This is a genomic window from Streptomyces sp. NPDC021020 (assembly GCF_044333285.1).
Taxonomy (GTDB): Bacteria; Actinomycetota; Actinomycetes; order Streptomycetales; family Streptomycetaceae; genus Actinacidiphila.
In genome coordinates this window covers 608,738-839,423 of record NZ_JBIRQQ010000003.1, presented here as the reverse complement: position 1 = coordinate 839,423, position 230,686 = coordinate 608,738, and the positions used below count along the sequence as shown (strand labels likewise).

177 protein-coding genes, 1 tRNA gene, 3 pseudogenes and 1 riboswitch (1 of these 182 only partly in view) are annotated in these 230,686 nt (G+C 73.4%); of the genes and pseudogenes, 91 read left to right on the top strand and 90 right to left on the bottom strand.

Annotated features, from left to right (window positions below; genetic code table 11):
- Positions 1–9 precede the first annotated feature (9 nt).
- Positions 10–1,263: an MFS transporter gene (locus ACH4SL_RS12015; RefSeq protein ID WP_398444029.1), complete on the top strand. Its 1,254-nt coding sequence runs from the start codon at positions 10–12 to the stop codon at positions 1,261–1,263.
- A 154-nt stretch (positions 1,264–1,417) separates the two neighbouring features.
- Here ACH4SL_RS12015 and ACH4SL_RS12010 read toward each other — a convergent pair whose 3' ends face one another.
- From ACH4SL_RS12010 to ACH4SL_RS11995, 4 genes are all read right to left on the bottom strand, one after another.
- The gene (locus ACH4SL_RS12010) at positions 1,418–1,915 is read right to left on the bottom strand and encodes a hypothetical protein (protein ID WP_398444027.1); all 498 of its coding nucleotides are present in this window, start codon (positions 1,913–1,915) and stop codon (positions 1,418–1,420) included.
- Between the two features lie 110 nt (positions 1,916–2,025).
- Positions 2,026–3,462: a helix-turn-helix domain-containing protein gene (locus tag ACH4SL_RS12005; RefSeq protein ID WP_398444025.1), complete on the bottom strand. Its 1,437-nt coding sequence runs from the start codon at positions 3,460–3,462 to the stop codon at positions 2,026–2,028.
- A 491-nt stretch (positions 3,463–3,953) separates the two neighbouring features.
- Complete coding sequence (locus ACH4SL_RS12000) at positions 3,954–4,898, bottom strand: hypothetical protein (protein ID WP_398444023.1); 945 nt, start codon at positions 4,896–4,898, stop codon at positions 3,954–3,956.
- Between the two features lie 75 nt (positions 4,899–4,973).
- Positions 4,974–7,220 carry a serine/threonine-protein kinase gene (locus ACH4SL_RS11995; RefSeq protein ID WP_398444021.1) on the bottom strand — a complete coding sequence of 749 codons (2,247 nt, stop codon included), beginning with the start codon at positions 7,218–7,220 and terminating at the stop codon, positions 4,974–4,976.
- A 443-nt stretch (positions 7,221–7,663) separates the two neighbouring features.
- On the opposite strand from ACH4SL_RS11995, the gene ACH4SL_RS11990 reads away from it, so the two are divergent.
- Positions 7,664–8,455: a LysM peptidoglycan-binding domain-containing protein gene (locus ACH4SL_RS11990; RefSeq protein ID WP_398444018.1), complete on the top strand. Its 792-nt coding sequence runs from the start codon at positions 7,664–7,666 to the stop codon at positions 8,453–8,455.
- Positions 8,456–8,568: 113 nt separating this feature from the next.
- Here the strand turns inward: ACH4SL_RS11990 and ACH4SL_RS11985 are convergent, their stop codons facing one another.
- Positions 8,569–10,317, bottom strand: a complete 1,749-nt coding sequence (locus tag ACH4SL_RS11985) for a glycosyl hydrolase (RefSeq protein ID WP_398444016.1) — start codon at positions 10,315–10,317, stop codon at positions 8,569–8,571.
- 236 nt (positions 10,318–10,553) lie between these two features.
- Here ACH4SL_RS11985 and ACH4SL_RS11980 point away from each other — a divergent pair, with 236 nt between their 5' ends.
- Positions 10,554–12,488, top strand: a complete 1,935-nt coding sequence (locus ACH4SL_RS11980) for a cellulose binding domain-containing protein (protein ID WP_398444014.1) — start codon at positions 10,554–10,556, stop codon at positions 12,486–12,488.
- Positions 12,489–12,646: 158 nt separating this feature from the next.
- On the opposite strand, the gene ACH4SL_RS11975 is transcribed toward ACH4SL_RS11980, so the two are convergent.
- Positions 12,647–13,867, bottom strand: coding sequence for a cellulose binding domain-containing protein (locus tag ACH4SL_RS11975; RefSeq protein ID WP_398444011.1), 1,221 nt, complete (start codon positions 13,865–13,867; stop codon positions 12,647–12,649).
- A gap of 337 nt (positions 13,868–14,204) precedes the next feature.
- Between ACH4SL_RS11975 and ACH4SL_RS11970 the strand changes: the two genes are divergently transcribed.
- Positions 14,205–15,599: a SpoIIE family protein phosphatase gene (locus ACH4SL_RS11970; RefSeq protein WP_398444009.1), complete on the top strand. Its 1,395-nt coding sequence runs from the start codon at positions 14,205–14,207 to the stop codon at positions 15,597–15,599.
- A gap of 12 nt (positions 15,600–15,611) precedes the next feature.
- Here ACH4SL_RS11970 and ACH4SL_RS11965 read toward each other — a convergent pair whose 3' ends face one another.
- Positions 15,612–16,559: a zinc-binding alcohol dehydrogenase family protein gene (locus ACH4SL_RS11965; RefSeq protein WP_398444007.1), complete on the bottom strand. Its 948-nt coding sequence runs from the start codon at positions 16,557–16,559 to the stop codon at positions 15,612–15,614.
- 94 nt (positions 16,560–16,653) lie between these two features.
- Here ACH4SL_RS11965 and ACH4SL_RS11960 point away from each other — a divergent pair, with 94 nt between their 5' ends.
- Positions 16,654–17,136 (top strand): MarR family winged helix-turn-helix transcriptional regulator, encoded by a 483-nt coding sequence (locus ACH4SL_RS11960; RefSeq protein WP_398444005.1) that lies wholly within the window; start codon positions 16,654–16,656, stop codon positions 17,134–17,136.
- A 282-nt stretch (positions 17,137–17,418) separates the two neighbouring features.
- Here the strand turns inward: ACH4SL_RS11960 and ACH4SL_RS11955 are convergent, their stop codons facing one another.
- Positions 17,419–18,027: a TetR/AcrR family transcriptional regulator gene (locus ACH4SL_RS11955; protein ID WP_398444002.1), complete on the bottom strand. Its 609-nt coding sequence runs from the start codon at positions 18,025–18,027 to the stop codon at positions 17,419–17,421.
- 94 nt (positions 18,028–18,121) lie between these two features.
- Here ACH4SL_RS11955 and ACH4SL_RS11950 point away from each other — a divergent pair, with 94 nt between their 5' ends.
- Positions 18,122–18,817: an SDR family NAD(P)-dependent oxidoreductase gene (locus tag ACH4SL_RS11950; RefSeq protein ID WP_398444000.1), complete on the top strand. Its 696-nt coding sequence runs from the start codon at positions 18,122–18,124 to the stop codon at positions 18,815–18,817.
- A gap of 5 nt (positions 18,818–18,822) precedes the next feature.
- Here the strand turns inward: ACH4SL_RS11950 and ACH4SL_RS11945 are convergent, their stop codons facing one another.
- Positions 18,823–19,602 carry an ATP-binding protein gene (locus ACH4SL_RS11945; protein WP_398443997.1) on the bottom strand — a complete coding sequence of 260 codons (780 nt, stop codon included), beginning with the start codon at positions 19,600–19,602 and terminating at the stop codon, positions 18,823–18,825.
- Between the two features lie 130 nt (positions 19,603–19,732).
- Here ACH4SL_RS11945 and ACH4SL_RS11940 point away from each other — a divergent pair, with 130 nt between their 5' ends.
- Both ACH4SL_RS11940 and ACH4SL_RS11935 read left to right on the top strand, forming a co-directional pair.
- Positions 19,733–20,566: a helix-turn-helix domain-containing protein gene (locus ACH4SL_RS11940; protein ID WP_398443995.1), complete on the top strand. Its 834-nt coding sequence runs from the start codon at positions 19,733–19,735 to the stop codon at positions 20,564–20,566.
- The gene (locus tag ACH4SL_RS11935; RefSeq protein ID WP_398443993.1) at positions 20,563–20,766 is read left to right on the top strand and encodes a DUF397 domain-containing protein; all 204 of its coding nucleotides are present in this window, start codon (positions 20,563–20,565) and stop codon (positions 20,764–20,766) included. Before ACH4SL_RS11940 ends, ACH4SL_RS11935 begins: the two co-directional genes overlap by 4 nt.
- 55 nt (positions 20,767–20,821) lie before the next feature.
- Here ACH4SL_RS11935 and ACH4SL_RS11930 read toward each other — a convergent pair whose 3' ends face one another.
- Positions 20,822–21,379, bottom strand: coding sequence for a peptidoglycan-binding protein (locus ACH4SL_RS11930; protein ID WP_398443991.1), 558 nt, complete (start codon positions 21,377–21,379; stop codon positions 20,822–20,824).
- 207 nt (positions 21,380–21,586) lie between these two features.
- On the opposite strand from ACH4SL_RS11930, the gene ACH4SL_RS11925 reads away from it, so the two are divergent.
- Positions 21,587–22,042 carry a GNAT family N-acetyltransferase gene (locus tag ACH4SL_RS11925; RefSeq protein WP_398443989.1) on the top strand — a complete coding sequence of 152 codons (456 nt, stop codon included), beginning with the start codon at positions 21,587–21,589 and terminating at the stop codon, positions 22,040–22,042.
- 52 nt (positions 22,043–22,094) lie between these two features.
- Here ACH4SL_RS11925 and ACH4SL_RS11920 read toward each other — a convergent pair whose 3' ends face one another.
- Entirely contained in the window at positions 22,095–24,278 is a 2,184-nt protein-coding gene (locus tag ACH4SL_RS11920) for a tetratricopeptide repeat protein (RefSeq protein WP_398443987.1), read from the bottom strand.
- Between the two features lie 114 nt (positions 24,279–24,392).
- Positions 24,393–25,037 (bottom strand): dihydrofolate reductase family protein, encoded by a 645-nt coding sequence (locus tag ACH4SL_RS11915; protein WP_398443984.1) that lies wholly within the window; start codon positions 25,035–25,037, stop codon positions 24,393–24,395.
- Between the two features lie 278 nt (positions 25,038–25,315).
- On the opposite strand from ACH4SL_RS11915, the gene ACH4SL_RS11910 reads away from it, so the two are divergent.
- The 5 genes from ACH4SL_RS11910 to ACH4SL_RS11890 all read left to right on the top strand — a co-directional run bounded on the left by ACH4SL_RS11910 (position 25,316) and on the right by ACH4SL_RS11890 (position 30,112).
- Positions 25,316–25,939: an RNA polymerase sigma factor gene (locus ACH4SL_RS11910; RefSeq protein WP_398443981.1), complete on the top strand. Its 624-nt coding sequence runs from the start codon at positions 25,316–25,318 to the stop codon at positions 25,937–25,939.
- Positions 25,932–26,981 carry a CU044_5270 family protein gene (locus ACH4SL_RS11905; protein WP_398443979.1) on the top strand — a complete coding sequence of 350 codons (1,050 nt, stop codon included), beginning with the start codon at positions 25,932–25,934 and terminating at the stop codon, positions 26,979–26,981. The genes ACH4SL_RS11910 and ACH4SL_RS11905 overlap by 8 nt, the downstream gene beginning before the upstream one ends.
- 130 nt (positions 26,982–27,111) lie before the next feature.
- Positions 27,112–28,041 carry an ABC transporter ATP-binding protein gene (locus ACH4SL_RS11900; RefSeq protein WP_398443977.1) on the top strand — a complete coding sequence of 310 codons (930 nt, stop codon included), beginning with the start codon at positions 27,112–27,114 and terminating at the stop codon, positions 28,039–28,041.
- Positions 28,041–28,772: an ABC transporter permease gene (locus tag ACH4SL_RS11895; RefSeq protein ID WP_398444113.1), complete on the top strand. Its 732-nt coding sequence runs from the start codon at positions 28,041–28,043 to the stop codon at positions 28,770–28,772. The genes ACH4SL_RS11900 and ACH4SL_RS11895 overlap by 1 nt, the downstream gene beginning before the upstream one ends.
- Before the next feature lie 80 nt (positions 28,773–28,852).
- A complete protein-coding gene (locus tag ACH4SL_RS11890) occupies positions 28,853–30,112 on the top strand; it encodes a sensor histidine kinase (RefSeq protein WP_398443975.1) in 1,260 nt (419 codons plus the stop codon).
- A 118-nt stretch (positions 30,113–30,230) separates the two neighbouring features.
- On the opposite strand, the gene ACH4SL_RS11885 is transcribed toward ACH4SL_RS11890, so the two are convergent.
- The 3 genes from ACH4SL_RS11885 to ACH4SL_RS11875 form a co-directional block, all read right to left on the bottom strand.
- Positions 30,231–30,689, bottom strand: a complete 459-nt coding sequence (locus tag ACH4SL_RS11885) for an ASCH domain-containing protein (RefSeq protein WP_398443973.1) — start codon at positions 30,687–30,689, stop codon at positions 30,231–30,233.
- A 19-nt stretch (positions 30,690–30,708) separates the two neighbouring features.
- Positions 30,709–32,169 carry an ATP-binding protein gene (locus tag ACH4SL_RS11880; protein WP_398443970.1) on the bottom strand — a complete coding sequence of 487 codons (1,461 nt, stop codon included), beginning with the start codon at positions 32,167–32,169 and terminating at the stop codon, positions 30,709–30,711.
- Between the two features lie 108 nt (positions 32,170–32,277).
- Positions 32,278–33,360: a DUF5937 family protein gene (locus tag ACH4SL_RS11875; protein WP_398443968.1), complete on the bottom strand. Its 1,083-nt coding sequence runs from the start codon at positions 33,358–33,360 to the stop codon at positions 32,278–32,280.
- A gap of 101 nt (positions 33,361–33,461) precedes the next feature.
- On the opposite strand from ACH4SL_RS11875, the gene ACH4SL_RS11870 reads away from it, so the two are divergent.
- Together ACH4SL_RS11870 and ACH4SL_RS11865 are read left to right on the top strand one after the other, a co-directional pair.
- Entirely contained in the window at positions 33,462–34,709 is a 1,248-nt protein-coding gene (locus tag ACH4SL_RS11870; protein WP_398443966.1) for an MFS transporter, read from the top strand.
- Complete coding sequence (locus ACH4SL_RS11865) at positions 34,706–35,332, top strand: response regulator (RefSeq protein ID WP_398443964.1); 627 nt, start codon at positions 34,706–34,708, stop codon at positions 35,330–35,332. Before ACH4SL_RS11870 ends, ACH4SL_RS11865 begins: the two co-directional genes overlap by 4 nt.
- 36 nt (positions 35,333–35,368) lie before the next feature.
- Here the strand turns inward: ACH4SL_RS11865 and ACH4SL_RS11860 are convergent, their stop codons facing one another.
- Entirely contained in the window at positions 35,369–36,820 is a 1,452-nt protein-coding gene (locus ACH4SL_RS11860) for an MFS transporter (RefSeq protein ID WP_398443962.1), read from the bottom strand.
- 270 nt (positions 36,821–37,090) lie between these two features.
- On the opposite strand from ACH4SL_RS11860, the gene ACH4SL_RS11855 reads away from it, so the two are divergent.
- From ACH4SL_RS11855 to ACH4SL_RS11840, 4 genes are all read left to right on the top strand, one after another.
- Complete coding sequence (locus ACH4SL_RS11855; protein ID WP_398444111.1) at positions 37,091–37,690, top strand: class I SAM-dependent methyltransferase; 600 nt, start codon at positions 37,091–37,093, stop codon at positions 37,688–37,690.
- 104 nt (positions 37,691–37,794) lie between these two features.
- The gene (locus ACH4SL_RS11850; protein ID WP_398443960.1) at positions 37,795–38,712 is read left to right on the top strand and encodes an N-acetylmuramoyl-L-alanine amidase; all 918 of its coding nucleotides are present in this window, start codon (positions 37,795–37,797) and stop codon (positions 38,710–38,712) included.
- A 192-nt stretch (positions 38,713–38,904) separates the two neighbouring features.
- Positions 38,905–39,738, top strand: coding sequence for a hypothetical protein (locus ACH4SL_RS11845; protein ID WP_398443958.1), 834 nt, complete (start codon positions 38,905–38,907; stop codon positions 39,736–39,738).
- Positions 39,739–39,855: 117 nt separating this feature from the next.
- Complete coding sequence (locus tag ACH4SL_RS11840; RefSeq protein ID WP_398443956.1) at positions 39,856–40,140, top strand: hypothetical protein; 285 nt, start codon at positions 39,856–39,858, stop codon at positions 40,138–40,140.
- Between the two features lie 15 nt (positions 40,141–40,155).
- Here the strand turns inward: ACH4SL_RS11840 and ACH4SL_RS11835 are convergent, their stop codons facing one another.
- Genes ACH4SL_RS11835 through ACH4SL_RS11825 form a run of 3 tightly spaced genes read right to left on the bottom strand, consistent with a single transcriptional unit; the run spans position 40,156 to position 43,516 of the window.
- The gene (locus ACH4SL_RS11835) at positions 40,156–41,256 is read right to left on the bottom strand and encodes a prenyltransferase/squalene oxidase repeat-containing protein (protein ID WP_398443954.1); all 1,101 of its coding nucleotides are present in this window, start codon (positions 41,254–41,256) and stop codon (positions 40,156–40,158) included.
- Positions 41,253–42,023, bottom strand: coding sequence for a class I SAM-dependent methyltransferase (locus tag ACH4SL_RS11830; protein ID WP_398443952.1), 771 nt, complete (start codon positions 42,021–42,023; stop codon positions 41,253–41,255). The genes ACH4SL_RS11835 and ACH4SL_RS11830 overlap by 4 nt, the downstream gene beginning before the upstream one ends.
- Positions 42,017–43,516 (bottom strand): glycosyltransferase family 4 protein, encoded by a 1,500-nt coding sequence (locus ACH4SL_RS11825; protein ID WP_398443950.1) that lies wholly within the window; start codon positions 43,514–43,516, stop codon positions 42,017–42,019. The genes ACH4SL_RS11830 and ACH4SL_RS11825 overlap by 7 nt, the downstream gene beginning before the upstream one ends.
- A gap of 165 nt (positions 43,517–43,681) precedes the next feature.
- Here ACH4SL_RS11825 and ACH4SL_RS11820 point away from each other — a divergent pair, with 165 nt between their 5' ends.
- Positions 43,682–44,338, top strand: coding sequence for a TetR family transcriptional regulator (locus tag ACH4SL_RS11820; RefSeq protein WP_398443948.1), 657 nt, complete (start codon positions 43,682–43,684; stop codon positions 44,336–44,338).
- A 271-nt stretch (positions 44,339–44,609) separates the two neighbouring features.
- Entirely contained in the window at positions 44,610–45,218 is a 609-nt protein-coding gene (locus ACH4SL_RS11815) for a LuxR C-terminal-related transcriptional regulator (protein ID WP_398444108.1), read from the top strand.
- Here the strand turns inward: ACH4SL_RS11815 and ACH4SL_RS11810 are convergent.
- The 5 genes from ACH4SL_RS11810 to ACH4SL_RS11790 all read right to left on the bottom strand — a co-directional run bounded on the left by ACH4SL_RS11810 (position 45,187) and on the right by ACH4SL_RS11790 (position 53,263).
- Positions 45,187–46,962, bottom strand: a complete 1,776-nt coding sequence (locus ACH4SL_RS11810; protein WP_398443946.1) for an ATP-binding cassette domain-containing protein — start codon at positions 46,960–46,962, stop codon at positions 45,187–45,189. The two genes, ACH4SL_RS11815 and ACH4SL_RS11810, sit on opposite strands and share 32 nt — an antisense overlap.
- Positions 46,963–47,215: 253 nt before the next feature.
- Positions 47,216–48,892, bottom strand: coding sequence for an ABC transporter transmembrane domain-containing protein (locus ACH4SL_RS11805; RefSeq protein WP_398443944.1), 1,677 nt, complete (start codon positions 48,890–48,892; stop codon positions 47,216–47,218).
- A 430-nt stretch (positions 48,893–49,322) separates the two neighbouring features.
- Positions 49,323–49,436, bottom strand: a complete 114-nt coding sequence (locus ACH4SL_RS11800; protein ID WP_398443942.1) for a SapB/AmfS family lanthipeptide — start codon at positions 49,434–49,436, stop codon at positions 49,323–49,325.
- Between the two features lie 70 nt (positions 49,437–49,506).
- Entirely contained in the window at positions 49,507–52,227 is a 2,721-nt protein-coding gene (gene lanKC, locus ACH4SL_RS11795; RefSeq protein WP_398443940.1) for a class III lanthionine synthetase LanKC, read from the bottom strand.
- Positions 52,228–52,402: 175 nt separating this feature from the next.
- A complete protein-coding gene (locus ACH4SL_RS11790) occupies positions 52,403–53,263 on the bottom strand; it encodes an SDR family NAD(P)-dependent oxidoreductase (protein ID WP_398443937.1) in 861 nt (286 codons plus the stop codon).
- Positions 53,264–53,708: 445 nt separating this feature from the next.
- On the opposite strand from ACH4SL_RS11790, the gene ACH4SL_RS11785 reads away from it, so the two are divergent.
- The 7 genes from ACH4SL_RS11785 (at position 53,709) to ACH4SL_RS11755 (ending at position 61,190) form a co-directional block, all read left to right on the top strand.
- The gene (locus ACH4SL_RS11785) at positions 53,709–54,563 is read left to right on the top strand and encodes a helix-turn-helix domain-containing protein (RefSeq protein ID WP_398443935.1); all 855 of its coding nucleotides are present in this window, start codon (positions 53,709–53,711) and stop codon (positions 54,561–54,563) included.
- Between the two features lie 16 nt (positions 54,564–54,579).
- Entirely contained in the window at positions 54,580–54,774 is a 195-nt protein-coding gene (locus ACH4SL_RS11780) for a DUF397 domain-containing protein (protein WP_398443933.1), read from the top strand.
- A 97-nt stretch (positions 54,775–54,871) separates the two neighbouring features.
- Positions 54,872–56,143 (top strand): prenyltransferase/squalene oxidase repeat-containing protein, encoded by a 1,272-nt coding sequence (locus ACH4SL_RS11775; protein WP_398443931.1) that lies wholly within the window; start codon positions 54,872–54,874, stop codon positions 56,141–56,143.
- A 302-nt stretch (positions 56,144–56,445) separates the two neighbouring features.
- Entirely contained in the window at positions 56,446–57,078 is a 633-nt protein-coding gene (locus tag ACH4SL_RS11770; RefSeq protein ID WP_398444106.1) for an SCO2322 family protein, read from the top strand.
- 248 nt (positions 57,079–57,326) lie between these two features.
- On the top strand, positions 57,327–58,430 hold the full coding sequence (locus ACH4SL_RS11765; protein ID WP_398443929.1) for a CbiQ family ECF transporter T component: 1,104 nt from the start codon (positions 57,327–57,329) through the stop codon (positions 58,428–58,430).
- Positions 58,427–60,187 carry an ABC transporter ATP-binding protein gene (locus ACH4SL_RS11760; protein WP_398443926.1) on the top strand — a complete coding sequence of 587 codons (1,761 nt, stop codon included), beginning with the start codon at positions 58,427–58,429 and terminating at the stop codon, positions 60,185–60,187. The genes ACH4SL_RS11765 and ACH4SL_RS11760 overlap by 4 nt, the downstream gene beginning before the upstream one ends.
- A gap of 160 nt (positions 60,188–60,347) precedes the next feature.
- The gene (locus tag ACH4SL_RS11755) at positions 60,348–61,190 is read left to right on the top strand and encodes an ECF transporter S component (protein WP_398443924.1); all 843 of its coding nucleotides are present in this window, start codon (positions 60,348–60,350) and stop codon (positions 61,188–61,190) included.
- A 366-nt stretch (positions 61,191–61,556) separates the two neighbouring features.
- Here ACH4SL_RS11755 and ACH4SL_RS11750 read toward each other — a convergent pair whose 3' ends face one another.
- The 3 genes from ACH4SL_RS11750 to ACH4SL_RS11740 form a co-directional block, all read right to left on the bottom strand.
- Positions 61,557–62,054, bottom strand: coding sequence for a hypothetical protein (locus tag ACH4SL_RS11750; protein WP_398443922.1), 498 nt, complete (start codon positions 62,052–62,054; stop codon positions 61,557–61,559).
- Positions 62,051–62,731 (bottom strand): hypothetical protein, encoded by a 681-nt coding sequence (locus ACH4SL_RS11745; RefSeq protein ID WP_398443920.1) that lies wholly within the window; start codon positions 62,729–62,731, stop codon positions 62,051–62,053. Before ACH4SL_RS11745 ends, ACH4SL_RS11750 begins: the two co-directional genes overlap by 4 nt.
- Before the next feature lie 102 nt (positions 62,732–62,833).
- On the bottom strand, positions 62,834–64,885 hold the full coding sequence (locus ACH4SL_RS11740) for an MFS transporter (protein WP_398443918.1): 2,052 nt from the start codon (positions 64,883–64,885) through the stop codon (positions 62,834–62,836).
- Positions 64,886–65,118: 233 nt separating this feature from the next.
- On the opposite strand from ACH4SL_RS11740, the gene ACH4SL_RS11735 reads away from it, so the two are divergent.
- The 3 genes from ACH4SL_RS11735 to ACH4SL_RS11725 all read left to right on the top strand — a co-directional run bounded on the left by ACH4SL_RS11735 (position 65,119) and on the right by ACH4SL_RS11725 (position 67,910).
- Entirely contained in the window at positions 65,119–66,198 is a 1,080-nt protein-coding gene (locus ACH4SL_RS11735) for a peptidoglycan-binding protein (protein WP_398443916.1), read from the top strand.
- Positions 66,199–66,587: 389 nt separating this feature from the next.
- The gene (locus ACH4SL_RS11730) at positions 66,588–67,145 is read left to right on the top strand and encodes a hypothetical protein (RefSeq protein ID WP_398443914.1); all 558 of its coding nucleotides are present in this window, start codon (positions 66,588–66,590) and stop codon (positions 67,143–67,145) included.
- A gap of 111 nt (positions 67,146–67,256) precedes the next feature.
- Entirely contained in the window at positions 67,257–67,910 is a 654-nt protein-coding gene (locus ACH4SL_RS11725; RefSeq protein ID WP_398443911.1) for an HAD-IA family hydrolase, read from the top strand.
- Between the two features lie 2 nt (positions 67,911–67,912).
- On the opposite strand, the gene ACH4SL_RS11720 is transcribed toward ACH4SL_RS11725, so the two are convergent.
- Complete coding sequence (locus tag ACH4SL_RS11720; RefSeq protein ID WP_031517770.1) at positions 67,913–68,494, bottom strand: TMEM165/GDT1 family protein; 582 nt, start codon at positions 68,492–68,494, stop codon at positions 67,913–67,915.
- 607 nt (positions 68,495–69,101) lie between these two features.
- Here ACH4SL_RS11720 and ACH4SL_RS11715 point away from each other — a divergent pair.
- Both ACH4SL_RS11715 and ACH4SL_RS11710 read left to right on the top strand, forming a co-directional pair.
- The gene (locus tag ACH4SL_RS11715; protein ID WP_398443909.1) at positions 69,102–69,788 is read left to right on the top strand and encodes a DedA family protein; all 687 of its coding nucleotides are present in this window, start codon (positions 69,102–69,104) and stop codon (positions 69,786–69,788) included.
- A gap of 218 nt (positions 69,789–70,006) precedes the next feature.
- Positions 70,007–71,425 (top strand): family 2B encapsulin nanocompartment shell protein, encoded by a 1,419-nt coding sequence (locus tag ACH4SL_RS11710; protein ID WP_398443906.1) that lies wholly within the window; start codon positions 70,007–70,009, stop codon positions 71,423–71,425.
- 96 nt (positions 71,426–71,521) lie between these two features.
- Here ACH4SL_RS11710 and ACH4SL_RS11705 read toward each other — a convergent pair whose 3' ends face one another.
- The 4 genes from ACH4SL_RS11705 to ACH4SL_RS11690 form a co-directional block, all read right to left on the bottom strand.
- Positions 71,522–72,274 carry a DUF4239 domain-containing protein gene (locus ACH4SL_RS11705; protein WP_398443904.1) on the bottom strand — a complete coding sequence of 251 codons (753 nt, stop codon included), beginning with the start codon at positions 72,272–72,274 and terminating at the stop codon, positions 71,522–71,524.
- 19 nt (positions 72,275–72,293) lie between these two features.
- Positions 72,294–72,566, bottom strand: coding sequence for a hypothetical protein (locus ACH4SL_RS11700; RefSeq protein WP_398443902.1), 273 nt, complete (start codon positions 72,564–72,566; stop codon positions 72,294–72,296).
- A gap of 797 nt (positions 72,567–73,363) precedes the next feature.
- Positions 73,364–74,668 (bottom strand): RNA polymerase sigma factor, encoded by a 1,305-nt coding sequence (locus ACH4SL_RS11695; RefSeq protein ID WP_398443900.1) that lies wholly within the window; start codon positions 74,666–74,668, stop codon positions 73,364–73,366.
- Entirely contained in the window at positions 74,668–75,087 is a 420-nt protein-coding gene (locus ACH4SL_RS11690) for a YciI family protein (RefSeq protein WP_398443898.1), read from the bottom strand. Before ACH4SL_RS11690 ends, ACH4SL_RS11695 begins: the two co-directional genes overlap by 1 nt.
- 203 nt (positions 75,088–75,290) lie before the next feature.
- On the opposite strand from ACH4SL_RS11690, the pseudogene ACH4SL_RS11685 reads away from it, so the two are divergent.
- Positions 75,291–75,413 (top strand): annotated as a pseudogene (locus ACH4SL_RS11685) (IS3 family transposase); the annotation flags it as partial.
- 43 nt (positions 75,414–75,456) lie between these two features.
- Here the strand turns inward: ACH4SL_RS11685 and ACH4SL_RS11680 are convergent.
- The 4 genes from ACH4SL_RS11680 to ACH4SL_RS11665 form a co-directional block, all read right to left on the bottom strand.
- Entirely contained in the window at positions 75,457–76,218 is a 762-nt protein-coding gene (locus ACH4SL_RS11680) for a hypothetical protein (RefSeq protein WP_398443896.1), read from the bottom strand.
- A gap of 38 nt (positions 76,219–76,256) precedes the next feature.
- On the bottom strand, positions 76,257–83,234 hold the full coding sequence (locus ACH4SL_RS11675; protein ID WP_398443894.1) for a polymorphic toxin-type HINT domain-containing protein: 6,978 nt from the start codon (positions 83,232–83,234) through the stop codon (positions 76,257–76,259).
- A 154-nt stretch (positions 83,235–83,388) separates the two neighbouring features.
- A complete protein-coding gene (locus ACH4SL_RS11670) occupies positions 83,389–87,729 on the bottom strand; it encodes a LamG-like jellyroll fold domain-containing protein (RefSeq protein ID WP_398443892.1) in 4,341 nt (1,446 codons plus the stop codon).
- A gap of 134 nt (positions 87,730–87,863) precedes the next feature.
- Positions 87,864–88,070 (bottom strand): DUF2180 family protein, encoded by a 207-nt coding sequence (locus ACH4SL_RS11665; protein ID WP_398443890.1) that lies wholly within the window; start codon positions 88,068–88,070, stop codon positions 87,864–87,866.
- A 175-nt stretch (positions 88,071–88,245) separates the two neighbouring features.
- Positions 88,246–88,328: riboswitch (Fluoride riboswitch) on the bottom strand.
- Positions 88,329–88,682: 354 nt separating this feature from the next.
- Here ACH4SL_RS11665 and ACH4SL_RS11660 point away from each other — a divergent pair.
- Positions 88,683–89,882, top strand: a complete 1,200-nt coding sequence (locus tag ACH4SL_RS11660) for an MFS transporter (protein WP_398443888.1) — start codon at positions 88,683–88,685, stop codon at positions 89,880–89,882.
- Positions 89,883–89,912: 30 nt separating this feature from the next.
- Here ACH4SL_RS11660 and ACH4SL_RS11655 read toward each other — a convergent pair whose 3' ends face one another.
- Both ACH4SL_RS11655 and ACH4SL_RS11650 read right to left on the bottom strand, forming a co-directional pair.
- Complete coding sequence (locus ACH4SL_RS11655; protein WP_398443886.1) at positions 89,913–90,458, bottom strand: hypothetical protein; 546 nt, start codon at positions 90,456–90,458, stop codon at positions 89,913–89,915.
- Entirely contained in the window at positions 90,455–90,739 is a 285-nt protein-coding gene (locus tag ACH4SL_RS11650) for a DUF211 domain-containing protein (RefSeq protein WP_398443884.1), read from the bottom strand. The genes ACH4SL_RS11655 and ACH4SL_RS11650 overlap by 4 nt, the downstream gene beginning before the upstream one ends.
- A gap of 202 nt (positions 90,740–90,941) precedes the next feature.
- Between ACH4SL_RS11650 and ACH4SL_RS11645 the strand changes: the two genes are divergently transcribed.
- The gene (locus ACH4SL_RS11645) at positions 90,942–91,742 is read left to right on the top strand and encodes a phosphotransferase (protein ID WP_398443882.1); all 801 of its coding nucleotides are present in this window, start codon (positions 90,942–90,944) and stop codon (positions 91,740–91,742) included.
- Positions 91,739–92,962: a DNA glycosylase AlkZ-like family protein gene (locus tag ACH4SL_RS11640; protein WP_398443880.1), complete on the top strand. Its 1,224-nt coding sequence runs from the start codon at positions 91,739–91,741 to the stop codon at positions 92,960–92,962. Before ACH4SL_RS11645 ends, ACH4SL_RS11640 begins: the two co-directional genes overlap by 4 nt.
- A gap of 21 nt (positions 92,963–92,983) precedes the next feature.
- On the opposite strand, the gene ACH4SL_RS11635 is transcribed toward ACH4SL_RS11640, so the two are convergent.
- Positions 92,984–94,669, bottom strand: coding sequence for a condensation domain-containing protein (locus ACH4SL_RS11635; RefSeq protein ID WP_398443878.1), 1,686 nt, complete (start codon positions 94,667–94,669; stop codon positions 92,984–92,986).
- A gap of 205 nt (positions 94,670–94,874) precedes the next feature.
- Here ACH4SL_RS11635 and ACH4SL_RS11630 point away from each other — a divergent pair, with 205 nt between their 5' ends.
- From ACH4SL_RS11630 to ACH4SL_RS11575, 12 genes are all read left to right on the top strand, one after another.
- Entirely contained in the window at positions 94,875–96,305 is a 1,431-nt protein-coding gene (locus ACH4SL_RS11630; protein WP_398443876.1) for an MFS transporter, read from the top strand.
- The gene (locus ACH4SL_RS11625; protein ID WP_398443874.1) at positions 96,299–97,873 is read left to right on the top strand and encodes an amino acid adenylation domain-containing protein; all 1,575 of its coding nucleotides are present in this window, start codon (positions 96,299–96,301) and stop codon (positions 97,871–97,873) included. Before ACH4SL_RS11630 ends, ACH4SL_RS11625 begins: the two co-directional genes overlap by 7 nt.
- A gap of 18 nt (positions 97,874–97,891) precedes the next feature.
- Entirely contained in the window at positions 97,892–98,176 is a 285-nt protein-coding gene (locus ACH4SL_RS11620; protein WP_398443872.1) for an acyl carrier protein, read from the top strand.
- The gene (locus ACH4SL_RS11615; RefSeq protein ID WP_398443869.1) at positions 98,173–99,132 is read left to right on the top strand and encodes a chlorinating enzyme; all 960 of its coding nucleotides are present in this window, start codon (positions 98,173–98,175) and stop codon (positions 99,130–99,132) included. Before ACH4SL_RS11620 ends, ACH4SL_RS11615 begins: the two co-directional genes overlap by 4 nt.
- Positions 99,129–100,439 (top strand): alpha/beta fold hydrolase, encoded by a 1,311-nt coding sequence (locus tag ACH4SL_RS11610; RefSeq protein WP_398443867.1) that lies wholly within the window; start codon positions 99,129–99,131, stop codon positions 100,437–100,439. Before ACH4SL_RS11615 ends, ACH4SL_RS11610 begins: the two co-directional genes overlap by 4 nt.
- Entirely contained in the window at positions 100,436–103,507 is a 3,072-nt protein-coding gene (locus ACH4SL_RS11605; protein WP_398443865.1) for an amino acid adenylation domain-containing protein, read from the top strand. Before ACH4SL_RS11610 ends, ACH4SL_RS11605 begins: the two co-directional genes overlap by 4 nt.
- A complete protein-coding gene (locus ACH4SL_RS11600; RefSeq protein ID WP_398443863.1) occupies positions 103,504–104,763 on the top strand; it encodes a cytochrome P450 in 1,260 nt (419 codons plus the stop codon). The genes ACH4SL_RS11605 and ACH4SL_RS11600 overlap by 4 nt, the downstream gene beginning before the upstream one ends.
- A 53-nt stretch (positions 104,764–104,816) precedes the next feature.
- Positions 104,817–108,149 (top strand): condensation domain-containing protein, encoded by a 3,333-nt coding sequence (locus tag ACH4SL_RS11595; protein WP_398443860.1) that lies wholly within the window; start codon positions 104,817–104,819, stop codon positions 108,147–108,149.
- 67 nt (positions 108,150–108,216) lie between these two features.
- Positions 108,217–110,133 (top strand): AMP-binding protein, encoded by a 1,917-nt coding sequence (locus ACH4SL_RS11590; RefSeq protein ID WP_398443858.1) that lies wholly within the window; start codon positions 108,217–108,219, stop codon positions 110,131–110,133.
- On the top strand, positions 110,133–115,493 hold the full coding sequence (locus tag ACH4SL_RS11585; protein ID WP_398443856.1) for an amino acid adenylation domain-containing protein: 5,361 nt from the start codon (positions 110,133–110,135) through the stop codon (positions 115,491–115,493). The genes ACH4SL_RS11590 and ACH4SL_RS11585 overlap by 1 nt, the downstream gene beginning before the upstream one ends.
- Entirely contained in the window at positions 115,490–115,759 is a 270-nt protein-coding gene (locus ACH4SL_RS11580; RefSeq protein ID WP_398443854.1) for an acyl carrier protein, read from the top strand. Before ACH4SL_RS11585 ends, ACH4SL_RS11580 begins: the two co-directional genes overlap by 4 nt.
- Positions 115,756–116,910: an alpha/beta fold hydrolase gene (locus tag ACH4SL_RS11575; RefSeq protein WP_398443852.1), complete on the top strand. Its 1,155-nt coding sequence runs from the start codon at positions 115,756–115,758 to the stop codon at positions 116,908–116,910. Before ACH4SL_RS11580 ends, ACH4SL_RS11575 begins: the two co-directional genes overlap by 4 nt.
- Before the next feature lie 59 nt (positions 116,911–116,969).
- On the opposite strand, the gene ACH4SL_RS11570 is transcribed toward ACH4SL_RS11575, so the two are convergent.
- Genes ACH4SL_RS11570 through ACH4SL_RS11550 form a run of 5 tightly spaced genes read right to left on the bottom strand, consistent with a single transcriptional unit; the run spans position 116,970 to position 123,090 of the window.
- A complete protein-coding gene (locus ACH4SL_RS11570) occupies positions 116,970–117,755 on the bottom strand; it encodes a PhzF family phenazine biosynthesis protein (protein WP_398443850.1) in 786 nt (261 codons plus the stop codon).
- The gene (locus ACH4SL_RS11565) at positions 117,736–118,860 is read right to left on the bottom strand and encodes a hypothetical protein (protein ID WP_398443848.1); all 1,125 of its coding nucleotides are present in this window, start codon (positions 118,858–118,860) and stop codon (positions 117,736–117,738) included. Before ACH4SL_RS11565 ends, ACH4SL_RS11570 begins: the two co-directional genes overlap by 20 nt.
- Entirely contained in the window at positions 118,857–119,546 is a 690-nt protein-coding gene (locus ACH4SL_RS11560) for a TenA family transcriptional regulator (RefSeq protein WP_398443845.1), read from the bottom strand. The genes ACH4SL_RS11565 and ACH4SL_RS11560 overlap by 4 nt, the downstream gene beginning before the upstream one ends.
- Positions 119,547–119,558: 12 nt before the next feature.
- On the bottom strand, positions 119,559–120,455 hold the full coding sequence (locus tag ACH4SL_RS11555) for a chlorinating enzyme (protein ID WP_398443843.1): 897 nt from the start codon (positions 120,453–120,455) through the stop codon (positions 119,559–119,561).
- A complete protein-coding gene (locus ACH4SL_RS11550) occupies positions 120,445–123,090 on the bottom strand; it encodes an amino acid adenylation domain-containing protein (RefSeq protein WP_398443841.1) in 2,646 nt (881 codons plus the stop codon). Before ACH4SL_RS11550 ends, ACH4SL_RS11555 begins: the two co-directional genes overlap by 11 nt.
- A 761-nt stretch (positions 123,091–123,851) precedes the next feature.
- Between ACH4SL_RS11550 and ACH4SL_RS11545 the strand changes: the two genes are divergently transcribed.
- Together ACH4SL_RS11545 and ACH4SL_RS11540 are read left to right on the top strand one after the other, a co-directional pair.
- Positions 123,852–124,493, top strand: a complete 642-nt coding sequence (locus ACH4SL_RS11545) for a LuxR C-terminal-related transcriptional regulator (protein WP_398443839.1) — start codon at positions 123,852–123,854, stop codon at positions 124,491–124,493.
- 13 nt (positions 124,494–124,506) lie between these two features.
- The gene (locus tag ACH4SL_RS11540; RefSeq protein ID WP_398443837.1) at positions 124,507–125,664 is read left to right on the top strand and encodes an aminotransferase; all 1,158 of its coding nucleotides are present in this window, start codon (positions 124,507–124,509) and stop codon (positions 125,662–125,664) included.
- A 32-nt stretch (positions 125,665–125,696) separates the two neighbouring features.
- Here the strand turns inward: ACH4SL_RS11540 and vioC are convergent, their stop codons facing one another.
- Positions 125,697–126,725, bottom strand: coding sequence for an arginine beta-hydroxylase, Fe(II)/alpha-ketoglutarate-dependent (gene vioC, locus ACH4SL_RS11535; protein ID WP_398443835.1), 1,029 nt, complete (start codon positions 126,723–126,725; stop codon positions 125,697–125,699).
- 234 nt (positions 126,726–126,959) lie between these two features.
- Here vioC and ACH4SL_RS11530 point away from each other — a divergent pair, with 234 nt between their 5' ends.
- Positions 126,960–128,108, top strand: coding sequence for an aminotransferase class I/II-fold pyridoxal phosphate-dependent enzyme (locus ACH4SL_RS11530; RefSeq protein WP_398443832.1), 1,149 nt, complete (start codon positions 126,960–126,962; stop codon positions 128,106–128,108).
- Here the strand turns inward: ACH4SL_RS11530 and ACH4SL_RS11525 are convergent.
- The 5 genes from ACH4SL_RS11525 to vioD form a co-directional block, all read right to left on the bottom strand.
- Positions 127,999–128,913 carry a thioesterase II family protein gene (locus ACH4SL_RS11525; protein ID WP_398443830.1) on the bottom strand — a complete coding sequence of 305 codons (915 nt, stop codon included), beginning with the start codon at positions 128,911–128,913 and terminating at the stop codon, positions 127,999–128,001. The two genes, ACH4SL_RS11530 and ACH4SL_RS11525, sit on opposite strands and share 110 nt — an antisense overlap.
- A 52-nt stretch (positions 128,914–128,965) precedes the next feature.
- The gene (locus tag ACH4SL_RS11520) at positions 128,966–130,222 is read right to left on the bottom strand and encodes a cytochrome P450 (protein WP_398443828.1); all 1,257 of its coding nucleotides are present in this window, start codon (positions 130,220–130,222) and stop codon (positions 128,966–128,968) included.
- Positions 130,185–131,276, bottom strand: a complete 1,092-nt coding sequence (locus ACH4SL_RS11515) for a MupA/Atu3671 family FMN-dependent luciferase-like monooxygenase (protein WP_398443825.1) — start codon at positions 131,274–131,276, stop codon at positions 130,185–130,187. The genes ACH4SL_RS11520 and ACH4SL_RS11515 overlap by 38 nt, the downstream gene beginning before the upstream one ends.
- A gap of 8 nt (positions 131,277–131,284) precedes the next feature.
- On the bottom strand, positions 131,285–135,970 hold the full coding sequence (locus ACH4SL_RS11510) for an amino acid adenylation domain-containing protein (protein WP_398443823.1): 4,686 nt from the start codon (positions 135,968–135,970) through the stop codon (positions 131,285–131,287).
- 196 nt (positions 135,971–136,166) lie between these two features.
- Positions 136,167–137,294, bottom strand: coding sequence for a capreomycidine synthase (vioD, locus tag ACH4SL_RS11505; protein WP_398443821.1), 1,128 nt, complete (start codon positions 137,292–137,294; stop codon positions 136,167–136,169).
- Positions 137,295–137,416: 122 nt separating this feature from the next.
- Between vioD and ACH4SL_RS11500 the strand changes: the two genes are divergently transcribed.
- From ACH4SL_RS11500 to ACH4SL_RS11425, 16 genes are all read left to right on the top strand, one after another.
- Positions 137,417–137,629, top strand: a complete 213-nt coding sequence (locus tag ACH4SL_RS11500; RefSeq protein ID WP_398443819.1) for an MbtH family protein — start codon at positions 137,417–137,419, stop codon at positions 137,627–137,629.
- On the top strand, positions 137,626–141,330 hold the full coding sequence (locus tag ACH4SL_RS11495; RefSeq protein WP_398443817.1) for a condensation domain-containing protein: 3,705 nt from the start codon (positions 137,626–137,628) through the stop codon (positions 141,328–141,330). Before ACH4SL_RS11500 ends, ACH4SL_RS11495 begins: the two co-directional genes overlap by 4 nt.
- On the top strand, positions 141,327–147,152 hold the full coding sequence (locus ACH4SL_RS11490) for an amino acid adenylation domain-containing protein (protein WP_398443815.1): 5,826 nt from the start codon (positions 141,327–141,329) through the stop codon (positions 147,150–147,152). Before ACH4SL_RS11495 ends, ACH4SL_RS11490 begins: the two co-directional genes overlap by 4 nt.
- 19 nt (positions 147,153–147,171) lie before the next feature.
- A complete protein-coding gene (locus tag ACH4SL_RS11485) occupies positions 147,172–148,551 on the top strand; it encodes an MFS transporter (protein ID WP_398443811.1) in 1,380 nt (459 codons plus the stop codon).
- A complete protein-coding gene (locus tag ACH4SL_RS11480) occupies positions 148,548–151,067 on the top strand; it encodes an amino acid adenylation domain-containing protein (RefSeq protein ID WP_398443809.1) in 2,520 nt (839 codons plus the stop codon). The genes ACH4SL_RS11485 and ACH4SL_RS11480 overlap by 4 nt, the downstream gene beginning before the upstream one ends.
- Positions 151,064–152,335, top strand: coding sequence for a cytochrome P450 (locus tag ACH4SL_RS11475; RefSeq protein WP_398443807.1), 1,272 nt, complete (start codon positions 151,064–151,066; stop codon positions 152,333–152,335). The genes ACH4SL_RS11480 and ACH4SL_RS11475 overlap by 4 nt, the downstream gene beginning before the upstream one ends.
- A gap of 153 nt (positions 152,336–152,488) precedes the next feature.
- Positions 152,489–153,226 (top strand): thioesterase II family protein, encoded by a 738-nt coding sequence (locus ACH4SL_RS11470; RefSeq protein WP_398443804.1) that lies wholly within the window; start codon positions 152,489–152,491, stop codon positions 153,224–153,226.
- 9 nt (positions 153,227–153,235) lie between these two features.
- A complete protein-coding gene (locus ACH4SL_RS11465) occupies positions 153,236–154,216 on the top strand; it encodes a hypothetical protein (RefSeq protein WP_398443802.1) in 981 nt (326 codons plus the stop codon).
- Entirely contained in the window at positions 154,213–155,760 is a 1,548-nt protein-coding gene (locus ACH4SL_RS11460) for an amino acid adenylation domain-containing protein (RefSeq protein WP_398443799.1), read from the top strand. Before ACH4SL_RS11465 ends, ACH4SL_RS11460 begins: the two co-directional genes overlap by 4 nt.
- Complete coding sequence (locus tag ACH4SL_RS11455) at positions 155,757–156,026, top strand: acyl carrier protein (RefSeq protein WP_398443797.1); 270 nt, start codon at positions 155,757–155,759, stop codon at positions 156,024–156,026. Before ACH4SL_RS11460 ends, ACH4SL_RS11455 begins: the two co-directional genes overlap by 4 nt.
- Positions 156,023–157,537: a class I adenylate-forming enzyme family protein gene (locus tag ACH4SL_RS11450; protein WP_398443795.1), complete on the top strand. Its 1,515-nt coding sequence runs from the start codon at positions 156,023–156,025 to the stop codon at positions 157,535–157,537. The genes ACH4SL_RS11455 and ACH4SL_RS11450 overlap by 4 nt, the downstream gene beginning before the upstream one ends.
- Positions 157,534–158,916 (top strand): type III PLP-dependent enzyme, encoded by a 1,383-nt coding sequence (locus tag ACH4SL_RS11445; RefSeq protein WP_398443793.1) that lies wholly within the window; start codon positions 157,534–157,536, stop codon positions 158,914–158,916. The genes ACH4SL_RS11450 and ACH4SL_RS11445 overlap by 4 nt, the downstream gene beginning before the upstream one ends.
- Positions 158,900–159,157, top strand: a complete 258-nt coding sequence (locus ACH4SL_RS11440; protein ID WP_398443791.1) for an acyl carrier protein — start codon at positions 158,900–158,902, stop codon at positions 159,155–159,157. Before ACH4SL_RS11445 ends, ACH4SL_RS11440 begins: the two co-directional genes overlap by 17 nt.
- Positions 159,154–160,329 (top strand): acyl-CoA dehydrogenase family protein, encoded by a 1,176-nt coding sequence (locus tag ACH4SL_RS11435; RefSeq protein WP_398443789.1) that lies wholly within the window; start codon positions 159,154–159,156, stop codon positions 160,327–160,329. The genes ACH4SL_RS11440 and ACH4SL_RS11435 overlap by 4 nt, the downstream gene beginning before the upstream one ends.
- A gap of 22 nt (positions 160,330–160,351) precedes the next feature.
- Positions 160,352–161,380, top strand: coding sequence for an LLM class flavin-dependent oxidoreductase (locus ACH4SL_RS11430; RefSeq protein WP_398443787.1), 1,029 nt, complete (start codon positions 160,352–160,354; stop codon positions 161,378–161,380).
- A gap of 40 nt (positions 161,381–161,420) precedes the next feature.
- Positions 161,421–162,524, top strand: coding sequence for a hypothetical protein (locus ACH4SL_RS11425; RefSeq protein WP_398443785.1), 1,104 nt, complete (start codon positions 161,421–161,423; stop codon positions 162,522–162,524).
- A 38-nt stretch (positions 162,525–162,562) separates the two neighbouring features.
- Here the strand turns inward: ACH4SL_RS11425 and ACH4SL_RS11420 are convergent, their stop codons facing one another.
- The gene (locus tag ACH4SL_RS11420) at positions 162,563–162,799 is read right to left on the bottom strand and encodes a response regulator transcription factor (RefSeq protein ID WP_398443782.1); all 237 of its coding nucleotides are present in this window, start codon (positions 162,797–162,799) and stop codon (positions 162,563–162,565) included.
- A gap of 426 nt (positions 162,800–163,225) precedes the next feature.
- Between ACH4SL_RS11420 and ACH4SL_RS11415 the strand changes: the two genes are divergently transcribed.
- Positions 163,226–166,033 (top strand): AfsR/SARP family transcriptional regulator, encoded by a 2,808-nt coding sequence (locus ACH4SL_RS11415; RefSeq protein WP_398443780.1) that lies wholly within the window; start codon positions 163,226–163,228, stop codon positions 166,031–166,033.
- A gap of 52 nt (positions 166,034–166,085) precedes the next feature.
- On the opposite strand, the gene ACH4SL_RS11410 is transcribed toward ACH4SL_RS11415, so the two are convergent.
- A tRNA-Val gene (locus tag ACH4SL_RS11410) sits at positions 166,086–166,157 on the bottom strand.
- A 174-nt stretch (positions 166,158–166,331) separates the two neighbouring features.
- Between ACH4SL_RS11410 and ACH4SL_RS11405 the strand changes: the two genes are divergently transcribed.
- On the top strand, positions 166,332–167,573 hold the full coding sequence (locus ACH4SL_RS11405) for a hypothetical protein (RefSeq protein WP_398443777.1): 1,242 nt from the start codon (positions 166,332–166,334) through the stop codon (positions 167,571–167,573).
- A 33-nt stretch (positions 167,574–167,606) separates the two neighbouring features.
- Here the strand turns inward: ACH4SL_RS11405 and ACH4SL_RS11400 are convergent, their stop codons facing one another.
- Complete coding sequence (locus ACH4SL_RS11400) at positions 167,607–167,837, bottom strand: zinc ribbon domain-containing protein (protein ID WP_398443775.1); 231 nt, start codon at positions 167,835–167,837, stop codon at positions 167,607–167,609.
- Between the two features lie 97 nt (positions 167,838–167,934).
- Between ACH4SL_RS11400 and ACH4SL_RS11395 the strand changes: the two genes are divergently transcribed.
- Positions 167,935–168,471: a DUF4383 domain-containing protein gene (locus ACH4SL_RS11395; protein WP_398443773.1), complete on the top strand. Its 537-nt coding sequence runs from the start codon at positions 167,935–167,937 to the stop codon at positions 168,469–168,471.
- Between the two features lie 80 nt (positions 168,472–168,551).
- On the opposite strand, the gene ACH4SL_RS11390 is transcribed toward ACH4SL_RS11395, so the two are convergent.
- The gene (locus ACH4SL_RS11390; RefSeq protein WP_398443771.1) at positions 168,552–169,208 is read right to left on the bottom strand and encodes an O-methyltransferase; all 657 of its coding nucleotides are present in this window, start codon (positions 169,206–169,208) and stop codon (positions 168,552–168,554) included.
- Positions 169,209–169,244: 36 nt separating this feature from the next.
- Between ACH4SL_RS11390 and ACH4SL_RS11385 the strand changes: the two genes are divergently transcribed.
- Positions 169,245–169,874, top strand: coding sequence for a nucleoside/nucleotide kinase family protein (locus tag ACH4SL_RS11385; protein WP_398443769.1), 630 nt, complete (start codon positions 169,245–169,247; stop codon positions 169,872–169,874).
- A gap of 118 nt (positions 169,875–169,992) precedes the next feature.
- Here ACH4SL_RS11385 and ACH4SL_RS11380 read toward each other — a convergent pair whose 3' ends face one another.
- From ACH4SL_RS11380 to ACH4SL_RS11370, 3 genes are read right to left on the bottom strand one after another with little or no spacing between them, the layout of a single operon-like run.
- Complete coding sequence (locus tag ACH4SL_RS11380; protein ID WP_398443767.1) at positions 169,993–170,808, bottom strand: HAD family hydrolase; 816 nt, start codon at positions 170,806–170,808, stop codon at positions 169,993–169,995.
- Positions 170,805–173,342 carry a phosphoribosyltransferase gene (locus ACH4SL_RS11375; RefSeq protein WP_398443765.1) on the bottom strand — a complete coding sequence of 846 codons (2,538 nt, stop codon included), beginning with the start codon at positions 173,340–173,342 and terminating at the stop codon, positions 170,805–170,807. Before ACH4SL_RS11375 ends, ACH4SL_RS11380 begins: the two co-directional genes overlap by 4 nt.
- 21 nt (positions 173,343–173,363) lie before the next feature.
- Positions 173,364–174,539, bottom strand: a complete 1,176-nt coding sequence (locus ACH4SL_RS11370; RefSeq protein ID WP_398443763.1) for an HpcH/HpaI aldolase/citrate lyase family protein — start codon at positions 174,537–174,539, stop codon at positions 173,364–173,366.
- 250 nt (positions 174,540–174,789) lie between these two features.
- Between ACH4SL_RS11370 and ACH4SL_RS11365 the strand changes: the two genes are divergently transcribed.
- Positions 174,790–175,755: a TerD family protein gene (locus tag ACH4SL_RS11365; RefSeq protein ID WP_398443761.1), complete on the top strand. Its 966-nt coding sequence runs from the start codon at positions 174,790–174,792 to the stop codon at positions 175,753–175,755.
- Between the two features lie 28 nt (positions 175,756–175,783).
- On the opposite strand, the gene ACH4SL_RS11360 is transcribed toward ACH4SL_RS11365, so the two are convergent.
- From ACH4SL_RS11360 to ACH4SL_RS11335, 6 genes are all read right to left on the bottom strand, one after another.
- Positions 175,784–176,515: a Tellurium resistance gene (locus ACH4SL_RS11360; protein WP_398443759.1), complete on the bottom strand. Its 732-nt coding sequence runs from the start codon at positions 176,513–176,515 to the stop codon at positions 175,784–175,786.
- 90 nt (positions 176,516–176,605) lie between these two features.
- Positions 176,606–177,772, bottom strand: coding sequence for a DUF475 domain-containing protein (locus ACH4SL_RS11355; protein WP_398443757.1), 1,167 nt, complete (start codon positions 177,770–177,772; stop codon positions 176,606–176,608).
- Between the two features lie 59 nt (positions 177,773–177,831).
- Entirely contained in the window at positions 177,832–178,407 is a 576-nt protein-coding gene (locus ACH4SL_RS11350) for a TerD family protein (protein WP_398443755.1), read from the bottom strand.
- Positions 178,408–178,477: 70 nt separating this feature from the next.
- Entirely contained in the window at positions 178,478–179,053 is a 576-nt protein-coding gene (locus tag ACH4SL_RS11345; protein ID WP_398443753.1) for a TerD family protein, read from the bottom strand.
- A gap of 71 nt (positions 179,054–179,124) precedes the next feature.
- A complete protein-coding gene (locus ACH4SL_RS11340; protein ID WP_398443751.1) occupies positions 179,125–179,601 on the bottom strand; it encodes a peroxiredoxin in 477 nt (158 codons plus the stop codon).
- Between the two features lie 78 nt (positions 179,602–179,679).
- Complete coding sequence (locus tag ACH4SL_RS11335; RefSeq protein ID WP_398443749.1) at positions 179,680–180,120, bottom strand: DUF3052 domain-containing protein; 441 nt, start codon at positions 180,118–180,120, stop codon at positions 179,680–179,682.
- Between the two features lie 395 nt (positions 180,121–180,515).
- On the opposite strand from ACH4SL_RS11335, the gene aceE reads away from it, so the two are divergent.
- Together aceE and ACH4SL_RS11325 are read left to right on the top strand one after the other, a co-directional pair.
- Positions 180,516–183,263 carry a pyruvate dehydrogenase (acetyl-transferring), homodimeric type gene (aceE, locus tag ACH4SL_RS11330; protein WP_398443747.1) on the top strand — a complete coding sequence of 916 codons (2,748 nt, stop codon included), beginning with the start codon at positions 180,516–180,518 and terminating at the stop codon, positions 183,261–183,263.
- 165 nt (positions 183,264–183,428) lie between these two features.
- Positions 183,429–184,124 (top strand): annotated as a pseudogene (locus ACH4SL_RS11325) (DUF4429 domain-containing protein); the annotation flags it as partial.
- Between the two features lie 28 nt (positions 184,125–184,152).
- On the opposite strand, the gene ACH4SL_RS11320 reads toward ACH4SL_RS11325, so the two are convergent.
- Both ACH4SL_RS11320 and ACH4SL_RS11315 read right to left on the bottom strand, forming a co-directional pair.
- Positions 184,153–185,169 (bottom strand): aldo/keto reductase, encoded by a 1,017-nt coding sequence (locus ACH4SL_RS11320; RefSeq protein WP_398443744.1) that lies wholly within the window; start codon positions 185,167–185,169, stop codon positions 184,153–184,155.
- Complete coding sequence (locus ACH4SL_RS11315; RefSeq protein WP_398444104.1) at positions 185,169–185,636, bottom strand: MerR family transcriptional regulator; 468 nt, start codon at positions 185,634–185,636, stop codon at positions 185,169–185,171. Before ACH4SL_RS11315 ends, ACH4SL_RS11320 begins: the two co-directional genes overlap by 1 nt.
- Positions 185,637–185,697: 61 nt before the next feature.
- Between ACH4SL_RS11315 and ACH4SL_RS11310 the strand changes: the two genes are divergently transcribed.
- The gene (locus tag ACH4SL_RS11310; RefSeq protein ID WP_398443742.1) at positions 185,698–186,513 is read left to right on the top strand and encodes a serine hydrolase domain-containing protein; all 816 of its coding nucleotides are present in this window, start codon (positions 185,698–185,700) and stop codon (positions 186,511–186,513) included.
- A 211-nt stretch (positions 186,514–186,724) separates the two neighbouring features.
- On the opposite strand, the gene ACH4SL_RS11305 is transcribed toward ACH4SL_RS11310, so the two are convergent.
- A complete protein-coding gene (locus tag ACH4SL_RS11305; RefSeq protein ID WP_398443740.1) occupies positions 186,725–187,435 on the bottom strand; it encodes a pirin family protein in 711 nt (236 codons plus the stop codon).
- A gap of 97 nt (positions 187,436–187,532) precedes the next feature.
- On the opposite strand from ACH4SL_RS11305, the gene ACH4SL_RS11300 reads away from it, so the two are divergent.
- From ACH4SL_RS11300 to fabF, 5 genes are all read left to right on the top strand, one after another.
- Complete coding sequence (locus ACH4SL_RS11300) at positions 187,533–188,738, top strand: PucR family transcriptional regulator (protein ID WP_398443738.1); 1,206 nt, start codon at positions 187,533–187,535, stop codon at positions 188,736–188,738.
- A gap of 83 nt (positions 188,739–188,821) precedes the next feature.
- Positions 188,822–189,784 carry an ACP S-malonyltransferase gene (locus ACH4SL_RS11295; protein WP_398443736.1) on the top strand — a complete coding sequence of 321 codons (963 nt, stop codon included), beginning with the start codon at positions 188,822–188,824 and terminating at the stop codon, positions 189,782–189,784.
- Complete coding sequence (locus ACH4SL_RS11290; protein ID WP_398443734.1) at positions 189,781–190,821, top strand: ketoacyl-ACP synthase III; 1,041 nt, start codon at positions 189,781–189,783, stop codon at positions 190,819–190,821. Before ACH4SL_RS11295 ends, ACH4SL_RS11290 begins: the two co-directional genes overlap by 4 nt.
- 68 nt (positions 190,822–190,889) lie before the next feature.
- Positions 190,890–191,138: an acyl carrier protein gene (locus ACH4SL_RS11285; protein WP_398191887.1), complete on the top strand. Its 249-nt coding sequence runs from the start codon at positions 190,890–190,892 to the stop codon at positions 191,136–191,138.
- 105 nt (positions 191,139–191,243) lie between these two features.
- Positions 191,244–192,512 (top strand): beta-ketoacyl-ACP synthase II, encoded by a 1,269-nt coding sequence (gene fabF / locus ACH4SL_RS11280; protein ID WP_398443732.1) that lies wholly within the window; start codon positions 191,244–191,246, stop codon positions 192,510–192,512.
- 86 nt (positions 192,513–192,598) lie between these two features.
- Here fabF and ACH4SL_RS11275 read toward each other — a convergent pair whose 3' ends face one another.
- Both ACH4SL_RS11275 and ACH4SL_RS11270 read right to left on the bottom strand, forming a co-directional pair.
- The gene (locus ACH4SL_RS11275; RefSeq protein ID WP_398443730.1) at positions 192,599–193,474 is read right to left on the bottom strand and encodes an NAD(P)-dependent oxidoreductase; all 876 of its coding nucleotides are present in this window, start codon (positions 193,472–193,474) and stop codon (positions 192,599–192,601) included.
- 94 nt (positions 193,475–193,568) lie between these two features.
- Complete coding sequence (locus ACH4SL_RS11270; RefSeq protein WP_398191896.1) at positions 193,569–194,063, bottom strand: DUF3145 domain-containing protein; 495 nt, start codon at positions 194,061–194,063, stop codon at positions 193,569–193,571.
- Positions 194,064–194,325: 262 nt separating this feature from the next.
- Here ACH4SL_RS11270 and ACH4SL_RS11265 point away from each other — a divergent pair, with 262 nt between their 5' ends.
- Positions 194,326–195,225 (top strand): SGNH/GDSL hydrolase family protein, encoded by a 900-nt coding sequence (locus ACH4SL_RS11265; protein ID WP_398443728.1) that lies wholly within the window; start codon positions 194,326–194,328, stop codon positions 195,223–195,225.
- 5 nt (positions 195,226–195,230) lie between these two features.
- Here ACH4SL_RS11265 and ACH4SL_RS11260 read toward each other — a convergent pair whose 3' ends face one another.
- Positions 195,231–197,702: a glycoside hydrolase family 3 C-terminal domain-containing protein gene (locus ACH4SL_RS11260; RefSeq protein ID WP_398443726.1), complete on the bottom strand. Its 2,472-nt coding sequence runs from the start codon at positions 197,700–197,702 to the stop codon at positions 195,231–195,233.
- An 83-nt stretch (positions 197,703–197,785) separates the two neighbouring features.
- On the opposite strand from ACH4SL_RS11260, the gene ACH4SL_RS11255 reads away from it, so the two are divergent.
- The 3 genes from ACH4SL_RS11255 to ACH4SL_RS11245 all read left to right on the top strand — a co-directional run bounded on the left by ACH4SL_RS11255 (position 197,786) and on the right by ACH4SL_RS11245 (position 200,724).
- On the top strand, positions 197,786–198,376 hold the full coding sequence (locus tag ACH4SL_RS11255) for a TetR/AcrR family transcriptional regulator (protein WP_398443724.1): 591 nt from the start codon (positions 197,786–197,788) through the stop codon (positions 198,374–198,376).
- Positions 198,377–198,810: 434 nt separating this feature from the next.
- Positions 198,811–199,191 (top strand): hypothetical protein, encoded by a 381-nt coding sequence (locus tag ACH4SL_RS11250; RefSeq protein ID WP_398443721.1) that lies wholly within the window; start codon positions 198,811–198,813, stop codon positions 199,189–199,191.
- Between the two features lie 579 nt (positions 199,192–199,770).
- Positions 199,771–200,724 (top strand): zinc-binding dehydrogenase, encoded by a 954-nt coding sequence (locus ACH4SL_RS11245; protein WP_398443718.1) that lies wholly within the window; start codon positions 199,771–199,773, stop codon positions 200,722–200,724.
- 32 nt (positions 200,725–200,756) lie between these two features.
- Here ACH4SL_RS11245 and ACH4SL_RS11240 read toward each other — a convergent pair whose 3' ends face one another.
- The 4 genes from ACH4SL_RS11240 to ACH4SL_RS11225 all read right to left on the bottom strand — a co-directional run bounded on the left by ACH4SL_RS11240 (position 200,757) and on the right by ACH4SL_RS11225 (position 208,898).
- Complete coding sequence (locus ACH4SL_RS11240) at positions 200,757–203,057, bottom strand: ABC transporter substrate-binding protein (protein ID WP_398443715.1); 2,301 nt, start codon at positions 203,055–203,057, stop codon at positions 200,757–200,759.
- A complete protein-coding gene (locus ACH4SL_RS11235) occupies positions 203,054–204,526 on the bottom strand; it encodes a VWA domain-containing protein (protein ID WP_398443713.1) in 1,473 nt (490 codons plus the stop codon). Before ACH4SL_RS11235 ends, ACH4SL_RS11240 begins: the two co-directional genes overlap by 4 nt.
- 74 nt (positions 204,527–204,600) lie before the next feature.
- Positions 204,601–207,093, bottom strand: a complete 2,493-nt coding sequence (locus ACH4SL_RS11230) for a tetratricopeptide repeat protein (RefSeq protein ID WP_398443711.1) — start codon at positions 207,091–207,093, stop codon at positions 204,601–204,603.
- Entirely contained in the window at positions 207,090–208,898 is a 1,809-nt protein-coding gene (locus tag ACH4SL_RS11225) for a serine protease (protein WP_398443708.1), read from the bottom strand. The genes ACH4SL_RS11230 and ACH4SL_RS11225 overlap by 4 nt, the downstream gene beginning before the upstream one ends.
- 235 nt (positions 208,899–209,133) lie before the next feature.
- Here ACH4SL_RS11225 and ACH4SL_RS11220 point away from each other — a divergent pair, with 235 nt between their 5' ends.
- Positions 209,134–209,469: a trypco2 family protein gene (locus ACH4SL_RS11220; protein WP_398443705.1), complete on the top strand. Its 336-nt coding sequence runs from the start codon at positions 209,134–209,136 to the stop codon at positions 209,467–209,469.
- Positions 209,470–209,505: 36 nt separating this feature from the next.
- Here ACH4SL_RS11220 and ACH4SL_RS11215 read toward each other — a convergent pair whose 3' ends face one another.
- Positions 209,506–210,405, bottom strand: a complete 900-nt coding sequence (locus ACH4SL_RS11215; protein WP_398443703.1) for a sigma-70 family RNA polymerase sigma factor — start codon at positions 210,403–210,405, stop codon at positions 209,506–209,508.
- A gap of 206 nt (positions 210,406–210,611) precedes the next feature.
- Here ACH4SL_RS11215 and ACH4SL_RS11210 point away from each other — a divergent pair, with 206 nt between their 5' ends.
- Positions 210,612–211,739, top strand: coding sequence for an alkene reductase (locus tag ACH4SL_RS11210; protein ID WP_398443701.1), 1,128 nt, complete (start codon positions 210,612–210,614; stop codon positions 211,737–211,739).
- Here ACH4SL_RS11210 and ACH4SL_RS11205 read toward each other — a convergent pair.
- The 12 genes from ACH4SL_RS11205 to ACH4SL_RS11150 form a co-directional block, all read right to left on the bottom strand.
- Positions 211,711–212,643, bottom strand: coding sequence for a BTAD domain-containing putative transcriptional regulator (locus tag ACH4SL_RS11205; RefSeq protein ID WP_398443699.1), 933 nt, complete (start codon positions 212,641–212,643; stop codon positions 211,711–211,713). The genes ACH4SL_RS11210 and ACH4SL_RS11205 overlap by 29 nt on opposite strands.
- Positions 212,644–212,701: 58 nt before the next feature.
- On the bottom strand, positions 212,702–213,937 hold the full coding sequence (locus tag ACH4SL_RS11200; protein ID WP_398443697.1) for an FAD-dependent monooxygenase: 1,236 nt from the start codon (positions 213,935–213,937) through the stop codon (positions 212,702–212,704).
- Between the two features lie 151 nt (positions 213,938–214,088).
- Positions 214,089–214,418, bottom strand: coding sequence for an antibiotic biosynthesis monooxygenase family protein (locus ACH4SL_RS11195; protein WP_398443695.1), 330 nt, complete (start codon positions 214,416–214,418; stop codon positions 214,089–214,091).
- 64 nt (positions 214,419–214,482) lie between these two features.
- Complete coding sequence (locus tag ACH4SL_RS11190; RefSeq protein WP_398443693.1) at positions 214,483–215,973, bottom strand: MFS transporter; 1,491 nt, start codon at positions 215,971–215,973, stop codon at positions 214,483–214,485.
- Between the two features lie 107 nt (positions 215,974–216,080).
- Positions 216,081–217,712, bottom strand: coding sequence for a flavin-containing monooxygenase (locus ACH4SL_RS11185; protein WP_398443691.1), 1,632 nt, complete (start codon positions 217,710–217,712; stop codon positions 216,081–216,083).
- A gap of 109 nt (positions 217,713–217,821) precedes the next feature.
- Complete coding sequence (gene phzG, locus ACH4SL_RS11180; RefSeq protein ID WP_398443689.1) at positions 217,822–218,484, bottom strand: phenazine biosynthesis FMN-dependent oxidase PhzG; 663 nt, start codon at positions 218,482–218,484, stop codon at positions 217,822–217,824.
- A gap of 21 nt (positions 218,485–218,505) precedes the next feature.
- A complete protein-coding gene (locus ACH4SL_RS11175; protein WP_398443687.1) occupies positions 218,506–219,408 on the bottom strand; it encodes a PhzF family phenazine biosynthesis protein in 903 nt (300 codons plus the stop codon).
- A complete protein-coding gene (locus ACH4SL_RS11170; RefSeq protein ID WP_398443685.1) occupies positions 219,405–221,327 on the bottom strand; it encodes an anthranilate synthase family protein in 1,923 nt (640 codons plus the stop codon). The genes ACH4SL_RS11175 and ACH4SL_RS11170 overlap by 4 nt, the downstream gene beginning before the upstream one ends.
- Positions 221,324–221,947 carry an isochorismatase family protein gene (locus ACH4SL_RS11165; protein WP_398443683.1) on the bottom strand — a complete coding sequence of 208 codons (624 nt, stop codon included), beginning with the start codon at positions 221,945–221,947 and terminating at the stop codon, positions 221,324–221,326. The genes ACH4SL_RS11170 and ACH4SL_RS11165 overlap by 4 nt, the downstream gene beginning before the upstream one ends.
- Complete coding sequence (locus ACH4SL_RS11160; protein WP_398443681.1) at positions 221,925–223,175, bottom strand: 3-deoxy-7-phosphoheptulonate synthase; 1,251 nt, start codon at positions 223,173–223,175, stop codon at positions 221,925–221,927. The genes ACH4SL_RS11165 and ACH4SL_RS11160 overlap by 23 nt, the downstream gene beginning before the upstream one ends.
- A gap of 54 nt (positions 223,176–223,229) precedes the next feature.
- Entirely contained in the window at positions 223,230–223,721 is a 492-nt protein-coding gene (locus ACH4SL_RS11155; RefSeq protein ID WP_398443679.1) for a PhzA/PhzB family protein, read from the bottom strand.
- An 88-nt stretch (positions 223,722–223,809) separates the two neighbouring features.
- On the bottom strand, positions 223,810–224,865 hold the full coding sequence (locus tag ACH4SL_RS11150; RefSeq protein WP_398443677.1) for a winged helix-turn-helix transcriptional regulator: 1,056 nt from the start codon (positions 224,863–224,865) through the stop codon (positions 223,810–223,812).
- A 284-nt stretch (positions 224,866–225,149) separates the two neighbouring features.
- Here ACH4SL_RS11150 and ACH4SL_RS11145 point away from each other — a divergent pair, with 284 nt between their 5' ends.
- Positions 225,150–225,545 carry a VOC family protein gene (locus ACH4SL_RS11145; protein ID WP_398443675.1) on the top strand — a complete coding sequence of 132 codons (396 nt, stop codon included), beginning with the start codon at positions 225,150–225,152 and terminating at the stop codon, positions 225,543–225,545.
- A gap of 431 nt (positions 225,546–225,976) precedes the next feature.
- Positions 225,977–226,216: pseudogene (locus ACH4SL_RS11140) on the top strand (helix-turn-helix domain-containing protein); the annotation flags it as partial.
- Positions 226,217–226,236: 20 nt separating this feature from the next.
- On the opposite strand, the gene sigJ reads toward ACH4SL_RS11140, so the two are convergent.
- The 3 genes from sigJ to ACH4SL_RS11125 all read right to left on the bottom strand — a co-directional run bounded on the left by sigJ (position 226,237) and on the right by ACH4SL_RS11125 (position 229,369).
- Complete coding sequence (gene sigJ, locus ACH4SL_RS11135) at positions 226,237–227,238, bottom strand: RNA polymerase sigma factor SigJ (protein ID WP_398443673.1); 1,002 nt, start codon at positions 227,236–227,238, stop codon at positions 226,237–226,239.
- Positions 227,239–227,383: 145 nt separating this feature from the next.
- Positions 227,384–228,784, bottom strand: coding sequence for an NAD(P)/FAD-dependent oxidoreductase (locus ACH4SL_RS11130; protein ID WP_398443671.1), 1,401 nt, complete (start codon positions 228,782–228,784; stop codon positions 227,384–227,386).
- Positions 228,785–228,904: 120 nt separating this feature from the next.
- Positions 228,905–229,369 (bottom strand): DUF2871 domain-containing protein, encoded by a 465-nt coding sequence (locus tag ACH4SL_RS11125; protein WP_398443669.1) that lies wholly within the window; start codon positions 229,367–229,369, stop codon positions 228,905–228,907.
- A gap of 189 nt (positions 229,370–229,558) precedes the next feature.
- On the opposite strand from ACH4SL_RS11125, the gene ACH4SL_RS11120 reads away from it, so the two are divergent.
- Positions 229,559–230,458, top strand: coding sequence for a LysR family transcriptional regulator (locus tag ACH4SL_RS11120; RefSeq protein ID WP_398443667.1), 900 nt, complete (start codon positions 229,559–229,561; stop codon positions 230,456–230,458).
- 62 nt (positions 230,459–230,520) lie between these two features.
- Here ACH4SL_RS11120 and ACH4SL_RS11115 read toward each other — a convergent pair whose 3' ends face one another.
- Positions 230,521–230,686: the 3' portion of a hypothetical protein gene (locus tag ACH4SL_RS11115; RefSeq protein WP_398443665.1), read on the bottom strand. 83 nt of this gene lie beyond the right edge of the window; 166 of the gene's 249 nt are visible here — the last part of the coding sequence; its start codon lies off the right edge, out of view; it ends in the stop codon at positions 230,521–230,523.

The following is a 230,686-nucleotide window of genomic DNA, read 5'->3' as shown; positions in this document are numbered from 1 at the left end:
GGCGGACGGGTGGACGTGGCACGTAGGGCGGGCGGGGAGCGGTTGGGGCGGCGGTTCGGGTGGCTGTGGGGGGCGTACGGGACGAGCGCGCTCGGGACGTGGCTGGCCTTCGGCGCCTTTCCGCTCATCGCCGTCCGGGTGCTGCACGCCGGGCCCGCCGAGGTCGCCGCGCTGTCCGCGACGGGCGCGGCGGTCGGGGCGGCGGTGGCGGTGCCGCTGGGGCCGTGGGTGGAATTCCGCCGCAAGCGGCCGGTGCTGGTGGCGCTGGACCTGGCGCGGTGCGCGGCGCTGCTGACGATCCCGGTGGCGTACGCGCTCGGGGCGCTCACCTTCGTGCAGCTGCTGGCGGTGTCGGTCGTGGTCGCCGCCGCGGACATCGCCTTCCGCGCCGCCTCGGGCGCGTACCTCAAGACGCTGCTGCCGCCGGAGCACCTGCTCACCGCCAACGCGCGCTTCGAGTCGACGGCATGGTCGACCACGATCGTCGGGCCGCCGCTGGGCGGCATGGCGATCGGGCTGCTCGGGCCGGTGGCGACGGTGGTCGCCGACGCGGCGAGCTACCTGCTGTCCGCGCTCGGCATCCGGGCGAGCGGCGGGCGCGGCGGTGAGCGGGAGCCGCGCCCCGAGCGCGGGAAGATCCCGCGGACACGGGCGCGCGACCTGCTCGACGGCTGGCGCTTCATCCTCGCCGACCCGGCGCTGCGGCCGCTGCTCTTCTGCGCCGCCCTCTTCAACGGCCTGGTCATGGCCACCGAGCCGCTGCTGGCCGTGCTGATGCTGGGCCGCCTCGGCTTCACGCCGTGGGAGTACGGGCTGGCCTTCGCCGCGCCCTCGCTCGCGGGCCTGCTGGGCTCGCGGCTGGCCCGGTGGTTCGTGACGCGCTTCGGGCAGCACCGGGTGCTGGTCGCGTCCGGCACGCTGCGCGCGCTGTGGCCGCTCGGCCTGGCCTTCGTCGGGCCGGGGGCGGGCGGGCTGCTGCTGGTCATCGGCGTGGAGCTGGGGATGATCTTCTGCTGCGCGGTCTTCAACCCCGTCTACGCCACGACCCGCCTGCAGCGCCCCGCCCCGGACCGGGTCGCCCGCGTCCTGTCGGCCTGGGCGGTGACGACGAAGGCCTCGGCGGCGCTGCTGACGGCGGTGTGGGGCGTGCTGGGCGCGCTGATCGGCCTGCGGCCGGCGCTCGCGCTGGCGGGCGTCCTGGTCCTGGCGACCCCGCTGCTGCTCCCCCGCGCCGAACCGGAGCCGCTGCCCGTACCGGCGTGAGGGCCGCCCGCGCAGCATGTACCAGCGGCAACGCACCGCCGTCCGACCGTACTTGCCGGTCTGCCACGCAGGGGCCCGGGCCCGGGGCGCGGCTACGCGCGGGAGGCACCGACTACCAGGCTCCCGACCGCCCGCCAGGCCCCCCGGGGCACGGCTATCCGCGGGAAGCACCCCGCGGCCAGACCACGTCCACGGGTATGCCCAGCTCCCGCGCCTCCTGGACGGTGTCGGCCGTGCCGCCGCCCCGGCCGGTGGGGGGCTCGCCGTTCCACACCGCGACCAGCCGCTCGGCGCGGTGCAGCAGCGCGCGGTTGGCGGTCTCGTACGCGCGCCGGTCCGCGGTGGCGTGGTCCATGACCTCGACCTCGGCGGCGGCGCCGAGCAGCCGGTCGAAGCGCGCGGCGTGCTCGGGGGCGACCTTGGCGGCGCGGTAGTCGCGGGAGGGGACGATGACGACGAGCCGTCCGCCCGCGGCGAGCACGGCCTCGGCGAAGACGGTGTCGGCGCCGGCCGCGATGCACGACACGCCCGTCAACTCCGTCCCGGCGTACGGGGCGAGGAGTGCGTCGAGAGCGGCCCGTACGAGCGGGACGGACGGTGGTGTGAGGTCTATGTGCCCGGTCACGGCCAGCGTCACGGCGCGTGTCGTCATGGCGTTCGCTCCCCCTCGGTGGGCCCGGTCGGCCCGGTCGGTTCACTCGGCTCGGCCGGTTCAGTCGGACCGGCCCGCTCAGCCCGCTCAGCCCGCTCAACTCACTCGCCTCACTCGGCCAGTTGCTCGCGGAGCCTAGCGCGCGCCTCCCGTACGGGCGCCGCGTGCCCGTGCTCGACGGTGTAGGCGTAGAGCCACTCCGCGCCCTCGCGCACCCGGCCCGAGCGCACGCCGGCCGCGGCGTCCACGGCGGCGTGCGTCTCGGCGACGGCGGCGTGCAGGTCGCCGAGCAGGAAGTAGGTCTCGGCGAGGCCCAGTCGGTCGAGGGCGACGGCCCGCCCGGCGCCCTCGCCGCGGGTGGCGAGGGCGTGCCGGATCTCCTCGCCCGCCTGCTCGGCGTGCAGATGCGGGTCCTTGCGGGCGAGTTCGAGGTGCCTGCCGCCGGTGGTGCCGGCGAGTTCCGCCTCGTCGAAGTAGTCGATCCAGTACGGCTCCTGGCCGCTGCCGGCCGCCGCGCCGAGGGCGTGCCGGGCCTGCTCGGTGGCGCGGGTGAAGGCGGCGGTGCGGCCCATCGCGGCGAGCGCCCAGGCCTCGCGGGTGTGCAGCATGGCGCGCAGCCGCGCGCCCGCGACCTCGCGGGAGCCGTCCTGCGCGAGCCGGATCAGCTCCAGCGCGTCCGACGGCCTTCCGGCGTAGAGGAGTTGGCGGGCCATGCCGGCCAGCACGTTGGCGCCCCACAGCCGGTCGCCGCCGGCGTGCGCGGCGCGCAGGCTGAGCCGGTAGTAGTCCTGGGCTCGGCGCTGGAGGCCGGAGTCCCAGGCCATGCCCGCCGCGGTGCCGGCCAGCAGCGCGAGCACCCGGTAGAGGCGCTCCTCGACGGCCGGGGCCTGGTGCTCGCCGAGCAGGGCGGTCACCTCGGAGAGCTGGCCGAGGACCGCACGACGCCGCAGGCCGCCGCCGTAGTCGTGGTTCCAGGCGCGGAACGCCCGTGCGGTTTCCTCCAGTTGGCCGATGTCGCGCAGGCCGAGGCGCCCGGGGCGGACGCGGCGGCGGCCCGTCTCGCCGGGGTGCATCCAGCCCTCCAGCGAGTCCAGCAGGAGGGGTCCGCTCATCGCGGTGGCGGCGAGTGCGCGGGCCAGCGCCCGGCGGTCCATCGCGAGGTCCGCGCGGGTGAGCCGGGCCGCCAGGTCGACGGTCGCGGCGGCCTGCCACGGGGTGTCGACGCGCAGCGGCACCTCGGGGTCGGGCGCCGACTGCGGTGTGCGGGCGCGCTCCCAGGGGCGGGAGGCCAGGCCGAGCAGATCGCCGGGGACGCGCAGGCCGTCGGCGATCCGCCGCAGTACCTCGATGGAGGTGATGCGGGTGCTGCCGGACATGATCGTCGAGACCTTGCCGGGCGTGAGGCCGCACGCGAGGGCGATCTTGTTCTGGGACAGGCCCGCGTACTGCTTCAGCAGCCGGAAGGCGGCCGCGAAGTCGTGCTCGCGCAGGGCGTGCCGGAGTTCCGGCCTGGCCAGGACGCGGGAGGGGATGGGCGAGGGGCTCACGGTGTCCTCGGCGCTTCCTCGTGGTCGTCGGGCTCGTGGAAGCCCGACCGGGCCCTCGTCCACGGGGGTTACCGCCTCGGGAACCCACGACGGTACTACCCCCGTTCGCCCCGCTCCACGACTCTGGGTACATGCCTGATCACGAGACGGCCCCGGGGGCCGGCGCGCGCCGGGGCGCACCTCCGGTGGCACCCGGCGCACCGCGCCACTGCGACCACTGCGGGCGGACCACCACCGAGTGGGCGGTACGCGAACGCGCCGACGACCGGGGCCCGTTGGAGCTGGTGTGGTGCCGTGACGCACAGGGCTGCGGCGCCGCCCACCGCGCGAGCCGCACCCGGCCCCGGACCTGGAATTCCGGTGCCCGGCGCGGCAGTTGAGCCGGGTCGCCGGCGGTTCGCCGTGCCGCCGGAGGCCCCGCCTGCGTGGCCCGTGCTCCCCCGCGCCGGGTCACGCAGGCACCCACGCCCCGTCCGGGTCCGGGGCGGCGCTCAGTCCTCGTCCGGGAGGGCCAGCCACAGGTCGATGTTGGACACGAGGATGCGGCCCGGGCGCTGCTCGCCGCGGTCGGGGACGACCACCCGGACGTACGGGAGGTCGCCCTCGGTGACCGTCACCTTGGTGCCGCCGTAGACATCCGGCTTCTTCGCGGCGGCCGCCTTCAGCCGGCCCGCGACGTCGTCGGCGGTGTCCTGGTCCTTGGTGACCACGCACATCACCTCGGTGTTCTTGCCGCCGTCGTCCACCTGGCCGAGCACGGTCAGCTGCACCGCTTCCTTCGTGTTGAGCGTGTTGAAGTCGGCGCGGTAGACGTCGCCGAGGCAGTCCGCGGCGCGCCCGTACTGCTCCGAGCCCGCGAGCGAGTCGCCCTTGTCCGGGTCGACGGCCCGGAAGGTCTTCGTGTTCCCGGAGTAGCGCACCTCGTCGTCGGTGACCAGGATCGTCAGTTCGCCGCTGTGGCTGTCGCCGGTGCCCTCGTACGTCAGGACGTCCTTGCCGTCCTTCTTCGTCGCCTTGTAGCCGGCCGCCTTGAGCTTCGCGATCACGGCCGCGGAGTCGAAGTCGCCCTTCCAGACGCCGAGTTCGCCGGAGTCGACCTCGCTCGTGATCTGCTCGGGCTTGAGCGTGTCGCCCCACGGCGGGCCCGCGAAGCTGTTCAGCAGTGAGGCGGCCGGGTTCGCGACCACCATGTAGCGCTTCTTGTCGGACGCGCTCAGCTTGTGTACGCGGGTCTGGTCGACGTAGGTCACCTGCTTGGACGCGGCGCTCTTCGGCAGCTGCCGCAGCGCCTTCTCCGTCGCCGAGCCACCGCCCGAGTCGGACGAGCAGCCGCTCACGGCGGCCGCGGCCAGCACGACGGCGGCGAGCGCGGGGGCGGAGGCGCGGGTGGCGGCGGAGGCGGACGGGGCAGCGGATCTGTGGGGTCCTATGTGCATGACAGTGCAGCCTAGGCCGTACCAACCCCCGCCGGGCAGACGCGACTTGTCAGACGCGAACCGCAGGCGACGGCGTCAGTCCAGGGCGGCGACGGCTTTCTGCACCTGGGCCACGAGCGCGTCCGGCATCGGGCCGTAGCCGAGGGCGGTGGCGTCCTGCCTGCCCTGCGCGCCCGTCGCGTACGCCAGGAAGGCCCGGAGCACGGCGAGGGATTCGGCGGAGGTGCCCTTCGAGCAGACCACGGCGTAGCTGACGGCGGTGAGCGGGTAGGCGCCCGGCGCGGGGCCGCCGCCGGGGGTGAGGACGAGGTCGCCGCCGGGGCCGCCGCCCACGGCCGCGTGCGCGGCGAAGGCGGTCGCGGTGGTGGGGCCGACGCCCACGGGGTCGCCGACGCCGGTCGCGAGCCGCGCGGTGGCGAGGGAGTCGGTGGTCCCGGCGTTGAGGTAGCCGATCGAACCCGCCACCGTCCCGACCTCGTGCTCCTGGGCGAGCGCGCCCATGCTCCCCACCCCGCTCTTCCCCGGCCACGCGGTGTCGGGGGTGTAGGGCCAGGCGGTTCCGGCGGTGTCGTGGAGGTAGGCGGTCAGGACCCGGGTCGAGCTGCTGTCGTCGGCGCGGTGGACGGCGCGGACGGCGGTTGCGGGGAGCGTGGCGTCCGGGTTGAGCTTGCCGATCGCCGCGTCGTTCCAGCGGGTGATGCGGCCGTCGAAGATCTTCGCGAGCGTGAGCGCGTCCAGGACCAGGTCCTTCACGCCGGGCACGTTGTAGACGACCGCCACCTGGGTGGCGGCGAGCGGCAGGTCGACGGCACGCCCGCCGCTGCCGCTGCCGGCGCTGTCGCAGCGCAGGGTCGACTGGTCGGCGCTCTTGCGGTCGAGCGGGGCGTCGTCCACCGCGAAGTCCGCCTGTCCGGACAGGAAGCTCGCGAGGCCCGCGGCCGGGCCCGTGGGCAGGTAGTCGGCCGTGGCGCCGGGGCACCGCGCCTGGAAGCCCTGCACCCACCGGTTCATGAGCGACGCGACCAGGTTCGAGCCGTCCCCCCGGACGCGGCCCTGGGCCCCGCCGCAGGAGAAGGGGACAGCGGCGGCGGAGGACGGGCCCGAGGACTTCGGCTGCGAGGAGGCCGCGCCCTTGCCGGGGCTGTCGGCCGAGGCGTGGCCGCCGCCGTGGTCGTGCAGGACGAGGAGGGGTACGGTCACGGCCGCCGTGAGGGCGAGGACGGCGCCGCCGACGACGACCGCGGTGCGCTTCCGCTTCCCCGGCCGCGCGGCCGGGGCGCCGGGGGCGGGTCCCCTATATGGGGCGGGTGGTACGGGTGGGGCCGCGGGGGCCGCGTCCGGGCGGGTCGGCGCGTCCGCGGGGGCCGGGGCGTCCGGGCGGGTCGGGGTGTCGGCGGGCGCCGGTACGAAAGCGGGCCCAGGAGGTACGGGCGCGGGCCCAGGAGGTACGGGCGCCGGCCCGGGAGGTACGGGCGCCGACCCGGGGGCTTCGGGCACGGCCCCCGAGGCAGCAGGCGGCCCGCCCGTGGGGGCCGACAAGGACGCGAGCAGCTCCCGCGCCGTCGGCCGCTCGCCGGCCTCCTTCACCAGGCACGCCGCGACGAGCGGGCGCAGCGCGCCGGGCAACCCCGTCAGGTCGGGCTCCTCGTGGACGACCCGGTAGCCGACGCCGTCCGCGCTCATCCCGTCGAAGGGGCCGCGGCCGGTGGCGGCGAAGGCCAGCACGCAGCCGAGTGCGAAGACGTCGCCCTCGGGGCCGGTGCCGCCGGTGCGCAGTTGCTCGGGGGCCATGTAGCCGGGCGTACCGATGACGACGCCGGTGGTGGTGAGGGGGGCGGCGGCGACGGCGCGGGCGATGCCGAAGTCGATGACGCGCGGGCCGTCGTCGGCGAGCAGGACGTTGCCCGGTTTGAGGTCGCGGTGGACGAGGCCCGCGCGGTGGATGTCGCGCAGCGCCTCGGCGAGCCCGGCGGCCAGCCGGTGCAGGGCCGCCACGGCGAGCGGGCCCGCGGACGCGACGTGCTCGTGCAGCGTGGGGCCGGGCACGAAGAGGGTGGCGAGCCAGGGCTGCCCGGCGTCCGGGTCGGCGTCCACCACGGGCGCGGTGAAGGCCCCGCTGACCTGCCGCGCCGCCTCGACCTCGCGCCGGAAGCGGACGCGGAAGCCCTCGTCGGTGACCAGTTCGGGCCGGATGACCTTGATCGCGAGCCGCCGCCCGGACACCGAGCGGCCGAGGTAGACCACGCCCATGCCCCCGGCGCCCAGCCTGCGCTCCAGCCGATAGCCGCCGATGGCCGACGGGTCCCCCTCCTGCAGCGTCACCGCGCGCTCCCTCCCCTTTTCCCAGAGCAGCACCAGGATAGGGACGCCCGGCCCGCCCGGTGGCCGCACCAAAAGACGGCCGACTTGTCCGTTTTACCGGTTAAGGCGTAAATGAGTTCTTCAGGAACTTAAGGACTTATTCATGCGATAAAGCCGCGGAACGGGAACCCGCGGGAACGTGACGCGCATCACAGGACGCACATCACTTACTACCCCGCTTAGTGGAATACCGGCCCCTCCCCCAGGCCATTCCGCACGGTACGGCGGCGCCCGCCGCCCCCGCTTTCTACTAGGCCGCTTAGAACACCAGGTAATTGTCGCGTCAAATTCCAGCTGATACCAATGTGCTCGCCGCAGCGCACCGCAAACCAATTGCGGGTCGGATTGGCATCGGCGGGGGCCGGCGTCTGCGGACAGGTAATAACTGGAACGAGGTCCGCACCATGCCGAAGCACGCCCGTAACCGCTCGCTCGCAAAGCGTCTGGTCTCCGTGCGCGGAGCCGTCGTCGTCGGAACGTTCGCCGCGCTCTCCTGCGGGATCGTCACCGGCACGGCGAGCGCCGCCACCCCGGAGAAGGCCCCCGCCAAGTCGACCGTCACCGCGAAGCAGAAGGCCGAGCACAAAGCCGCCAAGCGCACGTACACGGTCAAGAAGGGCGACACCCTGATCGGCATCGCCCGGCACCACAAGGTGACCGGCGGCTGGAAGGGCATAGCCGCCCGCAACCACATCCACAGCCCGTACATCATCCACCCGGGCCAGGTGCTCCAGCTCCCGCACGCCCCGCACGCGAAGGCCCCCGCGGCCAAGGCCCCGGCAGCCAAGGCGACCACGGCCGCCCCGGCCGCCGAGAAGACGTCCACCACGTCCACCACGGCCACCGCGCAGACGGCGAGCACCGCCACCGCCTACCCGGACAACCTGGACGGCTGGATCAACCACTCGCTGGCCATCATGAAGCAGCAGGGAATTCCCGGCTCCTACGACGGCATCTACCGCAACATCATCCGCGAGTCCTCCGGCAACCCCAATGCCATCAACCTCTGGGACTCCAACGCCGCGGCCGGCACCCCGTCCATCGGCCTTCTCCAGGTGATCCAGCCGACGTTCGACGCCTACCACGTGCCGGGCACCTCGACGAACATCTACGACCCGGTCGCGAACATCACCGCGGCGTGCAATTACGCCTACCACGTGTACGGCTCGATCGACAACGTCAACGGCCCTTACTAGGCCGCGAATTCACCCGCGGAACGGCTGAATTCCCTTTCCGCGGGAAGCCCGTGACCGCCGCGTCCGGTACGGCCCGCTCCAGCGCGGGCCCGCACCGTACGCGGCGGCCGTGTTCAGCGGGCGGTGCAGGTCAGCGTCGGCGGCGGGTTGCCGCCGCTGTAGCTGCCCAGGAAGCCGAAGGTGGTCGCGCCGCCCGCGGCAAGGTGGCCGTCGTAGTCGGCGTTGGTGGCGGTGACCCTGGTGCCGTGCTGGGCGACGGTCGCGCTCCAGCCGCCGCCGGCCCGCTGGCCGCCGCCGTAGTCCCAGCTGACCTCCCAGCCGTCGATGTCCCTCGGCCCGGCGGTGACGGTGACGTTCGCGACGAAGGCGTTGCCCCAGTCCGCGGTGACGGTGTAGGCGGCCGTGCAGTCCCCGTAGTGCTTGACGTCGCCCAGCTCGTCGAGCGTCACGACGTACGGATCGGCGTAGACGCGCTTGAGGAAGTCGAGGTCGTTGCTCGCCGGGTCCTGCTCGGAGCCCGACCAGGCGACGAAGTACGACCACTGGGCCTGGTAGGCGCGCAGCAGGTCGGGGTCGGGGATCGTGCCCACCTCGGCCAGGGCGGCGACCTTGGTGTCGCCGGTGAGCGACAGCTCGTGGTCGTACGTCAGGGCCACCGGCCCGTGGTCGCCGGCCTGCGGGTAGGAGTCGGCGCTGACCATGTCGACCACGTCGTCACCCGGATACCAGGCCGGATCCACCGAATTCCACTGCCAGATCAGGTTGTGGATGCCGTCGACCCGGGTCAGCCGGTCGTGCATCAGCCGGTAGAGCGCCTTGGCGGGCTCCGGGCCCTTCGCGCCCCACCAGAACCAGCCGCCCTCGGCCTCGTGCAGCGGCCGCCAGATCACCGGCACCCCGGCGTCCTGGAGGCGGCCGAGCTGCACGGCGATGGCGTCGATGTCGCGCAGCAGCAGCTGGTAGTCCGTGCCGGACGGATCGGCCAGTGCCGCCTGGAGGTCGAAGGTGGTCGAGTCGGTGTAGAAGCCCCGCCACCACTCCTTGCCCGGCTGGTCGATGAGGCCGGAGGGGGCGTTCCAATGCCAGCAGAAGGTGACGATGCCGCCGCGGGCGTCCCAGGCGAGGGCGTTCTCCGTCTCGGTGGACGTGGTGCCGCGCTCGACCCGGCTGGGCGAGTAGTCCATCATGTCCAGGCCCTCGATCGCCGGGGCCTTGCCGACGTTGTCCTCCACCCAGCTCTCGTCGGCGGCGCCCTGCTGGCCGCTGAGGATGTCCTGGCCGTAGTGCGCGGCCAGGTACTTCATGAGCGACTTCGCCTCGGGTGTGGCCTGCGGGTCGGTCAGCTCGCCGGTCACCTGGTGCGGCGGGCGGGGCGGGGCCGGGGTGAGCGAGATCGAGTCGATCAGGTACCACCCCCAGTCGTCCACGACGGTCACCGTGTTGGTGCCGGCCTTGAGCAGGACGTTGCCCGCGGCCGCGTCCGTCCAGTCGGTGGTGCCGGGGAGCGAGATCTCGCCGACCCCGGCGTCGTTGACCAGGAGGTTGGCCTTCTTGTCGCCGTACGGGCCGTCGTAGCGCACCGACAGGCTGTAGAGGCCGCCGGGGCTGTCCGGCACGGTGAAGGTGACGCTGTCGGAGGCGGTGTCGAAGCCCTCCGCGTATCCGGTGCCCTGGTAGCCGGGGACGGAGGTGCCCACGGTCACGCCGTCGAGGGCGGCGTCCTCGGCCTGGTAGACGGTGGTGGGCGGCGGGTCCGCGGCGTGGGCGGCGCCGGGGGCCAGCACGGCGGCTGCCGGAAGGGTGAGCAGGCAGGCGACCAGCAGCCGGACGAGTCTGCCGCGGCGGTGGGTGCGGGGGGACAAGGATTTCTCCACGGGTGTGAGGGGATGGACGAATGGGAGCGCTCCCATGGAGCCAGCCGACAGCCCTTCCCGTCAACGGGCGTGCAGCACCGGGCGATCACGGCGTGCTTGACGGGCCCTCGGCCGGGCGGCCATCGTGACCCGTGGGAGCGCTCCCGCAGCGGCGCCCCCAGCAGTGCAACCGGCAAGCTTCGTCCGCCCTCCCCACAGGGCACAAGGTCACGAGGAGACTTCCCTTGCGCACTCCCCCCACATCCGCAGGCCTGCTGCGGCGGGCCGCGGCCGTACTGGCCCTACCGGCGGCGCTGCTGGTGGCCGGCGTACCGGCCGCTGCGGCACCGGCGGGCCATACCGCCCGCGCTGCCGCCGCCCCGGCGGCGTCCGCCACCGCCTCCGTGAGCGTCGACACCGGCAGCGTCCTGGCAACAGTGCCGTCCACCGCCGTCGGCCTCAACGCGTCCACCTACGACTCCGCCCTGACCGACCCCGCGGTGCCGGGGCTCGTCAAGGACGCCGGGGTCGGCGTGATGCGCTTCCCCGGCGGCACCTCGTCGGACTCCTACGACTGGAAGACCAACACCGACGTCCTGTCCGGGCAGCAGCAGGCCCGCGACTTCGACCAGTTCATGTCCGTCGCCGACGCGGCCGGCACCCAGCCGATGATCACCGTCAACTACGGCACCGGCGACACGGTCGGGAAGACCCGCTCCCCCCAGGAGACCGGCGCGCAGGTCGCCGCCGACTGGGTGCGGTACGCCAACGTCGAGCACCACTACGGCGTCAAGTACTGGGAGATCGGCAACGAGATCTACGGCAACGACACCTACAACGCCTACTGGGAGCCCGACGAGCACTGCGGCGCCACCTTCCCGCCGGCCACCCAGCCCGACACCTGCGGTCCGGCCGTCTACGCGCAGGTCGCCGCGCAGTACATCGCGGCGATGAAGGCCGTCGACCCGACGATCCAGGTCGGCGTCGTGCTGACCGCGCCGGGCAGCTGGCCCGACGGCATCACCGCGCCCGGCAGCCCGCAGCCGTGGAACGAGACGGTGCTCTCCACCCTCGGCAGCGCGCCCGACTTCGCCGACGTCCACTGGTATCCGCAGAACCCGAGCAACGTCACCCCGCCCGGCCCCACGGACGCCGGGCTGCTCGCCGACGCCGGGCAGATCCCGGACATCACCGCCGGGCTGCGCGCGCAGTTCGCCGCCCACTCCGGCACCCCCGACGTCCCGATCATGCTGACGGAGACCAACTCCGTCTCGTCCAACCCCGGCAAGCAGACGACCGGCCAGGTCAACGCGCTGCACCTGATCCAGGACTACGCGGGCTGGATCTCCAACGGCGTGGCCAACGTGGACTGGTGGCAGCTCCACAACGGCATGGTCACCTCCGGCGACAACGGCTCCGAGCTGTACGGGACGACGCAGTACGGCGACTACGGCGTGCTGTCCGACGCCAGTTGCGGCACGATCGGCGGCGAGCGGGTCTGCGAACCGGCCGCCGACACGCCCTTCCCGGCGTACTACGGCCTCAAGCTCACCGGCGCGTTCCTGCGCCCCGGCGACAAGGTGGTCAAGGCGACCTCCAGCGATCCGCTGCTCCAGGCCTACGCGGTGACGTCCGCGGACGGCTCGGTCAAGGTGATGCTGGTCAACGACGACCCGTCCGCCACCTACGCCGTGAACCTGTCGTACACCGGCTTCACCCCCGCCGCGGGCGCCCCGGCCACCTCCGTCCTGGCGCCCCCCGGCACGGGCATCACCACCGGGCAGGGCGGCACCGCCACCGCCCAGGACCTCGCCGCCTACACTGCGGCCCTGGTCACGGTACGGCCCGCGGGCAGCGGCACGGCGTCCTGCAAGGTCGCCTACAGCGTGAACGACTGGGGCGGCGGCTTCACCGGCACGGTCACGGTCACCAACACCGCCGCCGCGCCCGCCACCGGCTGGACGCTCGGCTACACCTGGCCCGGCACCCAGCAGATCACCACCGGCTGGAACGCCACCTGGACCCAGACCGGCGCCCGGGTCACCGCGGCCGCCCCGGACTGGGCGCGCACCCTCCAGCCCGGCGCGTCCACCACCCTCGGCTTCAACGCCACCTACACCGGCGCCAATCCGCCCCCCACGGCCTTCACCCTGAACGGCGCCCCCTGCACCACCGGGTGACGCCGTAGGCCCCGCGAAGCCCCGGCAGGTCGCACGCGGCGACCGGCCGGGGCTTCGTCACGCACGGGCGCCGCCCGTCACGGGGACGGGCGGCGCGGGTGCGGCGGCTTCGGTCGGGAAGGAAGGAGCCGCCGGGTCGGGAACGGATCAGGAGCAGGTCAGGAGCAGGGGGTGCCGTTCAGGGTGAAGGCGGTGGGGGACGCCGTGCTGCCCGTCGCGGTGCCCTGGAAGCCGAAGGACTGCGAACCGCCCGCCGGGATGGAGCCGTTGTAGGCCATGCTGCTGGCCGTGACGGCGCCGGAGGACGGGCTCACCGTGGCGTTCCAGGCGCTGGTGACGGTCTGGCCCGAGGGCAGGGTGAAGCCGAGCTTCCAGCTGCTGACCGCGCTGGAGCCGGTGTTGGCGATCGTGACGTTGGCGGTGAAGCCGCCGGACCAGGTCTGCGCCGCGTAGGTCACCTTGCAGGCCGACGAGCCCGTACCGCCGGTGCTGCCGCCGTTGGTCGTACCCGCGGTGGTGCCGCCGTTGGACGTACCGCTCGACGTACCGCCGTTGGTGGTGCCGCTCGACGTACCGCCGTTGGTCGAGCTGCCGCCGGTGTTGACCGAGGACGAGAAGGAGTTGACGGACAGGCCCGCGCCGTTCTGCCAGGGCTCGAACCCGGCCTGGACGCTGGTGAGGTACCAGTTGCTCTGGGCCAGCCCGCGGCTGATCGTCTCGTTCGCGAAGTCCTTGACGTCGAAGCTCCAGCTGTCGATCGCCGAGGGCGCGACGAAGGAGATCACGTCGTTGCCGCCGTTGTTGCCCGTCCAGACGTCCCAGCTGCGGCCGCCGACGTTGGCGGTGCCGACCTTGGAGCCCACCGGCTGGACCGGGCCGACGTGGTTGAACCACACCATGATCTCGGTCTTGTTGACGCCGTCGGTCTTCGCGGTCGGGTCCAGCCAGATGTCGTAGGCCGCGTCGAAGACCGCGTTGCCGACGTAGCCGTACGAGATGCTCGTGGGCGCGCTGCTGATGCCGCTGAGCTGCGCGGGCAGGTTGGTGCCGGGCGAGCAGTTCTTGTAGTGGCAGCCGTTGTAGATCGACGGGTACGACTTCGGCGCGCCGTTGGTCGCCACCGAGCCGTCGGCCGTGGTGACCTGGAAGCCGTTGCTGGTGACGTTGATGCACTGGGCCTCGGTGGTGCCCCAGCGGTTGTTCTGCACGACGTACTTGCCCGCGGTCGTCGACCCGTACTGGTCGCAGATCTGGGTGTCGGCGTGCGCGGCCGGGGCGGAGGCCAGGGTGACCAGGCCGCCGACGCCGATGCCGAGCGCCGCGAGCGCGGCGACGGCGGTTCTGCGCGTGGAGCGGAGAGCTTGCTGTAGCGACTTCATGCTTGTCCCTTCGATGACAGGCACGGAGGTGGGGGGACCGAGCAAGCGCGGTGCGGGCGGGCTCCTTTCGACGCGATTCGATCGTGGTTCGATGCGATTCGATCTGTATGGGAGCGCTCCCACAACTGCTTCGGAACAAGGACGGTAAGGGCGTCGTCCCACACGTGGCAAGAGCCCCGTCCGACCCACGCACGTATCCGCAGGTGGGCGCCACCGCCCGGCGCGGGGCACTGCGCTGGACGGGGGCCGTATGGGCGCGTCGCGGGACGCGTGCACGGGCCGGGCGGGGCCCGCGGGTTGACTGGGCCGCCGGACGGGAGCGGGCGGAGGCGGCGCGGTGGCGGGCGGACACGGGAGTGGCGGCGGCGGTACGGACGCGGGGCGCGAGGGCGGCGGCGGGGGCGGTGGCGGTACGGACGCGGGGCGCGCGGGCGGCCGCGAGGTGTGCGGCTCCGGCGGTGCGGGCGGCGGGAGCGGCCACCGCCCGCACCCCGCCGCCGGGACCCTTGACTACGCAGCCCTCTTCGCCGCGGTCCCGGCCGCCTGCGTCGTCCTCGACCCCGACCTCAGGATCGTCACCTGCAACAGCGCCTACACCGAGGCCACCGGCCGCACCGCCGGCGAGCTGACCGGATGCAGCTTCTTCGACGCCTATCCGCCCGACCCGGACGAGCCGGCGTCCCAGGGCGCCGAGGCCCAGCGCCACGGCCTGGAGCTGGCCCGGCAGACCGGCGAGAGCAACATGCTGCTGCTGCACCGCTTCGCGATTCCGCACCCCGAGCGCCCCGGCGAGTTCGAACCGCGCTGGTGGAACGTCACCAACCGCCCGATCGTCGGTCCGGAGGGGCAGGTGGACCTGATCATCCACCGCATCGACGACGTCACGTCCTTCGTGCGCTGGGAGCGCGAGGGCGCCGAGCCGGTCGCGGACGGCGAGCTGATGAAGGCGCCGCGCGCGGAGCTGTTCACCCGGGCCCACGAGCTGCAGCAGGCCAACGCGCGGCTCCAGGAGGCGACCAGCCGCACCCGCGACCTGGCGCTGACCCTCCAGCGCGCGATGCTCTCCACCCCCGACCTGGAGGCCCACCCGGAGATCGCGGTGCGCTACCGCCCCGCGATGCGCGAGCTGAACGCGTGCGGCGACTGGTACGACGTGGTGGACCTGCCGGACGGGCGGCTCGGTCTGACGGTGGGGGACGTCGTCGGCCACGGCGTGGACGCGGCGAGCGTCATGGGCATGTTGCGCAGCGCGCTGAGCGCGGCGATGCGCAGCGCGGACGGGCCGAGCGGCGCGCTGGAGACGCTGGGCCTGTACGCGCGGGCGCTGCCCGGCGCGATGTCCTCGACGACCTTCGCGTGCCAGGTCTTCCCGGAGAGCAGGGTGCTCACGTACAGCAACGCGGGCCACCCGCCCACGGTGCTGATGAGCACCGACGGCTCCTTCTGCTTCCTGGACCAGGCGACCGACCCGCCGCTGGGCGTACGGCTGGAGCACGTCCCGCGCCCGCAGGCGACCGTCGAGTACCGGCGGGGCGATCTGCTGGTGATGTACACCGACGGCCTGATCGAGCGGCGGGACGAGGACATCGATGTCGGCCTGGACCGGCTCGTCTCCGCCGTCCGCGAACTGCGCAGCCTCACGCCCGAGGAGCTGGCGGACGGCCTGCTGACGGCGATGGCCAGGCCGGACGGCTCGGAGGACGACGTCTCGCTGATGGTGGTCCGGCTCTGAGCCGTGACCGGCTCACGGCGTCAGGACGACGCGGTGGCCGGGCGGGACGGGGGTCGTCCACGCGGCTTCGACGTCGGCGAGCGGTACGGCCACCGGGGTGATCGCGAGCGCGCCGGAGGTGATGTGGGCGGCGAGCGCGGGGAGTTCGGCGACGATTCCGGCGGTGCTGACCGAGCCCTGGCCGCTGCCCAGCAGCGAGACGTTCGCGGCGCGCAGGTAGGCCGAGGGCAGCGTGATGTCGGGCCCGGCGACCGAGCCGATCTGGACCCAGGCGAGCGGCTTCGCGCGGTCCCGCCGGGCGGTCAGGACGGTCCGCAGGGCGGCCTCGGTGGGCGGGCCCCACACGTAGTCGAGGACGACGTCGGCGTCGGCGGCCTCCCGGGCGAGCGCCTCCTCCCCGTCCGTGAGGGAGACGGCCGCGTCGGCGCCGAGGCCGGGCAGCAGCGCGAGCCGTTCGGGGTCGCGGCCCGCGGCGACCACGCGGGCGGCGCCGAGGTGCCGGGCGATCTGGACGGCGAGCATTCCGGCGTTGCCGGTCGCGCCCAGCACCAGGACGTGCGCGCCGGGGGCGAGGGCGGCGCGGCGGCGCAGCGCGATCCACGAGGACATGCCGGGGTTCATCGCGGCGGCCACCGCGACCGGGTCCGTACCGGGCGGCAGGGCGACGGCCCGCCGCCGGTCGACGACGGCCTGCTCGGCCATGGTGCCGGGCGCGTCGTCGGAGGCGACGAAATACAGCAGCTCGCCCTCCTCGGTGCGGCCGACCGCGTCGATACCGGGGATCAGCGGGAGGACGCCGTCGGAGGTGTAGTGGCTGCCGTCGGCGGCGGACCGCACGCGCGGGTGCAGTCCGGCGGCGAGGACGTCGACCAGGATCTCGTGGTCGCCGCGCGGGCGCGGGGTGTCGATCGCGTCGTAGCGGGGCGGGGTGTCGAAGGCGTGGACGACGGCGGCGTGCATGGGGCGGCCCTCCCGGGGGCGGAGTATGGTTTGTGCCACGTACTACCCCGACGGTAGTTTGCGCCACGTACTACGTCAAGCGAGGGAGGCCGCGATGCCCGCGGAAGTGATACCGGCCGGCTCGGAAGTGCTGCCCGCGGACGCCGGCACGGACGGCGATCCGGAGGCGCTGCGCACGATGGACGCGCTGGTGCAGCTGTCGTTCGTGGTGCAGGCGGAGCTGGCGCGGGTCGCGGCGCGGTACGAGCTGTCGGTCGTCCAGGCGCGGCTGCTGGGCATCCTGCGCGACCGCCGCCCCGGCATGCTGGAGCTCGCGCGCCACCTCGGCCTGGACAAGTCCTCCATGACGGGCCTGGTCTCCCGCGCGGAGAAGCGCGGCCTCGTCCGCCGCGAGCCCTCCCCGCACGACGGCCGCGCCGTCCTCGTCGCCCTCACCCCCGAGGGCCGCGCCCTCACCGACCGCGCGGCCGCGGCCGTCGCCGCCCGCATCACCGAGTTGACGGCGACCCTGACGGCGGAGGAGCGGGCGCTGCTGCCCGGGGTGGTGGCGAAGCTGCTGCCTCCGGCGGGAGCGTGAGAACGCGGGCGGGGGCCCGTCCCGGGGCGGGGCCTTGCGCCTGCGGCGCGGCGCGGGTCCCCGCGTGACCGCGCGCCACGGGGGCGGCGCCGGGGACGCACCTCGCCGCCCCGGCGCCCGGGGCCGCCGTACGCAGCTGCGGCGCCGGGGCGCGTGACGCGTGCCCCGTCCCGGGGCGGGGCCTTGCGCCTGCGGCGCGGCACGGAGGCGCGGGCTCTCGCGTGATCGCGCGCCACGGGCACGGCACCCGGCGCCGCCGCAAGCGCCGCTCCCCGCGTACGGTCAGCGCGCGGCGGGCCCGAGCAGGGCGTCCGCCAGCGCGTCCGCCACGTCCTCCGGGACGGAGGCGCCGGTCAGGGCGCGGTAGACGAGCGGGCCGGTGAGCGCGTCGAGGAGGGCGTCGGGCCCGAGTGCGGGGGCGGGCGCGAACGCCCCGGCCTCGATCGCGCGGGCGAGCAGGGCGCGCTCCGCCTCCCGGCGAGGGGCGAGGTAGCGCGTCCGCAGGCGCTCGGCCGTTCCGGGGTCGTGCTGCGCCTCGGCGAGGAGTGCGAGCAGGACCTTGCCCGCCGGGTCGTCGGCGAGGAAGCGGGCGAGGGCGCGCAGGTAGCCGCGGACGGCGTCCGCGGTGGGCGTGTCCACCGGGACGGGGAGGCGTTTGGCGCTGTCCTCGACGAGGGTGTCGAGCAGGATCTCGCCCTTCGACGGCCACCAGCGGTAGATCGTCTGCTTGGCGACGCCCGCACGGCGCGCGATCGCCTCGACGGTCAGCGCGCCGAAGCCGAGTTCGACGAGCAGGTCGTCCGCGGCGTGCAGGACCGCGAGCCGCGCGGCCTCGTCCCGCCGGGGGCCGGAGCGCGGCCTGCGGGCGGGCGGAGGGCTGGCGTCGGGCATGCGGCCACCTTATCCGGCGGGGCGTCTTTGGCTTTGCCTAGACGCACCGTCTCGTCTAGAGTCATCCTCCCGCCGCCATCCGAAGGAGTACGCGTTGTCCACCACCGCCACACGCCAGGCCCTCGTCATCGGAGCCTCCCGCGGGCTCGGCCTCGTCCTCACCGACGAACTGGCCCGCCGCGGCTGGCACGTCGTCGCCACCGTCCGCCGCGACAGCGCGGAGCTGCGGGACGTCACCCGCGCCCGGGAGGGCCGGGTGGAGGTCGAGACGCTGGAGATGACCAGCCCGCACGAGCTGGCGGCGCTGCGCGAACGGCTGACCGGCCGCGCGCTCGACCTGCTCTTCGTCAACGCGGCGGTCGACCGCGGCGACCTGCCCATCGGCGAGGTGCCCACCGCGATGTTCACCGAGGTGATGGTGACCAACGCGCTGAGCCCGCTGCGTGCCCTGGAGGCGCTGCACCCGTTGGTCGTGCCCGGCGGCACGGTCGCCGTCATGTCCTCCGAGCAGGGCAGCGTCAGCCTCAACACCGAGCCCGGGTACGAGCTGTACAAGGCGAGCAAGGCCGCGCTCAACCAGCTGATGCGCAGCTACGCCACGCGCCACGCCGACGACGGCCGCACCAAGCTCCTCCTCGACCCCGGCCACAACCGCACCCGCCTCGGCGGCCCGGACGCGCCCCTCCTCCCGGAGGAGAGCGTCCCCTTGCTGGTCGACGTCCTCGAAGCGCACTCCGGCACGCCGGGCCTGCGCTTCCTGGACCGCCACGGGGCGGAGGTGCCGTGGTGAGCCCTTCAGGCGCCCCACTCCCACGTGTGACGCCCGGGGTGCGCCGCGAAGAGCGCGCAGCCTTTGCCGGTGCAGTCCGCCCGTACGCCGACCTCGCGCGGCCGCGTCTCCCCCTTCCACGGCGCCCACACCGCCCCGGCGTCCGGCCCGTGGAGGTGGTCGTAGACGAGCCCGACGTGGTCGTCGTCGTGCCCGCGCTCCAGCGCGCACAGCAGCCTGCGGGCGACGAGGTCGCAGGCCACGTCCTCGCCGAACGCGAGCACCCGCGCGGCGAGCCGCGCCCCGAGCAACGCGACGGCGTCGCAGTAGGGCGCGCTGTGCTCGGCCTCGCCGCCGACGTGCGCCCACACCACCTTGCCGGGCACGTCCTCGCGCGAGGCCACGCCCCACATCCGCTGCGTGAGCGCGTCCACGAGCTGCAGCCCGCGCCCGCGCGCCGCGTCCTCAACTCCCGCGCCGAGCACGGGTACGCGGAAGGCGTCCCCGTCCCAGACCTCCACCCGCACCCCGGTCGCTCGCGGCAGGAGGCTGCACCGCGCCTCGACGGGCCCGCTCTCGCCGCGGGCGTGCTCGACGGCGTTGCCGAGCAGCTCGGCGAGGACCAGCTCGGCGTCGTCGGCGAGCGCCGCCATCCCCCACGCGGCGAGCGTCTCCCGCAAGGCCCGCCGCGCGAGCGGTACCGCCTTCGGCGTCGGCGGCCAGCTCCACACGACCGGCTCCGCCGGGGAGGGGGCCGGAATCGTGGCCGGTGGCACCGGCGTCGGCCCGGCGCTCGTTGTTGCCATCAGCAGTCGCCTTTCTCCGCATTTCGCCCCCATGACCGGGGATGTATCTCTAGGTTGGGACCTGTCTACGGTCGGTAACAGACGGGACGCGTATTCAGCACCAACCGGATACGGGGGAAAGGACAGCACCATGAGCACCACGGACAGCGACGAAGGCGGCAGCCCTGGGTCCTGGCTCGGCTACTTCGGCGAGGAGTTGCGCCTCGCGCGGGACGCGCAGGGAATCTCGGGCCGCGAACTGGCCTCGCAGACCTCGTACTCGTACCAGCAGCTCTGCAACGTTGAGAAGGGCCGCCGGACGCCGTCCACGCCCTTCGCCAACGAGGTGGACGCCGCGCTTGGCACTGGCAAGCGGTTCGCCCGCATCCTCCGCCGGGTCCTGGCGGAAGCGCTGCCGGACTGGTTCCAGGGCGCGGCCCGGGAGGAAGCGCGGGCGATGCGCATCCGGACGTTCCAAAGTCAGGTCGTACCCGGCCTGTTGCAGACGGAGGATTACGCCCGCGCACTCATCCAGTCCGCCCAGCCTCGGGCAACGCACGACCGAATCGAGGCGCTGGTAGCCGCCCGGATGGCCCGGCGCGCGATCTTCGAGAGTGAGAATCCGCCGCACCTCTGGGCCATCCTGGATGAGGCCGTTCTTCGCCGCCCTATCGGTGGACCAGCGGTGATGGTCCCGCAACTGGAGCGGCTACTGAAAGAGTCCGCGAGCCCGAACGTCACAATTCAGATTCTGCCGTTTGCGGCGGGAACCCACCCAGCCATGGACGGCGCCTTCGTCCTCTGGTCGTACCAGGACCGCCCCGACGCGCTGTACGTGGAAGGCTTGCTGACCAGAGCCCTCAAGGAAGGTGCAGCTGACGTGGAAAGTGCACGCCTGACATATGATCTGCTTCAGGCCGCCGCACTCCCGCGTGAGCAGTCGGCGGACATGATCCGCGGCGCTCTGGAGGACTACGCAGCATGATCGATCCGACAGGTGCTACTTGGCGGAAAAGCACCTACAGCAGCGGCGCAGGCGGCGATTGCGTCGAGGTCGCCGACGGCCTCTCCGTCATCCCGGTCCGGGACTCCAAGGATCCCGAGGGCCCCGCCCTTACCTTCGCCCCGGCGGCCTGGACCGCGTTCATCAGCGACGTCAAGGCGGGCCGCTACCCGACCGCGTGAACGGGTACGGCCCGTGGCCGCCGGGTCGGGGACGCGGCGGCCACGGGGAGAAGCGTCAGCAGGTGCGGCTGTTGTAGCTGGACGACCAGATCGCGTTGGTGGTGGGCGAGCCGATGGTCCAGTTGCCCTTGTCGATGTCCCGCCAGACCATCAGGACCTTGTTGCCCTTGACGTACTCACCGATCCAGACGCCACCGTCGGCCTCGGTGTAGTTCCAGAAGAACTTCGTGCCCGCCTTCTTGAAGGTGGCCTTGCCCGCCGAGCCGTCCGAAGCCAGGCCGTTGTCGGTCTGCCAGGCCCTGGTGGCCTTGTAGGTGTTGGGGCCGAAGGAGCCGTCGATGCCGGACGCGGGCAGGTAGCCGCCCACGTAGAGGATGCTCTGCCACAGGCAGGTCACGTTCGACAGCCTGTTGGTGCTCTCGTTGACGACGCCCTCGTCGTTGAGGTCGTCGGACGGGTCGCCCGCGCCGTAGATGTACGCGCGGCCGTTGTAGCTGTTGTTCGCGGCGGCCGGGGTCGCCGTCGCGGCGGCGACGCCCACGGCCACCGCGATGGCGGCCAGGGGTACGGCGGCGCGGCGCAGTGCGCGGCGCGGGGTGCTGGTGGATGTCATAGGGGTCCCTCCCCGGAAGCGGTACGGATCGCGGGGTCGCGATCACCGCGGAGGACGGTAAACGCCGGGCAACGCCCCCGTGGAGGTTACGTGCGGGTGCGTGGCGGGATCGTGAACGCGCACGGAAGTTGTACCGGGCACGTGACGGTTCGGGTGCGGTGGGAACGGCCTTCCGCCAAGTCCCCACGCCGGGGCTACGCTTCGGGCGTGCGGATCGAACAGGCTCACCCGGACGATGTGCCCGCCCTGGCCCGGCTGTTGTGGCTGGACACCCGCGGGGTGGAGCCGGAGCGGCCCTCGGTGGACGCGTTCGCCGGGCAACTCGCCCGGTGGTGGGCCACGTGCGAGGCCACGCATGTGGCGTTCGTGGCCCGGATGCCCGAGGCCGGGGTCGTCGGTATGGCCTGGATCGCGTTCGCGCCCCGCGTGCCGCGGCCCGGCGCGGTGGTCCGGATGTCGGGGGACGTCCAGAGCGTGTTCGTCGTGCCCGAGATGCGCGGCCGGGGCATCGGCTCGGCGCTCGTGTCGGCCGCGGCGGAGCACGCGGAGCGCTACGGCGCCGCGCGCGTCACCGTCCACTCCGGCCGCCGGGCCGTACCGCTGTACGAACGGCTCGGCTTCGCGCCCTCCCCGCAGCTCCTGCTACGGCCGCCGGAGGCCTGAGCCCGGGGCAGAAGGTTCACCGAACACGCGGCACTTCAGGCCCGGCCCGGCGTCAGCCCTCTCTGTCGGCCTTGCGCCAGGCCTCCGCCGAACGGCGGGCGATTCGGGTGTCCGGGTGGTCCGGCCCCAGCACCCGCGCCATGTCGTCGACCAGCGCGGTGTACCCCGCGACCGCCGCCGCCGTGTCCCCGGAATCGCCGAGCCAGTTGGCCAGGTTGCCGCGGGTGTGGAGCGTGTGGGGGTCGTCGGGGCCGAGCACCCGCAACATGTCGTCGAGCAGCGCGGTGTACGCCGCCACGGCCCCTTCCGCGTCGCCCGCTCTGCCACGCGACGAGGCGAGGTTGTGGCGCGTGGTGAGGGTGCGCTGGTCGTCCGGGCCGAGGATGCGCAGCGCGTCGTCCAGCAGGGCGCCGAACGCCGCCACCGCGCCCTCCGCGTCGCCGGATTGGCCGTGGTACTGGGCCAGGCCGTGCCGGGTGGCGAGGGTGTCCGCGTGGTCGGGGCCGTGGACGCGCAGCATGTCCTCCAGCAGCGCGCCGAACGCCGCCACGGCCCCTTCCGTGTCGCCGGAAAGGCCCTGCCAGCGGGCCACGCTGAGCCTGACGTTGAGAGTGCCGACGTCGTGAGGGCCGAAAGCCCGCATCTGGTCCTGCAGCAGCTCGGTGTACGCCGCCGCCGCTCCCGCCGCGTCGCCCGCCAGTCCCCGCGCCTCGGCGGCGCCGCGCCGGGCAATGAGCGTGCACCAGTGGCCGCGCCCCAGGTGACGGGTGGTCGCCTCGGTGAACGCGCGGTAAAACTCCTGGGCTTCGGCAGCCTGCAAGGCGCCCGCCAGGCTCGCGCCGTAACGGAACAGCAGCAGATGGGCGCCGCTCCGCCGGTAGAGGCATCCGGTGGGTTCGCTCAGGGCGATGAGCACGGCAGCGTTCGCGCGCAGGGCCTGAGCGAGGGCGAAATCGGGCTGGTCCGGCCACGCCTCGGCCAGCGCGTCCGCCGCGGCCCGCGCGCAGGCGGCGAACCGCCTCGGGGTGAGCGCGTCGCGGGTCGTCCGCTGCACCAACGCGTGGACGTGGAGCGCCCGTTGCGGCTCCTCCGGGGTGTGGTCGGCGAGGCTCAGCCGGTGCAGCACGCGCAGCGCCTCGTGGACCTGCTCCGCGCTCACCCGCCGGGTGCGGCCCCGTACGCGACGGCCCTTGCGGGCGAGGAAGGCGCGGGCGGCCGGGGCGGTCAGGACGTCCGCGGGGATGCCGTTCGGGTCCAGCATCGCGGCCAGGGCGAGCAACGGGCGGGCCAAACCGCGGGGTTCGGAGGCGTCGGCGAGGTCCGCGGACAGGGACCACGCCGCCGCGACGGGGATGCGCTGGTCGTCGGGCAGGGCGTCCGGCGCGGGGAGGGCGTGCGCGAGGGTGCGGGTGCGGTCGGCGAGCAGGGCGCGGTAGGCGGCGACGGTGAGCGCCTGGTCCGCGAGGTAGGCCGCCGCCTGCGACAGGGCGAGCGGCAGGCGGCCCAACTCCTCAGCGAGGGCGGCAAGTTCGACGGCGGGCTCGGTACGGTCGTGCGCCGCGAGGACCCCGGCGAGGTAGGCGCTCGCCTCGTCCGGCGTGAAGGGGCCGACGTCGATACGGCGGCGGCCCGTACCGGTCAGGGCTGAGTCCCGGCGGCGGGTCGTGACGAGCGTGCGGCCGGTCGGGCTGTCCGGCGGCCACAGGCCCTTGAGGTCCGCCGGGTCGGCGACGTCGTCCAGCAAGACGAGCCAGCGGTGCGGTTTGGCCCGCAGCCAGGCGAGGAAAGCGGCGGCGGCCTGCTCGGGCTCCGAAGGGTCCGCCCCGCACAGCTCGGCGGCGGCCTGCGCGTAGGAGGCGACGATCGCGGGGCGGCCCGCCGCCGTGACCCACACCAGGACGTCCACCTCGCGGGCGTCCCACGCCCGGTGCGCGTGCGCCGCGGCGAGCTGCGTCTTGCCGACGCCGCCCAGGCCCGTCAGGACGTGGCAGGGCCCGGGCGCCCGCAGCTCGGCGGATTCCGGCCGCGCCTGGAAGGACTGCGCCACCGCGGGCACGACCCCGACCTGGTGCGGCAGTTGCGCGGGCGGGCGCGGGGCCGCGTGCAGGGTGACGCGCTCGGCCGCCCCGACCGCGAAGCCGCCCGCGGCCGCGCGGACCTCCACGTCCCGCCCGGCCCGCAGCCCGTACCCGCGGCCCCGGCCGCTCCCGTACTCGCCGGGCACCCTGTCCGCCACCCCGCATCACCTCCGGCCCCGATTCTCCCGCCGGGGGCCCTGTCGGGGCGGAGGTTTCGCAGGGGCAGGCGGCCGGGACCCGGGCCTCGCGGGGCCCCGGGCCACGTACCTACGTCAGCGGCGCCAGAACAGGTGGTGCACGATGCCGCTCGGGCTCGGGATCACCTCCAGGTGGAAGCGGTCCTCCAGATCCTTCGGGGACTCCCACAACGGCAGCCCCTCGCCCAGCTCCAGCGGCGCGACCGCCACGTGCAGCGAGTCGACGAGGTCGGCGTCCAGGAATTCGCGGACCGTCGTGACGCCGCCGCCGAGCCGTACGTCCTTGCCGTCCGCCGCCTCGCGCGCCTGCGCGAGGACGGTCGCCGGGTCGGCGTCGACGAAGTGGAAGGTCGTGTCGGAGAGCGAGAACGACGGCCGCGGGTGGTGCGTCATGACGAACACCGGCGTACGGAACGGCGGTTCGTCACCCCACCAGCCCTGCCACTCGTAGTCCTCCCACGGCCCGCGCTGCGGGCCGAACTTGTTGCGCCCCATGATCTCGGCGCCGATGTTGTTCAGGAAATCCCGCGTGAAATAGTCGTCCAGCCCCCGCGTCCCCCCGGGCTCCGACCGGTTCGGCCAGCTCGCCGTCGCCCCGGCCCAGCTGAACAGCCGCTCGGGATGCGGCAGCCCGAACGGCAACTCCAGACTCTGGTTCTCCGCGGCCGCGAAGCCGTCCCGCGAGACGCAGAAATTCATGACCCTCAGCAGCTGTCCCATGGCGTTGACCTCGCCTTTCCTCGTCGTGCGTCGTCGTACTGCGTCGCGTGGAGCCGATGCCCCACACAGATACGTCGAACAGCGTGGGGTGGAATCGACACGGGAGCGGGGATTTTCCTCGGGGCGTGTCGGGGGCTCCGTACGAAGGGCGCGTCGGGGGCCTCGCGCCAGGGGCGCCACGCGGGATGGAACCCGATGCGGCCCCCCGGCGAAGGAGGGGTGAAGAACCCGAACGAACCCAAGCCTTCGAAGCGTTCGAACGAACGAAAGGAGCCCCGATGGCCGTCGAGTCCCCGGGCGTCCGCACCCGTGAGGAGGATCGCGAGGACAGCGACGCCCGAGTGATCGCGCGGTCCCGGGACGAGCCCGAGCATTTCGCCGCGCTCTTCGACCGGTACGCCGACGACGTGCACCGCTACGTGGCCCGGCGGATCGGCCCCGAGGCAGCGGAGGATCTGATGGCGGAGACGTTCATGACCGCCTTCCGGCAGCGCCGGACCTACGACCCTGCGCGTGCCGGCGCCCGTCCCTGGCTGTTCGGCATCGCGACCAACCTCATCGGCCGGCACCGCAGAGCCGAGGCGCGGCGCTTCAAGGCGCTGGCGCGGGTCCCGGAGCCGGTGCCGGACGAGGAGCCGGTCGCGGACCGCGCGGTCGCCAGGGCCGGTGCGACGGAGGTGCGCCGGGAGCTGGCGGCGGCCCTGGCCGGGCTGTCCGCCCGGCACCGGGACGTCGTCCTGCTGGTGGCCTGGGGCGACCTCGGCTACGAGGAAGCGGCCGAGGCCCTCGGGGTCCCGGTCGGCACCGTCAGATCCCGGCTGAGCAGGGCTCGCAGCAAACTGCGCGAAGCACTGGGCGGGTCCGATCCGACAGCTTTCCGAGAGGCAGACACCCATGCGTGACATCGACGAACTGCGAGAACTGAGGGACTACGACGCGGGGGCGCCCCCGCTCGGCGACGCCGCCCGGGAGCGGGTGCGGGCGCGGCTGCTGGCCGTGGCGGTCGCGGAGGACGAGCCCGCCCGGGTCGTGATCCGCCGCCGCCCCGTCCTGCGTATCGCCCTGACCGGCGTGGTCGCGGCCGCGGTCGCCGGCGGCGTCCTGGTCGCCGGGCAGACCGGCGGCGGGGGGCGGCCGGCGGGCGCTTCCCCGTCCCTGGGGAACGTCGCGGCACAGACCGTGCTCCACGGGGCGGCCGTCTACGCCCGGCAGCACGAGCAGGCGGTCGCCCCACGGGACGACCAGTTCATCTACACCAAGGAGATCCGGAAGCAGACCGACCGGGACACCGGCGCCACCAAGACGTACGTCGACGAGAACTGGAGGTCGGTGGACGGCTCGAAGCCCTCCTGGGTCATGGAGGTCGGCAAAGGCCGGTGGGTGCAGCCGCTGAAGGGGGGCCAGACCGCATGGCCGCGGGAGGACTGGGAAGCGCTGGAGGCGCTGCCGACCGACCCCGAGAAGCTGATCCTCGCGCTCGTCCCGGGCGGGGTGCCGGACGCGGGGAGCGACCCGCTCGGCAAGCTCGGCAAGGTGCAGTGGTTCCTGGTCGAGGACGCGCTGACCGGGATGCTCCGGTCGGAACCGATGCTGCCCGAGGGCCTGCGACCGGCGATCTACGAGGCGCTCGCCATGGCTCCGGGCGTGAAGGTGGTGCCGGACCAGAAGGACGCCAAGGGCCGTACGGGTGTGGGTATCACCTACGCCACCCCTGGCCATGAGCCTGGCAAGAGCGGCCTCGGCGAGTTCGTCTTCGATCCGGAGACCTACGAGTACCTCGGTTACCGCCTCGACGGCTCCATGGCCGCCACGGGCGACGCGAGTGGCTCGGACGACTCGGGAACGTGGATCGACTCGACCGTCGACGTGCCCGGCCCGAGCGTGGACCAGTTCACCTACCTCGACAGCTGGGCGATCGTCGACAAGGCCAAGCAGCGGCCGTAACCGGCCGACAGCCGCCGCCGCGACCCACTGAGGGGGGGCCGCGGCGGCGGCACGGCAGGACATTTGTACCGGGGCCCCGGGGACATTCGGCGCTGCCTGCGCCAACCCCTCCGCCCGTAGCGTCAGTTGCATGACAGATGCCGCGCGATTCCGCGCAGTACGGAAGAGATTCGGGAGCGTCGAGGCCGTCGCCGGGCTCGATCTGGCGCTCACCGCGGGCGGGACGTGCGCGCTGCTCGGGCGCAACGGCGCCGGGAAGTCGACGACGATCGCCCTGCTGCTGGGGCTGGACCGCCCGGACGACGGGGAGGTGCGGGTCTTCGGCGGGACCCCGCAGGAGGCCGTGCGGGCGGGCCGGGTGGGGGCGATGCTCCAGGCGGGCAGCCCCGTGCCGCGGGCGACCGTACGGGAGCTGGTGAGCTTCGTCGCCGCCACCTACCCGCGGCCGCTGCCGGTGGGCGAGGCCCTGGAGCTGGCCGGGATCGGGGAGCTGGCGGGACGGCGGGCGGACCGGCTCTCCGGCGGGCAGGCGCAGCGGCTGCGGTTCGCGCTCGCGGTCGCGGGCGGGCCCGAACTGCTGGTGCTGGACGAGCCGACCGCGGCACTGGACGTGGAGGCCCGGCGCGCGTTCTGGCGCTCGATGCGCGGCTACGCGGCGCGCGGCAACACGGTGCTGTTCTCGACGCACTACCTGGAGGAGGCGGACGGCAACGCGGACCGCGTCGTCGTCCTCGACCAGGGCCGCACCGTCGCCGACGGCACCGGCGAGGAGATCAAGCGGCGGGTCGGCGCGACGCTCGTGGCCTTCGACCTCGCGGGCGGCGGCACGGCGGGGCTGCGCACGCTGCCGGGCGTGCTGTCGCTGGAGGTGCGCGGCGACCGCGCGGTGCTGCGCAGCGCCGACTCCGACGCGACCGTCCTCGCACTGGCCGCCGCCGGACGGCTGCGCGGGCTGAGCGTGACGCCCGCGAGCCTGGAGGAGGCCTTCCTCACCCTGACCGCGCACGACACCGAGAGCCGTGAGCCCGCCGCGGCTCCGTACGAGGAGGCCGTCCGATGATGCTCGCCTACATCCGCCTGGAGGTCCGCCGCACGCTGCGCGACACCGGCTTCGTCGTCGTCGGGGTCGCGACCCCGCTGCTGATGTACCTGCTCTTCACCAACCTCGGCACCGGCGAATCCGCCGAGGACACCATGGACTACGCCCGCTACTCGATGATCGGCATGGCCGCGTACGGGGCGATGGGCGCGGCCCTCGCCGTGGGTCCGGGCGTCGCGGACGACAAGGCGCGCGGCTGGCTGCGGCAGCTGCGGGTGACCCCGCTGTCCCCGCTCCAGGTGGTGCTGGCGCGGGCGCTGACCGCCGGGGTGACGGTGCTCCCGGCGATCGTGTCCGTCTTCACCGCGGGCGCGCTCGTCAACGGTGTGCGGCTCGCGGCGTGGCAGTGGGCCGCGGCGGCGGTGCTGATGTGGCTGGGCACGATCCCCTTCACCCTGCTGGGGCTCGGCAACGGCTACGGGCTCACCGCGCAGACCGCCGGTGTCGTGAGCATGGTCACCATGATGGGGCTCTCGGTGATCGGCGGGCTGTGGCTGCCGACCGACGTCTTCCCCGGCTGGCTGGCCGCGATATCCCGCTGGACACCGACCGCCCGCTTCGGCGACCTGGGCTGGAGCGTGCTGGACCGGCACGCCCCCGGCCCCGGTACGGCGGCGGTGCTGGCCCTTTGGCTGGTCGTTTTCGCCGGTTACGCTGTGTTCTCCTACCGGCGGAGCGCCCGGACCGTATGACCGTACGACCGTACGGGCCCGTGCCGCCTCCCCCGGCGGACGCAGGGCAGCAGCGCACACGACGGGGGACGGGAACCACCATGACGAGGACACGGACGAAACCGGCAGGCACGGCGGAAGCGGACGCCGAGGCCGAGGGCAAGGCGTGCCGCCGCATGTGGTGGCGGCGCGGCCCGGAGGACTTCGAGCAGGAGATCGAGCACCTCAAGGCACCCGACGGCGGGGCGCTCATCCCGTGGCTGCTGATGGTGATCGGCCCCGGCGCGGACATCCTCAAGGGCGAGGTGGCCCTGCCGTGGCTCGCCGGGAGCGGGCTGCTGCTCTTCTGCGTGCTGTACGTGGCCACTGTCCGCTCGTCCTTCAGCGAGCGGTGGCGGCGCGGCCGGGTGCCGTACCAGCTGCTCGGCGCGCTCGGCGCGGTCATGCTCGCGCTGGCGATCGGCTACGGCGGCAACTTCCTGCTGCTGTTCGTGCTGACGTCCCTGGGCGCGGGCTGCGTCTCGCGCAGCCGCCGCTTCCTGGGGGCCTCGCTGACGCTGCTCAGCGCCTCGGCGGGCGTGGTGTCGAGCCTGCACCACGAGGGCTTCTGGAGCACCACCAGCCTGGCGTACGGGACCTTCCTGTCCGGCTTCGTCGTGTCGCTGATCATCACGCTCTTCCAGGCGGTGGCGAAGCTCAAGGCCACCCGGCAGGAGCTGGCGCGCAACGCCGTCGCGGAGGAGCGGCTGCGCTTCTCGCGCGACCTGCACGACCTGCTGGGGCACACGCTGTCGGTCGTCGTGGTCAAGGCGGAGGCCGCGCGGCGGCTCGCGCCGCGCAACATGGAGGCGGCGCTGACGCAGGTCGGCGACATCGAGGCGGTCGGGCGGCAGGCCCTCACCGAGATCCGCGAGGCCGTCACGGGCTACCGCGAGGGCAGCCTCGCGACCGAGCTGGACCGCGCGCGCTCGGCGCTGGCCGCCTCCGACATCGAGGTCGTGGTGCAGGAGTCCGGCCCGCCGCTGCCGCCGCAGACCGAGGCGCTGCTGGGCTGGGTGGTACGCGAGGGCGTCACGAACGTCGTACGGCACAGCGGCGCGGCGCGGGCCCGTATAGAGCTGCACGCGGCGGACGGGCAGGCCCGCCTGACGATCACCGACGACGGCTGCGGCCCCGCCCCCGCCACCCCGCCCCGCCCCGCCGCCGGGACGACGGCGACCCTGCCCCGTACGGGCACGGGCCTGCGCGGCCTGACCGAACGCCTCGCGTCGGCGGGCGGCTCCCTGACGACCGGCCCGTCCCCGTCCGGCGGCTTCCGCGTGACGGCGGTGCTGCCGACCGGCGAGGACACGGCGGGCTGAGCCCGCAGCGCGGCGTACCGGGCCGCCGGGTCCGGCGTACGGGGCCGGGTCCGCGCTCGCGGCTGGACCGGGCCGCAGGGGGCTGGACCAGGCTCGCGGAGGTACGGGACCGGCTCGTCTACGCCCCGGCGTCCGGCGTGCGCAGGTCGGCCACGACGCGGAAGCGCTCCAGCACCACCGGCGTGCTGTCGTCGACCGTGAAGTGCGGGTCGTCCAGGGCCTCGCGCATCTCGTCGCTGTGCCAGAAGGCCTCGTGCCCGCGCCGCCACTGCTCCACGGTGGTGTACCCCTCCCCCTCGTCCACGGCGTGCGCGAGGTCCACCTCCCCGAGCGGCACCACCCGCACCTCGGTGACCTCGACGACGGCGACCCCGCGCCCGGCGGAGTCCAGCACCACCGACCGCTCCCCGACCCGCGGCAGCTCCTCCCCCTCGTGCGCGTAGTCGGCGACGACCCCGGTCGTGGACGTCTTGCTGCCGTCCAGCACCGCGGCGACCAGCTGGTCCCGCAGCTCCCCGGGAAAGCCCAGCTCCATGATCCCCGGCGCCTCGGCGCCGCCCTCTGCTCCGTCCGTCATGGCAGGTGAGGCTATCGGCTCACCCGGCGGGCCACGCGCCGACGACGTCCGCGGCCGACCACACGACGTCCACCGCGCCCTCGGGCAGCGCGGCGCCGGAGCGGGAGACGACCACGAGGCCGGTCGTGCCCGGGGTGAAGCCGGGGATCTGCGGGGCGGCCTGCAGAAGGGCCATGAGGTCGTGGACGTCGAAGGGGGTGGCGAGCCACTTGACCGATCCGGCGAAGCGCACCGCTCCCGCGACGGGCGCGCGGTCGGCGCCCACGAGGTCGACCTCGGGGTCGAAGCGGCGGTTCCACCAGCCGCCGACCGCCGCGGTGTCCGGCCAGGGCAGCTCACCCGCGCCCGCGGCCAGCTCCAGCGACTCCCTGACCAGCGGCTCCACCGCCCGGCCGCGCCAGGCGGACCAGCGGCGGCGCACCACGTCGAACGCCGAGTCGGCGCGGCCCCGGCGGGACTGCTCCTGCGCGGAGCGCAGCGCGGCGAGGTAGAGCCGCAGGTTGCTGTCGGCGACGCGGTAGAGCGCGGGCTTGCCGCTGGCGGTGGACAGCGGCGCGTCCACCGCCAGCACCCGCTTCTCCGTGACGAGGCGGTGCAGCAGCGGCGAGAGCGCGCCGGAGGCGAGCGGCCCGGCGCGGCCGCCCGCGGCGGCGGCGATGTTGGCGTGCGTGCGGTCGCCGCTCCCGACGGCCTCCAGCACCCGGCGGGCCTGGTCGGGCGCGGGGAATTCCGCCAGCAGCGCGGCCTCGGGCACGCCGAACAGCGCCGAGGCCGGGTCCGCGCACTCGTCCTCGATGAATTCCAGCGCGGGCGTGGCATGCGGCCAGATCCGCAGGATGCCGGGCAGGCCGCCGGAGACCAGGTGCGCGTCGACCGCGTCGGCCGGTTCCAGCCCGAGCGCCTTGCCGGTCTCGGCCGGGTTCAGCGGGCCGAGGACCATGGTGTCGGAGCGCCCGTAGAAGGGCCGGTCGTACGCCGTGAGGCGCTCCATCATGTGCAGGTCGCTGCCGAGGAGCAGCAGCAGGACGGGGCGTTGGGACAGCAGCCGGTCCCACGCGGTCTGGAGGGCGCCGTCGAAGAGGTCGTCCTGCTCGGTGAGCCACGGCAGCTCGTCGACGACGACCACGCACGGCCGGTCCGGCAGCACGGAGGCCAGTACCCGGAAGGCGTCCGGCCAGCTTCCCGGCACCGGATTCCCGTCCGCCCCGGGCACCAGCTCCGGATCGGTGGGCAGCCCGGACTCCCGCAGTTCGCCGAGGAAGGCCCCCACCGCCTCGACCGGCGAGGCCCCCTTCGTCGCGGTGAAGAAGGCGTAGGGCACCTCCACGCGGTCACAGAACTCCTGCGCCAGCCGCGACTTCCCGACCTGCCGCCGCCCGCGCAGCGCGACCGCCACCCCGCTCCCGGACGCGGCCGCCCGGTCCAGCCGCTTGCGCAGCATCGCCAGTTCCTGCCGCCGCCCGACAAAGCTGTCCGCCATGGCGCCCGCCTCCTTTCTGGATCCCACCTTGGTAGATCCTGTCTACATAGATTCTAGCTACGTAGACGAGATCTACCAAAGTTATCCACAGCCCCGCGGCCCCCCGTTTCAGCGCAGCACCGCCGACAGCAGGTCGCTGCCCAGCGCCGTCAGGTCGGGGAGGTTGAGGGTGTAGCGGACGTAGCGGCCGTGGCGGTGGGAGGTGAGGAGGCCCGCGCGGCGGAGGACGGCGAGGTGGCGGGAGACCTCCGGGGGTGACAGCTCCCAGAAGTGGGCCAGCTCGCTGGTGGTGTGGGGGCCGCGGGCCAGGGTGCGCAGCAGGCGGAGGCGTACGGGGTGGGCGAGGGCCTCCAGGCGGCGGGTGACCGTCTCCACGGGGACGGGCTCGGGCGGGCGGGGCTCCGCGACGGGGTATTGCAGCACCGGGTGCCAGCCGGGGGCGTGGACGGCCACCAGGTGGGGGCGGCTGAAGACGCTGGGGATGAGGGTGACCCCGGCGCCGTGGGCGGCGGTCGCCTTGTCCTGGACCTTGTCCACGACGATGCAGTCGCCGTCCGGCGCCAGGGTGACCGCGCCGGAGACCGAGGCGAGTGCCGCCCCGAGGCCCTGGCGCCTGAGCAGTTCGTTCTTCAGCCGCAGGTCGGTGGCGAGCTGCACCGCGGCGCCCGCCCAGGCGTCGTCGAAGAAGGCCCCGGCGCATTCCTCCAGCGTGCGGCGCACCCGCGCCCGTACCGCGGCGGGGTCGGCCAGCAGCCGTTCCGCGAAGGCCTCCTGGAGCGCGCCGCGGGCCTGGGCCACGTCCAGGGCCCGTTCGCGCGCCGCCGTGTCGGTGAGCGGGGACGCCCCGCGGAAGTGGATGCGGTTGCTGCCGCAGGTGGTGACGAGCGCGGCGGTCACGTACCTCTCGTCGTCGATCCGGTCGACGTCGTCCAGTTCTTCGGCCAGCGTCGGCCGGGGCCGCGACGGGATCAGGAAGTCGGCCTGCGTGTAGCGCCAGAGGAACTCCGCCTCCCGCAGCCGCTCGGCCAGCTCCGGCCGCAGCCCCGTCCAGACGTCCGCGGCCCACCCGGCGAACTGCGGATGGTGGCCGGGCTCGGCCAGTATGTGCAGCATCGCGGTCAGCTCGGCCAGCGGGGAGGCGGCGAACCGCACCCGCTCGGACGGCACGCCGCCGATGTCGATCCTCAGCATGCCCCCATCATCACCGCGCGCCCGACCGGGCGGTGGCGCCGATTGACGATACGCGTCAACCCGCGTGCCCCGCCCCCGCGGCCGGACGCAGCGTCGGCGCCATGGCAACCACCACCGCGATCCGGCCCCGCGCCCTCGTCCGCGCCTCGGGCGGCCCCCGCTACGCCGCCGCCCTGGCCGTGGACGCGCTCGGCACCGGCCTGCTGCGACCCTTCCTGCTGCTCTACGGCACGGCGGTGCTGGGTCTTTCCGCCCCGGTCACCGGCGCAGCGATGACGGCCGGCATCGTCGTCGGCCTGGGGTGCACGCCCGTGGTGGGCCGGTGGCTGGACCGCGGCGCGCGCAGCGCCGTCGTGGCGGCGTCGATGCTGGTGCGGGTGCTGGGCGTGGCGCTGCTGCTGGCCGCCCCGGCGGGGCACGTCCCACTCTTCGCGGCGGCCGCGCTCTTCCTCGGCGTCGGCAACCAGGCCTGGCCCGCCGCCCATGCCGCGCTCGTGGCGACGGTCTCCCGCGGGCGCGAGCGGGACACCGCCCTTGCCGGGGCCCGCGCCCTGCGCAACGCGGGCCTCGGCGTCGGGGCGCTGCTGGCCACCGCGTGCATGGCGGGCGGCGCCGGGGCGCTGCGGGGGCTCGCCGCGGTGACCGCGCTCGCCTACCTCGCCGCGGTGGCCCTGGCGTGGTCGGTCCGTGTGCACGCGGACGCGGCGGCCGCCGCCCCGGCCGAGAGGCGGGAGGCCGAGCCCGCGCCGCGGATGCGCGCGCTGCTCGCCGCCAACGTGGTCTACGTCTTCTGCCTCAATGTGCCCGAGGTCGCGCTCCCGCTGGTCCTGACGACGCAGCTGCACGCGTCCGCGGTGTGGCCGGGGGCCGTCTTCGTGGCCAACACGGTACTGGTCGTCACCTTGCAGGTGCCGGTCACCGCCGCGCTGTCCCGCTTCCCCCGGCGGAGCGTGCTGGCCGCCTCCGGGGTGCTGCTGGCCGCGTCCTACCTCGGCTTCCTCGCGGCCGTCCCGCTGGGCGGCGGGCGGGCCGTCCCCGCCGTCGCCGCGGTGTCCGTGCTCTGCACGCTCGGCGAGATCGTCTACGCGGGCAGCGCCACCGCCCTGGTCACCGCGCTCGCCCCGGCGCCCGTCCTGGGCCGCGCCCTCGCCCGCTTCCAGCTCTCCACGGGCTTCGGCCTCGCCGTCTCCCCCGCCGTCATCACCGCCCTCGCCCCGCACGGCCCGGCCGCGCTGTGGGGCGGCCTCGCCGCCGCGACGCTCGTGTCCGCCGCCGCCGTGGCCAGGGAGAAGGACGGGGGGCGCTCCCGCGCGGGCCTGGGCGGGGCGGGCCGTAAAGTGGCGGGGTGACGGAGGATGGGGCGCGGTCCGTGCGGGTGCTGCTCGCGGAGGACCAGGGGATGATGCGGGGAGCGCTGGCGCTGCTGCTCGACCTGGAGGACGACCTGGAGGTCGTCGCACAGGTCGGGGCCGGGGACCGGGTGGTGGCCGAGGCGCTGGACGTACGGCCGGACGTGGCGCTGCTCGACATCGAGATGCCGGGGATGAGCGGGCTGGACGCGGCGGCGGAGCTGCGGGAGAAGCTGCCGGAGTGCCGGGTGCTGATCCTCACGACGTTCGGGCGGCCGGGGTATCTGCGGCGGGCGATGGAGGCGGGGGCGGCGGGCTTCCTCGTCAAGGACGGGCCCGTGGAGGAGCTGGCCGGGGCGATCCGGCGGGTGCTGCGCGGGGAGCGCGTCATCGACCCGGCGCTGGCCGCGGCCGCGCTCAGCGCGGGGGCGAGCCCGCTGACGGCGCGCGAGCGGGACGTGCTCAACGCGGCGGCGGACGGCGCGACCGTCGCCGACATCGCCGGGAAGCTCTTCCTGTCGGAGTCCACCGTCCGCAACTACCTGTCCGCGGCGATCGGCAAGACCGGCAGCCGCAACCGTATGGAGGCGGTGCGCGCCGCCCGCCAGAACGGCTGGCTCTGACCGGCGGCGCCCGCCCCGTACGGCTCCCCGGAGCTACTACGCCTTGGCCACCTGGGGCTGCGGCTTCGGCAGCAGCACCGCGAGCGCGCTCGCCGCGACCAGGAAGGCCGCGCTCACCAGGAAGGCCAGGCCGTAGCCGGACGACAGCGCGACCGCCGCGCTCGCGCCCGCGTGGCCGCGGGAGCTGATGCGGGAGGCGGCGATCGTCGCGAGGATCGTCAGGCCCAGCGCGCCGCCCAGCTGCCGGGAGGTGTTGAGCAGGCCCGACACCAGGCCCTGGTCGGTACGGCCGACGCCGGACATCGCCGCGGCCGCGACCGGTGTCATCATCAGGCCCGCGCCGAACATCGTGAGGATGCCGGGCCCGAGGATGATGTTCAGGAAGGTGCTGTCGGCGCTCACCCGGCTCTGCCAGGCCAGGCCCGCCGCCGAGACCACGCCGCCGACGGCGACCAGCAGCCGCGCGTCGAAGCGGGCCATGAGGCGCGGGGCGAGCTTGGACCCGGCGACGATCGCGACGGTGTGCGGCAGGAAGGCCAGGCCCGTGCGGATCGGGCTGTAGTGCAGCACCTGCTGCATGTAGAGGGACAGGAAATACCACGTCGAGAAGGTCGCGGCGCCGGACACGAAGAGCAGGGTGTTCGACGAGGACACCGAGCGGATGGTGAACAGCCGCAGGTGGATGAGGGGTTCGGCGGTCCGCGCCTCCACCGCCGTGAAGAGCGCGAGCACCACGAGGCCGCCGACGAGCGGGCCCAGCGAGCGCGCCGAGGTCCAGCCGTGCGACTCGGTCTCCGCGATGCCGTACGCGAGCGCGGCGACGCCGCCGGTGACGAGCACGGCGCCGGGGATGTCCAGTCGGCGGACGGCCTGGCCGCGGCTCTCGGTGAGGCACAGCACCGCGCAGACCAGCACCAGCGCGCCGATGGGCACATTGACCAGCAGCACCCAGCGCCACGACAGCCAGTCGGTGAGCGCGCCGCCGACGAGGCCGCCCGCCGCGCCGCCGCCCGCGCCGACCGCGGTCCAGGTGGCTATCGCCCGGGTCCGCTCGGGGCCTTCGGGGAAGGAGGTGGTGAGGATGGACAGCGTGACGGGGGCGAGCACCGCCGAGCCGAGGCCCTGCACCGCCCGCGCGGTGATCAGCATCCCGGGGCTCTGCGCGAGCCCGCCCGCCAGGCTCGCGGCGGTGAAGAGGCCGAGCCCGGTCACGAAGGTGGCCTTGCGGCCCAGCAGGTCGGCGGCGCGCCCGCCGAGCAGCATGAAGCCCGCGAAGGTGAGCGCGTATCCGTTGACGACCCACTGCTGCGCGCTTTCGCCGAGCCCGAGCGAGTTGCGCATCGACGGCAGCGCGACGTTGACCACCGACACGTCGAGGACGACGAGGAATTGCCCGGCGCACACCGCGAGCAGCACGGCCCAGGCGGGTGCCGTCCTGCGCGTGGTGCGGTCGGCCGGGGTGGTGCGCTCTCCGAGGGTTTCACTCATGGACTCCATGCTCCCCGGCCGGAGGCCTTCTCCGCATCGGGACTTGGGACTACGACCATGGCCCCGGGCGCCTACGTCCCGCGGCCCGCGGGCGGCTACGGCGGGCGGCCCGGGGACCGTACGCCGTACGTCCGGCCGGTTTTCCGGCGAATCGTTACGGCCGCGCCCGCCGCAACCCGGCCACCAGCGGCTTCGTAGGATGACGGCGTGACAGAGGCGACGGAGACGGCACCTGGCGTGCTCGCGGCGTTCGAGGCCGCCAAGGGGTTCATGCCCGCGGACGAGGGCCTCGCCCTCCACGCGGCGGCGCGCGGTGCGGCCGCGCGGCTGGCGCTGCCCGTCCTGGAGATCGGCACCTACTGCGGGCGCTCGACGATCCTGCTCGCGGACGCGGCCCGGCAGGCGGGCACGGTCGTGGTGACCGTCGACCACCACCGCGGCAGCGAGGAGCAGCAGCCGGGCTGGGAATACCACGACCCGGCGCTGGTCGACCCGCACACCGGGCTGATGGACACCGTCCCGCACTTCCGCCGCACCCTGCACTCGGCGGGTCTCGAAGACCACGTCGTCGCTGTCGTCGGAAGGTCGCCGCAGGTCGCGGCGCTGTGGGGGCGGCCCTTCAGCCTGGTCTTCATCGACGGCGGCCACACCGACGAGCACGCCGGCGCCGACTACGAGGGCTGGGCGCCGCACGTCGCGCCCGGCGGACTGCTCGCGATCCACGATGTCTTCCCCGACCCGGCGGACGGCGGCCAGGCGCCCTACCGCGTCTATCTGCGCGCGCTGGAGTCCGGCGAATTCGCCGAGGAGTCGGTGACGGGCTCGCTGCGGCTGCTGCGCAGAGTGACCGGCGGCGCCACCGCCCGCTGACGCGCCGGCCGCACCGGCGACGTATGGTAGCGCCCTTGTCGCGCCGGGTGCCCGTTGTGCGGGGGCGGTGCGAGGCGGCGAGCCGGGCCGATAGAGTCGCGGGCGTGTTCAGCAACGAGTCACACGGGGGCACTCGGAGCAGGTCGCTGGCCGTCACGGCAGTCGTGGTGGTCGCGGCCCTGGCCGGGGGCTGGTTCGTGTACGACGCGCACCGCGGTACGGACGCCGGTTCGGCGGACGGCCGCGGGCCGGGAGCGGCGCCCGCCGCCGGTCGTACGACCCCCGCGGCGGTCGCGCACGGTGACGCCTCCGCGACTCCCGGCACGGCGTCGGCGACGCCCCGCAGGGAACTGACCGGCCGCACCGTCGTGCTCGACCCCGGACACAACCTCGGCAACGCCACGCACACCGCCGAGATCGGCAAGCTCGTCGACATCGGCACTAACCGCAAGGCGTGCGACACCACCGGCACCGCGACGAACGCGGGCTACCCCGAGGCGACGTACACCCTGGACGTCGCCCACCGGGCGAAGGCCCTGCTGGAGGCGCGCGGCGCGAAGGTCGTCCTCACCTACGACGGCGACCGCCCGTACGGCCCCTGCGTCGACGAGCGGGCCCGGACGGGGAACGCGGCGCACGCCGACGCCGCCCTGTCCATCCACGCCGACGGGGCGCCGGCCGACAAGTTCGGCTTCCATGTGATCGCGCCCAAGTCCCTGCACAAGGGGGCGGCGGACACCCGGGCCGTCGCGGCGCCGTCGCTGCGGCTGGCGACCACCCTGCGGTCGCACTTCCACACCGTGACCGGCGAGCCGCTCGCCAACTACCTCGGCGGCAAGGGCCTGACGGTCCGCGACGACCTCGGCGGGCTCAACCTCACGACCGTGCCGAAGGTCTTCATCGAGTGCGGCAACATGCGCAACGCGCACGACGCCGCGGAGATGACCGACCCGGCGTGGCGGCAGAAGGCCGCCGAGGGGATCGCCGACGGGCTCACCGCCTTCCTGGAAGGGAAGAGGTGACAGGGCTGTAGCAGTCCGGTATGGATCGTGCACCAATGCTCATACGGGGGCCACCCGGTCAAGATCGTCCCCGTACCATGGGGCACCTCCCCGAACTCGACGGTGCCAGGGCGCACATGCCGCACCCGCGGCGGATGCGAGAGCACGACATTCACCAGCAGAAGCAGTACCGACAAAGGACAGGACCCTGACGTGAACATCCGCTCCCTGACCCGAGGAGACGGCGCGGTGATCGGAGCAGCGGCGCTGCTGCTCATCGCTTCCTTCCTGCCGTACATCAGCATCGACTCGCAGTACGGGTCCGGGTCAAAGAACCTGTGGCACTCGGACTTCTTCCCGACCCTGCCCTCGGTCACGCTGACGGCCGTCGCCGCCGCAGGCGCCGTGTTCGCCTCCCGCGCGCCGCAGTTCAACGGCAAGCAGGTGCTGGGGCTGTCGTTCAAGCAGTGGGGGGTGGCGCTGTCGCTCTTCTCCGGCTGGACCGCCGTGTGGGCCGTGCTGTTCACCGACTTCGGCCCCTACGACAAGGGTGCGGGCGCCTGGCTGAGCCTGGTCTTCGGCCTGGTCCTCGCGGTCGTCGCGCCGCTGTCGGACCGCCTCCCGGCGCTCAAGGCCCCGCTGGCGAGCGCGCCCGCCCCGGCCGCGCAGCAGCCCTACGCGGTGGGCGGCCCCTCCTACGGCGCCACCCCGCAGCAGGCCGGCTACGGCTACCCCGGCGGCGCGCAGTCCGTCGACCCGGGCCTCGGCCAGCAGCAGGCCGGCTACGGCTACCCGGGCGGCGCGCAGCCCGCCGCGCCGCAGGCCCCGCAGCCGACCGCCGCGGCCGCCGACTTCAGCGCCTTCTGGTTCGCGGTGCCGGTGCCGCGCCCGCTGTACGCCGAGGACGGCTCCGGCGCGCAGATCGCCGAACTGACCCCGGGCACCTGGTACCTCGCCGTCGACCAGCGCGGTGCGCAGCTCATCGCGCAGACCCAGGACGGGCGCCGCGGCGTCCTCCAGGACAGCAGCGGCATCCAGCGCGGCTGAACCGTATCTCCTCAGGCACGGCACGGCGGCCGGCCACCCCGCACCGGGGTGGCCGGCCGCCGTGTCGTGCGCGCCCCGGCCGGGTTTCGAACGTCCGAACGCGGCAAGACGGCCGTCATGTACAGACGTTACGGCGGAAACCCCGCCGCGGCGATCATCCTCATCGCCGCAGACATCGCTGCGCTGATCCTCGTGCTGTGGATCATCTTCTTCGTCTTCGACGCCAACCGGGGCAACGACCTGGTGAACTGGGTCCACCACTCGGCGAACTGGCTGGCGACCTGGTCGAGGGACCTCTTCACCCCGGACAACGCCAATTGGCGCACGGTCCTCAACTACGGTCTGCCCGCCGTGGTCTACCTGGCCATCGCCCAGGCGGTGGCCGGCCGGGTCAACCGGTAGCGGGCGCCGGGTGATTCATCGAATGCGAGGCGGACAGCAGCCGGGCGCAAGGCCGTTCGGCAGCCGCTCCGCCCCGAAGACGGCGGTGGTCGCCTCGTCCCCCCCGAGTGCGGCCACCGCCAACAGCAGCGCGCCCGCCGTCCAAGTGGTGCGCTCCACGGGCCAGAAGGCGTCGTCGTCGAAGACGTAGCCGGTCCAGTACAGGCCGTCGTCCGCCCGCAGGTGCTGGATGTCGGCGAGTATCCGCACCGCGCGGTCCGACTCCCCCACCGCCCAGAGCGCCAGGGCCAGTTCGGCGCTCTCCCCGCCCGTCACCCACGGGTTGGGCAGCACGCAGCGCACCCCCAGTCCGGGCACCACGAAGCGGGACCAGCCCTCCTCGATACGGGCCAGGGCGCGCGGGCCGCGCAGCGCGCCGGACAGCACCGGGTAGTACCAGTCCATCGAGTAGTGGGACTTGTCGAGGAAGCGCTCGGGGTGCCGGCGGATCGCGTGGCCCAGCGCGCCGGTCGCCAACTCCCAGTCCGGCTGCGGCTCCTCGCGGTGCTCGGCCAGGGCCAGCGCGCAGCGCAGCGCCTGGTGCACCGACGAACTCCCGGTCAGCAGCGCGTCGGTGACGATCGCGCCGCCGTCCTCCACGGCCTCCCGCTTCCAGCCGATCTGCCCGCCGGGCTGCTGGAGCGCGAGCACGAACTCCACCGCGGCCGCGACCACCGGCCACATCCGGTCGGCGAACGCGTCGTCGCCGGTGGACAGGTAGTGGTGCCAGACGCCGACGGCGACGTACGCGCAGAAGTTGGACTCACGGGCCCGGTCCACCGGGCGGGCCGGGTCGCCGTCCTGGTAGGCGGCGAACCACCCGCCGTCCGGCTGCTGGTGGCGGGCGAGCCAGGTGTACGCGGCCTCCGCCGCGTCCCGTTCGCCCGCCGCGTCCAGCGCCATCGCCGCCTCGATGTGGTCCCACGGGTCGAGGTGGTGGCCGGGGAACCACGGGATCGCCCCGTCCGGCCGCTGCGCCGCGAGCACCGCGTCCACCGTCCGCTCGGCCTGCTCGGCGGTGAGCACGCCGGGCAGCACCAGCCGTTCGGTGCCGCGCCACCGCCCGGCCCTGGTCACGCGGGAGCGTCCAGCGACTCGTCGAACACCGCGGCCGTGTCCGGCAGTTGCGGCAGTTGCGGCTTGGTCGCGTACGCCACGAAGCTCTTGCCGATGAGCGGGTTGAGCGCCTGCTCGGCCAGCCGGGTGGCCAGCGGCTTCTTCACGATGTCCCACACCAGCAGCTTGTGGTAGAGCTTCACCGGCAGCGCCTTGTCGTTGTCGACGCCGACCGCGCACTTGATCCACCAGTACGGCGCGTGCAGGCCGTGCGCGTGGTGCGTGCCGTACGGGCGCAGGCCCGCCTCGCGCATCCGCTCCAGCAGCTCGTCGGCCTTGTAGATGCGGATGTGGCCGCCCTCGACCTCGTGGTAAGCGTCGGAGAGCGCCCAGCAGACCTTCTCCGGCCCGTAGCGCGGCACGGTCACCGCGATGCGGCCGCCGGGCCGCAGCACCCGCACCATCTCGGCGAGCACGCCCTTGTCGTCCGGAATGTGCTCCATCACCTCGGAGATGATCACGACGTCGAAGCTGTCGTCGGGGAAGGGGAGGTGGTGGGCGTCGCCCTCCATGGCCGTCGCGCTCGCCCCCGCGGGGGCCTCGCCGGCCTCGCGCATCGCCGCGAACCACTTCGCGACCTCGCGGATCTCGTCGCCGTTGCGGTCCAGTGCGACGACGCGGGCGCCGCGGCGGTAGCACTCGAAGGCGTGCCGGCCGCCGCCGCAGCCGAGGTCCAGCACGCGGTCGCCTTCGGCGACGGGGAAGCGGGTGAAGTCCACGGTCAGCATGAGGTGCTCCCCGTTCCGGGTGCGTTGACGTTTCCGTTCGGGCCCGGGCCCCCAGGGGCGCGGGGAACTGCGCGAGCAACCACCCGCGGGCCGGTGGTCCGGATCGGACCCGTCTGCCCCTCCGGGTCGGTGGCGACGTGCGCCACGGCGGCGGGTTGCCCGCTCCGTTCTCCCCCAGAGCTTCGCCTGGGAGGTGCCCCCACGCGCCCCTGGGGGTTGCCCTCCTGCGCAACGGCCCCGTGCGCCGCGATCGCCTCGCGGTAGAGGTCGGCCGTCTGCGCGGCCGCGCGGGCCCAGGTGAAGTGGGTCAGGACGCGGGCGCGGCCCGCGGCCGCGAGGCGGTGGCGGAGGGCGGGGTCGGCGAGGGCGCGGTCGAGGGCCGCGGAGAGTGCGGGCGCGTCGCCCGGCGGGACCGCGAGGCAGGTCTCGCCGTCGGGCCCGGCGACCTCGGGGACGGCGCCGCCCGTGGTGGCGACCAGGGCCGTACCGGTCGCCATCGCCTCCGCGGCGGGGAGCGAGAAGCCCTCGTAGAGCGACGGCACGCACGCGACCTGGGCGCTGCGGAGGAGGTCGACCAGCTCCGCGTCGCTTATGCCCTTGACGAAGTCCACCGCCCCTTCGAGCCCGTAGCGCCCGATCGCCTCGGCGACCGGCCCGGCCTCGGGCCGCTTGCCGACGACGACCAGATGCGCGTCCGGGTGCGCCGCCCGGACCTTCGCGAGCGCCTCGACGAGGAAGACCAGGCCCTTGAGGGGCACGTCGGCGCTGGAGGTCGTGACGATCCGGCCGGGCACCTCGGGCACCGCCGGGTCGGGGCTGAAGAGCGCGGTGTCCGCGCCGATCGGCACGGTGTGCACCCGCTCGGGGCGTACGCCGAGGTCCGCGGTGATCTCGGCGCTGGACGAGCCGGAGACGGTGAGCACGGACGGGAGCCGACGGGCCACCCGCTTCTGCATGCGGGTGAAGCCGTACCAGCGGCGTACGGACACCCGCCGCCGCCAGTCCTGCGCGGCGGCCAGTTCCAGCCGCCGGTCGACGGTGATGGGGTGGTGGATCGTGGTGACGAGCGGCATCCGCAGGCCCAGCAGCCCGTAGCCGAGCGTCTGGTTGTCGTGGACGACGTCGAAGTCGGCGCGGCGGGCGGCGAGATGGCGGCGGGCCCGCAGGCTGAAGGTGAGCGGCTCGGGGAAGCCGCCGGTCCACATGGTGGCGACCTCCAGCGCGTCGACCCAGTCCCGGTACTCGCCGCGCGAGGGCGTACGGAAGGGGTCGGGCTGGCGGTAGAGGTCGAGGCTGGGCAGCTCGGTGAGGGTCACGCCCGCGCCGACCGCGTCGAGGACGGGGTAGGGCTGGGCGCCGATGACCTCGACGCTGTGGCCGAGCGCCGCCAGCTCGCGGGACAGATGCCGTACGTAGACGCCCTGGCCGCCGCAGTACGGGTTGCCCTTGTAGCTCAGCAGCGCGATCCGCAGCGGTCTGGAATCTGCCGTCACTCCGGCCCCCTTCGCAGCGATTGAGCGGGAGCGTAACCGGTCGCGCTAATCTAGAACAAGTTTCAGACTCGATGGTACAGAGGGTGGATCACCCGGCAACCGGACGGCCCCCGCGGGCCCGTCCCGGTGCCCGCGGGGCCACCTGCGTGACGGACGGACGTGCCCATGGACCGCGTGACCGGCGGTGTGCCCGGCGAGACCGGCAGGACCAGTACGACCGGTGCGACCGGTGCGACCGGCGTATCGAGCCTGTCGCGTTTGACCGTACGGCAGGAGGCCCGGCGGCGGCGCATCCTGGAGGCCAGCACCCGGCTCGCCGCCGGGGGCGGCTTCGACGCGGTCCAGATGCGCGAGGTCGCCGAGGAGTCCGGGGTCGCGCTCGGCACGCTCTACCGCTACTTCCCGTCCAAGATCCATCTGCTGGTCGCGGTCATGCAGGACCAGCTCGGGCGGCTGCACGGCACGCTGCTGGACCGTCCGCCGGCCGCCGCGACGCCGGGCGAGCGGGTGGCCGAAACGCTCCTGCGGGCCTTCCGCGCGCTCCAGCGCGAGCCGCTGCTCGCGGAGGCGATGGTGCGGGCGGTGATCTTCGCCGACCGGTCGGTGCGCGAGGACGTCGACACGGTGTCGGTGCTGACCCGGGCGATCATCCTGGACGCGATGCGGCTGACCGGGGAGCCGAGCGCGGAGTGCCTCTCGGCCGTCCGGGTGGTCGAGCACACCTGGCACGCGGCGCTGGTCAGCTGGCTGACCGACCGCGCGGCGGTGGGTCAGGTGCAGACGGACATCCGGACGGTGTGCCGGCTGGTCCCGGCGGAGTAGCACGGGCGCCGGAGCGACGCGACGGGCGGTGCGACACGGCGGCGGCGTCACCCACACGGGTGGCGCGAAACGCTCGATGGCGCGCGCCCCCCGAAAGCATCACATTCACCCCTGTCCACCTCCGATTGACGTGAATCAGGGTCCTCCCGGACAACTCGCCAGGGTAGGAATGGACCGCTCTCTTCCGGTCCCGCCCTTGGCGACCGGTATGCGCCGAGACAAGGGGAAGGCCGAGTTGATACGCGTTCTGGTGGCCCATGACACCAGCCTGATGCGGTCCGCGCTTGCGGCGCTGCTGGGCAACGAGCCGGATTTCGAGGTGACCGACGTGGGATGGCACCAGATGGGTGAGCCGGGGCGATGTCCCGGCTCACAGGTGTGCGTGGTGGACGCGGACTGCCCCGGCTGGCGCCGGCACGCCGACCGCTACGCGGGCGCGGGCGCAGGCGCGGGAGTGCGCAGGCGCGCGGACGGCGCGGACGGCGGCGACGGCGTGTGCAGCGCGGTCATCGTGCTGACCAGCAGCGGCAAGCCGGGCAGCCTGCGGCGCGCGTACGCGGCGGACGCACTCGGCTTCGTCAACAAGGACCGCTCCGCGGACCGCTTACCGGCGGCGATACGCCGCGTCGCGGAGGGGAAACGGTTCGTCGACGAGTCGCTGGCGGTGGAATTCCTGCAAGCAGCGGACATGCCGCTGACACCGCGCGAGCTGAGTGTGCTGTCGCTCAGCGCGGAGGGGGCGTCCGTGACGGAGATCGCGCGCAGCCTGCACCTGTGCAACGGCACGGTGCGCAACTACCTCGCGGCCATCACCCGCAAGACGGGGGCGCGCAACCGGGTGGACGCGATCAGGATCTCCCGCTTCGCGGGGTGGGTGTGAGCGGGCCCGGCTCCGGGGCCGGGGTCCAGGCGGCGGCGAGGTCGCGGTAGAGCGGCGAGAGCGCGAGCAGCTCGGTGTGCGGGGCGCACGCGGTGTGCGCGCCGTCGAGCACGAGTGTGCGGGCGGCGCGGCGCGCGGAGCTGATCCGGTGGGCGACGACGACAAGGGTCGTTCCCGGCCGCGCCGCGAACGCCCGCTCCGCGCGGGCCTCGGCGTCCGCGTCCAGATGGCAGGTCGCCTCGTCGAGCAGCACGATGCGGCCGGGGGCCGCGTACGTCCGGGCGAGCGCGAGCAGTTGCCGCTCCCCGGCGGACAGGGCGGCCGGATCGACCCGGCCGCCCGGCCCCCCCAGCGCCGCGACCAGCTCCCCGGCCCCCACGGCCGCGACGGCCTCCGCGACGGCCCGCTCCCCCGGCTCGCCCGGCAGCAGATAGCCGACGTTTTCGGCCACCGTGCCGCGGAAGACGTACGCCTCCTGCGGCACGAGCACCACCTCCCCGCGAACCCGCACCTCCCCCGCCCCGACCGCCAGCACACCCGCGACCACCCCCGCGAACGTCGACTTCCCCGCCCCGCTGGGCCCGACGACAGCCAGGTGCTCCCCGTCCCCGACGGCCAGGTCCACCGCGTCCAGCACCGGCACGGCCCCCGGCCCGTACGCGAAACTGACACCCCGCAGCTCGACAGCGACCCCGAGCGCGGGAACTCCGCCACCGCGCCCCGGTCGCTGCCCGTCGGACGCGGGCCCGTCCGACCCGGTACGGCTGCGCGGCTCCGACGCGGGGCCGGACGGCCCGGCGTCCTCCGGTGGGGTCAGGCGCGTCAGGATGACGCCCAGGCGGGTGCCGGCGGCGCCGAGGGTGTGGACGAGGTTCTGGAGGGCGGGCTGGAGGGACTGCGTCAGGTAGGCGAAGGCGCCGAGCAGCGCGCCCGGGGTGATGCGGTGCGAGGACAGCAGCCAGGGCGCCGTCAGCAGCAGCAGGACCAGGGGGAGCTGGCCGCCGACCGTGAGGGCCGCGGTGCGTACCACCCCGAAGCGGGCCAGCGAGCGGGCGGCCTCCAGCGCGGCCCCGATCCGCTCGTCCGCCCGCGCGGCGACGGGCCCGCGCGCGCCGCACGCCGTGACGTCCCGCAGCCCCGCGGCGAGCGCCCCGCACTCCTGCGCGACCGCCTCGTCCGCCGTGAGGTAGCGGTCCTGCCGCCGGGCCAGCGGGCGCAGCGCCGCCACGAACAGGGCGACGCCCGCCACCAGCGGCGGGAGCACCACGAGCAGCAGGACGGGCGCCAGCGCGATCATGCCGGCCAGCGCGCCCGCCGCGGTGAACGCGAAGGAGCGCAGCACCATGACGATGCCGCCGAAGGCGTCCCGCGCGATCTCCACCTGGTGGGTGAGCCGCGAGACGACCGCGGAGTCCGCGCTGCGCCCGCCGCCCCCGGCCGCCCGTACGGCGTCGCGCAGCCCGCGCCGTACGACCCCGCTCACCAGCCGGTCCCGCAGCGGCTCGACGAGCGCGGCGACCCCGCCGAAGACCCGCGCGGTCCCGTACGCCCCCGCGGGCACCCCGGCGGCGGCGAGCGCCAGCCACCACAGCCCGGTGCCCTCGCGCCCGCGCAGGAAGCCGTCGTCCATCGCGCGGGCGAGCGCGTAGCCGAGCAGGAACGTCTGCCCGGCCTCCAGCACGGACCACGCCAGCAGCACCGCGACGACCCGGCTCCGCCCCCGGAAGGCGTCCCGCAACCGCATCCCCCCGCCCGGCCCCGAGCCGCCATCGGCGTACGGCTCGGGCGGCCGGGCGGGCGCCTCACGGCCCCCGACGCCCCTCCCCGACGCACCGCCGCACGGGCCGCCGCCGGCGTGCGGCTCGGGCGGGGCGGCACCGGGCACACCGGCCACGTCATCGGCCGCGGGCGGCCCGTACGGCGGGGTGCCGCCGCGTCGGCGTGCGGGCGCGGGCTGCGGCTCATGGGGGCCGCCCCCTTGCCCCGCGCGGGAGGCGCTACGCATCGGACGCTCCGAAGAGGGTGCGGTAGGCGGGATCGGGCCAGAGGGCGGTGTGGGGCGCCAGGGCGCGCAGGCGGCCCGCTTCGAGCCAGGCGACGAGGTCGGCGCGGGCCGCGGTGGTGGCGCGGTGGGTGGTGAGCAGGCGGGTGCGGTGCGGGTGGTCGTGGAAGAGGGCGCGGGCGACGCGCAGTTCGGTGACGGTGTCGAGGCTGGACGTCGCGTCGTCCAGGATGAGCAGCCGTCCGGGGTGGGCGAACGCCCGTGCCAGGCCGAGGCGTTGGTACTCCCCGCCGGAGAAGGGCGCGTCCTCGCGGGGGGTCGCGTAACCGGCGGGGAGCAGCGTCACGAAGCCGTCCGCCTCCGCGGCGCGCGCGGCCCGTACGACGTGCTCGGCCGGGAGGGGGCGGGGCCCGAAGGCTACGGCGTCCGCGATCGTCTCCCCGAAGAGCACGGGGCGTTCGAAGGCGTAGCCGACGGCGTCGCGCAGCTCGTGCTCGGCGAGATCCGGCAGCGGGCAGCCGTCGAGCAGTACGGTGCCGCCGTCCGGATCCGCCAACCGCCCGGCGAGCGCGGCGAGTACGGACTTGCCCGCGCCCGAGCGTCCCACCACGGCGACGCAACTGCCGCCCGGCACGGTCAGGTTCAGCCCGTCCAGTACGGTCTCGCCGCCGCGGCACGCGCGCACGTCCCGCAGTTCGAGCGTGCCCGGTCCCTGCGGGGGCAACGTCCGCTCCCCGTAGGCCGGTACGGGTTCGGCCAGCACGTCCGCGACCCGCGCCGCCGCGGCCCGGCCGCGTACCAGCGCGCCCAACTGGCCGACCACGACGCCGATTCCGGTGGCCAGCAGGACGTAGCGGCCCGCCGCGAGGAGGTCGCCGGGGCTGATCGCGCCCTGCGCGAGGCGGACGCCACCGACCGCGAGCACCGCGATCTGGAGCAGCGGCACCAGCACCATGGCCTGCGCCGTGGCCCGGCCCTGCACCTGCCACATCTTCCGCCCGTGCAGGCCCAGTTCGGGCAGCGGTGCGAGTACGCGGGCCGCCTCGCGGCGTTCGGTCCGGGCCGCGGCGATGGTACGGGCCCCGCCGAGCGCCTCGACGAGCAGCGTCGCGATCCGGCCCTGCGTCTCCTGGTAGCCGGTGACGCAGGATTGCGACGCGCGGGCGAAACGGTGGACGAGCAGGGTCAGGAGCGGGGCGCCCGCGAGGAAGACCACGGCGAGCCACAGGTCCGTGAGGCCCAGCGCGACGATGCCGCCGACCGGTGCGGCGAGGGCCGCGGGCAGGGCGGCGGCGGCCGCGGGGGTGCCGGCGGCGTCGGCGGCGTTGCCGACCAGCCGCGTGACGAGGTCGCCCTCGCCCTGCCGGGCGGCCGCGCTCGGGCCCGCGGCGAGCATGTGCCGCAGGGCGCGGCCGCGCACGAACGCGGTGGCTCGCGCCGTCGTCACGCCCGTGAGCAGGTCTTCGGCCGCCGCGGTGGCCGCCTGGGCGGCGACGAGGGCCGCGCACAGGGCGACCCAGGGGGTCGCGGATTCGCCGCGCAGCAGGAGGTCCAGGGCGTGGCCCAGCGCGGCGGGCAGTCCCACCGCCCCCGCGGCGGACGCGAGCCCCAGCACTCCCAGGGCGGTGACCCGCCCCCCGTCCCGCCGTGCGGCCTCTGCGACGAGTCCCATGACCTCTCCCTTCAGGCGTTCCGGTGTGCCTCTCGCGGTGCCCCGCACGACCTTCTGCCGGTGGGTGGTTGCTCGCGCAGTTCCCCGCGCCCCTTTCGCGACGGGCTGCCCCTGCTGTGACGTTCGCGATCTTCCCGCCGTCGTGGCTGGTCGCGCAGTTCCTCGCGCCCCTGAAAAACGCTCGCCCTCGCCCGCAAGGCCAGCCCCGCAGGGGCTCGCGCATGCCGCGCAGGGCGACAAACCAGGGGCGCGGGGAACTGCGCGACCAGCCACGACGCGCGGAGGATCGCGCAATGCACCCCCGGGGGCAGCCCGTGGCGAAAACGCGCTCAGCCCGCCGCTGGCGGGTGGCAGCCCGGGGCGCCGTCGGGGCAAGGGGTCGGCCCCGGGGGGCGGTTGGGGCCGCCGCCCGGGGCCGCCGCCGCGGGGGCTACAGGCAGATCAGGAAGCTCACGGAGCTGATGCAGCTCAGCAGGCTCAGAGAGCTCGCGGCCCCGCCGCTGTGGTTCTCGGTCTCCATGTTCTGCAGGTCGAGGAGCGCCATGACATGTCCCTTCGTCGGTCGTGCGTGGATGGGTGGTGCGCGGTCCCGGCCGTGGGTGGCCGGGCCCGGTTCAGGAGCCGCCCGTGAGGGGCGGGAGGAAGGGCAACCCCGCGGCGGGGGCGCCGCCGGTCGCGGCGCCCAGGGCCAGCAGGCAGCCGGCGGTGCCGGTGCCGAGGTCCATGGACAGCCGCATCATCTGGTTGCCGGGGAAGGCGAGCCCGCCGCCGTACGGCATGCCGTACCAGCCGAGCGCGCCGGTCTGTTCGGCGAGCGCCCCCGCGGGCACGGGCGTACGCGTGCGCGCGAGGTGCAGCAGCGTGCCGGCCCGGCCGGCGAAGAGGCCGGGCTGGGCGTACAGCCGCAGGGTGGCGGCGCGCACGATGTCGGTGCGGGCCTGCTCGAAGCGGACGGCGTCGTCGGGCGTGAGGGTCCCGGCGTGCCGGGCGAGCGGCAGCAGGTCGTCCAGGACCATGCCGATGCCCGCGCTGCCGTCGCCGAGGTAGGGCATGGTGCGCCAGCCCTCGTCGACGTCGAGGCCCCCCGCGGCGGTGTGCACGCAGCGGTCGAGGTCGAGGGAGAGCGCGCGGGCGGCGTGCACGAGCAGGCCGCGCGCGCCGGTGCGCTCGTAGAGGCGGACGAAGAGCAGCGCGGCGCCGGTCGCCCCGTGCATGAGCCCGGCGCGCGGGGTGCCGCCGGAGAGCCGGGCGGCGACGATGCCGGCGGCTTCCAGGGCGCGGTCGCGCAGCGAGATGTCGCCGGTGCTGCGGGCGAGGCTGTCCAGGACCAGGCCGAGGCCGGCGAGGCCGCCGTAGAGGTCGGAGGCGAGGTGCTGCCACTTCTCGGCGAGCAGGGTGTGGACGAGTTCGAGCGCGCGGTCGGTGTGGCCGAGCCGGTCGAGGGCGTACGCGATCCCGGCGACGCCGTCGTAGAGGCCGAGCGGGGTGCCGTTCGGGGGTTGCGCGGTGCGGTCCAGGAGCCAGCGCTCGCCCTCGGGGTAGCGGGGCAGCCCGGTCTCGGCGAAGGCGAGCAGGACGCCGGCGGCGCCGTGCGCGATCCCGAGGCCGCCGCCGTCGCCGAACTGCGCGATGTCCCCCGGGAAGAGCCGGTCGTCGCGCTGGGGGGTCGCCGACGCGAGGATCGCGTGCGCCATCGCGTCGCGGGCGGCGGGCCAGTCTGCGACGTCGACGGGGAGGTAGTCGCCCGTGCCGCCGACTGCCGTACCGGCAGGGCCGGTTGAGGTCGGCCGGGCCGCGGCCGTGTCCTCCCCCGGACGCTCGTCGCGGGTGATCTCGTGCACCGCCTCCGCCAACCACTCGTGCGGCACCGGGAATTGGCCGGCGATCACCTCCGCCAGATGGGCCGCCTTCGCACGGTCGACGGGCAGGAGGGTGGTGACGGGCAGGAAGAGGGCCAGGCGCAGGCAGGCGAGGGCGTAGCGGTCGACGGCCGGGCCGCGGCGGTCGGGGGGCGCCATGAAGCCGGGGTGGGCGACGGACTGGCCGCGCCCGTCACCGGCGTCGGTCGCCGCCTCGAAGTCCAGGAGGCGGACGGACTCGTCGTCGGGGCCGACCATGATGTTGTACATGTGCAGGTCGTTGACGACGAGGCCGCGCGCGTGGACCGCGGCGACGGCCCGTTCGACACCCTCGTGGATCCGCAGCGCCCAGCGCGTGTAGTCAGCGACGGCCTCCGGGTCGGGCTCGGGTGTGAGCAGCGGGTGGCGGTGGCCGAAGTAGCTGTTGAGCGGCTTGCCTTCGAGGAATTCCATGACCAGGAAGCGGTGGTCGCCGAGGGTGAACCAGTCGCGTGCCTCGGGTGCGACGCCCGTTCCGCCGAGCGCGCGCAGCACGTCGCGTTCGCGCTCCAGGCGGGTGACGGCGTCCGCGCCGTCGGAGGCGAGCCCGGCGTGCGGGCGGCCCTCCTTGAGGACGACCTTCTCGCCGGTGCGGGTGTCGGTCGCGGTGTAGACGCCGCCGCCGTTGGAGAAGTGCAGCGCCTTCTCGATGCGGTAGGGCAGTTCGCCGACGGTCGTGGCGTTGCGCGCCTCCAGGTGCGGGCGCAGGAAGTCCGGCAGCGTCACCCACTCCGGTACGTGGAAGGCGGGCGCGCGGCTGTCGGGGACGAGCCGGCCCTCGGCGTCCTCGATCGCGGAGACCAGCGTGCCGTGCTCGCCGACGCAGAAGCGCTTGGCGAAGGCCCCGTAGCGCACATAGAGCGGGCCCTCGCGCCAGCGCAGGTCGGTGAGGATGTACGGGCCGGGCTCGCCGTCGAGCAGTTCGCCGAGTTCTTCGAGGATCTCGCGCAACTGCGGTTCGCCGTCCGGGTAAATGGTGACGAACTTTCCGCTGGTGTCGCGGCCGGCGTATTTCGAATTGCGCAGGTGCAGCAGCTGCGGGCTGGGAACGAATTTAAACGGAATGCTGCGGGGAACGCAGTGGTCCCAGACCTTGGCGGCCACCTTGTCGGCGTTGCCGAGGCCGGCGGAGACATGGATCTTCCAGCCCTGCATGGGGCGTCCGCCCCCCTCGGCGCCGGCGCCGGGGCCCGGGTCGAGGTGCAGCCAGTCCCCGACCCGGACCGTGCGCCAGCCGTCCGGCACGTCGCGCTGCGCGGTCTCGAAGGCGGCGACCGGCGTCCGGACCGGCCCCTCTCCCGAGACCGCGCCGGACACCGCGCCGGCCACCGCGCCGGATGCCGAAGCGGAATCGCCGGACACGGCCATGGGAAGCCGGTCGAGGCTTTCGTAGAAATGCCGGTCCGCGAGGCAGAAAACCTCGTAGCGGTTGTCCATCGATCCCCCTTGTGGCGGTGACGGACACGAGATTTACATATCGGCGGGCGGGCGGAGAAGTCACCGTTGTCACCTCATGGCCATGCGGAACGCACGGGTCCGGCGGGCGCATCGGCGTAGTCCCGCGGCCGCACCGGCGAGCCCGGCGGCCGCGCCGGCGGCGGCGCGCGGCCGCTCAGCCGCCGAAGGACGCGGGCGTGAGCTTCAGCGCGGACAGCAGCGCGCGGTCGCGGACGCCGGTGGGCAGCCGGCGGGCGACGCGGACGGTGCGGGCGTCCGGCCCCACGAGGTAGCGGGTACGGGGGCGGCGCGCGGTGAGGGCGTGCCGGACGGCGTCGACGGCGGCGTCCACCGGGTGCAGCGTGCTCGCGGCGACGGACGCGGCCGCGGCCTGCACCGCCCGGGCGTAGAACCGTTCGACGTCGGGCCCGCCCGCGAGGCCGTCCGCCTGCCCGGAGCGGACGGCGCGGTCGAAGATCCCGGTCCGCATCGCGCCGGGTTCCACGAGGGCCACGCGCACGCCCTGGTGCCGCAGTTCGATCCGCAGCGAGTCGGTGAGCGAGGCCAGGGCAGCCTTGGAGGCGGCGATCGGGCCGAAGAAGGGGAGGGCGACGAGCGAGCTGAGGGCGCCGATGTTGACGATCCGCCCGCCGCCCGCCCGGACGGCGGGCAGCACTGCGCGGGTGACGGCCATCAGCCCGAGGACGTTGACGTCGAACTGCCGGCGCAGCGCGTCGCCCGGCACCTGCTCCCAGAAGCCCTGCACGATCAGACCGGCGCTGTTGACCAGCCCGTCGAGGCGGCCGCCGACCTGTTCTGCGGCGGCGCGCACGCTCGCGTCGTCGGTGACGTCGAGGACGACGGGGCGTACGTCGCCGGGCAGTTCGGCCAGCCGCGGCGCGTCCTGGGGGGCTCGGTGGGCCGCGTGGACCGTCCAGCCCTCGGCGGCGAGCCGCTGGGCGACGGCGAATCCGAGGCCGCCGGTCGCTCCGGTGACCAGCACGGACCTGGCGGGCGGGGTGGCTGTGTGCGACAAGGTACGTGCCTTTCGGAGGGAGTGAACTCCCTTTCACCCTCGGTCGGTTGGCGTCCGCCGTGAAGAGTGGGCTTCCTGCTGGTGCTGCGGGCACCAGGATCGGGGGCGGCAACCGCCGCACTCCGCCGGTCGGTTGGGCCCCGGCTCCGCCTCCGCGTCAACCTTGCGCCCGCCCGGCCCGACGCCGTCCGACTGATGTTCCTCGGCCATCCGGGGGCCTCGCGGCACCCGCCGGGGCGCGTACCGCGCGAAAAGACCACCACAACCCCGTACCCCGTCAACACCCCTACGCAATAAGGGAGTTGACTGTCAGAGCACATATGTACCGCCGGACCTTATGGGGCAATACTGCCCCTCTGCAACCTTGTCGCCGAAATTTCCAGAAACGATCTGGACCCGGCGTGAGCGGAACGGCACACTCGAACCAGAGTCAAGAAGGGACACCATGCCGCTCAGAAGCACCGCAACCGCCCGTCAGGAGCGCCTCGGTGCGGAGCTACGGAAAATGCGCGAGGCAGCCGGAATCACCGCCCGCGACACCGCCCGTCTGCTCGGCACCGACCCGGCCAAGGTCAGCCACATCGAGGCCGGACGGCTAGGCGTCAGCGAGGAGCGGTTGCGGCGCCTCGCGTCGTTCTACCAGTGCGGTGACGAGGCCCTCGTCGACGCGCTGGTCGTGATGGCCAACGGCATCGGCCGCAAGGGCTGGTGGGAGGCCTACCGGGGGGTCGTGCCGGCCCCGATCCTGGACATCGCCGAGCTGGAGTTCCACGGCACCGCGATGCGCGCCGTCCAGATCACCCACATCCCCGGGGTGTTCCAGACCGAGGAATACACCCGCACGATGTTCAGCAACACGGTCCTGCCGTTGCCGCAGACCGAGTTGGAGGCCCGTATCGCCCACCGGCTGGAGCGCAGCAGTGTCCTCTACCGGGATTCGGCGGCGCCGTACGAGGCGGTGATCCACGAAGCGGCGCTGCGGATGGGCTACGGCGGCACCAAGATCGCCCGGGCGCAGCTCGACCACCTGGTGGAGCTGAGCCACCTGCCGCGGATAAGCATCCGGGTCGTGCCCTTCGCCACTCAGGCGTACTTCAGCTCAGGACACGTGCACCTGTACGTGTGCGGCACCGTGCCCGCCCTCGACACGGTGGAGATGGACTCCTCGCTCGGCGCGACCTTCCTGCACGCCGCGCCGCACCTGGCCAACTACCGCGTCATCCACCAGCGTCTCGCCGCGGCAGCGCTCGACGAGTCCCGGTCGCGGGACTTCATCCACGCCGTCGCCCGAGACCTCTGACATCCGAAGGCAGCCGATGACCCCGCAAACCACCGCCTGGCAGAAATCCACGTACTCGAACGACGCGGCCGATTGTGTGGAGGTCGCCGCCACGGCGGGTGGCACGGTGCTGATACGGGAGAGCGACGATCCGGGCGTCGTGCTGGCCACGACGCCCGGCGCGCTGGCCCGCTTCCTCCAGGCGATCAAGCGCGGCTCGGCCGCCGGCTGACACCTCCGGCGCCCGCCCGTCGCCGGAGCCCGCCACGGCCGGCGGGCGGTCGCACGTTAGGGTGAGGGATCCCCCGTCCCGGAAAGGCCCCACCCCCATGTCCCTGCGCCGCCGCGCCGCCCTGCTGGTGACCGCCGCCTCGACGCTCACCGCCCTGGCCGCGCCCGCCGCGCTCGCGGACACCACGCCGCCCGCCGCGCCGAGCACCCCGTCCGTCACCCGCGCGGACCTCTACGGCGCGGGCGACCCGACGTACGACGGGGTGTGGCGGCAGGGCTTCGCGGAGATAGCCGTGTCCATGAGCGGCTACTTCGTCAACGGCCGGGCCACCTCCTGGCTGCTCGCCCAGCAGTGCGCGGACGGCGGCTGGCCCTCCTACCGCGCGGACACGGCCAAGCCCTGCGACCCGAAGACCGAGGACACCAACGCCACCGGCATAGCCCTCCAGGCGCTCCAGCTGAGCGGCACCGGTGGCGCGGGCTCGCCCGCGGTCAAGCGCGGGCTGGACTGGCTGGCCGGTGTGCAGAACGCCGACGGGGGCTGGTCGTACAACCCCGGCGGCCCCTCCGACCCCGACTCCACCGCCGTCGTCATCGCCGGAATCGGCGCGGACGCCGCCCGCAAGCCCAACGCCAAGGGCAAGTCGCCCTACGACGCGCTGCGCGGCTTCCAGTTCGGCTGCTCGGCCGCGCCCGCCGACCGCGGCGCCTTCGGCTACCCCGGCACCGACGGCAAGCTCGTCCCGAACGCGAAGGCCACCGCCGACGCGCTGCGCGGCCTGGCCGACGCGCGCCTGGCCGGATGGCAGGTCACCGCCACCGCCACCGCGACGCCCACCACCCCCGACTGCGCCGCCGACCCGGACGCCTACGCCTCGCTCGACCCGCTGGCCACCGCGACGGCCGCCGGCACCTGGCTCTCCGCCCAGGTCACCAAGGGCGGCGGCCACCTCACGGCCGTCACGCCCGGCTCGACGACGCCCGTCCCGGACTACGGCACCACCGCCGACGCCGTCGTGGGCCTCGCGAACAGCGGCCACGAGACGCAGGCCGAGCAGACGTACGCCTGGCTGGCCGCCAACTCCGCGTCCTGGGCCAAGGGCAACCCCGCCGCCCTCGCACAGCTGGTCCTCGCCGCGAACGCCGCGCACGCCCCCCGGGCCTCCGGCGCCGACGACCCGCTCCCCCAGCTCATCGCCCTCGGCCCGGCCCCGACCAAGCGCGCGACCGGCGCCGAGACGCACGCCGACGAGAAGAAGGACGACGGCCTGTCGTCCAGCGCCACGACCTGGATCGTCGTCGGCGTCGTCTTCGTCGCGAGCGCCGGCTTCGGCCTCCTCCTCAGCGGCCGCAAGCGACGGCAGCCGTGACGCCCCACTCCCCGGCGCGGCCCGCCGCGGAAGCGACACCTGGCCGGTCCGCCCGCGCCACGGGCGCGGCGCCGGGCCGGGCCGCCCTCCCGCCGAATGCGACACGCGCCCCGTCCACCGGCCCCGCAGAAGCGACACGCAACGGCTCCACCCACCCCGCGAACGCGGCACCCGGCCAGTCCACCGGCCCCGCGGGCGCGATACACGATCGGCCCGCCCTCCCGCCGAATGCGACACGCCACCCGGCCACCCTCCCGGCACGCACCACCGCGCGGCGCCGTCCCGCCGCCCGCACCGCCGCGCTGCGGCGTCTCGTCGCGCTGCCCGCCGCGGCCGCGGCGACCGCGGCGCTGCTGGTGCTCGGCCTCGCCGCGCCCGCGCACGCCGCCGGCTACCGCTACTGGTCCTACTGGCTGCGCTCGGGCGCGACCTGGACGTACGCGCAGACCGGCCCGGCCATGCACGTGCCCGCCGACGGCAGCGTGGAGGGGTGGCGCTTCGCGGTGAGCAAGGACGCCGCCGCCAAGGCCGTCCAGCCGCGCGGCGCCGCGGACTTCGCGGCGATCTGCGCGGGCACGCCCCCGGTCGACGGGCGCAAGCGCGTCGCCCTGGTCATCGACCCGGGCACCGGCGCGGACGCCCCCGACCGCGGCACGACCCCGCCGCCGCCCCGCACCGCCTGCGCGCAGGTCCCCACCTCCGCCTCCTCCGCGGACGCGCTCGCCGCCGTGGCCAAGCCCCTGCGCTACAACTCCGCCGGCGTCCTGTGCGCCATCACCGGCTACCCCGCCGCGGGCTGCGGCGACGAGGTCACCTCCACGTCCGCGTCCCCCACCTCCACCCACTCCGGCCCCTCCCTCGGCCTCCTCGCGGGCGCCGCCGCCGTCGCCGCCCTGGCCCTGGCCGCCGTCTGGCAATTCCGCCGCCGCCGATGACCGCGTCGCCCCGCCCGGAGGACCGCGCCCCGCAGGGGTGCGAGCCCGGCACCGACCGTCGTGCGCAGACGGCGGCAGCCGCACCCGAAGCGCGCGGTGGGAGAACCGCGCGCCCGGCCACAGGCGCAGGGCAGATCCCCGCCCAGCAGAACGAGGCGCGCCCCGGGGAATCCGCCCCCGGCGGGAAGATCCGGCAGCACGCCCCCGGCAGCGCAAGCCGGCCGCCCCGGACCCCCGCGCCCGGCGCGATGCCCGCCCGGCGGGACACCCTGCACGCCGGGGCCTGGTGGATCTGGGCCCTGGGCCTGGCCACCGCGGCGAGCCGCACCACGAACGTGCTGCTCCTCGCCCTGGTCACGGCGGTGACCGCCTACGTCGTCGCCGCCGCCCGCACGGACAACGCCCCCTGGGCCCGCTCCTACGGGACCTTCCTCCGCCTCGGCCTGCTCGTCGTCGCGATCCGCGTCGTCTTCGCGGTCGTGCTCGGCTCGCCGATCCCGGGCACGCACACCCTCGTCACGCTCCCCGAGGTCCCGCTGCCGGGCTGGGCGCAGGGCGTGCGGCTGGGCGGGCGGGTGACCGCCGAGGCGGTGGTCTTCGCGCTGCGCGACGGCCTGAAGCTCGCGACGCTGCTGATCTGCCTCGGCGCCGCGAATTCCCTCGCGAACCCCGCCCGGCTGCTGAAGTCGCTGCCGGGCGCGCTGTACGAGGCGGGCGTCGCGGTGGTCGTGGCGATGACCTTCGCCCCGCACCTGGTCGCGGACGTGGCGCGGCTGCGCGCCGCCCGCCGGCTGCGCGGCCGGGACGACCGCGGGGTGCGGGCGCTGCTCCAGGTGGGCCTGCCGGTGCTGGAGGGCGCGCTGGAGCGGTCCGTCGCGCTGGCCGCCGCGATGGACGCGCGCGGCTACGGGCGTACGGCCGACGTACCGCGCGCCGTACGCCGGGCCACCGCCGCGCTGACCGTCGGCGGCCTGCTCGGGGTGTGCGCGGGGACGTACGGGCTGCTCGCGGCGAGCGGCAGCGGCGCCGACTACGGGCTGCCGGTGCTGCTGCTGGGCCTGGCGGCGGCGCTGACGGGCCTGCGGCTGGGCGGGCGCCGCTCGCCGCGCACCCGCTACCGCCCCGACCCGTGGGGCGCCCGTGCGTGGCTGGTCGCGGGCTCGGGCGCGGCGGTCGCGGCCGCGATGATCGCCGCGGCGACGTACGCGCCCGACGCGCTGGACCCGCCCGCGGTGCCGCTGGCCGCGCCGACGCTGCCGCTGTGGCCGGCGGCGTGCGTCCTGCTCGGGCTGGTCCCGGCCCTGTTGGCGGCCCCGAGGAGCGCACGGCGCCGGGAAGGAGAGACGCGGTGATCCGCTTCGAGCAGGTGTCCTTCCGTTACGCGGAGGGCGCGGAAGCCGCCCTGAGCGGGGTCGACTTCGAGGTGCCCGAGGGCGAGATGTGCCTGGTCGTCGGGCCGTCCGGGGTCGGCAAGTCGACGCTGCTGGGCGCGGTGAGCGGCCTGGTGCCGCATTTCACCGGCGGGCACCTGGGCGGGCGGGTGAGCGTCGCCGGGCGCGACACCCGTACGCACCGGCCGCGCGATCTCGCCGATGTCGTCGGCACGGTGGGTCAGGACCCGCTGTCGCACTTCGTGACGGACACCGTCGAGGACGAACTCGCCTACGGCATGGAGTCGTTGGGGGTGGCGCCGGAGACGATGCGGCGGCGTGTCGAGGAGACGCTCGACCTGCTGGGCCTGGCCGAGCTGCGCGACCGCCCGATCGCGACGCTGTCCGGCGGGCAGCAGCAGCGGGTGGCGATCGGCTCGGTGCTGACCGTGCACCCGAAGGTGCTGGTGCTGGACGAGCCGACGTCCGCGCTGGACCCGGGCGCGGCGGAGGAGGTGCTCGGGGTGCTGCAGCGGCTCGTGCACGACCTCGGCACGACGGTGCTGCTGGCGGAGCACCGCCTGGAGCGCGTGGTGCAGTACGCGGACCAGGTGGTGCTGCTCCCCGCGCCGGGCGCCCCGCCCGAGGTGGGCGACCCGGCCGCGATGATGGCCGTCTCCCCGGTCCACCCCCCGGTCGTCGCCCTCGGCCGCCTCGCGGGCTGGTCCCCCCTCCCCCTCTCCGTCCGCGACGCCCGCCGCGCGGCGGCGCCTCTGCGCGAGCGCCTGGCGGGTCTGACGCCGCGGAGCGGTGCTCCCGCGGCGCCGGATGCGCTGGGCCGTGAGCCCGCGACGTCGGGAGGGCCGGGCGATACGCCCGCGGCGCCGGGTACGGGCCGTACGGACGAGCGCGGGCGGGGGCTCCTGCGGCGGGTGGACGGCGGGGGGCGCCCCGGCCGTGGCGAACGCGACAGCGCCGACGTGCTGGTACGGGCCGAGAGGCTGGCCGTGCGCCGTGGGCGGGTCGAGGCGCTGCGCGGGGTGGACCTCACCGTACGGGCGGGCGAGACGGTCGCGCTCATGGGCCGCAACGGCGCCGGGAAGTCCACGCTCCTGTCCACCCTGGTCGGCCTGCACACCCCCTCCGGCGGTGCGGTGACGGTCGGCGGCGCCGTGCCCCACCGGACCCGCCCCGCGCAGCTGCTGCACCGCGTCGGGCTCGTCCCGCAGGAGCCGCGCGACCTGCTGTACGCCGACACCGTCGCCGCCGAGTGCGCCGCCGCGGACCGGGACGCCGCCGCGCCGCCCGGCAGTTGCCGCGCGCTCGTCGCGGACCTGCTGCCGGGCGTACCGGACGACGTCCACCCGCGCGACCTGTCCGAGGGCCAGCGGCTCTCCCTCGCGCTCGCCGTCGTGCTCACCGCGAACCCGCCGGTGCTGCTCCTCGACGAGCCGACCCGCGGCCTGGACTACGCGGCGAAGGCCCGCCTGGTGACCCGTCTGCGCGCACTCGCCGCCGCGGGCCACGCGATCGTGCTCGCCACGCACGACGTGGAGCTCGCCGCCGACCTCGCCGACCGCGTCGTGATCCTCGCCGACGGCGAACCGGTCGCCGACGGCCCCACGCCCGACGTCGTCCTGTCCTCCCCGGCCTTCGCCCCCCAGACGGCCAAGATCCTCGCCCCCTCCCCCTGGCTGACGGTCGCCCAGGTCGCCCTGGCCCTGGAGACGGCCCCGTGACCCCGCGCCCGGCCACGCGCGGCTGCGCCGTGCACGCCGACACCGACCGCGACGGAGCGACCGCGGCACTCCGCGCCACAGCCTCTGCACCCACCGCGCCCACCGCACTCACCGCACCGGACACCACCGCGAGCCGGTCCCACGCCGCCGGAGGCACGCCGTGAGCCGCCGTACCGCGACCACCACCACCGACCGCCGTACCGACCCCGTACGGCTCGGGCCGCGCGCGGTGATCGTGCTCGGGCTCGTCTCACTCGTCGGCGTCGCCGCCTTCTGCTGGCCCCTGCTCGCCGCGCACGGCTCCGCGGTGGCCGCGCACAGCGCCGACGCGCCCTGGCTCTTCGCGGCGCTGCTGCCGATGCTCGTCGCCGTCGTCATCGCCACGATCGGCGACAACGGAATGGACCCCAAGGCCGTCGCGATGCTCGGCATGCTCGCCGCAGCCGGAGCCGCGCTGCGGCCGCTGGGCGCGGGCACGGCCGGCATCGAACCGATGTTCTTCCTGATGGTGCTGTCCGGCCGGGTCCTCGGCCCCGGCTTCGGCTTCACCCTCGGCTCCCTCACGATGTTCGCGTCCGCGCTGCTCACCGGGGGGGTCGGGCCCTGGCTGCCGTTCCAGATGCTCGCGATGGGGTGGGTGACGACGGGGGCGGGCCTGCTGCCCTGGCCGTCCCTGCGCGGCCGCCGCGAACTCGCGCTGCTCGCGGGATACGGGGCGGTGGCCGCGGTGGCGTACGGCACGGTGATGAACCTTCAGGGCTGGCCCTACATCGGCGGCCTCGCCTCCGACATCAGCTACTCCCCGCACATATCGCTCACCGCGAACCTGGCGAGATTCACCACGTACTGCCTCACCACGTCCCTGGGCTGGGACCTCCCGCGGGCCGCCCTCACCGCGGTCCTCTCCTTCACCCTGGGCCCGCCCGTCCTCGCCGCCCTCCGCCGCGCAACGCGCCGCGCGGTCTTCTCCCCCGACCTCACCTTCACGCCTCCGGCGCGGTAGGGGGACGCCCGCGCCTGACGGCGCGGGGAGTACGGGGCTGCACCGCCGTCGGGGGCGAACCGTAACCCCCACCGGCAGGCAGCCGCCGACGAGACGCCGGGAGGGGGACGATCCGGGGGTGCCCCCGGAGGAATGCGCACGCAAGACCCGCCACCTAACTCATGAGGTCGGACGCGCATTCCGAGGAGGTACCCCCGGAGTGGCACCCGACCCCACCCCCGCACCGGGCGCGCGATGCCACGCCGGGTGACACCAGGGGCGCGGGGCTGCATCTGATATGCGGCTGGCGCCGCGTGGGCGCGACCAGCCCCCACCGGCGGACGGTCGCACGGACCACCGGAGGGGGCAGGGCGAGGCGCGCCGGGCTCACGGCGTGGGAAGGGCCAGGAGGTGGGAGGTCAAGGTGCGATACCGCTGCAAAGCCAAGCGCAGCGCCTCCGTGTCGGTACCCCCTTGCGCCACCGCCGCCCGCGCACCGGCCACCGCGTGCTCGGCGCGTTCGAGGGCCGTGGCGAGGACCGTCTCCGCCTCCTCCACCGCGCCCTGCGGGGCGTCGACGAAGGTGAGCACCGCCTTCTCCATCCGCTCCGTCAGCTCGTCCCCCACGCCGCCCGGCAGGCCAGGCAGCGAACGCCCGGCCGCCCCGGACCGCGAGCCGTCGGATCCATCACGCTCCGGCGCCTCGTACACCTCGGGCACCTCCCGCGCGTCGTGCGCGTCGAACTCCTCCCGAGCCTCGGGCACCGCGGGCACCTCCTGAGCCTCGCGCGCTTCGCGCGCATCGCGCGCCTGACGCACCTCAGGCACCGCGGGCACCTCCGACTCGCTCCGCGCCTCCGGCGCGATCCGCTCCGTGTCGCTCATCGTTCCGCTCCCGTCGTCGTCCGTCCCCGCTCGGTCAGCGCGGCGAACCGCTTGCCCAGCGGCGCCTTCGCGTAGCCGTCCGCGTCCTCCGCGGAGCTTTCCGCGGAGCCCTCCGCGTCCTTCACGCCCCCGGCGTGTTCCGCGGGTGCCGCCGCCGCGAGCAGCTGCTCGAAGAGGCCCCGCGCGGCGACGAGCGCGGTGCGCCGTCCCTCCGTGTCGAGGGAGGCGTCGGTCGCCGCGGCGTGCGCGTCCCGGTAGCCCTGGACGTGGTAGGGGTGGTGGACGGAGAGCGCCTCGACGTGCTCGGGCGAATCCGCCGCCGGGTAGCCGCACTCGACCGCCAGCTCGCTGACCACCGCTTCCGCCTCGGCCAGCGCGGCGCCCGGGTCGTCGACGAACTGCCCCTGGATCGCGGTCCAGCGCCCCGCGTACCGCTGCCGCGTGTCGTCGTCGAGCGTCGCCCGCTCCATTCCGCGGTAGCGCTTGACGCGCCCGGCGAGTTCGCGGCGGGCGGCGCGTGCGTCGCCGTCGTGGACGGCGAGCGTCCGCTCGTACTCCGGGCCGAAGCGCCGCTTCATCCCGGGGCCCGTGCCGCCGCTCTGGAGGAGGACGGCCGCGATCGCCGCGGCGATGACGACGACCGCCACCGCGAGGGCGATGATCGTTCCTGTGGACATGGTCTGCTCCCGTCTGTCCCGGTGTGGGCCTCAGACTTCGGCTTGCCGCCATTTCGCCGCGCAAACCCGGCGCGCCCCGAACCCCCCGCCCCCGCAGCGGGGTTACGCCTCCGTGCGGGAGGAGCCGGTACGGGCGGCGGGCCGCCGTTCGGGGCGGTCGGCGTCGCCGCCGCACAGCTCGCTGCTGAGCTTGCGGACGAGCGTGGCCAGTTCGGCGTGCCCGGCGGGGTCCCAGTCGCCGAGGAGCCCGGCGAGGACGGAGCGGCGGGCCTCGGTGAGCTGCTCGGCGAGGGCGGTGCCGGAGGCGGTGAGGACGAGCGGGTTGCCGGACCGCACCGCGTATCCGCCGGCCTCCGCCTCGACCGCGGCGGTCTCGATGAGCTCGGCGGGCACGGTCGTGCGGCGGGCGAGTTCGACGGGGTCGGCGCTGCCGTGGTGCGCGATCCGCAGTAGCAGCCAGCTGGTGGCGGGGTGGATGTCGACGCCCGCGAGCCGGGTGATGCGCTGGTAGAGGTCGCGCCGCGCGTCCCGGCTGCCGAGCAGCGACAGGCAGCGGGCGATCTCGTCGAGCGAGGAGCGCTCCACGGGGTTGACGCCGACCGTCTCGCCGCCGTCCGGCACGGTGACGCTGCCGCGCAGCGGCTGCTCCTTGAGCAGCCAGGCCATGACGAAGCCGAGCGCGGCGACCGGGATCGCCCACAGGAAGACGGTGGTGATGGCCTGCGAGTACGCGTGCAGCACGGGCCCCTTGACACCCGCCGGCAGTCTGCGGATGGCCTCGGGGTCGGCCTGCAGCTGCCCGGGGTTGAAGCCGGGCGGTACGGGGAGGCCGCGCAGCGCGTCGCTGAGCTTGTCGGAGAGCTGGTTGGTGAAGACGGTGCCGAAGACGGAGACGCCGAAGGAGGCGCCGATGGAGCGGAAGAAGGTCGCGCCGGAGGTGGCGGAGCCGAGGTCCTCGTAGCCGACGGCGTTCTGCACGGCGAGCACCAGCACCTGCATGACCATGCCGAGGCCGAGGCCGAAGACGAAGAAGTACAGGCTCATCACCCAGGTGGCGGTGTGCTCGTCGAGGGTGTGCAGGAGCAGCAGGCCGATCGCGGTGACGGCGGTGCCGAGGATCGGGAAGATCTTGTAGCGGCCGGTGCGGCTGACGATCTGCCCGGAGCCGGTGGACGCCAGCAGCAGGCCGACGACCATCGGGATCATGTGCACACCGGAGAGCGTCGGCGAGTAGCCGTGCACGACCTGGAGGAAGGTCGGCAGGTACGTCATCGCGCCGAACATGGCGAAGCCGATGATGAAGGAGATCACCGAGCAGACGACGAACGTCCGCACCCGGAACAGCTTCGGCGGCAGCACCGGCTCCTGCGCCCGCCGCTCGATGACGACGAACGCGACGACCAGCAGCACCCCGGCCGCCGCGAGCGCGATGATCGACGGCGACCCCCAGGCGAGCGTGCTGCCGCCCAGCGAGGTGACCAGCACCAGGCACGTCGCGGCGGCGGCGACCGTCGCCATGCCGAGGTAGTCGATACGGTGCGTGGTGCGGCGGGCGGGGATGTGCAGGACGGCGGCGATGACGGCGAGTGCGACGACGCCGATGGGCAGGTTGACGTAGAAGACCCAGCGCCAGGACAGCTGCTCGGTGAACACCCCGCCCAGCAGCGGCCCCAGCACACTCGCCGCGCCGAAGACACCGCCGAAGACGCCCTGGTAGCGGCCGCGGTCGCGGGGCGGCACGATGTCGCCGACGATCGCCATGGACAGCACGATCAGCCCGCCGCCGCCCAGGCCCTGGAGCGCCCGGAAGGCGATCAGCTCGCCCATGCTCTGCGCGACGCCGCACAGCGCGGAGCCGACCAGGAAGAGCACGATGACGCCCTGGTAGAGCCGCTTCCGGCCGTACATGTCGCCGAGCTTGCCCCACAGCGGGGTCGCGGCGGTCGAGGCGAGCAGGTAGGCGGTGACGACCCAGGACAGGTGGTCGATGCCGCCCAGCTCGCTGACGATCGTCGGGAGCGCGGTCGACACGATCGTCTGGTCGAGGGCGGCGAGCAGCAGTCCGAGGGCGAGGGCCCCGATGGCGATCCGCACCTGCCGCCGGTCCTGGCCTTCCCCCGGCGCGACGGCCGCGGTGCTGGTGTCCTGCGCCATCAACGGCTCCTCGCGTCGCCCCCGGCGGTCGGACTCCCATATTCACACCATTCGTACGGCTATGGCCTGCGGGAGTGCGCCACTGGGGAGGGACCGGCTGCGCGACGGCATGGTGTGTCGGCATAATCGCTGACACGTCTTTGCGAACACGCGAACGACGGCAGGAGGGGAACCCAGTGGCGCCGCAGCAGCCGCACCGAACAGCCGGTTCGTACGAGCCCGTGGAAGACGGTGTGACCGATGTGACGGGGGGGCCGGGCGGTGCGCACCGCCAGGTCATCGAGGGCACGGTTGTCGCCGGCGCCGGCCCGGGGGGTGGCTTCGGCTCGGGAGCCGGCTCCGGGGAGTACGGCGCCGGGCGGGCCGCCGAGCGGTCCGCGGAGCGCGCCGCCGCGCTCGCCGTGACCGAGGGCTTCCACCCGCTGCGGGTGCGCCCGTACGTCGGCCCCTCCGACGAGGACACCCTCGGCGGTACGACCGCGCGCCCGCTCATCGACGTCGATCCGGACGGCGGGCCCGCCACCACCGACCTCGGCCTCTTCCCCACGGCCTACGCCGAGATGGAAGCGGCGGAGGAGTATCCCGCCGAGCGCGTGCCCCTCGCCGGGGAAGGCTCGTCCGGCGAGGGTCCCTTCGGCGACGGCGACGGGTACGGCGACTCGCACGACTCGGCCGCCGCCGCGGCGCACGGGCGGCACCGGCGCAGGCGGCGCGGCATCGTCGTGGCCGCGGCCGCGGTCGCCGCCTCCGCGCTCGCCGCGGGGGCCGTCGCCGTGACCGGCTCCGTCATGGGCGAGGAGAACGGGGGGACGCGGGCGCTGCCCGAGCCGTCCGCCGCGACGCCCGACGTCACGCTCCCCTCGGACGCCGGGCACGGCGCCGTCACCGAGCCCGTCGCCGTCACCCACCACCCGCCCATGCGGGCGACCACGTCGCCCGCCCCCACGATCCCGCGCAAGGCGTCGGCGACGCCCACCACGAGCGTGACAGCCGCGCCGCCCTCCGCCACGGCGACCGCGACCGGCACGCCGTCGCAGACCCCCTCGACGCCCGTCACCTCGCCCTCGGACACCGGCACGCTGCAGCTCGGCGCGAGCGGGGCGGAGGTCAGCGACCTCCAGCAGCGGCTGACCCAGGCGTGGGTCTACGCGGGGCCCGTCAACGGCACGTACGACCAGGCGACTCAGCGGGCCGTGGCGACGTTCCAGATCTGGTACGGCGTCCAGGGCGACCCCGCGGGCGTGTACGGCCCGGCGACGCGGACGGCTCTGGTCGCGGCGACGTCCTCCGACAACGGGCACCACCACCGTTAGCGGGGGGCGCACCGTTCTGCGCGGTGCGGTTCGTTGCGCGACCTTCCGCCGGTTCGTGGCTGGTCGCGCAGTTCCCCGCGCCCCTGCGCGGCGGCCCGGCGGTGGGGTCGGGTGCCACTCCGGGGGCACCTCCTCGGAATGCGCGTCCGACCCCATGAGCTAGGTGACGGGTCTTGCGTGCGCATTCCTCCGGGGGCACCCCCGGATCGTCCCCCTCCGGGTTGTACGGCGGGCTCGCCGCCGACGGTGGTTTCGCCCCACAGGAGAACCGTCAGACGACGTCTCACCCGCACGGGTGGTGCGGGCGGGCAAACCCCGCGCCGCAGGCGCGGGCACCCACCGCGGCGGGAAAGCCGCCCACGTACGGGGAGCGGATACGCTCAAGAGCGATGGCCCCCTACGGAGTACGAGAGTTCCAGCTCATGCTGCTGCGGCGCATGGCCGACCACCATCCGGAGCTCGTGGACGACGCCCTGCGCGAGATGAGCGCCTCGCACGCCGAGGCGCGGGCGGCGCACAACGCGTGGCAGACACGGCTGCGTTCGCGGACGCACCCCGGTGGTGTGCAGCGGTACCGGATGGCGCTGGGCCCGCCCGAGCAGGAGGTCGAGCGGAAGGCCGGGGATCTGACGTGCAGAGCGCTGCTGTGGCCCCTGCCGTTGTGGCCGGATCTGCGGTTCGAGGTGCTGTGCGCGCCCGGCGGCGGGGTGTGGAACGAGTGGCTGGTGCGCGCGCCGGGCGCGGCTCCCGTGGAGCTGGGAGGGACGGCGGACCTCGTGCCGTGGTCGTGCGTGGTGGAGGACGTCGTCCGCGCGTTCCCGCCGACCGCGCCGCTGCCGCCGGACGCGCCGAGCCGCGCGCGGCTCGCCCTGACCGCGCCGGAGACGGGCGAGCGGCTGGTCGCGCACTTCACCTGGGGCCTGCTCCAGTACGTGGCGGATCGCTGAGCAGCGCGGTTGCCCTGGCGCCCCTCCGTTTGTATCGTGTGGGAACAAAGTGGTTCCGCCCGCTTACCTGACCGGCGGGCGGAACCGCTGAGTGCCACCCGAGGGAGTCCCATGCCGTCCGTCTTCACCGTCCGCGCCCTGCTCCTCGACATGGACGGCACGCTGGTCGACTCCGGCGCGGTGGTGGAGCGCTGCTGGTCGCGTTTCGCGCACCGGCACGGGCTGGAGCCGGCCGCGGTGCTGGCGGTCGTGCACGGGCGGCAGGGGCACGCCACGATGGCCGAGCTGCTGCCGCACCGCCCGATGGCGGAGAACTACGCGGAGAACGCGCTCATGCTCGCCGAGGAGACCGCGGATCTCGACGGGGTCGTGCCGGTCCCGGGTGCCCCGGCGTTTCTCGCGGCGCTGGCGGGGCGCCCGCACGCGCTGGTGACGTCGGCGAGCGACGGTCTCGCACGGGCCCGGATGACGGCGGCGGCGCTCCCCATGCCGCCGGTGGTGGTGACCGCGGAGCGGGTGGGGGCGAGCAAGCCGGATCCGGAGGGCTTCCTCAAGGGCGCCGCCGAGCTGGGCTTCGCGCCCGCGGAGTGCCTGGTCTTCGAGGACGCCGAGGTCGGTGTCGCGGCGGCCCGCGCCGGGGGGATGCCGGTCGTGGGCGTCGGCCCGCGCGCGGCGGCGTACGGGCCTGACGCCCTCGCCGCCACGCTGCTGGACGTGACGGTCACCGCGGGGCCGGAGGGCCTGCTCACGGTGACCGTGGGCTGACCTCAGCCGGCGATCGCCTCGTACAGGCTGAAGACCGCGAGCGCGGCCATCGCCGTCGCGGCGACCTTCGTGATGAGCGACAGCGGCACCTTCTTCATGAGCATCTGCCCGCCGAAGATGCCGAGCGCGCCGACGGCCCACAGGCCCAGGACCGCGCCGATGCCGACGGAGACCGGGTTGTCGTAGCGGGCGGCGAGGTTGGCGGTCATGATCTGCGTCAGGTCGCCGAACTCGGCGACCAGGATCAGCGTGAAGCCCGCGCCCGCGACCTTCCAGAAGCTCTGGTCGGCGGGCGCCTTGACGTTCTCCTCGTCCTCCGGCTTGGACCGCAGCAGCATCACCGCGCCGCCCAGGAAGAGGACGCCCACGATCGCCTGGAGCAGGCGGTGCGGGAGCAGCGTGAGGAGGCTGCCGGCGGCGATGGCGAGCGCGACATGGACCAGGAAGGCCGCGGCGACGCCGGCGAAGACGTACGACGCCCGGTAGCGGGTGCCGAGCATGAGGCTCGCGAGCGCGGTCTTGTCGGGGAGTTCGGCCAGGAAGATCACGCCGAAGACGACGGCGACGACGGTGAGGCTGAGCACGGGTCGGATTCCTCGATCGGTAGGGGATGCCCTGCCGAGAGACCGGGAAGAGGGGGTCGCTTCGGCACGGCAGCGTCAGGACACTGCGGCCGAAGGTCTCGCTGGCGGTGCCACGTCGCGTCATCCGCGCCGTTTCACCGCTCCGGGCGCCGGCCCGGTCCATTGCCGCGCCTTTCGGCGCCGCACGAACCCGGCAGTATGTCGACGGTCCGGCGAAGAGCTACTCCCCTTCTGCTGCCCACCAGTGTACGGGACCCCGGACCTGGGCATATCCCGGGCACGGGCATGGTACTGCGGCCGCACGCGCCGTAACGATGCGGTATCGGCGGCACTTCGGGTGGAGCGGGAACGTTGCTTCAGGAGGTATTCCTGTCGTGACAAGGTCGTGATTGTCTCGTACGTCACTCACCCTGACCGGTACCGCGGAGCCATGCTGGCGTACGCTGTACGGCTGACGGCGGATGAAGATCCGCCGGCGTTGACGCAAGACCGGCATCGGCCGTTCACAAGCCTCTGAGCTGCGTGGACGGGCAGGATCGAATCGTCATTGCAGGACCTGACAGGACCCGGAAGCGACGTGTAGGACCGGCAAGGACGAGGAGGCGCGGTGCTGCAAGGCCTGGGCTCTCTTTTCGAGTGGCCGTGGATCTACCTGCTCGTGGCCCTTTCCGTGCTGCTCGACGTCTTCGTCCCGGTGCTGCCCAGCGGTGTGCTGGTGGTCAGCGCGGCGACCGCCGGATCGTCCGGCTCCAGCGACGACATACTCGACGTGGTGGCGCTGCTGGCCTGCGCCGCCATCGCGTCCTGCCTCGGCGATCTGCTGGCCTACCGGCTCGCCTTCCGCGGCGGGGAGTGGTTCGCCCGCCGGATGGCCTCCTCCCGGCGGCTGACGGCCGCGCACGACCGGCTCGGCCAGGTTCTGGCGAGCGGCGGCGGCGCCCTGGTCGTCCTCGCCCGCTTCGCACCCGCGGGCCGCAGCGTGGTGAGCCTCGGCGCCGGTACGGCCCGCCGCCGGCCGCGCGAGTTCCTGCCGTGGTCCGCCCTCGCCGGGGTCTGCTGGGCGACCTACAGCGTGGGCCTGGGCTGGGTCGGCGGCGAGTGGCTGGGCGCGAGCTGGCTCGGCACCCTGATGTCCTTCATCGCGCTGCTGGGCGCCGGTGTCTTCGCCGCGTACGTCTTCCGGCGCGAGCGGCGCACGGCGATGGCCGCCGCGAGCTACGCGGCCGTACCGCTGGCGATCCCGCCGCAGAGCGCCGCGGGCCCGGACCGCGCCTCGGTCGTCGAGGCCCTGTAGCCCCTGCCGCGCGCCTGTCGTTCGCGCCCCCTCCCCACCTTTCACCACCCCTCACCACCACCCGCGCACGGCTGCCTCCCGGGGCAGCCGTGCAGGCGTTTTCCGTTGCTCTCCCCCACCTGCCGCCAAAGTATTCTCACTCGATACGGCAATAGTCAGCACGCAGCGTCACCGAAAGAATGCTCCCGTATCACCCCCATACGGGAAGGACAGGCACCATGTCGGTTGATGCGGGCCAGGACACCGCACTCGGCAACTCCCCGGATGACGCGCGGACGAGCCTTGACACGGCCGCCGCGCGGAATCTGGCCACGACCACGAAGTCCGCGCCCCAGATGCAGGGGATCTCGTCCAGGTGGCTGCTGAAGGCGCTCCCCTGGGTGAACGTCAACGCGGGTACGTACCGCGTGAACCGGCGGCTGAGCTACGCCGTCGGGGACGGGCGCGTGACCTTCGTCAAGACCGGGTCGCAGGTCCGGGTCATTCCGCAGGAGCTGGGCGAGATCGCCGCCTTGCGGACCTTCACCGACGAGGAGGTGCTGACGGCCCTCGCGGAGCGCTTCGGCCAGCGCGAGTTCGCGCCGGGCGACGTGCTGGCCGCGGCGGGCGAGCCCGCCGACACGGTCTATCTGATCGCCCACGGCAAGGTCGACAAGCTCGGCGAGGGCTCCTACGGCGAGGAGAACCGTCTCGGCAGCGTCGCCGACGGCGGGTACTTCGGCGAGCAGGCGCTGCTGTCGGCCGACGCGACCTGGGATTTCACCGCCCGCGCCGTGACCACCACGACCGTCCTCGCGCTGACCCGGCAGGATCTGGAGCAGCTCCTCGCCCAGGCCGAGCCGCTGCGCACGCATCTGGACGCCGTCCGCGCCGTCCCGCAGCAGCGCACCAACCGCAAGGGCGAGGCCGACATCGCGTTCGCCTCCGGCCACCGCGGCGAGCCCCGGCTGCCGGCGACCTTCGTCGACTACGAGCTGAAGCCGCGCGAGTACGAGCTGAACGTCGCGCAGACCGTGCTGCGGGTGCACAGCCGGGTCGCCGACCTCTACAACGAGCCGATGAACCAGACCGAGGAGCAGCTGAAGCTGACGGTCGAGGCGCTGCGCGAGCGCCAGGAGCACGAGCTCATCAACAACCCGGAGTTCGGCCTGCTCCACAACGCGGAGTACGACCAGCGCATCCAGCCGCACGCCGGGCCGCCGCTGCCCGACGACCTGGACGAGCTGATCAGCCGCCGCCGCGGCACGCGCTTCCTCTTCGCCCACCCGCGCACGATCGCCGCCATCGCCCGCGAGTGGACGCGGGCGGGCATCTACCCCACCCCGGTCGAGCTGCACGGCCACTCCGTGCCCGCGTGGCGCGGCATCCCCATTCTGAGCTGCAACAAGATCCCGGTCACCGAGGCCCGTACGAGCTCGATCATCGCCATCCGTACGGGCGAGGACAACCAGGGCGTCGTCGGCCTCAACCAGACCGGCCTGCCCGACGAGTATTCGCCGGGGCTCAACGTCCGCTTCATGGGCATCGACGAGAAGGCGGTCATCAGCTACCTCGTCAGCACGTACTTCTCGGCGGCGGTCCTGGTGCCGGACGCGCTGGGCGTGCTGGAGAACGTGAACGTGTCCAACTGGGGCTGACGTCCCAGGCTCGACCCCGGGCTGGACGCCCGAAGGGGGAGGCCCCGCCGCCGGTCCGGGCGGCGGGGCCTCCCCCTTGGCCGTGCTCCCCCGCGGTCAGCCGAGGATGTCCCGGAGCGCGTCCGCCGAGACGGCGAGCCCGCTGCCGAAGGGCGAGTCCAGGTCCCAGATCAGGAAGAGCAGGAAGGCGATGAGCGCGCTGAAGAGCCCGGCGAGCAGCAGCTCGCGCGCCGACCGCCGGATCTGCAGGGTGAAGATCAGCCCGACCGTCACCAGGGCCCCGGTGATCAGCCCGAACCACACCACCGGCGGCATCGTCGAACCCGCGCTCTGCCCGCGGGCGGTGCGTGCCGCGTCCGCCGCCGCGACCTCGTCCACGAGCGGCTGGTAGGCCTGCGCCTCCAGGTCGGTCTTCGGGTCGTACTGCGTGATGTCGGTGCGCACCTGGTCCAGCAACTGCGTACCGCGCGGCGCCAGATCGCCGTGGTGCCGCATGTACGGCCACTCCTTCTCGGCGGCGAAGGACGCGTAGGCGTCCACGTCGGCCCGCACCTTGTCGCGGATCGCGGGCGGGTAGACCTGCACCCGCTCCTTGACCTCGTGCAGCGCCTGCGCCTCGGCCTGGACGGTGGTCTGCGCCCCGCCCTGGCCCTCCCACACCCCGGCGATCGCCAGGCCCAGCACGATCGCGTAGATCACGCCGATCATCATGACCATGTACTCGATGACGTCCGGCGTCTCGTTCGGGTCGTCGTCCTCGCCGATCCTGCGCTGCCGCAGCACGACGACCACGATCACCACCGCGCAGACCGCGACCATCGCGATCAGCAGGGCCACCCATTGCGTCATATGAACTCCCCCTGGTGTCCTACCGGTTGTTCCTGCGATACGCGCCCGATCCGGGCTTGAGCACGGCCGCGGCCAGCAGCCCCGGCACCGTCGTGACCAGCAGCACGGTCGTGAGCTTGCGGCGGTGCTGCACGGGCGCCGCGGCGGGCACGGGCGGCCGGTCGGGCCAGTGCACGGCGGGCGGCGCGGGTTTCGGCGCCGGCGTGGGCGCGGGCGGTGCCGGCTTCGGCGGCGCGGGCTTGGGCTTCGGTGTCTGCTTCGGGGCGGGCGGGGGCTCGGGTATGGCTCTCACCACCGGTTTCGGCGCGGGTTTCGGTTTCGGCTTCGGTTTCGGTTTCGGTACGGGAGTGGGCTTGGGTTTCGGCGCCGCTGTCGTCGGCGGCGGAGGTGGCGGTGTCGTCGGAGGCGGGGGCGTCGGAGGCGGGGGCGGGGGCGTCGGCCGGTGGCAGTGCAGTGGCGGGGGCCACTTCCACTCCCGGTGCCAGTGCCCGCACCAGAAGAAGGGCCGCGGCAGCCTCGGCGGTTTCGGAAGGTGCGGCGGACGCGGCGCGTGCACCGAATGCGTCGGCCGGGGCTCCGGCGTGTGGTGCGAGGCCGGGACCGCGGCGTCCGGCACCCGCACGCGGACGTGCACCTGCCCGCCGGAGACCCGTACGGAGACATGTGCGGGGACGTGCGTCGGGGCGTGCGTGGGGACGTGCGCCGGGTCGTCCGGCGTATCAGGTGCGGGGATCCGCACGGAGACGGCGCCCGGTGCGCGCGCGGGAGCGCGTACGGGCGAGGACGAGGACGAGGACCGGTCGGCGGGATCGGGCGCGCGAACGGACCCGGGCGGGCGGGGGCGCCCCGGTGCGGCGTCCGCCGCACCGCTGACCCCCCACGCCCCGGTGGCAGCCGTCACCACGGCGACCACCGTCCAGGCCCGCAGGCGCCTCCCTCTGGGAGTGCTCACGCGTTCATGGTCAGCACCGCGCAACCCGCCGCACAGGGACATCGGCGGCATTCCCCGTAAGGGGTACCGATGCCGCCAAACATACGATCACCCGCTCGAATCCCCCGCCGGGCGCCGTGGGCCCCGGGCGGCGGGGGTCATTCGAGCGCGGCCGCCTTGCGCGTCAGCACGGACCGCTCGCGGGCGTTGCCGCACAGCCGCGCGGCGAATTCCAGCTCTTCCCGGGCCTCGGCGGTGCGGCCGAGCCGGGCGAGCAGCTCGCCGCGCACGCTCGGCAGCAGGTGCGAGCCCGACAGGCGGCCGGAGGCGGCCAGTTCGTCCACCATGCGCAGCGCGGGCTCCGGCCCGCTCGCCATGGCCACCGCCACGGCCCGGTTGAGCTGGACCACGGGCGAGGGGGCCACCCGGTCGAGCGCCTCGTAGAGCAGGACGATCCGCTCCCAGTCCGTCTCCCGCACCGAGGCCGCCGTCGCGTGGCAGCCGGCGACGGCGGCCTGGAGGCCGTACGGCCCGAGGCCCCGCCCGGCGGCGGTGGCCCGGCCGAGGGCGGCCAGGCCGCGGCGGATCGCCGAGCGGTCCCACCGGCGCCGGTCCTGGTCCTCCAGGAGCACCGGCTCCCCGTCGGGCCCGGTGCGCGCCGGGAAGCGCGCGGCGGTCAGCTCGAACAGCGCGAGCAGCCCGTGCGCCTCCGGCTCGGCGGGCAGCAGCGCGGTCAGCGTCCGGGCCAGCCGGACGGCCTCGTACGCGAGGTCCCGGCGGATCAGCTCGTCGCCGGCCGTCGCCGTCGAGCCCTCCGTGAAGATCACGTACAGGACGCTCAGGACGGCGCCCAGCCGCTCGCGGCGCTCCTCGGGCGGCGGCAGCGCGAAGGGGACGTGCGCGGCCGCGATCGTCTTCTTCGCGCGGGTGATCCGCGCCTGGACGGTCGCGGTGGGCACCAGGAACGCGCGGGCGACCTCCTGGCTGGACAGGCCGCCCACCACGCGCAGGGTGAGCGCCACCCGGGCCTCGGGCGAGAGGACCGGGTGGCAGGCGGTGAACATCAGCGCGAGGACGTCGTCGTCCACCCGGTCCGGATCCCACGGCAGTTCGTCCGGCTGCCCGGCGACGGCGTGCCCGCCCGCGCTGAACTCGCCTTCGGCCAGCGGTCCCGCGAGCAGCGCGTACCGCTCGTCGAGGGCCGACCTGCGGCGGAAGGCGTCGATGGCCCGCCGCCGCGCGGTCGCGAGCAGCCAGCCCACCGGGCTGTCCGGCACCCCGTCGCGCGCCCAGCTCACGAGCGCCTCCGCCAGCGCCTCCTGCGCGACGTCCTCGGCGAGCGCGAAGTCCCCGGTCCAGCGGGCGAGCGCGCCGACGATCCGCGCGGACTCGATCCGCCACACGGCCGAGGCGGCCCGCCGCGCCGCCTCGGCGCCCGGTGGGCCGCCACCGACCTCAGGCATCAGAGCTGGCCGGTCCGCTCACGCCAGGCACGCTCCCTGACGATCCACTCGTTGTCCTGCGGGAATTCGTCGATGCCCGGCACCCGGCGGATCTCGACCTTCGAACCGGCGGTCGCCGGAAGCCGCTTGGCCCACTCCACGGCCTCCTCCTTCGAGGCGACGTCGATCAGGTAGAAGCCGCCGAACAGCTCCTTCGTCTCCCCGTACGGCCCGTCGGTGACGACCGGCGTCTCCGCCCCGAAGTCCACGACCACCCCCTGCCCCGGGTCGTCCAGCCCCTCCGCGGCGACCAGCACCCCCGCCCGGATCAGCTCCTCGTTGAAGCGCCCCACCGTCTCCAGCATCTCGTCGAAGGGCGTCTCCATCATCTTCGCGACGGATTCGTCCGTACCGCGCATGATCAGCATGTACTTCGCCATCGTGGCTCTCCTCGCCCGGGGGGTCGTCTCTCGACCCTCTCTATCCCAGGTCGAACGGCGCACGCGCGGATCGACACGGCACCCGGACCCGCAGCAGATTTTTTCCGCAGGCGCGGTCCGCGCCGGCCGGTGTGGAGTGACCCCCACGATTCCGACACCTGGACGCTGGATGTTCGGTCACCCAGGGGAAGTGATCCAAGGTCTTCACCGCGCCGATGCCCGGCCCGAAGTCCGTCGGGGACATCACCTGCCTACCGACTGCCGAGGGCCGGCTGTACCTGGCAACTGTCATCGACCTGCGCACACGCGAAGTGGTGGGCTGGTCACCGGCCGATCAATGCCCCCGCGGAGAGCTTCTTCGCAAGTGCACTACCCAGGAATGATGTCAACATTATTCCGTGAAAGAATCTCAAGGAGCAGATCGAACTTGGAAATTGGCCCGTCGGAGATGTGCATCACCGCAGACAAGGAGGAACGCGCGACGGAAATGTCCCGCCAAACGAGGCGAACCGAAGCACCTTGGAGATAATCCTCGAGAGACTCTTCCAGTTCGGTAAAACTCTGCCCGATATACCCTCCTGGCCCACGGAAAGCCTCGCCAATCGCACAGAAGAAACTCGCAACATCCTTGATTTCATCACCTCCCATAACGATCTCTTGAGGGGGAACCGAATTCTCCCTTCCAGAAGGGGATTCGGCGTACCTGAGCCCGGCTACTTCCAGCCATGCTTCACGGGCTCCGACCTCAAGCGTGCACCATTCACCACGTCGCGGTTGGGAAACGCGGAACCTGTCCCACAATCTGCGGGCCTCGGCATGCGGGGACAACCCCGCTCGTGCCGTGACGACCAGATATTCCGGCGTATCTCCGACTGCCAGCTTGGCGCCCCACAGTGGGTAGCGCCCCATGGGCCGACCTTCTGCGTCGAGGACAAGGACCTCGATGTCACCCCTGAGCGTCTCGATCGGCGCGTCCAAGGTCGGCCATACAAGTCTGAACGTGACTCGGGAGTTCTCGGCTTCAAGCAACGCGCCGAAGTCGTCATCGCTGTAGCGCCCGACGAAAAACCCTTCCAGATCGCAAGCGAATACGAATGCGTCACTTTCCTCGAACCGGACAGAATACTTCACCAACAACGTCCCTCACCTTCCACCGGGAACACATCGAATCAGCAGGAAGGAACAACGGTGATCTTCTTGTACTTGACTATCGGGTCCGTGTAGCCATACTCCCCAAAGCGGTTCGGACCGACGATCCTGTACGTGTTGCCCTTCCCGGGAACCTCCCATTCGGGTGAGCCCTGGAAACCTGAATCCGCGTGAGGGCCCCACTTGGCCGCATGCCTCGCCGATTCGTTCCCTTGATAAAGCTTTTGAGTGGGATCCGTGAGGCTTTCCGTGCGCGGGGTCCCCTGCCCGGCCTTGATCCTGGCAATCTCGTCTGCAGCCCACCGAGGAACATCGTTGTCGTTGTGGACGAGTACCGGCGCAGCGCCCGCCATCACATAGTACGTGTGCAGATCGCTGACCGTGAGGTTGTACATGTCCTTTGCCGGACCAGGGAGGACATGTACCGCTACGACGCTGACGGTCAGGCCGGAGGCCGTGCCCAATTTCTGTCCGGAGCGGAGGTCCGCCGCCGGAAGCCATGCACTGTCGGTCTCGCTCCAGAAGAGATGCTCGGTGGTGGTGTGGAGGACGCTTCGGTGACCGTCGGAGGTTGTGACCGCGACGTCGACGAGGTTGTCATCATGATTGATCAGGGTTCCCGTGACCTTGTGACTGCCGGCTGACCTTCCCGTGGCCGGATCACCGGTGCTGACCTCGTCGCCGGTCCTGAGATCCTTGATCTCCTTTGTCTTCCCATCGGCCAGCAGGACCTCGGTGTCGGGCGAGAAGCTGTTGCAGGTGCCCGTTGCACGAAGGCCCGGGATTTTTGCACCGCCGTACGCGAGGGCCACGCTGACAGCCACGTTCAGAGCAATTCCCTCGGTGTCGCTGCAATCCTCGACACAGGAGGAGGCGAAGCTGGACGCGGCGGCCACGGCCATATAGCACCCGTTACCGTCGTCGTCCAGGCAGAGCAGCGAGCCGACGACGGATACCGTGAGTCCTACCGCCGGGCCCTTGAGGCTGTTCCAGATCTCACTCCACTTGAGGTCTCCGTGAACTGCGTCGTCGATGCGCAGCATCATCGCGTTGTACGCGAAACTGCCGGGCACGTTCCAGGTGTCCGGGCTTTCCCGGATGTACATCGCGATGTCCTGGCGCAGGACGTCGAGGCGCTTCGGCGGGATCTTGCTGAGGATCTTCTCCGCCGGGGTGGCCTGTCGCTTCACCGTGCTGGCCGCAGGGGCGTGTCCGCCACCGCCACCGCCACCGCCGTTGTTGATGGGATTCGTGTTGGCGCTGGAGGGAGCGCAGATGAACTTCTGGGTGCAGGGGTAGGTGGTCGGCCCGCCGGACGGGGTGGGGTATGCGCCGCTGGGGTCGTCGAGGGTGGCGGGGTTGTTGTTGCTGTAGGTGTAGCCGTTGAGCTGCTGCGGGTTGCCGGGGTCGAGGACGGGGTCGACGGAGATGAAGCGGCCGGTCGTGGGGTCGTAGTCGCGGGCTCCGAGGTGGGTGAGGCCGGTCGTGGGGTCCTCGGTGCCGCCGACGAAGCCCTTGTCGCCGGGCCAGGCCGGGGCCTCGGTGCCGCGGGAGGCGCCGAAGGGGGTGGTGCGGGTCTGCTGCATCGCCTGGGTGGTGGCGTCGATGGCGAGCTGGCCCGTGCCGTGGTGGTCGCTGATGACGAAGGAGAGCTTGTTGTCGTCGGTGCGGACGGCCAGGTTGCCGCTGCCGAGGTCGTAGTAGCGGGTGGCCTTCGGGGTGGTCGAGCCGAGGCCGAGGGTGATCTCGGTGGCGCCGAGGAAGAGCGTGGTGGTGGTCGGGGTGCGGGTGATCAGGCGGTTGCCGTCGGCGTCGTAGACGTAGGAGGTGGTCGTGGTGCCGCCGGCGCCGTCGTCGGTGCTCACCGTGGAGAGGTGGCCCTCGCTGTCCCAGGTGTAGGTCTGCTTGTTGCCGTCGGCCGGCAGGTGGGTCTGGGTGTTGCCGTCCGCGTCGTAGGTGTAGGTGTCCTGCGAGGTGCCGGTCGGGCCGGTCGTGTCGACCTGGCTGAGCGCGTGGGCGTGGGCGCTTCCGACCGTGGGGTAGGTGGAGGTGCGGACCGTGTCCTGTGCCGGGTCGCCGGTCAGGGAGTGGTCGGTCTCGGTGTGGCGGCCGCCGTCGAGGTTGTAGGTGAAGGACTGCCAGTACGGTGCGGGGCCGCCGAGGACCGAGGAGGACGGCGTGGTCGCGCAGCCGGCGGCGCCCTGCGCCCAGGCCTTGGTCAGGCGGGCCAGGTAGTCGTAGTCGAAGCACTGGGCGTCGGTGCCGTCGCGGCTGACGTCGGTGATCGAGGTGACGTCGCCTGCCTGGTCGTAGCCGTAGGTGGCGGACTTGTCGGTGCCGGGGACGTCCTGCCGGTCGACCCGGGAGTTGGACAGCCGCTGCGTGCCCCACTGGTAGGTGTTGGTGACCTGGGTCATCTTCTGCCCGGCCGCCTTGTAGGTGTACTGCAGCGGCCTGCCGTCGTTGCTGTAGACCGTGTCGGTGATGTACGTGGCCCCGCCGGACCCGGACAGCTCGACCGGGCGCAGCAGGTCGTCGTAGGTCGGGGTGAGCGCCTCGGCGGGCAGCGCTCCGGCGGCGGGGTAGCCGACGGACTGGGTCGTGCCGTCCGGGTTGTACTGCACGGTGCTCTGGTACGAGCCGGCCAGCGCGCCCTCGGTCGCCGGGATGGTGGTGGTCGTGCCGTGCGGGCGGTAGAGGTTGTCGTAGTTCTTGTACGCGACGGAGTACGCGGCGCCGCCGGCGTAGCGGGTCGCGGAGGCGAGCTGGCCCTTGGCGCCGACCGGGTCCCAGACGTGCTCGGTCAGCAGCGGCCCGGTCGTACCGCCGTCGCGGGTCTGGGTCTCGCGGCCCAGTCCGTCGTAGACGCGGGCGACGGTCGCGCCGAGCTGGTCGGTGGTGGTCAGCAACTGGCCGCGGTCGTCGTAGGAGGAGCGGGTGGTGCCCGTGTCGGGGTCGTCCGCGGTGACCTGGTTGCCGCGCTGGTCGTAGGTGTACGACCAGACGTTGCCCGCAGGGTCCGTCACCTTCGACAGCATGCCTGCCGGGTTGTACTCGTACCGCGTCCTGTCGAAAGCGCCGGTCGGCGTGGAGGCGTGGTATTGGTCGAGCTCGCTGGTGTTGCCGCGGGCGTCGGTGATCGTCGTGGTGGGGGTGCCGCCCTGCGGCGGGGTCACGGTGGTGCGGTCGCCGCCGTACGAGGTCGTCGTGGTGGACAGGACGGTGCCGCCGTCCGTACCGCCGGCCATCTGCTTGCTCTGGACGACGCGCCCGAGGCCGTCGTAGGTGTTGCGGGTCTGGGTCTCCACCGCGGAGACGTCGTCGACCGAGTACAGGGCGGTCGAGGGGGCCTTGGTCGCGTAGTAGGGGGCGTAGGTCTGCGCGGTGAGGCCGCGGGCGTCGTAGAAGGTGTCGGCCACGAGCATGCCGCCGTCGGGGCCGGGCGCCTGGGCCTGCCGTTCGCGCAGGAAGCCGTCGTAGAACACGTAGCCGGTCTTCGTGCCGGTGCCGGAGAGGGTGGTCGTGCCCACCGCGATCGGCTTGCCGTCGGTGAAGGTGTAGGAGAACGCGTAGCTCGGCGTCGGGTTGGCGTTCTTCGGCCGGTCGGCGAGCCAGATCTTGAGGTTGCGGCCGAGCGCGTCGTAGGCCGTGTCGGTCTGCTTGCCGTTGGCGTCCACCGCGGTCGTCGGCAGGCCGCGGACCGGGTCCAGCGTCGTGGTCGTGGTCTGCGCGGTGGCGCTGTTGCCCGCCGTGGCGGGCGGGGAGGTCACGGCCGTGGTCTTGGGGAAGCCGGTGGCCGGGCTGTAGACGGTGGTGGTGGTGCGGCCGTCCGCGCGGTCGGTGCGGGTGGGGGTTCCGGTCTCGGTGGCCGTGACGTTGCCGGTGATGTCCGTCGTGGAGACGACGCGCCCGTAGGTGTCGTAGGTGCTGCCGGACTCCAGGTACGTGACGGTGGTGCCGTTGTTGGTGCTCATCGTCGCGACGTGGGTGGGATTCCCGGTGGTCGGGGCGACCCCGTAGCCCTGCCCGTCGTACGCGGTGCGGACGTCGGAGACGACGTCCTCGGAGTAGTCGGGGGTGGCCGAGCAGCCCACCGAGAGCGTCTGGATGCGCGTGGGGGCGTCGAGGATCCAGGCGGTGGTGTTGTCGACGTAGGTGGTGCGGGTGCAGCGGTCGTCGGCGTGGGTGGAGATGTCGCCCTGGTCGTCGGTGGTGAGGATCCGTCCCGCGGTGTCCTCGAAGGTGTTCTGCACGTCGGTGGTCCGCCACGAGGATCCGGCGCCGTTGTCGAGCGAGGTCCAGGTGCGGGTCTCGGCGGTGCCGGTGAGATTCGCGGCGATAGTGCCCCAACTGCGGGTCACGGACGCGGTCTGGTGGTGCCAGGGGGTGTTGACGGTCTTGCCGAGGACCTTGCCGCCGGGGCCCGAATACTGCTCGGACTTGTACTCGAACCCGGACAGCGAGTCGTGGTCGGTGATCGTGCCGCCGTTGTCGTCGGAGACGCTCACGCTGCGGGTGCCGCTGGAGGTCTTGTCGGCGTCCATGCCGCGCAGGAAGTAGTGGTCCTCCTGGGAGAGCATGCCGACCGGGTCCTCGCCGCCGGTCTCCACCCGCACATGGGCGTAGCCGCGGAAGGTGGACCAGGTCTTGTACTTCTCCCTGGTGATGTTGTCGTCGGAGTCGTAGTGCCAGGCCGCGCCACCGAGGTAGTCGTAGGTGGTGACCATGTCCGGGGACGTCTTGGTGCGGTCGGTCTGGATGACCTGCTTGACGACGTACTTGTTGAACCACTGGAGCGTCGGGTCGGAGTCGCCCTGCTTGGTGAAGAACTGCGGGAAGCACAGCGTGGTGTTGGAGTCGACCGTGGGCAGGTGCGCGGCGTCGCAGGCGGCGGTGGAGTAGGTGACGTCGATCTGGCCGCCGGACTCGTCGTCGACCGTGGAGAGGCGTTCCTTGATGAAGGGGGCGGTGTTGTCACCGGGGATGTCCAGCCGGTTGGTCCGCTGGTCGTAGCCGAAGGTGACCTTCGGCAGGCTGATGTCCGGTGCGCCCTCGGGGGTGTCGGCCTTGCCGGTGTGCTGGATCGAGGCCAGTTCCAGCTGGTAGTCGATGTCGGCCATGCCCCACTGCTGGGTCAGGTCCCACTGGTCCACGGGTGTGTAGCTGCCGTCCGCCTTCAGCACCTGCGTGGTGACGGTGGTCAGCCGTTTGCGGGTGAAGAACGTCGGGGAGAAGGTGTGGCAGTCGCCGGTGGACTTGCAGTTCAGGTCCCACGGGGTGTCGTACCAGTACGACGGGGCGGTGTCGATCTTGGCCGCGTCGCAGGTGCCCGACGTGGTCTCCAGGCAGCGCTCGGCGCTGGTGAAGTTCACCTTCGCGAGGGCCTTGGAGGAGTACATGGCGTTGTACTTGACGCCGTACTCGATGTGGTCCAGGGAGCCGCCGCGGTCGTAGGAGGTGGGGCTGGAGGCGGTGTTGTCCCGGCCGTAGTAGTTGGTCTCCTTGTTGTAGAAGTAGGCGATGCCGTTGCCGTGCGCGTCGATGGCGTAGTCGAGGTTCCACCGCCAGCCCTGCTGGCACCAGGAGGCGGCGAAGGTGGTGGCGTTGCAGGGCTCACCGGAGTTGTTGCCGTAGACGGGCACGGTCCAGGTGGAGTTCGTGGTCGCGTTGCCGCTGGCCCAGCCGGTCAGCCGGTTGTAGCCGAAGTAGTAGCGGGTGCCGTCGGTGGTGGTCACGCGCCAGTACTCGTCGTTGTGGGCGCCGTTGGCGCGCACGTTGGTGCTGTCGCCGTAGAGCCGGTCGACCTTTGTCCCGTCGTCGCCCTTGATGCGGAAGGAGTTGGTGCCGGTCGCGACGAGCTGGCCGGAGTGGCCGTTGAAGGAGATGGACGCGTTGTCGCCGGCCCAGCACAGGTCGCCGACCTTGTTGCCCGAGGAGTCCTTGACGCCTTCGTCCGCGCAGGGCTTGTAGCTGCGCTCGATCGAGCCGGGCCACAGGTCGAAGCCGTCACCGGCCCACGACGCCTGGTTGTTGGTGCCGCTGGTGCGGCCGTCGACCCCGCCGGAGTTGTACGACAGGCCCACGGAGGGGGAGAAGCCGCTGGGGACGTCGGGGGCCGGCATGTCGTAGGACCACGAGAAGTCGCCGGTGTTCAGACCGACGTCGAACGTCGCCGAGGCGGAGAGCGAGGTGGCCTTGTAGTCGCCCTGGTCGCTGGAGGCGCCCGTGGTCGCCGCCAGGACCACCGCGCCGCTCGTGGCGGCCGCGTCACCGGCGGCAAGCCCCCGGGAGGCGGGGGCGAGTGCGGGAGCCACGGCCACCGCGTCCGCGCTGAGGGTGTGCGTCGCCGTGTCGTTGCCCGTAGGCAGTGGCGTCTGGCGGGTGCAGGACGGCTCGCCGGGGGTGGTCAGCGCGCAGGCGGGCAGCGTCACCAGGTGCAGCCGTGCCGCGTACGCGCCGCCGTACGCCTGGGCGTAGGCCGAGTCGTCGACGCGCACACCCACCGTGCTGCCCACGGCGCCGGGTTGGGGCGTGACGGAGAACAGCAGCCCGTCCACACCCGCGGCCTGCGCGGCGTCCTGGCCGAGCACCCGCACGGTGGCGGATCCCGTGAGCGCGGCGGCGCGGGCCGATGGCGCCGAGGCCGCCGGTTTCGCGGACGCGGCCGCCGCCGTCAGCGTCACCGGCAGCTTCCCGGCCCGTACGGCGACCGCCTTGCCCGAACCGGCGGGCAGCGCGACGGTCGCGCTGCCGGGCGCAGCCCACGCCCGTTCGGGCGACTGCGCGGGGTGGTGCGCCAGGCCGTCCGTCGCACGCGGCGCCGTCGTCGTGACGGAGTGGCCCGCCACCGGTCTGCCCGCCGACGGCTTGCCCGGCATGTCGTCGGCGTGGGCGAGCGGCAGGGCCGCGCCCTGGAGGACGCCGGCCACCAGCAGGCCGCTGACCAGCAGGCTGACCTTGCCCCGCGCCCCGCCCCAACTGCTGCGTGCTCGTGTCACGTTCGTTCCGCCCCCATCGATCCGCGCCTGCTGCACCGACGTGTGCCGCGGTCGCCCGCGGCCCCTCCCATTTGCACGTGCGCGTCACCTCGGTCGAGCTGATCCCGGCCCGGGGCGGCGCACGGTGACATGTGCGCCGCCCGGGTCGTGCCGGTCAGGGACCCGCGGTGGTGTCCAGGTCGATCCCGGAGGCGAGTTGGGCGATCTGGGTGTCGGAGGCGACCCCGGCGAAGGCCCATACGTCGTCGATCACCCCCGGCCAGAACTCGCCCCACGCCGTCGCGCTGGTCTTCCTGCGGCCCAACTGGAGGCCCTTGGTGGCGTCGAAGGGCAGCACGGAGGAATTCCACGAGACGGTCTCGGTGCAGGTCGGGTCGTCGGGTGTGCCGTCGTCGTCGCTGTCGGCGCACAGGTTCTCCTGGAGCACACCGTTGACGTACAGGCGCATCTGACCAGCCATCAGGTCGTAGACCACCGCGAGGTGGTCCCAGGAGCCGTTGGTCTGGAAGCTGGTGTCCGACGCGGTCGACTCGACCGGGTCGGCGACGTCCGCACCTGCCATCTGGAGCTGCCAACTGCCCAGGTGGGAAGGGTCGGTGGAGCTGGGCACGTACCGCACGGCGAAGCCGTTGGTGTTGGTCCCGGCCATGCTCATCACCGTCACCGGTTTCGTCGGCCGCGCCGGTGCGGCGACCCACGCGCTGACGGTGAAGCTGGTGTTGGTGTGGATCGGCGAGGCGGTGGTGGACGCGTAGCCGCCTGCGGTGCCGTCCAGGACCAGGGCACCGTTGCCGACCGCGCTGCTCGCGCCGGTGGCGTCGATCTGCGCGCCGCTGCCCAGCGTCAGCGGGTGCTGGTCGGCGGCGGTGGTCAGCGCGTCCGGCGAGACCAGCGGGCTGCCCGATGCCGCGTCCAGCTTCCAACGGCCTTCCACCTGGAGCTGGTTGTGGTACATCGACTCGGCCTCGGGCCCGGAAAGGGCCCGGTCGTAGAGCTGGACGTGGTCGATCTGGCCGGGGAAGAAGCTCGACGGGACACCGTCGTAGAGCCCGGCGCCGATCTGCGTCCCGCCGCCGCCGTAGAACGGGGCGGCGAATTTGGCGCTGCCGGCGAGGTGCCCGTTGACGTACAGCCGCATGTCGTCGGTGTTCGCGTCGTAGGAGCCCATGAGCTGCGTCCACACGCCCGCCGGCGACGTGGTGGTGTCGCCCTGGGCGGCGCGCACGATCGACGCGCTGTCGGCGTCGGCGGTGAAGGCGTCGAACGACCACCCGTACGTGGCCGAGTAGTACAGCTCGAAACCGGGCCGGTGGACGTTGGGTTGGCTGACGATGATGCCCGCGTGGTCGGGCTTGGACGACAGCTTCGCCCACGCCATGACCGAGAAGCTGTGCTGGTTGTTGACGTGCGAGGACCGGGTGGCGGCGTAGCCGGTCGTGCCGTCGAAGGTCAGCGCCGTGTCCTCGGCGCCCGCGGCGCCCGCGGTGACGCCGCCGTGGAAGACCGCCGGGTCGACGTCCGCCCGCCCGTGCACCTCCGTCGTCGGAGTGCCGTCGTCCTGCACGGCCGGTTCGTCCAGCGGGAAGACGGCGCGGGCCGGGCGGCCCGCCCCGATCGGCTCACCGGCCGCGAGGTGTGCCACGTCGGCGTCGGTGAGGGCCTTGTCGTAGATCCGGACGTCGTCGATCGTGCCGGGGAAGAAACTCGCGGGCGAACCGTCGTAGTTACCCGCACCGATCTGGAGTCCGCGCCGCGCGTCCCACGCGGTGGTGTACGGGGTCGTGCCGACCAGCTGCCCGTCGATGTACATCCGCAGGTTGTGGTCGACGCCGTTGTAGCTGCCCAGCAGGTGGTACCACTGGTTGGCCACCACCCCGCCGGCCGTCGACGGCATCGCGCGGACGGGTGTCGCCGAGGCGGTGTCGGCGGTGAACTGGTTGAACACCCACCGGTTGTAGTCGTACGAGTAGTACAGCTCGAAGCCCGGCGAGTGGTTGCCCGGCTGCGCCGCGACGATCGCCGCCGTCGTCGGCATCCGGTCGAGCTTGACCCACGCGCCCACCGAGAAGCTGCTGTTGGTGTGGACGGTGGGGATGTCGGACTCCAGGTAGGAGGTTGTTCCGTCGAGTTGGACCGCGGTGCCGGTCCTGCCGGGCGCCCCCAGTGCCGGGGTGCCCACCAGGCTCAGCGTGCGGTCCTCGGCCGTACCGGCGGCCTGCGTGGCACCGGCGGGGTCGTCCATCTGCCACTCCGCCTCAGCGGGTTGGCCCTCCTTCACGCGGAATTGGTACACCTCCGGCTCGCTGGGATTGCCGGCGCTGTCGAAGGCCTGCGCGGTCACGAAGTTCGTACCCGGATGGGTCGGCCGGAAGGTCGCCGACTTCGCGGCGCCGCCGGTCGTCGGCAGCGTACGGGAGCTGTCGCACACCGCGTCGCGGTTCAGGCCCCAGCAGTATTTGACGACGTCCGTGGACGACGACTTGAAGGTGAAGGTGCCGTCGCGGCCGACCCCGTCGTACGTCGGGTCGTTCGGGTCGGCGTCGTTGATCGCCGGGTAGTCACCGGAGGTGATCACCGGACCGTTCGGCACGCTCGTGTCGTACACCCAGTAGCAGTCGGTCGCCGAACCGGCGTACGACCACGGCGAGTAGCTGTAGTACGTGCCCTGGTCGTAGTCCACCACCCGTGCCGACCAGCCGATGGTCTTGTTCTTCGGGATCGTCACGCCGCCCGGGGCAGCGGTCAGGGTGATGGAGAACGTCGAACCGGACTTCTTGGGGCCGATCTTCGCCGACGTCCAGTGCGTCACGAAGCCCTTGCCGTCCCCGGCGTCCCAGCCGAGGTGGAACTGGACGGCCACCTCGTCCCCGTCCGGGTCCTTGACGTTGCTCGCCGTGAGCGAGGGCAGCTTGCCGATGTGCACCGGGCTCGACGGGCTGTGACACGTCCCGCCCGGACTCATCGTCAGCTGCGACATGGCCAGTTGCTTGGGCGGCGCGTTGTAGTGCACCCGCAGGTACGCGTCGTCGGAGAAGTGCTTCCAGCCCAGCCCGTCCGACTCGTCCGCCGCCCGCAGCCCGAAGGTCGTCGTGGCGTAGTTGTGCGCCGCCGCGTACTGCATCCCGGCCTTGGCGTTGAACTCGACGTCGGAGGCCGCGCAGCCGCTGTAGCCGTGCGCGACGGTCTTGGTGTCCAGCTTCTGGGTCCAGTGGTCCGCCGACGAGGTCCACGTCGTCTGCGGGGTGAAGCCCGTCGTCCGCCACAGCTCGATCGGCTTGGCGGTGCAGGACGCCGACCAGGTCTCGTGCCCGACGAACGTGGCGTCCAGGATCGTCTTCCCGGCGAACTTCGACGTCGGGAAGGAGTAGAAGAGCCGCTTGACGTCGTTGGGGGCGCAGTAGTCCCAGTCGCAGTCGCCCACGCCGGAGTCCGAGTTGCCGTTGAAGCGGTACTGCGGGCTGTTCGCCCAGTACTTCGACACCATCGTCCAATCCCCCGCCTTCGGCGTGTAGGTCAGGGGGTCGATGTACAGCGGGTACGCGGTGCTCGCACCGGTCAGCAGCGACCGGTCCGGCGTCAGCGTCAACTGCGAGGCTTCCGGGTCGACGGCGACGGCGATCGGCGCCGTGCGGGAGGACTCCGTCGGGCCCTCCGCCGCATCGGCGGGCTTCGCGGCCGGGCCGCTCGCGGCATCGCCGTCGGCCTGCGCCTTCGCCGTCCTCCCGGTGCCGGTCGCGGTGCCGGTCGCGGCACCGGAGTCCCACATGACCGGCGCGGCCGCGGCGAACACCGTGCCGCCGCCCGCGGTGTCGGTGGCCGCAAGGCCGCCGTCCGCCGTCTTCGCCAGGGTCAGCCCCTCGGTCCGCGTCCCGAACGTCAGCCGCTCCAGCGCCGGGTTCTTCGCCGCGGCGGCGGTGTTGACGACCAGCACCTCGTGGAAGCTGTCGGTGTCGGCGCGCATCTGCAGATCCACACCGGGCAGCACGTCCTTGTACGTCGCCGTGTCGCCGCTGAGCGTCGGGGCCGGAAGGGCGGCGGGCCATGTGTACGACAGGCTCCGCCCCGCCTGCTCCATCGTCACCAGCGGGGCGTTCCCGCCGCCGGAGAGCGTCAGGCCCACCGCGGCGACCGCCGGGCCGACCGTGCCGTCCGGCCGCCTGACCAGCGTGTTGTCGACCGGCTTCCACGTCCCGCCCACCCGGGCCCGGACCGGCCGCAGATGCTGGTCGGTCTCCAGACCGCCGCCGGGCGTCGCGTACGTCTCGCTCGACTCGTCCCGCAGCGACGTCACCTCGACCCGTTGGCCCGTCGACGCCGCCTGTGCGAGAGCCGCCGACTCGCTCGCCGCGGCCTGCGGCTGCGCCGCCCGGCCCGACGCCGGTGCCTTGCCGGGGGCCTGCGTGGGTGCGGCCGCGGCGCCGGTGGCCAGCGGCTGCACCATCCCCACCGCCAGGCCCGCCACGACGAACGCCGCCAGCGCCCCGCCCCTGCTCATGAATCCGCCTCGACCGGCCACGCCGAACCCCATGGACCTACCCCCCCAGGCAGCAACCGCTTACACGGACCAGCGGAAAGCCTGCGGCACGCACAATGAGCACGTCAAGGCTTTCCTGCGGTGGGTCCCGTCACTCACACGGTGGTCCGTGCCGCGGTGCACGTGGGGCAGTGCATCTGCCGGGCGGCGTTGGGCAGCGTCCTCACCCCCAGACCGTTCAGCCGCTCGACCGCCAGCGGTGAACTCGTCGCGTGCGCGGCGCACATCGCCGCGCCGCAGCTGGTGCAGACAGCCACCGCGTCGCAGACACGGCCTTCGGAGTCGCAGTCGAAGCACTTCATGGGGGACCGTCCGTTTCAGGTGAGGAGCGGGAACGCGACGACCGGCGCCGGCCGCGCGGACGGGAGGTCCGGGCGTGGCCGCCGCCGTCGACGCACGAGCGCGGGAAGGGGACGCGGGGTGCTTGGTGGGGGGAACGATCACCGGCACCTCCAGCGCGGGCGGGCATCACTGACTCAGCGGTCAGGAGCCATCAGCCGTGGAGGGCGGTTCGGGCGGACGCGGAGTCGGCCCAGGCGGGGTCCATCGCCAGGATTCGAGTGAACCGCGCGGCATGTCGCAGGTCAAGGGCTCCCGCGGCGCAGAGCCCGCATTGCACCCGAGCGGCGGCACGGCCCCGCGGGAGACGCGTCCGCAGCTCGCCGGGCTCCGGGCACGGCCCCGCGGGACACGCGCCCGCAGCTCGCCGGGCTTCCCGCGCCCAGGTGCGATGATCCTGGAGGAGGCCGAGGCGGTCCGCTGCGCCGCGGCCGCGACCGCCGCGACCGGCCCGGGGTTCCTGTCCCCTCGTCACGGAGGACTCCCGCCATGGCCGAATCCGTCCGCACCCCCGCACGGCGGCCGCGGCCCCGGCCGGGGGCGAAGCGCGCGGGAGCACCCGGCCGGGGAAGGACGTGAGGGCGCCCGGCCCCTCGGCCGCCGACGGCGTGCGTCGCTCGGCGCTGCGGTTCGTGCTGCTCATCGGCGTCGTCAGCATGTTCTCCGACATGGCGCACGAAGGTGCCCGCAGCATCACCGGCCCCTTCCTGGGCACGCTCGGCGCGAGCGCCGCCGTCGTCGCCGCGGTGGCGGGCTTCGGGGAACTCCTCGGCTACGCGCTGCGCTCCGTCGTGGGGTTCGTCGCCGACCGCACCGGCAGGTACTGGCCCATCACCCTTCTCGGCTACGTCGTGCAGATGGCCGCCGTGCCCGCCCTGGCGCTCGCGGGCAACTGGCAGGTCGCCGCGGTGCTGATCGCCGCAGAACGCGGCGGCCGGGCGATCCGCAACCCGGCCCGCGACGCCATGCTCGCCCACGCCACCGGAGAGCTGGGCAGCGGCTGGGTCTTCGGGGTGCGCGAGGCGCTCGACGCGGCCGGTGCGACGGTCGGCCCGCTGATCGTGGCCGCCGTCCTCGCCACCGGCCACGGCTACCGCGCGGGCTTCGCGATCCTCGCGGTCCCGGCGCTGCTCACCGTCGTGGTGCTGCTCGGCGCCCGGCGGCAGTACCCCGACCCCGGCGACCTGGAGGCCGGGGAGGAGATCCCCGGCCGCCACGGCATCCCGCGCGTCTTCTGGCTCTACCTGCTCGCGATGGGCCTGATCGCCCTCGGCTACGCGGACTACCCCCTCATCGCCTTCCACTTCAGCACCGGCCATGTGATCTCCGCGGACTGGATCCCGGTGCTCTACGCGGGCGCCATGGCCACCGAGGCGGTCGCCGCGCTGGTGCTGGGACGGCTCTTCGACCGCGTCGGGCTGCTCACCGTCGTCGGGGCGACCGTCCTCACCGCCGCGTTCGCGCCCCTGGTCTTCCTGGGCGACGCCGCCCTCGCCGTGGTCGGGGTGATCTGCTGGGGTCTCGGCATGGCCGTCCAGGAGTCCGTCGTCAAGGCGGCGGTCACCGGCATGGTCGGCCGCGACAGGAGGGCATCCGCCTACGGTCTCTTCGACACGGGCTTCGGCGTCCTGTGGTTCGCCGGCAGCTTCGTGCTGGGCGTGCTGTACGACCACTCGCTCGACGGCCTGGTCGTCTACTCCGTGGTCGCCCAGCTCGCGGCGCTCCCCCTGCTCCTGGCCGTCCACCGCAGGACGGCGCCCCGCGCTCCGGCGTGACCCCGCGTCACCTCCTCCACAGCGCCGTGATCAGGCGATGTGCAGCCACACCCCGAGCCACGTCACCGCCACGCCGCCGCAGCCCAGGGCCGCCGCCCAGCGCCCCGGACGGTCGGCGAACAGACGCCCCAGGATCGCCCCGAGCCCCGTGAGCACCGCCACGGCCAGCACGGCCACGATCCACGAGGCACCCGGAGCGGCCGCCCCGACCAGCAGCGGAAGGGCCGCCCCGGCGAAGCTCGCGGTGCAGGCGAGCGCGGTGGCCAGCAGGGAGCGCTCCAGTGCCAGATGCCCCAGCCGGGTGGTGGCCAGGTGCCCGCGGGCCGTCAGGTTCAGCTCCTTGGAGGCGCGCACCAGGTACGAACGCCGTTCGGCGTAGTCGGCGACGAAGACCGCGAACGCCGACGTGGCCAGGGCCACCGCTCCCACCCGAAGGGCCAGCTGGTAGGTCACCGGAGAGCCCCCGCCCACCAGCGAAGCGGCCGTCAGGGTGAGCGCGTTGAGCAGACCGTCCATCAGGCCCAGCACGAGGGGCAGCTGACTGCGCGCCACCAGACGCCGTACGCGTCCGCTCATCGCGACCGCGGCTTGCTCTCCAGCGTGTACGCCCCGGCCACGACCTCGTCGATGCTGTGCACGACGGCACCGGTGTGCTCGATGGCACGCATCAGGGCTTCGACGTCGATGTCGTCCCCCTCGATCGTGACGTCCGTGCCGACCGTCTCGATGTCGATCTCCGTCACGCACACGTTCACCGCCTGCACCCCGGCGGAGGCCTCGATGGTCCGGGCGAGATAGACGAGGTCGGGCTCGGTGACGGTCTTGTCGACGTCGAGAACCAGTCGCCGGATGGGCATCGTGCGCTCCTCACCGCTCGGGCCGGGCACCCGCTCCTGATGTCCGCCCCGCAGAGTTCGTTCCCGGGCAGAGCAGGATGCCGCGTCCGGACAGCATGCCGGAGCGCATCCCGCCACGCCGGGAACCCAACGACCCCCCGTGCGTGTCGCCGGGGACGCCCACGGCGGGCCCGTGACGCGGCGCCGGCTGTACCGTGATCGGATGATGGAAGACGGCGCGACCGAGCAGGGCAGCGTCACGGCGGTGCTCCGGATCGGCGAGACCGTCCGCCGGCCGCGGCGCCGCTGGACCCCGGCGGTGCACGCGCTGCTGGAGCACCTGGAGGCGGTCGGCTTCAGCGGCGCGCCCCGGGCGATGGGCACGGACCAGGAGGGCCGGGAGATCCTGTCCTTCCTCGCCGGCGACGTGGCGATGACGCCGTGGCCGGAAGTCCTGCTGTCGGCAGCCGGAATCAAGGCCGTGGGCAAATGGCTGCGGGACTACCACGCGGCCGTACGGCACTTCCGGCCGCCGGACGACGCGCGGTGGTACGCGCCCGACGCGGCCTGGCGCCCGGGCCTGGTCGTCCGCCACGGCGACCTGGGCATGTGGAACTCGGTGTGGCGGGACGGCGGCCTCATCGGATTCATCGACTGGGATTTCGCCGAGCCGGGCGAGGCGGTCGACGACCTCGCCCAACTCGCCTGGTACGCCGTCCCCCTGCGACCCGACGAGGTGGCCGCCCGCTGCGGGTTCACCGGCGGTGTGCCGCGGGCGGAGCGGCTGCGCCTGCTGTGCGCGGCATACGGGGGCGGGTTCGCGCCGTCCGAGGTCCTCGCCGCGCTGCGGCGGCTCCAGCTTCGGGAAGCGGCGCGGGTCAGGGAGCACGGTGCCGCCGGCCTCGCCCCGTGGGACGTCTTCCTGCGCAGGGGGGACGCCGAGGAGATCGACGCCGAGCGCGCCTGGCTGGGTCTGCGCGGCCGGGAATTCCAACTACCTCCCGTGGTAACGTCCTACCGGTGAAGGTGACGGCTGAATCCGCGCGACGCTTCCTCTTCGCACGGCACTTTCTCAGCCCCGCACGGGCTGTTTCCGGTGGGCCGGACGCGGTGCTCAAGGTGCTTCACCGATTCGGGTCCGTCCAGTTCGACCCGCTCGCGGTCGCCGGGTTGAATCACGATCTCATGCTGCATGCGCGTGTCGCCGACTACGATCCCGTCTGGTGCGAGGAACTCTACCGGCGTCGTGAGATCTTCGAGGTGACCAACAAGGCGCTGTCCTTCGTTCCGGTGGACGAATACCCCTGGTTCCGGTTGGGATACGGCCGGAAAGGGCCGGATTACCACGCCCAGATCCTCGCCGAGAACTCCGAGGTGGCCGAGCAGGTGCTCGGGCGGATCCGTGCGGAGGGTCCCCTGTCGGCTCGCGACTTCGACCTCCGGCACGGGGCAACGACGGACTGGTTCGGGATGCCGGAGAACACCGTGCGCGCCGTCCTCGAGTCGCTGACCGTCGCAGGTGCGATCGGGCTCGCCCGGCGTGAGGGCAAGTTGCGCTTCTACGACTGTGTCGAACGGCTGCTCCCCGCCGACGTGCTGAAGCGCGAGATGCCGGGTCGTGAGCAGTTGCGGCACAAGTTGCTGTCGCGGTACCGGGCCCACGGGTTGCTCGGCGCGGGCGGGGCCGGCGGCACGTTCGCCCGGATCGGCCCGCCGAGGTCGACCGCCGAGGCGGTGGGACGGGACACGTTGCGCAAGGAACTGGTCGACAGTGGTGCGCTGGTACCTGTCGAGGTCGACGGCGTGCGGGGCAAACGGTTCGTCATCGGCGACGAGGTCGCGTTGCTGGAGGCTCCGCCCGAGCCGGCGGCCTCGGTGGCGTTCATCGCGCCGTTCGACTCCTTGCTGTGGGACACCTCGCTTCTGGCCACGTTGTTCGGATTCGAGTACGTGTGGGAGGCGTTCTTCCCGCCGGCCAGGCGTCGGTGGGGCTGGTATGTGCTCCCGGTCTGCTTCGGCAACCGGTTCGTCGGGCGAATCGAGCCGCGGATCGATCGGCAGCGGAATTGCGTCGAGGTGCTCGACATCTGGTGGGAGGATGAATTCGAACCGGGGTCCGCGGCCGGATTCGTCGAGGCGATGCGGGACGCGCTGCTGGCCTATCTGCGGTTCGCCGATGTCGAGCGCCTGGAATGGGCGCCTCATCTCACGACCGAGAAGAAGCTTTTCCCCGGCCCGCGCTGAACAGCGTGGTCCCTTCCCGCCTCACTGGATTTCCCCGGTCTTCTCCGCGAGCCGCCGCTCCAGCTCGGCGATCTCCGCGTCCAGTTCGTCCTGCGGCTCGTCCGGCCCGGCTGCCGCGAGCGCGGCGGCGAGTTCGCGCACGCTCGGGTTAAGGGCGAACATCGCCAAGGTCGCGCCGTCGATCCGGCCGACGGCGCGGACGGCGCCGAACGAGTCGCCGCCGAGGTCGAAGAAGCTCACGGTGGCGTCGATGTCGGCCCGCTCCAGGACGGCGCGGAAGACGGCGGCGATCGCCTCCTCCTCCGGCGTCCCGGGCCCCACCGGGTGGTCTCCCCGGGCACCGGGTGCGTCCGGCGTCTCCGGGAGGCCCGGCGCCGCCTGCCGCATCGGCCCCGCGGCCGACACCACGGCCCCGACGTGCTCGGCGTGCGTCATCGCCTCCAGCACAGCGAGCAGGCTTCCGCGGAGTTCTTCGACGAAGGCGGCGTCGAAACGGTCCCGGTGGTACAGGAACTGCAGCTCGGACACCGGGGCGGGTGTCACGATCAGCGACAGCGGGACGCTGACCTTGTCGAAGGTCCGCTGCGACCGGACCGACAGCGCCCCGGTCACCGACTCGCCCGCCTCGACGCCGAAGGAGTAGTTGCCGAGGACGAACAGGCTGTCGTACAGCTCCTGCCCCGGCGCCCCGGCCCACCGCTTGACATCGGACAGCGAGCTGAACTCGAAGCGGCGGATCGCGGCGTTCCTGCTCTGGACGTCCCGCAACCACGTCCCCAGGTCGCCGTCCACCGGCACGGTCACCGGGATCGGGAGCGTGTTCACGCACATGCCGATCATGCGGTCCGCGTCGGGCAGGTCGGCGGGACGCCCGGAGCTGACGCACCCGAAGACCACGTCGGTGCGGCCGGTGCGGCTGTACAGGACGACGGACCAGGCCGCCTGCAGCACGGCGTTGACGGTGACCTGATGGCGCGCGGCGGTGGTACGCAGGCCCTCGTCCACGGCGCCGCCGATACCGACGACGTGCCGGTCGACCCCGCCGCGGCGGCGCACGTCCCCGGACGGCGGCGCGGCCAGCCGGAACGGGACGACGTCGGCCAGGGTCTCCTTCCAGAACCGCTCGGCCGCCTCCACGTCCTGGCTCTGGAGCCACGCGATGTAGTCGCGGAAGGGCGGTGCGGGCGGCGGCGTGGGGCCGCCGACGGTCAACGCCTGGTAGCGGGCCACGATCTCGTTCATGAAGACCGGCACCGACCAGCCGTCGAGCAGCAGGTGGTGGTGCGTCAGGATGAGCGCGCACCGGTCGTCCGCGAGCCGGACGGTGTGCAGCCGCTGCAGCGGCGAGGTCGTGAGGTCGAAGCTCTCGGCCCGTTCCCGGGCGGCCATCAGGTCGAGCTGCGCGTCCTGCGCCTCGTCCTCTGTACCGGAGAGGTCGGTCTGCCGGACCGGAGGCTCGACCTCCCGGTGGACGACCTGCAGGGGCTTGTCGAGCCCTTCCCAGTGGAACGACGTCCGCAGCGCGGGATGGGACGCGATCGTCCGCCGCCAGGCCTCGATCAGGGCGTCGGCGTCCAGGTGGCCGTCGAGGACGTACACATGCTGGCCGAGGTACATGTCGGCCGCACCGTCGTGCACCGCGTGCAGCAGCATCCCGCGCTGAAGGGGCGTGAGTTCGTAGACGTCCTCGACGTTCGCACTGCCCACGGCCGCTCCCGCCCCTTCGTCGGAACCACTTCCGCACACCGTAGGAGACGGTCCCGGTCCCGTCGTGTCACCCGATCCGGGGGCAGCCTCCGAGCGCCCGGCGGCCCCTCGTTCACGTGACACCACAGGCCCGCACGAGCGCTCCTACTGTGGGCCTCCGCACGACCTTCCACCCCTCGCTCCCACCGATGGAGGAGAAGCATCGATGGATGTCGCGACAGCGGTACCCACCGGCGGCAGCCGCGGGACGACGTCCCCGCGAGGCGGAGCGCGCACGTACGGCCTCCTCCTGTGGCCCCTCCAGTTCCTGGCCGGGCTGACCACGTCCGTCGCCACCCTCTCGATCATGCTGGCGTCGGACGCGTACAGCCCCTTCGAGACCGGTTCGACGGTACTGCTCGCGATCGGCTACGGGCTGACGTACACCGCCTTCTCGCCGGCGTCGCCGCTCGGCGGCCGGCTGACGGACCGCCAGGGACCCCAGCAGACCCTGGTGGGGAGCAACGCCGGCTATCTCGCGGTCATGGCGTTCGCCCTCCTGTTGCAGGGCGTGGGCTACCTGCCGGGGCTCCTGGCCTGGGTGCTGCTCCTGAGCCGGGTGGCGTGCCAGTCGGTCCAGCTCACCGCCCTGGATTCCTCGATACCGGCCCTGCTCCCCAAGCGCCTGTTCTCGAACGCGAACGGTTCGCGCCTGCTCGTCACCGCCGTCGTGGCCGGCTCCGAGGCGCCGATCGCGAGCGCTCTCGAACCCTCCCTCGGCCTCGCGCCGATCATCCTGGTCGCCGTCGCCGCCGTGACCGCCTCGTTCCTGGTCGCGCGGCGGGCGGGGTTCCCGGCGCACCCGCCGGCCCGCCCGGTGCACGACGCCGTCACCGGCCCGGACGCCGTCGACCGGGGCTACCGGCCGGTGCGCGCCTACATCCGCAGCAGGCCCGGCCTGACGTCGCTGCTCGTGTGCTGGGCGGCTCTCAACTTCGTCCTCGGATACGCCGAAGTGGCCCTCACCTCGATCACCAACGGCTTCGGGTCGAGCGCCACTCCCAACCTCGTGCTCGGGATCGGCCTGGTCGGCATGCTCGCCGCTTCCGCGTGGATCACCGTGCGCGGCACGCCGCGCGACCTCGTCCGCCGGATGTTCGGCGCCTCGCTCGTCCTCGGCGGCGCGCTGGTCATCGGGTCCACCGGCGCCAACGTGGTCGCGACCTCGCTCGGCGCGCTGCTGTTCCTCGGTGCCGCCACGTTCGTGATGGCCACCCTCAGCACCCTCATCCACGTCAAGACCGAACCGGGCCTCATGGGCCGGATGATGGGGCTGAAGACCCTGTGCGTCGGCCTGTTCTACGGGGCCGGCAACGTGGTCGGCGCCCTGTGCGCCGGCTTCGTCCGGAAGCTGGTCGGCGGGAATCCCGCGGTCAGCACCGGGTTCCTGACCCACCTCGTCGGCACCGGGCGGTCGTACGGCCGGGGCTACGCGGTCGTCACGATGGCGGTCGGCGTGCTGGTGGTCGCCTCCGTGGTGCTGGCCCGTCGCCACGCCCCGCTGCGCGAGGTCGACACCGACCTGCCCGACACCACGGAGGAGGACCTGCCGGCCGTCGCGGTCCCCGGCCGCGCGGTGGGACAGCAGTCGTGGTGACACTCCCCGGCAGCCTCCTGCACACGATATTCCGCGCACGGGTCCGCGAGGACGCGGACCGGATCGCGCTGTCGACGCCGGACGGGGCGATCTCCTATGGCGAACTCGACGCGCGGTCCGAACGCCTGGCCCGCCGGCTGACCGACCTGGGCGTCGGGCCGGACGTCCTGGTCGGGCTGTGCGCCCGGCGAGGTCCGGAAGCCGTCGTCGGCATGCTCGGGATCCTCAAGGCGGGCGGCGCCTACGTGCCGGTCGATCCCGACTACCCGGCGCAGCGCGTCGAGAGCCTGCTGGCCGACAGCGCGGTGCCGCTCGTGGTCGCCGCGCGGGACACGTCCGACGTGATCGGGACGCGCCATCCGTCGGTCGTGTGGATCGACGGGGACGAGGTCGTCGTCGGGCCGGACGTCGTGAAGGTCGAGCAGGAGGACCGCCCGGACCCGGCGGACAGCAATCTGGCATACGTCATCTACACCTCCGGCACGACCGGAACCCCCAAGGGTGTGGCCGTGGAGCACCGGAACGTGGTGCGGCTCTTCGAGCAGACGGACCCCTGGTTCTGCTTCGACCACCACGACACCTGGGCGCTGTTCCACTCGATCAGCTTCGACTTCTCGGTGTGGGAGATCTGGGGTGCCCTCCTCCACGGCGGACGGCTCGTCCTGCTCCCCCCGAGGACCACCCGCTCGCCGGCGTTGCTCGCCTCGGCGCTGCGCACCGAGCGGGTGACGGTCCTGAACCAGACCCCGTCGGCGTTCCACCAGTTCCTGACGGTGATGACGGCGGAGGACAACGGGGAGGCCGCCACCTCCGGCCTGGCCCTACGGCTGGTGCTGTTCGGCGGCGAGCGGCTGGAGCCCCGGATGCTCGCGCCCTGGATCCGCCGGCACGGCGACCGGCTCCCCGCCCTCGTCAACATGTACGGGATCACCGAGACGACGGTGCACTGCACCTACCGGCGCATCCGCGCGGCGGACCTGGAGTCCGGCGGGGCGAGTCCGATCGGCGTCCCCCTCCCGGATGTGCAGGTGCACCTGCTGGACGCCGAGGGGAGAGCGGTGCCGGACGGCGTGCCGGGCGAGCTGTACATCGGGGGCGGCGGGGTGGCCCGAGGGTATCTGAACCGGCCGGACCTCACCGCGGAGCGGTTCGTGTCCGGCATCGCCGCGGCGGACGGGAAGCGGCTCTACCGGTCGGGTGACCTGGCGGTGCGGCTGGGCGACGGCGGGCTGCACTACCTGGGGCGCGCGGACGACCAGCTGAACGTCCGCGGATTCCGGATCGAACCGGGTGAGATCGAGCACTGCCTCACCCAGCTGCCGGACGTCGGGCTGGCCGTCGTCGGGTCCAAGGATTTCGGCGACGGCGACGTCCGCCTGGTCGCGTATCTGCTGCCCGCGCCGGCGGCGGGGACCGGCGAGCGGGAGCGCGCGAAGCTCGCCGGCGAGGCGGAGCGGCATGTGCGGGCGGCTCTGCCGCGGCATCTGCGGCCGTCCGTCTACAAGGTCGTCACGGAGATTCCGATGACGCTGCAGGGAAAGGTGGATCGCAATGCGTTGGCACAATGAGTCCCCGGCCAGGCGGCCATGAGCGCGCCTCAGGGCGCCGTCGCTGCGACGGCGGACATCCGGACGACGATCGCGGAGGTCATGCGCGCCGTGCTGGAGCGCGACGTCGACCCCGCCGTCGACGTGTTCGACCAGGGCGCGACGTCCCTCGCCTTCATCAGGATCACGGCCCAGCTCAGCGACCGGTTCGGCATCAGGCTGGACGTGGGCGAGCTGGAGGAGGCGAGCATCGACGCCATGGCGGAGCTCGTGGCGCGGCAACTGGAGAGCCGGGAACCGGCGGAAGCGGGGAATGGACGATGACGGACACGGTGGACACGGGGAAGCAGAGCTTCACCCCCTCTCCGGAGGAGGTGGCGCAGTTCCACGAGCGCGGCTACCTCGGACCTTTCAAGGTGTACGAGGAAGAGGAGATGAGGCGCCTGTGGCGGCGTGAGCGGCTGCGGCTGATGGACCGGAGCCGGTCCGTCTACGAGGAGGAGAACGCCCAGGCCGGCAACACCAACATCGCCAACTACGACCGCCACCTCGACTCGACCTTCCTCGCCGACCACATCTGCCGGCCGGAGATCGTCGACCGGGTGGCCGGGGTGCTCGGCCCGAACGTGCTCTGCTGGCGTTCGGAGTTCTTCCCGAAGTACCCGGGCGACGAGGGCACCGACTGGCACCAGGCGGACACCTTCGCGTTCGCCTCCGGCAAGCCGCAGATCCTCTGGCCCGAATCCGACAAGGGGCAGTTCGGCGGCACCGTCACGGTCTGGACGGCGTTCACTCCTGCCACCGAGGAGACCGGCTGCCTGCAGTTCATCCCGGGCACGCACCACACCATGTACTACGACGAGACCAAGAACATGCACTACCAGCCCGACGAGATCAACGTCCTGGAGAAGGGCGGTGTCAACCGCGGCTTCTACGGATACGACTACCGCGAGCTCCAGAAGGACCCGGACTGGCGTCCGCCGGAGGAGCTGGCCCTCTCGATGGTCATGCGCCCGGGCGAGGCGATCATGTTCTGGTCGACGATGATGCACGCGTCCAAGCCGCACAGCGCGATGGACCAGGAGATGCGGCTCGGCTTCGCCGGGCGGTACGTGCCGACCAGCGTCGCCGTCTACCCGGACACCTCCGACGTGGACGAGTACGGCGGGCGCGTGAGCCTCAAGGACTACGGCGCGGTGCTGGTGTCCGGCACCGACGACTACACCCACAACCGGAAGGTGACTGCCACGACGCGGGGACATGCCTTCCCCGTTCGATGAGCGCTGATCTCCGGAGGACCGGCGCGCAGGCGGCCATCGCACGGCTCACCGCATCCGTACTCGCGGTGAAACCACTGGTCGAGGGCCTTGCCGCGCCGATCCGGGTGGTGCCGGCGGCTCGCCAGGAGGGCGGGCCGCCCACCGCGTGGTCGGCCGACCAGCACGGCGTGCTGCGCGGCGTCCTGGAGCGGGTCGCCCACCAGGCCGGGGTCAGGGGACTGACGCCGGCAGCGGATCTGTCCTACGACGACCTCCAGGTCTTCGAACGCGTGGTGAGCCATCGCCTGACGCTCGCCGACGCGGCCGGCTTCCTCGGGGACGCGCGCGGCGGGATACCGCAGGAGACCGACCGGATCGCCGCGGAAGCCGTCGCGGACGGCTTCGACGCGGTCTTCCGCAAGGAGGTCCTGCTGTCGTCCGACGGTGTGCCGCTGAACGTCTACGGTTCGCGGCGGGGCGGGGAGACCGTCGTCCTCGTCCCGGCGTGCGGCATGCCCGCCGCGCTCGCGGAGGGCTGGATGCGCTTCCTCGCGCGCGACCACCGGGTCGTGACCTGGGAGAGCCGGGGCCTGTTCGGCGCCGGGGGCCGCCACGGCGACTACGACGTCGGCGTGGACGCACAGGCCGCCGACCTGTTCTCGGTCCTCGACCACTACGGTGTCGCCCGAGCACATGTCGTCGGCCTGTGCGGAGGCGCGGTGATCGCCCTGGCGGCGGCGTCGGCACGGCCGGAGCGGATCGCCTCGCTCAGCTTGTGGCACGGCGCGTACGAGTTCGTCGACGGCTGCCCGAAGACCCGGCATCACCAGGACCTGGTCGAGCTGATGGCCTTCGCTTCCCGGAGCCGGGCCGCCGCGCTGTCGGTCCAGCACACCATCTGCCAGATGGCACTCGCCGACACGCCCGCCGATGTGGCCCACTTCGTGCTGTACCCGTTCGTCAACGCCGAGGTCTTCTACCGGTACTGCCGCGTCAACGGCAGTCTGGCGACCACGGACGTCGGCCAGTACCTCAGGAGGGTGACCCAGCCCGTGCTCCTGGTCACCAGCGAGGACGACGAGACCGCCCACCCGCAGAGTTCGGTCCTGGTGGCCGACGGCCTGCCCAACGCGAGGCTGCGGGTCGAGCCCCACGGCGACCACATCTCCCTGTTCGGCGCGGACGATGCCCTGATGCGGGTCGCGTCGGACTTCATCGCGGAACAGTCCGCCGAACACCCGGCAGGGCCCCTGACCGACCCGCCCGGGACGGGGCCGTTGTCGCGGACCGAGGATTCCGACCGCCCCCGACCGGAGGAGCGTCCGTGATCGGCAGCCCCCGTTCCACCGCGTGCCCCGTCGCCGTCCGGGATGACGCGCCGCCCGGCGCCACGACGGTGCCGGCCATGATCAGGGCCCAGGCGGAGCGGACCCCCGACGCGGTCGCGGTCGAGTCGGCGGGCGACCGCCTGACCTACGCGCAGCTGCTCGCGGAGGCCGCCGGCCTGGCCGAGCACCTGCGTGGCGCCGGCGTGCGACCGGGCGACCTCGTGGCGGTGGCGGTGCCGCGGGGCCTCGACCTGGTCCCGACGCTGCTCGGCGTGCAGTTCGCCGGCGCGGCGTACGTACCGCTCGACCCCGAGCACCCGGCCGACCGGCTGGACTACATCGTCGAACATTCGCGGGCGCGAGTCCTGGTGACGGCCGACGCGGCCGGATGCCGCGGGCTGCGCGTGGACACGCGGGTCGCCGTGAACGACGTCGCGGTCCGCAGCGGCGCCACACCTGCCACGGCGCCGGACCCCGATTCCGCCGCCTACGTCATCTACACCTCCGGCTCGACGGGACGCCCGAAGGGCGTCATGGTGACGCATCGCGCCCTCGCCAACTTCGTCGTGTCGATCCGTGAACGCCCCGGACTGCCGGAAGGCGCCGTCCTGCCGGCGGTGACGACGGTCTCGTTCGACATCGCGGCCCTGGAGCTGTTCGTCCCGCTCACGGCGGGCGGGCGGGTGGTCGTCGCCGGGCCGTCCGAGACGGCCGACCCCCGCCGCCTGGCGTCCCTGCTGGCGGCCGGCGGTGCCCGCACGATGCAGGCGACGCCGGTCACCTGGCGGCTGCTGCTGGAGGCCGGGTGGTCGCCACCACGCGGATTCACCGTCCTGTGCGGCGGCGAGCGCCTGCCGGTCGCACTCGCCGACCGGCTGCTCGGCGACGACGTCGTGCTCTGGGATCTGTACGGGCCCACGGAGACGACGGTCTGGTCGTCGACCACCCGCTACGAGCGCGGTGTCCCGACGACCTTCGCCCCGGTCCGCGCGACGACGCTGCACGTACTCGACGAGCGGCTGCTCCCGGTCGCCCCCGGCGCGGAGGGCGAGCTCTACATCGGTGGCGCGGGAGTCGCCGTCGGCTACCTCGGCCGCGCGGACCTGACCGCCGCGCGTTTCGTCGCGGACCCGTTCGGTACGACGGGGACGCGCATGTACCGCACCGGCGATGTCGCGTGCCGGCACGCCGACGGGCGGATCGAGATCCTCGGCCGCGAGGACTTCCAGATCAAGATCCGCGGGTTCCGGATCGAACCCGGGGAGGTCGAGCACCTGTTGACCGGCCATCCGGGAGTGGCCGAGGCCGTCGTGCGGGCGTTCGGCGACAACGAGGACACCGCCGGCCTGGTCGCGTACGTCCGGCCGGTCGATCCGGCCGAACCCCCGGCCGCCGGGCAGCTCCGGCAGCATCTGGCCCGGTTCGCCCCCGCCTACATGATCCCGGCGCGATTCGTCGTCCTGGACCGGTTCCCCCGGACCCCGAACGGCAAGACGGACCGCGCCGCGCTGCCCGACCCGGCCGGGCCCGTCGGCGACGCCGGCCGTCCGTTCGCCGACCGGCGGCAGGGCAGCACGACCGAGCTGCTCATCGCCGGGATCCTGGCCGAGGTGCTGCAGCAGCCGACGATCGGCGTGCACGAGGACTTCTTCGCGCTCGGCGGCGACTCCCTCCGCGCCGTCCAGATCGTGCTGCGGCTGAACGAGGAGCTGGCGACCGAGATCCCGATCAACGCGCTGTTCGAGACCCGCACCGTCTACGGACTCGCCGCGCTGCTGGACGCCGAGGGCGGGCCGACGGCCCGGCCCGTGCCGCTCGCCGACGGCCACCGCCGACGGCTCTCCGCGGCGCAGTGGCGGCTGTGGCTGCACCAGCGGTCCGCGCCGCACAGCACGGTCGACAACGGGGCCGCGGTCGTACGTCTGCGCGGCCCGGTCGACCTCGCCGGCCTGGAGTCGGCGGTGACGGACCTCCTGCGCCGCCACCCCCTGCTGCGCACACGCTACGAACAGGACGGATCGGAGCTTCCCGTCCCGGTCACGATCCCGGCCGCCCCCGTACGGCTGACCGCGCGGGACGGCGATCCGCGGACCGTCCTCGCCCGTGAACTGGCCCGGCCCTTCGACCTCGCCGCGGCGCCCCCCGTCCGTATCCGCCTGGTGCACCAGGTCTCGGACGACAGCTTCGTCCTGCTGATGGTCCTGCACCGCATCGCGGCCGACGACGGGTCGTGCGAACTCATCGCGCGTCAGGTGCGGGCCTCCTACCGCGGCCGCACCGTGCCCGCCCCGGTCATCGGCTACGACGACTACGCCGAATGGCGGCGCACGTTCTCGGCGGGCCCGGCGGCCGGGCGGCATCTCGACTTCTGGCGGGAGGCGCTCGCCGGGCTCGATTCGGCCGAACTGCCGACCGACCGCCCGCGCCCGGACACCCGCGACTGGCGGTGCGGCACGGTCCGGTTCGCCGTACCTCCTCGGACGGTCCGGGCGCTGGACGCATTCGCCGCCGAGCGCGGCGCCTCGGGATCCACGGCGCTGCTCGCCGCTTTCTCCGCGACGCTGGCCCGCCACTCGCACGGCACGGACCTGGCCGTCGGCGTGCCCGTGGCGGGCCGCGACCGGCCCGAGCTGGAGAACCTGGTCGGCATGCTGGAGGAGACCGCGGTGGTGCGCGTGGACCTCGGCGGCCGACCGGGCTTCGCGGACGTGCTGGCGCGCGTCGGCGAGGCCTGGCGGGCCGCCGTCGACCACGCGGTGGTGCCTTTCGAGGACATCGTCGGGGCGGTCGCCGAGACGGTCGGGACCGCGTCGGCGCCGACCCGCAACCCGCTCTTCGACGCCTTCTTCACGGTCCAGGAGCCGCCTTCCGACCCCGGCGGACTCCTCCTGCCGGACGCCTCCGGGACCCGGTTCGACCTCTGCTGCCGCCTCGCCGAGCGGCCGGACGGCGGGATCGACGGCCGCTTCGAGTACGCCGCGCAGCTCTTCGACGAGGCCACGGTCACCCGTCTGACGGCCGACTTCGTCCAGCTCCTCACCGAGGTGGCGGGAGGCTCGGCAGCGTGAACGCCCGGACACCGACCCGCACGCCGCTCGGCCGTGTCGACCCGATTCCGGACATCGACCTGGCCGACCCCGATCCGCAGCGCGCGGTCGAACTCGACGCCCTCCTCGCCGGCCTGCGCCCGCAGCACCCGGTCTTCTGGCACGCGCCGAAGAGCCGTCCGGGCTTCTGGGCGGTCATCCGGTACGCCGAGACGGTTCGGGTCCACCGGGACTCCGCCACGTTCTCCGCGGCGCACGGCATGACGATCGACAGCCTCCGGCCGGACCCCGACCCGGCGAGCGGGATGATGGTCGAGGTGACGGATCCGCCGGAGCACCGCCGACTGCGCCGCGCGGTCGGCGCGTTCTTCGCCGACGGCGTGGTCGCCGGCCTGGAGAGCGTCATCGACGGCCACGCCGCCGAGCTGCTGGCCGGGATCCGCGACCGCGGCGGCGAGGCCGAGTTCGTCGAAGCCGTGGCCGCCCGGATCCCGACGTACGCCGCCGGCCTGCTCCTCGGGCTGCCCGCTGCCGACCTGGGGTGGATCACCGACCGGACGTCACGGGTGTTCCTGGCCGGAGCGGAGGCCGACGCCGACGGGGACTGGCGCCACGAGGCCGAACAGGCCAACGGCGAGCTGCTCGGCTACTTCGCGCGGCTGCTGCGCACGGCCGGGCGCGGCTCGGGCACGGACCTGCTGGTCCGGCGGCTGGCGGAGGGCACCGCCAACCGGGCCGCCCTGACGACCGGGGAGGCGGTGCTCAACGCGCTCAACCTGGCCATCGGGGGGACCACGACGACGCGCAGCCTGCTCACCAACCTCATGCAGGCGTTGACGCAGTTCCCCGACGCCTACCGGGCGCTGCGCGACGACCCGTCCGCCGTGCCCACCGCGGTCGAGGAGTTCGTGCGGTGGGCCAACCCGGTGCGGCACCTCGCCAGGGTCGCCACTCGCGACGTGGACCTCGGGGGGTGCGGCATCCGGGCCGGCGACCCGGTCGTCGTCTGGCAGCGCTCCGCCAACCGCGACGCGGCCGTCTTCGACCGGCCGGACGTCCTGGACATCCGCCGGCACCCGAACCCGCACATCGGCTTCGCGGCCGGGACGCACAGCTGCCCGGGCACCGGCCTGGCCCGCGTGCAGATCCGGGCCGTGCTGCGCCACACCGTCGCGCTCTTCCCCGGCGCCGAACCGGCCGGCCCGGCGGTGCTCCTCAGGTCGAACTTCCTGCACGGCTACGAGCGGTTGCCGGTCCGCTTCACCACGACCCCCTGAGCGACCGTTTTACGTGACACGCCTGCGCGGCGGCGCGACCGTAGTGTTCGGGCATGGACCGCCGCGCACCGGTGACTTCACCCGACGACTCCGCCACCGACGATCATTCCCCCGAGCCCGCGTTGCGCTCACTGCCACCGCGTACACCGTACGAGGACGCGGTCATCGGCATCCTGGGCGACATCCTCGGCTGCCGGGACGTCGACGTCCACGACGGCCTGCTCGCCCTGGGCGATGTGGCGCGGATACCGCGCGTGGTGGCCCAGATCCGACGGACGACGGGTGTCGACATCCCGGTCGCGGACTACATCGAGGCCCGGACCGTCGCCGGTCTCGCGTCCGCCGTGGCCGCGAGGTCGCTGGCGGTCCGCTCCACGCACCGTCCGCAGCCGCTCGTGCCGCGGCCGCCCGCCGCCCGGCCGCTGCTGTCGTTCGACCAGCAGCGGCTGTGGATGGAGAACCAGCTGCTCCCGGGGGTGATCTACAACGTTCACGGCCGGCGGCGGATCAAGGGCGCGTTGGACGTGGCGGTGTTCGAGGCGAGCATCCGCACGATCCTCGCCCGCCACGAGACGCTGCGCACCCGGTTTCCCGCCACCGGCGGCGAGCCGGTGCAGGTCGTCGACGAGCCCGACGACGACTGGCGCATCCGGGTCGAGGATCTCACCGGGCGCGGTGGCGGGGCCGGCGATCCCGAGGAGACGGTCCGGCAGTTGCTCGACGACGAGCTGACGACGGCGTTCGACCTCACGACCGGGCCGCTCATCCGCTGCCTGCTGATCAGGGTCGGCGCCGAGGACCACGTGCTCGGCGTCACCATGCACCACATCGTGTCCGACGCCTGGTCGATCGGACTGTTCGTCCGGGAGCTGACCGCGCTCTACGAGGCGGGCGGCGACGCGCGGCGCGCCGGGCTGTCCCCGGCGCCGGTCCAGTATCTGGACTACGCGGTCTGGCAGCGTGGCCGGCTCACCGGAGACGCCCTCGAGTACCAGCTCGGCCACTGGCGCCGGCATCTGGAGGGCGCTCCGCAGGCGATCGCCCTGCCGACGACCGAGCGGCGGACGAACGCGCTGCGGGCCGAGGCCGGTCAGGTCGTGACCACGCTCACGCAGGAGGAGACCGCGGCGTTGCACGGGCTCTGCCAGGAGCACGGGGTCACGTCGTTCATGGTGCTCTACGCGGTGTTCGCCACCGTCCTGAGCCGGTGGTCCGGCCAGACGGACTTCGTCGTCGGCGTCCCGGTCTCGGGCCGGAACACGAGCGCGACCGACGGGCTGATCGGGTTCTTCGTCAACCTGCTGCCGCTGCGGGCCGACCTGTCCGGGGACCCGACGGTCGTCGAGCTGCTCGGGCGGGTGCGCCGGGCGGCGCTGGACGGCTACGCCCACGCCGACGCGCCCATGGACGAGCTCGTGCGGGACCTGGGCGTCGTCCGCGACCCGCGGCGCACGCCGCTGTTCGAGGTGGTCCTGAACGTCGTCGGGAGCCCGGAGGCGGAAGACGTCAGCACGCTGGTCGTCGAGCCGATGGAGACACCGTCGCTGTTCAGCCGGTACGACCTGACACTCACCGCGCAGGAGTCCGCCGGCACGCTGCGCTTCAAGCTGGACTTCCCCGCCGACCGCTGCGAACCGGCAATGGGGCGGGCGCTGCTGCGGCAGATGGGCACGCTGCTGCGGACCGCGGCGGCGGACCCTGCGGCGCGGCTGCTCGACGTGCCGGTCGAGGAGGGTACGGGTGTCGTGGCGGGCCTGACCGCACCGGCCGAACCCGCCGCGGCGCACCGCGCCGTCGCACGGCACGCGGCGGCCACGCCGAGCGCGATCGCGGTCTGCGACGGCGCGGGCCGGTGGACCTACGCGTGGCTGTCGGCGGCCGTCGACCGGATCGCCGACCTGCTGGCGCGGCGGGGTGTCACGGCCGCCGACCGCGTCGGCGTGGTGCGGCGCCCGAGCGCCGCCTTCGTGGCGGTCCTGGCCGGCGCGGCGAAGGCCGACGTGCCCTGCACGGTGGTCGCATCCGACGATCCGGCCGTGACCGGCCCCCTCGGGCTCACCGTGGTGCTGGACCCGGGCGCGGTGGGCGAACCTGCCGCCGGGACACTCGATCTGGGCACTCTGCTCGGCGCCGGCCCCGACGCCGGGGCCGCGGTGCCACCCGCGGCCGGAACCGTGCCGCCCGACTGGGCTGTCGAACGCTTCGCCTTCGGCGCCGACGAACGGTTCGTGGTGCTGTCCAGCCGTCCCGGCCACCTTGCCTCGGCGGTCAACAGCGCGTTCGGCGCCGGTGCGACCTTGGTGATCCCCGACTGCTCGTTCGCCGACGGCGCCGACGCGCTCGCGGCCTGGCTGCGGGAAGCGGCCGTCACGGTCGCGTACCTCGACCCGCCGATCCTGCGAGCGCTGTCCGCGCGGTCGCCGGCGCCCGATCTGCCCGCCCTGCGCTGCGTCGTACTCGACAACTCCGGCGATCTGCTGCCGCACGACGTCGAGGCCGTCCGGGCGATGGCGCCCGGCGCCCGCTGCGTGAGCGTCCACCGCCCGGCGGCGGACGGCCGACCGCTGGCATGGCACGAGGCGGCCGCCGATCTGGAGGTCCGCACCTCGCCGCTGCGGGTGCCGCTCGGCACGCCCCTGCCGGGCCGGCCGATCGACCTGCGGCGCCCGTCGGGACAGGCGGCCGCGACGGGCGAGGCAGCGGAGATATGGGACGGCGGCGAGCGCACCGGCGACCTCGGCCGCATCCTTCCCGGCGGCACGGTCGAGTACGTCGGCCGGTCCGGCGTGGACCCGGTCCACGACCCGGTCCAGACCGTCTCGGCGATGTTCGACGTTCCGGGCGTCCGTGACGCCGTCGTCGTGGAGTCGGTGGACGACGACGGGGCCCCGGTGCTCGTCGGTTACGTGGCCGCCGCCCGTCACGAGCTCGACACGACAGCCGTCCACCAGCGGCTCAAGGCCCGGCTCCCCGACTTCCTGGTGCCGCGGCAGCTGTTCGTGCTCGACGCGCTCCCGCGGACCCCGTGGGGCGCGTACGACCTCGGGGCGCTGCCCCGGCCGGCCGGGGACGCCGGCGCGGGCGACGACCATGTCGAGCCCCGCACGCCGATGGAGCAGCAGCTCGTCGAGATCCTCCAGGAGCTGCTGGACATCGGACGGGTCGGGGTCTACGACAGCTTCTTCGAGCTCGGCGGCTTCTCGATGCTGGCGACCAGGCTGGTCTCCCGCATCCGGGAGACGTACGGGGTCGAACTCGCCGTGCGGGACGTCTTCCAGGCGCCGACGGTCGACGAACTGGCGCCGCTCATCGTCCGGGCGCAGGGCGAGCTGTCCGCCCCCGACGACTTCGAGGCGCTGCTCGCGGAGATCGAACAGGGCGCCTAGCCGGCTCCGCGCACGTCCCCCTTTAGGGGACGCCCGGTCACCGGGAAGCGTCGATAGCGTCCTCACCATGGATGCCAAGGCTCTCACCGACGTGCTGCGGAGCCGGGCCGAGCACACACCCGACTCGGTTGCCTACGAGTTCGCCGAACTCGGTGCCGGGGTCACCACGTTGACGTACGGCGGGCTGGCCGCCCGGGCGTCGGTGCTCGCCGCGCAGCTGACCGGGGGCGGCGAGGGGCCCGTTCTGCTCGCCTACGACTCCGGTCTGGAGTATCCGGTCGCCGTCTTCGCCGCCTTCCTCGCGGGGCGGCCGCTGATCCCGGCATATCCCCCGGGCCCGATGTCCGACGGCCGTCGGCTGGCCGCGATCGTCGACGACGCGCGGCCGACCGCCGTCCTGGCGGCCGCGCCTCATCCCGAGATCGCCGTCCCGACGGTGCTCTCCGTACCGGGAGCCGAGGCGGACGGCGCCGGCTACGCGCCGCCGCCCGGAGCCGCGCGGCAGGACATCGCGATCGTCCAGTACACCTCGGGGAGCACGGGGACGCCCAAGGGCGTGCTGGTCCGCCAGGACAGCGTGGCCGCCAACACCGCCTCCATCGCCGAGCGGTTCGGGCTGACCGCGGCCTCGCGCGGGCTCACCTGGCTGCCGCCGTTCCACGACATGGGCCTGATCGGCGGCCTGCTGGCCCCGGTGGCGGCGGGCATACCGGTGCGGATCCTGCGGCCCGTCGACTTCCTCAAGGCCCCGCTGTGGTGGTTGCGGCAGATCGGCGAGACCGGCGCCACCGCCAGCGGCGGCCCCGATTTCGCCTACGCCCTGTGCGTCCGGCGGGCGCGCACGGACGGCGCGCTGGAGGGGCTGGACCTGTCGCGCTGGCAGGTGGCCTTCAACGGCGGCGAGTCCGTCAGGCACCGCACGATGGCCGCGTTCGCGGAACGGTTCGCCCCGGCCGGATTCCGCGCCCAGGCGTTCCTGCCCTGCTACGGCCTCGCCGAGGCGACCTTGATGGTGAGCGCCGGCCACTGGTCGGGACCCGGCGGCGATCCGCTCTCTCCCGTCAGCTGCGGGACGTCGATCCCGGGTCAGCGGATCGCGGTCGTCGACCCGGAGCGCCTGACCCCGGTCGCGGACGGCACCGAGGGCGAGATCTGGGTCGCCGGGCCCAACGTCACACCGGGGCATCTGCACGGTGACTCCTCCGACCAGTTCGCCGAGCTCGACGGCCGGCGTTTCCTGCGGACCGGCGACATCGGCTACTTGCGGAACGGCGAGCTGTTCCCGACCGGCCGGGTCAAGGACGTGATCGTCTTCCGGGGCGTCAACCACCACGCGGTCGACGTCGAGGCGGCTGCCCTGGAGGCGGTGGGCCGGGTCGGACGCTCGGCCGCGGCGTTCCTGGTCGACGCCGGCTCCGAGCCGTTGCCCGTACTCGTCCTGGAGACCCTGGGCCGGCCCGGCGAGGGACTCGTGCCCCGGATCCGGGCCGCTGTGCTGGAGCGGACGAATCTGCGGCTCGCGGTCGTCGCGCTGGTCCCGCCCCGCTCACTGCCGCGCACGTCGAGCGGGAAGATCCGGCGGTCGGCCACCCGCGACGCCCTTCTCGCGGGCGCGTACGACGACGCGGTGATCGCCGACGGGTTCCGGCTCACGGCCCTGGCAGAACGGCGTGAGAGTGCCGCTGCGACGGCCGACCTCGCGGCGGTGATCTGCGGCGTCGTCGCGGAGGTCTGCGGTGTCCGGGAATGCCGGCCCGCGGACAGCCTGACCGGACTCGGCCTCGACTCCGTCCAGACGGCCGAGGCCGCCGCGGTGATCGAGGACGCCGTCGGTCTCCCGGTGCCGCTGGAGTCCGTCCTGGCGGCGCCCACGGCGAACGACGTGGCGGACGCCCTCCTGGCCCTCTGGGTCTCCCGAGGTGGCACACCGGCCCTGGTGCGCGAGCGGTTGGCGTCCGCGCACGACGGCGCAGGGGTCGGCTGATGGACTCCGCCGTCGGCCGGAGCCTCGTCCAGCGGTGGCGGGCCAAGGGCGTGGAGGCGGCCTCCCCGGCCGACGCCCCGGCCGCTCTGTCGACCGTCCAGCGCGGCGTGCTGACCTTCGAGCGGCTGCACCCGGGCACCGCGGTCTTCAACCTGCCGTTCATGGTGCGCCACCGGGGACCGCTGGACGAGGACCGCCTGGACGCCGCGCTGGCCGCCGTCGTCCGCCGGCACCCCGCCTTGCGCAGCACGTTCGCCGACGACGAGCGGGGCATGGCGCGAACGGTCCAGGACTCGGCCGCCGTCACGACCCGGTGGACCGACTTCCGGCACCTGCCGCCCCCCGACCGCGAGATCGCGGCCCGCGACCACGCCGAGCGGGTCGCCGCCGAGCCCTTCGATCTCGGGCACGCCCCGCTCGCCCGGCTGGCCGGCTGCCGGCTGGCCGACGACGAGCGGCTGCTCGTCTTCGTCGCGCACCACCTGGTCTGCGACGGCGGCTCGATGCAGGTGCTGCTGGCCGATCTGTCGGCGGCCTACGAGGGCGGGCTCGGCGGCCCGGTACCTGGCGCGGCGCCCGCCCCGGCGGGGCCGGCGGCCGCGGAGTTCTGGCGGACACGTCTCGCCGGCCTGCCCGTCCTGGATCTGCCGACGGACCGGCCCCGGCCGCCCCGGCCGACGTTCCGGGCCGGATCGGTCCCCGTGGACCTGCCGGCCGAGCTGGTCCGCGCGGCCGAACGGCTCGGGCGCGAGGAGAACGCCACGGTGTTCATGGTCGTGCTGGCCGCGTTCCAGTTGCTGCTCGGCGAGCAGAGCGGACAGACCGACTTCGCGGTCGGCGTGCCCGAAGCGGGCCGCTCGGGCCCCGGGCGGCACGGCGTCGTCGGGCTGCTGTCCGACATGCTCCTGCTGCGGGCCGATCTGAGCGGCCGGCGGACCTTCCGGGATCTCGTCCGCGGCGCCCGGGCCGCAAGTCTGGCCGCTCTCGGCCATCGCGGTGTGCCGTTCGAGGAGCTGGCCGCGATGCTCGGCCCGGGGCGCGGCCGCGACACCGGCGCGGTCCGGGCCGGCCTCGCCTTCCACGGCGACTGGGGCCGGGCGACGCTGGCCGGCTCCCCGCTGCACCGGCTGGCCCTCACCCGGCCCGGCATCCGCTACGACGTGGACCTCCACCTGTGGCGCGAGCGAGGCGGGCTGCACGGCACCTGGGACTACAGCGCGGAGGTGTTCGACGCCTCGACCGCGTCCCGCACGGCCGGGCGGCTGCCCGTGCTGCTGGCCCGCGTGCTCGCCGAACCCGACCGGCCGACGGACGGCCTGGACCTTCTCACCGACGACGACCGCGCGGCGCTCGACCGGTGGGCACGCGGGCCGGTCCCGGACGATCCGGACACCACCCTGACGGAGCTGTTCGCGGCCCAGGCCGCCCGGACCCCGGACGCGGTCGCGGTCGAGGACGCGCACCGCGGGCTGACCTACCGCCGGCTGGACGAGCGGTCGAACCAGCTGGCCCACCACCTGCGGGGCCGGAGCGTGGGGGCGGACGACGTCGTGGGCATCCGGCTGGGCCGGTCGGCCGACCTGGCCGTCGCGATGCTCGGCGTCCTCAAAACCGGCGCGGCCTACCTGCCGCTGGATCCCGCGTATCCGGCGGACCGGATCGCGTACATGCTCGACGACAGTTCGGCGCGGACCGTCGTGACCGCCGCCGACCTGCGCGCGAGCGAGGGTGAGCCGACGTCCGCCGCGGGCACCGCGGCTCCGGCCCCCGACCAGGTCGCCTACCTGCTCTACACCTCGGGCTCCACCGGGCGGCCCAAGGGCGTGCTGACCACCCACCGCAATGCGGCGGCACTCGTCCGGTGGGCGTCGCGCGCGTTCCCGCCCGCCGACCTGGCCCGGACACTGGCGTCGACGTCGATCTGCTTCGACGTGTCCGTCTTCGAGTTCTTCGGGCCGCTGTGCTCGGGCGGGACCGTGGTGGTGGTCGAGAACGCGCTCGCCCTCCTCGTCGACCGGCCGGAGGTCACGATGGTCTCCTCGGTGCCCTCGGCGGCTCGCGCCCTGGTCGCCGCGGGCGCCGTCCCGCCCAGTGTGCGGGCGGTGGGCCTGGCCGGCGAAGCCGTCACGCAGGCACTCGTCGACGACCTCTACGCCACCGGTCACATCGAGGCCGTCTTCAACCTCTACGGGCCGACCGAGGACACCACGTACTCGACGGCCGCCCGGCTGCTGCCCGGGGAGCCTCCGCCGATCGGGGCGCCGCTGCCGCACGGCCGCGCCTACGTCCTCGACAGGGCGCTGCGACCGGTGCCGGTCGGCGCGGTCGGCGAGTTGTACCTGGCCGGCCGCGGGCTGAGCCGCGGCTACCTCAACCAGCCGGCCCTGACCGCGTCGCGCTATCTGGCCGACCCCTTCGCGGGGACGACCGGTGAGCGCATGTACCGCACCGGCGACCTCGTCCGCCGCCGGGCGGACGGGGCGCTGCTCTATCTCGGCCGCAGCGACTTCCAGATCAAGATCCGCGGCCAGCGGATCGAGCTGGGCGAGATCGAGAGCACGATGCAGCGCCATCCGGACGTGCGGGACGCGGTGGTCGCGCTGCACGGTGACCGGCTGGTCGGCTACGTGACCGCGGCCGGACCCGGCGGGCTCGACGTGGACGACGTGCGAGCCCGGCTGCGGCGGACGCTGCCGGTGGTGATGGTCCCGGCCACGCTGGTGCTTCTGGAAGCGATGCCCCAGACGCCGAACGGCAAGGTGGACCGCCTGAGCCTGCCGGTGCCCGCACTCCCCGCGGACACCGGCGCCGCACCGGCGGTCGGAGCCGCCGAGCAGTTGGTCGCCGACGTCTGGCGGGAGGTACTCGGACGGGAATCGGTCGGCCGCGACGACGACTTCTTCGACCTGGGCGGGGACTCGTTGCTGGCCGGAGGGGTGATCAGCCGGTTGCGGGCCCGGGCCGGTCTGGCGATCCCGCTGCGGCTGGTGTTCGAGAACCCGCGGCTGTCCGACCTGGCAGCGGCCCTGCCCGAACCGGGACCGGCGGACGATGTCCCCCGGTTGACCCCCCGGTCGCCCGATGCCGAACCGGTGCTGTCGTTCGACCAGCAGCGGATCTGGCTGGAGTGCCAGTTCCGGCCGAAGGCCGCCTACAACATCCACGGTCGCCAGTGGTTGCGCGGTCCGCTCGACAGGCCGGTCCTGGAACGCTCCATCCGCGCGGTGATCGGCCGCCACGAGAGCCTGCGGACCACCTTCCACCAGGTCGGCGGTCGGCCGGTGCAACGCGTGTCCGACCCCGACCCGCAGTGGCGCCTCGGCGTCGAGGACCTGTCGGGGCAGGGACCCGGCGCGGCCGTCGCCGCGGAGCGCCTGGCCGACGGCCGGGCGGCCACGCCGTTCGATCTCGCCGCCGGGCCGCTGTTCGACTGCCTGCTGATCCGCGTGAGCGACACCGAACACCTTCTGAGCATGACGATCCACCACATCGTCGCCGACGGGCGGTCGACCGGGCTCGTGCTGCGCGAGCTGTCCGCGCTCTACCGCGCCGGCGGGGATCCCGGCCCGGCCGCCCTGCCGGCGCTGCCGCTCCAGTACCGCGACTACGCGGTCTGGCAGCGGAACACCCTCACCGGCGAGCGGCTGGCGCACCAGGTCGCCCACTGGCGGGACCGGCTGGCCGGGGCGCCGCCGGTGACCGTGCTCCCGGCCGCCCGGCGGCGGTCGCCGTCGCAGGGCGCGGTCGGCGGCCGGGTCGGCGCGGAACTCGGCGACGACGGCGCGGCCGCGCTGCGGAGGCTGTGCCGCGAGCACGACGTGACGCCGTTCATGGCCGTGCTGGCCGCGGTGGCCACGGTGCTGCACCGCTGGTCCGGCCAGGGCGACCTGGTCGTCGGGGTGCCGGTGGACACCCGTGGCGCGTGCGGCGCCGACGCGCTGGTCGGGATGTTCGTGAACACCGTCCCGCTGCGCGTGGGACTGGCGGGCGACCCGACGTTCGGCGATGTGCTCGACCGGGTCCGGACCGCGGCCCTGGACGGATACGTCGCCCACGGGCGGACGCCCTTCGAGGTCCTGGTGAGCGAGCTGCGGGCGATGCGCGACCCGTCGCGCACGCCGGTGTTCCAGGTCCTCGTGAACATGGTCGAGAGCGTCGAGCAGGACTGGAGGCTGCCCGGCGTCTCGGTGGAGACGTGCGAAGGCCCGCCGCAGCCGGGCAAATTCGACCTCGACCTCACGGTGCTGCGCCGCGGCGACGGCTACCGTTTCGACCTGCTGTACCACGCCGACCGGTACGAGACGTCGATGATGGACGCCTTCCTCGGCCAACTGCGGGCGGTGCTCGCGGCGGCGGCGGAGGGCCCGGCACGCCGGATCCGCGATCTCGACCTGGCGGGCCCGGCGTCCGCCGGGCCCGCGGCGCCGGCGACCGGGATCGCCGAGCGGTTCGGGCTGACCGCCGAGGACCGCCTCGCCGTTCTGGCCGGCGGTTCGGGCCTGCGCCGTGCGGCGCGGTCCACGGCGGCCGCGGTCGGCTGCAAGCACGTCGTGGCGGACGACGAGGTGCTCGACGACCCGGTGCTGGTGCTGCGGTGGCTGCGGCGGACGTCGGTGACCGTGGTCCACCTCACCGCGCCGGCCCTGCGGGCGCTGGCGTCGCGCGGGGCGGCGTCGGCGCTGCCGACACTGCGATGCGTCTTCCTCGCCAACGGCGGCGATGTCACCGCGCACGACGTGGGGCTGGTGCGGTGGCTCGCGCCCGGGTGCCGGGTCGTCGGCCTCTACCAGCCGGACCCGGCGAGTCCGCCGCCGGCCGCCTTCGAGGTGCCCGCGGACTGGTCGCCGGACACGGCCCCGCTGCGGCTGCCAATCGGAAGCGCTCTCCGCGAACCGGCGGTGACGGTCAACCCGGCAGGCCGGCCCTCCGCGGCCGGCGAGGTGGCGGAGCTCTGCTTCGGCGGGGTCCGCACCGGCGACCTGGTCCGGCGACGGGCCGACGGGCTGATCGAGTTCGCCGGTCCACGGGCCGGGCAGGGCATGGGCACGGAGGCCGCGGACCGGCTGGAGACCGTCGCCGCGCTGCTCGACGTGGACGGCGTCCACGACGCCGAGGTGTCCGAGAGCGTGGGCCAGGACGGTCGCACCGGGCTGACCGCGTACGTCGCCGCGCCCGGCCGGTCGGTGGACGTGGGGCGCCTGCGGCAGCACCTCGTCACCCGGCTGCCGGAGTACCTGGTCCCCCGGCAGGTGGTCGTCCTGGACCGGCTGCCGCTGACCCGGGACGGCGACCACGACCGGGCCCTGCTCCCCGCGGCGCAGGCCGGACGACCGAGATCCACATGGATGGAGAGAGCGTGACCGACCACACGGTGGAGCGGGGTGCCCCGCACCGGGCCGCGGGCGCGGCCGGCGACGAACGCGTCGCCGCGGTCCTGGCCGTCGTCCACGAGATCCTGGGCGATCCCGGGATCACCGCGGACGACGACCTGGCGCACCACGGCGCGGCGTCGCTGGCCATGGCGCGCATCATCGTCACCGTCGGCGCGCGGCTGGGACTGGACGTCGATCCGCGCGACCTCGGCCCCGCGGTCACCGCCCGCGCACTGGCCCGGGCCGCCGGATGACGGCCGCGCTCGCCGCCCTGGTCTCGGCGGTCCGCGACCTGGCCGGACTGACCGACCAGGTCGGACGGTTCGCGCTCCCGGCCGGCACCTGCGACCGCGCTCCCGACCTGGTGGCAGCCGTCTGCCTGGCCCTGGAGGTGCCGCTGGCCTTCGACGCGCCGGCCGACGGACCGGAGCGGGACTTCGCCGTCGCCGCGCTCGCGGCGGAGATCCGGCGGATCCAGCGCGCCCCCGAGCTGGCCGGCCTCGACGCCGACGGTGTCGCGCGGGCGGCGGACGAAGCCCGGCGCCTGGCCGACGAGGAGGACGCCGGATACCGGCGGCACGCGGTGCGCCGGCCGGACGGCACGGTGCTCACGGTCGTCGAGGCCGGCCCGGCCGGCGGTCCCTGCGTCCTCCTGTCCCCCGCGTGCTCCATGGGCCACCGGCTCTCCCTGCCGTGGCTCGGTGCGCTGAGCCGGACCCACCGCTGCGTCGTCCCCCAGACCCGCGGCACCGGCGAGCGGATCGACGACCCGGCGGACTTCGACACGCGCGGCCACGACGTCCCGCACCAGGCCGACGACCTGCTGGCGCTCGTCGAGGCCCTGGACACCGGCCCGGTCCACCTGATGGGACTGTGCGGCGGCGCCGCGCCGGCCCTGCTGGCCGCCGCCCGGCAGCCCGGCAGCGTCAGCTCCCTGAGCCTCTGGCACGCCGACCTCGAACTGGGAGGGGACGCCGAGAAGACCGATCACCAGGCCAACATGCGGGCCCTGCTGGACCTGGCCGGCGAGTCACGTGACTCCGCTGCCTGGGTGCGCCGCAAGCTCGTCAGCGGACCGATGACCGGCGTGCCGGCCGGTGTCGGGCCGCTGGTGGTCCGGCCGTACGCCACGACGGAGCTCTTCTACCGGTACGCCAGGCTGACCGGGGCGACCATGCACTGGGACTCCCGGGAGACGGCGGCCCGGGTGGCCCAGCCGTGCCTGGTCGTGACCAGCCGGGACGATCACATCGCGCATCCGGCCGGGTCGCGGCAGCTCGCCAGGATCCTGCCGGACGCGCGGTTGGCGGTGACCGAGCACGGGACGCATCTCGACGCGTTCGCCGCGACGCCCGCACAGGTCTCCCGCCTCAGGACGTTCCTGGCGGCGGCGCCCGCGGGGTAGACCGGCCGCGGTGGCACGCCGGCACACGAACCCGCGGACACCGGTGCCGGCCGGCACCGTCAGTGCCGGCCGGACCCCTGCGGGCGCAGTACCGCGGTGCCCAGGACGCGGACGCGGTCGCCGGCGTCGTGAACCTCCAGGCGGCCGCCCCGTTCCGACAGCTGGAGCGCGTTGAGGACGGGCCTGCCGAGCCGTGCCGCCCAGAAGGGGGTGAGTTTGCAGTGGGCCGAGACGCACACCTGGTCCTCGTCGACGCCGAGGGACGGGAAGAACGTCCGGGACACGAAGTCGATCCCCGCTTCGCCCGGGGCCGTCACGATGATCCCGCGGAAGGGCAGCCGCGCGAGGGCGGCGAAATCCGGCCGGACCGCGGTGACCTCGTCCACCGACCGGAGCTCGACGAGGACGTCGTCGGCCGCCGCGGCGCAGCCCACGGCGTCCGTGCCGAGGGCCGCGAGCAGTCCGGGCGGCGGATCGCAGGGGGTGAGCGCGGACGTCGGCAGGTCGATCGCGACGAGGTCACCGACGCGCTCGGCGAACAGGACCCCGTTCTCCGAGACGAAAGTGAGCCTGGTGGCACCGGCGTTGTCGGCGTCCTGGAAGAGGCAGCGCGCGCCGGCGATCGTGGCGTGCCCGCACAGGTTGATCTCCGCGTAGGGGGTGAACCAGCGCACCCGGTACTCGGCGGGCGCGACGGGCACGACGAACGCCGTCGTCGGCAGGCCGATCCGGTGGGCCTCGGCCTGCATGTCCTCGCCGGACGGGAAGTCGGACCTCCGCACCACCGCCGCCGGGTTTCCCGCGAACCTGCCGTCTGCGAACGTGTCAACGATCTGCGTATGCATCCTCGCGGATGTCCTCCCAGCTCCGGAAGACACGGTCGATCGCCGCGCCCATCCCCCACACTTCCTGGTAGTCCGGCCCCTGGGGCCCGGTGTCGATGTCCCGCTGGCGCGCGTAGGCGACCGTCGTCCACTCCGGGGTGGACGGATACCGGTGGTGGTAGTCGTGGTTGGGGAGGTCCCCGACGACGACGAGCAGCCGGCAGGGCAGGTGGTAGAACACCGTCAGCGCGGTCCAGCGAACCCAGGCCGCGCACTGCGGGCCGAAGGGCGTCGCGCGCGCCGGCACGGGGGCCCCGCAGAATCTGGCCGACGTGTTGGACGCCGTGTAGAAGCGGTGGCCGTACTCGGGGTTGCGGGACGCCAGCCACTCGTGCTCGCCCAGCCGGTCCAGCAGCGCGCTGAGCTGGGCGAAGAGGATCACCGGCAGGCCGAAGGCCAGCACCAGCACCAGCGTGCCGTGCGGGAACCAGAACGGCAGCGACAACCACCACGCCGCCCACGCCGCAAAGCCCAGGCGGCGGGCCGGTCCGCCCCTTCTCAGCGTGCTGCCCATCCGGCCCGCGAACCCGTGCCAGTAGAACGCCGGGGACAGAAAGACGGTCCACGCCCGGCGCCACTGCGCCGCCCGCGTCATCCCGGGCCGGAAGCCGAGGTCGAGCAGGAACCTGACCGGCGGATCGGCCAGCGTGGCGAAGATCTCCCGCCGGTGGTGGTTGTCGAAGTGCTCTTCCTTGAAGTCCCCGAAGGTGTGGAAGACGCTGAGCACCGTCACCGTCTCGCCCCAGAAGGTGTCCAGGGACGCCTTCCCCGAGAACCGGCGGTGCAACGCCTGGTGAGCGATGACGAGGACCATCATGCGCTCTCCGCAGACGGTCAGGGTCCACCCGGCGAACAGCGCGACGTACCAGTACGCGCACATCGTGGCCAGGGCCGCCGTCGAGATCGCGAGTCCGGAGAGGAACACCGCGAGGGTGACGGCGAGGTAGCTGGCCCAGGTGTGCCGCAGCAGCGGTTTCTGGCCCGGCAGAGCCTTGCCGGTCTGCCAGGTCCAGAAGTGCTGCGTCCATGCGGGGAACCGACGATAGGTCGCCCGCACATCGGTCACGATCCCACCGCCTGCGCACCTGACTCGATGCCGGACTCGACGGCGAGACGGTCGAAGAACCTCGTCCACAGCCGCCACATCTCCTCGGCGGCCTCGACGACCTCCGCCTCCTGGTCGGCGGTGAAGTCCGCGAGCAGTGTGTGGTTGGCCTCCTCCACGTGGTCGGGCTCCTGCGACACATGGATGGTGACCCACTCGTTGTCGCTGACGCCGGTGGTCCGCTCGATCATCCTGCCGATGCTCGAGACCATGAGAAGGTCGGTGGTCTCGGTGGCGAAGATGAAGCCGAGGGCCGACTCGCGTTCCTCCGATCCCCTCCGGTAGCCCTCCACCAGGTCCGCCGTCTCCTGGTACGGCGCGGTGCCGGTGACGGCGGCCCGGTCGAAGCCGCACCGGTCCATGGATTCGACGTAGATCACTTCGTGCGCCCGGGCCACCACCCCGCCGCCGGCCTCCTGGTTGAGGATCTTGGTGACGGCGCTCTTGGAGGCGATGTCGGGGAGCACCGCGACACAGCGGGCGAGGAAGGTCGGGAAGTAGTGCAGCGGATGCCACCACTGCTCGATCAGGATGCCGGCCTGGCGCTTGTCGAGGTCCGCGGAGTCGACGGCGGCGAAGAACGGGTGGTCGCGGAACGTGCGGTACACGGGGCTCTCGGCCAGCCTGTCGGCGAACGAGGTGGTCATGATCGTCCTCTCCTAGCGAGGTGGAGCGGGAGGCGCGCCCGGGGCGAAGGGCTCGCCCCAGGCGTTCTCGGAATGGATCCGGTTGAGCCCGTAGCTGTCCCGGCCCCCGACCTGGACGCAGCCGTGCCGCGCCAGGTCGAAGTGGTGCCCGAACTCGTCGAACTCGGTCATGCCGCCGTAGACCCGTACATGAGTGGGCACGACACGGATGGCGAAACCCATGCGCTGCCGGTTGCTGATGTTCGGGTTCGACCCGTGGATGCAGCGCGCGGTGAAGATGACGAACTGGCCGGGGCGCATCTCCAGGTGGCGGACGTCCTGGTCGTCCGGGCTCCAGTCCTTGTCGATCTTGATGTCGTCGTAGTTGTAGCCGAAGAACGAGTTGTCCTGGGCCGCCCCGTTCCAGGACATCGGCGCGTGCTCGTCGTAGCGCCATTCCCGGTGGCTGCCGGGGATCATCCGCATGCAGCCGTTCTCCCGGGACGCCTCGGTGAACGCCACCCAGCACGTCAGCTCCATCGGGGCACCGGGCGAGTGCGCGGTCGCCTCGAGCATCCCCTGGGTGGTCTCGCCGATCGCGTAGGTCTCGACCTGGTGCCAGCCGGTACCGGAGTCGCCGGGGTTCTTCGGGAAGAACTCCGTGCGCCAGCAGAGGATGTCGGGGCCGATCAGCGCCTGCATCCGCTCGACGATCTCCGGCTCGGTGATCAGGCGGCCGAGGCCGGAGATGTCGAGGTGCCGGTCGTAGTTCACCGGGTTGTCGAACGCCTTGCGCTCGTTGTTGGCCGGGTCCAGCAGGGCTTTGCGCTGCTGTTTCCACCAGGCGGTCATCTCCTCCGGTTCCCAGAGGGTGAAGGGCCCGATGAACCCCTGCTCGTCGAAGGTCTTCACGTCGGTCTCAAGATCCATGTGCCAGGCTCCCTGCCGTGCTCGATGCCGAACCCACCCGCTCCATCGCGGAACCCAGGACCGCTGCCGTCTCGGCCGCGTGCTCCGCTCCGATGAACCCCCGGTGATCGCCGGGGACGGCCGAGACCTCGAACGCCCCGGTGGACAGCCCGCGGACCGCGTCCGCGAGCAGGCCCCGGCGGACCGCCCCCGATTCCGAGGCCTGGAAGAGGTCGATCGGGCCGCCGTACGGCTGTGGTGCGTACCGCATCGCCGCGGCCATGCAGACCCGGGCGGTTCGGAGCACGTTCCGCAGGTATCCGCTCGACACCTCCGCCGTGATCGGCGCGCCCATCAGCTGGAGCCAGGTGTCGCCCGAGGTCAGTTCGGCGAGTTCGGCGCCGGTGACGGCCGGATCGTCGAGCAGGGCGGCCACCTCGTCGAGCAGGGCGAGGAACGGCGTCTCCGGCAGCGGCAGTCCGGTGATCGGGTCGATCACCGGGTTCGCGTCGAGCAATCCCAGGAAGTCCACCTCGGCGCCGGCCGCGGTCAGTTGCCGGGCCATCTCGTAGGCCAGCACGCCGCCGAACGACCAGCCGGCCAGCCGGTAGGGCCCGTCGGGCTGGACGGTGCGCACCTGCTCGACGTGTGCGCGCGCGATCTCGGCCAGCGAGCTGCCGGGCGCGGGCGGCTCGCCCGCCCAGCCGATGCCGAGCAGCCGGACCGGTGCGCGCGAGGCCCGCGCCAGGTCCCGGTAGCAGAGGACTTCGCCGCCGAGCGGGTGGACGAGGTAAAGACGCCGTCCGGACGGGCCGGGGCGCAAGGTGACGATCTGCGACGCGTGCGAGCGCCGGACCGGCCCCGGCCCGGCCGGCAGCGCGGCAGCCAGGTCCTCGACGGTGCTGTGCTCCAGGAGGACCGACAGTTCGACCGGGCGGCCGAACGCCTGCCCCAGCTCGGCGACGACCCACGTCGCCAGCAGCGAGTCGCCCCCGATGTCGAAGAAGTCGTCGTCGTCGTCGAACTCGTCGTGGCCCAGCACCCTGGTCCACAGGGCCCTGACGACCTCGGCCGGTCCGGCCGCGTCCGGCACGGCCGGGGCGGCGTCGGACGCGGCCGACACGTCGAGTCCGGCCAGGGCCTGCGCGTCGACCTTTCCCGTCCCGGTCCGCGGCATCGGGTCGACGCGGACGTACCGGGACGGGACCATGTACGCCGGGACTAGGCCCCGGACGTGGTCGGAGATGTCGGCGTGCGGGACGGCTCCGTCGGTCTGCAGGTAGGCGACGAGCACGGACACCCCGTCGGCGACCTCGCGCATGCCGACCGCCGCCGCCTCGACCCGCGGATGGCTCAGCAGGGCGTTCTCGACCTCGGCCGACTCCACCCGGAAGCCCCGCACCTTGTACTGGCCGTCGTCGCGGCCGAGGAACTCGTACGTCCCGTCGGCGCGGGCCCGGACGAGGTCCCCGGTGCGGTAGAGACGGCGGCCGGGGGTGCGCGCGAAGGGGTCTGCCACGAACCGCTCCGCGGTCCTCGCCGGATCCCGGAGGTAGCCCCTGGCCAGACCGGCTCCGGCGACGTACAGCTCGCCGGCACCGCCCTCTGGGACGGGCGCGAGCCGCTCGTCGAGCACCCGGCACACGACCTCGTCCACCGGGCCGCCGACGGACGGGACCGCGTCCCAGTCCGCCGCGTCCCCGGGCAGCGTCAGGCTGGTGACCAGATGGGCCTCCGTCGGCCCGTAGTGGTTGTCCAGTCGGCACCCCGGGAGGGCGGAGAAGAATCCGCGGATCGCCGGCGTGACGATCAGCCGGTCCCCCGCGGTCACGACATGCTCCAGCGTCGTGGGGACCACCCCGCCGCGCGCCGCGGCGACCGCCAGCAACTGGAGCGCCACGTAGGGCAGGAACACCCGCTGGACCCGCTGCGCGACGATCACGTCCAGCAGCGCGGCCGGGTCCCGGCGGACGTCGTCGGGGACGACGACCAGGCACCCGCCGGTCACCAGGGTCGACAGGATCTCCTGGAACGTCACGTCGAAGGAGGTGGCGGTGAACTGCAGCGTCCTGAGACCGGGGGCCGCGTCGCCGACCTGCCACCGGAGCAGCCGCGCGAGCCCTCGGCGGGTCATGGCGACGCCCTTCGGCTCACCGGTCGATCCGGAGGTGAACAGCACGTACGCCAGGGCGTCGGGGTCCCCCGGCGCGGCGGCGTCGGGCACCGGGGCCGCGCGGTCGGCCGCCACGGCGCCGGGCACCTGCGGGCGAACGGCCGCGACACCGGCCGGAAGCCGTACGGCGTTCACGTCGTCGGCGATCGCGACCCGGGCGCCGAGCCGGTCCAGGACCGCCGTCAGACGCGGCGCGGGGGCGCCGGCGTCGATCGGGCAGTAGACCCCGCCGGCCGCGAACACCGCCAGCATCGCGACGACGGTGTCGGCCGGGCGGTCGAGCAGGACCGCGACCGGATCCTCCGGACCGACGTCCGCCGCGCGCAGGCTGTCCGCCAGCGCGTCGACCCGGTTCATCAGCGCCGCGTAGGTGAGGGTCGCACCGGCGTCGGCGAGATCGACCAGGGCTTCCCGGTCGCCGGCCGACTGCGCCCGGGCGCGTACCAGAGCGTCCGGGGACGGCACGGTCGAGTCCCGGATCATCGGCCGACGATGCGGTCGCGACCGGCCGGCACCAGCACGCGTCCGAACGCGTGATGTCCGGCTCTCGGGCCTCCAGCAGTCCGCAGCAAGGTCAGAACCCGCCCTCCGGTCACGAACCTGCAGGGGGCAGGCTCTGTCGCTCGTCGCTCACGTTAGGGTCGGTGGCCGCCGGGCCAGGAGTCACGGAAAAGGGCTACGCCCCTCCGGTGCGACGGCGTCCGGTCGCGCGGGTCCCTACGGTGACCTGGTCGAAGGCACCGATGCCGGCGGGTCGGCGGGCCGGCGGCGGCGTGCGGCCGGCTCCGCTTCGCGGCGGGCCGCGGTACCTCGTTCACGTGACTGCGCGGGCCGCGCGCCCCGGATAGCCTGACGCCCTCTTCAGCAACCGGAGGGCTCCGGCTCTCCGGATGCGATCCGGGCTTTCCTTTCGACACGACCCCAGCAGCTCGCCGCATCGCCACTCACAGGTCTCGACGTCGTTCCGGCCCGAGTGACCGGACGGATCCGCGTCGCGGCCCGCCGGAAGCGCGCGGCACGCCCTGCGGAGGACGAACGATGGTCGCGGCCCGACACCGCCGGATCCGGGCCGTCCCCCGTCGGGGGCCCGGCTCTCGTCCCGTGACATCAGCGGCAGCACGATCCGCCGCCCGGTGGTCGCGACGCGGTGGCCGGCCGCCGGGTGACGGGTTCCTCACCGTCGATCCGTACTCTCCTCTCGCAGTTCGGAGCTCAGGGTCCTCACAGAACACCACGGGGGCATCGTGATCCGGACCGACATCCTCACCAACTCGCCCGTCTTCCTGATGGGTCTTGTCCAATGCCTGACCGACAACGGGATCAAGGTGATCGCCACGCGAGCATCGCCCGAGCAGGAACCGTCATGGCTCGCCGACACCGTCCTGATCGACATCGACGCCGTCCCGGCGCCGGAGATCCTCCCCTACATCAGCGCGGCCGCGAGGAGCACGCCGGTCCTGGTCCTCGCCAACGGCCCGGCCGACCACGGCGCCGGGCACCCGAGGACCCGCCCCGACTACCTCGGGGCGGGCGCGGCCGGCGCCGTCGGCAAGTGGGAGTCGGTGGCGGGCATCGTCGAGGCGGTGTGCGCCGCCGCCTCGGGGAGCGCGGTCGTCCGCGACGACCGGCCCGCCCCGCTCCCTGCCGCGGGGCCGGTCACCCGCCTGTCCGGGCGGGAGGAACAGGTGCTCCGCCAGATCTCCCTGGGACGCACCCACGGTCAGATCGCCACCCGGTTGGGCATCAGCCCCCACACGGTCGACACCTACGTCAAGCGGATCCGGACCAAGCTGGGAGCCGGGAACAAGGCCGAGCTCACCCGGGCCGCGCTGCTCGGCCGGACGGCCCTGGCAGCTCCGGGCCCGAGCACCGGCGAACCGGCGTGAGGGGGGCCGTCGGATGCGCCTGAACCCTGGGACCGTCGGCCAGATCGACTCGCCGATCGCCACCGCCTACTCCCTGCTCGACCAGCTGTGCGGCGAGCGCACGCTGCTCGACCTCGCCCAGGCCGCACCGCCGTATCCGGCAGCGGACGCCGTGGTCGAGCACGTCGCCTCGGTCGCGCGGGATCCGCACGGGGCGGACTACGTGCCGATCGAGGGCCTCGCGCGCCTCCGCCAGGCGTTCGGGGCGGAACTGCGCGCCGACTACCGCGGAAAGGTGGACGCCGAGAACGTGATGGTCACCGCCGGCTGCAACCAGGCGTTCTGCCTGGCGGTGTCGGCGCTCGCCGGACCCGGCGACGAGGTCGTCCTCGCGCTGCCGTACTACTTCAACCACGACATGTGGCTGCGGCTGAACGGGATCGTCCCCGTCCACCTCGAACCCGGACCGGATCTCCTGCCGGCGCCGGGGGCCGCCGAGGCCCTGATCACGGCGCGGACGCGCGCAATCGTCCTGGTCACGCCGGGCAACCCCAGCGGGGTGACGCTGGAGCCGGACCGCATCGCCGCGTTCGCGGCGCTCGCCGAGCGGCACGACATCGCCCTGGTCCTCGACGAGACCTACCGCTCGTTCCGTGACAGCGACGAACCGGCCCACGACCTGTACACCGACCCGAAGTGGGCGCGGACAGTGGTGAGCCTGCACAGCTTCTCCAAGGACCTCGCCATCCCCGGCCACCGGGTCGGGGCCGTGGTCGCGTCACCGGAGCTGAACCGCCAGGCGCTCAAACTCCTGGACTGCGTGGCCATCTGCGCCCCGCGGATCGGCCAGGAGGCCGCGTGGGCCGGGCTGACCCTGGCCCGGGACTGGCGGCGCGCACGGGCCGCGGAGGTCGCCGGGAAGAGGAGGCATCTCAGCGCGGTGATGGCCGGGCGGCCGGGCGGCTTCGAGCTGCTGTCCGTCGGCGGGTTCTTCGGCTGGGTGCGCCATCCGTTCGCCGACCGCCCGACCGACGACGTGGTCCGCGAACTCGTCACCACATACGACGCCCTGGTCATGCCCGGCACGGCGTTCCTCCCCGACGACCGCGGCACGTTCCGGGTCAGCGTCAGCAACGTCGGCCTGACCGCGCTCACCGACTTCGCCGAGCGCCTGGCCCTGGCCGGCGCCTGACCACCGCGGCACCGGCGCCGGGCAGTACCGGTTCAGTAGATGATCCGGTTGTCCGGCGCCGGCCGCCAGGCACGCGAGCCGCGCAGGTTGCGCGTGATGTTGAGCCGCTTGAGCCACCGGTCCGATCCGTCGTACCGGGCGGTGAACGACTTGCGCCCGTGGACGGCCCGGAAGTTGTCGATGAACGCGCAGTCGCCGGGCCGCAGGGCGATGCCCCGCATGTTCGCCTCGATCTGGTCGCACAGCCCCTGGAACGCCGCCACGGACCGGGCGGACCAGCCGTCGGTCCTCATGTGGTAGGGATCCAGCGCCATGTACGGACTCAGCCGGTCGCCGGACAGCACGGGGCGTTTGACGGGATGCTCGTTCCACGACCGGATGAGTTCGAAGCTCCGCGCGCGGAGACGGTCGACGGCCGGGTCACCGGTCGACTCGGCGGCGTTCTCCGGCAGGTGCGAGTTGTCGGGCATCTGGGTGAACTCGGGCTCGAACAGCGCTTCCACGTCGATCGCCGGCCAGTCGAGGTCCCCGGCGTCGCAGACGACCGTCTCCACCAGGTCCGGGTTCTTCAGGCACATCAGCGCCACGTAGTCGCCCCGGCAGGGATGGAAGGCGTCCTCGGTGTGCCAGGACAGGTGCTGCAGGCTGTTCGAGCCGATCTCGTAGTTCTCGTGGCCCTTGATCGGCAGGACGTCGTGCATGATGCGGCCGTCCTGCTGGGTCGCCCAGCCGAACACGTCCCCGAGCGCCGCCGCGCACAGCAGGAAGAAGATCTCCTGCCGAAACGCCGGCGAGCCGAACTGGCTGTCCCGCCAGTGCTCCGGAGTGGGCCCGAGCGCCGCCCCGTCGACCGCGAGCCCGGAGACCACGCACAGGGCCGACGGCTCGCCGAGCCGGAACTCCTCGAGGAATTCCAGCAGGCGGGCCGGCAGCGAGCGGGCCAGCACCGGCGCCCGGCGGATCAGCTCGGGGTCCTCGATCACGGAGTACGCCGAGGCGATCCCGGCGAGCAGCGGTGCCAACCGCTCGCCGTCCTCCGGCGTCAGGGTCAGGTGATGCATCGCGTTCCTCCCGGGCCGGTGTGCCGAGCGAGATGACCGCAGCGGTCATGCCTGGTGAGTCTAGGAGCGAACCCCGCGCCGGCATCGGTCCCCGTTAGAGGGGACAGGTGCACCGCCCGCCCGGGCGCATAGCGTTCGCACCGACCGGCGCCCGGCCCCCGACGCTCCCCCGGGGGCCGGTCCGGCCCCAGCTCCGAGGCGTCCACCCGAGACGCACGCGACAGAGGGAACCACATGATCACAGAGCTCGCGAACCTGACCGCGATGGAGGTCGACGCCCTCACCGACATCGACGGTGGTCTCAACCTCACCGACGGGCACGCCCGGCTCCCGCTCTCCGCGGAGCAGGCCGCGATCGTCGCGCGGATCCCCGCCATGTTCACCGAGGCATCCCGCCGGGCGTTCCCGGACATCGAACGCGAGGCACACGCGGCGTTCCTCCGAGCGGTCGGGCAGCACACCGCCCCGATCGGCACGGGCCGCATCCTCAGCTGCTACTCCTCGACGCTGGCGACCGACATCGTGGCCCGCGCCCTGCCGACCGGTACGACGATCGCGGTACTGCACCCGACGTTCGACAACATCGCCGACCTCTTCACCACACGCGGCCTGTCGCTGACACCGCTGTCCGAGGCCCAACTGCTGGAGCAGGACTGGCCCGGCCCGCCGGTCGGCGCGATCGTCGTGACCCACCCGAACAACCCGACGGGCCTGGTCACCCCCGAGGGCCATCTCCGTTCGCTCGCCGAGCACGCGGCGCGGCACGGCCAGACGGTCGTCATCGACGCCAGCTTCCGCGGCCAGGTCCTCGCCGCCCAGTACGACACGTACGCGGTCCTGGAAACCGCCGGCGCCGACTGGATCGTCATCGAGGACACCGGCAAGCTGTGGCCGACCCACGAGCTCAAGATCGGGCTGCTGGCCTACAGCGCACGGACGGGGCTGCCGATCGACCGGGCGTTCTCGGAGTCGCTGCTCGCCGCCTCACCGGTGGTCCTGCAGCTGATCACGGCGCTGGCGCAGGACTGGGAGAACGGCGGCCGGGTACGCGCCGCCGCCGCCGTGGAGCGCAACCGGGCGGCGGTGCGGGAGGCCGTCGAAGGGGCCGGCCTGCACCTGGCCGACCCGGACTCGCAGATCAGCGTCGCCCGGGTCGAACTCCCCGCCGACGGTCCCGACTCCTCCCTGCTGTACAAGGACCTGGTCACCCGCGGCGTCCATGTCCTGCCCTGCGCGCCTTTCCACTGGGCGGACCCGGAGAGCGGTCAGCGGTTCATCCGCCTGTCGCTGGCGCGGCCGTCCGAGGTCGTCCGGACGGGAGCGCGGAAGCTGGCGGAGTCCTACCGCCGGCTGTCGGCGCAGCCGGTCGTGCCGACCGGTTGAGACCGGTGTCCGCCGTGGTCCGGGACTGCTGACGCACCAGGTCCCGGACCACGGCCCGGATCACGGCGCGTTCGGTGTCGGGGCTGTGGAAGTGGCCGCCCGCGACGTCGTCGAGCTCGAATCGGGCCGTGGTCTCGAGCGCCCACCCGCGCACCCGCTCCGGCGGGTCGGTGAGGTCGTCCACGCCGGCGAACGCGTGGATCGGGATGTCCAGCGGGACCTCGGGGCGGAAGCGGTGGGACGCGAGCAGGTCCAGATCGGCTCGCAGTGTCGGCAGCAGGGCTTCGACCAGCTCCGGTTCGGCCAGGACCTCCTCCGGGGTGCCGCCCATCTCCCGCAGGTAGCCGGCCAGGTCGTCCAGGTGGCGGTCCCAGCCGAAGGTGCCGTCGTCGTGGCAGGGCGCGCTGTTGGAGGCGACGAACAGCATGCGCGGCACAGGCAGCGCGCGCTCGCGCAGGGCGTGGGCCAGCGTCCACGCGACCCGCGCGCCCATGCTCGCGCCGTAGAACGCGAAGGGTCGGTCGAGCAGCGGACCGACCCTCTCGACGAGCCGGTCGACCAACGGCGGCATCCGGTCGAACGCCGCCTCGCCGAACCGGTCCGCGCGGCCCGGCAGTTGGACGGCGATCAGCGCGACCGACGCGGGCAGCTCCTGGGGCCAGCGCCGGAACGCCGCCGCGGCCCCGCCGGCGTGGTGGAAGCACAGCAGCCTGATGTCGGGGGACGACTCGGGGCGGCCGAAGCGCTTGAACCACCGGCGCTCGGCGTCGGCGGCCGGTCCGCCGTGATCGTTGAACGAGTTCACGCGCATCGACTCCTCGTCTGGCGGTCCCGCCGGCAAGCCGGCGGGACCGGTGTCACGCATCCGTGGTCCCGGCCCGCGGGCGGTGGGTCACCGCGCACGGCAGGGAGGCGAAGCCGCGCTGGTGCGGCGAGTGGATCCGCCGGGCGTTGGCGGTGTCGATCTCGTAGCCGGAGACCAGCGCGCCGACCTCCTCCAGTCCGATCCGCATCACGAGCAGGGCCAGCGCGGACCCGATGCAGTGGTGCGGCCCGTGGCCGAAGCTGATCATCCGGCTGCCGCTGTCGCGGTCCAGGTCGAAACGGTCCGGGTCGCCGAAGACCCGGTGGTCCCGGTTCGCGGACGCGGGCAGGATCACGATGCGCGCGCCGGCGGGAAGCGCGGTGCCGTGGATGACGGTGTCCGCCACGAGGGTGCGCGCCGTCATCTGACTCGCCGAGTCGTAGCGCAGCGTCTCCCGCGACCAGTCCGCGGCGCGTCCGTTCAGCCCCGCCCGCTGGACGTCGGGGAGGCGCGCGCCGTGGTGCCACGCGTTGCCGAGCGTCTTTCCGGTGGACTCGTTGCCGGCGGTGATCATCAGGAACAGGAACCCGACGACCTCCGCGTCGCTCAGCTTCTCGCCGTTGACCTCCGCCCGGATCATCACCGACGTCAGGTCCTCCTGAGGGCTCCGGCGCAGGTCCTGCACCAGGTCGACGAAGTACTCGGCCATCCGCAGGGCCGCGGCCACCGAGTCCGGGCCCCGGTCGTCCGAGCCGTCCCCGCGCTGGTTCAGCTGATCGGCGTCGGCACGGATCTGGTCCCAGTCGGCGGCCGGCACTCCGAGCATCTCGCAGGTCACGTCGTTGGGCAGGCCGGCGGCGAAGTCGGCCGCGAAGTCGAATCTCGGCTGGTCCCGCAGCGGCACGAGCCGTTCGCGGGCCAGCTGCCGGATCCGCGGCTCCAGTGCGGCCACCCGGCCGGGTGTGAAGGCCGACGACACCACGCCGCGGTAGGCGCCGTGCTGGGGCGGGTCCATGGCGAGGAACAGGCTGGTCTGCACCGCGCGCGGTCCCCACAGCTCGGACTCCAGCGATATCCCGTTGACGTTGGAGAACCGGCGCGGGTCGCGGAGCGCCGCCTTGACGTCGGCGTGGCGGGACAGCGCCCAGAAGTCGCGGCTCTCGTTGCGGTAGAGCGGCGCGTGCTCACGCATCCAGGCGTAGAAGGGATACGGATCGTCGTGGACCCGGTAGTCGAACGGATCGTAGCCGCGCGCGGCCACCTCGTCCTCGTCACGTCCGTCCCGGACGGTCGGGCTGTCCGTACTCATCGCCACTCCAGTCCTCGCCGTTGATCCTGTCACGCAGCTCCGCGATGTACCGCAAAGACCCGAGGACGACGTCGTGCGGCAGACCGAAGTCGATGAGGCACGCGATCTCGTCCACACCGCACGCGCGCAGCCGTTCCGCGATCTCGACGCCGTCGTCCACGGTGCCGAACAAGCCGCTGCTGGTGAAGTAGCGGTTGAACGCGTGCGAGACGAGGAATTCCTTGTCGCGCTCCGGCAACCGGTTCACGTCGACGCCCGGCGGCAGGACCGCGGACGATCCCTTGACGATCAGGTCGACGGAACTGCGCAGGTAGTCGCACATCGGCTTGCGGACCTGCTCGCGGATCCGCTCACGATCGGTCCCGAGCATCGTGTGGATCATGAGCGCCACATGGCCGCGCGCGTCGCCGCCGTGGACCCGCGTCAGCTCGTCCCGGTAGGCCCGGACCGTCCGCGTCAGAGCCTCGTGGTCCTGGCCCAGCAGGTGGGTCAGCAGCCCGGCGTCGAGCCGCCCGGCGGTCCGGGCCGTCTCGGGCGAGCCGGCGCTGGTGATCCACACCGGCAGCTCGGGCTGGACCGGGGCCGGGTGGACGCGGACCGACTGCTTGTCGCCGACCCCGTCGACGAACTCGACCGCCTCCCCGCGCCAGAGCCGCCGGACCGTCCCGACCGCGTCCGCCATGGCGTTCTTGCGGTCCGCGAAGTTCTCCGGCTTCAGCACGAAGTCCACCCCGTGCCAGCCGGAGGCGAACGAGACGCCGACCCGGCCTCCCGACAGGTTGTCGACGACCGACCACTCCTCGGCGATACGCACCGGGTGGTGCAGCGGCGCGACGACGCTGCCCGCCCGGACGGCCACCCGCTCGGTCACCGCGGCGACGGCCGCGCCGACCACCGCGGGGTTCGGATACAGGCCGCCGAACGGATGGAAGTGCCGCTCGGGTGTCCACACCGCGGTCAGGCCGTGCGTGTCCGCGAACCGGGCGCTCTCCAGCAGCAGCCGGTACCCGTCGGCGTCGCCGCCGTCGGCGAAGAAGAAGAGACTGACGTCCATCCGCACCCCTACAGCCGGCCGAGCAGTACGTCGAGCTGTGCCTGGTCCACGTTGGCGAGCGGGAAGTCGGACGGGGTGTGCACGGCCCCGGTCCGCCCGCGCAGCCCGATCAGCGCACGCAGCTCGGCGAGGTACCCGTCGACCACGTGCTCCACGGTCTGCCGCCGGTGCCGGCTCTCGCTGTAGCACCATTCGACGACCAGTCCGGTGTCGGAGACGGACACCCGCACCTCCATCGGGTAGGGGCGAAGCCGGCTCGGGCCCACGTCCGCGCCGAACCCCTCCCTCAGCACCGTGACACCGCCCGGTGCGGGTGGCTCCGTCCCGCCGGAGTACCGGAAGGACACTCCGGCCGCCGTGTCCGGCAGCGGATCGGCACCCTGGCGCAGCAGCAGCCAGCCGATCCCCCCGGACGGCACGGCGCGCAGCGCCTCCTTCACCGTCTTCAGCACCGCCTCCGGCGCGGCGTCCGGCTCGCAGCCCAGCGCGACGGGGTGCGCGAAGGCGAACCGGCCGACCGTCCTGGACAGGTCCACGTCCTCGAACACCGGCTCGCGACCGGGCCGCTCGACGTCGACGACATGCGGGCCGCCACCGGCCCAGGCGGTCAGCGTCCGGGCGAGCGCGGCCAGGAGCAGTTCCTCGGGACGGACGTTGAGCGCGCCCGGCAGGGTTCGCAGCAGCTCGGCGGTCTCCGCGGCGTCCAGCGACCCCGTCACCGACCGGGTGGTCGCCACCGTGTCGGCGCCCGGTTCCACCGGGCTGTCGACCGGCAGCTCGCGGCTCCGCACCGCGGCCAGTTCCGCCCAGTACCCACGTTCCGGAAGCACCGCTTCCGTGGTGGCACGGGCCGTGAGCCGGCGGATCCACGACTGCCACGACGTCGTCTTCGCCGGCAGCGCGGCGTCCGGCCGGCCGATGACGGTACCCAGGTCGTCGAGGAGGACCCGCAGGGACGCGCGGTCCGCCACCAGCGCGTGCGCGACGAGCGCGAGCCGGTCCGGCCGCCGCCCGCCGAGCCGGAACAGCACGACCCGGACCGCCGGGCCGACGGCCAGGTCGAGGCCGCCCTGCACGTCGCGCGCGAGCTGCGCCATCCGCCGGTCCTGCCCGGCGTCGTCGAGGTCCGACAGGTCGTACGCCTGGAACGGCGTCATGTCGCCGCGCGGCGCGATCCGCACCCGGGTCCCGGCGCCGGCCAGGAGGATCCGCTGGCGCAGCCCGTCGTGGTGGACCAGCAGCTGCTCCACCGCCTCGGCGAGCGCTTCCGGGGCGACCGGCTCGCGCAGCTCCGCGAGGAGGGAGGTGTTCCAGTGGTGCGGGTTCTCGCCACCCGCGACGCAGAACTCCCGCTGCGTCGGGGCCAGCGGCACCGGACCGGACACGTCGCCCTGTTCCGCGTCGACGGCCGGTCCCGCGGTGGCCACCTCTGCCAGGGCGGCGACCGTCGGATGCGCGAACACGTCGAACGGCGTGAGGTGCAGGCCCGCTTCCTGGGCTCGGGCGATGGTCTGGATCGCCAGGATCGAGTCGCCCCCGATCTCGAAGAAGTTGTCGTGCACGCCGACCTGGGCGATGCCGACGACACCGGCCACGATCTCGGCGAGCGTCCGCTGCACGGAGGTCTCGGGGGCCGCGTACTCCACTCCCGCGTCCGGCCGGGTGCCGTCCGGCGCGGGCAGCCGGTCGCGGTCGACCTTGCCGTGGGCGTTGAGCGGGAGCGTGTCGAGCTCGACGAACGCGGACGGCGTCATGTAGCCCGGAAGCTCGTGTTCGAGGAAGCGGCGCAGCTCGGCGATGTCCACCGGCGCGCCCGGGCGCGGGACGACGTAGGCCACCAGCCGCCGGTCGCCGGGCACCGGTTCGTACGCGGTCACCACCGACTCGGTGACCTGGGCGTGCCTGCTGAGCACCGACTCGATCTCCATCGGCTCGACGCGGTACCCCCGGATCTTGATCTGGGTGTCCGCCCGCGAGATGAACTCCAGGTTCCCGTCAGGTCGCCTCCGGACGATGTCGCCGGTCCGGTACAGCCGCCCGCCCGGCCGCCCCGGATCGGGATCGGCGAGGAAGCGCAGCGCTGTCAGACCGGACCGGCCGAGATAGCCGCGGGCCAGGCTGCCGCCGCCGATGTACAGCTCGCCGGCGGCGCCGCGCGGCACCGGCCGCAGCCGGTGGTCGAGGACGCGGAGGTCCGCGGACGGCAGCGGGGTGCCGATCGGCAGGTTGGGCCAGTCGGTCTCCGGGTCCAGCGGGTCGAGGCGGAAGAAGGTCGACGTGACGGTGGTCTCCGTCAGGCCGTAGCAGTGCAGCAGCGGCACGCCCTGGCGGCGCCACGCCACCAGCCGTTCGGGCAGGACCCGCTCCCCGCCGATGACGACCAGCCGGAGGCAGTCCGGGAGCGTCCTGCCGAGGCGGTCGAGCTCTCGGACCCACTCGTGCCAGAACGCGGTCGGCAGCTCGATCACGGTCAGCCGCTCGCGGCCGATCAGTTCGGCCAGGTCGTCCCCGCCGCCGAGCAGCGGCCGGGCCGGGACGACCACGCAGCCTCCGACCAGCCAGGTCGGGAACAGCTCCTCGGCCAGCACGTCGAAGCCGGGCGACGCGAACTGCAGGAACCGGTCGCCGGAACCGAGCCCGAGCCGGTCGGCCACGTCCCGGGCGAACGTCGCCAGGGAGTGGTGCTCGATCACCGCGCCCTTCGGCCGCCCGGTCGATCCGGACGTGTAGACCACGTAGGCCGGCGCGTTCGGGTCCGGCGCGTCCAGCGGGGCGACGGCCTGGTCCCCGTGCGCGGTCATGGACGGATCGTCCAGCAGCACCGTCGGGTAGGCGGACGCCCACTCGCCGGCCGGCCGCTCCTGCGTGATCAGCACCTCGACGCCCGCGTCGGCGAGCATGAACGCGATCCGCTCGGCGGGGTAGTCGGGATCCAGGGGGACGTAGGCGCCGCCCGCCTTGAGTACGCCGAGGACGGCCACCGCCAGGGACGGCGACCGGTCCAGGAGGATACCGACGCGCGTTTCCGCACCGACGCCCCGGGACCGCAGACGGCGGGCCAGCCGGTCGGATTCCCGGTCGAGGTCGCCGTAGCTGGTCGGGACGCCGTCCCGGAGGACCGCGGGGGCGTGCGGGGCGATGGCGACCCGGCGCCGGAACGCCTCGACGAACCCGCCCGCGGACGCGGCGGCCGCCGGGGCCGCGGCCCGGGGCGCCTCGTCCGCCGGGTCGACGGCGAGCTCCACCTGCCCGACGGGGGTGTCGGGTGCCGCGCAGATCTGTTCGAGTATCCGGAGGCACTGGTCGGCGAGCCGGACGACGGTGACGGCGTCGAACATCTCGGTCATGTAGATCCACCGCAGCCGCAGCGTGTCGCCGTGGGGTTCGGCCTCCAGCGTGAGCGGCGTCATCGCGAGGACGGACGTCACGGGCTCGGCGCTGATACGCAGGCCGGGCACCTCCAGCGTGCTGGGAGGCGTCTGGACGCCGATCCACAGGTCCATCAGCGACGCCGGCGTGACCTCGGGCCCGAGGTCGAGCTGCGCCAGCACGTGGTCGAACGGCAGGTCCTCGTGGTCGTAGGCGGTGAACGCGGTGTCCCGTGCCTGCCGTACGACCTCGCGGAGGGTCTGGCTGTCCGCCGGCCGCATCCGCATCGGGAGCGCGCCGACGAAGCAGCCGATGAGCCGGTCGAGCTCCGGCCGGTTCCGGCCGGAGCGGATCTCGCCGATGACCACGTCGTCCTGCCCGAGATAGCGGTAGAGCAGCACGGAGCAGGCCGCGATCAGCACCACGCCGAGCGACGCCTTCTCGTCGTCGAGGAATCCGCGCACGGCGGCGCTGAGTTCCGCCGACAGATCCGCCGTGTGCACGGCGCCGGCAAACGTCGGCTCGGCCGGATAGGGCCGGTCGTTCGGCAGCGCGAGGCCCCCGGGCACACCCGCCAGCGTGCTCCGCCAGTGCTCCAGCTCGGCGGCCGTCCGGTCCCGCTCGATCCCGCGCTGCCAGGCGGCGTAGTCGCCGTACTGGACCGCCGGCGGCGGCAGAGCGGGCGTGGTCTGCGCGGAGGTGTCCGCGCCTGCCCGGTGGAGTGCGTACAGCCCGGCGAACTCCTGGATCAGGATGGCCACCGACACGAGGTCGGCGGCGGCGTGGTCGGTCGTGATCAGCACCACGTGCGTCTCGGCGGCCATGCGCAGCAGGGACACCCGCAGGCGCTGCGTCTGCGCCGGGTCGAAGGAGCCCGCCACTTCGGCCGCCCAGCGCCGGCGCACCTCTTCCTGCTGCCGCTCGGCCGGGAGCGCCGACAGATCGACGACCGGGGTCGGCACGGGAGCCGTCGGATGCACCACCTGCACCCAGGCGCCGTCCTCGGCCCGCTCGACCGTGGTCCGCAGCACCTCGTGCCGCTCCACGACCTCGGTGAGGACGCGCCCGACCAGGGCCAGGTCGATCTCGCCCTCGACGCGGAAGGCGCCGGGAATGTTGTTCGCGGAGGTCTCGGACTGGAACTGCGAGAACATCCACTCCCGCAACTGCTGGACGGCGGTCGGGACGGGCCGGGAGCGGTCGCGGGGCCCGATCCGCTCCGGTGCGGCCCCGCCCCGCGCCGCCGCCCGCTCGGCGAGCCGCCGCTCCAGCAGCCTCCGCTTTTCCGGCGGCAGTGCTGCGATCCGTCCCTGCAGGTCGGTCATCCCCGGTGTCCTCTCGCGTCACGTCCTCGACGGCTGGTTTCCAGGGCTGCCGCGGCGGGCCGGATCCGGCGACGCCACGTCGCCCTCGATCCGTCGTCGATCCCGTCCGCGGCCGCCGGCAACGCTAATCGGCTCGCGGCGCGCGGCAATGTCACGCGAAGGCGGGACGGGCGGCCCGCGCGGCGGGCGGCCGTGGTCACGTCCGCCCCGCGTCTTCGCGCAGCACCTGGTCCAGCCGGTCCAGGCCCGCGGTCAGCTCTTCCGCCGTGCCCCCGAAGCCGAGCCGGGCATAGGACCGGTAGGCCTCCCCGAAGCAGCTGCCGGGCACCAGCAGGACCTTGTGCTCCTCGGCCAGACGGCGGCACGTCCGCTCCATGTCCGGTTGGCCGGGGAATTCCACGAAGGCGGCCACGCCGCCGGCCGGCGGCGTGAACCGTGCCAGCTCCGGCCGCTCCGCGACCCAGTCGATCAGCAGCTGCCGGTTGTGCCGGGCGTGGTCCCGCTGGAGGGCGACGATCCGGTCCGCGTGGCGGACGGCCTGTTCCGCGAAGAACTCCAGGACCGGCGAGACGTACAGCGCGATGTAGTCGCGCAGCAACGCCATCCGGGCCAGCAGCCCGGGCGGGGCCGTGCACCAGCCGACCCGCAGACCGGCCAGGCCGTAGCTCTTGGAGAACGTGCCGAACACGATCGACCTGTCGTACGCCGGCCAGGGGATCGGCAGCGGGTCCGCGGCGTAGGTGAGTTCCCCGAACGCGTGGTCCCAGACCAGCCAGGAACCCGCTTCGGCCGCGATCGCGATCAGCTCCCGCTGCTGGGCCGCCGTGATCGACGTACCGGTGGGGTTGTGGGGGAAGTTCACCACGATCATCCGCGGCCGGGTCGCCGCCAGCCGGCGCAGCTCCGCCAGGTCGGCGGCGAACCCGTGGTCCGGATCGAGTCGCCACCGGGTGACCCGGCAGCCGCGCCACGCCGCGATGTCGTGCAGCTGCTGGTAGGCCGGGTCGAGCACCACGACCTCGTCGCCGGGTTCGAGTGCGAGGTGCATGACCAGATAGATCGCCTCGCTGGAGCCGTGAGTGACCATCATCCGGTCGACGTCGCCGCCGGTCCACCGGTCGGCGAGAGCCGACCGCAGCCCGGGGCCGCCGTAGCTCTCGCTGTCGTGGAAGATCATCGTTTCCAGTTGCCCGAGCTCGAATCCGCACACCGCACGGAACTCCGCCATCGTCAGGTCCCTGACACCGCTGCTGCCGATGTCGTGGTCGACCTTGTGGTAGTAGTCGCGCATCCATGCCTCGAGCGCGGCGACGGCAATGTCCATGCCGGTCACGCTAGGCGGTCGGCCGTCCACGGGAGGCGTCCCCAGAAGCCGGGACCGGCTTGCCCGATGTCCTCGTTTCATGTGACGCCTCGACGGACGCGGGGCTGGCTAGCGTCGGCCCCATGAACCCGTTCGATGATCCCGACGGAACGTTCCTCGTCCTCGTCAACGACGAGGACCAGCATTCGCTGTGGCTGGAGACACTGGCGGTCCCGGCAGGGTGGACCGTGGCCCACGGGCCCGCCGGGCGGCAGGACTGCCTGGACTACGTCGAGGCGAACTGGACCGACATCCGGCCCCGCAGCGCCCGCCGTGACCACCTCGCGCGCTCGTGAGCGAGCCGCCCGACGGAAGGACGGCAGACCTCGAACGGACGCGGGCCGAGATCGCGGCGCTGAAGCGGCAACTGGCCGAGAAGCGGGCGGAGAGGGAGCGGCGGACGCAGTCGCGCCGTATCGTCCGTGTCCCGCGCGAGGGCGCGATGGTGTGCACCCACCAGCAGGAGAGCGCCTGGTTCAGCTACCGGCTGGACCCCTCGTCGTCGTCGGGCCACATCCCGTTCGTCCTGCGGCTGCGCGGTGATCTGGACGTTCCGGCCCTGGAGCGGTCGCTGCACGCCCTGGTCGTCCGTCACGAAGCCCTGCGGACCAGGTTCGTCGAACACGACGGCCGACCCCGCCAGATCGTCGACCCGCCCCCGGACACCACCCGGCTGCCCGTCATCGACCTCCCCACCGCAGACACCGACCAAGCACACGCCGACCAGTGGGCCGCCCACCACATCCACCGGCCCCTGAACCTGGCCACCGGACCGGTGTTCCGCGCGGCACTGGCCCGCACCGCGGCCGACGAGCACATCCTCGCCCTGGTCGTCCACCACATCGTCGCCGACGGCTGGTCGGTGCGCATTCTGGCGGGCGAACTGTCCCAGCTGTATCTCGCGTACACGTCCGGGGCCGAGCCGCGGCTCCCCGACCTCCTCGTGCAGCCGGCCGACCACGCCGCCTGGCAGCGCGGCCGACTCGACGGCCCGGAGCTGGAGCGCCAACTCGACCACTGGCGCGACCGCCTCGCGAACCTGCCGACCGTCGACCTCCCGGCCGACCGGCCCCGCCCGGCACAGCCCACCGGCGCGGGCGCCGACGTGCACCGGCAGCTCCCCGCCGGCCTCGTCGCCGACGCCCGGGCCCATGTCCGGGCCCACCGCGGGTCCTTCCTGGCCCTGATGCAGGCGGCACTGCTCGTCGTGCTCCACCGCTACACCGGCGAGACCGACCTTCCGCTCGGATCGATCTTCTCCGGCCGCGACCGGGCCGAGATCGAACCTGTCGTCGGATCCTTCGTCAACGCGGCCGTCCTCCGCACCGACCTCGGCGGCCGGCCCACGTTCGCCGAGCTCGTCGACCGCTGCCACGCCACCGTCCTCGACGCCGCGTCCCGGCAGGACGTCCCCTTCGGCCTCGTCGTCGACGCGCTCAAGCCCGAGCGCGTCGCCGGCCGCAACCCGCTGTTCCAGATCTGCCTCACCCTGCAGGCGACCGGGACCGCGATCGACGGTCCGGCTCTCGGCGACGTCAGCGCCGAGCCACTCGCCGCCGTCGGCAGCGAGGCGCGCTTCGACCTCGGTGTCGTGGTGACGGAGAGCACCGACGGCACCGTGGACGTGGCCGTGGAATACGCCACGGAGCTGTTCGACGCCGACCGCGTCGAGCGGTTCCTCGACCACTTCGTCCACGCCCTCGCCCGCGGACTCGCCGCGCCCGGCGAAGTCGCCACCGACATCGAGGTCATGTCGGCCGACGAGCGGTCCCGCGTACTGCACGGCACCGGGGGGTACGTCCTGGACGCCCTGCTGCGCCCGGTGCCGGTCGGCGTCCCGGGCGAGCTGTTCCTCGCCGGCGACGGCCTGGCCGACGGCTGTCATGGCCGGCCGGGCCTGACCGCCCGGCGGTTCCTCGCCGACCCGCACGCGGATCGGCCGGGCCGGCGCCTTCACGCGACCGGCGACCTCGCCCGGTGGCGGCCCGACGGCACCGTGGAGCACCTCGGCCGCATCGACCGCCAGTTCAAGCTGCTCGGCGAGCGCGTCGACCCCGGTGCGATCGAGCGCGCGCTGTGCCGCAACCCCGACGTCCGCGCGTGCGCCGTGGTCCTCCGCGACGGCCGTCTCGTCGCCTACGTCGTCGGCGACGCGGATCCGGCCGCCGTCAAAACAGGCCTCGCCGACGTCCTGCCGGCCCGCCTGATCCCGACCGGGTGGGTCGCCGTACCCGAGCTGCCGGTCACGGCCGAAGGCGAGCCGGACACCGACCGCCTGCCGGATCCGCCGGCACCAGCCGTTGCCTACGTCGCGCCCCGTACCGACACCGAACGCCGGCTGGCGGCCACGTGGCAGGAGCTCCTGAACGTCGAGCGGGTCGGCGTGGGCGACGACTTCTTCCGGCTCGGCGCCAACTCTCTCCAGGGCATCCAGCTCGCCGTGCGCATCCTCGCCGACTTCGCCGTCGACCTCGACCCCCGCGAGCTGTTCAGCATCTCCGGCCTGGAACAACTCGCCGCGCTGGTGGACGGGACCGACACCGTCGCGGCCGTCGAACCGATCGTGCCGGTGCCGAGGGACACGCCGGTGGTGTGCACATACCAGCAGGAGGGCCTGTGGTTCGAGCACAAGGCCGACCCCGACTCCGTCGTCTACCACATCGGCTTCGGCATCCGGCTGCGCGGTGATCTGGACGTTCCGGCCCTGGAGCGGTCGCTGCACGCCCTGGTCGTCCGTCACGAAGCCCTGCGGACCAGGTTCGTCGAACACGACGGCCGACCCCGCCAGATCGTCGACCCGCCCCCGGACACCACCCGGCTGCCCGTCATCGACCTCCCCGCCGCAGACACCGACCAAGCAGACGCCGGCCAGTGGGCCGCCCACCACATCCGCCAACCCCTGGACCTGGCCACCGGACCGGTGTTCCGCGCGGCACTGGCCCGCACCGCGGCAGACGAGCACATCCTCGCCCTGGTCGTCCACCACATCGTGGCCGACGGCTGGTCGGGCGCGGTCCTCGCCGGCGAGCTCTCGACCCTCTACGCCGCCGCGGCCGACGGTGTCGGCGCCGCGGGGATCCACGCCGTCCTGCCGCCGTTGGCCGTACAGCCCGCGGACCACGCCGTCTGGCAACGCGAACAGCTGGCCGGCGAGAACCTGGAGCGGCACCTCGGCTACTGGCGCGACCGCCTCGCGAACCTGCCGACCGTCGACTTCCCGACCGACCGGCCCCGCCCGGCACGGCCCACCGGCGCGGGCACCACGCTGGGACGGCACCTGCCCGACGCCCTGACGGCCGACGCGCGGGCCTACGCCCTGGACAACCACGTCTCGTTTCTCGCCGTCCTGCACGCCGCGCTCCTCACCGTGCTGAACCGCTACACCGGGCAGGACGACCTGGCGATCGGCTCGGTGTTCTCCGGGCGCACCCGCCGGGATCTCGAACCGCTCGTCGGCTACTTCGTCAACGCGGTCGTCCTGCGCACCGATGCCGGCGACGGGACCAGTTTCGCCGAGCTGGTGCGCCGCTGCCACGGCGCCGTCATGGACGCGGGCACCCACCAGGACGTCCCCTTCAGCCTCGTCGTCGACGCGCTCAAGCCCGACCGCGGCGCCGGCCGCAACCCGCTGTTCGGGATCGCCCTCTCCCTGCAGCCGTCCCGCGGCGCCGGTGAGGAACTGCGGCTGGGCAGCGTCATCGCCGAACCGGTCGACATCGATTCCGGCTTCGCCCGGTTCGACATCGACGTCAACGTCGACGACACCGCCGACGGGCGGCTGTACGTGTCCGTCGAGTTCTCCACGGAGCTGTTCGACACCGACCGCATCGAGCGCCTGGTCGACCACTTCACCGCGGCGCTCGCCGGGGGCCTGTCCGCGCCGCAAACGGCCGCCGCCGACATCGAGATCATGTCGCCGGCCGAACGGGACCAGGTGCTGCACGCCTGGAACCCGACGCCGTCGCGCCCCGCGGCGCTGCCGGAGCGTGCGGTGTGAGCGCCGTCACCGATCCCGTGCCCCCGACGGAGCTGCTGCACCAGGCAGCCGCCGGGCATGATCCCCGGCGGGTGGCGATCCGCTACCACGGCCGCTCTGTCGAGGAACTGACCTACGGGGACCTGGACCGGCGGTCCAACCAGCTGGCCGCCGCACTCCGCCGGAACGGAATCCGCACCGGCGACATCGTGGCGCTGCTGCTCGACCGCGGCCCCGGTCTCCTCACCGCGCAACTCGCGGTGATGAAGGCCGGCGCCGCCTGGACGGTGCTCGACCCGCAGCTGCCGGCCGCCCGGACGGCCTTCCAGACGGCCGACTGCGGCACGCCGCTGGTCCTCACCGCCGACGACCTCGCCGAGCGGGTCCCGGGGGGAAGGCCGCACTGGAATCTGGACGACCCGGCCGTCCGGCGGCGGATCGCCTCCGAGCCGGACACCGAGGTCGCGGCCGACGTGTCGCCCGACGATGCCGCCTACCTGCTCTACACGTCCGGCTCCACCGGAGTTCCCAAAGGCGTCCTGGTATCCCACCGCTCCGTCGTCGCCTACTGCCGGAACGCGGTGGAGATGTTCGGTACGACGCCGGCCGACCGGGTCGCCCAGGTGGCGAACCCGGCGTTCGACATGAGTGTCTTCGACTGCCATGCCACCCTGCTCGCCGGCGCGACCATCGTCAGCGCCCCGAGCGCGACGATCACCGACCCGGAGGCCCTCACCGCGCTGCTGCGCGACGCACAGGTCTCCCTCGCGGCCGTTCCGCCGGCGCTCCTGGCCCTGCTCGACCCCGGGCGTCTGGCCGACAGCGCGCTGCGCGCGCTGGACATCGGTGGCGAGGCGCTCGGCGCCGACCTGGTCGGGCGATGGTCCCGGCCGGGCCTGGCCCTGCACAACGCGTACGGCCCCACCGAGACGACGGTCGTCTGCACCGACTACCTGTTCCCCCCGGTGCCGCTGCCCGGGAAGCCGCCGATCGGCACACCTCTGCCCGGGCACCGGGCCTATGTGCTGGACAAGCGGCTCCGGCCGGTGCCGATCGGTGTGGCCGGCCAGCTGTACGTGTCGGGCGCCGGCGTCGCCCACGGCTACCTCAACCGCCCGGCGCTGACCGCGCGGAGCTTCCTTCCCGACCCCTACGGCGGCGGGCGGGGAGAGCGCATGTACGCCACCGGCGACCTGGCGCGCCGGCGGTCCGACGGCGTGCTGGAGTACCTCGGCCGCATCGACCGGCAGGTCAAGCTCCGCGGGCAGCGCATCGAACTCGGCGAGATCGAGAACGCGCTCCTGCGGCACCCGGGCGTCCGCCAGTGCGCGGTCGTGCTCCGCGACGACGCGTACCTGGCCGCCTACGTCGTCGGGGAGGCCGGCCCGGGCGAGATCCGGCGCCACCTCGGCGAGCTGCTGCCCCCGTACATGATCCCCGGCGCCTGCGTCGAGCTGCCCGAACTGCCGTTGACCCCGAACGGCAAGGTCGACACCGCGCGCCTGCCCGAACCCGGCCGGCCGGGGGCGGAGTACCGCGAGCCCCGGACCGACACCGAGCGCTGGCTCGCCGGCGTCTGGCGGGAACTGCTCGGCGCCGAACGCGTGGGAGCCGGCGACGACTTCCTCGACCTCGGCGGTACCTCGCTGCTCGCGACCCGGCTCGCGGCCCGGATCCGCGAACGGCTGAACGTCGAACTCACACCCCGCGACCTGTTCGCCGCCCCTGTCCTCGACCGACTTGCAGCCCATCTCGACGCCGTGCGCGCCGAGACGGAGGGAGTCCCCGTGCCCCCCACCGGACCCGACGACGAGATCGGCGAGGACCTCGACGACGAGATCGCCGCGCTGGAACGGCTACTGAAGGCCAAGCGCGCCCACCGGGCCGCGAAGCGGCAGATCGTGCCGGTGCCGCGGGACCGGCCGCTGGTCTGCAGCTACCAGCAGGAAGGACTGTGGTTCGAGCACCAGGTGGACCCCGCGTCGGCGGCCTACCACATCCCGGCCGCGCTGCGGTTGCGCGGGCAGCTGGACGTGGCCGTACTCGAACGGGCCCTGCACGCGCTGGTCGTGCGGCACGAGGCGCTGCGCACCCGCTTCGTCGCGGACGGCGGGGTGCCCCGGCAGGTGATCGACCCGGCACCGGCCGGCCTGTCGCTGCCCGTGGCCGAGGTCTCCGAGGAAGGTCTGGAACGGTGGGTCGCCGACGAGACCGGCCGGCCCATGGACCTGGCGGCCGGGCCGCTGTTCCGGGCCCGCCTGGGCCGGATCGCCCCGGACGAGCACGTGCTCGTCCTCGTGGTGCACCACATCGTCGCCGACGGCTGGTCCGTCGGCATCCTCGCCGACGACCTGACCCGGCTGTTCGCCGCCGAGTCCGGCCTCGCCGGGGCGCGCCTGCCGGAACTCCCGGTGCAGCCCGCCGACCACACGGTCTGGCAGCGCGCCCGGCTCGACGACGGCGAACGGGAGAACCAGCTGAACCACTGGCGCGACCGGCTCGCCGACCTGCCGACGGTGGACTTCCCGGCCGACCGGCCCCGTCCGGCCCACCCGACCGGTGCCGGGGCGAGCGTGGGCCGGAGGCTGCCCGCCGGCCTCTCCGACGAGGCACGCCGGTACGCCCGCGCGAACCGGGTGTCCTTCCTCGCCGTGCTGCAGGCCGCCCTGCTGACGGTGCTGCACCGCTACACCGGGCAGGACGACCTGCCGATCGGCTCGGTGTTCTCCGGGCGCACCCGTACCGAGGCCGAGGCGATGGTCGGCTACTTCGTCAACGCCCTGGTCCTGCGCACCCGGCTGGACGGGGACCCGAGCTTCGCGGAGGCCGTCCGCCGCTGCCACGACACGGTCCTGGACGCCTCCGCACGCCAGGACTTCCCGCTCGGGCTGCTGGTCGACGCCCTGCAGCCGGAACGGATCGCGGGGCGCAACGCGCTGTTCCAGATCAGCCTGACGTACCAGCCGGCGGCGCGGGGCGAGGGGGAACTCGCCCTCGGCAAGCTCACCGCCGAGGAGATCGACATCGAATCGCGGTACGCGCGCTTCGACATCGCGATCGAGGTGTCGGACGCGCCCGACGGACGGCTCCAGGTGTCCGCGGAGTATTCCACGGAACTCTTCGACGCCGACCGCATCGAGCGGCTGATCGACCACTACGCCGCCGCTCTCGCGACCGGGCTCGCCGCGCCGGACACCGCCGTGGGCGACCTGGACGTCCTGTCCGCGGCGGAACGGGACCGGGTGCTGCACGCCTGGAACCCGCCCCCGACGCCCGAGGCCCCGGGCCTGCTCCACGAGGTGAGCGCCGGTCACCCGGCCGACCGTGTGGCGATCGGCTTCGAAGGCGTCGAAGTGACCTACGGGGAGCTGGAGGCGCGGGGCAACCGGCTGGCCCGTGCCCTGGGCTCCGCCGGGATCGGTCCCGGTCATGTCGTCGGCGTCCTGCTCGAACGCGGGCCGGACCTGCCGGTGGCCCAGCTGGCCGTGATGAAAGCGGGTGCCGCCTGGACCATTCTCGACCCCCAGCTCCCCGCGAACCGCCTGGCGTTCCAGACCGCTGACGCGGGCGCCTCGATCGTGCTGACCAGCACCGACCTGACCGCTCTGCTCCCTGCCGGAAGCCCGTACTGGCAGCTGGACGACCCCGGATGCCGCGCCCGGATCGACGCCGAGGCGGACACCCCGCCGGAGACCGCCGTACGGCCCGACGACCCCGCGTACCTGCTCTACACGTCCGGCTCCACCGGCAACCCGAAGGGCGTCCTGGTCTCCCACCGGTCTGCCCACGCCTACTGCGTCACCGCGGTGCGGCAGTTCACCGTCACGCCGGCCGACCGTGTCGCCCAGGTCTCCAACCCCGCCTTCGACGCCAGCATCTTCGACTGCTTCGCCGGCCTGCTCGCCGGCGCCACGCTCGTCGGCATCCCCCGCGAGACCGTCGCCGACCCGCGAGCGCTGACCGCGCTCCTCCGGCGGGAACGGGTCACGCTCGCCTACCTCCCCCCGGCCATCCTCGCCCTGCTCGATCCGGCCGAGTTGGCCGACAGCGCGCTGCGCGGCGGCTTCAGCGCCGGAGAGGCGCTCCCCGTCGACCAGGTCCACCGGTGGACCCGTCCGGGTTTCGCACTGCACAACTGCTACGGCCCCACGGAGACCACGGTCGTCGTCACCGACTACCGGTGTCCCGAAGAGCCCCGGAACGGCTCCACACCGATCGGCACCCCCCTGGCCAACCACCGCGCGTACATTCTCGACGGCGGCCTGCGGCCTATGCCGGTCGGCGTGCCCGGGCAGCTGTTCGTCGCGGGCACGGGCGTCGCGTACGGCTACCTGAACCTGTCGGCTCTGACCGCGCAGCGGTTCCTGCCGGATCCGTACGCGCCCGGCCCCGGGGAACGCATGTACGCCACCGGCGACCTGGCCCGCTGGCGGTCCGACGGCACCCTGGAATACCTCGGACGCCTCGACCGGCAGATCAAGCTCCGCGGCCAGCGGGTCGAACTCGGCGAGATCGAGACCGTCCTGGCCCAGCACCCCGGCGTCCGCCAGAGCGCGGTCGTCCTGCACGGCACCCGCCTCGCCGGATACGTCGTCGGCGACGCGGACCTCGACGAGCTGCGGACGCATCTGGCCGACCGGCTCGCCCCGTACATGCTCCCGACCACCCTGCTGGTGCTGCCGGAACTGCCGTTGACCCCCAACGGCAAGCTGGACACCGACCGGCTGCCGGTCCCCGACGCGACCGCGCAGTACCTGGCGCCGCGCACCGGCACCGAACGCTGGCTCGCCTCCGCCTGGCAGGACGTGCTCGACGTCGGGCCGGTCGGCGTCCACGACAACTTCTTCGACCTCGGCGGCAACTCGCTGCACAGCACCCAGCTCACGGCCCGGGTCCGCGAGTACCTGGACGTCGAGCTGCCGTCCCAGGTCCTGTTCACCGACCCCACCCTGGAACGGTTCGCCGCCCGCATCGACCAGATCCTGGACGGTGAGGACACGCCGGTCGTCACCGATGTCGTCGTCCTGCGGCCCGACGGCACGCGACCGCCGCTGTTCCTGGTGCACGCGTCCACCGGTACGGCCGCGCCCTACGCCCGGCTGGCACCGATGCTCGGCGACGACCAGCCGGTGTACGCCATCGAGGATCCGGGGCTGCGCGGCGCCGAGGCGGCCGACAGCGTGCCGGAACGGGCCCGTCAGTACGTGGACCTGATCCGGCAGGTGCGTCCGGACGGTCCGTACCGGCTCGGAGGCTGGTCGTTCGGCGGAGCCGTCGCGTTCGAGATGGCGCGGCAGCTCACCGAGGCGGGGGCCGCGGTCGACACCGTCGTCCTGGTGGACGCCCAACTGGAGCCCGGCGACGACCCGGTCGCCCCGAGCGAACAGGTGCTGCTGTCCATGTTCGCGCGCGATTCGGCCGGGTCCTTCGACGCCTTCGACGCGCCGCTGCCGGACTTCACGGGCGAGGAGTACCAGGGGCTGGACGGCGCCGACCTGGAGAACCTGGCGCTGGAGGTCCTGGACAAGGCGGGCCTGCTGCCCGGTGCGCTGCCGCACGAGCACCGCACGCGGATGCGGGTGTTCAACAGCAACGCCCGGGCGCTCCTCACCTACCGCTACCACGCCGCCCGGTACGCGGGCCGCGTGGTGCTGATCAGCCAGGAAGCGGCCCCGGACGAGACGCTGTGGTCCCCGCTGTGCTCCCGCCTCGAACGGCGGAGGTCGGCCGGCAACCACTACACGATGATGCGCCCGCCGCACCTGGCCGCGCTCGGCGCGACCGTGCGCGAGGTCCTCGCCGGGCCGATTCCGGCGGCGTCCGCGGACGCCCGTCTCGACTGACGCCCAGGAGGCAGGGATCATGGCAGCGTCCGAAGCCGGGCTCCGCACGTTCGCGGTCCTGTGGGCCGGGCAGTTCGTCTCCGTGGCCGGAACGGCGCTGTCCTCGTTCGCGCTGGGCGTCTACGCCTACCACCGGTCCGGCTCGGTCACCGTGCTCGCGCTGATCTACGCGCTGTCCTCCCTCCCGATGATCCTGGTCTCCCCGTTCACCGGTCCGCTCGTGGACCGGTGGGGGGCCCGGCGGTCGCTGACGGTCGGCAACCTCTGCTCGGCCGCGGTCATGCTCGCCCTCGCGGTCCTGCTGATCACCCACACCTTCGCCACCTGGCACATCTTCGTCGCCGTCGTCTGCCTCTCGGCGATCGGCGGGCTGGAATCCCCCGCCTTCCAGACATCGGTGCCCCTGCTGGTACCGAAGGAGCAGCTGGGAAGGGCCAACGGGATGCGGATGGCGGCCACGGCCACCAGCCAGGTGCTGGCGCCGGTCGCGGCCGGAGCGCTGCTGCTCGCCATCGGCATCGGCGGCATCCTCCTGATGGACTTCGTGTCCTACGGCGCGGCTCTGATCTCCCTCGCGGTGGTCCGGATCCCGCACGCCGAGGGCGGGCCGCCGCCCGCCCGCGGGGCGTCGTCCCTGCTGGCCGACTTCCGCCGGGCGTGGCGGTACGTCGCCGACCGGCCCGGCCTCCTGGCCCTGATGGTCTTCCTGGGCGCCTTCAACTTCTGCGCCGGATTCGTCGACCTGCTGATCACCCCGCTCGTCCTCGCCTTCGCGTCGTCCGACGCGCTGGGTGCGGTGATGACCGTCGGCGGGACCGGGATGGTCGCCGCGAGCCTGGCGATGAGCGCGTGGGGCGGACCGCGCCGCCGGATCGACGGCGTCCTGGGGTTCTCGTTCGTGATCGGGGCGGCGACCGTCATCGGATCCCTGCGGCCGAACGTCCCGCTGATCGCCGCGAGCGCGTTCGTCCTCCTCGGCTCTCTGGCCGTCGTCGTGGGCTGCAACCAGACCATCTGGCAGAGCAAGGTGGAGCCGCGGATGCTCGGGCGCGTCATGGCGCTGCTGAACATGGTCTCCTCCGCGCCCCAGCTGCTCTCCTACGCCGTGGCCGGCGTGGCCGTCGACCACGTCTTCCAGCCGCTGGTGGGCCGCGACCGGGTCCGCTCGCCCACGGTGGCCGCGCTCGTCGGCCACGGCCCGGGCCGCGGCGTCGCGCTGCTGCTGACGGTCATGGGCGTCCTCGTCGTCGCCGTCGCGGCCGCCGCCTACAGCCACCCGCGTCTGCGCCGTCTGGAGACGGAAATCCCGGACGCGACGGAACAGGAGCCCCTCGTGCCTGACGATCCCCCGCCCGTACCCACACCCACACCCTCCGTGAGCGCAGAGACGACACCATGACCAATGTGTGGAACGCAGAGGCCCCCGTCGAGGACGATGCGGACGACTGGAGGCGCCGACCCGGCGACCCGCCCGCGCTCGACCTGCCCACCGACCTCCCCCGGGGGTCCGGCACCCCCGGCCCGGCCGTGCACACGGCGCCGCTGCGACTCGGCCCGGGAACAGCCGCGCTGCTCGCGGACCTGGCGCGTGCCGAGCACACGACGCCGTTCGTGGTCGCGCTCGCCGGCTACCAGGTCTTCCTGGCGCACCTGACCGGGCAACGCGACATCGTGGTGGGGGCGGTCCCGCCCGGAGGCACCGGGGGCCGGGAGCCGCTGCGCGTCGTGCTCGACGGCGCACCCACGTTCCGCGAAGCCGTCCGCCGGTCGCGGCAGGCGGTGCGGGAGGCGACCGGTCCGGTCGGCCGAACGCCGGCCGGGCCGTGCGCGGCCGGGACGCCGTCGCCGTTCCAGGTGTCGTTCCACTACGGAGCGGCCGGCCCCCACCTCGACCGAGCCCCCTGCGCCCTCGCCGATCTCGGCACGGTGCTCCACGAGGAGGACGGCGAGCCGGCCGGGTGGATCGAGTGCCGGGCCGACCTGTTCCTCGAATCGACCGCCGTCCGGCTGGCGGCGATGCTGCGGCACCTTCTGGGCCAGGTGGCCGAGGCACCGGACGTACCGGTCTTCGCGCTGTCGGTGCTTCCCCCGGACGAACGCGAGCGGATCCTGCACGGGCTCCACCCCTACGAGCGGCCCGCGATCGGCTACACGACGATGGCCCAGCCGTTCGAGGAGCAGGTCCGCCGCACCCCGGACGCCGTCGCGCTGATCGGCGACACGGGCAGCCTGACGTACGCGCAGCTCAACGCGCGGGCCAACCGGCTGGCCCGGGCCCTGCGCGCGGCCGGGGCACGGCCGGGCGCGTTCGTCGCGGTGAGCATGGAGCGCAGCCTGGACCTCATGGTGGCCCTGTTCGCGGTGGCGAAGAGCGGCGCGGCCTACGTACCGATCGACCCGGACCTGCCGGACGCCCGGACGGCGTTCATGCTCGACGACTCCGAGCCGGTCGCCGTCCTCGTGGACGGGCGCACCCGGCACCGCGTGCCCGCCGGGCCGTGGCTCGTGCTCGCGGTCGACGAGGACTTCCTCCAGTGGGCGGGCCAATCGGCCCGCGACCTTCCCGACGAGCCCGGCAACCACCTCATCCACATGCTGTACACCTCGGGGACCACCGGGCGGCCCAAGGCGGTCGCCTATCCGGTCGACGGCGCGCTCGCGGACATCTTCTGGCTGCAGCGCAACTACCCCTACCGGCCGGGTGACACGGCGATCCTCAAGACGTCGTACGGCTTCGACGTGTCGATCTGGGAGATCTTCTGGCCGCTCTACCACGGCAGCCGGATCGCGATCTGCCCGCCGGGGGCGCACCGGGACCCGGCACGGCTCCGCGATCTCGTGGACCAGTACCAGGTGACGGCCATGTTCATGGTTCCGTCGATGATGCAGCCGTTCTACGACCGGACGAAGCCGGGCAGCTGCCCCTCGCTGCGGTGGGTGTTCTGCGGGGGCGAGCCGGTGACGCCCCGGGTCCGCGACGGCTTCCACGAGCGGTTCGGCGCCGCCCTCGTCAACTGCTGCGGCCCGACCGAACTCGGCTGCGTGGCCGAGACGGTGCTGCCGGCCGAACCGGACGCGCCGGTGGTGATCGGTCTCCCGCCGACGCACCGCCGGGTCTACCTGCTCGACGAGCGGCTGGAGCCGGTGCCGATCGGCGTGCCCGGCGAGCTGTTCGTCGGCGGCGAGGTCGGCATCGCCCAGAGCTACCACCGCCGGCCGGGTCTGACGGCCGAGCGGTTCCTCGCCGACCCGAACGGCCTGCCCGGCGGCCGTATGTACCGCACCGGCGACCTCTGCCGGTATCGCGCCGACGGCGTCCTGGAGCACCTCGGGCGCATCGGCCGGCAGGTCAAGATCCGCGGGATGCGCGTCGAACTCGCCGAGATCGAGGCCGTCTTCGCCGAGCACGAGGACGTCGCCCGATGCGTCGTCACCCTGGTCCCCGGCCATGACGGCGAGATCGCCGCCTTCGTGGCGCCGGCGGAGGGGCACTCGATCACGGTGCGGGATCTGGTCGCCCACGCCGGACGGCTGCTCCCCGCGCACATGGTGCCGCCGACGGTCCTGGCGGTGGAGCGGATCCCGGTGTTCGTCAACGAGAAGACCGACGTCGGCGCGCTGCTCGGGCTGCTGCGCCAGGCGGCCGGGACCGCACCCGTGGTCGAGCCGCGCAACGCGATCGAGGCGAAGGTGGCTGCCGTCTACGCCGACGTGCTGGGGCGGCGATCGGTCAGTGTCACCGAGGGGTTCTTCGCCCTCGGCGGGCACTCCCTGCTGGCCTTCTCGGTCATCGAGGCCTGCGGGGAGGCCTTCGGCCTGGAGCTCTCGGCCAAGGACCTGCTGTCCGCCTTGTCGGCCCGCGAGTTCGCCGGGCTGATCGCGGGTCGGATCGCGGACGGGGGCGGGGCGACGTGACGGCGGCGGCTGCGGCGGACCCCGACGACGTGCTGGCCGACGTCCTGCGCGTCGACCTGGCCGACGAGAGGCTCTACGCGGGCGAGCGCCCGGAACGGATCTGGCGCACCTTGCGGGCCGCCGGGACCCCGGTGCGCATGGCCGGCACGCGCGAGCACTGGGCGGTCACCCGCTACGGACAGATCCGCGAGGTCCTTCAGCACGGCGACCTGCTCTCCTCACAGAAAGGCATGCGGCTGGGCGAGAAGGCGACGGACGGACGGGCCGGCGAGGTCGCCGGCGGCAGGTCGATGCTGGTGAGCGACGATCCGGCGCACGCCGGGATGCGCAAGGCCCTCGAATCGGCGTTCACCCCGCGGACGATCAGGCGGCTCGCGGACGGAACAGCGGCGCTGGCCCGACGGCTGGTGGCCGAGGCCGCCGCGCAGGGCCCGTGCGACTTCGTCGCGACGGTGGCCGTGCCGCTGCTCACCGAGGTGGCCTGCGACCTGGTCGGGGTGCCGGCAAGCGACCGGCAGCACGTCGCCGCCCTGACGAACACCGCGTTCAGCGGATCGGGATACAGCACCTCGACCGACCAGATCGCGGCCCACGTGGAACTCCTCGAATACTGTGCCCACCTGATCGCCGAGAAGCGCCGTGTCCCGGGTGACGACGTGGCGACGCTCCTGGCCCGGGCCCAGTTGGCCGGGCGGCCGTTCCCGCGTGATGTGGCGATCATGAACTGCCACGACATCATCCTCGGCGGCAACGCCTCCGCGCGCTTCATCCTGACATCGCTCCCGATGACGCTGATCGGGCATCGCGCGTTCTGGTCGGAACTCCGCTCCGGCACCGCGGACCTCGACGTGGCGACGGAAGAACTGCTGCGTTTCGAGGCGCCGGTCAACCATCTGATGCGGACGCTGCTGGGCGACCTGGAGATCGGCGGCGTGCGGATGCGGCGCGGCGAACTCGTCACCCTGTGGCTCCGGTCGGGGAACCGCGACGCGGACGCGTTCGACGAACCGGAGACGCTGCGTGCGTCCGGACACCGCCGCGCCCATCTCGCCTTCGGCCACGGGGCGCACCACTGCATCGCCGCCTACCTGGCGCGGCTGGAGATCCGGTCGCTGGTCCGCGCCCTCGCCGAGGAGGTCGGCGACGCCGAACTGAGCGGAGTCCCGCAGCGGATGGAGTCCAATTTCCTGCGCGGCTACCGGACCGTACCGGTCAGTCTCCGGCCGCGCACCGTGGCGGCCGGCGGGCGGCGTCGCCGGTTTACCTGACGCCACCGCGGGCGCCGCCGCGTCTAGGGTCGATCCGGGATCACGGGCAGCGAGAGCGCCGGATGCGCTGCCGGAGCACCCGCCGACATGAGGAGTTCGACCGATGGATCTCAGGGTGCGCGGGACGGCCCGTGCGACCGTGCCGGGAACGCGGTGAGCGGCCCGCAGCCGACCGCCTGGCTTCAGCGCTCCCCGTCCCCGACCGTGGCGGGACGGGTGTTCTGCATACCGCACGCGGGGTGCGGCGGCTCGGTCTTCGAGAAGTGGCCGGAGCGCCGGGACGGCGTCGAGTTCCTGGCGGTGGAACTCCCCGGCCGCCTGACCCGGTTCGGGGAGCGGATGCCGTCGACGTTCGAGGAACTCGCGCGGGCCCTCGTCGCCGGGATCGAACCCTACCTGGACCTTCCGTTCGCGTTCTTCGGCCACTGCTGGTCGGCGCTGGCCGCGTACGAGGTCGCCGTCCACCTCGACCGCGCGGGCCTGCCGATGCCCGGGCGCCTCTTCGTGTCGTCGCAGCCGGGCCCCCAGGAGAAGCTGACCGGCCGCATGATCTCGATGTCCGAGGCGGAGCTCGCCGGAGAGCTGAAGAAGACGGTGCGGGCGATGGGGCACGAGCCGCACCCCGAGCTGGTGTCGATCTACATCGACGTCCTGCGGGCCGACATCGACGTGAGCCTGCGCTACAGCGTCCCGGATCCGCCGACGCTGTCCTGCCCCATCACCGCGATCGGCTGGACGGACGACACCGAGGTCCGGCCGGAGGAGATGTCCGGCTGGGCCGCGTGCGGCGACACCGACTTCGTGGTCCTTCCCGGTGTGCACCACCAGTTCATCGACGCCCCGCCGGACCTGCTGGCCGCGCTGTGCGCGGGTGTCCGGGACACGGGCTGAGGGGAGAACATGCCCAGTGCCATAACCGTGTCGGCCGGCACGCTCTCCGCCGCCGGCCTGGACACCAGGATGCTCGACTGCTGGCAGGCGACGCTCGCACTCGCACTCGTCGCCCATGGGGTCCAGGACGTGCTGCCCGTCCTGGGAGCCCAGTGGTGGTTCGGTCCGCCGGCGGTTCCCGGTGGCCCCCCGCTCCTCGATCCGATGCCCGAGGCGGACCTGCTCGAACACCGGACGGGACTGCGGCCGCTCGACCGCCCCGTGGCACCGAAGGGGCTGCGGAGCCAGTGCGACCGCGAACTCGCGGCGGGACGGCTGCCGCTCGTGGTGACGGACGGCTTCGTGCTGCCCTGGTGCCCCTACTACGGGGTCCGGCACATCGAGCACAGTTTCGCCGTCACCGGCACGGCGCCGGACGGACTGCTCGTCGTCGACGCCTACGACAACCGCACGGAGTGGGGCCGGGCCGAACCGCTCGACACGGTCGCCACCGCCACGGTGGTCGATGCGATCGAACGCGCGCCCGGCTCCCGCCTGGCAACCCTGCTGCCGACCGGATCATCCGGGCCGGCCGACCCCCTCGCCCCGCTGCGCGCGACCGCCGGCGCCCTCGCGGACTGGACCGGCTCCGATCCGTACGCGTGGTTCGTCGAGGAGTGCCGCGGGGCGGACGTCGGCGAGGTCGCCTTCCAGCGCTTCTGCGAATCGTGCTGGACGATCGAACGCCGCCGACGGCTGTTCGCCGTGTGGCTCGACACCTTGGTGCGGCTGCCCGGCGAGCCGCTGCCGAACGGCTTCCCCGACACGTACCGCGGCCAGGTCGTGGCCGCGTGGAGCGAGGTCAACCGCTTCGCCTACCTCGCGCTGCGCCGCGTCCGTGCCGGGCGCAGGGCGACCCTCGGCGCCGTCGGCGATCTGGTGGCCGCCGCGGCGGCGGCCGAGCGGGCCTCGGCCGCCGAGCTCGTCGCATGGCTGGCGCGGGATCGATGAGAGCGAACCCGGGCCTCGGATTCGTCGGCGCGTTCCTGGAGGTCGCGGCCGGGCAGCCGCACGCCCCGGCCATCGTGCACGGCGACACCGTCGTCACGTACGGCGAGACCGCGGCCATGGTCGAGCGGTGCGCCGCGGCCCTGCGCGCCGCCGGCTGCGACGGCGGGCTCGTCGCCTTCAGCCTTCCCAAGGGGCCGCAGGCCGTCGTCCTGATGCTCGCGTGTCTGCTGGCGCGGGTCCCCTATCTGCCGATCGACGCGGGGGCGCCGCTCCCCCGGCGGCGGCAGATCCTCGCCGACGCGGATCCCGTCCTCCTCGTCGTGCCGACGCGGAGGACGGCGGACTGGCCCGGGGAGCGCTTCGCCACGTTCGGAAGCCTGGTCCGGGGCGGCGACGACGCGACGGCCCGGTATCTGACGTCACAGCTCGCGGTCGCCCGCCGTACCGCGCGCGGTACGGCCGCGGACGACCTCGCGTACGTCCTCTACACCTCCGGTTCCACGGGAAGCCCCAAGGGGGTGATGATCAGCACCGCGAACGCGGGCTACTTCGTGGACTGGGCCTCGCGGGCGTTCCCCCTCGGCCCCGGCGACCAGGTCGCCCAGCACGCGCCGCTGCACTTCGACCTGCCGGTGTACGACGTGTTCGTCGCGCTCTCCGCGGGCGCCTGCCTCCACGTGGTCGACGAGCGCACGGCGATGTTCCCCTCGGCCGTGTACACCCTGCTCCGCGAGCGCGGGATCACCGCGGCCTACATGGTGCCGTCGGCGCTGAACGCCCTCGTGCGGCGCTCCGGCTTCGCCCGCGAGGGGCTGCCGGATCTGCGGCAGCTGCTCTACGCCGGCGAGGAGTACCCCGTGCCGCAACTGCGGACCCTGACGGCCGGACTCCGGCCGGACGCCTTCGTCGGCAACCTCTACGGCCCGGTGGAGACCAATGTCGTGACCTGGCACGGTGTCGACACGACGGCGCTGGCCGCCGGTCGCGTCCCGATCGGGCGGGCCGTGCCCGGCACCGACGTCCGGGTGCTCGACGCCGCGGGCGGGTCGTACGCCCGCTCGGCGGAAGGCGAACTGATCGTGAGCGGCCCCTCCGTCTCACCGGGGTATCTGAACGACCCCCGGCGTACCGCGAGCACCCGGGTGACCACCCGTGTCGACGGGGTGGACCGGGTCTACTACCGGACCGGCGACTTCGCCCGGATCGACGCCGAGGGGGTCGTCCACTTCCTCGGGCGACGCGACGGTCTGGTCAAGACCCGCGGCTTCCGGGTCGAGGTCGGCGACGTCGAGGCCGTACTGGCCGCCCACGACCAGATCCGGCAGGCCGCGGTGGTGCCTGTCGAGGACTCCGGCGCGGGCACCGTCATGGCCGCGCACGTCGTGGCCGCGCACGGTGCGGAGCTGACCGCGGACGCGGTCCGCCGGTGGGTCGGGAAACACCTGCCGTCGTACATGGTGCCGGCCCTCGTGACGTTCCACCGGGAGCTGCCGACGACCTCCACGGGCAAGATCGCCCGGGCCGAACTCGGTGGTGTCCGGTGAACGGCCCGGCGCGGGACAGCACGCTCACGCTCGTGCTGGGCGCGCTGCGCCACGTGCTCGGTGCGGAGCCCGCGCTGGACGCCGGCACCGACCTGTTCGCGGTGCCGGGTTTCGACTCGCTCGCGCTCGCCGAGCTGGTCGCGGAACTGGAGGACCGGATCGGCGGGGCCCTGGACGACGCCCTGATGACCCCGGACGTCTTCGCCACCCCGAGCACCATCGCCCGCGGCCTGGTCGCCGCGTCCTCGACGGAGGAGACGCCATGACGGTACGCGACGAGCCGGGCCGCGAGGTCGTGCTGCTCGGCGATCTGCTCGACTGGGCCGCGGAGCGGTCCGCGGACCGCACCGCCGTGGTCCACGGTCCGCGCCGGTGCACGGTCGCCGAACTCAGGACCGCCTCGGTCGTCGCCGCGGCCACGCTGCACGGCCTCGGCGTGCGGCGCGGCGACCGGGTGGTGATCGTCGTCGAGGACTTCCTCGACACCATCGCGTTCATGTTCGGCGCGGCGCGGATCGGCGCCGTCTATGTGCTCGTCGACCAGGCGACACCCGCCTACGCCGCTCAGCACCTGCTCGACGACTCCGAGCCGCGGTGCGTCGTCGCCGGCGAAGCGAGCCACCCGCGGCGGTGCGCCCAGGAGTCGGGGATCCCCCTCCACGCGCCCGACTGCTTCGGCCGTCCCGACCCCGGCGCGCCCGCGGCGCCGCGCCCCGTGTCGTACGACGGGGTGAGCATCCTGTACACGTCCGGATCCACCGGCCGCCCCAAAGGAGTGGTCGCCACACACGCCAACATGGTGTTCACCGCGATCGCCATCGCCCGGCGGCTGCGGTTGCGGGAGGACGACGTCATCGGCTGCGTGCTGCCGATCACCTTCGACTACGGCGCGTACCAGATCCTGCTCGGTCTCCTGTCCGGGGCGACGCTCGTCTGGGGGCGCGGCGCGGCCGCCGGCCCGGGGCTGCTGTCCTTCCTCCGGGACAACGCGGTCACGGTCCTCCCCGCCGTCCCGGGGGTGTCGCACGTTCTGGACCGCCTGTCCCGCCGCAGCACCGAGCCGCTACCGGGTCTGCGCGTGCTGACCAACACCGGTGCGGCGATGTCCGACGAGCTCCGCGGGCGGCTCCGGGCGGCGTACCCGGATCTGCAGGTGTACCTGATGTTCGGCCTGACCGAGTGCAAGCGCATCTCCATCCTGCTGCCGGAGGAGATCGATGCCCGGCCCGGGTCCGTCGGCCGGGCTCTCGACGACACGGAGTGCATCGTCGTCGACGCCGACGGCAGAGCCCTGGAGCCGGGGCAGGTCGGGGAACTCGTCGTCCGCGGCCCGCACGTGACGCAGGGCTACTGGCGGGCTCCGGAGCTGACCGCGCCGCGCTTCCGACCGCGGGGGCCGATGGGCGAGCGCGTCCTCCACACCGGCGACCGCTGCCGGCTCGACGATGCGGGATACCTGTACTTCGCCGGTCGTGACGACGACATCTACAAGTCCAACGGCTACCGCACCTCGGCCGTCGAGGTCGCGCTCGCCGCCGAGGCGGTGCCCGGTGTCAGCCAGGCGCACTGCGTTCCCGAACGGGCGGGCTCACCCGCGGTGCTCGCCGTGGTGACCGACCTGTCGGCCGCCGAGGTGCGCACCCGGCTGCACGACTACCTGGAGTGGTTCAAAGTGCCCGACCTCATCGTGGTCACCCGGAGCATTCCGCTCAACCGCAACGGCAAGGCCGACGCCGAGGCCGTACGGGCGCTGACTTCGGAACGGGGACCGGTATGACGGGCGACACCGGGCGCCTCGCACGGATCGCCGCCGAACACGGCACTCCGGTGTACGTGTACGACCTCGCCGAGGTCCGCCGCGCACATGCCGACCTGCGGCGATGCCTGCCCCGGGCAAGCCGGCTGCTCTACTCGCTCAAAGCCAATCCCCATCCGCACATCGTGCGGGAGCTGGTCCGCGCGGGGGCGGACCCGGAGGTGTCCTCGTCGCGTGAGCTCGACGTCGCGCTGTCCGCCGGCGCCGCCCCGCGGTCGTGCCTCTACACCGGCCCCGCCAAGACCGACGCGGAGATCGACCACGCGCTGGCGGCGGGCGTCCGGCGCTTCTCGGTCGACTCGCCGACCGACCTGGGCCGCCTCGGCGCCCGCGCCCGACCGCTGGGCATCAGGGCACAGGCGATCCTCCGTCTGAACCCCCGGCGGTACCCGGGGAACGCAGGGCTGGCGATGGGCGGCACGCACAGCCCGTTCGGCGCGGACGTGGCATGGGTCCGCGCCGAGCCGGAACGCTTCCGCGCGGACGGCGTGGACCTGGTGGGTTACCACGTCTACATCGGCACCAACAGCACGGAGGAGACGCAGCTCGCCGGCTGGTTCGAGCTCGGGCTCGACGCGGTCGGCGAAGCGCACCGGGCACTCGGCGGCGACGTGCGACTGATCGACCTGGGCGGCGGGTTCGGGAGCCCTTTCGCCCGCAACGGCAGCCGTCCGGAACTGACCGGACTCGCGTCCCTCCTGGACGGCCTCGTCTCCGACCGGCTGGCCGCCGGCGGGCTCGGCGATCCCGTCGTCGCCTTCGAATCCGGACGGTATCTGGTGGGCACCGCAGGGTCCCTGGTGGTGGGTGTGCAGGACGTCAAGTCCAGTCACGGAACGCGCTACGTCGTGGCGGACGGGGGCATCAACGTGCTCGGCGGCATGCAGGGCCTGCGGCGCGTGCCACCGCTCATGGCCGAGGCGCTGTCCCCCGACCCCGGTCCGGGGCCGGTAGCCGCACCGGGCGACACCGCCGTGCTGGCCGGCCCGCTGTGCACGCCTTTGGACGTGCTCAATCCCAGAGCCGCGCCGGCCCACGTCGGCCCGGGGGATCTGCTCGTGGTGCCGAACGTGGGCGCCTACGGCCTGACCGCGAGCCTCCTCGGGTTCCTGAGCCGCGAGGCACCTGTCGAAGTGGCGGTGGACGGCGACCGGGTCGTCTCCGCGCTCCGGCTGAGCCTCGGCTACACCGAGGCCGTTCCGCGGTCGGCACGGCGGCCGCCGGCCGATCCCCCGGCGGTCGCCGTGCCGGATCCGGCTCCCCCTGCCCGACCCGGCTCCCCCCTCCTGCCCGCACTGTCCGCCGCTCGCAAGGAACCCAGCCATGGACCAGATCAGTGACACCTTCCGCGCCGTCCTCGTCCGCCACCTCGCGGCCGTCGACCGTCCGGAGGACATCCCGCCCGACGTCAACCTGCGTGCGCTGGGCCTGAACTCGATGCGCGCGGTGGACCTGGTCATCGATCTCGAGGACACGCTCGGGATCGTCTTTCCGGACGACGCCTTCACCGACGAGGTGTTCGAAAGTGCCCGGACGATCTGGGCCGTGGTGAGCGCGAGCCCGGTGGCGGAACCGCGATGACCGGCGCTTTCGACCTCGACGGGCTCGGCAAGGCGCTGGACGCCGCGGCTGCGGACATCGACGCGACCGGCGACCCCGAAGGGGTGGGACTGGGCCTGCTGCGGGAACACGGCCTGATGGGCTGCCTCGTCCCCGCCTCCCTGGGCGGCGGCGGCGAAGGCGTCGCCGTGATGCTGGCGATCGCGGAGCGGATCGGAGCGCACTGCCCCGGGCTCGCGGTGCTGTGGGTGATGCACTGCCAGCAGGTGGCGATCCTCGACCGCTACGCGGACGAACCGTTGCGCGGCGACGTCCTGCGAGCCGTGGCCCGCGACCAGCACTTCCTCGCGTCGATCACCACCGAGCCCGGCAAGGGCGGCCATCTCATGACAGCACGCGCCGCGCTCGGCCGGACGGCCGGGACGCTGCGCTTCTCGCGGGAGGCGCCCGTCGTGTCGGGCGGCCTGCACGCCGACGCCTACCTCATCACGATGCGCCGCGCGGAGGACAGCGTGCCGGACGACGTGGTGCTGGTCCACGCACCCCGCGACGCGGTCCAGGTGACCCCGCGCGGGCCGGTGGACATGCTGGGGATGCGCGGCGCGTCGAACGTCTCCCTCACCGTGGACGTGTGCGTCCCGCCGGAGAACCTCATCGATCCCCCTGGCGGATTCGCCCGGATCGGGGCACGCACGATGGTCCCGCTGGGCCATCTCGGCTGGTCCGCGGCGTGGCTCGGGGCAGCGCGAGCGGCGCTGCGCCACGTCCTGCGGAGGCTGCGCGCCGACGGTGCGGGAAGCATCCGCCGCGACGACGACGTGCTCGACCGGGTGGCCCGCGCCCGCCTGCGCGTCGACACGGTGGAGGCCGTCGTCCTCGCGGGGCTCCGGGAGTTCGAGGCGCGTTCGGGCCGCGAACTGGACCACCCCGCGTTCCACATCCTCGTCAACAACGTGAAGGTGGTCGCGAGCGAGCAGACGTTCCGGGCCGTCGACGAACTGGTGGAGGTCGGGGGTCTGGGTCTGGGCTACCGGCGCGGGCCGGACCTGGTGCTCGAACGGATATTCAGGGACCTGCGCTCGGCCACCCTGATGTACGGCAACCACCGGCTGGTCCGCGCCAGCGGCAAGCTCGCGCTGTTGGACGCCGGGGCGCAGTCCCTGCGTGCCGGCGGCCTGGCGACCATGCTCTGACCACGAAGGGAGGCCGTGCAGCGTGGAGATCTTCGCCATCTGCCCGCACCACACGGACGTTTTCGGGGCACGGGACGATGCCGGTGCCTCCTCCGCCTACACCGCCCGGCTCGCCGCGCACTGCGGGGCAGCGGAACGGCTGGGCGCCACGGGAATGCTCGTGTTCGACTTCTGGCAGTCGCTCGACCCGTGGATCACCGCCCAGCTGATCCTGTCGGCCACGACCACGCTGGAACCGGTCGTCGCCGTGAATCCGGCGTTCACCCACCCTGCGATCGCGGCCCGGTCGACCGCCGGTCTGGCCCATGTCTACGGCCGACGCGTCAACCTCAACGTCGTCGCGGGCGCCAAGGAGCGCGACCTGGCGGCGCTCGGAGCGGCACCGGGTCAGGACGGCGGACACGCCCGGAACGCCGACTTCATCCGGGCGGTCCACGCCGTACTGGCAGCACGGCCCCACGAGGGGTCGCACTACCGCATCGACGCACCGGCGTTGGACCCGACGCCGGATCCCGCCACCGCCCCCCGCGTGCTGTCCCCCGGGAGCCGGGCGCCCGGCATCGCGCAGGTCCTGCCGTTGCTCGACCGGGCCCTGGTCATGGGGAAGTCGCGTGCGGCACTCGCCGAGGAGCACGCCCGACTGGCCGCGGCGGGCCTGACCGCCGGACTGGCGATGGTCCTCGGCATCGTCGCCCGACCGACCGCCGCGGCGGCCTGGGACGCAGCCCGCGCGCAGTACACGGGCAGCCGTCGCGACCGGCTCGCCTCCCGGGCGTTCAACCGTCATGTCACGTCGAGCCAGCACACGGCGAACATCGCGGCCGCCGCCGACGGCGAGGTGCAGGACGAATGCCTGTGGTACGGCGCGGACCGGGTCGGCGGCGACGCCCCGAAGCTGGTCGGGTCCTACGAGGAGGTGGGGCGCGGTCTCGCCTCGTACGCGCGGCTCGGTGTGCGCACGTTGATCCTCGATCTGCCGGCGGCTGTCGCGGAGTTCGACCACATCGGCCACGCCCTGGAAGCGGCTGACGACGCGGCCCTGCCGGCCTGACGGCGCCGGCCCGAACGACGGACGACATCGGGAGTGACACATGACACGGACGACGGACGACTCGACCACGACCGGGACGGCGGCGGCCGACGGCGTCCGCGGCGACCTGCTGTCCTGTTACAGCGCCGCGTTCGCAGCCTGCCTCGCGGCCTACGGCGTCGACCAGAACCTCGCGGTCGGCGGCCAGCTGTTCCTCGGTCTGCGCCGCGACGGCGAACTGCTCGAATTCCTGCACCACCACACCCCGCTGAGCGGTGACGCGGACTTCTACCGGCTCGACATGCGCCGTCGCGGTGCCGCAGACCCCGAATCGGCGGCCGAGAGCATCCGCGCGGAGGCGGAGCGCCGGGGCATCGCGCTGGTCACCGGATCCACCGGGACCCTGCCCTGGATCGACCGCGGCAGCGCCCTTCCCGCACCGCACTGGTTCGTCGTCCGGCCGTCGGCCGGGAGCACCGGTCAGGTCGCCGTGGACGACCGCTTCACCTGGCTCGACGAGCACGGCGACCACCCCGGGTTCCAGGGAACCGTCGCGGCCGCGGAGGTGGGGCGGCTGGCGTGGTCCCCGCTCCCGGTGGGCGCCGAAGCACTGAGCCGGGAGCGGTGGGCGCTCGGCGACCCGCGCGTCCGGCCGGCCTGGTCGGCCGCCCGCCCCTGGCAGTGGTGGGAATGCGCGTCCGCCACCGTCCGGGACGCGTCCGGCGTCGGGTTCGGCCGGGCCGTACTGGAACGGAGCAGCGCCGGGGCGATCACGGATCCGTCGGTCGCGAGCCGGGGTTGGACGGTCGGCCGCGCGGCCTTCGACGAGCTCGCCGACGCGATGAGTGCCGGCCTCGGCGAGCCCGACACCTACCGGTGCGGCACCGACCTCTGGGTGGCGTACCGCAACCGGCAGGCGTTCGCCGCGGCGCTGCACCACGCGCAGCGCCTGGGGGTGGCCGGCGGTCTGGACGGGGTCGGGGCCTGGGTGTCCGGGGAACTGGTTCCCTCGTGGGCGGGCGTGACACGGGCGATGCGCTACAACGCACTTCGGGTCCAGCAAGGCGTCCGGCCCCACACGGGCCTGCTCCCCGAGCTGAGGCGGCTCGGGGAGCTGGAGGACGAGGCACGCCGACGGCTGGCGACGGCGCTCGCCGGCGGCTGAGACGCGCGGACCCGTGGAGCGGCCGGGCGGCGCCCCGGTCAGCTGCGGGCAGCCGACTCCTGGGACGTCAAGAACAAAGCGTAGATGACGAGTTGCACACGGTTGTGCGCACCGGTCTTCGCGCGGATGCGACGGAGATACGAGTCGACGGTGTGCGGACTCAGCTGCATGCGCCGTGCGATGGCAGCGTAGGTGCTGCCGCTCGCCAGTTCGACCAGCACCTCGCGCTCCCGGTCGCTCAAGGTCTCCAGTACGCCGGTGTCCAAATCTTTCATGATCCGCCTTCTTGCTGCGTTCGGGAAACGGACTGTCCGTGCTCGACTTTCGACGATCTCCGTTGCAAGGGTTCTGGTCCCGGGCCGGTTCGCGGGTCAGGATGTCCACAGCCGCCCGCTCGGGCTCGGGCCTACGAGCGGAGAAGATACGAGGCACCGGTGGGAGGGGCGTACACGGCGTGTACACGGCCCGCACATCGCCCCGGTGAACCGCCCCGCCCCCGCCGCCCGCTTCGTACGGAGTCCGGCCCGCGGGCGCTCGGAGACGGACGACTGTCCCGGCGGTACGATCTGCTAAATTCCCACGCAGGATCTACCTCTTCGCCGCCGGGTCCGGACAGGAACTGACCGGCGACGTCCGTCCGGAGGTACCGGGTGCGCCTCGATCTCCTTGGACCACTGGCGGTCGTCCGCGACGGTCGACCGGTGCCGCTCGGGCCGACGAAATCCCGCCTGCTGCTCGCGGCGCTCCTGCTGCGGGGCAACGAGATCGTCCCGCAGAGCGCGCTGGTGGAGGCGGTCTGGGACGACTGCCCGCCGCCCTCCGCCTATGCGAACCTGCGCACGTATGTCAGGGGATTACGGCAGCTGCTGGATCCGCAGGGGGAGAACCGGTTGCGCCTCCTCCCCGGCGGCTACCTCCTGTCCCTGGGCCCGCTGGAACGGGACAGCGACCGGTTCTCGGCCGTGGCGGGAAGCGGACGCGACGCCCTGGCGGTCGGCAACCTCGATGCGGCCCGGGCGCAGTTCCGGCAGGCCCTGGACATCCCCCGTGGCCCGCAGCCGCTGAGCGACCTGCCGCTCACCCCGACGCTGCTCCGGCAAGCGGCGCCGCTCACGGAGATGGTCCTGGCCGTCGAGGAGGACTACGCAGCCGTCCAGTTGACGCTGGGCGCGCCCGCCGACGTGGTGCGGCGGCTGCGACCGCTGCTGGACCGGCACCCGCTGCGCCAACGCGCCTGGGCCCAGATGATGTTGGGCCTCTACCGCCTCGGTGACGTGGCCGGCGCGCTCGACGCCTTCCAGCGGGCCCAGCACGCGATGCGGCAGGAACTGGGCCTCGACCCGAACCCCCACATGGTCGCCATGCACGACGACATCCTGCACCACCGGCCGCATCTGGATGTGCCGGGGAGGGCTGCCGTGGAGGCGGCGGTCACACCTCCGGCGGAATCCGGCGCGGTACGTCCGCAGGAGCAGCCCGACATCACGGCGGTCCACGAACCGGCCGACATGACGGTGCCGCACCAGCTGCCGCGCCAACTGCCCGACTTCCGCGGGCGGAAACGCGAGAGCGCACTCCTGGACAACCTCATCGACGGAGGCGGGACCTCCGTCGACCGGCTGCCGGTGTGCGTCATCTCCGGCATGGCGGGCGTGGGAAAGACCTCCCTCGTCCTGCACTGGGGGCACGGGGTGGCCGACCGGTTCCCCGACGGTCACCTCTACGCCGACCTGCGCGGCTACGATCCCGGCCACGCGGTGTCCCCGTCAGAGGTTCTGCGCTCGTTCCTGGAGGCGCTCGGCGTCCCCCGGGCGCGTGTGCCGCTCGACGGGGAAGGCAGGTCCGGCCTCTACCGGAGCCTGCTCTCCACCCGCCGGATGCTCGTCGTGCTCGACAACGCCCGCGACGCCGAGCAGGTGCGCCCCCTCCTGCCGGGCTCGGGAGACTCCCTGGCGGTGATCACCAGCCGGCGCCGGCTCATCGGCCTGACGCTGCGGGAGGGGGCGCGGCAGATGGTCCTCGACGTGATGCCCACGCACGACGCCTACGGCGTCCTCGCCTCCCACGCGGGGGCGGACCGCCTGGCCGCCGAGCCGGACGTGGTGGACACGATCGTGTCCGCCACCGGCAGGCTGCCGCTCGCCCTGGCGATAGTCGGCGCCCGCATCTCCTCCCATCCCGGATTCCCGCTGCGCGTCTTCGCCAAGGAACTCCTCGCGAAATCCGGACCGCTGGACGCGCTCGACGACGGGGAGGTCCGCCAGATCTTCTCCTGGTCCTACCTGGCGCTCAGCGCCCCCGCCGCCGACCTGTTCCTGATGCTCGGCCTGCACCCCGGACAGGACATCACCGCCGCGGCCGCCGCCGCGCTCGCCGCCACCGCCGAGGTGGACGTCGTGCCTGCCTTGGGCGAGCTGACCCGCCTGCACCTGCTGACCGAACACCGCCCCGGTCGGTACGCGTTCCACGACCTGCTGCGCGCGTACGCCGCCGAGCTGGGCACCCGCCGGCTGACGGCGGACGTCCGGCGGGCGGCCCTGCACCGCCTCCTGGACCACTACCTGCACCAGGCGTATCCCGCGGCCGTCCTGCTCCAGCCGCAGTGGCTCACCTTCGCCCCCGCGACGCCCCTGTCCGCGCCGACACGTCGGCCGCCCGCGGACGCGTCGGCCGCGGCCCAGTGGTTCGGGAGCGAGCAGGAGGTCCTGACCCGGGTGATCCACGCGGCGGCATCCTCCGGCTTCGAGCAGTACGCGTGGCAACTGGCCTGGGCGCTGACGACGTTCCTCGCGCCGCAGGGGCTGTGGCAGCGCCAGCAGGATCTGCAGCGCGCCGCTCTCGACGCCGCGCGCCGCTCCGGTGACTGCCTGGGCACGGCCACCTCCCTGCGGCTGCTGGCACGCGCCTGTACCCGGCTCGACGAGCTCGACGAGGCGGAAGTGCTGTTCGGCGACGCGAGGATGCTCTACCAGAAGCTCGACGACGCGGCGGGCGAGGCGCAGACCCTGCACAACATGGTCGAGGTCTGCTTCATGCAGGGGCGGCTGGACAAGGCGGTCGAGTACGGCGAGGACGCGCTGCTGCTGCACGAACGCGCGGGCGGCAGCAGCGGCGAGGCCAGGACCCTCAACGCCATCGGCTGGGTGCACGCCGCTGCCGGCCGCTACGAGAAGGCCGTCGAACGCTGCACGCAGGCCATGGCCCAGCAGCGCCTCAGCGGTGACCGCAACGGTCTGGCCGCGACCCTCGACAGCCTCGGCTTCGCGTACGACCGGCTCGGCAGGAGCAACGAGTCCATCCGCTGCTTCGAAGAGGCCATCCAGCTCTTCCGCGAGTCCGCCGACCGCTACCACGAGGCAGAAACCCTCATCCGCCTCGGGGACGCCCGGCTCGCCGCGAACGGGCCGGAAGCGGCTTGCGCGGACTGGGCCGCCGCAGCCGCGATCCTGGACGAGCTGGCCGACCCCCTGGCCCAGGAAGCCTACTCCCGGCTCACCGGCCGAGGATGAGACCCCGCCCCCGCCGGAACGGCGGAGGGGCCCCCGAACCGGGTTCCCGATGTGGGCGTGGACGGTTTCGAACCGCCGACATCCGCCTTGTAAGGGCGGCGCTCTACCACTGAGCTACACGCCCCGCAGAATGCGACGTCACAGGTTACCTTGCCGTGGGGGGCGGGGGGCAAGGGCATACGGGGGCGCGTACGGGGGGGGGTGGGGTGCGGGTGGACCGGGCCGTGTGTTCGGGGCGGGTGGGTGGGAGGATGGGACGCGACGGTGTGGGGCGGCGATCCGGGGAGAGAGACGTAACGTGACGACGGCACGTTCGTGGTGGCGGCGCGGCGACAACACGCGCGCCGAGGCTCAGGCCGCGAAGGACGCCGCCGCGCAGGCCTTCTACGAGCTGGACACCGCGCAGCGGGAGCTGGAGATCTCCGTCGAGACGATCTCGGCGGTCGAGCAGTCCGCCGAGGCCCGCCGGGCGCTGTCCGGTTTCGAGGCGCTCAAGAACCGCATCGACGAGGTCAGCGCGGCCTACATCCGTACCGTCGACGCCCATGACCTGGACCGGGACGACCTGGACCACGGCGCCGCGAACCGGGCGATCGCCGAGCTGAACCGTGCCAGGGACGACCTGGAGAACGTCCGCAAGGAGCTGGACCGCTACCAGTCGCAGACGGCCCCGCTGCTGGACCGGGCCGAGACGCAGCTGGCCCGGCTGGCCCCGGCCCGCGAGCAGGCCAGGCAGACGCTGCTGGCCGCCAGCAACGCGCTGGACGCGGTACGGGCCGCCGGGCTCGCCGCGGACGACCTCGCGGCCCGGCTCGCCGCGCTCGCCCCTGAGCTGACCAAGCTCAACGAAGGGGCCGCCAAGCACGGCGTCCAGGACACCGTGCGGCGCGCGAACGACATCCGGCTCAAGGCCGAGGCGGTGCGGGCCGAGGCCGAGCGGCTGCCGGAGCAGGCCCGGGAGATCGACAAGCGCCTGGTGTCGCTGCGCACCCGGGTGCAGGCGCTCGGCACCCGCGCGGAGGGCGTGGCGCCGGTCCTCAGCGAGCTGCGGCGGCGCTTCTCGCTCGCCTGCTGGCAGGACCTCCAGCCCGTGCCGGAGCAGGCCGCGCAGGCCGTACGGCAGGCGGAGGCGACGCTCGCCGAGGCCCGCAAGGCGCGGGACGCGCAGGCGTGGTCGCAGGCCACCGCGAAGCTCGCGACGGTCCGCGCGCTCATGGACGACGTGGACGGCGCGGTGGGCGCCGCGCGGGAGCGCCTCCAGCGGCTCAACGAGGTCAGCAAGGACCCGAAGGCCGAGGTGGAGCGCACCCGCTTCGCGATCCGGGACGCCCAGCGGCTGGCGATGCAGGGCCGCAGCCAGCCCGAGCCGCGGCACGCCCGCCCGCTGGACGAGGCCGTCGCCCGGCTGGACCGCGCGCTGGCGGGCCTGGAGGGCGCGCACCCGGACTACTGGGCGTTCCTGACCGAGACGGCCGCGGTGCGCGAGAAGGTCAACCGCGTGGTGTCCAACATCCGCGAGGACCGCGCGGCGGGCCGCTGACCCGCGCGCGGCCCGCGTCGCGTACCCGGCGGCTCAGCCGCAGCAGCCACCGCCGCAGCAGCCGCCGCCACCGCCCGCGGGGGCCGGGGCCGCGGCGGGGCCTCCGGAGGACGCGGCGGTGCCGCCGACCGAGACCGTCGAGAGCAGCTTGACGGTGTCGCCGTGGCCCTTGGGGCAGGGCGCGGGGGCGCCGGACTGCGACATGGGGCGGCGCATTTCGAAGGTCGCACCGCACGTCTTGCAGCGGTATTCGTAACGAGGCATGGCCCCAGCGTATCGGGACCGCGCTGCCGGGCGGCGGTGCCCGGCCTATCCTGGGAAGCGGCGTCCTCATACGGCCGACCTCCCGAAGGAGGCGCCCATGCAGCTGAACGACCACGTCCCCGTCGACCACCGGCTCAGCCAGGTCTACCGCTTCGGCGCCGGACTGATGGGCCTGATCCTCGTCGTCTTCGGCATCCTGGGCCTGCTCAACCACGTCTCGTTCCTGAACCAGGCGGGCGAGCGCGTCGCGGGCCTGAATTCCAACGGCGCGCTCAGCTCGATCTCGATCGGCGTCGGCGCGCTCCTCTTCGTCGGCATGGTCATCGGCGGCAACTTCGCCTCCACCCTCAACATCTGCGTCGGCGCCGCCTTCCTGATCAGCGGCTTCGTGAATCTGGCGCTGCTGGACACGGACAGCAACCTGCTGGCGTTCAAGATGTCCAACGTGCTCTTCAGCTTCGGGGTGGGGCTGCTGCTGCTGTTCTTCGGGATGTACGGGCGGGTGACGGGCGGCTTGCCGCACGACAACCCGTACTGGCGCCGACGGCACCCGGAGGAGGCCGCGCGGGAGTACGAGGCCCGCAGGAAGACCCCTGCGCGCCGCCCGCCGCCGCGCGGCATCCCGCAGCACTGAGGGCACCGTTTCCGGCACATAGGGCCACCGGTCATACCTGATACGTATGACCGGTGGCCCTATGCGCCGGCCGGCCCGGGCTAGCGGCGGCGGGCCAGCGTCAGGCCGTCCGCGACCGTGAGCAGTACGTCCTCGACCCGGTCGTCGGCCCGCACATGGTCGTTGAAGGCGCGGATCGCCGCGCCGCCGCCGGTGGTGTCCGGGTCGGAGACGTCGCCGTGGAAGAGGGTGTTGTCGACGACCAGCAGGCCGCCGGGGTTCGTCCGCGGCACCAGCTCCTCCCAGTAGTCGACGTAGGAGCCCTTGTCGGCGTCGAGGAAGACCAGGTCGATCCACGGGCCCGGCGGCAGCGCCCGCAGCGTGTCGAGGGCCGGGGCGATCCGCAGGTCGATGCGGTCGGCGACGCCCGCCTTCCGCCACGCCTCGCGGCCCACCGCCGTCCACTCCTCGGAGACGTCGCACGCGATGACGCGCCCGTCCGCGGGGAGCGCCTGCGCCATGGACAGCGTCGAGAAGCCGGTGAAGGTGCCGACCTCGACAATCTGCCGCGCGCCGGTCAGCCGCACCAGAAACGCCAGCAGCGGGCCCTGCTCCTGCGCCGTCTGGAGGCCCGCGACGTCGCCGAGCCGCTGGTGGGTGACGTCCACCAGTTCGCGTTGCACCGGGTCGAGCGGATTGTGCTCCAGGACGTATGCGTACAGCTCGGGCGTGAGCTGCGGGTTTTTCGTTTCGTACACGAGTCTGCTCCCAGGTCTGGCACTTAGGGTGACGGGATGCTTGTCGATGACGCGGTCGCCCTGGTGCCCAGCATTCCAGGCCGCCGTGCGCTGCTGGGGCTCGCGGGCGCGCCCGCCGCGGGAAAGTCGACGCTGGCCAGGCGGCTGGTCGCGGGCGTCGACGAGCGGCTGGGCGCCGGGACGGCCGCGTACGTACCCATGGACGGCTTCCACCTGTCCAACGCGCAGCTGGACCGGCTGGACCTGCGGGACCGCAAGGGCGCGCCCGAGACCTTCGACGTGGACGGCTACGTGGTGCTGCTGGAGCGGCTGCGCGCGGAGCGGGCGCGTCCGGTGTACGCGCCCGACTTTGACCGCCGCCTCGACGAGCCGATAGCGGCGGGGCTCGTCGTGCCCGCGGGCACCGCGCTCGTCGTCACCGAGGGCAACTACCTCGCCGACGACGGGCCCGGCTGGGCGCGGGTGCGCGACCTGCTGGACGAGCTCTGGTACGTCGAGACACCGCGCCGCCTCCGCGAGCGCCGCCTCCTGCGCAGGCACCTGCGCGGTGGGCGCAGCGAGGAGGAGGCGCGGGAGTTCATCGCCTCCAGCGAACGGGCGAACTCCGTTCGGGTGGAGAGGGGGCGGCGCTTCTGTGACCGCGTCGTCTCCACGCGGGAGGGCTGACGCCTCGGGGTGCCACTTGCTGCCAGTCCCGCGACCTTCCGCCGGTGGGTGGCTTGTCGCGCAGTTCTCCCCCAGGCTCCGCCCGGGAGGTGCCCCCACGCGCCCCTGGTTGTCGCCCTCACACGTGCGTCAAAAACTCCCGGAGGATCTGTTCGCCGGCCGCTACGCCCGCTGTCGGGAGGGGGGTGACGGTCGGGGCGGTCCAGCCGGTGTCGGAGAGTTCGCCGTGGGCCGGGGTCCAGCCGGCGTCGGCGGCCAGGAGGAGGTCGACGTCCAGGAGGGAGTCGCCGGCGGCCAGGATGCGGTCGGCGCCCGCGCGGCGGACGACCTCGGCCAGCGCCGCGCTCTTGGACAGCGGCCGGGGCACCGCGTAGATCTTGCGGCCCTGGAGGGACACCGTCCAGCCGAGCGGTTCGGCCCAGGCGGCGAGTTCCTTGACCCATCCGGCGGGGAGCCGTTCGCGGTCGACGACCAGGTAGCAGAAGAGGTCCTCGGCGATCCGCTCCTTGCGCAGCCACTCGGGGTCGGCGGTCGCGGCCAGGTGCGCGCGCACCTCGTCGAGCGGGGCGGAGCCGTCGGCGAGCCGGCGCCGCATCTCGGCGTTCCAGTCGTGGTCGGTGCGCCCGTTGACCAGCAGGTGCCCGCCGTTGGCGCAGATCGCGTAGCTCGGCGTCGCGCCGGGCAGGCTGATCCGGCGGTACTGCTTGCGGGTGCGGGTGGTGGCGGGCACGAAGCGCACGGCGTCGGAGAGCTCGGCCAGCAGGCGCGAGGCCGCCTCGGTCATGAAGGACAGCGGCCGGCTCTCGTGCACCTCGACGCACAGCAGCCGCGGGGCCTGCTCGTCGGGCATGCCCAGGGCGAGCGCGGCGGCCGAGTAGATGAGGGTGCGGTCGAGGTCGCTCGCGACGATCGTCCGGCTGTAGACGCGGTTCACCGGCTGGTCACCGCCTTGCCGTCGGTGCCGGTCGCGCCGCGGGTGTAGCGCGGGTGGATGAGGCCGACGCACGAGTACGGCAGGTCGTCGGTCTCCTCGACGGGCACCCCGCGCTGCTCGGCGAGCAGGCGTACGTGGTCGAGGTCGGCGCCCGCGCCGCGCGAGGCGAGGATCTTCCACGGGACGCGCCGCAGCAGGACGCGGGTGGTCTCGCCGACGCCGGGCTTGACGAGGTTGACGTCGCCGATGCCGTACTCCTCGCTGATCCGCTCGACGGCCGCCCAGCCCTCCCATGTCGGGGAGCGGTCCTGCGCGCGCAGCGCCTTGACGTCCTGGGCCACGTCGTCGCCGACCTCGTCGAAGGCGGCGGTGACGGTGTCGAGGAAGAGCGCGGAGACGTCCGAGCCGGCCAGCTCGCGGTAGAACTTGGCGCCGTGGAATTCGCCGGGCCCGACGAGGTCGGCGCGCAGCACGGTGCGCGAGACGAGGCCGGAGACGGTGGAGTTCAGGCACGCGGACGGGATCAGGAAGTCGTCGCGGGTGCCGTACGTGGACACGCAGCCGCCGGGGTCGGCGAGCACCGCGATCTCCGGGCGGAAGCGGGCGAACTCGGGGAAGGCGCCGATGGCGTCGGCGAGTTCGCGGGTGATGGCGCCCTTGCCCGTCCAGCCGTCGACGAAGACGCAGTCGGCCGGGTCGTGGTGGGCGGCGAGCCAGCGCAGCGCGGCGGGGTCGATGCCGCGGCCGCGGACGATGGAGACGGCGTAGTGCGGCAGCTCCAGGCCGTGCGCCTGCCGGGCCCAGCGGCGCATCAGCACGCCGACCGGGGTGCCGGCCCGGGCCAGCGACACCAGGACGGCGCCGGGCCCGCGCTCGGCGAGCACCAGCTCGGTGACGGCGCCGACCGCGCGGGCGATGCGCCCGGCGGAGGTCTCCAGGGCGGCCCGGAAGAGATCCTGGTAGGCGGCGCTGGGCTGGTATTCGACCGGCAGCGACTCGGCGTAGTGGGCGCCACCGCTCTGGATGGCCTCCTCGCGCTCCTCGGTGGGCGCTTCGAGCTGCACGTCGGACAGGTCCTTGAGCAGCCAGCCCACCTCGTCCGCGGCGTACGAGCCGAAGGCGGGGCCGCGCAGCGGTCCGGGGGTTGCACTCATCAGGCCGTGGTTTCCGTTCGGTCGGGAAGGGGCGGGCTCGTGGGTGGGGACGACGGCGAGCAGCACCGCGCCGGTGTGCGGGGCGAGCCGGGCGAGCAGGCCGCCGGGCGAGTGCAGGGCCGGGGTGTCGCCCGCGGAGTCGGTGACGCACACGACGGCGTCGAAGCCGGCCCCGGCGACGTTGTACGCGTACCGCTCGCGCGAGCCGTCGTCGGCGGGGTCGTCGTGCGCCGGGAAGACCAGCCGGCTGCGTATCGCGTAGCCGGGGTCGTCGACGGCGAGCACGGGCGAGCGGGTGGTCGTGGAGAAGTACGCCTCGACGCCGACGCTCTCCGGGGAAAGCCCCTCGGCGCCCTCCTGCGCCCCCGCCGGCGCCCCGCCGGGCGCGTACGCCTCCAGGGCCTGCGCGAGCCGCAGCGGCGCGTACATCAGCTCCTCGGTACCGAGTACGAGCACCCGGCGCGCGTCCGCGGGCAGGGCGCGGGCGAGGCGGCGGCCCATGGCGGGCAGTGCGGCCTCCAGCGCGGCGCGGTGCGCGGGCAGGAAGCCGTGCCGGCCCCCGTCGGGCACCCCGGCGGGCCAGTCCAGCTCGACGCGCCGGACCTCGGCGGCGGGGGCGGCGGCCGGGTCGGGCGCGGCGGGCGTCAGCTCGGCGACGAGGGCCTGGGCGTCGGCCAGCACGCCGTCCGGCAGCGTGACCGTCCCGGCGGCCAGGGACAGCACGTCGACCCGGGCGCCCAGCTCGGCGGCGAAGGCGGTGAGCCGGGCGTGGTCGGCGGGGCCGCGCATGTCGGTGAGGGCGACGACGACGTAGTGCCCGCGCGGGTGGCGGGCGTGCAGGTCGCGGATCGTGTTGAGCACCGTCTGCCCGGTGGAGAATTCGTCGTCCACGAGCACCAGCGGACCCGTCCCGGCCAGCAGCGCCGGGTCCTCGGGCAGCAGCAGGTGGCCGGTGGCGTGGCTGTGCTCCTCCTGGAAGGCGCCGCCGGAGGCGAGTCCGGGCACCTCGCGGCGGGTGGAGTGCAGGTACGGCACGGGCCCGACGCCGTCGGCGACGGCGTGCCCGAGCCCGGTCGCGGTCTCGGCGTAGCCGACGACGACGGCGCGCGCGGCGTCCTGCTCGCCGAGCAGCGCGCGGACCCGCAGGCCGAGGTCGCGGGCGTGCCCGTAGACCGTGCCGGGGCGCTGCGGGACGTGCTTGCCGAGCACGTGGGAGACCAGCAGGTGGGCGCGCTTGGGGTTGCGGCGCAGGGCGAGGCCGAGCAGGCCGGGCAGGCCCTCGCCGTGCAGGGCTATACCGAGCCGGTCGGCGACCCACTGGCCGGTCCAGGGGGCGGCGTCCGCGGCGGGGCGGGGGCGGTTCTCTCCGGTGAATTTCATGTCTCGTACAAGGATGCCTGGTCAGGCGGCGGGAACACAGGCCGCGAGGAGTTCGACGAAGCTGATGCTCTCGCGCGCGACGCCGAAGGCCTCGGCCCGCAGCAGGGTGCGCTCGGCCCAGGCGCGGTGCGGTTTGACCTCGTTCATCTTGTTCGTGTAGGCGGAGCGCAGCACTCCGCCGCCGCTGCGGTCCTGGTGCAGGATGTCGGCGGCGTCGCTGTACTCCTCGTGCGTGACGACGTTCAGCGCGTGCACGATCGGGACGTGGGTGGGGTGGATGCAGGTCTTGCCCTGGAGGCCGTTGGCGCGGTCCAGTTCGATCTCGCGCAGCAGCCCGTCCATGTCCCGCTCCAGCAGCGCGGCGCGCAGGTCCTCGGACTCGCCCTCGGCGAAGGGGCTGCGGCGCAGTTGCGGTTTGAAGATGCGCTCCTGGTGGCGGAAGTACTCCCAGACCGGGCCGGTCACGGTGAAGCCGGAGCCGTCGGCGCGGCCGAGGACGTTGACGACGTCGGCGATCACCGAGGCGACGATCCGCACGTCGTACGCGGTCATGGCGGGCCCGCGGCGGATGCCGTAGGAGGAGCAGAAGTCGGTGACGCCCAGCCGCAGCGCGAGCACCCGCTCGCGGTACTTGTCGACGGTGCGGGATATGCCGTTGAGCGCCTCGACCCGGGTCTCCAGGTGCATCAGCTCCGGCGACTCCAGCACGGGCATGGCGAACAGCCGGCGCCCGCACGCGGCCTCGGCGGCGGTGAGCGCCTCCAGGAAGGGGACGCCGGTCTCCTCGGTGAACTTCGGCAGCACGAAGCCCGACAGCAGCGCCACGCTGTCGCCGAGCCGGGTGGTGAGGTCGGTGATCTGCCAGGGGGTGCGGACCCGGATGAAGAGCAGCGGAAGGGCGCCGGCCGTGTCGGGGCGCTCGGCGAGGTCGCGGAAGTGCCGGACGATGTTGGCCTCGCCGGCCTCCACGTCGCGGTCGTCGATGGAGTCCTCCAGGCACAGCACCATGGACACGACCCCGCGCGCGGCCTGCTTCAGCACGTCGTCGGCGAGGGTGGGCCTGGTCGCCGGCGAGTAGAGGGTCGCGCCGAGGGCCACCGCGAGCATCGCCGCGGGCGAATCGGAGGTGAATTCCCGTGGCTCGATGTGAAACAGCTCCTGCCGCGTTTCGGCGGCGAGGTGGCCGAAGTGTCGCATGGCGCCCCCTTTCCAGGTACGGGTCACATGATGGGCCGAGAGGACATCTGGCCGATTATCGTACGAGCGAGCATGCACGAGACGTTCCCTCCGTACGTGAAGAACACGTAACCACCGCAGGTCGGCGGGGTGACCCGGAGGATCCCACCCACCGTACGGCGGGGGCCGGGGCCGCGGAAGCGCCGCCGCGGGGGCCCTCGGGCCCGTCCGGCGTTGTGGGGCGGCCCGCCGGAAGGGCAGGATGGCGGGCATGACGCACGTGATGGTGAAGGGCTCGAACGTCCCCCTCGACGCCCCCGGCATCCGCGCGGTGCTGCGCTGGAGCCCCGGCAGCGGAACACCCGACGTGGACGCCTCCGTGCTGCTGCTGGACCGCGGCGGCAAGGTGCGCTCGGACGCCGACTTCGTCTTCTACAACGCCCCCCGGCACCCCTCGGGCCTGGCCCGCCACCTGCCCAAGCACCGGGTGGCCGAGGGCCTGACCGACACCGTCGAGGTGGATCTCGCGGCGCTGGACCCCACGGTCGAGCGGGCGGTCGTCGCCGCCTCCTGCGACGGCGGGCCCTTCCGGCTGGTCCGCGACCTGTGCGTGCTGCTGTACGACACCTCCGCGCCCGGCGGCCCGCCGCTGGTGACCTTCGACGTGCGCCCCGACACCGGCGCCGAGACCGCGCTCAACTGCGGCGAGCTGTACCGCAAGGACGGCGGCTGGAAATTCCGCGCGGTGGGGCAGGGCTACGCGTCCGGCCTGGTGGGGCTGGCGACCGAGTTCGGCATCACGGTGGACGACGCGGCGGAGGAGGCGGCCGGGCCCGCGGAGGGCGACACCGCCGCGGCCCAGGCCCCCGCTCCGGCGCCCGCCCCCGCGCAGAGCCGACCGCCGCAGCCGCCGAGCCCGTCGCAGGTGCAGACCCGCCCGCACGCCGCGCCCTCGCCCGACCCGTCCAGCGCGTACGGCTACCCGCTGCCCGCGCCCGCCGTCGGCCATGTCCCCGCGCAGCCCGCGTACGGCTACCCGCAGCCCGTCGCCGCCGCCCCGCCGGTGGCCCCGCCCGTGACCGCGCCCCCGCCGCCGCCCGCCGCGCCGCCGGTGCACCAGCAGCCGCAGGGCGGCTACCCGGCGTACGGCTACCCGCAGCCGGTGGCCGCCTCCGCGGTGGGCGGCCCGGCCTTCGTACTGCCCCCGCAGGGGCCGCAGTTCCAGCCGCAGCGCTGAGCCGCGGCGGTACGGGCAGGCGCCGCGGTCAGAGCTTGGACTTGTAGCCGCGGCCCCACTGCAGGCCCCAGCCGTAGAGCCGGTCGATCTCGGCCTGGAAGCCGTAGACGTACTTCACCTCGCGGCGCACGGTCAGCTCGCCCTTGACGTTCTCGATGAGCACCACGGCGCACGAGCGGGCCTGCGGCTCGCGCTCGTTGAGCGGGATCTCGATGCGCGGGCCGGAGCCGGGGAAGATCTCGACCTTGGCGTGCGCGCGGTCGAAGGCGGGCGTGCCGTCGTAGATGTAGACGAAGACCAGCAGCCGCTTGAACTCGTCGCGCTTGTCGAAGTTGATGTAGAGCGTCTCGCCGGAGGTGCCGCCGAAGCGGTCGTCGCCGCTCATCTGGATGTACGGCGGCGCGTCCAGGTCGCCGTGGAATTCGCCGAGCGGCTGCACGACGCCCTTGCTGCCGTCGGCCAGCTCGTACATGCACGCCAGGTCCAGGTCGACGTTGACCATCGCCGGGCCGGCCGCCTGGACCACCCGGGGCCGGAAGACGTCGAACTGGCGGCGCAGGAAACCGCGGTCGTCGGTCGCCCAGCTGCCGGTGTCGGAGGTGCGCATCGACCAGGACAGGTTGACCCGCATGTTGCCGACCGCCGCGCCCTGCTTGCTCAGCGACACCACCGGATGCCGCTTGGTCAGCTCGACCGTGTGCGCGTTCGCCATGTCGAACTGCCCCGCGCCGGTCGGCCGGAAGAAGTCCCGCCACGCCATTGCCGCCACCCCTCCGTAGCCGTAGCTCCCCCCGCACGTGCCGCTGCCCCCGCCGGGCGGCGGGGGCAGCGGGACGTCACGGGCGACCGGTCACACGCCGGTCGTGACTTCCGTCTTGTCGTCGTCCGCCGACTGGGAACCTTCCCCGAGACGGCGGTTGCGTACCACCGACGACCAGTACGACGCCGCGATCAGGACGACGCCGACGAGACCGGTGACGACCTCGCTGATGTCGTACTTGATGGTGGCCAGCAGGATGAAGGCCAGCGCGCCGATCGCGTAGTGGGCGCCGTGCTCCAGGTACACGTAGTCGTCCAGCGTGCCCTTGCGGACCAGGAAGACGGTCAGCGACCGGATGTACATCGCGCCGATGCCGAGGCCGAGCGCGATCTCGAAGATGTCGTTGCTGATGGCGAAGGCGCCGACGACACCGTCGAAGGAGAACGACGCGTCGATGACCTCCAGGTAGAGGAACATGAAGAACGCGGCCTTGCCGGCCAGCCCCGCCACCTGCCCGGCGGTGGGACCGCTCTTCTTCTCGGCAGCCGCGCCCTCGGCCTCGCCGTCGCCGTCCTCGTCGTCTTCCTCGTCCTCCTCGATGCGCTCCTCGAAGAAGCCGGAGACGCCCCCCACGACGAGATACGTGATGAGGCCGCCGACACCGGCGAGCAGCACCGTCTCGGCCTTGTCGATCTCACCGTGCCCGCCGTGCACCGGCACGCCGGTGGCGACCGTGGTGCCCGCGATCACCAGCACGACGAGCGCGATGACGACCGAGAGCATGTCCAGCTTGCCGAGCTTGGCCAGCGGCCGCTCCAGCCAGCCGAGCCAGGTGATCTCGCGCTCCTCGAAGATGAAGTCGAGGAAGATCATCAGCAGGAACATCCCGCCGAAGGCCGCGATGGCCGGGTGGGCTCCGGTGACCAGCGCCTCGTAGCGGTCGTGGTCGTTGATCGCGACCCTGACCGCTTCCCACGGGCTCAGCTTCGCGGTGATCGCCACGATGATGATCGGGAAGACCAGCCGCATGCCGAAGACGGCGATGAGCACGCCCACCGTCAGGAACATCTTCTGCCAGAAGGCGTTCATCTTCCGCAGGATGCCCGCGTTGATGACGGCGTTGTCGAACGAGAGCGAGATCTCCAGGACCGACAGGATCGCTACGATCGCGAGTCCGTGCCACCCCCAGAGGACGCCGGCCAGGGCGAGGCCGGCGGCAGTGATGCCGAACGACCAGCCGAATGTTCTGAGGAGCACGTGCTTCCCACCCAATCCTTGTGACCTATGACCACGAGGTCCCCCGCACCGTGCGGGCTTTACGAAACGTTGACCCCGAAGTCTAGGGCGATCCCGCGCAGACCGGAGGCGTACCCCTGGCCTACCGCACGGAACTTCCACTCCCCGCTGTAGCGGTACAGCTCGCCGAAGATCATCGCCGTCTCGGTCGACGCGTCCTCGGTCAGGTCGTAGCGGGCCAGCTCGGCTCCGTCGCTCTGGTTCACCACGCGGATGTACGCGTCGCTGACCTGTCCGAAGGTCTGCGCACGGGCGTCCGCGTCGTAGATCGACACCGGGAAGACGATCTTGTCGACGCGCTCCGGGACGAGCGTCAGATCCACCAGGATCGTCTCGTCGTCGCCGCCGCTGCCGCCGGTCAGATCGTCACCCGTGTGCTCGACCGAGCCCTCCGGACTCTTCAGATTGTTGTAGAAGACAAAGAACTCGTCCCCCAGCACCCGGCCGTTTCCGCACAGCAGCGCGCTGGCGTCCAGGTCGAAGTCGGCGCCGGTGGTCGAGCGGGCCCGCCAGCCCAGGCCGATCTGCACCCGGGTGAGATTCGGCGCGGCCTTGGAGAGGGAGACGTTGCCTCCCTTGGCCAATGTGACGCCCATGGTGGTCCTTCCCCCTAGGTCGGTGCTCTGTCGCTGCTGCTCGTCGCTGTCGTCCGGCCGCCCGGACCGGTCAGACGTTGACGCCGAAGTCCTGCGCGATGCCGCGCAGACCCGAGGCGTAGCCCTGGCCGATGGCGCGGAACTTCCACTCCCCGCCGTGCCGGTAGAGCTCGCCGAAGACCATCGCCGTCTCGGTCGAGGCGTCCTCGGTCAGGTCGTAGCGGGCCAGCTCGCGCTGGTCGGCCGCGTTGAGGACGCGGATGTAGGCGTTGCGCACCTGGCCGAAGCTCTGCTGGCGCTGCTCGGCCTCGTAGATCGACACCGGGAAGACGATCTTCACCACGTCGGCCGGCACACCCGCGAGGTTGACGTTGATGACCTCGTCGTCGCCCTCGCCCTCACCGGTGAGGTTGTCCCCGGTGTGCTCGACCGAGCCGTCCGGGCTGCGCAGGTTGTTGAAGAACACGAAGTGCTGGTCCGACAGCACCTTGCCCGCCTCGTTCGTGAGCAGCGCGCTCGCGTCGAGGTCGAAGTCTGATCCGGTGGTCGTGCGCGCGTCCCAGCCGAGACCGACGACGACCGCCGTGAGATTGGGCGCCTCCTTGGTCAGCGAGACGTTGCCACCCTTGCTCAGGCTGACTCCCACGAGTCCTCCCCATCGGTTCGCGTGTATACGTTCGTACGACCGGGCGATTCACCCGGTCAACGAGGTCGAGCTTAGTGACCCGCTCCCGTCGACCGCACTGCTTCCAGCGCCTTTACGTAGTCGTGAAGGTCCCGCGCGTCCGGCAGTCCGTTCACCACGGACCAGCGGACCACGCCTTCACGGTCGATCACGAACGAGCCGCGCAGCGCGCACCCCTTGTCGTCGTCGAAGACGCCGTACGCCCGCGAGGCGTTGCCGTGCGGCCAGAAGTCGCTGAGCAGAGGGAAGGCGAAGCCTTCCTGGTCGGAGAACATCCGCTGCGCGTGCATGGAGTCGCACGAGACGGCGAGCAGTGCGGTGTCCTCCTGCTGGAGGGCGTCCAGCTCGCGCTGGAGGGCGTGCAGCTCGCCGCTGCACACGCTCGTGAAGGCGAACGGGTAGAAGACCAGCACCACGTTCTTCTCCCCGCGGAACTCTCCGAGGGTGACCGTCCGACCGTGCTGGTCGGGCAGCGCGAAATCCGGCGCCGGCCGGTCGGTCATGCTCATGCGCCCTCCTGGCGGCGCCCGGCGAAACACGAATAGCCCGGCGGCGGGGAAGCCGCACCGCCGGGTGAGCCGGGAAGGCTACCGCTTGCCGGCCTTCGCCGTCTTCGGGGTCACGAGACGGGTGCCCGTCCAGTCCTTCGCGGCGTTGACGCTGCTGGTCTGGGCGAGGCCCGCCGTCTTCGCGGCCTCGCCGATCTCGCTGGGCTCGACGTGGCCGTCACGGCCCGTCTTGGGCGTCATGAGCCAGATCGGGGACCCGTCGTCGACCGTCGAGGTCGCGTCGACGAGCGCGTCGGTGAGGTCGCCGTCGTCCTCGCGGAACCACAGCAGGACGGCGTCGGGCACGTCGTCGTACTCCTCATCGGCGAGCTCCTCGCCCGTGAGCTCCTCGATACCCTCTCGAAGCTCCTGGTCGGTGTCCTCGTCGTACCCGAGCTCCTGGACCACCTGTCCGGGCTCGAAACCAAGCCGGCTCGCCGGGTTGGTCCGCTCCTCCGCGTGGTCCGCGGTCGCGCTCACGCTTTGCCTCCTGTCATGGGGTGAGCCCGCGCGCACGCGGACTTATTGGCGGTAGTCCACACGGGCGCGGCGGATCGCGCAAGTACCCGGCGTACGAGACCGCCGAAACGGTGACGATTCGACCGTGTCGCCGCAACCCGTACTCCCCATGGTGACGCAGCTCACGACGGTTTGCCGGTGTTACGCACGATTGGCGCCGCCAGTCGGTCGTACGTCCGAGTGGGCGTAGAGTTCGCGTTTGGCCGCGGGTGGGACCCGGCCGAATCGCCGCAGTCCCGGATGTTCCGCGGTTACCACTGGGTAGAGATGACGTTTGACGCGGGGCGGTCCACGATGGATGCGGCGCGACCCCGCGGTGCACAACGGGCACCCCCACCGAGCAGCAAAGGAACAGCGTGGCTTCCGCATCCGATCGCAACCCGATCATCATTGGCGGCCTTCCGAGCCAGGTCCCGGATTTCGATCCCGAGGAGACGGCGGAATGGCTGGACTCGCTGGACGCGGCCATCGACGAGCGCGGCCGTGAGCGGGCCCGCTACCTGATGCTGCGGCTCATCGAGCGCGCCCGCGAGAAGCGCGTCGCGGTGCCCGAGATGCGCAGCACCGACTACGTCAACACGATCGCCACCCGGGACGAACCGTTCTTCCCCGGCAACGAGGAGATCGAGCGGCGCATCCTCAACGCCACCCGGTGGAACGCGGCCGTCATGGTGTCGCGCGCGCAGCGCCCCGGAATCGGTGTCGGCGGCCACATCGCGACCTTCGCGTCCTCGGCCTCGCTCTACGACGTGGGCTTCAACCACTTCTTCCGCGGCAAGGACGACGGCCGCGGCGGCGACCAGATCTTCTTCCAGGGCCACGCCTCGCCCGGCATCTACGCCCGCGCCTTCCTGCTCGACCGGCTGACCGAGGCCAACCTCGACGCCTTCCGCCAGGAGAAGTCGAAGGCGCCCAACGGGCTGTCGAGCTACCCGCACCCGCGGCTGATGCCGGACTTCTGGGAATTCCCGACCGTGTCGATGGGCCTCGGCCCGCTCAGCGCGATCTACCAGGCCCGGATGAACCGCTACATGCACGCGCGCGGCATCGCCGACACCTCCGCCTCGCACGTGTGGGCCTTCCTCGGCGACGGCGAGATGGACGAGCCGGAGTCGCTCGGCCAGCTGTCCATCGCCGCCCGCGAGGGCCTGGACAACCTGACCTTCGTCGTCAACTGCAACCTGCAGCGCCTCGACGGCCCGGTACGCGGCAACGGCAAGATCATCCAGGAGCTGGAGTCGCAGTTCCGCGGCGCCGGCTGGAACGTGATCAAGCTCGTCTGGGACCGCTCCTGGGACCCGCTGCTCGCCCAGGACCGCGACGGCCTGCTCGTCAACAAGATGAACACCACGCCGGACGGCCAGTTCCAGACGTACGCCACCGAGTCCGGCGGCTACATCCGCGACCACTTCTTCGGCAGCGACCAGCGGCTGCGCAAGATGGTCGAGAACCTCACCGACGAGCAGATCCTGCACCTCGGGCGCGGCGGCCACGACCACCGCAAGATCTTCGCCGCCTACACCGCCGCGATGGAGCACAAGGGCCAGCCGACGGTGATCCTCGCCCAGACCATCAAGGGCTGGACGCTCGGGCCGAACTTCGAGGGCCGCAACGCGACCCACCAGATGAAGAAGCTCACCGTCGACGACCTCAAGCGCTTCCGCGACCGGCTGCACCTGCCGATCACCGACAAGCAGCTCGACGAGGGCTACCCGCCGTACTACCACCCCGGCCGGGAGTCGGAGGAGATCCAGTACATGCACGACCACCGCAAGGCCTGCGGTGGGTACGTGCCGACCCGGGTGGTGCGCGCCAAGCCGCTGCCGCTGCCGGGCGACAAGGCGTACGCGGCGGCGAAGAAGGGCTCGGGCGCCCAGGCGATCGCCACCACGATGGCCTTCGTCCGGGTGCTGAAGGACCTGATGCGGGACAAGGAGATCGGCAAGCGCTTCGTGCTGATCGCGCCCGACGAATACCGCACCTTCGGCATGGACGCGTTCTTCCCGAGCGCGAAGATCTACAACCCGCTGGGCCAGCAGTACGAGTCGGTGGACCGCGAGCTGCTGCTCGCCTACAAGGAGTCGCCGACCGGCCAGATGCTGCACGACGGCATCTCCGAGGCGGGCTGCACGGCCTCGCTCATCGCCGCGGGCTCGGCCTACGCCACGCACGGCGAGCCGCTCATCCCGGTCTACGTCTTCTACTCGATGTTCGGCTTCCAGCGCACCGGCGACCAGTTCTGGCAGATGGCGGACCAGCTCTCCCGCGGCTTCGTGCTCGGCGCCACCGCCGGCCGCACCACGCTCACCGGCGAGGGCCTGCAGCACGCCGACGGCCACTCCCAGCTGCTGGCGTCCAGCAACCCCGGATGCGTGGCCTACGACCCGGCCTACGGGTACGAGATCGCGCACATCGTGCAGGACGGCCTGCGCCGGATGTACGGGGAGACGGCGGACGGGCAGCCCGGCGAGGACGTCTTCTACTACCTGACGGTCTACAACGAGCCGATCCAGCACCCGGCCGAGCCCGCCGACGTGGACGTCGAGGGCATCCTCCAGGGCATCCACCGGGTCGGCGCCGCGCAGGCCGGGGCGATCCCGGCGCAGATCATGGCGTCCGGCGTGGCCGTGCCGTGGGCACTCCAGGCCCAGCGCATCCTCGCCGAGCAGTGGAACGTGGCGGCCGATGTGTGGTCCGCGACCTCCTGGAACGAGCTGCGGCGCGAGGCCGTCGCCGTCGAGGAGCACAACCTGCTGCACCCCGAGGAGGAGCAGCAGGTGCCGTACGTGACGCGCAAGCTCACCGGCGCCGAAGGGCCCTTCGTGGCCGTCTCGGACTGGATGCGCGCGGTGCCGGACCAGATCGCCCGCTGGGTGCCGGGGCGGTACACCTCGCTGGGCGCGGACGGCTTCGGCTTCGCCGACACACGCGGGGCCGCACGGCGCTTCTTCCACATCGACGCCGAGTCGATCGTGCTCGCCGTGCTGACCGAGCTGGCGCAGGACGGCAAGGTGGACCGGTCGGTGCTCAAGCAGGCGGTGGACCGCTACCAGCTGCTCGACGCGGCGGCGGCCGACCCCGGCGCGGCCGGCGGCGACGCCTGACCCGCACTCCCCCGGAGCCCCGGGCGGCCGGTGGCCGCCCGGGGCTCCGGCACGCCCTGGGCGACCCGCTGCTCCTGCGTCACCCGGGAGGACGCGCGCCCGTCCGCGTAACGGGCCTGCACCGTGGGGCAGAGGGTTGGACCGATTACGCATAGGGTGACGCGTATGGGCGATGTGCTGGCCGGCAGCAATGCCGTATGGGAGTTCGAGCCCGACGCCGTGGTGATCCGGTACAGCCGGAGCGCGGGCCGCAACGCGCGGCTGCTCACCGCGCTGCGCGAGCGCCGGATCCCGCACGCCGCGCTGGAGGCGGTGGAGCTGGAGGCGGGCCGCCGCGGCCATGTGGTGCTGCGGGCGGTGCCGCGGGCGGGGGCGGACCCGCTGGTCGAGGCGGCGGGCGGGCAGCTCAAGGAGACCGCTGACCCCTACCGGCTGATCCTGCCGGACTCCTCGGAGACCCTCGCGGAGTTCTACCGCGACGAGCTACGCGCGGTGATCGCCGGACCCGGCGAGCCGCTGGGCCGCTTCCTGGTGGACGCGCCCGCGCCGCCGCTGGCCTTCAAGGCGTACGACGCGCGGGCGCTGTTCGACGGCCGCACGGTCACCTTCCGCTGGTTCTGGACGGGCGCGTCGACCGCCAAGTGGAAGGCCGGGGACCAGAGCTTCCCGGTCGAGGAGCTGCGCGGCGTCGACTGGCGCTCACCGGAGCTGCTGCACGGCTACCTGCGGCTGCTGCGGCGCGACGGCGGGCCCCAGCCGGGCGAACCCGACCAGGACCCGGCCGCCGTGCTGTTCGGTCTGGGCTACGGCCCGGTGCAGGAGTCGCTGCCCTTCGCCGCCGCGGTGCTCGCGGCGATCCGGGGGGCCCGCGTCCGGCCGTAGCACGCGGCTACTCGCGCGCGTCGGACGTGCTGCTCATGTCCGGGTAGCGGTCGCCCGCCACCTGCGCGGCGATCGGCTCCAGCTCGGCCAGCTCGGCCTCGTCCAGGGCGATACGGGACGCCGCGACGTTCTCCAGCACGCGGGAGGCCTTGCGGGTGCCGGGGATCGGCACGACCGTGAGGCCGTGCACCCGGGCCCGCGAGTGCACCCACGCCAGCGCGATCTGGCCGACCGTCGCGTCGTGCGCCTTGGCGATCCGGCGGACCGGCTCCAGCAGCTCCGCGTTGCGCCGGGCGTTGTCGCCGGTGAAGCGCGGCTGGTGGCGGCGGAAGTCGTTCGCCGCGAGGTCGGCGGTGGCGTCCTGGAAGGAGCCGGTCAGGAAGCCGCGCCCGAGCGGGGAGTACGGCACGAAGGCCACGCCCAGCTCGGCCGCCGCGCCGACCACCGACTTCTCGACGTCCCGGCTGAAGAGCGACCACTCCGACTGCACCGCGGCGATCGGGTGCACCGCGTGCGCCTCGCGCAGCTCGGGGCCGGTCACCTCGGACAGCCCGAGGTGGCGCACCTTGCCCGCGGCGACCAGCTCGGCCATCGCGCCGACCGACTCGGCGAGCGGCACGTCCGGGTTGCGGCGGTGCATGTAGTACAGGTCGATGACGTCGATGCCCAGGCGGCGCAGGCTCGCGTCGACGGCCTGCCGGATGTAGGGCGGGTCGTTGCGGATGGCCCGGTAGGTCGGGTCGTCCGCGCGGCGCTCGTTGGCGAACTTCGTCGCGAGGGTGACCTCGTCGCGGTGCGCGGCGAGGAAGGGCGCGAGGAATTCCTCGTTGGCACCGATGCCGTACATGTCGGCGGTGTCGAAGAGGGTCACTCCCGCGGCCAGCGCGGTCTCCAGCGTCTCGCGGGCGGCGGCCTCGTCGGTGTCGCCGTAGAACTCGCTCATGCCCATGCAGCCCAGGCCCTGGACACCGACCGGCGGGCCGTCCGCGCCCAGCCGTACCGTCTCGATCCGTCCGGCAGCCATCACGCACCTGTCCTCTCCGGCGCCGCCTCGGCGCCCGCGTACGTACTGATCTTGTGGTCGAGCACCGTCAGGGTGTCCTGCAGCTCGGCGATCCGCGCGACGACGTCCACCCGGGTCGCCTCCAGCAGCGCCTTGCGCTGCGCGAAGGTCCGCTCCCCGGCCTTCACCATCTCCGCGTACGTGACCATGTCGGCGACCGGCATACCGGTGAGCCGCAGCTTCCCGACGAAGGCCAGCCAGTCCAGATCCCGGTTGCGGAAGCGGCGCTGCCCGGTGTTCGAGCGGTCCACGTGCGGCATGAGCCCGATGCGCTCGTACCAGCGCAGCGTGTGCGCGCTCAGCCCGGTCAGCTCGGCGACCTCGCTGATCGTGTACTGGTCCCGCCCGTCGGGTCTCGGGTACGGCGGGGGCGGCGCGCACACCGCGGCCGGGGGTGCTTCCTGCTTCACCATCTGGACGACCGTCATGGTCTCCACGCTAAGACCTTGGAGTGCACTCCAAGCAAGTACAGCCTATTAGGCTCGCCGCATGGAGAGCCTGGGGATGATCGCGCAGTGGCCGGTACCGAACGCGGCAGCGGTCGTCGTACGCAGGGACGGTACGGTCGCGGGCGCGTACGGCCCGCAGGACCGGCCCTTCCCGCTGGCCTCGGTGACCAAGCCGCTCACCGCCTACGCGGTGCTCGTCGGGTACGAGGAGGGCGCCTTCGAGCTCGACGACCCCGCCGGGCCGGACGGCTCGACCGTACGCCATCTGCTCGCGCACACCTCGGGCCTGGCCTTCGACGAGCACCGGGTCATGGCCGCGCCGGGCACCCGGCGGATCTACTCCAACGCGGGCTTCGAGGTGCTCGGCGAGACCGTCGCGAAGGCCGCGGGGATGCCCTTCGCCTCCTACCTCGACGAGGCGGTGCTGCGGCCGCTCGGCATGACCGCCACCACCCTGCCGGGCTCCCCCGGCGCGGGCGCGGTCTCCACCGCGGCCGACCTCGCCCGCTTCGCGGCGGAGGTCCAGGCCCCGCGCCTGCTCCACCCCACGACGGTGGCCGCCGCGACCGGCGAGGTCGCCTTCCCCGGCCTGCGCGGCGTCCTCCCCGGCTACGGCATGCAGTCCCCCAACGACTGGGGCCTCGGCTTCGAGATCCGCGCGACGAAATCCCCCCACTGGACGGGCGCCCTCTCCTCCCCCGCGACCTTCGGCCACTTCGGCCAGTCCGGCACGTTCCTGTGGTTCGACCCGGCGGCAGGGCTGGCCTGCGCGGCCCTGACCGACCGCGACTTCGGTCCCTGGGCAATCGACGCGTGGCCGCGCTTCACTGACGCGGTGCTCGCCGGGAACGCCTGAGGGGGGTGCCCCTTGCCCCTGTCGGGCGAGTGCGGATGCATCGTGGCTGGTAGCGCAGTTCCTCGCGCCCCTGGTTTGTTGCCCTGCGCGGCAGAAGCGAGCCCTTACCGCGCAGGGTGAGCGTTTTTAGGGGCGCGGGGAACTGCGCGACAAGCCCCCACCGGCAGAAGGTCCCGCGACGGCGGAACGTGGCAGCCCGGAGGGCTGGGCCTCAGCCGAAGGAAGGCTCCGCGTTCATCGCCCAGTAGACGTATTCCGCGGGGCCCGGGGTGCTGAGGGCGGCGGAGGGCTCGTCGGTGAGGCGGGCGGCGTCGCCCGGGGAGAGTTCGGCTCCGTCGAGCCGTACGGTTCCGCGGAGTACGTGGACGTAGCCGAAACGGGCGGGTGGGAGGGGCACCTCGTCCGGGGCGGTGGGGCGGCCTGCCCAGAGGGTTGCGGCGGGCTGGCGCAGGGGGAGCGGGGCGGCGGGGTCGGCGCCGGCGAGGAGGGTGAGGCCGGGGCCCCGCGGCACGGGCGCGGTCGCGGCGGCGTACACGGGGGGCGCCCCGAAGTCGCCGGGGTGCAGCCACATCTGGAGGAAGCGCAGCGGCCCGGCCCCGGCGTTGGCCTCGATGTGCCGCACCCCCGAGCCCGCGCCCAGCAGTTGCGCGTCCCCCGCCCCCAGCCGTACGACGCGCCCCGACGCGTCCCGGTGCTCCAGCGAGCCCTCGGCGACCCACGTCACGATCTCCGTGTCGCGGTGCGCGTGCTCGGCGAATCCGGCGCCCGGCGCGAGCCGCTCCTCGTTGCAGGCCACGAGCAGCCCGAAGCGGACGTTGCCGGGGTCGTAGAAGCCGGAGAAGGAGAAGGCGTGCCGGGTGTCGATCCCGGCGGCCTCGTCACCACCGCGGTAGCGGTCCGCGGCCCGCCGTACGTCGATCATGCCGCCACCGTAGCGGCAGGCCGGACAAGGGGGCGGTAAAGCCCACGAACAGGCATCCGGCGAAAGGCGGGAAATCGGACCCCATAGGCTTGGCCACGTGCCGCATGCCTCTCAGTCTCCGCAGCCCCCCGCCGAACCCGGCCGCGGGGAGCACTCCGCGACGCTGCGCCGGCTGGAGAAGTCGGCGGGGCGGCTGGCCGCCAACGCCATCGCCCGGATGGACGAGTCGCTGCCCTGGTACCGCGCGATGCCGCCGGAGAACCGCTCCTGGATCGGCCTGGTCGCCCAGGCGGGCATCGCGGCCTTCACCGAGTGGTTCCGGCACCCCGAGGCGCCGCAGGCGATCAGCACGGACGTCTTCGGCACCGCGCCGCGCGAGCTGACCCGGGCGATCTCGCTGCGGCAGACCGTGGAGATGGTGCGGACCACGATCGAGGTCATGGAGGCCGCGATCGACGAGGTCGCGGCGCCCGGCGACGAGGCGGTGCTGCGCGAGGCGCTGCTGGTGTACGCCCGCGAGATCGCCTTCGCCACCGCGCAGGTCTACGCGCAGGCCGCGGAGGCGCGCGGCGCGTGGGACGCCCGGCTGGAGTCGCTGGTGGTCAACGCGGTGCTGTCCGGCGAGGCGGACGAGGGCGTGCTCTCCCGCGCCGCGGCGCTGGGCTGGAATTCGCCGGACAAGATCGTGGTGGTGCTGGGCACCGCGCCCAACGGCGACAGCGAGCTGACGGTGGAGGCGATCCGGCGGGCGTCCCGGCACGCGAAGCTGCAGGTGCTGACCGGTGTGCTGGGCGAGCGGCTGGTCGTGGTGGCGGGCGGCTCGGACGATCCGCTGCGGGTCGCGAAGGCGCTGATCGGTCCGTTCGCGCCCGGCCCGGTGGTGGCGGGCCCGGTGGTCGGCGACCTGCTGTCGGCGACCCGGTCCGCGCAGGCCGCGGCCGCGGGCCTGCGGGCCTGCCAGGCGTGGCCGGACGCGCCGCGGCCGGTGTCGTCGGACGATCTGCTGCCCGAGCGGGCGATGGCCGGCGACCGTACAGCCCGCGAGCAGTTGGTGGAGGAGATCTACAGGCCGCTCGAAGAGGCGGGTTCGGCGCTGCTGGAGACGCTGAGTGTCTATCTGGAGCAGGCGTCTTCGCTGGAAGGGGCCGCGCGGATGCTGTTCGTGCACCCCAATACCGTCCGCTACCGGCTGCGACGTGTGACCGATGTCACCGGCTGGTCACCCTCCGATGTGCGCTCGGCGTTCACCCTGCGCATTGCCCTGATCCTCGGCCGGCTCTCCGACAGCGAGCGCCCACACTGAGGGTTTGTTGGACACCCACAAATCACCTCACAGTTCTTGGTCCCTGTCCCCACGGGCGTCGGACCCCGTCGGCGAGAGAGAGTGTGAACGTGCTCGTACTCGTCGCTCCCGGCCAGGGCGCACAGACGCCCGGCTTCCTCGCCCCCTGGCTCGAACTGCCCGGCGCCGCCGACCGCCTCGCCGGGTGGTCCGCCGCGGCCGAACTCGACCTGGCCCGCTACGGCACCGAGGCCGACGCGGACGAGATCCGCGACACCAAGGTGGCGCAGCCGCTGCTGGTGGCCGCCGGTCTGCTGTCCGCGGACGCGCTCGGTGTCACACCGGGCATGCTCGCCGGACACAGCGTCGGCGAGATCACCGCTGCCGCGCTCGCCGGTGTGATCCCGGCGGACGACGCGATCGCCTTCACCGCCGCCCGCGGCCGGGCGATGGCCGACGCCGCCGCCGTGACCGCGACCGGCATGTCAGCGGTCCTCGGCGGTGACCCCGACACGGTGCTGGCCCACCTCGACTCGCTGGGCCTGACCCCGGCGAACATCAACGGGGCCGGGCAGATCGTCGCCGCGGGCACCCTGGAGCAGCTCGCCGAGCTGTCCGCGAACCGGCCGGAGAAGGCGCGGGTCATCGCGCTCAAGGTGGCCGGCGCGTTCCACACCGCCCACATGGCCCCCGCGGTCGCCGCGCTGGAGGCGCTCGCGCCGAAGTTGGCCGTAAACGACCCGTCCGTCCCGTATGTTTCCAACGCCGACGGGCAGACCGTCAACAGTGGCGCCGAGGTCGTACGCCGGCTTGTCGCTCAGGTGTCCAACCCGGTGCGCTGGGATCTGTGCATGCAGACGTTTCAGGAGCGCGGCGTCACCGCGATCATCGAGGTCTCGCCCGGTGGCACCCTCGTGGGGCTCGCCAAGCGGGCGCTGCCCGGGGTCCGGACGCTGGCGCTGAAGACCCCCGAGGACCTGGAAGCGGCCCGCGAGCTGATCGCGGAGGACGCCGCAGCCGCGGCCGCATCCGAAGCACCCGCCGAACAGGAGCCGTTGCAGCGATGACAGCGAAGATCAGCCCCAGCAAGGGCTCCCCGTACGCGCGGATCCTCGGTGTGGGCGGCTACCGCCCCAGCCGGGTGGTGCCCAACGAGGTGATCCTGGAGCGTATCGACTCCAGCGACGAGTGGATCCGGTCGCGGTCCGGCATCGCCAGCCGGCACTGGGCGGGCCCGGAGGAGACCGTCGCGGAGATGTCGCTCGCGGCGGGCGGCAAGGCCGTCGCCGACGCCGGGATCAGCGCCTCGGAGATCGACGCCGTCGTCGTCGCGACCGTGTCGCACTTCAAGCAGACCCCGGCCGTCGCGACCGAGATCGCGCACCGCCTCGGCGCGGGCAAGCCGGCCGCGTTCGACATCTCGGCGGGCTGCGCGGGCTTCACGTACGGCCTGACCCTCGCCAAGGGCATGGTCACCGACGGCACCGCGAAGTACGTGCTGGTGATCGGTGTGGAGCGGCTGAGCGACCTGACCGACCTGGAGGACCGCGCGACGGCCTTCCTGTTCGGCGACGGCGCGGGCGCGGTCATCGTCGGCCCCTCCCAGGTGCCCGCGATAGGCCCGACGGTGTGGGGCTCGGAGGGCGACAAGTCCGAGACCATCAAGCAGACCGTGGCGTGGGACCGCTTCCGCGCCGACGCCGACGAGTCCGAGCCGCTGCCGCTGGACTCGACCGGCAAGGTGAAATTCCCGGCCATCACCCAGGAGGGCCAGGCGGTCTTCCGCTGGGCCGTCTTCGAGATGGCCAAGGTCGCCCAGGAGGCGCTGGACGCCGCCGGGATCACCGCCGACCAGCTGGACGCCTTCATCCCGCACCAGGCGAACATGCGGATCATCGACTCGATGATCAAGGCGCTCAAGCTGCCCGACCATGTCGCGGTCGCCCGCGACATCGAGACCACCGGCAACACCTCCGCCGCCTCCATCCCGCTCGCCATGGAGCGGCTGCTCGCCACCGGTGCGGCCAAGAGCGGTGACACCGCGCTGGTCATCGGCTTCGGGGCGGGTCTGGTGTACGCGGCAACGGTGGTTACTCTCCCCTAGTCACACCCTCGCGGCGCCGCAGTCCCGCGCCGTCGCTACCGGTTACACATCAAGGAGCCCCGAAGACAATGGCCACCCAGGAAGAGATCGTCGAAGGTCTCGCCGAGATCGTGAACGAGATCGCCGGCATCCCCACCGAGGACGTCAAGCTCGACAAGTCCTTCACCGACGACCTGGACGTCGACTCGCTGTCCATGGTCGAGGTCGTCGTGGCGGCCGAGGAGCGGTTCGGTGTGAAGATCCCGGACGACGACGTCAAGAACCTCAAGACGGTCGGCGACGCCGCGGACTACATCCTCAAGGCCCAGCAGGCCTGACGCCCGTAACCGGGCCGAAACGATCCCTCGGCCGTACGGCCCGGGATCGGCAACCGGGACGACGCGCCTGTCGCCCGCCCTTCTAGACGTGGAGAGACAATTCCTGTGAGCCCGACCAATCGCACCGTGGTCGTCACCGGTATCGGAGCAACCACACCGCTGGGTGGCGACAGCGCGTCGACCTGGGAGGCGCTGCTGGCCGGACGGTCCGGCGTGCGCCCGCTCGAACAGGACTGGGCCGCCGAACTGCCGGTCCGCATCGCCGCCCAGATCGCGGTGGAGCCCGGTGAGGTGCTGCCGCGGCCGCTGGCCCGCAAGCTGGACCGCAGCGCGCAGTTCGCCCTGATCGCCGCGCGTGAGGCGTGGGCCGACGCGGGCTACACCGCGAAGGCCGGCGAGGACGAGAAGATCGACCCGGACCGGCTCGGCGCGGTCATCGCGTCCGGCATCGGCGGTGTGACGACCCTGCTCGGGCAGTACGACGTGCTCAGGGAGCAGGGCGTCCGCAAGGTCTCCCCGCACACCGTGCCGATGCTGATGCCCAACAGCCCGGCCGCGAACGTCGGCATCGAGGTCAACGCGCGGGCCGGTGTGCACACCCCGGTCAGCGCGTGCGCCTCGGGCGCCGAGGCGATCGGCTACGCGGTGGAGATGATCCGCACCGGCCGCGCCGACGTCGTGGTGGCGGGCGGCACGGAGGCGGCGATCCACCCGCTGCCGATCGTCGCCTTCGGCAACATGATGGCGATGTCCAAGAACAACGAGGACCCGCAGGGCGCCTCCCGCCCCTTCGACGAGGGCCGCAACGGCTTCGTGATGGGCGAGGGCGCGGGCGTGGTCGTGCTGGAGTCCGTGGACCACGCGCGGGCGCGCGGCGCCCGGGTGTACGCCGAGGTGATAGGGCAGGGCATCTCCGCCGACGCGCACCACATCACCCAGCCGGAGCCGAGCGGCCGCGGTATCGCGGCGGCCCTCCAGCACCTGCTGGACAACTCCGACCTCAAGCCGGCCGAGATCGTGCACGTCAACGCGCACGCCACGTCCACCCCGCAGGGCGACATCGCGGAGATCAAGGCGCTGCGCAGCGTCTTCGGCGACGACGTGGACCACATGGCGGTCTCCGCGACCAAGTCCATGACCGGCCACCTGCTCGGCGGCGCGGGCGGTATCGAGACGGTCGCCACCGTGCTGGCCATGCACCACCGGCTGGCCCCGCCGACCATCAACCTCGCCACGAAGGACCCGGAGGCCGACGCGGACATCGTCACCGGCGCGCCGCGTCCGCTGCCCGAGGGCACGATCGCGGCCCTCAACGACTCCTTCGGCTTCGGCGGCCACAACGTCGTCCTGGCCGTGCGGAGCTGGAGCAGCTGACCTCCGTCTCTTGAGCGCCGGTGGACCCGGGGCGGGCCGTGTGCCCGCCCCGGGTCCACCGTTTTCCGTGCTGCCTTCGTGCCGCCTCAGCCGTCCCAGCTGGCGAAGTAGCCCGCCGCCATGTCCTCGGCGCCGTGCCCCTGGGCGGCGGCCCGGCGGAAGCGCGCGGAACCGGCCGCGGCGACGTCCATCCGCACACCCGCCGCCTGGCCCGCCGCGACGATCAGGTCCAGGTCCTTGGCGGCGCCCTCGACCGTGAAATTCGGGCTGAAGTCGCCGCCGAGGATGGCCGCGGCCTTCATCCGCAGATACGGCGAGTCCATCGCGCCGCCCTCGATGGCCTCGAAGAAGCGCGCCGGGTCGACGTCCAGCGCCTTGGCCAGGGCCAGCGTCTCGCCGGTCGCGGCGGTCAGGGCCAGCACCCAGTTGTTGAGCACGAGCTTGAGCCGGCTGGCCGGGCCCTCCTCGGGCGCGCCGGGCAGCCATACGGTCGTCCGCCCGATCGCGTCGAAGACCTTGTCGGCGACCGGGCGGGCGGCGTCGGGCCCGGCCGCGAGCACGGTGAGCTGCCCGGAGTCGGCGACCGAGCGGGTGCCGAGCACGGGCGCGTCGACGAAGAGCAGGTCGTGGGCGGCGGCCCGGGCGGCGAGCAGCGCCTGCGCCTCGGGCCCGACCGTGCCTGTCTGGAGCCAGACGGCCCCGGCGGGGAGCGCGGGCTCGGCGGCGGTGAGCACGTCGAGGGTGGCCGGGCCGTCGATCAGCATCGTCAGCACCGCGTCGGCGCCGCGTACGGCGTCCGCGGGGGCGGTGACGACGTCGATGCCGTCGGCGGCGAGGGGCGCGGCCTTGGCGGCAGTGCGGTTCCAGACCCGGACGTCATGACCGGCGGCGGACAGGTTGCGGGCCATCCCGGCGCCCATCAGGCCGGTGCCGAGGACCGCGACGGTGAGGTTGTCGGACATGAGCGCAGGTTACGGTGCGGTGCCGCCGCCGCGGCAGGGCCCAAACGGGTCACGCGCGGCCGTACCGCCGTACGGGGGAGCGCGCGGGGCGGGCTCAGACGACCTGGTGGAGCCAGCGGACCGGGGCGCCCTCACCCGCGTAGCGGAAGGGCTCCAGCTCGTCGTCCCAGGGCTTGCCCAGCAGGCGCGCCAGCTCCGCCTCCAGGTCGGCCTCGCCCTTGCGGGCGCGCTGCATCGCGGCGCGCAGCCGGTCCTCGGGGATCAGGATGTCGCCGTGCATGCCGATGACGGCGTGGAAGATGCCCAGCTCGGGCGTGGCGCTGTAGCGCTCGCCCTCGGAGCCCGCGCTGGGCTCCGCGGTGACCTCGAAGCGCAGCAGATGCCAGCCGCGCAGCGCGGACGCGAGCTTGGAGGCGGTGCCGGGCTCGCCCTGCCAGGAGAACTCGGCGCGCCAGGTCCCGGGCGCGGCGGGCTGCCGGATCCAGTCCAGGCTCACGCGCACGCCGAGGACGCCCGCGACGGCCCATTCGACATGCGGGCAGAGCGCGCGCGGAGCGGCGTGCACGTACAGAACACCACGTGTCGTCACCGGTACCTCCAGTGTGGGACGAGGTTCGCCTTCCCCAGCGGCCTCGCCGCCCGAACCGGCTGCTCCCGGGGCAACATCAGGCTTTATTCTGCACTATTCACGACAAACAGGACAACACCAGACGTTTGACGCCCGGTCATGCCCGACCTCCCGTCACATCGCCCGGGTGTCAGGGAAAAAGCTACCTTGCGGCGTCTCCTGGAGCGTGACGTACGGTCGGGCTGGTAGCGGATGTCACCCACTCGTCGGAGGGAAGTCCCGTATGCGCGCGCTCCTGCGACACTCCCTGGCGCTCGTCGCCGGTGCCGCTCTGCTGGGCGGATGCTCCACGGGCGGGGCGCCCGCCGCGACGAAGGGCCCCCCGGCCGGGTCGCCCTCCGCACACACCTCGCATTCCGCGCCGAAGGCCGCTCCCGCGGCCCCCGCGCGCCCCTGGAACGTCCACCCGGCGTCGGTGGCCGCGCTCGGCGACTCCATCACCCGCGGCTTCGACGCGTGCAAGCCGCTCCTGGACTGCCCCGAGGTGTCCTGGGCGACCGGCACCCGCGGCTCCGTCGGCAGCGTCGCGAGCCGCCTCACCAAGGGCGCGGTCTGGAACGTCGCGGAGACCGGCGCGCGCGTCCGCGACCTCCCCGCCCAGGCGAAGAGCGCGGCCGCGCACAAACCGGCCATGGTCACGATCCTCATCGGGGCGAACGACGCCTGCCGCTCCTCGACGGCGGCGATGACGTCCGTCGCGGACTTCCGCACGGACTTCGCGAAGACGCTGAGCTATCTGCACCGGACACTGCCGACCACCCAGGTGCTGGTCGCCTCCGTCCCCGACCTCCAGCACCTGTGGTCGGTGGGCCACGGCAATCCGCTGGCCCAGCAGCTCTGGAAGCTCGGCCTCTGCCCGTCGATGCTGGACGACCCCTCGTCCGACACCCCCGCCGCCCGCTCCCGCCGGACGGCGGTACGCGACCGGGTCGTCGCGTACAACGCGGCGATGGGCGCCGCGTGCGCCCAGTACGTCCGCTGCCGCTACGACGGCGGGGCCGTCTTCCGCTACGCCTTCACCTCCGGCCAGCTCAGCACCTGGGACTGGTTCCACCCCAACCCCCAGGGCCAGCACGAGCTGGCCACCCTCCTCGCGGGGGTCGCGTCGCGACCCCCGCAGTGACGCGGCTACGGGAGGTCCACCGTCAGGGAGGCGGCCGACAGGGTCAGCGGGGAAGCGGGAAGCTCCCACGTACGGGTGGTGGGGGACCACGACTGGGCCGCCCTGCGCCGCAGCGGGATGACGGCCTCCGCGACCTCACCCGGCGGGGCGGTGACGACGGCGAAGCCCGCGAGGGTGGTGACGGGGCCTTCCGGGGTGGAGCGGTGGAGGGAGAGCCGGACGACCTCCCGCCCGGGGCGGGCCCCGGTGTTCCGGACCCGGACGGTCACGGTGGCCAGCAGCGCCGGATCCTCCGCGGGAAGCGCGATCAGCTCCTCGTACGCCCAGGACGTGTACCCGAGCCCGTGCCCGAAGGCGTACGCGGGGGCGGGCGCCCCGGCCCGCTGCCAGCCGCGGTAGCCCACGGCCAGCCCCTCCTCGTACACGAGGACGCCCTCGTGGGGCGCGACCCGCGTGACGGGCGCGTCCGCGAGCCGCGCGGGCCAGGTCGTCGGCAGCCGCCCGCCGGGCTCCTCCAGGCCCAGCAGCACGTCCGCGAGCGCGGCCCCGCCCTCCTGCCCGGGAAACCAGCAGACCAGGACCGCCGCGACGTCCGTACGCCACGGAAGCTCCACGGGCGCACCGGAGTTGACCAGGACGACGGTCCGCGGGTTGGCCGCGGCGACCCGCGCGACCAGCTCGTCCTGCCGTCCGGGCAGCCGCAGATCACGCCGGTCGAAGCCCTCGGACTCGACGCGCTCGGTGGTGCCGACGACCACGACCGCGGTGTGCGCGGCCCGCGCCGCCTCCTCCGCCTCGGCGAGCAACTCCTCCGCGTCCTGCTCCGGTTCGGCGTGCAGCAGAGCGAACCCCACAGCGGGCAGCGGGAGTTCCTCCGGCTTGGGCGGCAGGTGCAGCAGGCTCACCCCGACGGTCTCCCCCGCGGTGAGCACGACCGTGCCGCGCTGCGTGGGTGTCCCGAAGAACGCCTCGAAGGGGTCGCCGTGCGGGTCGAACTGCGGCCCCTCGTACAGCACATGCCCGTCGACGGCGAGGACGAAGCCGCCCGTGCCGCGGGTCCCGAAGCGGTGCGGGCCGCTCACCCGCGGGGTGAAGAAGCCGCGGATCTCCACCGAGTGCAGCGCGTCGTAGTCGACACCCGGCGGCATCTCGCCGAACCACTGCACCTGCCCGCCGGGCAGCGACTCCGTCCCGAGTTCGCCCCCGTCCTCCGCACGCGCCACGGCTTGCAGCGCGAACCCGCCTGCGGCGGGCGGCAGTTCCTCCGCGGGGTCCGCGCCCACGGCGTAGGTGAGCGGGGTCCCCGCGGGCAGCGCCGCGCCCAACGCGTCGAGCAGCGACACCACATGTCCGGGAAAGACCTGCGCGGACCCGCCCCCGAGAACGCGCGGCTCCCACGCTGCGGCCCCGAACACCGCGAGCCCCCGCCGCAGTTCGTCCCCTTCGAGCGGCAGCACCGGCGCTTCCCCCACCGCCTCGTTGCGCAGCAGCACGCACCCCCGGACGGCGATCTCCCGGGCCAGGGCGTCCCCGTCGACCGGGGCGGGACGATCCGCCTCGGGTACGGCCGCGGGGGCACCCAGCAGCAGGCCCGCCCGGGCGGCGAGCCGCAGCACCCGGCGTACCGCGGCGTCCACCAGCTCCTCCGGCACCTCCCCCGCCCGCACTGCGGCGGCCAGCGGCGGACCGTAGACCGTACGCGGCCCGGGCATCGCCACATCCAGCCCGCCCCGGATCGCGGCCGCGGTGTCCCGGGCGGCGAGCCAGTCCGAGACAACAACACCGTCGAAGCCCCACTCCCCCCGCAGCACCGCGTTGTTGAGCTCATCGTGCTCGGTCATCGGCACGCCGTTCACCGCGTTGTACGCCGCCATGACGCCCCACGGCCGCGCGTCTGCGACGATCGCCTCGAAGGGCGCGAGGTACAGCTCGCGCAACGCCCCTTCCGGGATGCGGTTGTCGACGGTGAAGCGCTCGGTCTCCGCCTCGTTGCCCGCGAAGTGCTTGACGGTGACACCGACCCCGCCGTCCTGCACCCCGCGCACGTACCCGGTGCCGATCGCGCCCGTCAGCAGCGGGTCCTCGCTGTACGCCTCGAAATGCCGCCCGCCCAGCGGGCTGCGGTGCAGGTTGACGGTCGGCGCGAGCAGCACGTGCACGCCCTTGCGACGCGCCTCCTGCGCCAGCAACCGCCCGGCCCGGCGGGCGAGTTCGGGATCCCAGGACGCGGCCAGCGCGGTCGGCGAGGGCAGCGCCACGGACGGGTCGTCCGCGCTCCACCGCCGTCCCCGTACGCCCACCGGCCCGTCCGACATCACCAGCGATCCGAGCCCCACCGCGGGCAGCGCGGGCAGCGACCACATGTCCTGACCGGCCAGCAGCCGCGCCTTGTCGTCGAGCCCGAGAGCGCGCAGCGCCGCCTCCACGGCGGCTTCGCGCTCGGCGTCCCGCGCCGTACCGTTCGAGTCCACCGTCATCGCTCCATGCTGGCCCCGCGGGGCCACCTTGCCTGCCGTACGGTAGGTATGGATACCGATCCGTGACCCGAGCGGGGGAGCACGTGCCGAGGACCAGAAGCGACCGCGGGCAGCGCCGGGCGGAGATCATCCAGGCGGCCACCGAGGTCATCGCCGAACGCGGCTACCGCGGCGCGACGCTCTCGGCCGTCGCCGAACGCGTCGGGCTCACCCAGCAGGGCCTCATGCACCACTTCCCCACGAAGGAGGCGCTGCTGGTCGCGGTGCTCGACGCGCGCGACCAGTGGGACATGGCCTCCGCCGCCCTGCGCGGGCAGGCGTGGCCGCTCGACATCGTCGCGGAGCTCGTCGAATACAACGCGACCCGGCCCGGCATCGTCCAGGCCTTCACCGTCCTCGTCGGCGACAGCGTCACCGACGGCCACCCCGCGCAACCCCACTTCCGCGAGCGGTACGCCCGCGTCCGCGCGGGCGGCGCGGACGCGCTGCGCGCGGCGTACGGGGACCACCTGCCCGGGGGGCTCACGCCCGAGCGGGCCGCGACGCTTCTCATCGCCGCGATGGACGGGCTCCAGATCCAGTGGCTCCTGGACCCCGACTCCGTCGACATGCCCGCCGCCTTCCGCGACTTCCTCGCCCTCCTGGCTCCGCCGCCCGCGCCGGGCACGCCGTAGGTGCCCGCGCCTCCGGCGCGGGGTGTTCCCCACCCGCACCACCCGTGCAGGTAGGAGCAGAAAGTGCCGGTCTTCCTGTGGGGCACATTCGCCGTCGGCGACTAACCGCAGTCCCTCACACATCCACCCCCACCGGCAGGCAGCCGCCATTCCGCCGGGAGGGGGACGATCCGGGGGTGCCCCCGGAGGAATGCGCACGCAGGTCCCGTCACCTACGTCATGAGGTCGGACGCGCATTCCGAGGAGGTACCCCCGGAGTGGCCCCCGACCCCACCCCCGGGAAGGGGCGCGATGCCCCGCCGGGTGACACCGGGGGCGCGAGGAACTGCGCGACCAGCCCCCGGCAAGGGAAGGTCGCGCGAGCCACCGCAAGAGGCACCCCGGTGCGCACCCCGCAAGCCCAGCGCAGCTAGTCGCACCACCAAAGAACCTGCTTGCACGTCGGCGACACCGAAGGCGCCGGCGACTGCGGAGTCGGCGGCGCGGACGCCGTCCGTGACGGCGACGGCGACGGCGGCCGGGACGTCACCGGCACCGTGGGCCGCGACGCCGTCGCCGTGGGCGAGGACGCGGACGGCGACGCGCTCGCGGACGGCGTCCGCGAATGCCGCGGCGCCGCCGACGACGACGCGGGCGCGTCGGCCGACGCGGAGGGCGACCCGGACGCATCCGGCTCGGACGCGCCCGCCGAAGGCGACGACGTCCCGTCGGGGACTTCCGGCGCCGACGGCGTCGGCGCCGACTCGCCCCCGGACAGCGCCGCCATGGAGAGCATCGCGAGCGCGCCCGCGAGGGCAACCGCGCCGACGCCGTAGACGGCGGCCCGCTGCTGCCGGTCCCGGCTGCGCCGCCGCTTGCGGCTGCGCGCGCGGTTGCGCGCGGCGGCACGGCCGCCGCCGGACCGGGAGGAGGACGGCGGCGAGTCGTCCGCGGGGACGAGCGGGAGTTGCGCTGTCTCCCCGACCTGCGGGAGCTGCAGCTGATCCGCCGGCGTACCGCACCCCGGGCAGGAGTACGCCCCGTTGAGGTGGCGGCGGCACGCGTAGCAGTAATCCATGGCGCATGGACCTTATGGGACGCGTGTGGCGTGACGAAACCCCCGTGGCCCGCTTGCCCCGGCTTTGCCGGGAAGGTCCCCCCGGTCCCGCCGCGGGCAAGTCGTCGCAGGCGAGCGGGGCGAACCGTCGCGGACAAGCGCAGCCAAGCCGTCGCACCCGAGCGCAGGCGAGACAGCTTTCGCGGGATGTCCCGTTCGCGACAGACCGCCGCCGATGTGCCGCCGATGCTCCTTGCCGGGGCCGCGCGGGCGCGGTGAGACTCGGTGGCGGACGGGCCGTCCGGGGCGGGACACGGTGTCACGCCCGGCGTGTGCGGCCCGGGTGAGGGGCAGAGCGATGCGTGCGGTGCAGGTGCGGGAGTGCGGAGCGCCGGAGGTGCTGCGGGTGGTGGACGTGGACGATCCGCGCCCGGCGGCGGGTGAGGTCGTGGTGGCGGTGGAGGCGGCGGGGGTGATCTACGGGGACGTGATCGTCCGCTCGGGCGGCTACCCCTTCCCGCTGCCGTACGTGCCGGGTCTTGAGGTGGGCGGGCGGGTCGTGGCGGTGGGGCCGGAGGGGGACACCGGGCTGCTGGGGCGCCGGGTCGTCGCGACGACGCCGGGCTCGCAGGGCGGATACGCGGAGCTGGCGCGGGCGGCGGTGGCCGATGTGCACGTGCTGCCCGAGGAGTTGGAGCTGCACAAGGCGGTGGCCGTCTTCCAGGCGGGTGCGCTCGCGGCGGGGCTGCTGGCGGCGATGCGGGTCGAGAAGGGCGAGACGGTGCTGGTCACGGCGGCGGCCGGACGGGTCGGTTCGCTGCTGGTGCAGCTCGCGAAGGCGGCGGGCGCGACGGTGGTGGGGGCGGCGTCCGGGGCGCGGAAGGTGCGGGCCGCAGGGGAGTTCGGCGCGGACCGGGTCGTGGACTACGCGCAGGAGGGCTGGGCCGAGCGGGCCGGGGCGACGGACGTGGTGCTGGACGCGGCGGGCGGCGAGCTGGCCGCGCAGGCGATGGGCACCCTGCGCAAGGGCAGCGGGCGCTTCGGCACGTACGGCTTCACGTCGGGTTCGTGGGTGCGGCTCGACGCGTACGAGCTGGGCATGCGCGGCCTGACGGTCGTCGCGGCGGCGGGTATCGCCTTCGCGCGCCCGGCGGCGGAGCAGTACGCGGCGGCGTCCCGCGCGCTGGCCGAGGCGGCGGCGGGGCGCCTGACGCCCCGCATCCACGCGGTCCGCCCGCTGTCCGAGGCGCCCGCGGCCCACGCGGAGCTGGCGTCGCGCGCGACGGTGGGCGCGACGCTCCTGGTCCCCTGACCGCGCCCGCCGCCGCCCCCCCCGGCGCCCGTTCAGCCTCCCGTGCACACGTCGGTGAGTCCCGTCGGCCCGCCCTCGTCGCGGATGTGCTGCAGGGCTTGCAGCTGGTCGTCCAGCGTTTTCGGATCGGCCAGGAAGCGGAGGACGGCCAGCGCGAAAGCGTCGCGTTCCGCCGTGGGCATCGCGTCGGAGGCGTCGTAGCAGTGGACGGCCCCGGGGTCGCTCAGGGCGTCGGTGATGCGGGCGGTGAGGGTGCCGTCGTGCGGGCTGCCGGCCAGGACGGACTGCCGGACGGAGAAGCCGGACTGCGTCTTGGCCCAGGCCCGTTGGGCGCGGTCGGAGGCGAGGTAGCTGATGAGCTGGTGCGCCTCCGGGGTGTCGTGCAGGACGGCCGCGAGGTCGCCGGAGACCTCCCAGCGGTCGGGGCCGCCCAGGGCGCCGGGGATGAGCCGGGCGGAGTGGACGAAGGAGGCGGGGGTCTTCCGCCAGCCGTCGTCGCCGCGCGCGAAGGACGACTGGTGCTCCAGCTCGCAGGTCCGCGGCGTCTTGGCGACGCCGTTCGCGGCCTGTCCGAAGGCCGTTGTCAGGGCCTTCCCGGTGGCGGCCGCGCTGCCGGGCCGGACGAGGTCGTACCAGGTCGTCCAGGCGTCTTTGACGTGCGCGTCGGTCCACCGCAGCGTGCCGTCCGCCCACTGCTCGTAGACGTCCTTGCCGCTGCGCTGCAGCAGGATGTCCTCGATCCAGTCCGAGCCGGGCCAGCCGGACGTGGCCCCGTCGGCGAGCCCGAGGCACCAGGAGGCGGGCTCGGCCGCGGCGGCGGTGAAGCCGTCCTGCTCCGCCGTGGGGTACCACACCATGCTCTTCAGGTCGGCCTTGATCGGGACCCAGTACGTGTGCCCGTCGACCTTCGGCACCCAGGTCGCGGCGAATTCGCCGGGGCGCACGATGTCGTCGAGCGCCGTGAGCCGGTGGCTCCCGGCGTATCCGGCGAGTTCGCCGGGGCCGGGCAGCACGGCGACGTCGGGCGGGGTGCCGGATTCCACGTCGGCCGCGAGGACCGCGCTCTCGGCGGAGCTGCCCTCGTAATCCACCCGGATGCGGTAGCGCTTCTGGAAGTCGTCGATGACGTTGTCCTTGAACTGCTGCTCCTGTGTGCCGGTCCAGTTGGCGAGCAGCGTCACCGAGCCCTTCCAGCCGGTGGCCCGGACGACGACGACACCCGCGGTCGCGAGCAGCGCGAGGCTCACCGCGACGGCGCCGACGGCGCGGGGGCGGGGCCAGCGGACCGTGGTGACACGGACCCGGTATTCGTTGATCCGCGGTTGCAGACCCAGCAGGACGAGCGCGGCGAGAACGAGCCCGCCCGCGGCGATCCAGTCCGCGGCGGCGGCGCGGAAGCCCGTCCCGGCGAGCCGCGAGGAGACGTGCGCGCCCGTGGTGGCGATCCGGTCGCCGGTCAGGACGGGGGCCAGCGCCTGCTGCGCGTCGTGCAGCGCGGCGTGGGTGAGGACGGTGAAGGCCACGAGCGCGGCCAGGCCCCCCGCGAGCAGCAGGCGCGCGGCGAGCAGCGGGATGTTCCAGCGCCGCCGGAAGCGCGTGCTGCTGAAGCGCGCCGCCTCGCCGAGCGCCACCAGCAGCGCGAGCGCGAGCAGCACGGCGATGCCCCACCCCACCCACAGCAGCGGCCCGAAGTCGCTGTGACCGCGCGCCTTTTGCTGCTGCGCGGCCTGGAGGTCGCGCAGCCGGCCGAGGATGGTGGCGTCGGCGGCCGGGCCGGTGTCGTCGAGCATGGATCTCGCGTAGGAGATGTACGCCTCGTGCAGCAGGGAGCCCGGCGGCAGCGCGTCGGCGTCCTCGATCCAGCCGGAATAGGTGGTGATCAGGCCGGTGACGGTCTGGATGGACAGCCTGCCCTGCGCGCCCGTCACATCGGCGGCCGCGGCCCGCGCGAGGCTCTGGTGGGCGACCGAGACGCCGGTGTGGAAGGTGGTGCTGTTGCCGGTGCCCGCCCCGCTCGCCCCGGGGTGCGTTGTGGCGTACGTCTCGGCGGTGTCGATGTCCTGCTGCGCCCGTTGCAGCGCGTCCATCGCGGTGTCGACGGCGAGGATGCCGGGCACGTCGGCCGTACGCAGCGGGCGGGCGTCGGCGTGCACCCCCTGGAAGGCCTCGAACAGCGCGGCGGTCGTGAGGACGACGAGGACGAGCAGGGTGAGGCGGCGCCGGGTCAGCTCGCGCAGCGTCCCGCTGGTACCGGCCTCGCCGGGACCGCCCGCGTCGGTCGGGGCGGTGCGGCGGCCTTCGCGTATCCCCGTCGGGGAGTCGGTCCCGCTCATGACGAAGCCCCCATCGCGGCGCCGCAGTTGCCGCAGAAGCGGGAGCGGGCGGGGTAGCGGCGGTGGCACTCGGGGCAGGGGACCAGCTCGCCGCCCTGCCGGGGCGGTCCGGCCGGGGCGGAGCCGTCCGGGCCGTGCGTGGTGTGGCTGCTCGCCGTCATCAGGTGCTGGAAGTCGACCGGGTCGACGTGGGCGCGCAGCGTGACGCGTCCGGTGTCCGCGTCGTGGATCTCGACCAGGCGCGCCAGTTCGGACAGCAGCCGCCGGGCGCCTGCCCGTTGGGCGAGGGCGACGGCCCGGCCCAGAAGTGCCTCGGCCCGGTCGAGCTGCCCGCGGTGGTGGGCGTCGGTCGCGTCGGCGACCGCGGTGCCCAGCTCCTCCCACACCTGGGCGTGCACCACCTGCCCGTCGGTGAGGCCGGAGAGCGCCGGGTCGTCCGTCCAGTGCACGACGAGCGGCTGCGGCGCGGGCGGCGCGACGCCGGATCCGGCCGGGAGGCGTACGGCCACCTCGGCGGCCAGCAGGTCCTGGTCGCGCCGCTCGCCCTCGGGGTCGACGGCGAGGCAGACGTGGAAGCGGCGCAGCTCCTCGCCCCACGCGCGGGTGACGTACGCGTGCGGCTCGTCCGGCTCGGGCGTCATGGGCCCCTCGTGCGGGAAGGTCTGCTTGACGTACCGCAGGTGGGCGCCGGGCGCCAACGCGCCTACGGTGAGCGTCAGTTCGGGGACGGTCTTGGCCAGCAGCGCGCCGACCAGGCGCTCGTACCGTTCGGTGAGGTCGGACTCGACGCGTACGGCGTCGGCGCCGCCGTGCAGGGCGCGGGCGACCTCCAGCAGCAGCCGGGCGTCCCAGTCGGTGCCGATGCCCCACGCGTCGCAGACGAACTGCCCCGCGCAGTCGGCCAGTACACCGGCCAGCGGCAGGAAGTGGCCGTGCTCGTCGCGCCCGTCGGTGAGCAGCAGGGTGTGCCGGATCGGCGTCGACTGCGCGGCCAGCTCCCGCCGCGCCAGGTCCAGCCACCGGCCCAGGCACGTACCGCCCGCGGCGACCAGCTCGTGCACGGCGGCCGTCGCGGCGGCCCGGGTGGCGTCGTCGGCGACGGCCATCGCCCCGCCGGGCGGGTAGGCCGCGGCTGCCTCGTGGGTGCCTGCCACCACCGTGAACGGCGTTCCGTCCGGCAGGAGTTGGAGGACGGCGACGGCGGCCTTCCTGGCCTCGCGGAATTTCTCCGGGGGCCGGTCCATGGAGCTGGAGCAGTCGACGACGAGGACTTCGGCGAGCGCGGGCCCGGGCGCCGCGCCCGCCGCGCCGCTGACCCGTACCGTCACGACGGCGTGCAGCTCCTGGGTGCCGCCGTCCGCGGGCAGGTACTTCTGCTGGCTGACGGCGAGGTCGACGACGATCGCCGGGTCGGCCGCACCGCCGTCGCCTCGCGGTCTGTCGGGGTTCGCGGGATTCGTGGTGTTCACGTCGCTGTGACTCCTCACCGCTGAGCGGCTGCAACCGCGGTGGCTGCGGGGTTCGTTACGGGCGGGCGCGGGGTTCAGACAAGGCTCTCGGGGCGTACGGCGTAGGCGCGGTCGAGCAGTTCGGCGCGCAGGGCGGGCGGGGCCTGGCCCGCGAGGGCGCGCAGCGACCCGTACAGCAGGTCGGCGAGCCCGGCGAGGCTGTCGGTGCCCGCGAACAGCTCGCCGGGCGGCAGGGCGGCGAAGTCGGGGCCGCCGGGGCGGCGGCCGAGCGCGTACCGCCACAGCGCCGGGCGGGCCGGGGGGCGGCGCCCGGCGAGGACGTTCTCGCGGATCTCGGCGACCAGCCGCTCGCGGGCGTCGTCGTGCGGCAGCCGGGCGAGACGCTCGCCGGCCTGCCGCAGGTCGTCGGCCGTGGGGGCCTGTCCGGCGAGGCGGCCGGCCAGGACGCGCAGGGCGGCGACGCGGGCGGCGTCGTAGGTGCGGGAGGTCGCCGGCACCTGGTCGAGGTGGTGGACCGCGCCCGCCCGGTCGCCGTGCCGCAGCCGCAGCCGCGCCAGCCCGAACGCGGCGCTCGCCTGCGCCCGGTCGCGCTCCCGGACGGCCTCGTAGTAGGCGGTGCTCTCCGCCTCCGCGCGCGCCTCGGCGGCCGCGGCGACGGCCCTTTCCGCGTCGGTCGCGGGCGGCGGCACACCCGGGCCCGGGCGCCCGCCCAGATACTCGGCGCAGTAGCCGAGGGCCAGCTTGGGCGCCCACTCCCCCGGCACGGTCGCGTAGACGGCGGCGAACTCGCCCTCCGCGCGGCGTACTTGGTCGCACATCAGATACAGCAGCCCGCGATGCCACGGCAGCCGCCAGTCGTAGCCGGCCGTTTCCGGGCCGAGCAGCCGCTCCGCCTCGGCGAGCCAGCCCTCGGCCTGCGCCGTGTCGGCGGTGCCGGCGGTGCCGGCGGTGCCGGCGGTGCCGGCGGTGCCGGCGGTGCCGGCGGTGCCGGCGCTTTCGCGCAGCAGGTACGACCGGCACAGCCACAGCGCCATCTCGACGGTGCGCAACTGCGGGTCGTCGGCGACGAGTTCGGCGGTGCGCTCGGGCGCGTCCCCGGCCAGGCCGCCGAGCAGTACGGACGCCGGGTCGGCGGGGTCGGCGATCGGACCGGGCAGCGCGCGGGCGGTCTCCTGCGGGGTGGGCGGGCCCGCGGCCAGGTCGGGCGGCGGGCCGCCCGCGGGACGGCCGGTCCAGTGGGTGAGCGCGGGCACGGCGCCGAGGTCCGCGCCGAACAGCACCGCGGTGGGCTCGAAACGGGTGGAGCGCTCGGGGAAGCGCTCGCCGCGGCCGAGCGCGCGGTGCTCGCGCAGCACCTCCCACAGCTGGCGGGACATCTGCGCGGCCGAGGTGAAGCGGGCGGCGGGCTCGTCGTGGGTGGCGCGGCCGACGAGCCGGTCGAAGGAGCGCGCGGCGAGCCCGGCGGGCGGCGCGGCGCGGCGGGCCAGCGCTTCGAGAGTGCGGCCGACCGTGAAGAGGTCGGTGTCGACGCGGAAGCCGCGCGTGTCGCGCTCGCGCCGGTGGGGCGCGTACCACGGCGTGTAGACCAGCGCGCTGGACCGGTCGTCGGCCCGGCGGACCGCGCCCAGGTCGATGACCTTGATCTCGCGGCCGTAGTGGATGACGTTCTCCGGCTTCATGTCGCAGTAGAGCAGCCCCTGGTCGTGCAGGTACTCCAGCGCGCCGAGGATCTTGCAGCCGTAGGTGAGGACGTGGTCGAGCGCGAAGGGCTCGCCGAACAGCTCGGCCAGCGCGTCGTCGGACATCCGCAGCAGCTGGTCCAGCGGCCTGCCCGCGACGTACTCCATGACGATGTAGTCCGCGGGCTCGTCGTGCCCCTCGGCGCGGTGCCGGGTGGAGCTGACGATCCGCACGATGTCGCGGTGGTGCAGGCTGGTGAGCGAGCGCATCTCCTCGACGGCGTTGCGCCGGGCGGCCGCGTCCGAGGTGTTGAGCAGCGCCTTGAGCACGACCCGCTGGTCCGGCAGCGCGAGATCCCGGGCGAGGTAGACCCAGCCGGTGCCGCCGGGCGCGAGGTAGCCCAGCACCTCGTACTGCCCGGCGACCACGTCCCCGGGGCCGAGCTGCGGGCGCAGGTCGTACGGGGCGCCGCAGTCGGGGCAGAAGCCGCGGTCGGGGGCCGGGCCCTCGTCGTACGCCACGCCGATCGTGCCCGGGCACTCCGGGGTGCCGCAGGGCCGCCCGCCCTCGGGGCGCCGGGCGGTGCGGCGGACGACCTCGTCGTCGGGGGGCGGCGGGATGCTCGGGAGCTGGACGAGGCCGTCGCGGTCGAGCCGCCCGGTGCCGGGGGCGGGGGCCGGGCGGGGGCGTTCGGGCGGCTGCGCCGGGGCGGCCTGGGCGGCCGGGGGGTCGGCGTCGGCGGGGGTGCGCGGCCGCGGGACGGCGGGGGCGCTCGCGGCGCTGCGGCGGCAGAGGGCGCAGAATCCGGTGGGGCCGACGGCGCCGGTGCAATCGGGGTACGGGCAGGGGCGGCCGGCTGCGCTGCCGGGCCCGGCGGTTGCGGTCACTGCGGGGTGCCCCCTCCAGGGTGGGGTGCGGCTCCCGGCGGCTCACTCGGCGGCTTCCGCTGCACCGGGGTCAACGGCGTGCCGTCCCGCGCCGGTTGCCGCTCGTGCGGGGGCGGCGGGGAGGAGCTGCCGGGGCGGCCGTCCACGAAGGCCACGTAGGCGCGGGTCGCCGCCTCCGCCGCCGGGACGTCGCAGGGGCGTTCGTGCAGCAGCCGGTGGGCGGCGAGGTACAGCTCGTCGGCCGCCAGGTCCTCCGTCCGGGCGGCCCCCTCCTCGTACACCCTGCGGTAGTTCACCAGGCGGCCGCGCAACTCGTTGCGCCGGTCCCGCAGTTCGGAGAGGGCCGCCAGCGCGGGCGGGATACGGCGCGCGGCGCGCGCGGCGACGCGCTCGTAGTGGCCCAGGTCCGGTGCCCGGTCCGGCGAGAGGGCGAAGGGGCCGCGCCCGGCGGTGAGTTCGGCGCGGACGGCGATGACGTGGACGAGCGCGCGGACGGCCCGGTCGGCGAGGTCGGCCGCCTCCGCGTCGCCCGTGACGCGCGCCATGAGCCCGTCCAGTGCGGGCGCGTCCGTCTCGCAGATCCGTGCGCAGCGCGCGGCGAGCTGCTGCCTGCGCTGCACGGCCGGGCGCACCAGCAGCTCGTCGCGGGCCCGCGCGAAGTGCTCCCCCGCGGTGCGGAAGGCGAGCAGCATCCGGCTGCCGCCCGCGACGAGCACCGCCAGCAGGTCGAGCAGCGAGGCCGGGTCGGCGGCCGCGTCCACCCCGACGACGACCAGGGTGATCGTGACGCGGGCCGCCGCGACGCGCTCCGCGGGCGGCAGTTCGCGGTGCTGGCCGAGGCCCATGCGCAGCGCGATGCGTTCGGCGACCGTGGCGGTGTCGCTGCCCGCGACGTACAGCGCGAGGTCCAGGCCGCCCGCCGCCGGTACGGTCCCGGGCCCGTCGAGGGAGGCGCGCCGGGTCGAGCGGCTGGTGCGCAGTTCGCGGTCGGCGAGGGTGATCGCGCGGCGCAGCGTCGCGGCGCGGGCGGCGTCGTCCTCCGGCACGAGGCTGATCTTCACCTGCGGGGCGGCGCCGTCCCCGCGTACGGCCGCGTCGCCGCGCAGCCAGCGGGCCAGCCGCTCGGCGAACGGCTGGTCGAGCGGGGCCTGTTCGGCTCCCGGCTCGGGCGCCCGCAGCTCCTCGTCGACGGCGGCGGGGCCGCGGGTCCACTCGGCGACCTCCGGCAGGTGCTGGACGACGGTCTCGGCCGGGCTCATGAAGGAGTAGCCGCCGACGGGTTCGGAGGGGCCCGCTAGCACCATGCCGACGACCTGCCCGGTGGCGAGGTCCACGACCGGGCCGCCGCTGAAGCCGGGCCGGGCCGCCTCCGCCGGGCTCGGCGGGCGCAGCTGGACCTGGCCGTCCCTTCCGCAGCCGCCGACGATGGTGGCGGGCAGCCACAGGCCGCCGTTGAAGTCGGCGGGGAAGCCGTACATCCGCACCTCGCGGCCGGGCGCGGACAGCCGGTGCAGCGTCGTGGCCTCGCCCGGCGGGCGCGGCCGGTCGAGCGCGAGCAGCGCGATGTCGCCGCTCGGGTCGCCGTCCTCGTCCCGCTCCTCGGGCCGGTAGGAATCCCCGGCGACCCGGGCCGCGACCCGCGGCACGTGCGAGCCCCCGGCGCCGACGAACTCCGCGACGACCTCCTCGCCGCGCCGCAGCACATGCGCGGCGGTCAGTACGCGGTCCGGGCCCAGCAGGATGCCGCTGCCGGCGATCTCCCCGTCCGCCCGCCGGATCCGTACGGCCCAGGGCGGTGTCGCCACGGGGCTGGGCCGGGCGCGGCCTTCCCCGTACGGGCCTCCCTCGTACGACCCCCTGCCGTACGTCCCTGCGCCGGCGTGTCCTCCGTCGGCGCTCACTCCATCGGCGCGTTCTCCGTCGGCGCTTCCCCCGTCGGCCACCATGCCGTGCACCTTACGCCTGACGGCATGTCATGTCGTGCCGAAAGCACTACAATTGGCCCTCCGCACCGCAGAACCACTGCTGGGGGAAGCCGCCGTGGAAGAGCCGTCCTTCGTCGGGCTGGCCGAGGTCATCACCCAGATCCGCACCGAGCTGCAGCAGGCGCGCGATACGGCGGAGGGCCGGCAGATCGGCTTCACCGTGGAGAAGGTCAGCCTGGAGTTCACCGTCCAGGTCCACCGCACCGGGCGCGCGGGCGGCGGCCTGCGCATCGGCGTCGTGACGGCGGAGCTGGGCGGCTCGGTGGACAGCGGCACGACCCACCGCGTCCAGGTCGACCTGGAGCCGCACGACGCCTCGACCGGCGGCCGCGTCCAGGTCACCCGCTCCCCGGAGTCCCTGGAGACCCCCGCGACCCCGGGCCTGCGCTGACGCGCCCCGACCCCCGCTCCCGGTCGGCGGATCCGCTCAGACCGTCGCGGCGACCGGCAGGACCGGGTCGAGCACGGCGATGTCGATGTCCGCGGGGTCGGCGAGAACGGCGTAGCGCGTGACGAGTCCGTCCTCGACGGTGATGTCGAGGGCGAGCAGCAGCCTTCCCCGGGGAGCCACGACCACGCCGACCGAGCCGTTGACCAGCGCAATTTCCGCGTACTGCGCGAAGCGGCGCAGCAGCACCGTCTCCTCCGCGACGGCTCGGGCGCCGCGGACCTGCCGGGCGACGCCGAGGCCGAGCGCCGCGGTGTCCGCGTGCCGGACCACGTCGGGGGCGAGCACGCTGAGCAGCCGGTCGAGGTCGCCGGTCCGTGAGGCGGCGAGGAAGGCGTCGACGGCCTGGCGCAGCCCCTCGGACCGCGCCGGGGGCAGGACGGCGGTGCCGTGCACCTTGTGCCGCGCCCGGCTGGCGAGCTTCTTCGAGGCGACGGTGTTGCGCTCGACGATGGGCGCGATCTGGTCGAAGGGAACGGCGAACATGTCGTGCAGGACGAACGCCACCCGTTCGGCCGGGTGCAGCGCGTCGAGCACGACCAGCAGGGCGCGGCCGACGGATTCGACGAGCACCGCCTCCTCCTCGGGGTCGACGCCCCGATCGGTCCCCTGGGCCGATTCCGGCAGCTGCTGGCCGACCAGTTCCTCCCGGTTGGACGCCCGCGAGCGCAGCATGTCGTAGCAGATCCGCGAGATGACCGTACGCAGCCACGCGCCGAGCGACTCCACCGTGGAGGCGTCGACACGGTGGAGGCGCAGCCAGGTCTCCTGCACCGCGTCGTCGACGTCGTTGGGCGATCCGAGCAGCCGGTAGGCGACGGCGCGCAGGTAGCCGCGGTGGGTCTCGAAGACCGCCGCCAGCCGGTCCTGATCGTCCATCCGGTCACCTTTTCCCGGCGCGTGCCGTCTGTCTCAAGAGGCTTCGGGCACTGCCCGGAAGGCTCGCGCGACGGAAGAAGGCCGGCGTCCGGCTCCCCCCCGACACATGTGCAGCTTTTCACAAGCATAACGGAGCCGTTCTGCCCGCCGAAGATTCCGGGGCCCGGGACGTACGACCCGGGACCCCGCAGACAGTGAGGACGCACATGAGGAGTACGACCAGCGTGGCCGCCGTGCGGCAGCCGTTGCTGCACGGCCTGGACGTCGGAGGGCTGCGGCTGCCGAACCGGGTGGTGATGGCCTCGGCCACCAGGGCCCGGGCCGTCAACAGCGGACTGGTGCCGACCGAGCTGCACGCCGCCTACTACGCGCAGCGGGCGAGCGCGGGTCTGATCGTCACGGAGGGCACCTGGGTGAGCGAGCGGGCGATCGGCTTCGCCCATGTGCCCGGCATCTTCACCGAGGAGCAGGTCGCCGGCTGGCGGCAGGTCACCGAGCTGGTGCACACGGCCGGTGGACGCATCCTGCTCCAGCTGTGGCACACCGGCGGCGCCGCGCACCCCGACCTGCTCGGCGGTGAGGTGCCCGTCGCCCCCTCCGCCGTCAACCCCGGCGAGATGAGCTTCACCCCGACCGGTTTCCAGCCCACCGTGACACCGCGCGCGCTGACCGCCGCGGAGGTCGCCGGGACGGTGGCGGAGTACGGCCGGGCGGCGGAGAACGGGCGGCGCGCCGGATTCGACGGTGTCGAGATCCACGCCATAGGGCCTTATCTCATCCCGCAGTTCCTCAACCCCCGGCTGAACACCCGCCAGGACGCCCACGGAGGGGACGCGGCGCGGCGCCGGCGCTTCCTGCTGGAGGTCGTGGACGCCGTCGCGGAGCCGTTCGGCGGCCGGGCCGTGGGGGTACGGCTGTCCCCGTACTGGAACATCGGGGAGTTGTTCGACGACAGCGAGGCCACCCTGCGCGACTACGACGCGCTGGTGGCGGAGCTGGACGACCGTCCGGTGGCGTACCTGCATCTGCGGGGCCGCGACACCGCGGAGGGCGGCGCGCCCGACCTGGCGGCCTTCGCGCGCTTCCGCCGCCTTTTCCACCGGCCGCTGATCGCCAACAACGGCTTCGGCGCAGAGTCGGGCAACGGTGTCGTCGAGGCCGGGCTGGCCGACGCGGTGTCCTTCGCCCGGCATTTCATCGCCAACCCCGACCTGGTCAGCCGGCTGGCCCTGCGGCGGGAGCTGTCCCCCGGCGACCCGGACACGTACTACTCCGGTGGCGCCCGCGGCTACGTCGACTACCCGCTCACCGACTGGACGGGCGGCTCTCGCTAGCCCTCAGCAGGCGGTGCAGGCCGGACCGCATCTCGACAACCTCGCGTTCCAGCGTCAGGAGCCGGTCCGCGAGGCTGTCCCCGGCCTCGGTACGCGGCGCCGCCGCGCCGCTTCCGGGCTGCCGGGGCCCGGGGTCCGGAACGGCCGGCCGGCCGGCCGTTCCGTCGAGGACGTGCTGCTTCATCCTCCGCAGCTCCGGCCCCGGTTCGATGCCGAGTTCGGTGACGAAGCGCAGGCGGGTCCGCCGGAAGAGGTCCAGCGCGTCCGTGGTGCGCCCCGACCGGTGCAGTGCGAGCATCAGCTGGGCGCTGAGGGATTCACGGAAGGGGAATTCGGCGGCGTAGCACAGCAGTTCCCCGACGATCTCCCGGTGCCGGCCCAGGGCCAGCATCACGGCGATGTACTCCTCGGCCACGGCGCACCGGTCCTCCTCCAGCTTGACCAGCAGGAAGCGGGCCCACTCCCCGGCGAAGCCGATCGGCACCGGGGCGTTCCACTCGTCGAGCGCCTTGCGCAGATGCTCCGCGGCGGTGTCCGGGTCGCCCTCCTTCGCGGCACTGCGGCCGAGTCCGGCGTGCTCCTGGAAGCGGTACAGGTCGACCCGCTGCGGCGGGACCCTGATGAGGTAGCCGCCGGAGTGGGTCTCGACCAGACCGCCCCCGTCGTACTCGGCGAGCTTCCGCCGGATCTGCGACACGCAGATCCGCACCTGGCTGCGGGCGGAGACCGGCGGGGTGTGCCCCCACACGGCGTCGACCAGGCGGTCGGCGGTGACGACGCGGTTCGCCTCGAGGAGCAGCGCGGCCAGCAGGACCTGCTGCCGGTTGCCGTGGAAGTCGATGGTCCCCTGCCCGCAGCGGACAGCGAGCGGGCCGAGTACACAGAAGTCGATACCGCTTGGCATCGGTCACCCCCGAACGTAGGGCCGTTGGCTGGTCTTCTCGACGGCGGCCGGCCGGCGGTCAGCCGGGGCGGCCGGGGCTCTTCTCCACGGTGGCCCGGTAGGTGCCGGTGACCGCCCGCAGGGTGCCCGCCCGGTCCTGGCCCGCCGGCAGGGCGGACAGGGCGCGCTCGGCGGAGTCCATCGTGCGGTTGGCCAGGATGACGGCGCTGGTGGCCGGCCGCCGCGTCGCCTCGTAGCGGAGCAGCGCCGCCGGTACGTCGCGGAGCCCGTCGTCGCCACCGAGTTCGGCGGCCAGGGCGGCCGCGTCGAGGATCGCCTGGGAGGCGCCGTTCGCGCCGATCGGGTACATCAGGTGGGCGGCGTCACCGAGCAGGGTGACGCTGCCTTCGCCCCAGTGCGGGAGCGGATCGCGGTCGACCATCGGGTACTGGAGGATGCGCGGGCTGCGCCGGAGCACGCCGGGGACGTCCAGCCACCCGAGGTCCCAGTCCGCGAAGTGCGGCAGCACGTCCTCCAGCGGCGCCCGCGCGTCCCAGCCGGCCGGTGGCCCGTCGACAGCCGTGGGCACCATGCAGACCCAGTTGAGCAGTACCGCGCCGCGCCGGGCATGGCGGGCCGAGCAGGGGTAGGCGATCATCCGGGCACCGCGGTCGTCGTTGGCGAGGATCATGGTGCGCCCGTCCAGGAACTCCGGCAGCTCGGCCAGGCCCCGCCACATGTGGACACCGGCCGGCAGCAGCTCCATCCGGTCCGGGTGCAGCCGGGCGCGAACGGCCGAGTGCAGGCCGTCCGCCCCGATCAGGGCCTTCGCCGCGTACTGCGTGCGCGCGGTGGAACCGACCGCGGTCCGCTCCGCGTGCACCCGCACCCCGGCGCCGTCCGCGGAGGGCTCGAAGCCGACGAGCCGGCTGCCGGTGTGCACCGCGTCCGGGCCGAGCCGGTCGAGGACCGCGGTGAGCAGCAGCATCTGCAGTTCACCGCGGTGGATGGAGAACTGGGGGTGTGCGTGCCCCGCGTCCTTTCCGCGCGCCTCGGTCATCACCGTGGCACCGGTGGTGTCGAGGTAGCGGTGCTCGCGGGTGGGTATGCCGGTGGCGGCGAGGGCGTCGCCGAGTCCGAGGGCGGTGAGTTCGGCGACGGCGGCGGGCTGGATGTTGATGCCCACGCCGAGCGGCCGGATCGCTTCCGCCGCTTCCAGGACGAGCGGCCGGCGGCCCCTGGCGTGCAGTGCCAGCGCGGCGGTCAGGCCGCCGATGCCGGCGCCGGCGATCACGATGTCTGCGGTGGTGGTCACGGCACTCACGTCTCCCTGTACGTCGGCGTTGCGGTGCGTGCGGTGCTGCCGGTCGTGCGCCGGTCGTGCGCGGCCCGGTGGGCCGGACGGCGCGCCCCGCCCCCGCGGGAGGGGGTGGCGGGGGCGGGGCGCGGGCCGGTCGTCCCGCCGGTCAGGCGTGGTGGACGGCGGCGACCCGGTAGACCGCGGGGGCCGCCTTCGCGAGTTCGGCCGTACGGCGGGCGTAGCCGCCCATCTCGGCGTCCCCCTGCACGGCGCGCAGGGCCTCCGGACTCTCCCACTGGGCGTAGTTGACCACGCGGCTGCCGTCGAGGCTGGCGAGCACGGTGACCGAGACGAAGCCCGGCCGGGTCTTCGCGACCTTTTCCGTCCCCTCGTTGAGCAGGTCGACGAGTTCCTGCTGCTTCGCCGGTTCGACCTCGAAGACGTTGATCAGGGTCGCGATCCCGTCGTTGGCCCGGATTTCGGTGGTGTCGCTCATGTCAGTCACCTTGTCAGCAGTGCGGATTTCGTGGCGGATACGGACGTACGGGTGGGCAGCGGGCTCATACGGCGGCCATGTTGGCGCCGACGGTCTCCTCCGTGCTGGCGTGGATGAGGACGGCGCTCGCCAGCGCTCCCACCGCGAAGATCGCGGCGGAGACCAGGAATCCGATCGAGTAGCCGTGGACGGCGCCCTTCGCCATGACCTCGCCCACCGGCCCGCTGCCGTGGTGGGCGGTGATGTAGCGCGAGGTGGCGTCGGCCGCCACCGTGTTGAGCAGGGCCACCCCGATCGAGCCGCCGACCTGCTGTGCGGCGTTGACCAGGCCGCTGGCGACACCGGCGTCCTGTCCTCCGACGCCGAGCAGGGCGAGGTTGGCGGTGGGCACGAGGATGCCCGCCATGCCGAGGCCCACCACGCACTCGGGCCCGAGCACATGGCCGGCGAAGGAGGAGTCGACCTCGATCCGGCTGAACCAGACCAGCGCAACCGCGCAGATCAGGAACGAGGCCGAGATGATCAGCCGGGGCGGGACGACCCGCATCAGCCCGGTGACCACACCGGAACCCACCATGATCACCAGGGTCAGCGGCAGGATCGCCACCCCGGTCTTGAGTGCCGAGTAGCCGAGCACTCCCTGCAGGTAGTAGGTCATGAACAGGAACATCCCCATCATGGCCATGAAGATCAGCAGGGACCCGAGGAAGGCACCGGTCCGGTTGCGGTCGGCCACCACCCGCGGCGGCAGCAGCGGGTGGCGGCCGCGGGCCTGGGTGGCGGCGAAGACCGCCACCAGCACGGCGCCGCCGATGAGGGCGCCGTAGGACTTCCCCGAGCCCCAGCCGTCGTCGGCGGCCTCGGCGAAGCCGTACACCGCCAGCGCGAGGCCGATGCTCACCAGGACGGCGCCCGGTACGTCGTACCGGGTCTGCCCGGACGCCCTGGACTCCTTGATCAGCGGGAGAGCGCCGATGAAGGCGGCGGCGGCGATCGGCACGTTGACGTACAGGCACCAGCGCCAGTCCAGGTAGTTGGTGAGCAGGCCGCCCGCCAGGAGGCCCACGGCGCTGCCGCCGCCGAGGACTCCGCCGTAGACCCCGAACGCGGTGGCGCGCTCGCGCGGGTCGGTGAAGGTGACGTTCAGCAGGGACAGCGCCGCGGGCGCCAGGAGGGCCGCGAAGACGCCCTGCAGGGCGCGCGCGGTGTAGAGCATTCCCTGGTCGACGGCCGCGCCGCCGAGTGCGGAGGCCGCGGCGAAGCCCACGAGTCCGACGAGGAGGGCCCGGCGGCGGCCGTTGAAGTCGGCGATCCGGCCGCCGAGCAGCAGCAGGCCGCCGAAGGGCAGGGTGTACGCGGTCAGCACCCACTGGCGGTTGGCATCGGAGATGTCCAGGTCGCTCTGCGCGTGCGGCAGGGCGACGTTCACGATGGTGGCGTCGAGCACCACGATCAGCGTGGCCAGCGCGATCACTGCCAGAGCCCACCAGCGCTTGGGATCGGGCCCGGCCTCACCCTTGGTGACCGCATCGCCCGAGGCGAGTGTTTCGCTCATCTTCAACAGATCCTTCGTTTCCTCGTTGCTCGTCGGACCGGCGCCGGCCGTTGCGGTCGGCGCGAGGTAGACGCAGCGCCCCCGTGGAACGTGACATGCGGGCGGGCTCAGGAGCCGGCCGTCTCCCCGGGCCCCCGGACGACGAATCCCGCGTAGTCGTCGTCCGTCACCTCCCGCAGTTTCTGCACGTACGCGGCGATACCGCCGAAGAAGAACATGTTGCGGCGCTTCTTACCGGGGATGTTGGCTCCGAAGAAATACGAATCCGCTTTCGGGAAAAGGGTGTGGTCGGCCGTCTGCTGGCAGATCTCCACCCACTCCTCCTCCGCCTTCCCGGTGGCCTCCACGGCCACGGCGCCCCGCTCCTGGGCGGTCCTGACGAGATCGGTGACCCATTCCACCTGGATCTCGATACAGGGCGGGATATTGCTGAACGTGCTGTTCGGGCCGTAGATCATGAACATGTTCGGGAATCCGTTCACGGCCATTCCCAGATAGCTGGTGGGACGGTCCGCCCAGTGGTCCTGGATGCTCTCTCCCCCGCGTCCGCGCGGGTTCAGCTGCCGGTAGGAGCCGTCGACCGCGTCGAAGCCGGTGGCGAAGACGAGCACGTCGAGTTCGTGCTCCGTGCCGTCCTCGGTGACGAGGCCGTTCGGCGAGAATTCGCGGATCGGGGTCTCCCTGACGGAGACGAGGCGGACGTTGTCCCGGTTGAACGTCTCGTAGTAGTCCGGGTTCGCGATCGGACGCTTGGCGTACAGGTCGGTCGGGGTGAGCAGGCGCGCGGTCTCCGGGTCCTGCACGATCTCCCGGATCTTGCCGCGGATGAACTCGGCGGCCGCCTCGTTGGCCGCCGGGTCGAGGGCGACGTCGTAGAACGCGCCGAACATGAAGCGGAAGCCGTTGCCCTCGTCCCATGCCTTCTGGAAGGCGGCCTGCCGCTCCTCGGCCGACACGCTCATCGCGGAGATCCTGCTCTCCTCGAAGCCGGCGGCGGCGAAGGAGTTGCGGGCCTGCTCCCAGATGGCGTCGTAGCGGGCCCGGATGTCGGCGACGTACTCGGCGGACACCGGTCCGTTGCCCGAGGGCACGTTGTACTGCGGGGTGCGCTGGAAGACCGTGAGGTGCCCGGCGGTCTTGGCGGCGGCGCAGATGAAGCCGGTACCGGTGGAGCCGGTACCGATGACGCCGACCCGCTTGCCCTCCAGGGAGAGGTCGGACGGCCAGTCGGCGGTGTGCACGATCCGGCCGCGGAAGGACTCGCGCCCCTTGATCTCCGGGGTGTACGTGGTGGACAGCGGCCCGAGCCCGGTCACCAGGTAGCGGGCGGTGAAGGTCTCCCCCGCGGCGGTGGTGACGGTCCACCGGCCGGTCGCGTCGTCGAACTCCGCGCCGCTGATCCGGGTCTCCAACTGGATGTCCTTGGCCAGGTCGTACTTGGCGACGACCGCTTCGAGGTACGACAGGGTGTGCGCCTGGCTCACGTAGCGCGTGTCCCAGTCCCACTCCTGGAGCATCTCCTTGTCCCAGGAGTAGCGGTAGACGAAGCCCTCGCTGTCCGAGGTGGCACCGGGGTAGCGGTTCCAGTACCAGGTGCCGCCGACGCCTCCCGCGGCGTCGAACGCCCTTGTCCTGAGGCCGAGTTCGTTGCGGAGCTTGTGCAGCGTGTATATCCCGGCGAATCCGGCGCCTATGACGATGGCGTCGAGGTCGGACTGCGGGGCGGAGGTGTCTGTCATGTTGGCTTCCCTGGTCTGACTGATCCTGAACTGGCTGATGGAGTGGACTGCTTGCGGCCGGCCCGCGCGCGGGCGGGAGGCCGGTGAGGAGACGGCACCGGTGCGGGGGTCACGGCTGGAGCGCGACCGCCTGCCAGCCCTCCGCGGTGCGGTCGTAGCGCAGCCGGCGGTGCAGCCGGTCGTCCGCGGCGGACCAGAACTCGACGTTCTGCGGTGTCAGCCGGTAGCCGGCGTAGGCCGGCGGGCGGGGGAGGGCCGCGCCGCGGTCGAGCAGCCGGCCGGCCTCGTCCCGCAGGCGCTCCACGTCGGCCGCCCCGTCCAGCACCTCGCTCTGCCGGGACGCGGTGGACATGGCGTGCAGCTGCCAGGCGCGCGCGTCCCACAGCCGGTCGGACTGCTCGCCGGGGATCTGTGCCACCGGTCCGGAGAAGGACAGCTGCTGCGCCGTCTCCCGCCAGTAGAGCAGTCCGGACGCCCAGCCGGTCTCGGCGATCTGCCGGCCCTTCAGGCTGGTGGTGTGGGTGGCGAACAGCAGACCGGCGGCGGAGATCTCCAGGACGGAGACGATCCGGGTGGACGTTCGTCCGTGCGGGTCGGCGGTCGCGAGGGCGAGGGCGAGCGGCTCGCGCACCCCGGAGCGGGCGGCGGACTCGGCCCAGCGCCGGGCCAGGGCCATCGGTTCCGCCGGCGGGTCCGCGTACTCGGGGAAGTCGCTGCCCGTGGTCCCGGTCAGGGTCTCGAACGCGCTGGTGCGCACGGGGTCGGGGGTCACGTGGAATGCTCCTCGGGTGGCTCAGACGTGGATGGTGCCGTGGGCGACGGTGACTCCCGAGCCGGAGACGTGCACCGAGGTGAGCCGGTCGCCGTCCGCCTCCGCGCAGGACCACATCACCGAGTGCCGGCCCATCTCGACGCCCTGGCTGATGGCGATCCAGTCGCCGTAGCGGATACGGCCGTGCCGGGCGAGGTGGACGGCGAGCGGGCCGGCCGCGGAGCCGGTCGCGGCATCCTCGGTGACGCCGTAGGCGGGGGAGAACATCCGCAGGCGCCAGGCCGTGCCGGAGCCCGCGAAGCAGTTCGCCGCCATGTCGGGGAAGGCCGCCAGCGCCCGGTGGTCGGGGCGGAGCCGGGACAGCGCGTCGACCGTGTCCAGGTCGACCAGGACGTGCCGGGGGCCGTTGCGGTAGATCTCGACCGGCAGGCCGGACCCGGGTACGCCGAGCGCCGCCAGGAGTTCGGCGGTGCGGTCGAACCTCTCCCACGTGGGCAGCGGCTGCGACATACGGGCGGAGACGGCGGTGCCGTCGACCCGTTCGAGACCGAAGGGGATCACCCCCATCGCGGTCTCCAGCCGCAGGGTGTCCTGCCGGGGGAACACCTCGCCCAGCGCGATCGCGGTGCCCAGCAGCGGGTGCCCCGCGAAGGGCAGCTCGTTGACGGGCGTGAAGATCCGTATCCGCGCGTCGCCGCCCCGCTCGGGTGCGAGCACGAAGGTGACCTCGGACAGGTGCATCTCCTGGGCGATGCGCTGCATCCGGCCGGAGTCGAGGTCGTCGGCGGCGAAGAAGACCGCGACCGGGTTGCCGTGCAGCGGGGTGTCGGCGAAGGCGTCCACCACCACGTACCGGTGGCCGGTGGCTCCGCCGCGCCGCGGCGCGGTGCCGGGCAGCGGCGCCACGATCCGTTCGCTCGTCATGGGCTCAGCACCCCTCTCGTCAGGGAGGCGAGGATCCGCGGTCCGTGCTGGGTGAGCACGGACTCCGGGTGGAACTGGAGCGAGGCGAAGCCCGGCCCCCGCAGGGCGTGCACCTCGCCGGTGACGGTGTCGCGGGATATCCGCACGGTGCCGACGCCGTCGACCTCGGCGGACTCGGCCGGCGCGACGGCGGCGAAGGAGTTGTAGAAGCCGACCCGCTCCTCGCGGCCGAACAGGTCGATACGCCGCTGCACCCCCTGGTTCGGCGCCTCCCGGCGGCGCAGGGGCAGTCCGAACCGGCCGCACAGCACCTGGTGGCTGAGGCACACCGCGAGGAAGGGACGCGATGCGGCGAGGAGCGCGTCCACCGCGGTGCGCAGGTGGGCGATCTTGGGGTGGCCGAGGTCGCGCGGGTCGCCGGGTCCCGGGCCGAGCACCACCAGGTCGTAGTCCTCCGGTGCGGGGAGGTCGTCGTGCGGGCGGACGGTCACCGCCATGCCGAGGGACCGCAGCTGGTGGTCGAGCATCGACGTGAAGGTGTCCTCCGCGTCGACGATCAGCGTGCGGCAGCCGGCAGCGCGGGCGCCGGAGGAGGCGGCCCCGTCTTCGGCGGCGGATTCCGTACCGAGCCAGAATCCGGCGATGGTGGTGTTCCGCTCCTCCAGCACGCGCCGGACGTCGGGGTGCGCGGACAGCTGCTCCCGCTCGTCGGTCTCCAGGGCGGCGAGCAGCCCGGCGGCCTTGCTGTGGGTCTCGGCGACCTCGGAGACCGGGTCGGAGTGCCGGACCAGCGTGGCCCCCACCCCGATACGCACCGTGCCGGACCGGTCGATGTCGGCCGTGCGGATGAGGATCGCCGAGTCCATCGTCCGCTCACCGGCCGCGTCACGGCCGATGAGGGCGGCGACACCGCTGTAGTAGCCGCGGCCCCGGCCCTCGTGGTGGCGGATCACCCGGCACGCGTTCTCCAGCGGGCTCCCGGTGACGGTGGGCGCGAACAGCGATTCGCGCAGCATGTCGCGGACGTCCCGGTCGGTGCGCCCCTCGATGACGTACTCGGTGTGCGCGAGCCGTGCCATGGTGCGCAGCTGCGGGCCGGTGACCCGGAGGCCCGGCCGGCAGATCCGGGTCATCATCTTCAGTTCCTCGTCCAGCACCATGTACAGCTCGTCGGACTCCTTGCGGTCGGCGAGGAAGTCCATGACGCCGGGCAGCGTGGGACCGGTCGCCGGGTAGCGGTAGGTACCGCTGATCGGGTTCATGGTGGCCCGGCCGGCGTCGAAGGTGATGTGCCGCTCGGGGGTGGCGCCCACGAAGGTGCGGGTGCCGGTGTGCACCAGGAAGGTCCAGTACGCGCCGCTCTCCAGCCGCAGCAGTCGGCGGAAGAAGGCCAGCGCGCTGTGCGGTGTGTAGCCGTCGATCGCGGCGACCAGGGAGCGCTGGATGACGAAGTTGGCGCCCTCCCCCGTGCCGATCTCCTCCTTCAGGACCCGGCGGACGGTCTCCGCGTAGTCGTCGTCGCCGATGTCGAAGTGGCGGCCGGAGAGGGAGATGGGCAGGTCGGGGAGCCGCTCCGTCGCCTCCGTGACGGTCACGGTGGACTGCGCCCCGACCGTCATGGCGACGAGCGGGGCCCCGTCGTCGGCGCAGACGAAACCGCGTTCGGTGATCTGCCGGTAGGGCACGAGGGCCAGGACCTCGTGGCGCGCGCCACCCGTGGACCGGGGGCCGGCCGGGTCGGGCAGCGGCACCTCCGCGAGCGTGCTCACCTCGGTGACCTCGCCGGTGAGCACGTCCAGCAGGCCGGGACCGTGCGCATGGGGGCGGTGGATGAGGGCGAAGGCCGGCGGCCCGCCGTCCAGGACGGCGCCGAGCAGGTCGCCGGCGCCCGCGGCGGATCCGCCGGGACGACCGGTCACGGGAACACCTCCGCGGCGGTGACGACGACCGCGCAGCGCTCGGCGGCGTAGTGCAGGGCCAGTTGGTGGTAGTCGGCGGTGAAGTCGGCGACCGCGTCGGCGACGACGAAGGTCTGGAGGTCGTGGCTGAACGCCTCGATCGCGGTGGCGAGCACACCGACGTGGGCGTACACCCCGCACAGGACGAGCTGGTCGCGCTTGCTCTCGCGGATGCGCTCCAGCAGGTCGGAGCGGTAGAAGGCGCTGTACCGCCGCTTGGTGAAGGCCCAGTCGCCGGGGGCGGGGGCGACCGCGTCGACGATCCGGCGGTCGGCGGCCGTCGCGCGCATCCCCGGTCCCCAGAAGTCCTTGAGCAGGCCGCGCTCGCCGTCGTCCATGTCTCCCGGCTGCGCCGTGTAGCCGACCGGGACCCCGGACGCGGCGGCCCGGCCGCGGACGGTGGCGACGTTCTCCACCAGCCGGCTGCGCAGCGGTTCGGGGAAGGGCCGCAGGAAGTAGCGCTGCATGTCGTGGACGAGCAGCACCGCGCGGTCCGGTTCGGCCTTCCACGCCGCCGGGCCCACGGGCAGATCGGCCGCCCGCGGCAGCGGGTAGTCCTCAAACGCGGGTAGTCCGGGCAAGGTTCTTCCCTTCCGTGCGTTGGATGTCCGCGGCTGTCCCGCCCGGGGCCTCGGGGTCCGAGCCCCAGGCGACGACGACCGACAGCGCCTGCCAGCGGGTCAGGCGCGGGTCGCAGACGCTCGTGTAGCGCTCACCGACCCGGCCGAAGTCGGATTCGTCGGTCACGCACTCGGTGACGTCGTCCGGAGTCGTCTCCAGGTGCAGGCCACCGGCCACTCCCCCGGACGCCTCGACCGCGGCGACGAACTGGCCGACCTCGCGGGCGAGCGTCGCGACGACCCGGGTCTTGTGCCCTTCCCCGGTGGTCACGGTGTTCCCGTGCATCGGGTCGCACATCCAGATCACCGGGAAGCCCGCGGTGCGGACCGCCGTCACGAGAGCCGGTAGCCGGTGCGCCGTCCGGCCCGCGCCCATGCGGGCGATCAGGGTCAGCCGGCCCGGCTCGCGCATGGGATCCAGCCGCTCGCACAGGGCGAGCAGCTCCCGCGCGGTCGTGGTGGGGCCGACCTTGCACGCCACCGGGTTGGCCACCCGCGACAGCAGCGCCGTGTGCGGGCCGTCCGCCTGGCGGGTCCGCTCCCCGATCCACGGCCAGTGGGTCGAGCCGAGCACCGGCGGGCCGGCGCCGTCCCGCCGCACCAGCGGCATCTCGTAGTCGAGCAGCAGCGCCTCGTGGCTGGTCCACACCCGGGGCTGGTCCTTAAGGGTGCGGGAGCTGCCCCGCCAGCCGAGGCAGTCCATGATGTCGCCGGCCGCCATGTAGCCGGTGAGCAGGCGCAACGGGTCGGGGCGCCGGGCCTCCTCGGTGGATTCCGGCGAGTTCACCAGATGCCCGCGGAACGACGGCAGGGTGACACCGTCCACGGTCTCCACGGCGCTGGACCGCGGCTTGGCGAACTGGCCGCCGATCCGCCCGACTCTCAGGACCGGCTTGTTCGTGACGAGGCTGAGCGCACCCGCCATGGCGTCCAGGGCGGCGACCTTGCGGCCGACGTGTCCGGGCGTGCACTCGTCGGGATTCTCCGCGCAGTCGCCGGCCTGGACGACCAGGCACTCGCCGGCAGCAACCCGGGCGAGCCGATCGCGCAGCGCGCGGACGTCCTGGGCCCGGACGAGCGGCGGACGCTCCGACAGCGCCCGCACCACCCGGCGCACCTGCGCGGGGTCGTCCCAGTCGGGCTGCTGCAACGCACGGCTCAGCGGGATGTCCAGCATCGAGCTATCCACGACTCTCCATCGGTAGGACCGTTCGGGATGTGACGGCTCCGGAACCCGCGTTCTCTAGGTCGGGATTCCTTCGCGCCGCACCTCGGGAATCGGGATCCCGAGGGCACGCAGCTGCTCGAACGGGTTCATGAACTCCCGCTGCTGCCTGATCTTTCCGTCGGCGAGCAGGAAGGAGTGCAGGAAGTGGTTCTCGTACCGTCCCTCCGGGTAGCCGGGGAAACAGATCTTCCCGGCTCCCTCGCACTCGACCCAGAAGAAATTCGGGTCCTGGGTCTCGAAAATCTTGATGTCACTCCAGACCCAGTCCGGAAAACACTTCAGCGACCACTTCGCGTGTTCGGCAAGGCGGTCCCTGCCCCGGGTGGCGATGGGCTTGCCCGTGTCGTTCGTCCAGAGTCCGCCGATTCCGTCCTCGGTGAAGAGGAGATGCCTCTCCAGTCGGGCCTGCCCGGTGGTGTGCATATACGTCTCGACGGTGGACCGGTTCTTCGTGCGCAGTTCTCTTTCAATGTCGCCACTGCTCGGGAAGTTACTGCTCTGCGGCATGGAGCTCCCCTTCCGTAAGACCGATTGAACCGAAGACTATTCACGGAGAGGCAGGAAGGGAAGGTGTGTTGCCGGCAGCTTGAACGCCTCAGGCGATCATGTCTTCACGGCCGGCGGAGCCCGGGAGCAGTCCCGCCGCCTGCCGCCATTCCTGGCTGCGCTTGAGCACGACCGCACGCACCACCGGCACGCAGTGCGCGGGAATGGTCTCGGCTATTTCCCGCCAGCGGGCACCGTCAAGTTCGGTGATCAGCAGCAGGCGGAGCAGCGTCCGGCCGATCTCGGTGGCGCGCAGTGCGGGGTCCCGGGCGAGCTGGCGCACCAGCGACACCGTCCCGGCTCCCGGCGCGGTTTCCTCCGGCTGCTCCTCGCACACCGGGGGCTTCGCCGGTCGGCGCCGCGACCCCGCCGCGCCCTCCACCGGACACAACCGCTCGGGCACCGGGTTCATCCCGCTCTCCACCCGATGGCGCACGTCCCGTACGGTCCCCACCGACAGACCGGTGGCCCGGGCGAGCTCGCGCAGCGAGAGTTCCGGGTTGGCGGCCAGCAGCGCCGCGGTGCGGCGGCGGCCCTCGACGCTGCTGACGGGCCGGACCTTGCCGTCCAGGCCGAGGCGTCCGGCAGGGGCGGCTTCCCCGTCGAGCACCTGGCGGCGCACCTTGGCCACCGTCTTCGGGCTGAGGCCGGCGCGCTCGGCGATGGCGGAGTCGGACCACTGCGGGTGGGTACCGACGATGCGCCGGACCGCGGTCTTGCGCTCGCCCAGCGTCAGCGGCAGCCCGTGCCGGACGTTGCACTGGACGGAGAGCACGAAGGCGTCCGCCTCGGCACCGTCGAAGAAGCGGGCGGCCACTTCCGAGCGGCCGCTCGCCTCGGCTGCCCGCAGCCGGTGCACACCGTCAATGACCCTCATAGTGGAACGGTGAACCAATAGCGGTTCGACATTCCGTTCATTTTCCGCGAGCATGCGAATATGCCCGAGATCACCGGCGTGGGCACGCGGAGAATCAGAAACCACCAGGTCGCGAATCAATACCAGCTCAACCGGTAATTTGGCCAGAATTTCGGACACATCGGACGGAAGGTCGGTGCCCTCCACATGGACACTTGACCGATTGCAGACATCAGAGAGCAGCGTCACGACAGAAATCCCCCATCAGGCGTGAGCATTAGACGGCGCTCGCCGGCGCAGTACATTGCGGGGGAAGCCTAGATGCCCTATTGCATCAAAGTCCAGTGCCATGCGGGCCCGGCGGGAGCATATTTGCGCCATGCAGCGGACCCGTCCCGGATCTCCCCTCCGGATTCTCCGGGGCACACCGATCCGGGCGCTGTCGCACCAAATCCCTGACATGGAGAAGGGGATTTCTTCCGCTCTGCCTCCTACATTTTCGGACCCGTCTTCTTCACCGCCGAGGAGCAGCAATGATCATTAATCCACGACTCGCCGTGCTCTACGCAGCCGATCAGGAGCGCACAGTGGAGTTCCTCACCCGCACCCTGGGTTTCGAGATCATCGTCGATGTTCCGCACGGTGGCGGAAATCGTTGGGTGGAATTGGGGGTTCCGGGATCGGTGACGTCGGTGGCGGTCGCCGCCGTCGGGCCCGAGATCCGCGCCGCGCTCGAATCGGCGGCCGGCCGGATGGTGCACGGCTGGTTCGACTGCGACGACCTCGACGCGACCTGCTCCCGACTGGAGGAGCAGGGGGTGACGTTCACCGTGGCGCCGCAGCCCACACCCTGGCGGGAGGGCGGCAGGTGGGCGCAGATCGCCGGCTCCGACGGGCATCTGTACGGGCTGACCGAACGGCTCGGCTGAACCGGGCCGCGGCAGGCGGGGACCGCTTGGGTCCGGCGGGGTGTGCAACCCCGGATCTTCCCGGGTTGCACACCCCGCCCGACCCCGGGCCGGCGTGTCCGGCCGCCGCCCGTCCCTCCGTCCCGTTCACCTCGTGCCCGCCCCCGTCGTCGGCCGTCATCGGTTCTCCTCGGTCGTCCCACGCGGCGCCCCCGGCGTACCGCCCCCACGGCGGCGGCGCCTCCGGTCGCCCCCACCCAGACGCACGGGACCTCCGGTCTGTGACATCGCCCGTGGCGACCACCCTCCGGAAGGGGTCGGCTTCGTGATGTCACATACGCCCGGCAGATTTCGTCTTTATGACGTAGAGCCGACGAGAGAGGAACGTCCGCCCGCGGGTCCGGTGAGCGCCGCCCCGCGGGGACGACGCCCTTCTGTTGCAGGGGAGTTCGATGAACCAGGACGTCTGGCAGGAGACCGCCGTGGCCGCCCGGGCACACGCGGAGCGACGGCAGTCCGAACGCCTGGAGGCCATCGCCGAGGCGATCAGGGACCGGCGCCTGCGTCTGCGGATGACGCAGCGGGAGCTGGCGGTCCGGTCCGGCGTGCCGCAGCCCCATCTGTCGCGGCTGGAGACCGGGCGCGCCGGCATGCCCACCATCACCGTCCTGGACCGCATCGGATACGCCCTCGGCCTTTCCTTCGTCGCCCGCTACGACGACCCCGACCGGTCGCCGCCTGTGGGCGCGAAGCCGGCAGCCGTCCCACCCATCCCGGCGAGTTTGTCCTGGTTCGCCATGATCCACACACGTGTCACCCGCTCCCCGGCCGGTTCGAGGTCGAGCACGACCAGCCCGACCGGCTCGTCCCCGGCGGTGATCAGTCCCGCGGGCCCGCCGTTGACGCTGATGACCGAGCCGGTGAGCACACCGCCCGGCGCGCCCGCCGCACAGGTGGCGAGCGGCCGGAGGAAGCGCTCGATGCCGTGCACCAGCAGACGCCCGACGCGCTCCGCCCCGTGCACGGGCGTCCGCGGCACACCGCGCCGCCCGTTGCCGTCGTTCCACACCGTGACGTCGGGCGCGAGCAGGCCGAGCAGCCCCTCGACGTCCGCGCCCAGCGAGGCGGCCAGGAAGCGTTCGGTCACCCGGCGGCACACCGCCTGGTCGGAGGGGAACCGCGGCCTTCGGTCGTGGACGTGCGTACGCGCCCTGCTGGCCAGCTGCCGCACCGCGGACTCCGAGCGGTCGACGGCGCTCGCGATGTCCGCGAAGGAGAACTCGAACACCTCCCGGAGCACGAACACCACCCGCTCCAGCGGTGAGAGCGTCTCCATGACCACCAGCATGGCCATCGAGACGGACTCGGCGATCTCCACCCCCTCCTCGATGCCGGGCCCGGTGAAGAGCGGCTGCGGCAGCCACGGACCCACGTACGTCTCCCGCCGGGCCTTGACCCGGCGCAGCCGGTCGAGCGCGAGCCGGCTCGCTATCCGGACCAGGAAGGACTGCGGATTGTCGATCTGCGCCGCATCCACGCGGCTCCACCGCAGCCACGCCTCCTGGACCACGTCCTCCGCGTCGTCGACGCTGCCGAGAACGCGGTAGGCCACTCCGAAGAGCAGGCCGCGGTTGTCCTCGAAGGGCCCCACGGCCTGGTGCGGCTGGCCCGTCGCCGCCGGGGAGACGGCCTCTTCGGTCACGGTCGCGGACATGTTGCCTCCTGGGTGCGGGTACCGGACGGGTGCGGGGGTCGAGGAACACCCCGTAGTCATGACGGACCCCGGACCGCAGAGGTGACCACGCGTGAATGGCGCGGGTCCGCAGCGGGCCCGCGCCATTCACCGGTACGACGGTCTCCTACGCCCGCAGGATCTCCACCGTCGGCTCCGTCGAGAGGTACAGGCCGGACAGGGCGCGCTCCGGGGAGTTCGGTCCCACCAGCATGTCCTCGCCGTGCACGCCCAGCGGGACGCCCTCCGGCGCGAGGGCGTCGGCGACCCGGTCGAACGCCCGCTCCTGGGCGTCCGCCAGGTCCTCCACACCGGTGACGATGTGCAGGAACGCCTCGTGCAGGTTGAGCCGGTGCTTCTCCCCCGCGGTGAGCTTCTGGGCCCGGTAGAACTGCTCGTCGCGGCCGCGGTAGTTCTGGTAGAAGAGCGACACCACGATCAGCAGCCGCTCGTAGGAGGTCCGGTAGGCCTTCTCGTAGAAGGCCAGGGCCTCCTGCTCCGGAACGGTCTCCCGCAGGACCGACGTGATGGTGGCCGCCGCCAGCAGGGCGCTGAACATCGCCAGGTGCACCCCGGTGGACAGCAGCGGGTCGAGGAAGCAGGCGGCGTCGCCGGCCAGCAGGTACCCCGGGCCGCCGAAGTTCTCCGTGACGTAGGAGTAGTCGGTCTCCGCCTTGACCTCCGTGACGAGCTCGGCCTTCTCCAGCAGGTCGGTGACGAGTTCGCTCTCGGCCAGCTTGTCGTGGTAGATCTTCGCCAGCTCCACCCCCTGGGCCTGCTGCTCGCGCAGGTGCTCCTTGCTGATCACGGCGCCGACGCTGACCCGGTCGTCGTGCAGCGGGATCTCCCACAGCCAGCCGTGCGGGATGGAGCACACCCCGATGGCTCCCTCGGGCCCCTGTTCCAGGGGCTTGGCCCCCTTCCAGTAGCCCCACAGCGCCACGTTCTTGAACACGTCGTGCAACCGCCGGCTGCTGTGGTGCTTGGTGGCCAGCAGCCCGGCCCGCCCCGACGCGTCGAGGATGTAGTCGAACGCGATGGTCCCGCTCTCGGACCGGTCGGTGCGCTCCCATGCCGCGCTGACCGCACGGCCCTCCTCGTCGAAGTGGACCTTCTTGACGGCGACGCCCTCCTGCACGTCGACGTGGTTCTCCCGGGAGTGCTCCAGGAGCAGGTTGTCGAACTCCGAGCGCACGACCTGCCAGCTGTACTCGGTGCCGAACAGCTCGTTGAACCGCAGCTCCCACTGCTCGGAGCCCCAGGCGAAGTAGGCACCGCCCTTGCGTTTGAAGCCGTGCGCCTCGATCTTGCCCCGCACGCCCAGAAGGTCCAGGACGGGCAGGCACGAGGGAAGGAGCGACTCACCGATGTGGTACCGAGGAAAGTGCTCCTGTTCCAGCAGTGTGACCGTGAAGCCCTGGCGGGCGAGCAGCGTCGCCGCGGTCGAACCCGACGGGCCGCCTCCGACGACGAGAACCTGGACGGACTCGCGCATGGTGTGGTCTCTCCTCTTTGCTGCCTCGGACATGGCTTTCCTTGACTGCGGGACCAGCTTCGCGAGAGGTGCTATCGACTCTGCAGCGTCTCCGTATCACCGCCGCACACCCCGGCCCCGGCTCCGGGGCCCGGCGGGGGACGTCCCGGTGCCTCAGCCGACGGGGTCCGGGGCGGGGTGCTCGTGGTCCGGGCGGGGCGGCCTGACGTGTTCGTCGACGCGCTTGCCCAGGAGGACGAACAGCAGGACGAGCCCCACGGTGAGCAGGATGTGGCCGAATCCGGCGGTCAGCGGCACGGCCTCCGCGATGTGGTCCTCGTCGCGGCCGAGCACGGTGAGGATGCCGTGCACGGCCATCATGCCGGTGGAGACGGCGATCCCGGCGTTGTAGAACCAGAAGAACGCGGTGAACAGCCTCGTGCCCGACAGCCGGAACAGCTTGTCCAGCGCGAGGACGATCAGGAAGCCGATCATGCCCAGGGTCAGGACATGGGTGTGCACGAGCCCCAGCTGGGTGTCCCCGGTGAAGTCCTCGGCCTTGGTGAACTCCCGGTAGAAGAGCCCCGACACGACCCCGATGATCATGTACACGTGCGCTGCGTAGTAGGACTTCCGCATGGCGGGCCCGTTCCCCCAGAAGTGGATGGCTGTGCGGTCGAGTTCTGCCCGCGGGCGGCGTCGCCGGATCCGGTGGCTGCCTCGGCAAGGACGTCTCCCAGGATCCGGCAGGGCCGCGGGGTGATCAATCTCCGGCTCCACATGGTCTGATAAGCGAAAGATTATGGATGTCGTACGGGGGTGGCCGCGGTGGAACTGCGGGATATCGAGATCTTCCTGACGCTGGCCGAGGAGTTGCACTTCGGCCGGACCGCGGACCGTCTGCACGTGTCACAGGCGCGCGTGAGCCAGTCGATCGCCAAGCAGGAGCGGCAGATCGGCGCGCGCCTCTTCGCCCGCAGCAGCCGCCGCGTCGAACTCACCCCCATCGGGGCACAGTTGCGCGCCGACCTGAGCGCGGGCTACCAGCAGATACTGGACGCCACCCGCGCGGCGTCCTCCGCCGCCCGCGGCGAGGTGAGCACCCTGACGCTGGGGCTGTACGGGCCGCAGGCGCTCGACCTCGCGGACTTCCTCGACCTCTTCCGCAACCGGCACCCGGAGATCCGGCTCCATATCCGCGAGGTCCACTTCACGGACCCCTTCGGCCCCCTGCGCGCCGGCGCGGTCCAGGTGTCGACCACCTGGCTGCCGGTCCGCGAGCCCGACCTCACGGTCGGCCCGCTGGTCGCGAGCGAGCCCCTGGTCCTCATGGTCGCCGCCGACCACCCCCTCACGACCCGCGCCACGGTCGGCATGGAGGACCTCGCCGACTGGCCGCTGCCGCACTCCGCCTCGCCCGTCCCCGAATACTGGCTGCAGACCCTCTCCCCCACCCACACCCCGTCCGGCCGCCCCATCCGCCGCGGCCCCGCCGTCTCCACCTTCCAGGAGGTCGCCGCGGTGGTCGCCACCGGCGAGGCCGTCTCCCTCGTCCACGGCGACGCCGCCCGCCACTACCGCTGGCCGGGCATCCGCTACCTGCGCCCGTACGACGCCCCGGTCGGCAACTGGGCCCTCATCTGGCCCACCGCGACCGAGACCGCCCTCATCCGCACCCTCGCCCGCGCCGCCCAGGACGCGGGCCCGCGTACCACTCGCACCACCTGAACCCCACCGCACGGCCCGGCCCGGCGGCCACTTCCCGACCGCTCAGCCGCCGGCACCCGCCGTCACAGCGGCAACCCGAGATCGACGGCGCCACCCAGCCGGTCGGTGGCACGCACGCTCACGGCCGAGGCCGGAATCCAGACCGTTGTGCAGCCGGGCGAAGAGGCGATCTCCACGGCATCCTCGCCGGTACCTTCGATTTCCAGCCCGAGGAGATCCCCGGCAACC

Coding starts and splice junctions, on each gene's coding strand:
- ACH4SL_RS12010 (WP_398444027.1), bottom strand. CDS start 1,915: ATGACGACACGCGCCGTGACGCTGGCCGTGACCGGGCACATAGACCTC.
- ACH4SL_RS12000 (WP_398444023.1), bottom strand. CDS start 4,898: ATGCACATAGGACCCCACAGATCCGCTGCCCCGTCCGCCTCCGCCGCC.
- ACH4SL_RS11990 (WP_398444018.1), top strand. CDS start 7,664: ATGCCGAAGCACGCCCGTAACCGCTCGCTCGCAAAGCGTCTGGTCTCC.
- ACH4SL_RS11975 (WP_398444011.1), bottom strand. CDS start 13,867: ATGAAGTCGCTACAGCAAGCTCTCCGCTCCACGCGCAGAACCGCCGTC.
- ACH4SL_RS11965 (WP_398444007.1), bottom strand. CDS start 16,559: ATGCACGCCGCCGTCGTCCACGCCTTCGACACCCCGCCCCGCTACGAC.
- ACH4SL_RS11960 (WP_398444005.1), top strand. CDS start 16,654: ATGCCCGCGGAAGTGATACCGGCCGGCTCGGAAGTGCTGCCCGCGGAC.
- ACH4SL_RS11955 (WP_398444002.1), bottom strand. CDS start 18,027: ATGCCCGACGCCAGCCCTCCGCCCGCCCGCAGGCCGCGCTCCGGCCCC.
- ACH4SL_RS11945 (WP_398443997.1), bottom strand. CDS start 19,602: ATGGCAACAACGAGCGCCGGGCCGACGCCGGTGCCACCGGCCACGATT.
- ACH4SL_RS11940 (WP_398443995.1), top strand. CDS start 19,733: ATGAGCACCACGGACAGCGACGAAGGCGGCAGCCCTGGGTCCTGGCTC.
- ACH4SL_RS11935 (WP_398443993.1), top strand. CDS start 20,563: ATGATCGATCCGACAGGTGCTACTTGGCGGAAAAGCACCTACAGCAGC.
- ACH4SL_RS11930 (WP_398443991.1), bottom strand. CDS start 21,379: ATGACATCCACCAGCACCCCGCGCCGCGCACTGCGCCGCGCCGCCGTA.
- ACH4SL_RS11915 (WP_398443984.1), bottom strand. CDS start 25,037: ATGGGACAGCTGCTGAGGGTCATGAATTTCTGCGTCTCGCGGGACGGC.
- ACH4SL_RS11910 (WP_398443981.1), top strand. CDS start 25,316: ATGGCCGTCGAGTCCCCGGGCGTCCGCACCCGTGAGGAGGATCGCGAG.
- ACH4SL_RS11905 (WP_398443979.1), top strand. CDS start 25,932: ATGCGTGACATCGACGAACTGCGAGAACTGAGGGACTACGACGCGGGG.
- ACH4SL_RS11900 (WP_398443977.1), top strand. CDS start 27,112: ATGACAGATGCCGCGCGATTCCGCGCAGTACGGAAGAGATTCGGGAGC.
- ACH4SL_RS11895 (WP_398444113.1), top strand. CDS start 28,041: ATGCTCGCCTACATCCGCCTGGAGGTCCGCCGCACGCTGCGCGACACC.
- ACH4SL_RS11890 (WP_398443975.1), top strand. CDS start 28,853: ATGACGAGGACACGGACGAAACCGGCAGGCACGGCGGAAGCGGACGCC.
- ACH4SL_RS11885 (WP_398443973.1), bottom strand. CDS start 30,689: ATGACGGACGGAGCAGAGGGCGGCGCCGAGGCGCCGGGGATCATGGAG.
- ACH4SL_RS11880 (WP_398443970.1), bottom strand. CDS start 32,169: ATGGCGGACAGCTTTGTCGGGCGGCGGCAGGAACTGGCGATGCTGCGC.
- ACH4SL_RS11875 (WP_398443968.1), bottom strand. CDS start 33,360: ATGCTGAGGATCGACATCGGCGGCGTGCCGTCCGAGCGGGTGCGGTTC.
- ACH4SL_RS11870 (WP_398443966.1), top strand. CDS start 33,462: ATGGCAACCACCACCGCGATCCGGCCCCGCGCCCTCGTCCGCGCCTCG.
- ACH4SL_RS11860 (WP_398443962.1), bottom strand. CDS start 36,820: ATGAGTGAAACCCTCGGAGAGCGCACCACCCCGGCCGACCGCACCACG.
- ACH4SL_RS11855 (WP_398444111.1), top strand. CDS start 37,091: ATGCCCGCGGACGAGGGCCTCGCCCTCCACGCGGCGGCGCGCGGTGCG.
- ACH4SL_RS11840 (WP_398443956.1), top strand. CDS start 39,856: ATGTACAGACGTTACGGCGGAAACCCCGCCGCGGCGATCATCCTCATC.
- ACH4SL_RS11830 (WP_398443952.1), bottom strand. CDS start 42,023: ATGCTGACCGTGGACTTCACCCGCTTCCCCGTCGCCGAAGGCGACCGC.
- ACH4SL_RS11820 (WP_398443948.1), top strand. CDS start 43,682: ATGGACCGCGTGACCGGCGGTGTGCCCGGCGAGACCGGCAGGACCAGT.
- ACH4SL_RS11815 (WP_398444108.1), top strand. CDS start 44,610: ATGCGGTCCGCGCTTGCGGCGCTGCTGGGCAACGAGCCGGATTTCGAG.
- ACH4SL_RS11810 (WP_398443946.1), bottom strand. CDS start 46,962: ATGCGGTTGCGGGACGCCTTCCGGGGGCGGAGCCGGGTCGTCGCGGTG.
- ACH4SL_RS11805 (WP_398443944.1), bottom strand. CDS start 48,892: ATGGGACTCGTCGCAGAGGCCGCACGGCGGGACGGGGGGCGGGTCACC.
- ACH4SL_RS11800 (WP_398443942.1), bottom strand. CDS start 49,436: ATGGCGCTCCTCGACCTGCAGAACATGGAGACCGAGAACCACAGCGGC.
- lanKC (WP_398443940.1), bottom strand. CDS start 52,227: ATGGACAACCGCTACGAGGTTTTCTGCCTCGCGGACCGGCATTTCTAC.
- ACH4SL_RS11785 (WP_398443935.1), top strand. CDS start 53,709: ATGCCGCTCAGAAGCACCGCAACCGCCCGTCAGGAGCGCCTCGGTGCG.
- ACH4SL_RS11780 (WP_398443933.1), top strand. CDS start 54,580: ATGACCCCGCAAACCACCGCCTGGCAGAAATCCACGTACTCGAACGAC.
- ACH4SL_RS11775 (WP_398443931.1), top strand. CDS start 54,872: ATGTCCCTGCGCCGCCGCGCCGCCCTGCTGGTGACCGCCGCCTCGACG.
- ACH4SL_RS11765 (WP_398443929.1), top strand. CDS start 57,327: ATGCCCGCCCGGCGGGACACCCTGCACGCCGGGGCCTGGTGGATCTGG.
- ACH4SL_RS11750 (WP_398443922.1), bottom strand. CDS start 62,054: ATGAGCGACACGGAGCGGATCGCGCCGGAGGCGCGGAGCGAGTCGGAG.
- ACH4SL_RS11745 (WP_398443920.1), bottom strand. CDS start 62,731: ATGTCCACAGGAACGATCATCGCCCTCGCGGTGGCGGTCGTCGTCATC.
- ACH4SL_RS11740 (WP_398443918.1), bottom strand. CDS start 64,885: ATGGCGCAGGACACCAGCACCGCGGCCGTCGCGCCGGGGGAAGGCCAG.
- ACH4SL_RS11730 (WP_398443914.1), top strand. CDS start 66,588: ATGGCCCCCTACGGAGTACGAGAGTTCCAGCTCATGCTGCTGCGGCGC.
- ACH4SL_RS11725 (WP_398443911.1), top strand. CDS start 67,257: ATGCCGTCCGTCTTCACCGTCCGCGCCCTGCTCCTCGACATGGACGGC.
- ACH4SL_RS11710 (WP_398443906.1), top strand. CDS start 70,007: ATGTCGGTTGATGCGGGCCAGGACACCGCACTCGGCAACTCCCCGGAT.
- ACH4SL_RS11705 (WP_398443904.1), bottom strand. CDS start 72,274: ATGACGCAATGGGTGGCCCTGCTGATCGCGATGGTCGCGGTCTGCGCG.
- ACH4SL_RS11695 (WP_398443900.1), bottom strand. CDS start 74,668: ATGCCTGAGGTCGGTGGCGGCCCACCGGGCGCCGAGGCGGCGCGGCGG.
- ACH4SL_RS11690 (WP_398443898.1), bottom strand. CDS start 75,087: ATGGCGAAGTACATGCTGATCATGCGCGGTACGGACGAATCCGTCGCG.
- ACH4SL_RS11670 (WP_398443892.1), bottom strand. CDS start 87,729: ATGAGCAGGGGCGGGGCGCTGGCGGCGTTCGTCGTGGCGGGCCTGGCG.
- ACH4SL_RS11665 (WP_398443890.1), bottom strand. CDS start 88,070: ATGAAGTGCTTCGACTGCGACTCCGAAGGCCGTGTCTGCGACGCGGTG.
- ACH4SL_RS11655 (WP_398443886.1), bottom strand. CDS start 90,458: ATGAGCGGACGCGTACGGCGTCTGGTGGCGCGCAGTCAGCTGCCCCTC.
- ACH4SL_RS11650 (WP_398443884.1), bottom strand. CDS start 90,739: ATGCCCATCCGGCGACTGGTTCTCGACGTCGACAAGACCGTCACCGAG.
- ACH4SL_RS11645 (WP_398443882.1), top strand. CDS start 90,942: ATGATGGAAGACGGCGCGACCGAGCAGGGCAGCGTCACGGCGGTGCTC.
- ACH4SL_RS11630 (WP_398443876.1), top strand. CDS start 94,875: ATGGATGTCGCGACAGCGGTACCCACCGGCGGCAGCCGCGGGACGACG.
- ACH4SL_RS11620 (WP_398443872.1), top strand. CDS start 97,892: ATGAGCGCGCCTCAGGGCGCCGTCGCTGCGACGGCGGACATCCGGACG.
- ACH4SL_RS11615 (WP_398443869.1), top strand. CDS start 98,173: ATGACGGACACGGTGGACACGGGGAAGCAGAGCTTCACCCCCTCTCCG.
- ACH4SL_RS11610 (WP_398443867.1), top strand. CDS start 99,129: ATGAGCGCTGATCTCCGGAGGACCGGCGCGCAGGCGGCCATCGCACGG.
- ACH4SL_RS11595 (WP_398443860.1), top strand. CDS start 104,817: ATGGACCGCCGCGCACCGGTGACTTCACCCGACGACTCCGCCACCGAC.
- ACH4SL_RS11590 (WP_398443858.1), top strand. CDS start 108,217: ATGGATGCCAAGGCTCTCACCGACGTGCTGCGGAGCCGGGCCGAGCAC.
- ACH4SL_RS11585 (WP_398443856.1), top strand. CDS start 110,133: ATGGACTCCGCCGTCGGCCGGAGCCTCGTCCAGCGGTGGCGGGCCAAG.
- ACH4SL_RS11575 (WP_398443852.1), top strand. CDS start 115,756: ATGACGGCCGCGCTCGCCGCCCTGGTCTCGGCGGTCCGCGACCTGGCC.
- ACH4SL_RS11570 (WP_398443850.1), bottom strand. CDS start 117,755: ATGCATACGCAGATCGTTGACACGTTCGCAGACGGCAGGTTCGCGGGA.
- ACH4SL_RS11560 (WP_398443845.1), bottom strand. CDS start 119,546: ATGACCACCTCGTTCGCCGACAGGCTGGCCGAGAGCCCCGTGTACCGC.
- ACH4SL_RS11555 (WP_398443843.1), bottom strand. CDS start 120,455: ATGGATCTTGAGACCGACGTGAAGACCTTCGACGAGCAGGGGTTCATC.
- ACH4SL_RS11550 (WP_398443841.1), bottom strand. CDS start 123,090: ATGATCCGGGACTCGACCGTGCCGTCCCCGGACGCTCTGGTACGCGCC.
- ACH4SL_RS11540 (WP_398443837.1), top strand. CDS start 124,507: ATGCGCCTGAACCCTGGGACCGTCGGCCAGATCGACTCGCCGATCGCC.
- vioC (WP_398443835.1), bottom strand. CDS start 126,725: ATGCATCACCTGACCCTGACGCCGGAGGACGGCGAGCGGTTGGCACCG.
- ACH4SL_RS11530 (WP_398443832.1), top strand. CDS start 126,960: ATGATCACAGAGCTCGCGAACCTGACCGCGATGGAGGTCGACGCCCTC.
- ACH4SL_RS11520 (WP_398443828.1), bottom strand. CDS start 130,222: ATGAGTACGGACAGCCCGACCGTCCGGGACGGACGTGACGAGGACGAG.
- ACH4SL_RS11515 (WP_398443825.1), bottom strand. CDS start 131,276: ATGGACGTCAGTCTCTTCTTCTTCGCCGACGGCGGCGACGCCGACGGG.
- ACH4SL_RS11510 (WP_398443823.1), bottom strand. CDS start 135,970: ATGACCGACCTGCAGGGACGGATCGCAGCACTGCCGCCGGAAAAGCGG.
- vioD (WP_398443821.1), bottom strand. CDS start 137,294: ATGGACATTGCCGTCGCCGCGCTCGAGGCATGGATGCGCGACTACTAC.
- ACH4SL_RS11500 (WP_398443819.1), top strand. CDS start 137,417: ATGAACCCGTTCGATGATCCCGACGGAACGTTCCTCGTCCTCGTCAAC.
- ACH4SL_RS11485 (WP_398443811.1), top strand. CDS start 147,172: ATGGCAGCGTCCGAAGCCGGGCTCCGCACGTTCGCGGTCCTGTGGGCC.
- ACH4SL_RS11480 (WP_398443809.1), top strand. CDS start 148,548: ATGACCAATGTGTGGAACGCAGAGGCCCCCGTCGAGGACGATGCGGAC.
- ACH4SL_RS11465 (WP_398443802.1), top strand. CDS start 153,236: ATGCCCAGTGCCATAACCGTGTCGGCCGGCACGCTCTCCGCCGCCGGC.
- ACH4SL_RS11460 (WP_398443799.1), top strand. CDS start 154,213: ATGAGAGCGAACCCGGGCCTCGGATTCGTCGGCGCGTTCCTGGAGGTC.
- ACH4SL_RS11450 (WP_398443795.1), top strand. CDS start 156,023: ATGACGGTACGCGACGAGCCGGGCCGCGAGGTCGTGCTGCTCGGCGAT.
- ACH4SL_RS11445 (WP_398443793.1), top strand. CDS start 157,534: ATGACGGGCGACACCGGGCGCCTCGCACGGATCGCCGCCGAACACGGC.
- ACH4SL_RS11440 (WP_398443791.1), top strand. CDS start 158,900: ATGGACCAGATCAGTGACACCTTCCGCGCCGTCCTCGTCCGCCACCTC.
- ACH4SL_RS11435 (WP_398443789.1), top strand. CDS start 159,154: ATGACCGGCGCTTTCGACCTCGACGGGCTCGGCAAGGCGCTGGACGCC.
- ACH4SL_RS11425 (WP_398443785.1), top strand. CDS start 161,421: ATGACACGGACGACGGACGACTCGACCACGACCGGGACGGCGGCGGCC.
- ACH4SL_RS11420 (WP_398443782.1), bottom strand. CDS start 162,799: ATGAAAGATTTGGACACCGGCGTACTGGAGACCTTGAGCGACCGGGAG.
- ACH4SL_RS11400 (WP_398443775.1), bottom strand. CDS start 167,837: ATGCCTCGTTACGAATACCGCTGCAAGACGTGCGGTGCGACCTTCGAA.
- ACH4SL_RS11395 (WP_398443773.1), top strand. CDS start 167,935: ATGCAGCTGAACGACCACGTCCCCGTCGACCACCGGCTCAGCCAGGTC.
- ACH4SL_RS11385 (WP_398443769.1), top strand. CDS start 169,245: ATGCTTGTCGATGACGCGGTCGCCCTGGTGCCCAGCATTCCAGGCCGC.
- ACH4SL_RS11375 (WP_398443765.1), bottom strand. CDS start 173,342: ATGAAATTCACCGGAGAGAACCGCCCCCGCCCCGCCGCGGACGCCGCC.
- ACH4SL_RS11370 (WP_398443763.1), bottom strand. CDS start 174,539: ATGCGACACTTCGGCCACCTCGCCGCCGAAACGCGGCAGGAGCTGTTT.
- ACH4SL_RS11365 (WP_398443761.1), top strand. CDS start 174,790: ATGACGCACGTGATGGTGAAGGGCTCGAACGTCCCCCTCGACGCCCCC.
- ACH4SL_RS11360 (WP_398443759.1), bottom strand. CDS start 176,515: ATGGCGTGGCGGGACTTCTTCCGGCCGACCGGCGCGGGGCAGTTCGAC.
- ACH4SL_RS11350 (WP_398443755.1), bottom strand. CDS start 178,407: ATGGGCGTCACATTGGCCAAGGGAGGCAACGTCTCCCTCTCCAAGGCC.
- ACH4SL_RS11340 (WP_398443751.1), bottom strand. CDS start 179,601: ATGAGCATGACCGACCGGCCGGCGCCGGATTTCGCGCTGCCCGACCAG.
- ACH4SL_RS11320 (WP_398443744.1), bottom strand. CDS start 185,169: ATGGCTGCCGGACGGATCGAGACGGTACGGCTGGGCGCGGACGGCCCG.
- ACH4SL_RS11315 (WP_398444104.1), bottom strand. CDS start 185,636: ATGACGGTCGTCCAGATGGTGAAGCAGGAAGCACCCCCGGCCGCGGTG.
- ACH4SL_RS11310 (WP_398443742.1), top strand. CDS start 185,698: ATGGAGAGCCTGGGGATGATCGCGCAGTGGCCGGTACCGAACGCGGCA.
- ACH4SL_RS11305 (WP_398443740.1), bottom strand. CDS start 187,435: ATGATCGACGTACGGCGGGCCGCGGACCGCTACCGCGGTGGTGACGAG.
- ACH4SL_RS11290 (WP_398443734.1), top strand. CDS start 189,781: ATGACAGCGAAGATCAGCCCCAGCAAGGGCTCCCCGTACGCGCGGATC.
- ACH4SL_RS11285 (WP_398191887.1), top strand. CDS start 190,890: ATGGCCACCCAGGAAGAGATCGTCGAAGGTCTCGCCGAGATCGTGAAC.
- ACH4SL_RS11275 (WP_398443730.1), bottom strand. CDS start 193,474: ATGTCCGACAACCTCACCGTCGCGGTCCTCGGCACCGGCCTGATGGGC.
- ACH4SL_RS11265 (WP_398443728.1), top strand. CDS start 194,326: ATGCGCGCGCTCCTGCGACACTCCCTGGCGCTCGTCGCCGGTGCCGCT.
- ACH4SL_RS11260 (WP_398443726.1), bottom strand. CDS start 197,702: ATGACGGTGGACTCGAACGGTACGGCGCGGGACGCCGAGCGCGAAGCC.
- ACH4SL_RS11245 (WP_398443718.1), top strand. CDS start 199,771: ATGCGTGCGGTGCAGGTGCGGGAGTGCGGAGCGCCGGAGGTGCTGCGG.
- ACH4SL_RS11240 (WP_398443715.1), bottom strand. CDS start 203,057: ATGAGCGGGACCGACTCCCCGACGGGGATACGCGAAGGCCGCCGCACC.
- ACH4SL_RS11215 (WP_398443703.1), bottom strand. CDS start 210,405: ATGGACGATCAGGACCGGCTGGCGGCGGTCTTCGAGACCCACCGCGGC.
- ACH4SL_RS11210 (WP_398443701.1), top strand. CDS start 210,612: ATGAGGAGTACGACCAGCGTGGCCGCCGTGCGGCAGCCGTTGCTGCAC.
- ACH4SL_RS11205 (WP_398443699.1), bottom strand. CDS start 212,643: ATGCCAAGCGGTATCGACTTCTGTGTACTCGGCCCGCTCGCTGTCCGC.
- ACH4SL_RS11195 (WP_398443695.1), bottom strand. CDS start 214,418: ATGAGCGACACCACCGAAATCCGGGCCAACGACGGGATCGCGACCCTG.
- ACH4SL_RS11190 (WP_398443693.1), bottom strand. CDS start 215,973: ATGAGCGAAACACTCGCCTCGGGCGATGCGGTCACCAAGGGTGAGGCC.
- ACH4SL_RS11185 (WP_398443691.1), bottom strand. CDS start 217,712: ATGACAGACACCTCCGCCCCGCAGTCCGACCTCGACGCCATCGTCATA.
- ACH4SL_RS11175 (WP_398443687.1), bottom strand. CDS start 219,408: ATGACGAGCGAACGGATCGTGGCGCCGCTGCCCGGCACCGCGCCGCGG.
- ACH4SL_RS11155 (WP_398443679.1), bottom strand. CDS start 223,721: ATGCCGCAGAGCAGTAACTTCCCGAGCAGTGGCGACATTGAAAGAGAA.
- ACH4SL_RS11145 (WP_398443675.1), top strand. CDS start 225,150: ATGATCATTAATCCACGACTCGCCGTGCTCTACGCAGCCGATCAGGAG.
- sigJ (WP_398443673.1), bottom strand. CDS start 227,238: ATGTCCGCGACCGTGACCGAAGAGGCCGTCTCCCCGGCGGCGACGGGC.
- ACH4SL_RS11130 (WP_398443671.1), bottom strand. CDS start 228,784: ATGTCCGAGGCAGCAAAGAGGAGAGACCACACCATGCGCGAGTCCGTC.
- ACH4SL_RS11125 (WP_398443669.1), bottom strand. CDS start 229,369: ATGCGGAAGTCCTACTACGCAGCGCACGTGTACATGATCATCGGGGTC.